This is a genomic window from Arthrobacter sp. SlRoot2-15 (assembly GCF_059739345.1).
Window position 1 is genome coordinate 1,192,726 of sequence record NZ_AP046058.1, and the last position, 226,277, is coordinate 1,419,002.

The following is a 226,277-nucleotide window of genomic DNA, read 5'->3' on the forward strand; positions in this document are numbered from 1 at the left end:
GCCGCCTTTGCTGGTGACGAAGAAGCCGTCGCCGGAGATCATCATGTCCGTGGCGCGGCCCGTGCTCTGCGAGGAGCCCTGGGCGAAGTTGGTGCTGACGCCGGCGACGCGGACGCCGAGGCCGATCTGCGCCGGGTTGCTGCCGCCGGACTCGCCCTGCGGCGCGGAGGCGCCCTGGGTCATCTGCGAGAGGGTGTCCTGGAACTGGGTGGAGGACGCCTTGAAGCCGGCCGTGTTGACGTTGGCGATGTTATTGCCGGTGACGTCCAGCATGGTCTGGTGGGCACGGAGGCCGGAGATTCCGGAGTACAGCGAGCGGAGCATGGGAACTGCCTTTCTTCGGGAGGAAACTGGTTAGGAAGCGGCCGGCGCGGTCAGGCCGGTGATGGAGTCGAGGGGGATGGAAAGGTCGCCGACCTTGACGGTCGGCACGGCGCCGGCGAAGGACACCGAGCTGGCGATGCCGGTGCCGCTGGTGCCGTCAGCCAGGGTGTAGCCCACGGAGTGGCCAATCAGCTGGGAGGCTGCGGAGCGCATCTGGAGGGAGAAACCTTCCTTGCTGTTGGTGGTCAGCTCGGTCATTTTTTCCATCATGGAGAGCTGGATGGTCTGCGCCATCATCTGGTTGGTGTCCATCGGGGCGCTCGGGTTCTGGTTCTTGAGCTGCGCCACGAGGAGCGACATGAACACATTGGCATCCATGGTCTGCACGGGGGCCCGGACGGCTGCAGCCTGCGGGGTCGTCCCCGTGGCCGTGACCGGCTGGGGGGCGATGGGCTGGATAGTCATAGCTGGGGTTCCTTCGTGTCAGACGAGAATGTCGAGGGTGGTTTGGGGACCGTTCTGGATCCGGGCGGTACGCAGCGAGGCTTCGTCCGCCAAGGCGTCCCAGCGGTGGCCGGGCCTCGGGCCGCCGGGACCGTTACGGCCGCCGGGACCGGCGCCGCTGCCGGCGCCGAAGCCGCCGCGGCCGGCGTCCTGACCCGCGTCCTGGCCCGCGTCCTGGCCACGGCCGGGCGGCGGCCCGCCGTGGTCGGAGACGTCGAGGCTGGCGCCGAAGCCGGCGTCGGCCAGTTCCTTGCGGAGTTCGGGCAGGATTCCCCGAAGCGCCTCCCTGCCGTTGTCCCCCGGGGCGAACAGTTCGATCCGTACGCCGGCGGCGTCGATGTGGGCGCGCACCGTCAGCGGTCCCAGATCCTCCGGCGTGACCTTCAGGGTCATGATGTGCTGGCCGTGCGGTGCCCCCGCGAGGGTGAAGAGTGGTTTGGCCAGCTGCGGCTGGAGGGCAGGTTGCGGGGCCGGCGCCGGGCCGGCGGCCTGGGGGGCTGCCGCCGCCGGTGCCGGAGCGGGCGCCGGTGGGGCGGAGCCCGCGACGCCGGCCGCGACCAGGCCGTCGACGGGCGCTGCCGGCGCCGCAGCGGGGAGGCTCTCCGCCGGAGCGGCCGATGCCCAGCCGGAAACCGGACCAGCGGCTGCGACGACGCCGGCCGCGCCGGGTGCCGTCGCGACGGCTGCCGCGGACGCCGTCGCCGATGCTGCCGGTAGTGCCGGTGCCCCGGCCCGGCCCTGGCCTGCTGCCGCGGCGGCAACCGGCTGTCCCGGGGCGGCGGCAAAGATGCCCGGGGCGGGCTGGTCGGATGCCCGGCCACCGGCCCCCTGGCCATTCCCGCTCTGGCCAGCTGCGGACGCAAGCCCGACGGCGCCCGGAAGCGGAGCGCCCGGCGGCGCCGCCGCGACGCCCGCGGCTGCGCCGGTTCCCGGTTCACGGGGGGCAGCCGCAGCGCCCGAAACGGACAGTGCGGCCGCAGCGGCGTTGCCGGCGGCCGGGGCGGCAACCGCTGCGGTGGTCGTGGGTGCCCCCGCCGGGAGCGCCAGGCTGGTCCCAGCGGCGCCCGGCTCAACCGGAGGCGGCACAGCCGTGCCCGGGCCGGCGGGCGCCGGGATGGAAGCGGCGATGGCCTGGCTGCCCGCGGGCAGGGCGGGCTGTTGCCCCGCGGCGACGGGCGCGCTGAGCGCCGCGGCTGCGGCAGGCTGAAGCTGTGCCGTGAACAACGCGGAGGCGGCCAGGATGCCGGCGTCGGCGGCCTGGGCAGTGCCGGCAGCGCCGGGACACCCGGCCGGAACGGCAGCAGCGGTGTCCGGAGCGGTGTCCGGAGCGGTGGCTTCGGCCCTCTCGCGGCGTGCCGGGGCGTCGGCGCCAACCGGGACGGCCGGGCCGGCAGAGGACTCCTGGGTCACGGCGTCCTCCAGCACGGTCCCGAAGCCGCCGGATGCTCCCGCGTCGGAGCGGGTGCGGTTCCCCGGCTGGGTGCCGCGTGCCTGCGCCGGGGCGAGCGCCGAGGCCAGGTCCGCCGAAGTCATGCCCTTCATGAGGTTCCTCCCGCGGGGACGATCCGGCGGATGGAGGTCAGGTTGGACTGCTGCTCCCAGGCGTCGCGGATCTGGATGGTCTTGCCCGGGACGGGCGCGTCGATGGCCTTGCCGTTGCCGAGGTAGATGGAGATGTGGTTCCCGCCGAAGCTGATCAGCAAGTCGCCGGGCTTGGCCTGCGCGAGCGAAGCCACCGGGGTTCCCTGCTTCATCTGGTCGCTGACCACGCGGGGAAGCTCGACGCCGAGGTCCTTGAAGACCCGCTGGGTGAACCCGGAGCAGTCCATCCCGGTGGCGGGGTTGGTGCCGCCCCACACGTAGGGCACCCCGATGTACTTCTTGGCCATGGCGACCACGTCCGTGCCGGTCGCGGCGCCGGCCGGCACGGAGACCGGCATGGAGACCGGGGTGGCGGTGCCCGGCGGGGTAAGCCCCTTCAGCGCCCCCAGCCCGGTGGTGCCGCCCAGGCCCAGCCCGTTGGCCAGCGAGGTCAGGTCCGTTCCCGATGCCAGGCCGGTCCCGCCGAGCGCCGCGGTCAGCGCGTCGGTGAATGAGGCGGCGTCGCCGGTTCCCGTGCCGGTGGCCAGCGAGGTCGCGGCGGCGGACTTCTGGGCCGTGGCGGTGCTTTCGGTCTGGGCGGGGCGGCTCAGTTCCGCGATCATCGACTGGATGCCCTGCATTCGGCCCAGCGCCTCGGTCATGCTCATGAGCGCACCTGCTGCTCGTCCCGATGCCAGATCGTGGAGGAGATCTCGTCCAGCACGGACTGTTCGGCCCGCAGCTCGGCGGTGTTGACCTCGGCGTGGTGCCGGTCCTGCAGCTTCTCCAAGCCCACGGAGCGGGTGCGGGCGGCGATGAATTCCTCGCGGGCCGCGGCCTCGTCGGTCTCGGCGATGCGGGCAAGGCTCTGCAGGTCCGCGAGCATACTGTGCGAGGCGGACCGGGCGGCGGCCACGGCGCGCAGCGACGCCGAGCTGCTGATCTCCTCGTCGGTGGCGGTCAGTTGCCGGCGTGCCGAGGCTTCCCGGGCGCGGACGGAGCTGGACCGGGACCGGGCGCGGGCCAGCCCGGTGGCAGCCTGGTCCTGCTGGATCTGGCGGAGGCGCAACAGCCCCGCCAGTGAAAATTGCCGGCTCATGCCGCGGCTCCCAGGATCGAAGTGAGGGTCTCCAGCTGTCGCCAGGACTCAGGGTGGGGGGTGGACTCGTCCATCGGCTGCTGCAGGAAACCGCTGACGGAGTCCTCGTGCGCCAGGGCGGCGTCCACCAGCGGGTTGGTTCCCGCCTGGTAGGCGCCGACGTCGATCAGGTCCTGCGCGGATTTACGGGCCGCGAGGACCCGGCGCAGGGTGGATGCCGCTTCCAGGTGGGGGCGGGCGTTGACCTTGGAGGCGACGCGGGAGACCGAGCCGAGCACGTCCACGGAGGGGAAATGCCCGGTCACGGCGAGTTTCCGGTCCAGCACCACGTGGCCGTCGAGGATCGAGCGGGCGGCGTCGGCGATCGGTTCGTTGTGGTCGTCGCCGTCCACCAGCACGGTGTAGATGCCGGTCACGGAGCCGGTCTCGGCGGTGCCGGCGCGCTCCAGCAGCCGGGCCAGGATGGAGAAGGTCGACGGCGGATAGCCGCGGGTGGCGGGCGGCTCCCCGGCCGAGAGGCCGATCTCGCGCTGGGCCATGGCCACGCGGGTGAGCGAGTCCATCATCAGGACAACGTCCTGGCCGTTGTCGCGGAAGGACTCGGCGATCCGGGTGGCCGTGAACGCGGCGCGCATGCGCATCAGCGCGGGTTCGTCGGAGGTGGCGACGACGACGACGGAGCGGGCCAGCCCGGCCGGGCCGAGGTCGTCCTCAAGGAACTCGCGGACTTCGCGTCCGCGCTCCCCCACCAAGGCAATCACGGATACTTCGGCGTCGGTGCCGCGGGCGATCATAGACAGCAGCGAAGACTTGCCGACGCCGGATCCGGCGAAGAGACCCATGCGCTGGCCCTTGCCCAGGGTCGTCATGGTGTCCAGCACGCGGACACCGGTCTGCAGGGCGGTGTCGATCCTCGCACGCTTCATGGCGTTCGGCGCCTCATTGTCGATCGGGACCCGGGGTCCGCTGAGCAGCGGACCCTTGCCGTCGATCGGACGGCCGAGGCCGTCGAGGACGCGGCCGAAGAGCCCCGCGCCGGTGGGGACCAGCACGGTGCCGCCCTTGGCGCGGACGGGGTCTCCGGCGGCGACCCCGGCGAGTCGTCCCAGCGGCATGCAGCGCACGGAGCCGTCGAGGGCCGCCACAACTTCGGCGTCGAGCCCGGGGTTCTCCCCCACGGTGAGCAGGTCGCCGAGCGCGCAGTCCAGGCCGGATACCTCCAGGCCCAGGCCCATCACGGAGGTGACGGTCCCGACCCGCTGCGGCGCGGCCGCGGCGAGGGCGGCGGCGAAGTCGTCGCCCTTGGGGCGCCACCGGGCGATCACGGCTGGCCGCCGGGCGAATCGTCGGAGGCGTTCGGGGACCACAGCTGGTCCCCCAGCAGTGCCGCCTTGGCGCGGGCGAGTGCGCTGCCGAGGCTGGCGTCGAGCCAGCCCTGCTGGTATTCCACCTTGGCGTCGCCGCGCTGCAGGGACGCGTCCGCGAGCAGCGGCAGGCCGGCCGGAAGGTCCTGGCCTTCCTTGGCGAGCACCGCGATGTCCGCCGGGTGCAGGCGGATGGCAAGCACGGTGGCGGCGTCGTTGCCGGAAAGGGCGCGGTCCAGGGCGGCGCGGGCGGTCCGGGTCCCCTCGGCCAGTTCGTAGCCCAGGATGGCCTCGGCGAGTTCCAGCGCGGTGCGGGCCAGGACCTCCTCGGCGTCGTGCAGCGCCTGGACGTTGCGGTGCGCGAAGTCGGTGCGGGCCACCGCGAGGGCGCGGACGGCACGGTCCAGGTCCTGCTGCCCGGCGGCCAGGGAGGCGGCCTGCTCGGCCGCCATCCGGTCGCGCCAACGGCGCTGTTCCTTCGCGGCGGCGCGCACGCCCGCGGCATAGCCGGCGGCGTGGCCCTCGGTGTAGCCGGCCTGCTCGCTGGCGGGGCCGGACGAACGCAGCGAGGGGAAGACGATGCGGGCCGGCGCGGCCCCCTCAGTAGACATAGTCTTCTTCGTCCCCGCGCTGGATCGTGATCTGGCCTTCGGCCTCGAGTTCGCGGATGGAGCGGACGACGGCGGCGCGCGCCTCCTCGATCTGCGAGGCGCGCAGCGGTCCCAGCGCGGCCATTTCGGATTCGAGGATTTCGAGGTTGCGCCCCGAAACGTTGGTGGTGATGGTCTCCAGCACCGGTTCCGTGGCGCCCTTCATGGCCACGGCGAGGACGGAGGCGTCCAGGCCGCGGAGCACCAGCTGCACGTCGCGGCGTTCCAGCTTCACGATGTCGTCGAAGGTCACCATCTGGGCGCGGATCTCCACGGCGAGGTCCGGATCGAGCAGGTCCAGGCCGTCCAGGACGGACCGTTCGGTGCCGGCGTCGGTGCGGTTGATGATTTCCAGCAGCGGCGCGATGCCGCCCACCACCTTGGAGGCCTGTTGCGACACGGCGGCGCCGCCGCGCAGCTTCAGCGTGTCCGCCACGATGCCGATGGCTTCTGGCGCGCCGGAGCCCATCGTGGCGATGCTCAGGGCGACGTCGGCCCGGAGCGAGCCGGGCAGCCCTGACATCACGGCCGAGGCCTTGCGCGGGCTCAGGTGGGCCAGGACCAACGCGATGGTCTGCGGCAGTTCGCCGTCGATCAGGGCCAGGATCTGCACCGGTTCGATGTCTTCGAGGAACTCAAAGGACTTGCCGGCCATGTTGACCGTCAGCCGGTTGATCAGGCCGGCGGCCTTCTCCGAGCCGAAAGAGGCCTCCAGCAGGCCCTCGGCGAGCTCCCGGCCGCCGCGGGCCTGCCGCGGGCTGCTCAGGGCGGCCTCGTGGAAGTCCTTCATGATCTGTTCGGCGACGTCGGGGTCCACCTTGCGGAGCCGGACAATCTCGGCCGCAATTTCCTCCGCCTCGGCGTCGGTGAACTGCGCCATCACCCGCGCCGCGTTGGCGGGGCTCATCTGCATCAGGACGACGGCGGCACGCTGGGTGCCGGTGAGGGTCGCGTCGGCGAGTTTCATGCGGGCTGCCTGTCATCCATCAGGCCGCGGAGGTAGTCGGCGGCCTTCTCCGGGTTGGCGGCGACCATGTTGTCGATTTCCTGCATCCGGCGTTCGGCTTCGAGCACTTCCATCGGCGGTGCCGGCAGCGGCTGCAGCGGCAGCGCGGTCAGCGGGATGGCCGACGTCGCGGGCTCCGGGTCGAAGGCCGTAACGGCGGGCATCGAGGGCAGCAGGTCCAGGCGTTCGCCGAGGTCCACGGGTTCGCGCTTCTGCCGGCGGCGCAGAATGATGGTGATGATCAGGGCCAGGATCAGCAGGCCGAGCAGGATGCTGCCGGCGGTGACGAGGGTCCCGAAGAACGCCGCCTGTTTCTGCGCCTCGATCTCGGCCTTGGCTGCGTCGAGGGACGCGTTGGCCTGGTCCGCGGCGGCCGTGCTGAACGGGATCACCTCGACGGTGACGACGTCGCCGCGGGCGCGGTCGACGCCGGCGGCGGAGGTGACCAGCGCGGTCAGCGAGCCGATGTTCAGCCCGCCTGCCGCGGACTGGCTGACGGCCACCGAGATGGTCTGGCGCTTGACGGCACCCGGCGGAATGGTCCGGTCCTCGGTCACCTTGTTGACCGCGTTGTTCTTGGTCGCCGTTGAGGAGTCGAAGTTGCCGTTGCCGCTGGTCCCGCCGGGCACGGCAATATTGTCCGGGCCGAGGACACCGGCGGCCCCTCCCCCGGTTCCGGTGTACTTCTCGGTCTTGGAGGACTCGCTCAGCGGCAGCGCACCGGGGGTGTTGGAGAACGTTTCACTCTTCTGCTGGGCGGATTCGCCGGTGACGTCCGCGGCGACCGCGACGGTGGAGTTACCGGGGCCCACTACACGGTCCAGGACGGCGCGGACGGCGTCGCCGGTGCGCTGCTGGTAGTCGGCGGCCTGCTTGGAGGAGGATCCGGCGGCCCCGCCCCCCACGGTGGAGAGGACGTTGCCGTGCGAGTCGACCACCGAGACGTTGGCGGGCTTGAGGTTCTCGATCGCGGCCGAGGTCAGGTGCACAATGGCCTGGACTTTGTCGCCGGAGAGCGTCACACCGGGGGCGGTCTCGACGAAGACCGAGGCCGTGGTGTCCGGGGTCTTGGAGACGAAAACGGTTTTCTCCGGGATCGCGAGCCGGACGGCGGCGGTCTTCACGCCTTCCATGGCGGAAATGGTGCTGGCCAGTTCGCCTTCGAGCGCGCGCTTGTAGGTGACGGACTGCTGGAATTCCGAGGACGTAACGCCCATCTTGTCCAGCAGCGAGTACCCGGTGGCGGCGGCGGTCGGGAGGCCGGCGGCCGCGGCCTTGAGGCGCTCGTCGTAGACCTTGTCCTGCGGGACGAGGATGGTGGCGCCGCCGTCGCTGAGTTCGTAGGGCACGTTGTCCTTGCGCAACTGCTCCACGATGCCGTTCGCGTCCGTGTTTTTGAGCCCGGAGAACAACGGCGTCATGGTGGGCTTGGACAGCCAGGCGGACAGCGCGATGATGCCCACCACGAGCAGCGCGGTGCCGATCACGGCGAGCGTGCGCTGTCCGGTGGTGAAGTTCTTGAGGCCCGCGCCGAAGCGCTGGAAGAAGACGGTAATCTGCGGAGGCATCAGGCCTGCATCCTCATGATCTCGTTGAACGCGTCAACGCCCTTGTTGCGGACGGTGGCCACGAGTTCGAGCGTGATCTGTGCCCGGCTGGCCGCGATCGTGGCGTTGTGGATGTCGTCCAGGTTGCCGGTCACGGCGGAGACCGCCAGCTGCTTCGACGTCGACTGCAACTGCTGGAGGTTGTCCACGGCCCCGGTGAGGGACGATGCAAAGCCGGAACCGTCGGTGCCGGGCACCGACGAGGCGCCGGAGAGGTAATCGGTGGGAACGACGCCCTGCACCGGTGCGATGGGGGAAACGGGCATCAGGATCTTCCAATCTCAAGGGCGGCGAGGTAGGTCTCGCGGGCGCGGTCCACAACCTGGGCGTTGGCCTGGTAGCCGCGCTGGGCAATGATCAGGGCACCCATCTGCTCCGCCATGTCGATGTCCGGGTACTTCACGTTGCCGTCGGCGTCGGCGAGGGGGTGGTCCGGCTGGTAGACGATGCGGCCCGCGCCGTCGCCCAGCTGCGTGCTCTTGACATAGACACCGGTCCCCTCGGCGCCTTCGGCGGCCTCCACGTACTTGGCCCGGAACGCGGGACCCGAGGTCGCCGAGGCGTTGTTCATGTTCGCCAAGTTGTCCGAGACGGCGTCGAGCCACTTGCGGTGCACGGTGAGGGCGGAGCCGGCGATGCCGATCGCGTCGAAAGTCATTAGTTGGTCCTCATCGCGGCGCGCACGGCGGTGAATTCCCCGCCGATGGCCCGGGCGGCGAACTGGAAGCGCAGCACAGTGTCGATGTTCGACAGCGTTTCCGTGTCCAGGTTGACGTTGTTGCCGTTGAGTTGGGTGGGCTCGAGCGACGTCCCGGTGGTGGCCTCGGCGTGGCCGTCGCCGGACTTCACCGACGCGGCGAGGGCAGCTTCAAAGCTGACGCGCTTGGCGTGGTAGTTCGGGGTGTTGACGTTCGCGATGTTGTTCGCGATGGCGCGTTGGCGCAGCGCCAGCCCGTCCATGGCGCTGGCCAGGGCTGCGGAAGTCACGGATTCGAGCACAGAGTCCTGCCTGGGAAATTGCGGGAGGCCGATCCGTGGCCAGTAAACGAGCGATCCGTGCTCTTACTGTGGTTATCGGCACTGTTCAGCGCCGCGTTAGCGAAAAGTGTGAAACGTTTATTCGGGTTCTTTTTAGGTCACCGGCCGGCGCCGGTTTTACCCGTTGACGTCGAGGTAGATCGCCCCGGACGGGTCGCCGACGCCGGGTACCGAGCTGACCGCCTGGAGTTGCCGGGCCACGTCATGCTTGGCCGCTTCCAAGCGCCGTGCCACGCGCTCCTGGGCCTCCGACAGCGCCACGGCCCGCCGCCGCGCCTCCGGGGGCAGGGGTCCGCTCAGCGACGGCGGGGACCAGCGCTGCATGGGAAGGGCGGCCACCGGCTGCTCCGGAGCGGACAACGGTCCCAGCGGGTCCTTAAGCGTTTTCTCTGCAGCCACGACTGCCATCTCCAGCACGTCCAGCACCAGCAGCCACGCGGCGAGGGCCGGGTCTGCCTCGGATGGCCCGGCCTTCTGGTCCCCCCAATGGGCCTGCTCAGCCAAAGCCAAGGCTCCCGCCGGAAGCGCCCGGCTGCGTAGCCCAGGCGCCGGCGCCCGCGAAAGTTGACGCCGCCGGCGTCGTCGCGGCCGTCGGGGCCGGCGTGCCTGTCGCCTGCCCGGGCTGGGTCACCGGGATGGATGCCGCGGCCTCGTGCCACGCCTGGCGCAGGGGTTCCAGGAGATCCATCGCCTCGCGGGTCAGGGCGGCGTCGCGCTGGATGTTGGCATTGACCAGTGCGGTGAAGGCGTAGTTGTAGAGGCCCAGCAGCCCGTCCGCGCCGTCCCAGGCGTCCGTCTTGAGCGATGAGATGAGCTCTGCGATGATCGCCTGGCCGTGCAGGAGGTTCTCCGAGGCGACCGGCCAGTTGGCGGCCTGCTGCGCTGTCTTAGCGCGGCCCAGGTCCAGCAGGAGCCGGTCGTAGAGCATGGTCAGCAGCCGTGCCGGCGGCGCCGAGAGCACGGAATCCGCCAGGTACTGGTTGCGCTGGGCGGCGCCGCTGTAACCGAAACTGTTGCCGAAGGGGGTGCCGGTCATTACTTGGCGCCCCCGCCGGAAAGGCCCGCCAGTTGCGCGGTGAGCCAGGACTGCTGTGCCTTCATGCCGCTGAGCGCTGTCTCCAGGCCGGAGTACGTGCGCTGGAGGGTGGCCTTGCGCGAGGCGAGCCGGAGGTCCCAGTCGCTGATCCGGTCAGCAAGGTCACGGACCTCGGACTGCTGCCCGGTGATCTTGGTGGTCAGCGTTCCGGTGTACCTGTCTGAGGCGCCAGTTGCCGCCGTGGCGATGCGTCCAGCGAGTTCCTGCACCTTGGCCGTTGTTCCGGCGGGATCGGCGGCAAGGGCGGCGGCAAACTTGGTGCCGTCGAACTCCATCGTGCCGGTCTTGGTGATGCTGATGCCGATCTCCGACGGCGATCGCGGCGGGGTGCCCACCGGCAGCGAGGCTGCGGAAAGGATGTTCTGGTTGACCGAGCGCACCGTGCTGTCTCCGGCAAAGATCCCGGCGGAGACTTTGGCACCGCTGGTGTTGGTGGTGGTGTTGACCGCGGTTTTGCTGGCGACCAGCGAGAAGATGCCGTTGACCCCGTCCACCAGGTCGGAGGCGACCTTCTTGATGCCTGCGTCGTCGCGGGAGACGGTGAGGGTGACGGGCGCGGCAGTTACGTCCTTGGCGGTAAGCGTCACGCCAGGCAGCACATCAGCAAAGGTGTTTGTGGAGGATTTGATGGTGGTCTGGGCGATGGGACTTGTCGGCCACAGGACGAGCTCAGCGTCCTGGGCGCTCTTGACGTCCGTGAAAGTGGTTCCGGGATCGCTGATGGTGAACGCGCCGGCGGCGCCGGACTTGGTGGCGGTGAACTGGATTCGGAAGTCGCCGCCGCCGACATCCACCTTGCTCGCGGTGACCCCGGCGCCCGCGGCGTTGACCGCAGTCACGACGTCGTCCAGGCTGTTCGAGGCCGGCGTGATCGTGTAGTTCTGTCCGCCGCTGTTGATGGTCATCGTGGTGTAGGGCCAGCCCGTCACGGCGTTGACCTTGGGGGTCACGGTGACCTGGGTCTGCGCCAGCTTGGTGACCTGGAAGTCGAGGGATCCGGCCTTGGCCGAAGCGGTGGAGGTGGCGACGACCTTGTCGCTGCTCGTGGTGGCCGTGTAGAGGTCCAAGGCGCCGGGCTTGGCGGCTGCCGTGGCCTGCGTTGCGAGCGCGGCTACCTTGCCGTTGAGGCCTTGGAGGGCGGAGACCATGGACTGTATGTCGTAGGACTTGTTCTTGAGCAGGGTTTGCGGGAGGGCTTCGGACTGCATGATCGAGCTGATGAGCGCGGTGGTGTCGAGCCCGCTGGCCAGTCCGTCGAGTGAGATTCCCATCGCTGCCTCTCCTTGGCAATAGCTTTCAAAATGTTCAGTGGTGATGCTGGTGCTGATGTATTGGTCTCGCACGTAAGGGCCGGACGATGGTTTTGCCATCGTCCGGCCCTTCCGCAGCTTGATGATCGGGGGTGTCTCTTCGTCCGATCGCCGGTGGCAGCCCTACTGCTAGACTGCCGGTTTTGCCTAGCGCAGGAGCGAAAGAACGCCCTGGCTGGACTGGTTTGCCTGGGCCAGCATTGCGGTGCCGGCCTGGGACAGGATGTTCGCCTTGGTGAACTTGACCATTTCCGAGGCCATGTCGACGTCGGCGATGCGGGACTGGGCGGCCTGCAGGTTCTCACCGGCAACGTTCAGCGACTTGATCGTGTGCTCGAGGCGGTTCTGGGCTGCACCCAGGTCTGCGCGCTGCGAGGACACGTTCTTGATTGCGGCGTCGATGTAACCGATCGAGAGCTGGGCGTTTGCTGCCGTATCCACCTTGAAGTCGGTCGCACCCGTGGAGGCGGAGAGAACCTTGCCAGCTGCATTGACGCCGGAGGCGCCTTCGACATCGCCGACCTTGACGGAGATGGTGTCGTTGGTGGTGCCTCCGGTGCCAACCTGAATCTTCAGGATGCCGTTGGCAGGCGTGCCGCCGTCAGAGGTTACCCCGGTACCCGTGGCGCCCTTGAGCAGGTCGATGCCGTTGAAGTTGGTGGCCGCGGTAAGGCGGTTCAACTCCTTGCCGAGTGCGTCGCCTTCAGCCTTGATGGCCAGACGGGCGTCGGCGTTGTTGGTATCGTTCGCGCCCTGGACGGCGAGGTCGCGCATACGCTGCAGGATGGAGTGAACCTCGGTCAGGGCGCCTTCAGTCGTCTGGATGACAGAGATGCCGTCCTGGGCGTTGCGGGCGGCCTGAGCCGAACCCGTGACCTGAGCCTTCAGGCCCTCGGAGATGGACAGGCCTGCTGCGTCATCGCCGGCGCGGTTGATGCGCAGGCCGGTGGACAGCTTCTCCAGGGACTTGGAGAGATCGGTCTGGGTGGAGTTGAGGTTGCGGTACGAGTTGTTCGCCGCGAGGTTGTTGTTGATAACGAAGCCCATGATTTTTCCTCCGTGAGTTGGGACTGTAAGCGATGGCCCATCCGTGGGCCTTCAGCAGTAGCTATCGCCATCCAGACTGCAGAGGTAAGGAGAATTCCAAAATTCTTTTCGGAATTTCCCTTCCGCCGAAATCCGCGTGTTATCAGCCTTATTCCTGCTAACGGGTGCGGCAATCCTGCCGATAGTTTGTACGAACCCTGCAGAAGGCCTCGTCGTCCGCACGACGATTTCCCGGCCTTCGCACCATTCGCACTCATGAGGGAGCCGTCCGGACCATGGCCATCCACGAACTTTCTGCCCTGCTGTGGCGGGAGCGTGAACTGCTGGACGTATTGACTTTCAAGCTGGAGGAAGAGCAGCTGCTGCTCACCGCCGGCAAGTCCCGCTGGCTGCCGCACGGGACCAAGGAAGTGGAGCAGGTGCTGGGGCACCTGTCCCAGGCAAGCCTGGCGCGCACCATCGAGGCCGCCGTCGTGGCTGAAATGTGGGGCCTGCCCACCGACGCCACCCTGGGCGAACTTGCCGAGGCCGCGCCGGAAGGCGCCTGGGCCGAAGTCCTGAGCGCGCACCTCGCCGCCCTCACCCGCCAGACCGCACTGATCAAGGAACTGCGCGACGCGAACGAACAGTATTTGCGCACCGCTGTCCGGTCCACCCAGGAGTCGCTCGCCGATCTGCGTCCGGCCACCACCGCCGGCACCTACGACGCGCATGGCAAGACCGGGGATTCCGCCGGCTCCCGCATCTTCGACCAGCAATTCTAAGGAAGCGACCATGAGCACCTTTGGCGCCCTGAACACCGCCTACCGCGGGCTGACTGCCGCCCAGCAGGGCATGAACGTGGCCGGGCAGAACATCGCCAACGCGGCCACCGAGGGCTACACCCGCCAGCGTGTCCAGCAGTCAGCCATCGCCGCGCCGGCCCAGGGCCTCAACGGCTCTGGCCGTCCCGAGGCGGGCCAGGGCGTCTCGGTAGATGCCATCACCCGGCTCGGCAGCAGTGTCCTCGACGCCAGCGTCCGCTCCGCGAGCGCGCAGGCAGGCTACGCCGGTGTCCGTTCCTCGGCCCTGCAGGGGATCGAAGGCATATTGCAGGAGCCCGGCGACAACGGCATCTCCGCCTCGCTCCAGGGATTCTGGTCCGCCTGGCAGGGTGCCGCGAGACAGCCGGCCGAGGACGGCCCCAAAGGGCTGCTGCTGAATGCGGCCAACTCCCTGACGGACAAGATCTCCTCCGCGTACCAGACCCTGCAGGGGCAGTGGAGCAGCGTCCGGGCCCAGGCCGCCGACGCCGTCACCGCCGTGAACGCGGCCGCCAGCCAGGTGGCCGCCTACAACGCCACCATCCGCTCCACCCTGGCCGCCGGCGGTTCAGCGAACGAGCTGATCGACGCACGCGCCAAACTCACCGACACCATCTCGCGCCTGGCCGGCGGCACGGTGCGCGAACAGGCAGACGGCACCGTGGACGTCCACATCGGCGGCAACGCCCTCGTGATGGGCACCTCGGTCCGGGGCCTTCAGCTCTCCGGCAGCCAGACCGCGGACACCCTCGGATCCGCCGTGCAGCTGCTCTGGACGGACCCGGCCGGAGTGGCGTCCTCCGACGGCGGCGAAATCGCCGGTGCCCTCTCCGTGCTGGCCCCTGCCGCCGGCGGCAACGGCGGCGCCATCGCCGAGGCAGCCGAGAAGTACAACGGCTTCGCGAGCAAACTCGCTGAAATCGTCAACACCGTCCACCGCTCCGGCGAAACAGGAGCAGGCGCCACCAACGTCGACTTCTTCACCATCGGCGCCGGACCTGCCGCGCTCGGCATCAAGGCTCCCGCTGGGACCGCCGGCATCGCCCTCAAGGCCCCGAGCCAGGGTGCCCTCGACACCAGCATCGCGGACAAGATTTCGCAGCTTGGCACGGGCGCGGATTCGCCGGACAAGCTCTGGTCCGGCATTGTCACCGGGATCGGGGTGGAGTCCCGCGGCGCCCAGCAGCGCGAGGCACTCACATCCGCGGCGCAGGCATCGGCGGTGACCGGCCGCGCGTCACAGGCTTCGGTGAGCCTGGATGAAGAGAACGTCAACCTGCTCGCCAACCAGCACGCGTACCAGGCCGCCGCCCGCGTCATGACCGCCGTCGACGAGGCCCTTGACGTCCTGATCAACCGCACCGGACTGGTAGGAAGGTAGCCATGCTGAACCGGGTAACGAACCTGACCATGAACGCGGCCGCGCAGCGGAGCCTGCAGACCCAGCAGGCCAAGCTGGCCGAGCTGCAGGACAAGGCCACCTCGCTCAACAAGATCTCCCGCCCCTCGGACGATCCCGCCGCCACGGCCCAGGCCCTGGCCACCCGGTCACTCCAGGCGGCCAACGCCCAGTACGGCCGGAACATCGACGACGGCAACACCTGGCTCACCGCCGCCGATTCCGCGCTGGAACAGGCCACCAACGTGATGCGCCGGGTCAAGGACCTGACAGTCATGGCGGGCAACGGCTCGCTGAACCAGTCCGGCAAGGACGCGATTGCCGCCGAGCTGGAGTCCCTGAACAAGGACCTGGTGTCCATCGCCAACACCCAGCACCTGGGCCGAAACGTCTTCGCTGGCAGCTCGGATGCAGCCGGTGCCTTCACCCGGGGCACGCCGCGCAACCCCAGTGTCCCCAGCGACACCGGCACCCCGCCCACCTTCAATGGCACCGGCATAAGCTCGGTGGAGCGGCGGATCAGCGCCACCCAAACCGTGCGCGTCGACGCCGACGGCGCCGAGATCTTCGGTAACGGCGCCGGCTCCGTTTTTGACACCGTGAGCAAACTGGCCGCGGACCTGCGGACCGGCACCGACGTCGCCCCGCGGGTGGCCGACGTCGACACCGCCTTTAAGAAGATCGTCAACGGCCGTGCTGAAATTGGAACACGGCAGGCACAGCTGGAACGTGCCGGCAACGTCAACACCGAATTGGAGGCTTCCTTGGACGCCCAGCGGACCGGCATTGAAAAAGCTGACCTTGGCAGCGTGATCATGGACCTGAAACTTCAGGAAACCAATTACCAGGTGGCCCTGGCCGCCACCGCGCGGGTCCTGCAGCCCACCCTGATGGACTTCCTGCGATGAACTCGGCCCTCAGCAGCACGCCGGTGACCTTCACTGCCCCGATGCCGGGGCTGGAGAATGTCCACGACTTCACCCTGCGGAACATCGACAGTGCCCCCGGCCTGTTCGCCCTCGAGTCCGGCTCCTCGCCGGTGCGGCTGTTCCTCGCGGACGCGGCCGTGTTCGTTCCGGGTTACACGCCGCCGCTTCCGGGCTCCGCGCTGGAAGCCCTGGAACTTGGCGACGGCGAGGCACCCCAGGTGCTGGTGGTGGTCAACCACTCCCCCGCTGCCACCACGGTCAACCTGATGGCGCCGATTGTGCTCAACCCGGCCACCCGGCGCTGCACCCAGCTTGTGCTGGACGGCAAGGAGTACCCGCTGCGGGCGGACCTCGGCTCGCTCTAGCGGGACCCGCCGTCGGGCGCCGCCGTCCCACCGGGGCCGGTCACCAGAAGTGCGCCACGTCAATCACCAGGCGTGAGCCCGTGCCGGGTCCCGGCAGCGTGAAGACCCGGAACGGCAGCCGCGCCCGGACGCCCAGCCCTAAGCTGGTGTAGCCCTCGAAGCTCCCGGCCCACGCCACCTGCCGGAACGTCTGGTACCCGCCCACGTTGCTCACTTCGTCCTTGGTACCCGGCGTGTAAGTGGGTTGGCCGGCGTCGTCGTAGGCGGGCGCGTTGACGGTGATCTGCAGGAAGGCCTGGCCCCGCAGCGAAATCGGCAACCCGGACCCGCCCTGGACGACCTGGGGCACGTACCGCACCGTGTAGCCGCCCACCGGGCCGTTGAGGTCCATGACGATCCGGTCGAAGCAGTAGTGCTGGCCGGTACGGACGTTGGTCACCTTCGCCTGGCTCATCGCGGCGTCGGCCTTGGCCAGCGACCCCCACACGAGTCCGCAGTAAGGATCAGCCGCGGCGGGCCCGGGGGCAAGCAGCCCCAGCCCTGCGGCCATCAGCACCGCCACCATCAAGACGGTAAGTTTCTTCCCCTGGAATCGCCTCACCCGGGCCGCCCCCTCAAGTCGTTTCGACACCTCAAGCGTAGGATCGGGCGCCCGCCTTGGCGAGGGCCTGTGCAGCATCGGCCCCCAACTGTTAGCCGCCAGCGGCTCCGGTCACGAATTCAGCAGTGATGCTGGTCCGGGCGCCGCCGGATACGGCAAAGCGCCGGGCCCTTGGGGGAGGCCGGCGCTTTGCACTGAGTTCGAAATTCTTGGCACGTCCCGCGGGCGGGCTCGCACTGGAGGGTTGTTAGCCTTCGCAGTCGCGGCAGTACTTCATACCGTTCTTTTCCTTGGCAACCTGGGACCGGTGGCGGACCAGGAAGCAGGAGGAACAGGTGAATTCATCGGACTGCTCGGGAACAACAATGACGGTCAGTTCTTCGCCGGAGAGGTCGGCGCCGGGAAGGTCGATGCCTTCGGCGGTGTCGTTCTCGTCGACGTCGATAACAGCAGTCTGGGCGCCGCCGCCACGGGACGCCTGGAGGGCCTCCAGCGATTCAGCGGGAGACTCTTCTTCTGTCTTGCGTGGGGCGTCGTAATCGGTAGCCATAGCGTGATTCACTTTCGTTGCTGCGCAGCGCCATTTCAGGCACCTCAGTGAAGCAGTTTAGGCCATCATGCCCGGAGTTGAAGAATACTGTGTTCAAAGCGACATTCCGCGTCGCCGGACCGGGTGCGCCGCACGTTCCGGGAAGGCGAATTCGACGCCGACACACGCCTCCGTTTTGCCTTTGCGAGCGCCTTAAGGACCGCCGGACTCAGAGTCGGGGGTATCAGCCCACCGGCCAGACGATGAGGGTCTTCCACACGGCCGGGTCCGGTTCGGTCCCCGGATCACTGAGGTAGTACTCCCACATCGTGTCCCCCGGCGTCAGGCCCTCCGCCTGCATCCGCGCCATCACCTTGCCGTAGGTCTCCGGCAGCGTCTCGTACGGACCCACATGCATCGCTTCGAGGGCACGCCCGGCCGGGAGCACGCCGGCCACCACACCGCCGTCGCCCCCGCCCGGAAAGGGAGCGGCGAGCGGGAACCCGGCTTCGACGTCGACGACGTCGGTTGGCATGCCCCGGTACAGCGCGAACGGCGGCCCGGCCAGTTGGACGTCCTGCTGCTGCACGGCTGCCGTCACCGAGGAGTAGGCGCGGCCGAAGAACTCCCGCAGGGCGCTCATCGGAACGGTTTCGCGCAGCACCGCGGTGGGCTGCTCCTGGCGGTCAGTCGACTTGATCTCGGGCGTGGATTCCGGATTCGTTTCGCTCATCTGCCCAGCCTCCGCCGCAGCCCCTGACGTGGTCAAGGGCCGAACGTCCCAGCAGTCTTTCCCACCAAGGAAGACGCCATATTCGGACTGCGCGGGCCCGCGACCGTCCCGGGCGCCACTGGACCCGGTTCCGTCCCCTTCACCGCGGCGACCCGGCGTGTCCGTGTCATAGTGCCCCCGCCCGGAAGGCGCCGGTCAGGCGACGGACCGGGAGATCCGGGGCGGAGGCACAAAAAACCCCTCCGTTCCGGGCAAAATCGCCGGAACGGAGGGGTTCGTGGAGCCCCCTGTCGGATTCGAACCGACGACCCCCGCTTTACAAGAGCGGTGCTCTGGCCAACTGAGCTAAGGAGGCAATTTCGCCGTCGTCGTCCAGCCGCGAAAGGGGCCGGACGCTAAGCGCTAGATAAGGGTAGCCCACGGACGCCTGCCGGTAAAAAATGCCGGCAAGCGGCCGGCAAGGAGGCAGCCCGGCGCCGGACGGATCCGGGGCCGGGCTGTGTCCGCGAGCGCGCGCTTACTTCTTGGCGTCGACCGCTGCCTGGAGGTACTGGTCGAACGGGGTCTGGGCGCTGTCGCCCTTGCCCCACTGCTTGCCCTCGACAAACACGGTGGGCGTACCCGTGACCCCGATGGCCGCAGCCTGCTGGGTCGTGTACTTCACGTACGGGCGGTAGGTCTTGTCATCTACGCACTTGTCGATGCTCTTGGCGCCGGTATCCGTGGCCAGCTTCTTCAGGTCCGCGTCGGAAAGGCCTGCGGTGCCCTCCTTCGGCTGCTTCGCGAACAGTGCGTCCACGAAGTCCGAGTACTTCTCCGGGGACTCGTTCACCACGCAGGCCGCGGCGTTGGCCGCCCGGGAGGAGTAGTTGGTGGTCGAGCGGCTATCCAGGAAGCCCAGCGGCCGGTACTCGACGGTGATCTTGCCGTCGTTGCGCAGCTTGGTGAGGGTTTCGTTGTAACGGGCTTCGAAGTCCTTGCAGACCGGGCAGATGAAGTCGATGTAGAGGACCACCTTGACCGGCTTGCCGGCCTCGGCGTCGGCGCCGGGCGCCTTGATCTCTGCGGGCGGGGTGGCGGCCGGGGACGGCAGGTCCGCGAGCTTGACGGTGGCTGCGTCCGATTTCGCCACCTCGGTGTTGGCCAGCAGGGTCACGCCGCCGTTGACGTTGCCGTTCGCCGGCGTCGGGCCGGAATCGGCGATCGGTGCGTTCTTCTGGATGTTCGAGGTGACCACCAGGGCGACAATCACAATGATGGCGACGACGGCGGCCACGATGCCCCAGCCGATCAGCAGCTTGTTGCGCTTTTCCTTCTTCAGCTGCGCCTCGCGGATCTCACGGGCTTTCTCGCGCGCCGCGGCGGTGCGCTCCGCTTTGGACTGACGGGGTTCGTTTGCGGGGCTCATTGGTTCCTCGTGTCGATCGGCCTGGGATGGTCCACTGGGTGGCAACTCCATCATTTTAGGGGAGAAACCTGAGGAGCTTGCGCTTTCAAGTTTCCCTCCGTGTGCCCAACGGGCGAATAGCACAGAAGATTCCGCCCGGCTAGGGTGGATCAGAGCCACAAGCGACCCCAGGGGGCACCAATGCAAGCAAGCCAGAGCGCCGAGCAGACCGCCGAGCAGAACACTGCACAAACAGCCGAAGCGGACCAGGAAGCCCCGTCGACTGCGGAACCCGCCCCCGGGGAGGCCGTCGACACCTTTGATTTTATGGTGGTGTCCAACCGGATGCCCGTGGACCGCTGCTCCCCGGACGAGCCCGGCTGCGAGGACGGCTGGCGCCGATCCCCCGGCGGCCTGGTGACGGCGCTGGCCCCCATGATGACCAAGACCGACGGCGCCTGGGTGGGCTGGCACGGCGCCCCGGACGAGCACCTCGAGCCCTTCAGCCACCGCGGCATCGACCTCATCCCCGTCCAGCTCAGCACCCGGGACATCGAGCTGTTTTACGAGGGCTTCTCCAACGCCACGCTCTGGCCGCTCTACCACGACGTGATCGCGCCGCCGGAGTTCCACCGTGCCTGGTGGGACTCCTACCGCAAGGTCAACAAGCGGTTCGCCGACGCCGTCATCCGCCACGCGGCGCGGGACGCCACGGTCTGGGTGCAGGACTACCAGCTCCAGCTGGTGCCCAAGATGCTCCGCGAGGCCCGCCCGGACCTCAAAATCGGCTTCTTCAACCACATCCCGTTCCCGCCGCCGGAGATCTTCGCGCAGCTGCCCTGGCGCCGCGCGATCATCGACGGCCTGCTGGGCGCGGACCTGGTGGGCTTCCAGCGCAGCAGCGACGCCGGGAACTTCATGCGCTCGGCCCGCCGCTTCCTCGGCGCCAGCGTCAAGCAGCAGCAGGTCCACGTCAAGGGCGCCGACGGCGAAACCACCCACATCGCCCGCGCCCAGGCCTTCCCGATCTCCATCGACGTTAAGCAGATCACCGAACTGGCGCAGAAGCCCGAGATCATCGAGCGGGCCAAGCAGATCCGCCGCGACCTCGGCAACCCCAAGACCATCCTGCTCGGCGTCGACCGGCTCGACTACACCAAGGGCATCCGGCACCGGCTCAAGGCCTACGAGGAACTACTCGAGGATGGCAAGGTCACGGTGGAGGACGCCTCCCTGATCCAGGTCGCCAGCCCCAGCCGCGAGCGCGTCGAACAGTACCGGCTGTTGCGCGAGGAAGTCGAGGGCACCGTTGGCCACATCAACGGCACCTTCGACACCATGCAGAACACCGCCGTCCGGTACCTGCACCACAGCTACCCGATCGAGGAAATGGTCGCGCTGTACCTCGCCGCCGACGTTATGCTCGTCACCGCCCTGCGCGACGGTATGAACCTGGTCGCCAAGGAGTACGTCACGGCCCGGACGAACAACGACGGCGCGCTGGTGCTCAGTGAGTTCGCCGGGGCAGCGGACCAGCTCAAGCAGGCCCTCCTGATGAACCCCCACGACATCGACGGGCTCAAGGACACGATCCTGCGGGCGGTCAACATGCAGCCCGCCGAAGCCGCCCGCCGGATGCGCGCCATGCGCAAGCAGATCTTGACCAACGACGTCGACCTCTGGTCCGCCGACTTCCTCCGCGCGCTGCAGGAGAAGGTGGTCCGCGATGACTCCTGACGCCAATCCAGCCAATACACGGCTCTCACTCTCGCCCGAGTTGCTGGAGGCCGTACGCCGGGTCGCGGGAACCGAGGAGCTGCTGGTCGCGATGGATTTCGACGGCACCATGGCCCCGCTGGTGGACCACGCCGAAGACTCCCGGGCCCTCCCCCGTTCCGCCGCCGCCTTCGCCGCCCTCGCCGAGCTTCCGCGGACGACGACGGCGCTCATCTCCGTCCGTGCCCTCGACAGCCTGCGTGCCGTCGCCTCGCCGCCGGAGCAGACCCTGCTGATCGGCAGCCACGGAGCGGAGGTCTGGATGGGCCCCGGCTCCAGCGAACTCGTGCTCGAAGACGCCCAGCGCGAGCTGCTCGCGGACGTGCGCCGGATCCTGGCGGAAATCGTGGAGCAGGCGCCCGGAACCCTGCTCGAGGACAAGCCGGCCGGCGTCGTGCTGCACACCCGGCTGGCCGCGAACGACGTCGCCGAGGACGCTGTGGCCGCAGCGAAGGCCGCCCTTCAGGACCGCCCCGGGGTTTTCCTCAAGACCGGAAACCGGGTGCTGGAGACCTCGGTTGTCCACGCCTCCAAGGGCGAGGGGATCTCCTTCCTCCGCCAGGCCACCGGGGCCACTGCCGTCGTGTTCGCCGGCGACGACACCACGGACGAGGACGCCCTGGGCAGCCTCATCCGCGGGGACCTGGGCGTCAAGGTGGGCCTGGATTTCACCCAGGCCGAGTTCCGGGTGGAGGCCCTGGTGCACGTGTCGGAGCTGCTGGAGGCACTGCTGCGCGAGCGCCGGAAGGCCGTCGGCGCCTAACCAGCCCCGGCACCCCCAACTGACTGGCAGATCAGGCCGTATTGAGGACTCAAAACGGCCCCAACTGCGGCCTAGTTCGGCTAAACGTCGGGTTCGTAGCCAATGAGCCAGTGAAGTCCGTGCCGGTCGACCACCTGGCCGTCCGATGCGCCCCAAGGCTTCGGGGCGAGGGGGTCGATCACCCGGCCGTCGACGGCGAGTTTGTCGAACCACTCGTGGAGGACGGCCGGTTCGGCAGTCCCCAGCAGCGAGAGCATCAGGCCTTCGAACCGGACACTTTTCTCGCCCGGCGCCGCGTCCGAGCCCGCCAGGGCGACGGCGCCGGTCAGCTGGCCGTGGGCAATGGCGTCCGGCGGGCCGTCGGTGCGGTTGAACTGCTCATACGTGAACATGGCCAGCTCTCCACCGAAAACGTCCGCATAGAAGCCAAGGGCTTCCCGCGCCGTGCCGGGGAAACTGACATAGATCTGGAGGGCCGTCATGCGCACAGCATACACAGGCGCTTCCGGCCCTACGTGAGGGAGCCCACTTGTGAGATCCGTAACCTTTTCACCCTAGAACCAAAAATCTGACATACTCTGTATGTGATGTGGCGCACAACTACCGTGCGGCGTCATTGGATGCTCCTCGGCTTCGGCCGAGGAGCATGCGCATCCTCCGGATGCCACAACTGAATAAAAAGACCATTCACTACGGATCGTCCGGCACGTACCTGCCGGTGAAGGGATTGATAACTGTGGCTACAGTTACTTTTGATCACGCTACGCGTCTGTACCCGGGCACAGAGAAGCCCGCTGTTGACAAGCTCAACATTGAAATCGCCGACGGCGAGTTCCTGGTCCTCGTTGGACCCTCCGGCTGCGGAAAGTCCACCTCCCTGCGTATGCTCGCAGGCCTTGAGGACGTCAACTCCGGCCGGATCCTGATCGGCGACCGCGATGTCACCGACGTCCCGCCGAAGGACCGCGACATCGCCATGGTCTTCCAGAACTACGCCCTGTACCCGCACATGACGGTCGCGGACAACATGGGCTTTGCGCTGAAGATCGCCGGCGTCAGCAAGGAAGAGCGCGCCGAGCGTGTCCGTGAAGCCGCCAAGCTCCTGGACCTCGAGCCGTACCTGGACCGCAAGCCGAAGGCCCTCTCCGGCGGCCAGCGCCAGCGCGTCGCCATGGGCCGCGCCATTGTGCGCAACCCGCAGGTGTTCCTGATGGACGAGCCGCTGTCCAACCTCGACGCCAAGCTCCGCGTCCAGACCCGCACGCAGATCGCGTCGCTGACCCGCCGCCTCGGCGTCACCACTGTCTACGTCACCCACGACCAGGTCGAGGCCATGACCATGGGTGACCGCGTCGCCGTGCTCAAGGACGGCCTGCTGATGCAGGTCGACACCCCGCGCAACCTGTACGACAAGCCGAAGAACGTCTTCGTCGCCGGCTTCATCGGCTCCCCCGCCATGAACCTGCTCGAGCTTCCCGTCGTCGACGGCGGCGTGCAGTTCGGCGGCACCGTCTACCCGGTACCGCGCGACGTCCTCGAAGAAGCCCACGGCCAGACCGTGACACTCGGTTCCCGCCCGGAAGACCTCGAGACCGCCCCTGAGGGCGAAGGCCTCCAGGTTGAGGTCGACGTCGTCGAGGAACTCGGCGCCGACGCCTATGTCTACGGGCACACCACGCTGGACGGCAAGAGCCACGACATCGTGGCCCGCGTCGACGGCCGCCGTCCCCCGATGAAGGGCGAGTCCATCTGGGTCCGCCCGCAGTCGGGCCACGTGCACCTGTTCGACACCAAGACCGGTCTGCGCCTGGGCGACTGACGTTCCGGCTTAGAGACCGACGGCGGTCCTCCCTCGGGAGGGCCGCCGTCGGCCGTTAACCGGCCGGCTTTAGGCGCCGCCCGCCCTGTGCGGGAGAATTGCCTCATGACCGAGGAGAACCGCATGAGCGAGGACAACGGTGCCCAGTGGCACGACGAACCCACTGACTACGGGCAGATCGGCAAACTGCCCCGGTACGAGGCCGCCAGCGCCAATGACGACAAGGCCGTCTCCAGCTCGCTGAGCATCACGGCCGCCGCCACGGAACCCGAACTGCTGGACCTGCCCTGGCACATCGCGCTGGAGGACTGGCCGGCGGAATACCTCGCCGCCCTGCCCCGCGGCATCTCCCGGCACATCGTGCGGTTCGCCCATCTGGGCGGCTCCGTGATCGCCATCAAGGAGACCTCGGAGCATATCGCCCGGCACGAATACCACATGCTCCGCAAGCTCGCCCGACTGGACGTCCCGTGCGTGGAGCCGGTGGCGGTCATCACCGGCCGGACCACGCCCGAGGGCCGGCCGCTGAACCCGGTGCTGGTCACCCGGCATCTGAAGTTCTCCATGCCGTACCGCGCGTTGTTCTCCCAGATGCTGCGCAAGGACACCCTCACGCGCCTGATCGACGCCCAGGCCCTGCTGCTGGTTAGGCTGCACCTGATCGGCTTCTACTGGGGCGATGTGTCCCTCTCCAACACCCTGTTCCGCCGCGACGCCGGCGCCTTCGCCGCCTACCTCGTGGACGCCGAGACGGGTGAGCTGTACCCGGACCTGTCCACGGGCCAGCGCGAGTACGACCTGGAAATTGCCCGGGTCAACATCGCCGGTGAACTGATGGACCTGCTCGACGGCGGCCTGATCGAGGAGAAGGTGGATCCCGTTGCCACCAGCGAGCTGATCATGGAGAGCTACCGTCGGCTCTGGACCGAGCTGACCGAGAAGGAGTCGTTCGAGATCGGCGAGCGCTGGCGCGTGGCCGCCCGTATCCGCCGGCTCAACGAACTCGGCTTCGACGTCGAGGAATACGCCATCAAGACCACGCAGAACGGCTCCACGATCCAGCTGCAGCCCAAGGTCGTGGACGCCGGGCACCACCAGCGCCGGCTGCTGCGCCTGACCGGCCTGGACGCCCAGGAAAACCAGGCCCGGCGGCTGCTGAACGACATGGACTCCTTCCGGGCGGACAACAACCCAGGCATGGACGAGGAATACAGCGCCCACCTCTGGGTAAGCCAGATCTTCGAGCCGATCGTCCGCTCGATCCCCCGGGACCTGTCCGGGAAGCTGGAACCTGCGGAAGCCGTGCACGAGATCCTGGAACACCGCTGGTACATGTCCGAGAAGGAGAACCGGCACATCCCGCTGGCCGAGGCCGTGCAGTCGTACATCGACTCCGAGCTGAGGCACCGCCGGGACGAGGCCGCGATCATGCTCAACCCGGACACCGAGCTGCTGAAGATCCTCGAAGTCGAGACCGAGGAATCCCGCTACGGCGACGACGAGACCGCCGATGAGTACCCGGACGCGGACGACTAGGGAAGAAGCACGGCCGGGCTAAATCGCCTTGCCGGGGTTGAGGATGCCGGCCGGGTCGAAGAGCTCCTTGACCCGGCGCTGCAGTTCGCGCACCGGTTCTTTCTGCTCCAGGCCCAGCCAGCGCAGCTTGTACTGGCCCACGCCGTGCTCCCCCGTGATGGTGCCGCCCATCGCGAGGGCCACCGTGACGGAATCGTCCAGGGCCGCGCCGAGCCGCTCCATGGCCCCCGCGTCCACCCCGCCCCCGGTCCGGTCCACCCAGAAGGTGGGGTGCAGGTTGCCGTCGCCGGCGTGCGCCACCACCTTGAGCTTGACCTCATGCCGCACGGCCATGGCCTCGAGCTCCTCGACGTAGTCCACCAGCCGGGAGCGCGGCACGGCGACGTCCTCGCCCACCCGGTATTCGTCGTCGACCTCCACGCCGCGGCTGTTGCGGCGCAGTTCCACCAGCTGTTCGGCTTCGGCGTTGGCCTCCATGGTCACCACGGCCCCGCCGGCGGCGAGCAGCGGCCGGATCGCTGCGGCCTCGGCGGCGGCGCCGAAGCCGTCGGTCTGGATCAGCAGCAGCGAGGTGCCGCGGGAGGCCAGGTCCGAGCCGTGGATCGCATCGAGCTGGGCCAGGGTGCCGCCGTCGAGCAGTTCCATGATGGCCGGCTGCACCCGTGCCCGGCCGACGGCGAGGACGCCCGCGGCGGCGCTGCGGAAGTCCGGGTAGAACGCGGCGATCGTGTGCACCTCCCGCGGCAGGTACTTCAGCCGTACCGTGACCCCGACGACGATCCCGAGGGTCCCCTCCGAGCCCACGAACAGCCCGGTGAGATCGTAGCCGGCCACGCCCTTGAAGGTCTGGTGCCCGGTGTGGATGAGCGAACCGTCCGCGAGCACGACGTCGAGCGCCAGGACCGAGTCCCGGGTCACCCCGTACTTCGCGCACCGGAGCCCGCCCGCGTTGGTGGCGACGTTGCCGCCGATGGTGGAGATCCTGTAGCTCGCGGGATCCGGGGCGTACATCAGCCCATGCACGGCGGCGGCAGCGTTGAGGTCCGCGTTGATGACCCCGGGTTCGACGACGGCGGTCTCGTCGTCCGCATTGAGGTTTAGGATGCGGTTCATCCGTTCCAGGCTGAGCACTACACACCCCTCGCTGGCGTGGGCGCCGCCGGACACACCGGTGCCGGCACCGCGGGCCACCAGCGGCACCCTGCTGGCGGCGCACACCCGGACGGCGGCCTGGACGTCTTCGATCGATTCGGCGAGGACCGCGGCCTGCGGGAGCTGGTAGTCCAGCACGGGGGCCTGGTCCACGGCGTAGCCGGCGAGGGAGGCCTCGTCCACCACGACCTTTTCCGCTCCGAGGGCGTTCATCAGCTCCTCAACAATGCTGCGCATGGCTCACCAGTTCTCCGTCGAATCCGGCCTTCAGTCCTGGCCTTCAGTCTAGGGTGCTGGCAGCGTTACCCCGGGGAGCACCCAGCCGGCGGCCGCCGGGCCGCCGGCCCGGAAGTGTGCCCCGGCCGCAGTGATGTCTCCGACAGCGAAGGCCGGCGGCAGGGCGAGGGCAGCGAGCTGTCGGTCGGAGAGCAGGCCCGCGGCGAGGTGCACGTCCGCGGCGGCCCGGGCCACCACCACCAGCACCGCGCTGTCCGCGGTATCCCGGACGAAGGCCAGCACATCCCCCTGCGCGTGCAGCCAGCGGATGCCGCCGCCCGTGAGCGCCGGCTGGTCCCGGCGCAGCGCGGTGAGTGCGGTGTAGGCGCCGCGCAGATCGGCCGGGACCCGGGCGGGGTCGTTCCAGGGCATGGGCGTCCGGGAGAACTCCCCGTTGTCGCCTTTGAGCCCGAACTCGTCGCCGGCGAACACCACCGGCACCCCGGGGAGGGTGAACATCAGCACCGCGCCGAGCTGCTGGCCACCGTCGATCATCACGGTGGCGGCCCGGGCCGTGTCGTGGCTGTTCAGGGCGTTCATGTTCTGCTGCCGGACGTTCCAGCTGAAGGCCGCGGCGAGGTCCTGGTGGGTGGCGAGGAAATCCTCCGCGTCGATCCGGTTCGGTCCGGCCAGGGGTGTGCCGAAGAAGTTGACATGCCCGGCGTCGCCGGCGAGCCAGGCCCACAGCGGGCGGGTGAAGTTGGAGTAGGTCATGGCGCCGTGCCAGTGCTCGCCGCTGAAGTCCGGCGCGGCGTCGTTGGTTGCCTCCGCCAGCAGCGCCGCGTCCGGGTTGATCGCCCGGACCCGCTCCGCGATCAGCCGGGCCACCTCCTGGTTGAGGTCGGTCACTCCCAGCCGCCCGGTCATATTGCCGACGTCGATCCGCCAGCCGTCCAGGTTGAACGGCGGACGGAGCCAGCGCGCCACCGGGGAATCGTCGTCGAGCACGAATTTCGCCCGCAGGCCGGCCGAGGCCCAGTTGAGCTTGGGCAGGGAGGGCACGCCGTACCAGGCCTCATAGCTGCTGTGGTCCGCGCTGAAGTAGTAGTAACCGGCTTCCTCGGAGCCGGGGTCGGCGAGGGCCCGCTGGAACCACTCATGGGCGTCGCCGGAGTGGTTGGCGGTCAAATCCCCCATCACCTTCAGGCCGCGGGCGTGGGCCGCTTCGACGAGTTCCACCAGGGCCTCATCGCCGCCGAGCAACGGGTCCACCGCGGTGAAGGTGGAGGCGTCGTAGCGGTGGTTGGAGCGCGCCGGGAAGAACGGCGTCAGGTAGATGATGTCCGCCCCGAGCTCCTGGATGTGGTCTAGGTGCTCGGTGATGCCGTGCAGGTCGCCGCCGTAGAACTGCAGGGGCGTCTGCGCGGAGGCGCCCTGCACCGCGGTGGTGTCCCAGTCGCAGGGGACGGCCCAGCCCGGGGCCGGGTGCGCCGAAGCTGGGTTTTGTCCGGCGGACGAGCGCGCGAAGCGGTCCGGGAAGACCTGGTACATCGTGCCCCGGCGCAGCCACTCTGGGCCGGCCGTGAAAGTTGTCAGCCGGAAGTCGGCGTAGTCGGAGACGTCGCGGCTGAAGAGGCCCTGGGCGTTGAGGCTCCAGTACTGCTGCCCGGCCTCGATCAGGAAGCGGTAGCGGGCCACCGGGTTGGTGACCGCCAGCTCGGCCTCCCACCAGGCCCAGCCGTCGGCCGTACCGAGGCCTGCGGCGGCGGTGTAGCGGGGTTCGCCGTCGTGCACGGACCGGAGCCAGACCCGGCTCGCGTGCCCCCACGCCTCGGGGACGCGGAGCCGGAGCCGGGCTGCTTCCCCGAGTTCCACGCGCTGCGGGGCGTGCAGCCCCGAGCCGTCGTGGTGCGGAAGCAGCCCCGCCGTGTGCGCCGCGGGCATGCCTAGCCCTTCACCGAGCCCGCCGTCAGGCCGCTGACGATATAGCGCTGCAGGAACAGGAACAGGGCCATCACCGGCAGGGCGGAGATCACCGCACCGGCCGCGAAGACGCCCCAGTTTTCGGAGCGCTGCTGCGCCACGAACGAGTAGAGCCCGACGGCCAGGGTCTGGCTGTCCGGGTCCGTGAGCACCACGGACGCGATGACGAATTCGCCGGAGATGGAGATGTAGGTCAGCAGCCCCACGACCGCCAGGATGGGGGTGACCAGGCGCATGATGATGCCGAAGAAGATCTGGGTGTGGCTGGCGCCGTCGATCTTGGCGGCCTCGTCCAGGGACTGCGGCACGGTGTTGAAGAAGCCGTACATCAGGTAGGTGTTCACGCCCAGTGCGCCGCCCAGGTAGACCATGATCAGGCCCAGCTGGCTGCCCAGGCCCAGCGCCGGGATGACCTCGGAGATGCCGCTGAGCAGCAGGAAGATGGCCACCACGGCCAGCAGCTGCGGGAACATCTGCAGCAGGAGCAGGCTCAGCAGGCCCACGCGGCGGCCGGTGAAGCGCATCCGGGAGAAGGCGTACGCCGCCATGGCGCCGAGGAACACCGTGGCCACGGAGGTCACGCCGCCCACCACCAGGGTGTTGAGGAACCAGCGGGCAAAGGGCCGGGACGGGATGTTGAAGAGCGCCGCGAAGTTGCCGAAGTCGATCTTGCTGAACAGGGCGTTGGAGCCCACCAGGGTGCCGGTGGAGTTCAGGGCCGCCGAGAGCACGTACAGCAGCGGGAAGATGGCGAAAATGGTGACGACGACGCCGACCACGTGGCGCCAGCCCTTGTCCTTGAACCAGGCCCCGAACGGGCGCCGGCGGTGCAGGGACTTGAGGTAGTCGACGTCGGTGGTGCCGCCGGCGGCGGTCGGGTGGTCCGTCGTGGGTGCCGCCGGAGCGGTGCGCGGTGCTGACCCGTTCATGAGTTCACGTCCTCGAGTGCCTTGGTCTGCTTGAAGCTGATGGCCGATACGGTGGCCACGATGATGAAGATGATGATCGCCAGGGCGCTGGCCAGGCCGTAGTCACGGCCGGTCCCCTGCCCGAACGCCACCTTGTACACCAGGGTGATCAGGATGTCGGTGGCTCCGATGTCCCGGTTGGTGTCCGCGAAGCGCGGACCGCCGCCGGTGAGCATAAAGATCACGTTGAAGTTGTTGAAGTTGAAGGCGAAGGACGAGATCAGCAGCGGCGCGATCGAGACCAGCAGCAGCGGCAGCTTGATGGAGCGGAACACCCGCCACGGGCCGGCGCCGTCCATCCGGGCGGCCTCGTCCAGCTCGCTCGGCAGGGACTGCAGGGCACCGGTGCAGACGAGGAACATGTAGGGGTAGCCCAGCCAGAGGTTGACCACCAGCACGCTGATCTTGGCCAGCACCGGGTTGGTCAGCCAGCCAATGGAGGCGCCGCCGAGCAGAGTCTGGTTGAGCCAGCCGAACTCCGGGTTCAGGATGCCGGACCAGACGAGCCCGGTGAGGAACGCGGGGAAGGCGTAGGGCAGGATCATCAGGATCCGGTAGACCTTCTTGCCCTTGAGGTCCTCGCGGTTGAACGTGATGGCCAGGAAGAGGCCCAGGGCGAAGGTCAGGGCAACCGAGGCGAGCGCGAAGGTGAAGGTCCAGAGGATCACGCCCAGCAGCGGCCCGCGCAGGCTTGGATCGGTGAACGCGCGGGCGAAGTTCTCCATCCCGACGTCGATCTTCCAGCCGGTGGACAGCGTCTCGCCGCTGTCGGCGGCGAAGGCGCCCTTGCCGTTGTCGCGGTAGACGGCGCCGGTGTCGGTGTCCGTGAAAGTGTCCGCGGCGGCGTCGTACTTCAGGGCCGGCTTGAACTGGTAGGCGTTGCTGCCGTCGGCGGTGCGCAGCGTGCCGTCGGCCGGGTCGGAGGAGACCGGGACGGTGATGCCCAGGATCTGTTGCTGGTTGGCCACGATTTCCTGGAAGTTCAGGGTCCGGTACCCGTCCAGGGCGTTGGCCTTGCCGGTGGAGTCCTTGCCGGCTGCGTCGACGCTTTTCAGCGGGGTGTCGGTGCTGCCGAGCGAGACTTTGCCGTCCGGGGCGGTGAAGAGCAGGTAGAACGAGTTGTCCTTGGCCAGCACGGCGGCCTTGTAGGCCGGCGAGTCAGGCACGCGCTTCTGGGCGGTGAGCTGGATGGCCGCAATGGCATCATCTTTGGTGCTGTTGTGGCCGTCGCCGTAGTTGGTGAAGGCGATGTAGCCGCTGAACATGACCACAAAGACCTGGAAGACCAGCAGGAACAGCACGCCGGGCGCGAGGTACTTCGCGGGCAGGCCCCCCTTGCGCAGGTAAATCCAGTTGATCGCCAGCACAACGACGGCGGAGACGGCCAGAGCCGCCCAGGAGTGGCTGAAGAACAGCATCATCAGGACGTAGACGGCCACGGCATCCACGAGGCCCAGCAGGACGATCTTGGCGATGGTCCCCTTGGTGCCGTCCGGACCGAAACGGCGGCGGGAGGTGCCGCGCTGCCTTCCGGGGGCGGAGGGGCCGGCGCCCTGGGTGGCCGGCACGACGTCGGGGCCTGAGCCCTCGCGGAGTTCAGTTTCTGGCATAGCTGTCTTCAGTCCTTGGGGGAAGCTGGGGTGATGCAGGAACGGGCCGGGCGGTTTGGTGCCGCCCGGCCCGGTGCTGGCCGGTTCCTGACGCTCCTCAATAGTGTTGAGGGGTCAGGAACCGGTTCGGGGGCTAGCCCCCGATTTTGGTCTTGATGCTTGCTGCCATCTTGGCCCAGTCAGCGGCGGGGTCGCCCTGGCCCTTGATGAGGGCGAGCTCGGTGGCTCCCCAGTCAGCCCAGACCGCGCTCATTTCCGGGATGGCCGGCATCGGGACGCCGGTGGCGCCGATCTTGCCGAAGGCTGACACAACCGGGTCGCTTGCAGCCTTCTCGAAGGAGGCCTTCAGCGCCGGCGGGCGGCCGCCGGCTTTGTACATGGAGTCCTGGGCTGCCTCGGACGTGAGGTAGTTGGTCACGAACTCGTTGGTGGCCAGGGCGTTGGCGCTCTTGGCGCTGATGAAGAAGCCGTTAACACCGATGAACGGCTGGGCCGGCTGGCCGCCCGTGGTCGGCAGTGCGTCCACGGCGAACTTGATGCCCTTCTTCTGCACGTCCGGGACATTCCACGGGCCGGTCAGGAAGTACGGGGATTCGCCGGCCAGGAACTTCTCCTTGGCGATGTCACCGGTGATGTTGGAGTTGATGATCTTCTCACCGGCGTCGCCCCAGGCGGCCAGCTTCTTGGCGAACTCGACGCCGGCGGCGTCGCCGATCAGAAGCTGCTTCGGGTCGTAGCCGCCGTCGGAGGCCTTGCCGAAGACCTGCGAGCCCATGGAGGACTGCAGCGGGTACAGGTGGTACGGGTCGCCCTGCTTCGGGTCCATTCCGACGAGGAACGGGAACTTGGCCTTGCCGTCGGCGACGGCCTTCTTGCCGTTGGCGATGACCTCATCCATGGTCTTGGCCGTGTCGGACACGATCGCGGTGTTGCGCAGCAGCGCGATGTTCTCGATCGCGTAGGGAACGCCGTAGACCGAGCCGTTGTAGGTCATGGCCTTGATGGAGGAATCCTGGAAGGCGGCCTTCTTGTCGCCGAGCTCGACGGGTGCGATCACGCCGTTCTGGACGAACTTGCCTACCCAGTCGTGCGGGCCGACGATCAGGTCCGGGCCCTTGCCGGTAGGAACCTGGGTGATGAAGTCGTCGCGGACTGCGGCGAAGTCCTTGACCACGAGCTTTACTTCGATTCCGGTGTCAGCCTGGAACTTCGCGGTGATGTCCTTCAGCGCGGGCGAGCGCTCGGCGTCGACCCACATGGTGATCGTGGCTGCGCCGGCGGACTTGAGGTCCGGCTTCGCGGTGGCCGTGGCCGGGGCGGTGGCTGCCGCTCCGCCGCAGGCGCTCAGTGCCAGCGCCGCGGCCACGGAGATCGCGCCTGCCGTGAAGACCCGGCGGCTGGTCCCGGTCGTGAGGGTGTTCTGCACCTTCATTGGTGTCCCTTTCATAAAATCCTGCATCCACGCGTTGGGCCCTGATCGGTAGGATCCGGGCCCGGTGGCATCGTCGGTGATGTGGCTCACAGCTGCAAGCGCTTCCAAGCTACACGGTGATGCACGCTTTGGAAAGTTATTCTAGCGGGGCGTGTCGCGGCCCGCCGACCATGCCCGCGTTCCTGCGGATTCCGAGAACCCGCGCAGTCAGGGGCCGGATGCCGTCTTTGCCCGGGGATTCGGCGGGGAGCGAGAATCCGACGCACCGGCGCCCTGCGACTGGAAGCGTTTTCAATTTTGGCCGGCGGGCCTTACGATTACCGGCATGTCCGTTGATTCAGTCCTCTCCGCCCTGGCCAGCCCCTTGACCCTGGTGCATGCCGCAGACCACACCCCCGGCTGGTGGCGCTCCGCCGTCATTTACCAGGTGTACCCGCGTTCCTTCCGGGACCTGAACGGCGACGGCGTCGGCGACCTGGCGGGCATTACGGCCGAACTGCACCAGCTCGCGGAGCTTGACATCGACGCCGTCTGGCTCTCGCCGTTCTACCGCTCCCCGCAGCGCGACGCCGGCTACGACGTCAGCGACTACTGCGACGTCGATCCCCTCTTCGGCACCCTGGCCGACTTCGACGCCATGATGGCCGAGGCCACCCGGCTCGGCCTGCGCCTGATCGTCGATTTGGTGCCGAACCACTGCTCGGACCAGCACTCCGCGTTCCAGGCCGCGTTGGCCACACCTGCGGACAGCCCGGAACGGGACATGTTCATCTTCCGCGACGGCCACGGCGACGCCGGCGAGCTGCCGCCCAACAACTGGCAGTCGCACTTCGGCGGCCCGGCCTGGACCCGGATCACCGAGCCGGACGGAACCCCCGGCCAGTGGTACCTGCACCTTTTTGACACCTCCCAGCCCGACTTCAACTGGGACAACGACGCCGTCCACGCCGAGTTTGAGCGCGTCCTGCGCTTCTGGCTGGACCGCGGGGTCTCCGGCTTCCGCGTCGACGTGGCGCACGCCCTCGTCAAGGCCCCGGGCCTGCCCGAGTGGGGCGGCCGCGCCGACGGCAACAGCTCGCACGGCTTCCCCGGGCACGAGGCCCCGATGTTCGGCCAGCCCGCACTGCACGACATCTACCGCACCTGGCGCCGGATCCTGGCCGAATACGGTCCCGACCGCATCCTCTGCGCCGAGGCCAACGTGGACCCGCTCCCCCGGCTGGCCGACTGGGTCCGCCCGGACGAAATGCACCAGGCCTTCAACTTCCCGTACCTGCACGCCGGCCTGGACGTGCACCGCATGCGCCGCGTCATCACGGACTCGCTGACCGCCCTGGACGCCGTCGGCGCCCCGAGCACCTGGGTGCTGTCCAACCACGACGTCGTCCGGCACGCCACCCGCTTCGGCTACAACGGTCCGGCTCCCCGCGACGGCGACGGCATCGGCCCGGCCGATGCGCAGCCGGACGAGGAGCTTGGTCGCTCCCGCGCGGCCGCAGCCTCGATGTTCATGCTGGGCCTGCCCGGCGGCGCCTACCTGTACCAGGGCGAAGAGCTCGGCCTGCCCGACGGCATCGACATCCCCGCCCACCAGCGCCAGGACCCCACCTTCGGGCGCACCGGCGGCGAACGGCTGGGCCGGGACGGCTGCCGGGTGCCGCTGCCGTGGCGCTCCGGCGACGCCCACGCGGGCTTCGGCGCCGGAGCCGACCCGTGGCTGCCGCAGCCGTCGAGCTTCGCCGGGCTGGCCCGCGACGCCCAGGCCGCGTCGCCGTCGTCGCACCTGAACCTGTACCGGCGGATGCTGGGGCTCCGGCGCGAGCTAGGCCTCGGCGAGGGCTCCCTCGCCTGGCTCGAGGACTGGTGCACAGACACGTCGCTGGCCTACTTGAACGGCACTACTGCGGTGCTGATGAACGTCGGGCCGGATTCCCTCGAACTGCCCGCCGGCGAGGTCCTGCTCCGCAGCTCCACGTCACCGGAACCGGACGGCGCCGCCCATCGGTTAAGCTCAGGTGAAACTGTTTGGCTGGAGATCTACATCGAGGACACGGAGAGCTGAAAATGCCCGGCATCAAGGACGTCGCGGAACGGGCCGGCCTCTCCATCGCCACCGTTTCGCGCGCCTTGAGCGGCAAGGGCAACGTCTCCACCCAAAGCCGTGAGCGAGCCCAGGCAGCCGCGGCCGAACTGGGGTTTGTGCTCTCCTACCACGCCTCCAGCCTCGCGTCCGGGCGGAACCACAACGTCGGCGTTGTGGTTCCCTCGGTGCACCGCTGGTTCTTCTCCTCGGTGGTGGAAGGCGTCTCCGCGACCCTGCTCGATGCCGGCTACGACCTCACGCTCTACAACGTCAGTGAGGGCGAGGAACGCCGGCACAGCGTCCTCAACGACTTCCTGCTGCGCAAGCGCGTGGACGCGGTCATCGCGGTGTCCCTGGAGCTCAGCGAGGCCGAGATCCAGCAGCTGCTCGCCATCCACCGGCCCATCGTCGGGATCGGCGGGCCCCTGCCGGGCGCCTCGACGATCCGGATCAACGATTCGGGCATCGCCGAAGCCGCCGCCCGGCACCTGATCCAGCTCGGCCACAGCAGGATCGCGCACATGACCGGCGACGCCGCGTACGAGAAGGACTTCCGGCTGCCGGGGACCCGCCAGGGCGGCTTCACCAAGGCCATGCGGGACGCGGGCCTGCCCATCCGGCCCGAGTGGCTGGTCTCAGCCGACTTCACCATCCAGGGCGCGTACGCCAGCGCACGTCAGCTGCTGGGCAGCTCGATTGAGCGTCCGACGGCGGTCTTCGCGGCCTCGGACGAGATGGCCATCGGCACCATCCTCGCCGCCCGCGACTTCGGGCTGAGGGTTCCGCAGGATCTGTCCGTGATCGGCATCGACGGCCACGAACTCGGCGAACTGTTCGGCCTGACCACCATCGACCAGGACCCCCGCGGCCAGGGCGCCTTGGCAGTCCGCCGGCTGCTGGCCGGCCTTGAAGGCGGCACGGACACGGCGGCGGCGGACACCGAGTATCCGACCAGCTTTGTGATCCGTTCCAGCACGGCGGTTCCACCGGTCGACGCCGCGCCTTTGCGCTAGCCGTCCCGTAATTCCGTCCGCGGGCGGACGGCCGCGCTCCAGCCCGGTTACCCCTCTGCTGGCTAGATCCAGCGGCGCGAAAACAGCGTAGGGCCAGCTAATCGCCTGAGCGCCGTGCGGTCTAGCTGCCAGGAACTGGGCTGGAGCGCCGCATTACGGGAGCTCTGGCTCCTGGCCGCCCATAAAGCGGACGAATTTTGCCAGAACACCGGGCCAGCCCGCCTGATACTCCGCACGCGTCGCAGCCGGGTCCTGGGCGCCCTCCCAGCCGCTCTGTACCAACCGCAGCTCCGTGCCGCCTTCCACCGCGCGGAAGGCGACGCGCAGCTCGGTGGACCACAGGGCCTGCGTGCCGGGGTGCCAGCTGGCGTGGAAGGACAGTGGGGGTTGCCACTCGTCGATGGTGCCCCAGATGGCGGTCCGGCCGTCGTCACCGGTTTCGAGGATCAGGTTCTCCTCGAACTCCACATAGGAGCCCGCACCGTACACACTGTGGTCCTCGAGCGGCCACCAGAGATGGGTGTGCTCGGTGAATCCGACAAAAGCCCTCGCGACCGCGCCGGGGACGACGACGGTAAACACCACCGGCTCGAGACCCCCTGCCGGCTCGGGTTCCGGAGAGGCCGCAGCGTGGCTGAAGAGGTTATCCATGGGCACCAACTCTACTGCGTGCCGCCGGCCGACCAGGCGCCCCCGCCCACTCCCGACGCTCCCGCACATCTGGCACGCTCCTACCCGACGCTCCCTCACCTGTGGCACACTCCTACCAGACGCTCCCTCACATCTGGCGCGCTCCTACCCGACGCCCCCTCACATCTAACAGGCCTCTCCGCGACGCCCCCTCACATCTGACAGGCCTCTCCCCGACGCGCCCGCTCTGACGGCAGGTCCTGTAGTTGTCACATGTCCGGAGTGCCTCGGCCAACGCCGGGGGGGCACACGCTGCTGCAGGAGGGTTCCCTCTTTCGGCCCCGGAAGTGCGGGAGGGTTGGGGTGATTGGGGCCGCCGCTGCGGGAGGGTTCTTGACGTGCCGGCAGGATCTGCGGGAGCGTCATTCGGATGAGTGTTAGTGCTGCGGGAGCGTCCGGGGTGGTTTGGGGGTTAAAGGGGGAGAGCCTCCAACGTGGTGGTTGGAGGCTCTCGACCTAATAGATGTCCGGCGGTGACCTACTCTCCCACACCCTCCCGGGTGCAGTACCATCGGCGCTGTGGGTCTTAGCTTCCGGGTTCGGAATGGGACCGGGCGTTTCCCCCACGCTATGACCGCCGTAACCCTGTGTCCGCGCCCCTGGTGGCCCTCTGTGGGGGTGTTCCCGGGGTGGGAAATCTGGTGGTTACAACTTGTGGTGTTGTATTCAGTTGTTTTGGTTCCGTTAGCAACGTGCCCGTGACGGGTTTGTTGTTTGGGAACCACATAGTGGACGCAAGCGTATCTTGTTTCTTTTTACCCTTCCCGTGGTGCGAACCCCTTTTGATGTTGGTTCGCGGGGAGGGTGTGTGGTGTAAGTTATCGGCCTATTAGTACCGGTCAGCTTCACGAGTCGTTAGTCCTCGCTTCCACATCCGGCCTATCAACCCAGTGGTCTGGCTGGGGGCCTCTCACACGCAAGGTGTATGGAAATCTCATCTCGAAGCGAGCTTCCCGCTTAGATGCTTTCAGCGGTTATCCCATCCGAACGTAGCTAATCAGCGGTGCACTTGGCAGTACAACTGACACACCAGAGGTTCGTCCGTCCCGGTCCTCTCGTACTAAGGACAGCCCTTCTCAAATTTCCTGCGCGCGCAGCGGATAGGGACCGAACTGTCTCACGACGTTCTAAACCCAGCTCGCGTACCGCTTTAATGGGCGAACAGCCCAACCCTTGGGACCTACTCCAGCCCCAGGATGCGACGAGCCGACATCGAGGTGCCAAACCATGCCGTCGATATGGACTCTTGGGCAAGATCAGCCTGTTATCCCCGAGGTACCTTTTATCCGTTGAGCGACGGCCATTCCACAATGTACCGCCGGATCACTAGTCCCGACTTTCGTCCCTGCTCGAGATGTCTCTCTCACAGTCAAGCTCCCTTGTGCACTTACACTCGACACCTGATTGCCAACCAGGCTGAGGGAACCTTTGGGCGCCTCCGTTACTTTTTAGGAGGCAACCGCCCCAGTTAAACTACCCATCAGGCACTGTCCCTGACCCGGATTACGGGCCGAAGTTAGATGTCCAAAGTGACCAGAGTGGTATTTCAACGATGACTCCACCCGAACTGGCGTCCGGGCTTCAACGTCTCCCACCTATCCTACACAAGCCACTCCGAACACCAATACCAAACTATAGTAAAGGTCTCGGGGTCTTTCCGTCCTGCTGCGCGTAACGAGCATCTTTACTCGTACTGCAATTTCGCCGAGTTTATGGTTGAGACAGCGGGGAAGTCGTTACTCCATTCGTGCAGGTCGGAACTTACCCGACAAGGAATTTCGCTACCTTAGGATGGTTATAGTTACCACCGCCGTTTACTGGGGCTTAAATTCTCAGCTTCGCCTTGCGGCTAACCGGTCCTCTTAACCTTCCAGCACCGGGCAGGAGTCAGTCCGTATACATCGTCTTGCGACTTCGCACGGACCTGTGTTTTTAGTAAACAGTCGCTTCCCCCTGGTCTCTGCGGCCCCTGCACGCTCCGGACAGCCAGTGTCCATCACGATAGGGGCCCCCCTTCTCCCGAAGTTACGGGGGCATTTTGCCGAGTTCCTTAACCATAATTCTCTCGATCGCCTTAGTATTCTCTACCTGATCACCTGTGTCGGTTTGGGGTACGGGCGGCTAAAACCTCGCGTCGATGCTTTTCTAGGCAGCATAGGATCACCGAATCCCCCCATACGGGGGTCCCGTCGGGTCTCAGGCATCATGAACGGCGGATTTGCCTACCGTTCGCCCTACATCCTTAGACCGGGACAACCATCGCCCGGCTCGGCTACCTTCCTGCGTCACACCTGTTAATACGCTTGCCTCCCAGGATCAGGTCCCGCGCTCCACCAAAACCCTTCCATCCAAAGGACGGTCGGGCAGGTCTCGGGCGGTTAGTATCCCCTGTTCAGCATGGGCGGTTTTTCGCCGGTACGGGAATATCAACCCGTTGTCCATCGACTACGCCTGTCGGCCTCGCCTTAGGTCCCGACTTACCCAGGGCAGATTAGCTTGACCCTGGAACCCTTGATCATTCGGCGGACGGGTTTCTCACCCGTCTTTCGCTACTCATGCCTGCATTCTCACTCGTGTAGGCTCCACCGCTGGTTTCCACCGCGACTTCACTGCCCACACGACGCTCCCCTACCCATCCAGACGCCTGAACCACAAGGGCTTAGCTAATATCTGAATGCCACAACTTCGGCGGTGTACTTGAGCCCCGCTACATTGTCGGCGCGGAATCACTTGACCAGTGAGCTATTACGCACTCTTTTAAGGATGGCTGCTTCTAAGCCAACCTCCTGGTTGTCTTCGCAACTCCACATCCTTTCCCACTTAGCACACGCTTAGGGGCCTTAGTTGGTGGTCTGGGCTGTTTCCCTCTCGACTATGAAGCTTATCCCCCACAGTCTCACTGCTGCGCTCTCACTTACCGGCATTCGGAGTTTGGCTGACGTCAGTAACCTTGTAGGGCCCATTAGCCATCCAGTAGCTCTACCTCCGGTAAGAAACACGCAACGCTGCACCTAAATGCATTTCGGGGAGAACCAGCTATCACGAAGTTTGATTGGCCTTTCACCCCTACCCACAGCTCATCCCCTCCATTTTCAACTGAAGTGGGTTCGGTCCTCCACGACGTCTTACCGTCGCTTCAACCTGGCCATGGGTAGATCACTTCGCTTCGGGTCTAGATCACGCCACTGCAACGCCCTGTTCAGACTCGCTTTCGCTACGGCTTCCCCACACGGGTTAACCTCGCGACGTAACACTAACTCGCAGGCTCATTCTTCAAAAGGCACGCCGTCACAACTACAAGGCTGCTCCGACGGATTGTAAGCACACGGTTTCAGGTACTGTTTCACTCCCCTCCCGGGGTACTTTTCACCTTTCCCTCACGGTACTGGTCCGCTATCGGTCATTAGGGAGTATTTAGGCTTATCAGGTGGTCCTGACAGATTCGCACGGGATTTCTCGGGCCCCGTGCTACTTGGGATACTTCCCAGGCGGCACACAACATTTCGGTTACGGGGCTCACACCCTCTCTGGCCGGCCTTTCAAGACCGTTCACCTATGCACATGCTCTCACCCCACTGTCCCGGCAGAGACAGAACGGAAAGTCCCACAACCCCGACCATGCAACGCCCGCCGGCTATCACACATGGAACGGTTTAGCCTGATCCGCGTTCGCTCGCCACTACTAACGGAATCACTATTGTTTTCTCTTCCTGCGGGTACTGAGATGTTTCACTTCCCCGCGTTCCCTCCACGCACCCTATGTGTTCAGATGCGGGTCACCAGATCACTCGCGCGTCTGGCGGGGTTTCCCCATTCGGACACCCTGGGATCACAGTCCGGTTATCGACTCCCCCAGGCTTATCGCAGATTCCTACGTCCTTCTTCGGCTCCTAATGCCAAGGCATCCACCGTGTGCTCTTAAAAACTTGACCACAAAAGATCAAGGAGTAATTTCGAGAGAACCACGAAACCAACCACACCCAACAACACCACCCCAAAAGAGGTGACACCATCACGCGCAGCCAGATCCAGGTTCATAATTCTTGGAAATTGCTTCTTATAAAAGATGCTCGCGTCCACTATGTAGTTCTCAAACAACAACCCCGTACCACACACCCCACACACTTAGGCCCCCAAAAGGACCCATACAGTGCGTGTTCGTCGCAGCCGGGAAACCAGAAACACAAGTCCCGGGGTCACCCCCGGTCCTGTTGTCTCAGGACCCAACAGTGTGCCAAACACTAAACCGCCCGTACCCTCAAACACCGTTCCAGGAACCACACAAGGGTGGTTCCGTACTGGGTGCCGGAGAAAACGCAGCGGCCGCTATTTGTTGATATTCCACCCGTGAGCACCCGCCGCAGAACAATCGTCTGCGCAACGGGCGTACTCCTGACAACACCACCACAGGACATGCGTCCGGTGATGAGCATTGTAGGTGCTCCTTAGAAAGGAGGTGATCCAGCCGCACCTTCCGGTACGGCTACCTTGTTACGACTTAGTCCCAATCGCCAGTCCCACCTTCGACAGCTCCCTCCCACAAGGGGTTAGGCCACCGGCTTCGGGTGTTACCAACTTTCGTGACTTGACGGGCGGTGTGTACAAGGCCCGGGAACGTATTCACCGCAGCGTTGCTGATCTGCGATTACTAGCGACTCCGACTTCATGGGGTCGAGTTGCAGACCCCAATCCGAACTGAGACCGGCTTTTTGGGATTAGCTCCACCTCACAGTATCGCAACCCTTTGTACCGGCCATTGTAGCATGCGTGAAGCCCAAGACATAAGGGGCATGATGATTTGACGTCGTCCCCACCTTCCTCCGAGTTGACCCCGGCAGTCTCCCATGAGTCCCCGCCATTACGCGCTGGCAACATGGAACGAGGGTTGCGCTCGTTGCGGGACTTAACCCAACATCTCACGACACGAGCTGACGACAACCATGCACCACCTGTGAACCGACCGCAAGCGGGGCACCTGTTTCCAGGTATTACCGGTTCATGTCAAGCCTTGGTAAGGTTCTTCGCGTTGCATCGAATTAATCCGCATGCTCCGCCGCTTGTGCGGGCCCCCGTCAATTCCTTTGAGTTTTAGCCTTGCGGCCGTACTCCCCAGGCGGGGCACTTAATGCGTTAGCTACGGCGCGGAAAACGTGGAATGTCCCCCACACCTAGTGCCCAACGTTTACGGCATGGACTACCAGGGTATCTAATCCTGTTCGCTCCCCATGCTTTCGCTCCTCAGCGTCAGTTAATGCCCAGAGACCTGCCTTCGCCATCGGTGTTCCTCCTGATATCTGCGCATTTCACCGCTACACCAGGAATTCCAGTCTCCCCTACATCACTCTAGTCTGCCCGTACCCACCGCAGATCCGGAGTTGAGCCCCGGACTTTCACGGCAGACGCGACAAACCGCCTACGAGCTCTTTACGCCCAATAATTCCGGATAACGCTTGCGCCCTACGTATTACCGCGGCTGCTGGCACGTAGTTAGCCGGCGCTTCTTCTGCAGGTACCGTCACTTTCGCTTCTTCCCTACTGAAAGAGGTTTACAACCCGAAGGCCGTCATCCCTCACGCGGCGTCGCTGCATCAGGCTTGCGCCCATTGTGCAATATTCCCCACTGCTGCCTCCCGTAGGAGTCTGGGCCGTGTCTCAGTCCCAGTGTGGCCGGTCACCCTCTCAGGCCGGCTACCCGTCGTCGCCTTGGTGAGCCATTACCTCACCAACAAGCTGATAGGCCGCGAGTCCATCCAAAACCACAAAAAGCTTTCCACCCCCCACCATGCGATGAGGAGTCATATCCGGTATTAGACCCAGTTTCCCAGGCTTATCCCAGAGTTAAGGGCAGGTTACTCACGTGTTACTCACCCGTTCGCCACTAATCCCCCCACAAGTGAGGTTCATCGTTCGACTTGCATGTGTTAAGCACGCCGCCAGCGTTCATCCTGAGCCAGGATCAAACTCTCCGTTGAAGAACAGACACAACCAGGAACCACGGGAAAACGCGGAAACCCGGCTGCGCAAAATTTGAAACCAGCTAAAAACACCAGACCACACCACGGGGTGGCGGGCCCGGCAAATTCAACCAATTCAATACAATAAATTGGTATCAACAAACTTGGCACACTATTGAGTTCTCAAACAACAGACACACCCGGCACCACCACAACCATCAATTCAGTCGAGGATCGCTCCGGAGCAACTTTTCAAACTTACCCGGCCGCTTCACCCTAGTCAAATCAGCGTTTCCGACTCAGTCTTGCCATAGGCTTCTTGGTCTTCTTAGCGGATCAACTCCGGGGAGCAGCGCGGAAATAAACTCTACCACCAGTTGGCCCGGGTGACAAAGCGACCCCGGTGAGCACCCCGGCAAGCCCCCGGGACGGGCCGCGGCGGGGACGGAAAAGCCCGGAATCCCAAGGATTCCGGGCTTTTCCGTGCCAGCGGAGTGCTTGTTAGTCGAGCGCCCTGAAGTACGCGGCGCCCAGCGGCGGCAGCGTCACGGTGAGGGTGGCCGGCTGACCGTCGATGCCGTCGGCGGATGCCGTCAGTGCGCCGTCGTTCAAAACGCCCGAACCGCCGTAGGCAGCGGCGTCGGTGTTCAAGACTTCCTGCCACTGCCCCGCAGCCGGGACGCCCAGGCTGAAGTCGTGGTGCGGGGCGCCGGAGAAGTTCAGGGCGCAGACCATCTCGTTGCCGGCGGCGTCCCGGCGGATGAAGGTCAGCACGTTCCGGTCGGCGTCGCCGCCGTTGATCCACTGGAAGCCGTCGGGATCGTTGTCCCGTTGGTAAAGGGCCGGCGTGGAGCTGTAGAGCTCGTTGAGGTCCTTGGTCAGGAGCTGCACGCCGCGGTGCGCGGGGATATCCGCCAGCCACCAGTCCAGGCCGTGCTGTTCGGACCATTCCGCTTCCTGGCCAAACTCGGTGCCCATAAAGATCAGCTGCTTGCCGGGGTGGGCCCACTGGTACGCCAGGAAGGCGCGCAGGTTGGCGAGCTGCTGCCAGCGGTCGCCGGGCATCTTGCGCAGCATCGAACCCTTGCCGTGCACCACTTCGTCATGGCTGATCGGGAGCAGGAAGTTCTCCGTGTAGGCGTAGACCATCGAGAAGGTGACGGTGCCGTGGTGCCACTTGCGGTTGAAGGGGTCCTCGGCCATGTACTTGAGCGAGTCGTGCATCCAGCCCATGTTCCATTTGATCCCGAAGCCCAGCCCGCCCTGGCTGGTGGGTGCGGTCACGCCGGGGAACGCGGTGGACTCCTCGGCGATCATCACGGCGCCGGGGTGCGTCTTGTAGACCGTGGCGTTGACTTCCTGCAGGAAGGAAATGGCTTCAAGGTTTTCGCGCCCGCCGAAGCGGTTGGGCTGCCACTGGCCTTCCTCGCGGGAGTAGTCCAGGTAGAGCATCGAGGCCACGGCGTCGACGCGGAGGCCGTCGATGTGGAATTCGTCCAGCCAGTAGAGGGCGTTGGCGACGAGGAAGTTGCGGACCTCGCTGCGGCCGAAGTCGAAGATCAGGGTGCCCCAGTCGGGGTGTTCGCCCAGGTTCGGGTCGGAGTGCTCGTACAGCGGCTCCCCGTCGAAGCGGGCAAGCGCCCACTCGTCCTTGGGGAAGTGTGCCGGCACCCAGTCCAGCAGCACGCCGATGCCCGCCTGGTGCAGTGCGTCCACGAGGTGCCGGAACTCGTCCGGATGCCCGAAGCGCGAGGTCGGCGCGAAGTAGGACGTGACCTGGTAGCCCCAGGACCCGCCGAAGGGGTGCTCGGCGACCGGCATGAATTCCACGTGGGTGAAGCCGAGCCACTGCACGTACTCCACGAGTTCCTTGGCCAGCTGGCGGTAATCCAGCCCCACCCGCCAGGAGCCCAGGTGGACTTCGTAGACGCTCATCGGCGCGTTGTGCGGATCCCGGGCCGCACGGGCCTTCATCCACTCGTCGTCCTTGAAGGCGTAGGACGGCTCCACCACGCGGGACGCCGTCAGCGGCGGAACCTCGGTGCCGAAGGCAAGCGGATCGGCCTTTTCCACCCAGTGGCCGTACTTTGTCTTGATCTCAAACTTGTAGCACGCCCCTGCCACAACGCCAGGAATAAACAGCTCCCAGACGCCGGAGGACCCGAGCGAGCGCATCGAGAATTCACGGCCGTCCCAGCCGTTGAAGTCGCCCTTCACCCGCACGGCCTGGGCGTTCGGGGCCCACACGGCAAAGGACACGCCGTCGACGTCGCCGAGTGCCGACTTGTAGTGCCGCACGTGGGCACCCAGCACATCCCAGAGGCGCTCGTGGCGTCCCTCGCCGATCAGGTGCAGGTCAATCTCCCCCACCGAGGGCAGGTAGCGGTAGGGCTCGTCGGCCGGCTGCGGCGCCTGGCCCTCGTAGCTGACCTCAAGGCGGTAGTCCGGCACGTGGCCCTCATCAACGGGCTCCAGCACAGCCACCCACACACCGCCGGATTCATGCGACATGGGGAAGCTGCCGGCCGAGGTGACCACGGAGACGGCCTCCGCGAGGTGCTTCACGGTGCGGATAGTGACATGGCCGTAGTCGTCGAGGTGCGCGCCGAGGACTGAGTGCGGGGCGTGGTGCTCGCCGGCCGCGACCCGGGCAAGGGTCTCCGCGTCCACGGGGAGCGGGACGCCGGGTCGATCGGTACGTGTTGGACCTGTCATTTTGATACCTTCCGCTGCGGCTTCGGCGGGAACGCCGGAGCCTGTACTGCCGAGGAGACGACGGGATGCATTCACCGGGATGGCGAGCCAGTCGGGCCTGTTCCGGAGTTCGTAAACAACTTCGTAGAGGGCTTTGTCGAGCCACAATGCCACGAAAAGGGGCGAGTCGCGGTCGATGGTGCCGGGGGTGACCTCAGCGTAGCCGGCCAGGAAGGCCTCGGCGCAGTCGTCCACCCAGTCCGAGGGCACCACGGCATCGTCGTACTCGCGGACGGCCGCCCCTGCGGCGTAGTCAAAGGAGCGCAGCATACCGACGACGTCGCGCAGCGGCACGTCCGGGAAGTTGCGTTCGGAGATCGGCCGCAGCGGCTCACCTTCGAAGTCCAGGATCGCCCAGCGCGCCGCCATCCCCGGGGCGCCGGGGACCTGGAGGATCTGGCCGAGGTGCAGGTCGCCGTGGATCCGCTGCAGGGGGCCTGCGCTGCTGCCTTCGAGGCGCGCCAGCAGGGCCTCCAGCTCATCGTCGAAGGGTCCGACGGCGGCTCCGGCTTCCGCCCAGGACTGCCGGACCCGCTGGGCCACGCCGGGCGCGATATCGCCGCCCGGCACGGTCTCGGCGGCAGTGCCCAGCGCCTCGGCCAGGCGGCGGTGCACGGTGGCCGTGGCGACGCCGAGGGCGCGGGCCTCGGCCGTGAAGCCGGTTCCGGTGCTGGCCGCATCGACGGCGAGACGCCAGGCGTCCAGGCCGCCGGCCAGGAATTCGTGCGCGACGGCGAGCTCGCCACGGGCCGGGAAGTCACCCCCGGGGCCGGTCCATTCGCCGGTGACCCAGCCGAGGGTGGCCGGGACCTCCCCGGTGCGGCCCGCAGTCAGGGCCGCGCCGATCTCGACCTCGGGGTTCTGGCCCTCGGACAGCACCCGGAAGAACTTGAGGATCGCCGCGGAGCCGCCGTCGTCGACGATCACCGAGCTGTTGGACTGCTCGCCGGAGAGCACCCGCACCTTGCCGGTGGCGAAGGGCAGCCGGTGGCCCGATTGCACCAGATGGCCGGCTGCGGTGCCGTCAGCCGTGGCACTGCCTGCCCGCATGAGTTCCAGCCAGGCCGCGACGAAAGCGGGGTCATGGACGCCGTCGTAGATCCAGCCGCGGGCCGGGTCCGCGCCGTCGGCGGGAATCTCCCCCAGCAGGGCGGCACCGGCGCCGGCCAGAGGCAGGGCACGGAAGCTGAGCGGCACCTGCACGACGTCGGTGCGGTTACCGTCCGCCGTCGGATACGTCACGGCGAGCAGCAGGACCTCCAGCCCGACGCCGGCCTCCGGCGCGAGGTTGAGGTGGATACGGCCAGCCGGTTCGAAGCTGAAGTGCGCGCTCTTGACGGGGAACCATCGCTGGCGCGGGAGCCAACTGCGCAGCAGGGCGTCAAGCGCGGGGGGCAGGGTGGGTGCGGTCATTTCAGCCTTCGATGGACAGGATAGGCATCGCCTGGGTGTGGGGAGAGGCCGGGTTGGATGCGGACGATCGGATCCGCAGCCAGAAGAAATCGTGGCTGCCCAGGGTGAGGGTCAGCGTTCCGTCGTCGGAGATCGCGGGGAACGCCTGGCCGCCGAAGACGTCGCGGAGGCCGCGGCCGGCGTACTGCGGCACCTTCAGGGTGGTCGCCACCGGATGCTGGGACAGGTTGAAGGCGCACAGGATCGTCTCGGGGTCCTCGCCGGCGGCGTTGCCCGCCGACAGCTCGCGCAGGTAAGACAGGACGACGTCGTGGTCCGCCTCGACGTGCCGGAAGGAGCCGAGCCCGAAGGCGGGGTGGTTCTTGCGGACACTCAGGATCTGCCGGGTCCAGCGCAGCAGCGAGCCGGAGTGGGCGGCCTCCGCTTCGACATTGGCCATGCTGTAGTTGTAGACCAGCGACTGGATCACCGGGAGGTAGAGCTTGCCCGGGTCGGCATGGGAGAATCCGGCGTTGCGGTCCGGGTTCCACTGCATCGGGGTGCGGACAGCATCGCGGTCCTCGAGCCAGATGTTGTCGCCCATGCCGATCTCGTCGCCGTAGTACAGGAACGGGCTTCCCGGCAGTGAGAGCAGCAGGGCGTTGATAAGTTCGATTTCGGAGCGGGAGTTGTCCAGCAGCGGGGCCAGCCGGCGGCGGATACCGATGTTGGCGCGCATGCGCGGATCCGGGGCGTACCAGCCGAGCATCGCGGCGCGCTCGTCGGCGGTGACCATTTCCAGGGTCAGCTCGTCGTGGTTGCGCAGGAACGTGCCCCACTGGGCGCCCTCGGGAATGTCCGGGGTGTCCTTCATGGTCTCGATGATGGGCGCGGCCTTCTGGTCGCGCAGCGCGTAGTACAGCCGCGGCATGATCGGGAAGTGGAAGGCCATGTGGCATTCGGGTTCCTCTTCGGTGCCGAAGTACTCCACCACTTCGGCCGGCGGCTGGTTGGCTTCGGCGATGATGACCCGGCCGGGGTAGCTCTCATCGACCATCCGGCGCAGCTGCCGCAGGAATTCATGGGTGGCCGGCAGATTCTCGCAGTTGGTGCCCTCCTCCTCGAAGAGGTAGGGGATGGCGTCGGCGCGGAAGCCGTCAATGCCCTGGTCCAGCCAGAACCGCACGACGTCGAAGAGGGCGTCGATCACCTTGGGATTTTCGAAGTTCAGGTCCGGCTGGTGGCTGAAGAACCGGTGCCAGAAGAACTGGCGTCGGATCGGATCAAAGGTCCAGTTGGATTCCTCGGTGTCCACGAAGATGATGCGGGCGTCCTGGTACTTCTCGTCCGTGTCGCTCCACACGTAGAAGTCGCCGAACGGGCCGTCCGGGTCCTTGCGGGACTCCTGGAACCAGGGGTGCTGGTCAGAGGTGTGGTTCAGCGGCAGGTCGATGATGACCCGGACGCCGCGGGCGTGGGCCTCGGCGACGAGCCGCTTGAAATCGCTGATGGTGCCGAATTCGTCCAGCACGGAGTTGTAGTCGGAGATGTCGTAGCCGCCGTCCCGCAGCGGGGACTGGAAGAACGGCGGGAGCCAGAGGCAGTCGACGCCGAGCCACTGCAGGTAGTCCAGCTTCTCGATCAGCCCGTGGAAGTCGCCCGAGCCGTCGCCGTTTCCGTCAGCGAAACCCCGGACCAGGACCTCGTAGAAGACCGCCTTCCGGTACCAGTGCGGATCGTGCTGGAGGCCGGGGGCGTTCAGTTCGAACGTCTGTTTCGGGGTGAAGTGCTGGTTGGGGTTGCTCGGGCTGAAACTCACTGGCGCTACCTCCGGATGCTCAGGATGTGGGCGGGTTCGACGTGTGCGTCCAGGCGTACGTAGTTGTACTCGCCCCATTCCCAGCTGTCGCCGGTCAGCAGGTCATCGACGGTGAAGCCGCCGTTGTGCGTCAGGTTCTCCGGGTCCAGCTCGAGGGCGGCCAGGTCCAGGGACACTGTGCTCTCCCGGGTGCTGTGCGGATCCACGTTGATCACGATGATCAGCGTGTCCTTGGTGCCGTCCGGGAGGGTCTTGTGTTTCGAGTACACAACCGTGGCGCCGTCGGTGCTGTTGTGCAGCGTCAGGTTCTGCAGGTCGCCGAGGGCCGGGTGGGAGTGCCGGATCTCGTTGAGCCGGGTCAGGTACGGGGCCAGAGTGCGGCCGGATTCCGTCGCCGCGTCCCAGTCGCGGGCCTTGTACTCGAACTTCTCGTTGTCGATGTACTCCTCCGCGCCGGGCCGGGCGACGTGCTCGTAAAGCTCGTAGCCGGCATAGACGCCCCAGATCGGGCTGGCCGTGGCGGCGAGCGCGGCGCGGATCTTGAACGCCGCCGGGCCGCCGAACTGTAGGTACTCGGTGAGGATGTCCGGGGTGTTGACGAAGAAGTTCGGCCGGAAGTATGCCGGGGATTCGTGGCTGACTTCCTGGAAGTACTCCTCCAGCTCCTCCTTCGTGTTCCGCCAGGTGAAGTAGGTGTAGGACTGCTGGAACCCGGCGCGGCCCAGCGCGTGCATCATCGCGGGGCGGGTAAAGGCCTCGGCGAGGAAGACGACGTCGGGGTGCTTCTTGTTGACCTTGGCGATCAGCCATTCCCAGAACCACACCGGTTTGGTGTGCGGGTTGTCCACGCGGAAGATCTTCACGCCGTGGCTGACCCAGAGCAGGACGATCCGCAGGATCTCGTTGGACAGGCCGGCTGGGTCGTTGTCGAAGTTGAGCGGGAAGATGTCCTGGTACTTCTTCGGCGGGTTCTCGGCGTAGGCGATGCTGCCGTCCACCCGGGTGGTGAACCACTCGGGGTTGCTCTGCACCCAGGGGTGGTCCGGGGCGGCCTGCAGCGCGAGGTCCAGGGCCACCTCCAGGCCAAGCTCGCCGGCGCGGGCCACAAAAGCGTCAAAGTCCTCGAAGCTGCCCAGGTCCGGGTGGATGGCGTCGTGGCCGCCCTCCTTCGCCCCGATCGCCCAGGGCGAGCCCGGGTCGTGCGGGCCGGCCAGCAGGGTGTTGTTCGGGCCCTTGCGGTGTGCGGTGCCGATCGGGTGGATCGGCGGCATGTAGATGATGTCGAAGCCCATGGCCGCGACGGCGTCGAGGCGCTGCGCGGCGGTGCGGAACGTCCCGGAGGTCCATTCACCGGTTTCGTGGTTGCGGACGGCGCCCTCGGAGCGGGGGAAGAACTCGTACCAGGCGCCGCGGCCGGCCAGTTCGCGCTCCACCAGCAGGGGGTAGGGCTCGGAAACGGTGACCAGTTCGCGGATCGGCTGGCGTGCGACGACGGCGGCCACGTCGGTGCTGAAGCCGGCGGCCAGGCGCTCCTCCGGGGTCTTGGAGCCATCGGAAAGGCCGACGACGGCGATCCGGAGCGTCCGCCGGTCGGCGGAGGGGCGGGTGGCATCCTCGGACGCCTCGGTCAGCAGGGCTGCGCCCTCGGCCAGCATCAGGTCGACGTCGATGCCCGCCTCGATCTTGACCTCGGCGTTGTGGTGCCAGGTGCCGTAGCGGTCGTGCCAGGCTTCGATGACGAACGACCACGGGCCGGTGGACGACGGGGTGAGCAGGCCTTCCCAGCGGTCGGTGCCCTTGCCCCGGTTGCCCCGCGGCGGGGCCAGCCGGACGCGCTGCCGCTCTTTCCCGCGCGGGTCAAGGAGCACGGCGCTGACGCCGAGCATGTCGTGGCCCTCCCGGAATGCGGTGGCTCCGACGACGATGCTCTCCCCTACGACGGCCTTGGCGGGGAACTTCCCGTCCTCGACCGCAGGCTGTACGGCGGTGATGGGAAACCTGCCGAATTTCAGGCCATCCGTGATCAGGGCCTTCGGCTTTTGCTTGGACACGGCACTGGTTCGCGAGTTAGTCGTCACAGCCTCGACGTTATCTACAAATCGCGCAGAATGCTAAGGCCGCTCAGTTTTTTCGGGCGAATCCTGAAGGCAATCCGACATTTACCGGAAAGAAACCCAAACCTGTTCCGGGGCCCTAAGTTGTCCGTTAGTGTTTCGCTGGTGAAGGCTATCCGCAGATTTACCGTCCGAACTGTTCTTCCCGAATCGATCCGTCCTTTGGCGCGGCTCGCCACCAACCTTCGCTGGTCGTGGCACCTGCCCACCCGGGAGCTTTTCGAGCAGCTAAACCCGGCGATCTGGGCCGAGAGCGCGCACGATCCGGTGACCTTCCTGGGCTTGGTCAGCCGGGAGGAGCTGCAGCGCCTCGCCGCGGACCAGGACGTGGTGGGCCGCGTCCACGCTGCCGCGAAGGACCTGGACCACTATCTGGAACAGCCGCGCTGGTACCAGAGCCTGGGCGATGACGCGCCGCGCTGCATAGCGTACTTCTCGCCCGAGTTCGGCATCACCGAGGTCCTGCCGCAGTACTCCGGCGGCCTCGGCATCCTGGCCGGCGACCACCTGAAAGCGGCCTCGGACCTCGGCGTCCCGCTGATCGGCGTCGGGCTGCTCTACCAGGCCGGCTACTTCAAGCAGTCGCTGTCCCGCGACGCCTGGCAGCAGGAGACCTACCCCGTCTTGGACCCCGACGGCCTGCCGCTGACGCTGCTCCGTGAGGCCTCCGCGGACGGCACCGGCCGGCCCATCCAGATTTCGCTCCCGCTCCCCCACGGCCGCCGGCTGCTGGCCCACGTGTGGCGGGCCGACGTCGGGCGCGTCCCGCTGCTGCTGCTCGATTCCAATGTGGCCGGCAACGACGACGCGGCGCGCGGCATCACGGACCGTCTCTACGGCGGCGGCGGCGACCACCGGCTGCAGCAGGAGCTCCTGCTGGGCATGGGCGGAGTCAAAGCGCTGCGCGCCTACCAGCGGTTGACGGGCGCCCCCGCGCCGGAGGTGTTCCACACCAACGAGGGCCATGCCGGCTTCCTCGGCGTCGAACGCATCCAGGAACTGATGTCCGGGGAGAACCCGCTGAGTTGGGACGAAGCCCTGACCGCGGGCCGCGCCTCCACCGTGTTCACCACCCACACCCCGGTCCCGGCCGGCATCGACCGCTTCGAGACCTCGCAGATCGAGCACTTCTTCACCGCCGGGCTGGCCCCGGATGTCCCGATCGGCAAGATCCTGGACCTGGGCCGGGAGGACTTCGCCGACGGCAACCCCTTTGTCTTCAACATGGCCGTGATGGGGCTGCGGCTGGCCCAGCGCGCCAACGGCGTCGCGAAACTGCACGGCGTCGTCTCCCGCGGCATGTTCTCCGCGCTCTGGCCGGGCTTCGACCATGCGGAGGTACCCATCACCTCGGTCACCAACGGCGTCCATGTGCCCACATGGGTTGATCCCCGGGTCTCGCAGCTGGCCCGCGAGCAGTTCGGCTCCGACGCCGAGACGGAGGGCCGCTGGGACCTGGCCTACAACGTCAGCGACGAGGCGCTGTGGGCGCTCCGCCGCGAAATGCGCGTGTCCTTGGTCGAGGACGTCCGCCGCCGGCTCCGGGCGGCCTGGAAAAAGCGCGGCGCGGCCGACGCCGAGCTGTCCTGGACCGATTCGGTGCTGGATCCGGACATCCTGACCATCGGCTTCGCCCGCCGGGTGCCCACCTACAAGCGCCTGACGCTGATGCTGCGCGACCCGGAGCGGCTCAAGGCCCTGCTGCTGCACAAGACCCACCCGATCCAGCTGGTGATCGCGGGCAAGTCGCACCCGGCGGACGACGCCGGCAAGAAGATGATCCAGGACCTGGTCCGCTTCACCGACGACCCCGAGGTCCGGCACCGGATTGCCTTCCTGCCGAACTACGACATCGCCATGGCCCGGACCCTGTTCCCGGGCTGCGACGTCTGGCTCAACAACCCGCTCCGCCCGCTCGAGGCGTGCGGCACCTCCGGCATGAAGGCCGCCATCAACGGCTCGCTGAACCTCTCCGTGATGGACGGCTGGTGGGACGAGATGTACGACGGCGAGAACGGCTGGGCGATCCCGACGGCGAACAACGACGCGTCCCCGGAGGAACGCGACGACATCGAGGCGGCGGCGCTGTACGAGCTGCTCGAAACGCAGGTGGCACCGAAGTTCTACGGCCTCACGGTCTCCGACGGCGCCGGTGCTGCCGGCCCCTCGCAGTCCGGGCCGCAGAAGGTCCCGACGCACTGGGTCTCTATGATCAAGCACACCATGGCGCACCTTGGACCGGCCGTGTCCGCGGACCGGATGCTGCAGGACTACGTCAACATCCTCTACCGGCCCGCCGCGATTGCCGGGCGGCACGCCTCGGCGGACAACTTTGCCGAGGCGAAGGCCCTGGCCGCCTGGTCCTCGCGGATCCGGGCCGCGTGGCCCCAGATCCAGGTGGAACACGTGGATTCGGTGGGCGTTTCCGAGGACCCGCAGATCGGCGATGACCTGCAAGTGAACGCCTACGTCGCGCTTCATGCCCTTGCGCCGCAGGACGTGTCGGTGGAGGTGGCCTACGGCCGTGCCGAAGACAGCGACGAACTCGCCGATGTCACCGTGGCCGAGCTGCAGTCCGTCGAAGACCTCGGCAAGGGCCGGTACCTGTTCAGCGGCAACCTCGTGATCGATCGGTCCGGTTCCTTCGGCTACACCGTCCGGGTGCTGCCGAAGCACGAGGGTTTGGCGTCGAAGGCCGAGCTGGGGCTGATCGTCAACGCCTGACCCGTTAGCTCCGCTAAACGGCCATGCTCCGCGTGCTCGCTCGTTCCTCGCTTAGACGCACGCTTCCGCATAACCGGTTAGCGGAGCTGGTCGGTTGTTCTCACGCATTCGGTTCAGCCCGCCTTCTAGGGCGCTGAAGGGGCTAGAGGCAAACGGCGATGACGGCTAGGTCGTTGCCGGCGTAGCTTTCGGCGTCTTGCAGGATTTCGCAGATGATGCCGAAGGACCGGTCGGCGCGGAAGGCGGCGGGGACCTGCCAGATGAGGGTGAGCGGGGGCTGGCCGTCCTCGTTGATGGCGTCGGCGAAGTCGTGGAGCGAATCGTTGAGGGCGTCGAGGTTCACGCCGTAGTGCTCGGGGAAGTCCAGGGCCTCGCCGAAGGTCTCAAGCACCGCCTTCTTGGAGTCCGCGGCGGGGACTACCAGGGCGCGGCGGCCGGCGTCGTGGATCTGCGCCCGCAATTCGTCGAGGGTCCAGGTGTCGGCGGAGAAAATCTTCATGGGCCCCTACTTGCCTTCGGCGATAAATTTGAATGATTCGTAATGATCGGCGGTGTAATACTTCTCGCCGGCGTTCCCGGCCACGATCCGGCGGGCGCCCCGGTCCGACTCCCCCGGGGTCACAACGGTGTATTCCCGGTAATACCCGGAGGCCTTTCGCGGGAGAATCCGTTCGAAATTCCCGAAACTGACATTGTCCCGGGAATACGGGTATGGGCCGCCCCTGGCGATCAGGTCCAGAGTCTGCCGCGCCTCGGGAGGGAGTTCCGAAGCCTTGATTTCCGGGAGCCCTGAGGGATTGGCGACGCCGGCCGCCGCGGTACGGGACGCGGAGGCACCCGGGTAGGGAGCGGCTGGAGACGCGGAGGCGCCCTGGGGAGGGGCGGTCCCGGTCTGCGGCAGGGCGCCCAGCACCACAGCCAGCACCACCAGTCCCAGCAGCACGGCGAGCACGGTGGCCAGCCGCCGGACGTTACTAGACACGGTAAATGCTGATGCTGTTGGCCTGGACAATGTCCCGTTCGCCGGAGGAGATGCGGACACCCTGGCGGCGGTCGTGCAGCTCGGAGGTGGTCAGGCGCAGCTCGTAGAGGCGGTTGCCGCCGCCGTCGTCGTTGGGGATGACCGGCAAGGTGACCTTGACGTCGTCGGCGCCGCCGTTGACCACCACCAGGCCGTCCACGCGGCCGTCGTCGGAGCCGAGCAGCAACTGGACCACCCGGTGTCCCGGGTCCTGCCAGCGGTCCCCGGACATCGGCTCGCCGTGGACGTCGAACCAGTGGAAGTAGGACTGCTGGTCCCGAGCCGGGTAGTCGTGCGGCTGGCCGGCCAGGAACTCCTTGCGCAGCCGGATCACCCGCTTGGTGCTGCGCAGCATGGAGTGCGATTCCGGGGTGCTGGTCCAGTCGATCCAGGTCATCGGATTGTCCTGGCAGTAAGCGTTGTTGTTCCCCTGCTGGCTGCGGCCGATTTCGTCGCCGGCGGTGATCATGGGCACGCCCTGGGAAATCATCAGCGAGGCCATCAGGTTCCGGCTGGTCTGCCCGCGCCGGGCGAGGATTTCCTCGTCTTCGGTGCGGCCCTCAAAACCGTGGTTGTAGCTGCGGTTGTCGCCGTGGCCGTCGCGGTTTTGCTCCCCGTTCGCCTCGTTGTGCTTGCGGTCGTAGGAGACCAGGTCGGCCAGGGTGAACCCGTCGTGCGCGGTGATGAGGTTGACCGACGCCAGCCGGGTCCGCCCGGAGGCAGCAAACAGGCCGGCGGACCCGGACAGGGCGTCCGCGAGCCGTGCCACCGAACCGCCTTGCCCGCCGGCGTCGATCGCGGCCCGGTCGGCGAGCCAGAACGTGCGGACGGCGTCGCGAAAATGGTCGTTCCAGTCCACCCAGCCCGCGGGGAACCGGCCCGTTTGCCAGCCGCCGTAGCCGACGTCCCAGGGTTCGGCGATGAGCTTGGTCTCGGAAAGCACCGGGTCCGCGGCGATGGCCACCAGGAAGGGGTGCCGCGGGTCGAACTCGTTGGCGGCATTGCGGCACAGGGTGACCGCGAGGTCGAAACGGAACCCGTCGATGTGGAACTCGTTCACCCAGTAGCGCAGTGAATCCAGCACCAGCTGCACCACCCTGGGCTCGCCGAAGTTCAGCGAGTTGCCGCAGCCGGTGGTGTCCACATAGTTTCCGTGGCCGTCGTGGCGGTAGTATTCCAGCTCGCCGAGGCCACGGAAGCTCAGGGTCGGCCCGTCCGCGCCGCCCTCCGCGGTGTGGTTGTAGACGACGTCGAGGATCACCTCGAGCCCGGCGGCGTGCAGGAGCTTGACCATGCCTTTGAACTCGTCCTGCACGGCCTGCGGCCCGGCGTCCTGGGCCGCCTGGGTGGCATAACCGGGGTGCGGGGCGAAGAACGCCGCCGTGTTGTAGCCCCAGTAGTTGGTCAGTCCCAGGTTCTGCAGGTGCAGCTCGTCCACGTGGAAGTGGACCGGCAGCAGTTGCACGGCCGTGACGCCGAGGGAGATGAGGTGCTCGACCGTGGCCGGGTGCGCCATCCCGGCGTAGGTGCCCTGCAGGTGTTCCGGGATGTCCGGATGCAGCATGGTCTGGCCGCGGACATGGGCCTCGTAGATGATGGTGTTGCGCCAGGGCGTCCGCGGCGCGGAGTCCACGCCCCAGTCGAAGTCGCCCGCCATCCGGACGTTGGTGATGAAGTTACCGTGCTCGTCCACGCCGCGGCCGTATGGGTCCAGCAGCAGCGGCTGCTCGCCGTCGTCGTCGTCGTCGAAGTCCATCGCCGGCACGGGGAGCGGCAGGGCATCCTCCGGCGAGACACGCAGGCCGTAGCGCGAGCCGGCGGGCAGCCCCTCGACGATGCCGTGGTGGACCCCGTCCGTGACGTTGGGCAGCGTTTTCAGCTGCCAGCTGCCGCCCGGCGCCTGGTAGGCGATGTCCAGGGTGGCAACGGCGGGGGCGTAGACGGCCACATTTGCGAAGGCACCCCGAGGGTCGTCCGTCGCCGGGGAACCCGTGCGCGGGACGCTGACGCCGAGCGGAAACGGCCGCGAGGCGTCTACGGTGGTAGCTGGCTCTACAAAGGACTTGACCATCGCTTAAAGCTTAGCGGGGGAAGACAAATGAGTCGGGTTTGGTCGAAGACTGCGTGCGCGGCGCCGGGAACGGCCGCGCATACTTGGACTAAGCGCTGAACTGGAGGTCACCGTGCGCATAGCACTTGCTCAAATCATCACCGGCCGCGAGCTCGACCGGAATCTGGACCTGGTGCGGGACTACGCGCGCCAGGCCAAGGAAGGCCGCGCCGAGGTAGTGGTCTTCCCCGAGGCGACCATGCGCGCGTTCGGGAACTCGCTGCTGGACATCGCCGAACCCCTGGACGGGCCGTGGGCCTCGCAGGTCCGGGCTCTGGCGGCCGAACTCGGCATCGTGATCGTGGCCGGCATGTTCACCCCGGCGTCGGCCGGGGCTGGCGTCCGTAAGGTCCGCAACACTCTGCTGGCCACCGGGCCCGGCGTGGACACCAGCTACAACAAGATCCACCTTTTCGACGCCTTCGGCTTTGCCGAGTCGGACACCGTGGAGGCGGGAACCCAGCCGGTGACGTTCGACGTCGGCGGCCTCACCTTCGGCCTGGCCACCTGCTACGACGTCCGGTTCCCGGATCTGTTCACCGAGAACGCGGACCGCGGCGCCCACGTCAACATTGTGTGCGCTTCCTGGGGTGCGGGGCCGGGCAAGGTGGAGCAGTGGAAGCTGCTGTCCCGAGCCCGGGCCGTGGACGCCACGGCGTTTGTGCTGGCCTGCGGCCAGGGCGATCCGTCCAGCGTTGGCCTTGAGACCAAGGGGTCCGCCCCCACTGGCGTCGGCCACTCCGCCGTCGTGTCCCCCTTCGGCGAGGTGCTTCAGGAGCTCGACGGCTCGCCCGGCCTGCTCTTCGCCGACCTGGACCCGGCCGTCGTAAACGACGCCCGCACGAAGCTCCCGGTCCTCGCCAACCGCCACAAGTTCTAACCGACGCTCCCGCACATCTGGCGGCACTAACGTGAAACGCTCCCGCACCAAAGGTGAGGGAGCGTTTCACGTCTACCCACCAAAGGTGAGGGGGCGTCGGTTACACGACCGCCAAAGGTGAGGGAGGGTCAGTTACTTGGCGGCGCGCTGGCGGGAGATCTCGTAGAGGGAGATGCCGACGGCCATCGAGGCGTTGAGGGATTCCATCGCGGAATCGATCGGGATGGAGACGATCTGGTCACAGTTTTCGCGGACCAGGCGGCTCAGGCCCTTGCCCTCGGACCCGACGACGATGCAGACCGGTTCCGTAGCCAGAGCGAGATCGGGCAGCGAGACGTCGCCGTCGCCGTCCAGGCCCAGTACGAAGATGCCCATGTTCTTGAAGGCCTTGAGCGTGCTGTTCAGGTTGGCGGCGCGGGCCACGGGGACGCGGACGGCGGCACCGGCGCTGGTCTTCCAGGCCGAGGCGGTGACGCCGACGGACCGGCGTTCGGGCACGATCACGCCGTGGCCGCTGAACGCGGAGACCGAGCGGATGATTGCGCCGAGGTTGCGCGGATCGGTGATGCCGTCGAGGGCGACGAAGAGCGGCGCGTTGGCGATGTGGCCCTTCTTCCAGCCCTCGATGGTCTCCTCGGCCAGTTCGAACGCGTCCTGGTACTCATACGGCGGGATCTGCAGCACAAGGCCCTGGTGGATGGCGTCGTCGGTCATCCGGTCCAGTTCAGGCTTGCCGGTTTCGAGCAGCGGGATGCCGCGTTCGGCCGCGAGCTTGAGGGACTCCTTGACGCGGTCGTCCATCTCGATGCGGATCGCGACGTGCAGGGCCTTAGCCGGGATGCCGGCGCGGAGGGCCTCCACCACTGAGTTGCGGCCGGTGACGACTTCCTCGGTGGCACGGCCCTTGGGGCCGGACCGGGCGCCGGCTCCGGCGCTGCGCGCACCCGTCCCCCGCTTCGCCGCGGAGCGTTCCGCGAGCTGCTTGCTCTTGTGGGCCTTATGGTAGGGACGGTCCTCCGCCTTGGGAGTGGGGCCCTTGCCCTCAAGGGCCTTACGGCCGTGGCCGCCGGTCCCGACGGTGGGACCCTTCTTCATTTTGACCGAGCGGCGACCGTTATTGGCCATGAGTTTCACCCTTTTAACTACGCGATTCGTTGATAAGTCTGAACTCCAGTCTACTGACTCGAGTTTAATCTTCGACCGCGGGGTCCGCCGCCGGCCCGCGTCAGGCAGGCGCAGCGCGGGGGTTCAGCCGCGCTTCAGGCTCCAGCTGGCGCCATCCGCGCCGTCCTCGACGACGACGCCGGCAGCCGCCAGCGTGTCCCGGATCGCGTCCGACGCGGCCCAGTCCTTGCCGGCGCGGGCCTGGGCTCGGGCGGCGAGCTGGGCCTCGACCAGGACTCCGAGGGCGGTGTTGGCCTGCTCGTCGACTGCTGCGGCCGCGGTGTCGTTGAGACCAAGGACACGCATCATGTCCGTGACGGACGCCAGTGCCCGCCGGGCGTCGTTGAGCTGGCCGGCGGTGAGCGCGGTGTTGCCGGCGCGGACCGTGTCGTGCAGGACGGCGAGGGCCTGGGGGACGTTGAGGTCGTCGTCCATGGCGGCGGCGAACGCGTCCGGGACGCTGCCGCGCCCGGCGGCGTCCCTGGCGGCGACACCGGCGTCGGCGGAAAGGGCGCGGCCGGCGCGGCTGATGAAGCCTTCGATCCGCTCCACCGCGGCGGTCGCCTCCTGCAGCGAGGTCGGCTGGTAGTCCAGGACCGAGCGGTAGTGGGCCTGGCCGAGGTAGTAGCGGACCACGCGCGGCGGAGCCAGCTCCAGCATCTCGGCCGGGCTGATGGTGTTGCCGATGGACTTGGACATCTTCTCGCCGGCATAGGTGACCATGCCGTTGTGCATCCAGAAGTTCGCGAAGCCGTGGCCGGCCGCCTGGGACTGGGCCATCTCGTTCTCGTGGTGTGGGAAGCGCAGGTCCAGGCCGCCGCCGTGGATGTCGAATTCGGTGCCGAGGTACTTGGTGACCATCGCGGAGCACTCCAGGTGCCAGCCCGGCCGGCCGGCGCCCCACGGCGAGGCCCAGCTCGCCGTCGTCGGCTCGCCGTCCTTGTGGCCCTTCCAGAGGGCGAAGTCGCGGGGGTCCTTTTTGCCCCGCGGGTCGGCGTCCGCCGCGCCCTGCATATCGTCGATGTTCTGGCGGGTGAGGGAACCGTATTTGGACCAGGAGCGCACGTCGAAGTAGACGTCGCCGGATCCGTCGAGGGCCGGGTAGGCGTGGCCGCGGTCGATCAGCTGCGCGATCAGGGCGTGCATTTCCGGGATGTGGCCGGTGGCGCGGGGCTCATAGGTGGGGCGGGAGACGCCGAGTGTGTCGTAGGCCTTGAGGAATTCCTGCTCGTAGCGGTAGGCAAGGGCCCACCATTCCTCGTTCCGGACCGTCCCGGGCTCGTCGGCGAAGTCCGCGGCGAACGACTCGGCGGACTTGGCGAGGATCTTGTCGTCGATGTCCGTGACGTTGCGGACCACGGTGACCCGGTAGTCCCGGTACTGCAGCCAGCGGGTGAGCTGGTCGAAGGCGATGGCGGAGCGGATGTGCCCGACGTGCGGCATGCCCTGCACCGTGGCGCCGCAGTAGTACAGGCTCACATTTCCTGGAACCAGGGGGACAAAGTCGCGGACTTCGGCGGAAGCGGTGTCGTAAAAGCGCAGGGTCACCGCTCCAGATTAGCCGATGCCCTTGAGGCACAGGCCCGGCCTGCTATTTGCAGTGCTGGCCGATCTTGTCCATCTGCTGCCTGAGCTGGGTCAGCTGCTCGGAGGTCTGGACCCCGGTCGGGCTGCCGGCAACCTGCTTCATGATGTCAGCCATCTTCTGGATCGGCTCTGAAACCTCCGGCGCCACCTTGTCCGCGACTTCCTGATAGTGCTGGCCGATCTGGCCGGCTTTGTCCTTGTCGCTCCCGGTAGGCACAAAGGTATCGGTGTTGAGGAACTTGCAGCTTTCCTCGACACTCATCCGGGGCGTGGCCGACGGCGCTGCCGAGCCGGCGCACCCGGACAGCAGCATTCCGGCAACAAGGACGACGGCGGGCAGCAGCTTTTTCACGGGAGGTTTCCTGACGTTTCCGGCGGGGGTGTCCCTTAAGCGTAGGCCAGTTCGCCCGGTTCGGCTCAGTCGGCCGGATACACCAGGGCGGTGGCCGTGGCCGCGATGCCTTCGCCGCGGCCGGTGAACCCGAGGCCGTCGCTGGTGGTGGCCGAGACACTCACGGGCGCGCCTGCGGCTGCGCTGAGGACCCGCTGGGATTCCTCCCGGCGCGGACCGAACTTCGGCCGGTTCGCCACGAACTGCACGGCAATGTTGCCGATCTCGAAACCGCCGGCGCGGACGATCCGGGCCGCTTCGGCCAGCAGTGTCACGCCCGAGGCGCCGGCGTATTCGGGGCGGTCGGTGCCGAAGTGTGTCCCCAGGTCCCCGAGCCCGCTGGCGGAGAAGAGCGCGTCGGCGGCGGCGTGGGCCACCGGGTCGCCGTCGGAGTGCCCGGCAAGGCCCCGCTCACCGTCCCAGTGCAGGCCGCCGAGCCACAGCGGCTGCGGTGCGTCCTCCGGGGCATAGGCGTGGACGTCGATGCCGATCCCGGTCCTTGGCACCGGCAGCCGGCGCTGGGCGTTCCCGTCCACCTAGCCCTCCACCCAGCGCGCGCCGAGCGGGCCCTCGAGAAGCCCCTCGGCGAGGATGAGGTCCAGCGGTGTGGTGATCTTCAGCGACTGGCTGGCACCGCGCACCGCGTACACCGGGACGCCGAGCTGTTCCACCAGCATGGCGTCGTCGGTGACGGCTGCCTCCCGGGCATTGTCGAACTCCGCCGTGGCCTCATGGGCCCGGCGCAGGGTGGCGAGGTCGAAGCCCTGCGGTGTCTGGACGGCGCGCAACATTTCCCGGGGCGCGGTGCCGGTGACGAGCTCGGGGGCGATGTCGGCGTCGACACCGAAGGTGGGGTCCACCGTCTTGATGGTGTCCACAACCGGCACCACGGGGATCACCGCCACCGCGCCGGCGGCAAGGGCCGCGGCCACCCGGTGGAAGACGGCTTCGGGGGTCAGCGCCCGGGCGGCGTCGTGGACGAGGACGGACTGCGTCCCCGGCACGAGGGCGGCCAGCGCGGACCGCACGGACTCGGCGCGGCTGGATCCGCCGTCGACGACGGTGACGGCCGGCAGCTGCACGCCCTCCCCGGAGACGGCAGTGCGGCGGTGCTCGGCGTGCAGTTCGGCCTCGAACGCCTCGCACTGGGCACGGAGTTCCGGGTCCCCCGGCGGGATGGCAACGCAGATCTGGCCGGCGATGCCCGCCGCGGCCACACCGCGCAGGGCGTGTGTGAGGATGCTGTCGCCGCCGAGGGGCACCTTGGCCTTGGGCATGCCGTAGCCCAGGCGCTGGCCGGATCCCGCGGCGACGACGATGACCGCGGTGACGTCGGCGCTCGATGCAGTGTTCATGCGGACAAGACTACGTCCCGGCGCCGCGGACCAGCCCAAGCAGCTGGCAGTTGGGCCGGATTTTGGGCAAAAAGAAGCCCCGGCGGCTGTGACGCCACCGGGGTTCGATTCTTAGTTAGGAAGCCAGGACTTCGTCGAGAACGCTTGCGGCCTTCTCTTCATCAGTCTTCTCAGCCAGTGCCAGTTCTGAGATCAGAATCTGGCGGGCCTTGGCCAGCATGCGCTTCTCCCCTGCGGAGAGACCCCGGTCGTGGTCCCGGCGCCACAGGTCGCGGACGACCTCTGCCACCTTGATGACGTCACCGGAAGCAAGCTTCTCCAGGTTTGCCTTGTAACGACGCGACCAGTTGGTGGGCTCTTCAGTGAACTCGGCCCGCAGCACGTCGAATACGTGCTCCAAGCCTTCCTTGCCCACTACGTCCCGGACCCCAACAAGGTCAACGTTCTCTGCTGGAACTTCAATGGTCAGATCACCCTGAGCCACCTTGAGCTTGAGATACATCTTCTCTTCGCCCTTGACAGTGCGCATCTTGATTTCTTCAATTTTGGCTGCACCGTGGTGAGGGTAAACTACTGTCTCGCCGACCTCAAAAACCATGTGGACATTCCCCTTTCCCGCAGACCAGTTTATCACGATTAAGGCATACAACTGCCATGGATCCGGCTCCGAAACCGCATGAATCCGCGGAAAACGGCCCGAATCGACCGCTAAAACCCCTTGACGAACGCGGATAATAGTGCATTGGCCACCCCCTGCCAAGGGCCTCCGGGTACGACGGCGGACGGTCACCGAATCCGCGTTTGAGCGTCATTGCGGATAGGCTATTCCTGAATAATGTTTCAAGACTCTCAAGGAGTACGTGACGTGCGTTTCACTGCGATGACCCGGTCCCGGCGCGGCAAGCTGGCGATGGCCACGGCTGCCTTTGGCATTGGCCTGCTGTCCCTGACCGGCTGCGGCTACATCAACGCCCAGCAGACCACGGCGCAGTATTCGGCGTCGGACGGCACCCGGACCGACCTCGGCCCGCTGCAGCTCCGCAACATGATGATCATCTCCGACGGCGAGTCCAAGCCCGGCCGCGTGATCGGCGCCGTGTACAACACCTCGTCCAACGACGTTTCGCTGACCATCAGCGGCGCCAGCGGCTCCCGGACCCAGGTGCCGGTCAAGAAGAACTCGTACGTCCTGCTCAACGACAGCACCGACGCGGCGATCCTCAGCACCTCCGGCGGCAAGCCCGGTTCGCTGGTTGAGGTGACCATCCGCGAGAACGGCACCAACTCGGACGCCAAGTTCAAGATGCCGGTCCTGGACGCCGCGATCTCCGACTACAAGAAGTACCTGCCGACCGCCGAGCCCACCATCACCGGCACGGCCTCCGGAACCGCCACGCCGACGCCGACTCCGACGCCGTCGCCGACCAGCAGCCACTAAGTTCCGGCGCCGCCCGCCGCGGCAGCACGCAAAAGGAGGGGCACCCGTTGGGTGCCCCTCCTTTGTGCGTTCCGCGGCTTAGGGTTCGAACTTGTAGCCGAGCCCGCGGACCGTGATCAGATACCGCGGCGCGGAGGGGTCCGGTTCGATCTTGCTGCGCAGCCGCTTGACGTGCACATCCAGGGTTTTGGTGTCGCCCACGTAGTCGGAGCCCCAGACCCGGTCGATCAGCTGCCCCCGGGTCAGCACCCGGCCGGAGTTGCGCAGCAGCATCTCGAGCAGCTCGAATTCCTTCAGCGGCAGCGACACCTGGTCGCCCTGGACGCTGACCACGTGCCGCTCGATGTCCATCCGGACCGGGCCGGCCTGGACGGTGCTGGAGACCAGCTCCTCGGGTTCGCCATGGCGGCGCAGCACGGCCCGGACCCTGGCCACCAACTCGCGCGAGGAATAGGGCTTGGTGACGTAGTCGTCGGCGCCGAGCTCCAGCCCCACGACCTTGTCGATTTCGGCGTCCTTGGCGGTCAGCATGATCACCGGGACGGAGGAGCGCTGGCGCAGCTGGCGGCACACTTCGGTCCCGGACTGCCCGGGCAGCTGCAGGTCCAGGAGGACCAGGTCGGCGCCGTTGCGGTCGAATTCGGTGATGGCATCCAGGCCGTTGTCCACGACCTCCACCTCGAATCCCTCCTTGCCCAGCAGGTAGGAGAGGGGGTCACTGAACGATTCCTCGTCCTCGACAATAAGAATCCGGCTCAAGCGCTAGCTCCTTTTTCATGGACGCCGGCGGCGTCGCGTCGTTCGGGTCGTACGGTCTGCGGGGCGCGCCGGGGATCCGCCGCGGGCTGGTCCTGCCCTTCCATTTCGGGAAGGCGGATGGTGAAGGTGGAGCCCTGGCCGGGCTGGGACCAGAGCGTCACCTCGCCGCCGTGGTTGGCCATTACGTGCTTGACGATGCTCAGGCCAAGCCCGGTGCCGCCGGTGTGGCGGGAGCGGGCGGAGTCCACGCGGTAGAAGCGTTCAAAGACGCGTTCCTGGTCCTCGGGGCTGAGCCCCTCGCCCTGGTCCGTCACGGAGACCGCGACCAGGCCGTCCCGGGCGCGGACGCCCACGCCCACCCGGGTGTTCTCCGGTGAGTACCGGATGGCGTTGTCGATCAGGTTCCGCAGCGCCGTCACGAGCAGGTCCTGGTCGCCGTAGACCATCGCGTTGGTCCGGCCGCCCACCACAATCTCGATGTTCTTGCTCTCGGCCGGGAGCTGGGACCGGTCCACGGCCTCGGCCACCACGGTGTTGATGTCCACCGGGTGCGCCTGCTGGGCCACGTTGGCGCCCTGCAGCCGGGACAGTTCGATGATGTCCTGCACGAGGGCGGCCAGCCGGGTGGATTCCTTGTGCATACGCTTCGCGAACCGGCGGACGGCTTCCTCGTCGTCGGGCGAGGCTTCCAGCGCCTCGGCCAGCAGCGAGATGGCGCCCACGGGGGTCTTGAGCTCGTGCGACACGTTCGCCACAAAGTCGTTGCGGATTTCCTCGGTGCGGGTGATCTCGGTGCGGTCGTCCGCGAGCAACAGGATATATTCCTCGCCGAGCATGGCAGCCCGGACCTGCACCACAATGGTTCCCTGGCCGAGCGGGCCGCGCGGCAGCTCGAGCTGCTTCTCGAGGATCACGCCGTCGCGCCGGACCTTCGCGGTCATCTCCAGCAGCTGCTGGTGCACCACGGTGTGCCCCCGCACCAGACCGTAGGCGTAGGCGGCGGGACTGGCGCGCACCACGCCGTCGATCGCGTCCACCACCACGAACGCCCGGCCGACGACGGCGAGCACCTCCGCGGCGCCGTCGGGCAGGGACGGGTCCCCAGTCTCCACGTCGCTGATTTTGCGCTGCTGCTCACTGACCCGGAAGGCGAGCACGCCGAAGATGCCGAGCGACAGGCCGATCAGACCTGCGATCACACCGATGAGCATTGGATCCACGGCTCCAGCTTATGCGCTGCGCCCCGCCGGAAATCGAAAACTTGTGCGATTGGGGGCCCGGTTCAGCTAACGTTCACCTATTGAGGCGTAACAGTTCACCGGAGAATGGAAGGGTGACAGGTTGAACGCCGCTACGGTGAAACGAAACGCGCCGGCCACAGCGTGCCCGGCACCGTTTCCGAGGAAAGGACGCACCCGTGCGTAAGGTTTTTCAGGAAGAGCTCGCCCAGGTGGGCGAGCAGCTCGTCGAAATTTCGAAGCTGGTCAGCGAAGCCTTCGAAAAGGCCACAACGGCCTTCGAGGGTGCCGACATCGACCTGGCCGAGGACGTCATCGCGGCGGACGCCCGGATCGATTTCCTGCAGAACAGCCTCGACGAGCGGGCCATCGACATCCTCGCCCTGCAGGGCCCGGTGGCCAGCGACCTGCGCATGATCGTGGGTTCGCTGCGGATGAGCGCCTCGCTGGAGCGGATGGGAGACCTTGCCCGGCACCTCGCCCAGCTCGCCCGGCTCCGCTACCCGGCAAACGTTATCCCGCAGCCGCTGCAGGAGACCTTCAAGAACTTCGCCAAGTACGACCTCGAGATCGCCGAGAAGCTCACCGTGCTGCTGGAGACCCGGGACCTCGAGGTTGCCCGCGACATCCTCAAGGCCAACACCGCCGTCAACGACCTGCACCTGAGCATCTTCAAGTCGATCGCGCGCAGCGACTGGACCGAGTCCGCGGCCACCACCGTCGACGTCGCCCTGGCCAGCCGCTACTTCGAGCGGTTCGCCGACCACGGCGTCTCCGTCGCGCAGAAGGTCACTTATCTGGTCACCGGCGCCTGGCACCCGACCAGCATCGAACACAGCTGACGCCTCGCTCTTCACGCGGCAGACAGTACGGCGGCGGCCGGTCACCTTGGGGGTGACCGGCCGCCGTCGTCGTATCCGGGGTGCGAAAGTGGCTACTTCTTACCCTGGTTCGCCACGGCCTTGATGGACTCGGCGGCGGCCTCGGGGTCGAGGTAGGTGCCGCCCGGGTTCAGCGGCTTGAAGTCCTCGTCCAGCTCGTAGACGAGCGGGATGCCGGTGGGAATGTTCAGGCCGGCGATGTCCTCGTCGCTGATGCCGTCAAGGTGCTTGACCAGCGCGCGCAGGGAGTTGCCGTGGGCCGTGACCAGCACGGTCTTGCCGGCCTTGAGGTCCGCCTTGATGTCCGATTCCCAGTAGGGCAGCAGCCGGACCAGGACGTCCTTGAGGCACTCGGTGCGCGGCATGGCGTCGCCGAGGTCCTTGTAGCGGGGATCCCCCACCTGGGAGAACTCGGAGTCGTCCGCCAGCGGCGGCGGCGGGGTGTCGTAGGAACGGCGCCAGGTCATGAACTGCTCCTCGCCGTATTCGGCCAGGGTCTGTGCCTTGTCCTTGCCCTGCAGCGCGCCGTAGTGGCGTTCGTTGAGGCGCCAGTCGCGCTTGACGTCGATCCAGCCGCGGTCCGCCTTCTCCAGCGCCAGGTTCGCGGTGTTGATGGCCCGCTTCAGGCGCGAGGTGTAGAGGATGTCCGGGAGGATGTTGTTCTCCACCAGCAGCTCGCCGCCGCGCACCGCCTCGGCCCGGCCCTGGTCGTTCAGGTCAACGTCCACCCAGCCGGTGAACAGGTTCTTGGCGTTCCATTCGCTGTGGCCGTGGCGCAGCAGAATCAGCTTGTAAGTCATGCTTTTCATCCTAACCGAGCACCCGCGCACCGTGCCGTGCGTTACAGACCACCCTCATCAGCCCAACGCGGGGTCAGCTACGGCCCATCCCAAGGCCCGGCATGGGCCGTAGCTGACCCCGCGTTGGAGGATAGGGTTGGCGTGTGGTGCAGAAGGCTGAGCGGGTGGCGTCCCCCCGGACCCCGGGCGGGCCTACGGGTGCATCCCGGGCCCGCCGGCCGGTGGGCAACGTGACCCGCGGGACCACCAACCCGAACCGCATGCGGCGAGTTGACCGCTGGCTGACCGGGCCGCAGGCGTGGCGGCTGCGGAACGCGGCGGATCCGCTGGTCGTCGACCTTGGCTACGGCGCGTCCCCGGCCACCGCCGTCGAACTCTACGAACGCCTCCGCGCCCTCCGCGCCGATGTGCGAGTGGTCGGGATCGAGATCGAGCCGGAGCGGGTCCGGCAGGCCAAGGAGCTGGAACGCCCCGGGCTGAGCTTCCAGCTCGGCGGCTTCGAACTCCCGGTGCCGGGCCGGCCGGTGCTGGTGCGGGCGTTTAATGTGCTGCGGCAATACGAGGAGGCGGACGTCCCGGCGATCTGGCGGCTGGTGCAGGACCGGCTGGCCCCCGGCGGCCTGTTCATTGACGGCACCTGCGACGAGATCGGACGGCGGGTGACGTGGGTGGCGCTCGACGCCGACCGCCCCCTCAGCCTGGGGCTGTCTATGCGCTTCGGCGCCTTCGATCTCCCCTCGGAGATCGCTGAACGGCTGCCCAAGGCGCTGATCCACCGGAACGTGCCGGGCGAAAAGATCCATTCCTACCTGCAGGCGCTGGACAAGGCCTGGCTGGAGGCCGCGCCGCTGGCCTCGTTCGGGAACCGGCAGCGCTGGACGGCAATGTGCCGTGCCCTGCGCGACGGCGGCTGGCCGGTGCAGGACGGCCCGGCGCGGTGGCGCCTGGGCGAGCTCACCGTGGGCTGGGAAGCCGTGGCGCCGGGGGTTTAGGCGGGTGGGCCCACGCCGGCAGGGTTCCCTGAGCGAGCTTGCGAGCTTAGGGAGCCGGGTGGACTACCAGGGGCCGTAGGGGCCCATATTCCGGCTGCCGCCCCGGCCAGCGTCTTTGACTGCGGGACGGACGTCGGCAAGATAGACGGCCGCGGCTGTCACGGCGGCTAGGCCAAAGAGCCCCAGTGCGTTGACAGGGCTGCCGCCACGGTAGGTGACAACGGCCAGCACCCCGATGAGCAGTGCGCCGCCGGTGAGGGCGAGCCAGAAGGTCTTGGTGCGCTTGGACACCGCTTCGAAAGCGTTGGCTTTGTGGCGCAGGCAGTCGAGGAACGCCCAAATCTCAAGGCTGAGCGAGACGAGCAAAAGAACCGCGCTCACTCCGAAGTCGGCAAAGTCAATGAGATTTCTTCCGTCCATGCCCCCAGCCTAGCCGTCCAGTGTGGCCAAAGCCTGCTGCAAATCGGCCCACAGGTCATCGACATTCTCAATTCCCACACTCAGGCGGACCAGGTTGTCCGGCACACTGGCCGGCTCCGCCGTGTGCCGGCGGCGGCGCTCGATCAGCGATTCCACCCCGCCCAGCGACGTGGCCGGCAGCCAGAGCTGCAGGGCCCGGATCATCCGGTCGGCGGCGTCCGCGCCGCTGAGGCCGGCGCCGTCCATCGGCGCCATTTCGATGCACAGCACGGAACCGAAACCCTTCATCTGCGCCTTCGCCCGTTCGTGGCCGGGGTCCGTGGGGAGCCCCGGGTAGCGGATGGCCCCGACCCGGGGGTGCCCGCTCAGCCGTTCGGCGAGCACGGCCGCCGAGGCCTGCGAGCGCTCGATCCGCAGGGCAAGGGTGCGCAGACCCCGCAGCGCCAGCCACGCCTCGAACGGCCCGGCGATCCCGCCGTGGATGGTGCGGTGGTGCAGCAGGCTCGCGTGCAGCCCGGCGTCGGAGGTCACCAGGGCGCCGAGGACGACGTCGGAATGCCCGGAGAGGTATTTGGTGACCGAGTGCAGCACGACGTCGGAGCCGAGGGACAGTGGCTGCTGCACCAGCGGGGTGGAGAAAGTGTTGTCGGTGACCACCAGCGCGCCGGCCGCGTGCGCCGCGGCGGTGAGTGCCCGGATGTCCGCGACGCCGAGCATCGGGTTGGTGGGGCTCTCCAGCCACAGCATGCTGGCGGGCTTGCCGCCGGCGGGGGCCAGTTGGGCCAACACCGCGTCGGTGTCCGCGATGTCCACGGTGCGCAACTCCAGCGCACCCTTTTGCGCCAGTTCGGTCGCCATCACCAGCGAGCCGGCGTAGCTGTGGGACGGCATCACGAGCACCCCCTGCGCCGGGACCAGGGACAGCGCCGAACTGACGGCGGCGAGGCCCGAGGCGTAGAGCAGGCCGGGCAGCTCCGCGCCCTCCAGCTGCGCCAGGGCCTGCTCGAACGGGTCCCAGGTGGGGTTGGAATAGCGTCCGTAGCCGCGGTCGCCCGGGCCCAGCGGGCCGGTGCCGAAATAGGTGGAGGAGAGCACGATCGGGGGGTTGACCGGGGCGTCGCGTTCGCGCGGCGGCCGGCCCGCAGCCACCACAAGCGTTTCGGCGGAGAGCGTGGCTGCGTGTTCTTCGGAGAGACTCATGGACACAGGGTACTTCGGGGCCGCGCCGGGCCTGTAAGGCGTTACGCGCAGGCCACCATAGTGTCGGTGATTGTCGGTAGGCTAGAGCAGTGACTACCCAGACTCCCGGCCCGTTCCCCGGACTGTTCATTGCCTTCGAAGGCGGCGACGGGGCCGGCAAGTCCACCCAGGCCGCAGAACTCGCCCGGGCCCTTGAGTCACTCGGGTTGACCGTGCTGCGGACCCGGGAACCGGGCGGCACCCCGATCGGCGAAAAACTCCGGTCCCTCGTGCTGGACCACGGCCACGGCCACATCGACGCACGCACCGAGGCCCTGATCTTCGCGGCCTCCCGGGCCGCCCACGCCGCCCAGGTGATCCGCCCCGCACTGGAACGCGGCGAGGTGGTCCTCACCGACCGCTACATCGACTCCTCGGTGGCCTACCAGGGTGCCGGCCGCGACCTCGGCACGGACGCGGTGCGCGAGGTCAACGACTGGGCCACCTCCGGTCTGCACCCGGACCTCACCGTGCTGCTCGACGTCGATCCTGCCGACGGCCGGCGGCGGCGGACCGCCGGGGATGCCCCGGAGGACCGGCTCGAATCCGAAGCCGACGAATTCCATGCCCGGATCCGTGCCGCGTTCCTGGCGCTGGCCGCGGACCGGCCGGAGCAGTATCTTGTCCTCGCGGCGCACCTGCCCGTGCCGGAGCTGGCCGCCCGGATCCTGGAGCGCGTGCAGGGCCTGCTCGCGCTCCGCCAGGGCAGCTCGGCATGAGTGTCTGGGACGACCTCCAGGGCCAGCCCGCCGTCGTCGCCCAGCTGCGCCAGGCCGCCGAGGGCGAGGGGCTGACGCACGCCTGGCTGTTCACGGGCCCGCCCGGCTCCGGCCGGTCCAACGCCGCGAAGGCCTTCGCCGCGGCGCTGAACTGCGACCAGGAGGACGTGGCCCGGCGCGGCTGCGGCGTGTGCCCGGCGTGCCAGACCATCGTGGGCGAGACGCACTCCGATGTGACATTCGTGCGGACCGAGAAGGTCACCATCACCATTGACGAGGCCCGCGAACTCGTCTCCAGCGCGGGCAACCGGCCCTCCTCCGCGCGCTGGCGCATCATCGTCGTCGAGGACGCGGACCGGATGGCGGAGCGCACCACCAACGTGCTGCTCAAGGCCATCGAGGAGCCCACCCCGCGCACCATCTGGATGCTCTGCGCCCCCTCTCCCGCGGACGTGCTCGTGACCATCCGCTCCCGCTGCCGCCCGGTGGCGCTGCGGCTCCCGCCGGCCGCCGACGTCGCGGCCCTGCTGGTCAAGCGCGACGGCGTCGACCAGGACGTCGCCGAACGTGCCGCCCGGGCCGCGCAAAGCCATGTGGGCATCGCCCGCCGGCTGGCCCGGGACCCCGAGGCCCGCGAACGCCGGCTCGAGACCGTGCGGTTCCCGCTGCAACTGCGGGGCATCACCGCGGCCGTGATGATGGCGGACAAACTGGTCAAGATCGCCACCGAAGAAGCCAACAGCTCCAATGACGAGCGCGACGCCGCCGAGAAGGCCGCACTGCTCGCCACGCTCGGCGCACCGGAAAGCGGTCCGCTGCCGCCGGCCATGCGCGGCCAGGTCAAACAGCTGGAGGATGACCAGAAGCGCCGTGCCAAGCGCTCCGTCACCGACTCGCTTGACCGCACCCTGACCGACCTGCTGTCCTTTTACCGGGATGTGCTGATCATCCAGATGGGGGACGCAGTTGAACTGGTCAATGTTGAGCTGAGGAACGAACTGCAGGACTTTGCCGGCCGTTCCACGGCCGAAGTGACCCTTGCCCGCATGGACGCTATCAACAAGGCCCGCAAACGGATCACCACCACCAACGTGGCCCCGCTGCTGGCGATTGAGTCCATGGCCGCCAGCCTGATTTGACCTGACAGTAACGCTCGACCCGCCACGCTTCGCACAGTTCCACGTCCCAAGGAGAAACCGCATGACGTCAGCACCACCACGGCCCGCAGGCCACCAACCCGTGGGGCGCGGGGTGCGGGCGGCCGGAGCCCTGACGCTCGGCCTGGTGCTGGCCCTGGTGCTGTCTTCCTGCACGCTCTTCGGCTCCGGCGACGGCGGCTCCAAGAGCGCCCCGGCCACGGCCGACCCCTCAATCGCCGCTGCCGCCCCCGCCGAGCTGCGGAACTTCTACTCCCAGCAGCTGAGCTGGACGCGATGCGAAGGCACGTTCCAGTGCGCCAAGGTCAAGGTGCCGCTGGACTACAGCAAGCCCGACGGCGACACGATCGAAATCGCCGCGCTCAAGCTGGCCTCGAAGGGCGGCAGCAAGAAGGGCAGCCTGCTGGTCAACCCGGGCGGCCCCGGCGGCTCCGGCTACGACTTCGTCAAAGACGCCGGCTCCACCAACATCTCCGAGAAGGTCCGTGCGAACTACGACGTCGTCGGCTTCGACCCGCGCGGCGTGAAGCGCTCCGCGCCCGTCACCTGCCTCACCGACCAGGAGCGCGACGCCTCCCGCGCCAAGGTCTACAAGCTGGACACCGACGCCGGGCTGGCCGAGACCCTCACGGACAACAAGGCCATCGCCGCCAAGTGCGCCGAGAAGACCGGGCCGGTGCTAGCCCACGTCGACACCGCCAGCGCCGCCAAGGACCTGGACATCCTCCGCGGTGTCCTCAACGACAAAAAGCTCAACTACCTCGGGTACTCCTACGGCACCTTCCTCGGCTCCACCTACGCCTCCCTGTTCCCGGACAACGTGGGCCGGATGGTCCTGGACGGCGCCATGGACCCCTCGCTCAGCTACGAAGAACTGACCGCCGGCCAGGCGAAGGCGTTTGAAAAGGCCATCCGCGCCTACGTCACCCACTGCCTCCAGGGCAGCGGCTGCCCGTTCAGCGGCACCCCGGACGACGCCGTCAAACAGATCCAGGACATCATCGCCGCCGTCGAAGCCAACCCGAAGTCGGCCAAGGACGGGCGGGTGGTCAACGCGTCCATGTTCGTCAGCGGCTTCATCCTGCCGTTCTACAACGACGACAACTGGCCCGTGCTGACCCAGGCCCTGGACAGCGCCATGAAGGGCGACCTGTCCCCGATGCTCCGGCTCTCCGACTTCGGCGCGGACCGGGAGCCCAACGGAAGCTACTCGGCGAACTCCACCTTCGCCTTCACCGCCATCAACTGCCTCGACTACCCGATGTCCTCCGACACGGCAGCGATGCGCGCCGAGGAGCAGCAGCTCCGCCAGCTCTCCCCCACCCTGGGCTACTACTTCGCCTACGGCGGCACAAGCTGCCAGGACTGGCCCTACAAGAACCTGCGCACCCCGGCGCCGGTTGAGTACAAGGGCTCGACCGAGATCGTCGTGATCGGCACCACCGGGGACCCGGCAACGCCGGTCGAGTGGGCCAGCGCCCTGCGCAAACAGCTGGGCACGGCCTCCCTGCTGACCTGGAAGGGCGAGGGCCACACGGCCTACGGACGGTCCAACAGCTGCATCGAGAACGCCGTGGACGGCTACCTCGTGGACGGCAAGACCCCGGCGGACAACACCGTCTGCTGACCCGTCCGCTCGCCCGTCTGCTCACCTCCAGGTGATGCCGCGGGGCCCATTTTGACCCGGGCGCGGGGACTCCATTACAGTTGTCTCTTGCATGATCCGCCCGGTTCGCCGAGGGTTTCACGCGGTTGCTTCCTTAGCTCAGTCGGTAGAGCGTTTCACTCGTAATGAAAAGGTCATCAGTTCGATTCTGATAGGAAGCTCTAGAAGAACGACGCAAAGAACCCCCGGAAATCATTGATTTCCGGGGGTTCTGTCGTTTGCGGATGCGAATCTTGCCGGGTGCACGGCCCCGCGGACCGGGTTTCCGGCCTGCGGCTTGCCGCTACCTGGTGGGGGCACTTCGACACGGACACGCCGTGGTCTGCCGGGCCGGAGAGCCGAACCTTGGTCCGAAGGCGCCCCGGGCGGACGCTAGGACCCGCGCTGGAGGTAGGACGGGGGCAGCGGCCGTGTGGGGGGCACTTCGACACGGACACGCCGTGGTCTGACGGGGCTACGGCCGGAACCCGACCCAATGACGCCCCGGACGGCGCGGGGTCCGACCGCTCTTGTCAATCGCCGCCTCGTCCGCGACCCTTGGGACATGGACCGGCCTGAGCGCGAGGTGCCCGCACCCTCCGGGCCGCGCACCTCCCCGGCCCAAACCACAACACCGCGGCGCGGCAGCCGCCCGTGGGGCACGGTGGTTGGGTTCGGGCTGGTCAGCCTCGCCACCGACATCGTCTCCGACGGCGCCCGCCCGCTCGCCGGGCCGCTGCTCGCCCAACTTGGCGCGTCCGCTCTGCTGGTGGGACTTGTCACCGGCGGGGCCGAGGCAGCGGCCCAGGGCCTCCGCGTGATTTTCGGGCCGTGGGCGGACCGGACGCGGAAGTACTGGACATTCACGCTGGCCGGATATGCCATGACCGCCGTCTGTGTGCCGCTGCTCGCCTTCGCCCCGGCGGCGGGCGCCGCCGGGCTGGGTGTGGCCTCGGTGCTGATTATCGGGGATCGGGTGGGCAAGGCCGTGCGGAGCCCGGCAAAGACGGTGCTGCTGGCCGCGGCGGCCAAGGACGTGGGACGCGGCCGGGGCTTCGCCGTGCACAAGTCCCTGGACCTCACCGGCGCGCTGCTCGGACCGGTGATCGTCGCGGCCGTGCTCGCCGCCACCGGGCTGATCTCGGCCGCGTTCGCGGCGCTGGCGGTTCCTGCGGCGGCAGCGCTGGCGCTGCTGCTCTGGCTGCGCCGCCGGCTCGCAGAGCCCGACGGCGGGAGCCCCGCCGCAGCGGAGGGCAGGCCGCCCGCCGTTCGGGTGGCGGCCGCCGGCGACGGCGATGCAAGCGCCGGGACCGGCGGCCGCCCGGCGTCGTTGTTTTCCGGCATTTTCCTGCCCTTTGCGGTGTGCGCCTTCTTCTGGAGCGCCGGGCTGGTGGCGTTCGGCGTCATCTCCTACCACCTGACCGCCGCGGCGGCAGTCGCGGCCCCGGTGGTGCCGTTGCTCTACGCCGCGGCCATGGGCGCGGCGGTGCTCGGTGCCCTCGGCAGCGGCTTCCTCTATGACCGGGTGGGCCCCGCCGTGCTGTTAGCGCTGCCCCTGCTGATCGCGGCCGTCCCGGTGCTGGCTTTCTCCACCGGCATCGGCCTGGTGCTGGCCGGCGTTGCCATCTGGGGAACCGCTACCGGGATCCAGGATTCCACCGTCAAGGCGCTGGTCGCCGACCTTGTTCCGGAGGCCCGGCAGGGATCGGCGTACGGGGTGTTCGCGGCCTTCGAGGGGGCCGGCGCACTGGCGGGCGGCGCCCTCTACGGCGCCCTGTACGACGCCCGCCCGGCGCTGATCGCCGTGGTCGCAGCGCTGCAGGCCGTGGCGCTGGTCCTGCTGTTTATTACGGTGCGGCGGGCGCGTCCGGCCCGGCAATGGCGGGCGCCGGACGGGTCAGGACAGCGCTAGCGGCCCCAGACGGAGGAAGCGCCGGAGTGACCGGTGATGATGCTCTGGTAAAGGAAGAAGGCCCCTGCCAGGGCGCCGGCAACCAGGAGCACTATCCGCAGGACGCGGTTTTCCCGCAGCGGACCGAGAAAGGCGAAGCGTCGGCCGATCGGCTCGAAACTCACGACGATCATCGCGGCGACGATCACGAAGAAGATGATCGAGACGATCTTCAGCACGTCGCCCTGCTGGGCGTGGGCCCGGATCATGGCCGTTGCCGGGCGGGACTTTTCGAGTTGCTCACCGGCCTGCGCGGTGACGAGCGCAACCGGGACCAGCCCGAGCGAGAGGACGCCCAGGGGCCAGGCCAGGTACCGGCGCGAGCGGGGCGCGGCCGCGTAGACGATGGCCGCGAGGCCGGCGATCGGGCCCAGCACCACAACGGCGTGGACCAGGAGGATGTGGGCCGGCAGTCCGGCGATTTCGATCACGTGGGCTTCTCCTACGGTATACGTGCGCTGGGCCCCCGGCGCTGGGTCCGGAGCTTCTATGATTCTTGCATGGCAGACCGGGAGCTGGCGGGCATCGCGGCACAGCTCTATGCGCAACCGTTCGACAATTTCGTCGCCGCCCGCACCGCGGCGGCCAAGGCGCTGCTCGCCGGGCAGACCCCGACGCCGGAACTGCGCGCCCGCGCCGCGAACGTGCGGGCCCTGCCCAAGCCCTCGGTGACCGCCTGGGCGGTGAACATGCTCGCCTGGCACCGGCCTGAGGCGCTCCGTGACCTGGCCCAGCTGGGGCTCGCCATGCGCGCGGCCCAGGCCGCCCTGGACGCTGCCACGCTCCGCAGCCTCGCGGGGGAACGGCGGAAGCTCCTGGCCGGCGCCGTCGGGGCGGCCCGCGCCGTGGCGGAGCAGCACGGCAGGAAGATCAGCGGCACCGTCGCGACGGAAGTGGAACAGACCCTGCGTGCCGCCACGGCCGACGAGGGCGCCGCCGCGGCCGTCCGGAGCGGGCGCCTGCTCCGGGCTCTCACCGCCGACGGCGTCGACGTCGTGGAGCTCAAAGGTGCCGTCGCGGTCCCGGACTCCCCCGGCCCCGCCACGCCTGCCGGGCCGCGGGTGCCGCCCGCTGCGTCGGAAGCGGCGGCGCCTCCGGGCCGTGTCCCTTCCCAGCCGGACCGGCCCCGGCTGCGGGCCGTCGGGCAGGAGCGCCCGGCGCCGAGCCCCTCCGCGCGCGAGCGTGCCCTTGCCGCCCTGGAGCAGGCATCCGAAGCTTCCCGGACCAGCGCGGCGGAAGCGGACCTCGCGGCCGCCGAGTTGGGCGAAGCGACGGCCGCCGCCGAGACCCTGGCGCAGGATTCGGCCGCGCTCAGGGAGCAGCTGGCCCACGCCGAGACCGGGCTTCGACAGGCCCGGAAACGCCTCGACCAGGCCACCGCCGCGGCCCAGCAGGCCGCCCGCGCCGCCGAGAAGGACCGCCGCCGGGAAGACCTGGCCCGGGAACGGCTGCTGCGGCTGGGCAACACGCCGGGCGGATGACCGCTGAGTGTCAGAGGCCGGTTGCAGACTGGATTCATGGAACAGCACCAGGATTTTGCAGCAGCCCAGCAGTCGGCCGGTCAGCAGTCCGCCGGTCAGCAGTCCGCCGGTCAGCCCGCGGGCGTCCAGCACTGGGAAGTCACGTACCTGGACACGGAGTGTGGCCGGGTGCGCACTGAATTGTTCGACGACGCCGCCGCGGCGGAACGTTTCGCCAGCCGCCGGGTCCGGGACGAGGACGGCTGGGCGATTGTCGACGCCGTGCGGCCTCGGGTGGGCAGGGCCGCCGCCTGAACAGAACAGCAGAGCCCCCACCCGGAGGTGGAGGCCCTGGGAGGCTGTTTTAGGCGAAGTCGGAGACCGCCGGGTCCGGCCCGATGCGGCCGGCGCCCTCTGCACTGCGGTCCAAGCCGTTGATGGCCTGCACGTCGGTCTCGTCCAGGGTGACGTCCAGGGCCGCGTAGTTCTCGCGGATCCGGGACTCGGTGACGGACTTGGGGATCACGACGTTGCCGATGGCGAGGTGCCAGGCGATGACGACCTGCGCCGGCGTGGCGTTGTGCTTGGCCGCGATCTGTTCGATGACCGGGCTTTCCAGCAGCTCGCCGCCCTGGCCCAGCGGCGACCAGGCCTGGGTGAGGATCCCCTTGGAGGCGTTGAATTCACGCAGTTCCGCCTGGTTGAAGAACGGGTGCAGCTCAATCTGGTTGATGGCCGGCACAACGCCGGTCTCGTCGATCAGGCGCTGCAGCCCTTCCTTGGTGAAGTTCGAGACGCCGATCGTCTTCACCCGGCCCTGCTTCTGGAGCTCGATGAGCGCCTTCCAGGTGTCCACATATTTTTCCTGCTTCGGCTGCATCCAGTGGATGAGGTACAGGTCAAGGGTCTCGAGGCCCAGGCGCTCCATGGAATCTTCAAACGCCTTGAGCGTGGACTCATAGCCCTGGTCGGCGTTCCACAGCTTGGTCGTGATGAAGATTTCCTCCGGCTTGAGGCCCGAGCGCTCGATCGCGCGGCCCACCCCGGCCTCGTTTCCGTAGATCTTGGCGGTATCGATGTGCCGGAACCCAGCCTCGAAGGCCTGGACAACCACCTTCTCGGCGACGTCGTCCTCGACCTGCCAGACGCCGTAACCGAGCTGCGGGATGCTGTTGCCGTCATTGAATGTCAGTTCAGGTGAAGAAGTCATCCGTCCATCCTGCCAACCGACGGCCAGCCAGGCCAGTGTTTTGGCGGGGCTAAGCTAGGCGCTTAACCCGGAATACGCCGGAATGCCCTGGAATACGCGGCCTCAGCCGCCGGATGCGCCCTCGGCAAGCCGCCGTTCGGCGTCGTCGACGTGCTCGGCCACGGATTCCGCACGGCGGCGGACGGAAGCCGCACCGACCGGGACCGGCCCGACGGCGAGGCGGAGCATGGCCGCGGCCTCCGCAGTCATCGCCAGCGAGTTGCCCGCCGTCGAGAGCGAGCGGTGCACGCCGGCCAGGGCGCCGGGGATGTCGAGGCCGTCGCTGGGCGAGCGGCGCTGGGCTTCCATACAAATCTGCCGGACCCGTCCGGCCAGGGCGGAGAGTTCGTTGGCGATCTCCACGAGTTCGGCGTACAGCGCCTCGTCCTCGACGCCTTCGAGCACCTGGTGGTAGCGGTCCAGTCCGCGGAGGAACCTGTCGTGGGCGCGGCGCCACAGCCCCTTGCCGAGTTCGGCGTCGTCCCTGCGTCCCTGCCGCGCGGCGCTGAAGAATCCCAACGGTGCCCTAGAGGTACTGGCCGGGACCGTGGTCCGGATCGACGGGGCTGGCGGGCTGCGAGGGGTCGGAACCGGGCTGCCGCTCGGCGGCGCGCTGGGGCTCGCCGTTTTCCCCGATGATGACCCCCGGCGCGATCATGGTGCCGGGAGGAAGCTGGCGGAGCTGCAGCTGGGCGGCCGCGTGCTCGCGGGCGGCGTGCTGGGCGGCAATGGCCGTCTGGATGCCGTGGAACAGCCCCTCGAGCCAGCCCACCAGCTGGGCCTGCGCAATGCGCAGCTCGGCGTCAGAGGGGGTGCCGTCCTCGGGAAACGGCAGATGGATCCGCTCCAGTTCCTGGACCAGCTCGGGCGCCAGCCCGTCCTCGAGTTCCTTGATCGAGCGTTCATGGATAGCCGCCAGCCGGACCCGGGCCGCGTCGTCCAGCGGCGCGGACTTCACTTCGTCCAACAGCTGCTTCATCATGGTGCCGATCCGCATGACCTTGGCCGGCTCGTCCACCAGGTCTTGGAGGTGGCTGGCACGGCTGCGCGGGGCCTGGTCGCGCGGCTCGAACGGGCGCGGACTTTGCCCGCCGGTGCCCGCAGCGTCCCCGTCCTGCGGAGCAGCGGGCGTCGTGACGCCCTCCAGCGGAGCGCCCTCCGGCGCCGTTTCCTGGCCGGGCTGAGTGTCGTTCGGATCGCTCATGGCTTCATACTCTCACGCGCGCAAGGCAGTGCCGGCGTGCGTGACGCCCGGGACGGTGACCGCCGTCGCGCACCTGGTGTCCGTCCGGAAAAACGGCAGGGGCGCCGTCGGGAACCGGTGTTCCCGACGGCGCCCCCTGCAGGGATTGCCCCTGCCCGTGCCGCAACCTAGCAGCAACGGCCTTGCGGATTGCTGTCCTGGCGGTCCGTGTGGTCCCGCCAGAAGTCCCGCTCACTCATCGGCGGGCCGTCATGGCCCGAGGCCCGGTGGTGCTCCAGGTACTTCTTGTAGGCATCGGCTCCGAGGACCCCGTTGAAGTACTCGGCGAAGCCCTTGAATCCCGCTACGAGCGCGTTCATGGCCGGACCGCTCAGTGCCGGGCGGAGTGTTCGAGCCGCTGGTCAGCAGGCAGGTTCTTCCACTCCGCTTCCAACTCCCGCTCCGCCGCGGTGGGGAACAGCCCGGCCGGCGCGAACACGCGGGACGGCTGGGCCGGATCCTCGAATTCCACGTTGGCAACTCCGGCGGAGGCGTTGCGGAAGGCCTTCACCGTGGCGATCAGCGCCGTGATGATGACGATGATGCTCAGCACCACGAAGATGACCGAGAGCCAGCCCTGGATCATCGTGTTGCGGACCACCGCCTCCATGGCGGCCTGCGTCTTGGCCGTGCCGAAGGAGGTCTTGCCGTCGGCCAGCGCCTTGGCGAAGGCCGCGTTGTTGGCGAAGTACCCGACGGCGGGGACCGGCGAGAAGATCTTGTAGAAGCTCGCGGTGATGGTGACGACGGCCGCGAAGGCCAGCGGCAGCGCCACAATCCAGAGGTACTTGAACGTGCCGCGCTTGGCCACGATCGCGAGCACCACGGACAGGGCGATGGCCGCGAGCAGCTGGTTGGCGATGCCGAACAGCGGGAACAGCGTGTTGATGCCGCCCAGCGGGTCGGTGACGCCCATCAGCAGCACGGCGCCCCACGCGGCCACCATCACTGCGGTGGCCATCCACGCTCCGGGACGCCACGAGTGGTCCTTGAACTTCGGCGCGAAGTTGCCGATCGAGTCCTGCAGCATAAAGCGTGCGACGCGGGTGCCGGCGTCGACCGCCGTCAGGATGAACAGGGCCTCGAACATGATGGCGAAGTGGTACCAGAACGCCATCATGGCGGTGCCGCCGATGAACTGCTGCATGATGTGGGCCAGGCCCACGGCGAGCGTGGGTGCGCCGCCGGAGCGGGAGATGATGCTTTGCTCGCCGACGTCCTTGGCGGTCTGGGCGAGTTCACCCGGGGTGATGTTGACCCCGGCGAGGCCCAGGCTGTTGACCCACTGCGCGGCCGATTCCACGGTGCCGCCGGTCAGCGCCACCGGGGCGTTCATGGCGAAGTAGATGCCGCGGTCGATGGAGATGGCAGCCACGAGCGCCATGATGGCGACGAAGGATTCCATCAGCATGCCGCCGTAGCCGATGAGGCGGGTCTGGCGTTCCTTTTCGATGAGCTTCGGCGTCGTGCCGGAGGAGATCAGGGCGTGGAAGCCTGAGAGGGCGCCGCAGGCGATGGTCACGAAGAGGAACGGGAACACGGCGCCGGAGAATACGGGGCCGTTGTCGCGGCTGGCGAACTCGCTGAAGGCCGGGACGTTGATTTCCGGCCGGACCACGATGATGGCGACGGCCAGCATCACGATCACGCCGATCTTCATAAAGGTGGAGAGGTAGTCACGCGGTGCGAGCAGCAGCCACACCGGCAGGATGGCAGCGATGAAGCCGTAGATGATCAGGCCCCAGGCGATGGTGACCTTGTCCAGGTGGAAGAACGCGGCGCCCCATTCGGTGCCTGCAACAGCGCCGCCGCCGATGATGGCGGCCATCAGCAGCACAAAGCCGATGATCGAGACTTCCATGACTTTGCCGGGGCGGAGGTAGCGGAGGTAGACACCCATAAAGAGGGCGATCGGGATGGTCATGCCGACGGAGAACACACCCCACGGGCTTTCGCCGAGGGCGTTGACGACGACGAGCGCCAGGATGGCGACAATGATCACCATGATGAGCAGGGTGGCGATGAGGGCAGCGGTGCCGCCGATCACGCCGAGTTCCTCACGGGCCATCTGGCCGAGGGACCGGCCGCCGCGGCGCATGGAGAAGAAGAGGACCAGGTAGTCCTGGACGGCACCGGCGAGGACAACGCCGATGATGATCCAGATCGTGCCGGGCAGGTAGCCCATCTGGGCGGCAATGACCGGGCCGACCAGCGGGCCGGCGCCGGCGATGGCGGCGAAGTGGTGGCCGAAGAGGACGTTGCGGTCGGTTCGGACGTAGTCCTTGCCGTCGGCCTTGTATTCGGCGGGGGTGGCGCGGCGGTCGTTCGGCTTGGTGATGTACCGCTCAATCACCTTGGAGTAGAAGCGGTAGCCGATCAGGTACGTGCAGACCGAGGCGAACACGAACCAGATCGCGTTGACCGTCTCGCCGCGGACGATCGCGAGCATAAACCAGGCGACGCCGCCCAGCAGCGCGATTCCCACCCAGAGGGCGATTTTCGCGGGTGTCCATTTGCGCTCGTCCGCCTCACGGACGGCATCGTCGACGGACGTGGCCGGAAGTCCCGGGACCGGTGTGATTCCGTCGTCGATTTTTGCGGTGTTTGGCCTGCCATCTGGCATTGTGCCCATGTCTCCTCCTTGAGAAACCCCATCCAGCAGATCAGCAGTCAGATCTGCCCCATGGCACCTTACCAATGGGGCGTTCGGATGGACATGGCCAAGCGGCCCGCCGCGCCGCTCCGCTCGCCGAGCGGTGCCCGGTGCGCGGTGGGCGGCGTCACAATGGGGCAGGCCTCAGCCGGGGCCGGCGAGTTGCATTAGGCGCGCTTCGCACAAGTCCAGCCAGCGGACCTCGGCCTCGGTCTGGAAAATGAGCGAATCCAGGACCAGGAGCCGCGCCGTGTCGGCCGGGCGCGGGTGCACGGCGGCCTCGCGCCGGGACTTGGTGTACTCCTGCAGGGCGCGGATGGAGACGGCCCGCTGCGCCTGGATCAGACCGCCGACGTCGACGGCGGGGAGCGTCAGGGCGAGCGCCAGCTTGATGGCGAGTTCGTTGCGGGGCGGGTTGGCGCGGCCCACGGGCGCGTGGAACCAGGCCTGGGCCTGGGCCCGGCCGGCGTCGGTGATGCTGTAGACAATGTGGCCGTCGCCGTCGCCGCCGTCTTTTTGCACGAGGCCGTCGCGTTCAAGCCGGTCGAGGGTGGTGTAGACCTGCCCGATGTTCAGCGGCCAGGACGATCCGGTGCGGTCCTCGAATTCGGTCCGGAGCTGGTAACCGTAACGGGGGCGGTCCTGCAGCAGAGCCAGGAGGCTGTGGCGGATAGACATGGTGCTCCCGAGGGTAGCAGGACGTCGGCATACACGCGCCCCAAGACGCGTGTATACCGCGTATGGAACTACATTATCGTCATTAGCCCCGGGCGGCCGCCGAACACATGCCCTGCGGGGCATGCAATGCGTCACATGGGCCGGGTAGGCGGCTCAGGTGACGAGCAGGACCTTGCCCACGTGGTCCCCCGAATCGAAGTAGCGGTGCGCGGCCTGGACCTGGCCGAGCGGGAACGTTTTGGCCACGAGCGGCCGGATCCGGCCATCGGCCAGCATCGGCCAGACGGCGTCGCGGACCGCGTTCATGATGACCGTCTTCTCTTCCACCGGGCGGGGACGGAGCGCGGTGGCGATGATGGCGGCGCGCTTGCGGAGCAGCACGCTCAGATCCAGTTCCGCGGTGGTGCCGCCCTGCAGCCCGATCACAACGAGCCGGCCGTAGTCGGCGAGCGCGTCCACGTTCTGCCGGAGGTACTTGGCCCCGACGACGTCGAGGATGACGTCCGCGCCCTTGCCGCCGTTCTGGGCACGCAGGCTGCCCGGGAAGTCCTCCGCCGCGTAGTTGATGGCGATGTCGGCCCCAAGGAAGGCTTTGGCGGTGCCTACCTTCTCCGCCGTGCCGGCCGTGGTGGCGACCCGCGCGCCGAGGGCCTTCGCGAGCTGGATGGCCATGGTGCCGATGCCGCCGGTGGCCCCGTGAATCAGGACGGTTTCGCCGGCCTGCAGCTGGGCCGTCATGACCAGGTTGGAGTAGACCGTGGCGGCCACCTCCGGCAGCGCCGCCGCGGTGACCAGGTCCACGCCGTCGGGAATCCGCAGCACCTGGCCGGCCGGGACCGCCACCTGCTCGGCGTAGCCGCCGCCGGAGAGCAGGGCAACCACCTTGTCGCCGACGGAGAAGGGCTTGGTGACGCCGGGCCCGAACCCCGCGATCCGGCCGGATACTTCGAGACCCGGAATCTCCGAGGCGCCCGGGGGCGGCGGATAGAACCCCCTGCGCTGCTGGACGTCGGCCCGGTTCAGGCCTGCCGCCACCACATCGATCAACACCTCGCCCTCGGCCGGAACGGGCGCCGGAACCTCGCGGAGCTCCAGTGCCTCGGGGCCGCCGGGCTCGGAGATGTAGACAGCCTTCATGGAGAACTCCCGATTCCTAGCTCATTTTCCTGCGGGCGGGGCACCGTACCGCGCACGGTGCCGATGCCGCCCGTTTCCAGAGTAGGTGCCCGAACCGGCGTCGTCTGCGAGCGCCGCCGCTTTTTGTGGCTCCTGACCGGCTATGAAAGACTACTCGTTAGGGAAGGTTGTCCGAGCGGCCGATGGAGCTGGTCTTGAAAACCAGTGTGCGGTAACCCCGTACCAAGAGTTCGAATCTCTTACCTTCCGCGGGAGCGCTGAATGTGCGCGGCTTTGAGGCCGGTTGGGTCGATCGAAAGATTGCCCCAACCGGCCTCACCTGTTTCCGCATCCATGCGCCGTCAGGAGTCCGGTTCCTGCGGCGCCGGCTCAATCGATTCCACCGCATACGGTTTGGTCGCCGAGCGCTGCAGCGGAGCTCGCAGCCGCGCCTGGTAGGGGACGTCCCGGAACGAGGCTCGGGGATCCATCTGGACCACCAGGAGCGGTTCGTCGCGCGAGACGTCCACCCGAACCACCATCCCGTCCCGTTTGCTTCCCACGAGCAGCGGGGTTGCGGGTTCCACCGCGGTCTCGCTCAGCAGCTCCCGAAATTCCGGACGCGCCGCAAGGTAGAGGATGCCGTGGGCTATCCCGACGACCCTGAGCGGGATCACCGAGGCAGCAGCCGCCGGCTCCGGAGAGTGGCGGCCGCGCGTCGGGCGTTCCCGCGCGGCCGGCGCCGCACGGCTGCATTGCTGGCAGCGGGCCCGTGTCCCGACGTCGGCCAACAGCGTCACGAGCAGGCCCCGGGGGGCGGACGCCCACTTGTCCGCCACTGCCTGGCACCACTGGGTATGGAATTCCCGCCCGTATTTCATCACGTAGACCTGGTCGCGGCCGAGGATCGGCCTTCCCTCCCGCCAGGCGGCCGGCTGGACCGGTTTGAGTTCGCCCACGCCTCTGGCGTCCGCCGGTGCGGGCCCGGCGGACTTGAGGTACCTGCGGATCAACGGATTGGGAGGCCGTTTTGGACCTGGAATGGCGCGGCCTTCCTCTACGGAGGGAGCGCGGCCCGCTCCCTGTGGTTGCCCCCTATATAGCTTGCGGCCTTTTCCCGCAGTATGCCAGTCCAAAACGGCACTTGTCCCACTGCCCGGAACGGCGCGGGCGGGGCTAGAATTTCCGCATGACACCGCAGGAGCTGGCCAACCTGGCCCACCTGCGCCGGGCGCGGGACCTGATCGACCGCCACTACGCGCGGCCGCTCGATGTGCCCACCATGGCCGCCGGCGCGTTGATGTCCCCGGCGCACTTTTCCCGCCAGTTCAAGGCCGCCTACGGCGAGACGCCGTACAACTACCTCATGACCCGGCGGATTGAACGCGCCATGGCGCTGTTGCGGGCCGGGGCGTCCGTGACCGACGCGTGCATGGACGTCGGCTGCACCTCGCTGGGCTCGTTTAGTTCCCGGTTCACCGAGATCGTCGGGATGACTCCCAGCGCTTACCGGGACCGGGAGCACCGGGCGGTGAAGGCCATGCCGGCCTGCGTCGCCCGGCAGCACACGCGCCCGCCGCGGAAACCGAGCAGGATTGAAGAAGCACCGGCGCTGCCGCTCCCCTAGCGTGGGATTCATGAACATTTCACTGCAATACGCGCAAATCACCGTCAACGACCTCGATGAGTCGCTCGCCTTCTACCGCGACGTACTCGGCCTGGAGGTGCGCAACGACGTCGGCTCCGACGGCCACCGCTGGGTCACCCTCGGCAGCGCCGCCCAGCCGGACCTGGAGATCGTGCTCTCTCCCCCGCACGCGGGCCGTTCCCAGAACGACGGCGACGCGCTCCAGCAGCTGCTCACCAAGGGCGTCCTGCCCGTAATCGTGTTCCGCACCGACGACCTGGACGCCACGTTTGAGGCCGTCCAGGCCGCGGGCGCCGAGGTCCTCCAGGAGCCGATCGTCCAGCCGTGGGGGCCGCGTGACTGCGCCTTCCGTGACCCGTCCGGCAACATGGTCCGCTTCAACCAGGCCTGAGAGGACCAGGCGGTTGGCCCCGGGACCGGCGGTCCCCCGCGGCCGGGCCATTGAAACCGTCCGCCCCCCGGCATAGGGTCTCCTTGTCTGACCACCCAACCAGGCGCCGGCTGCCCAGGAGGCACGCCGGAGCCGCCCAGAGCAGGAGACCACAATGCCCACGCCTGACATCACCCCCGGCGCACCGTGCTGGATCGACCTCATGACCTCGGACACGGAGAAGGCGCAGTCGTTCTACGGCGAACTGTTCGGCTGGACCTTTGAGGCCGGCGACGAAGAGAAGTACGGCGGCTACATCACCGCCTCGAAAAACGGGAAGTCCGTCGCCGGGATAATGCAGAAAATGGCCGAGCAGGCCGGATTCCCCGACGTGTGGAGCACCTACCTGCGCGCCGACGACGCCGCCGCGACCGCCGAGGCCGTCAAGGCACACGGCGGGCAGGTCTACATGGAACCGATGGACGTTCCCGAGCAGGGCAAAATGGCGATGTTTGCCGACGCGACCGGCGCCTCGATCGGAGTTTGGCAGCCGCGCGAAATGAAGGGCTTCGAGCTCGCCGCCGAACCCGGCGCCCCGGCCTGGCACGAACTCCACACCAAGGATTACCCCGCGGCCGTGAAGTTCTACCAGGACGTCTTCGGGTGGGACACGGACGTTATGAGCGACACCCCGGACTTCCGCTACACCACCCTCGGCGCCGGCGATGCGGCCAAGGCCGGGATCATGGACGCCTCCGGCTACCTGCCCGCCGGGGTGCCCTCCAACTGGCAGGTCTACTTCGCCGTCCAGGACGCCGATGCCACCGCGGCCAAGGCCCAGGAACTGGGCGCGACCGTCATCCAGGCGCCCGAGGACACCCCGTTCGGACGGCTCGCCACCCTCAGCGACCCCACCGGTGCCATGTTCAAGATCGTGGCAGAGACCCGACAGGAGGGCTCCGCCGCCGAACACGCCTAAGCCTGGGGGTTTCATAAATCCTTTGGAAAAATTGCTGTAAGAAATACCGGCCAGCCGCTTCCCACGCGGACACTGGCCGGTATTCTTTTGAGTGCCCGGGCCAGGGGGACGGCCTGGGCACTCAAAAATGCACTACCAACACCGTCGCTGGGGCACCTTGTTGGGCTTCCGTGCCGGCTGTGAGGCGTTCCGCTGGGGGCCGTCTCGCCGAATGCACATGCAATCCACCCTATGTTCATTCACCCCTGTTTTGCTGTGCCGGAAACTGCTTGACCAGGAGCAGACCGGCCGGTCCGCGGGCCATCAACCCGGACATCGCACCGCCCTTACCCGGGCACCCTAATGAGAGTTAGAGCGGATGAAAATCACATATTGGAAAACGGCGCTGGGCACAGCTCTGTCCGCGGGGCTCATCGCAGCGCCGCTGACCGCAATGCCCGCCATGGCGCTGGAGGTCTCGCCGGCAGCCGCCGGAACATCGCCGGTCGTCATCAACGAGGTCTATCTCAGCGGCGGCAGCGCCGGAGCGGCCTACAAGAACAAGTTCGTTGAGCTGTACAACACCTCGGACGCACCCGTCACCCTGGACGGCTGGTCCATCCAGTACCGCTCCGCCACAGGCACCACCGCCCCGTCCACCACGGCTCCCCTCACCGGCACCATCGCCGCCAAGGGCTATTACCTGCTCAAGGGCGGCAGCAACGGCACCGTCGGACTGGACCTGCCCGCCGCGGATGCCACCGCCACCGGGTTCAACCCGGCCGGCGCGGGCGGCACGATCGTCCTGGCCAAGCAGTCCACGGCCCTGAACCCGCTGGCCACCGGCTCCGTCGTCGAACCCGCCAACGTGGCCGACCTGCTCGGCTACGGGACCTCCAACACCTTCGAGACCCAGGCGGCAACGGCGCCGTCGGGCAACTCGGACGTCAAGAGCATGAACCGCAGCGGCGGCGCGGACAGCAACAACAACGCCGCCGACTTCGCCCTGAACGCCGCCATCACCCCCAAGGCGGCCAACGGCGAAACCACACCTGTTGATCCCGGCCCGGTCACGCCGCCGGCGCTGAAGACCATCGCCGAGATCCAGGGCACCGGCACGGCCAGCCCGCTCGCGGGCACGTCCGTCACCACCCGTGGCAAGGTCACCGCGGCCTTCCCCACCGGCGGCTTCGCCGGGTTCTACCTCCAGACCCCCGGAACCGGCGGTGACCTGACTCCTGCCAACCACACGGCGTCGGATGCCATCTTCGTCTACGCTCCGTCCGCCGTCGGCTCCGTGCAGATCGGCGACTACCTCGAGGTCACCGGCGGCGTCGCCGAGTACTACGGCATGACCCAGCTCAACGTCGCCGGCGCTGCCGGGGTCACCAAGCTGACCGAGGCGGCCCCCGAGGTCAAGGCCACCGGCTTCAGCCTCCCTGCCGAGGAAGCCTTCCGCGAATCCCTCGAAGGCATGCTGCTCACGCCGCAGGGACCCGTCACGGTCGCTGACAACTACTCCCTCAACCAGTACGGCGAGATCGGACTGGCCGGCGGCACCACCCCGCTGGAGCAGCCCACCGCCGTCGCCGCCTACGGCTCCCCGGAGTACACGGCCACCGTCGCGGCCAACGCCGCCCGCGGCATCAAGCTCGACGACGGCGCCAGCACCAACTTCCTCAAGGACGCCACCAACAAGGCCCTGACGCTTCCGTACCTGACCACGGCCGATCCCGTCCGGGTCGGCGCGCGGGTCACGTTCAAGACCAACGTGGTCCTCAGCTACGCCAACAACTCCTGGAAGTTCCAGCCGCTGACCCAGCTGACCACCGCCAACGCGGACACGGTCCAGCCGGCCGGCTTCGGCGCCACCCGCGCTGACGCCCCGGCGGCGGTGGGAGGCAACCTCAAGATCGCCTCCTTCAACGTGCTGAACTACTTCCCGACCACCGGGGACACGATCCCCGGGTGCACGTTCTACACCGACCGCGCCGGCAACCCGATCACGGTCAAGGGCGGCTGCAACGTCCGCGGCGCGGCCAACGCCGAGAACTTCAAGCGCCAGCAGGACAAAATCGTCGCCGCCATCGCCCAGTCCGGCGCCGACGTCGTCACCCTGATGGAGGTCGAAAACTCGGCCCAGTTCGGCAAGAACCGCGACGACGCCCTCGCCAAGCTGGTTGACGCCCTGAACATCGCCACTCCCGGCATCTGGGACTACGTCCGCACCCCCGCGAACGCACCGCCGCTGTCCGATGAGGACATGATCCGCACCGCGTTCATCTATAAAAAGGCCGCCGCCGAACCGGTGGGCGAATCCATCATCCACAACGACACGGTCGCCTTCGCCAGCGCCCGCAAGCCGCTGGCCCAGGTCTTCAAGCCCGTCGGCGCCGCCGATGACAAGAAGTTCATCGCGATCGCCAACCACTTCAAGTCCAAGGGCTCGGCCGCCACGCCGGACGACACCGACAAGGGCCAGGGCGCTTCGAACCTCGCCCGCACCGCCCAGGCGCAGTCCCTGCTGGCGTTCTCCGACGAGCTGCAGAAGTCCAAGGGCACCGACAAGGTGTTCCTGATCGGCGATTTCAACTCCTACGCCAAGGAGGACCCGATGAACGTCCTCACCGGCGCGGGCTACGTCAACCAGGACGAGAAGGCCAAAAACGCCGACGGCAGCGCGAAGCACTCCTACCTCTTCGGCGGCCTGGTGGGCTCGCTGGACCACATCCTCGCCTCGCCGGCGGCCAACGCCGTCGTCACCGGCGCGGACATCTGGAACATCAACTCGGTAGAGTCCGTGGCGCTGGAGTACAGCCGCTACAACAACAACATCACCGACTACTACGTGCCGAACCAGTTCCGCGCCAGCGACCACGATCCGGTGGTGGTGGGGCTGGACCTGCCGTCCATCCCGGCCAGCGTTGACCTGAACTTCCTGGGCATCAACGACTTCCACGGCCGCATCGATTCCAACACCGTGCTGTTCGCGGGAACCATCGAGAAGCTCCGGGCGGCCGCGGCCCCCGGCGCCACCGCGTTCCTCTCCGCCGGCGACAACATCGGCGCCTCGCTGTTCGCCTCCGCCGTCGCCAAGGACCAGCCGACCATTGACGTGCTGAACACCCTCGAGCTGCGCACCTCGGCCGTGGGCAACCACGAGTTCGACGGCGGCTGGGCCGACCTGCGCGACCGGGTCATCGCCGGCGGGGCCAACGCGAAGTTCCCGTACACGGGCGCCAACGTCTACAAAAAGGGCACCACCGAGCCGGCCTTGCCGGAGTACACCGTGCTGGACATGAACGGGATCAAGGTGGCCGTGATCGGCACCGTTACGCAGGAAGTGCCCTCCCTGGTCACGCCGGCGGGCATCGCCGATCTCGAGTTCGGCGATCCCGTCGACGCGATCAACCGTGTTGCCGCGAAGATCAAGACTGGCAAGCTCGCCGACGTCATCATTGTGGAGAACCACGACGGCGCCGGTTCCGGCGCCCCCGAAGGCGCCACCCTGGCGCAGGAAGTCGCCGCCGGCGGCCCCTTCGCCAAGATGGTCACCCAGGTCACCCCGGACGTTGCGGCCATCTTCAACGGCCACACCCACAAGCAGTACGCGTGGGATGCGCCGGTCCTGGATTCTGCCGGGCAGCCGACAGGCAAGACCCGTCCGATTGTGCAGACCGGCAACTACGGCGAGTTCATCGGCCAGATCCAGCTGACCATCGACACCAAAACCATGTCCGTCACCGGCTACAAGGCTGCCAACGTCAAGCGGACCACCGATCCGGCCGCCGGCCTGGTCACCGCCTACCCGCGGGTGGCTGCGGTGAAGGCCATCGTGGACAAGGCCGTCGCCGACGCTGCCGTGATCGGCAACCAGCCGGTCGGCTCGGTGACCAAGGACATCACGACGGCGTTCGCCGGCTCACCCGCCGTGCGTGACGACCGCACGAGTGAGTCCACTTTGGGCAACCTCGTGGCGGACTCGCTCGTGGACGCGCTCAAGGCACCGGAACTCGGCGCCGCCGAGATCGGCGTCGTCAACCCGGGCGGCCTGCGCAACGAGCTGTACTACGCGCCGGACGGCACCATCACGTACGCCGAGGCCAACGCGGTCCTGCCGTTCGTGAACAACCTCTGGACCACCACGCTCACCGGCGCGCAGTTCAAGACGCTGCTCGAACAGCAGTGGCAGACCAACCCGGACGGCACGGTTCCCAGCCGGGCCTACCAGCAGCTGGGCCTGTCCAAGAACGTCAACTACACCTACGACGCCGCCCGCGCCGCGGGTGATCGGATCACGGCGATCCGGGTCAACGGCACGCTGATCGATCCGGCGAAGTCCTACCGGATCGGGACGTTCAGCTTCCTGGCAACCGGTGGCGACAACTTCCGGATCTTCAAGGAGGGCGCCGGCACCAAGGACTCGGGCCTCGTGGACCGTGATGCTTGGATCAAGTACCTGCAGACCCACAACCCGGTTTCGCCGGACTTCGCCCGGCGTTCGGCGGCCGTGGTGAACACCACCGCGGCCGAGGTCAAGGGCGGGGACTCCGTCACCCTGGCGGTCTCCAAGCTGGACCTCACCTCGCTGGGCAGCCCGGTGAACACCGCGCTGCGGGCCGAGTTCACCGACGCCAAGGGCGCGGTGACCGCGCTCGGGACCGTCCCGGTCTCCGCCGGTGCGGCGTCCGTGAGTGTTGTGGTTCCCGCGGGCGCAGCCGCCGGAACGGGCACCCTGGTGCTCACCGCCGTCGAGTCCGGCACCGTGGTGAAGGCGGACGTGCTGGTCGCGGCCAGCGCACCGGTTCCGCCGACGTGCACCGCGCCGGTCAAGCCCAAGCGGCCGGCGGACCTCGTTGGCCAGGCCAACTACGGCCAGGCCATGGCCGCCTACCGGCACTGCCTCCAGGGCTAGCTCCGTAGCCCCGCAACAGTGAGCATGCCCGTTCCCCGGCCGGAACGGGCATGCCCATTTTTTATTGGCCCTGGGGTTCTCCCGCCGTAACAAATCCGGGAGGGGTTGCTGTGGCAGATGAGGCCTGTTGCACTGGTAGCATGTGCCGCATGCGCAAAGGGCGATTGAATCGGGCTGTCGGTATTTTCATCGCCCTCACGGCCGGCGGCGCGGCCGCCCTCCTCTGGTTCGCTGTCGCTGCCGGCGGTCCGGCGCTGAGCGAATCCCCGTCCCAGGGCTTGTTCTTCGGCTTCTGGAACATTCTCTACAACACGGACGCTCCGGCGCCCCGCGTCCTGCTGGCCGCCATCGCGCTGGCGCTCCTGCTCGCTGCCGGCGTCGCCGCGGTGGACCGGCGGATCGCGAACCGTTCGCGCCGCTCCGCGGATCCGCTGACGGGCCCGCTTGCGCCCCGCGTGGTGATGGCGGCGACGCGGGGCGAGTACGCCGGCCCGGTAGCGGTCACCGTCCTCATTCCGGCACACAACGAGGAAGCCTCGCTGCCGCTGACCATCGCCTCCCTGCTGGCCCAGTCCCGCCGTCCGGACCGGGTGATTGTTGTGGCCGACAACTGCAGCGACGCCACGGTGTCCCTCGCCCGGGAGGCCGGCGTCGAGGTGGTCGAATCGGTCAACAACACCCAGAAAAAGGCCGGCGCGCTGAACCAGGTGCTCAAGGAGCTGCTCCCTGAGCTGGGCGACAACGACGTCGTGATGGTTATGGACGCGGACACCCGGCTCGACGACGGTTTCCTCGCCGCCGCCGTGGACCGCTTCGCCAACGACCGCGCGCTGATGGCCGTCGGCGGCCTGTTCTACGGCGAGGAGGGTCATGGGCTGATCGGCCAGTTCCAGCGCAACGAGTACCTGCGCTACAGCCGGGAGATCGGCAGGCGCCGCGGCCGCGTTTTTGTGCTGACCGGCACCGCCTCGATGTTCCGGGCCCGGGCCCTGCGTACCGTGGCCGCCAGCCGCGGCTCCTCGATCCCGGGAACCCCCGGTTACGTCTACGACACCGCCGCCCTCACCGAGGACAACGAGCTCACGATCGCGCTGAAGTCCCTGGGCGGGCTGATGATCTCGCCGGACCAGTGCACGGTGGTGACCGAACTGATGCCCAGCTGGGGCACCCTCTGGGCGCAGCGGCTGCGCTGGCAGCGCGGGGCACTGGAGAACATCGGCGCCTACGGCATCACGCCGCCGACCCTGCGGTACTGGGCCCAGCAGCTGGGCATCGGTTACGGCGTGATCGCCCTGGGCTCCTACCTGCTGCTGATCTTCCTCATGGTGTTCTCGCTGGACACCTGGATCTGGTTCCCGTTCTGGCTGGGGCTGGGCGTGCTGTTTATGGTTGAACGCGTCGCCACGGTCTGGAAGGGCGGCTGGGGGGCCCGGCTCCTGGCCCTCACCCTGTTCCCGGAACTGTTCTTCGACATGTTCCTGAACGTGGTCTACCTCAAGGGCGTCGCGGACATCTCCCTGGGCCGGACCGCCAGCTGGAAGCACGTCGCGCCCGTCCGGATCCGCGAGAACACGGGAGCCGGACGCCCATGACCATCACCGCTGCCGTCCCAGCCGGCATCCTGTTCCCCGAATCCCTGCTGCACTCGCAGTGGTTCGCCGTCCTCGCCACGTTCGTGGCGATCAACACCGTGATGTACGCCGCCCTCGCACTGGCGAAGATCCTGCCGAAGCTGCACCCCGCGGACTGGATCCGGACCCGAAATGAGCGCTCCGAAACCCGCAGCATCCACCCGGACGCCAACAACTGAGGCGTTAGCGGCCGAGGATGTCCCGGGCGATCTCGTCGGCGTCGCGCAGGGTGCGCTGGCCGCTGCGGTAGACCGGGCCCTGCTGCTGCCGGGCTTCGGCCGCGATCGCGGTGCCCCATTGCGCGGCGGAGAGCTGCAGTCCCAGCACGTAGATCCCGTCCGTGACCGTCCCGTTCGCCGCTACGGGCCGGTAGGGATGCGGCACAACGTCCAGGCCGGAACCCTGCACGGGCGTCCCTTCCACGCTCATCGTCAGGCGCGGGCGCACCAGGCCGTCCGCGAGCAGCTGCTCCAGCAGCGGGGACGCGTTGACCGCCACCCGGTTGGCCGGAGCGAGGGCCTCGATCAACACGGGTGCCTCGACCCTGTCCCCGCCGTCGTGTCCGGGGCCAACCACCCACGGCGAGACGGCCGTGAACATCCGGGCCTTCCGGTCCACGCCGAACTTCGGGTCCGGGCCGACAAAGCTGACCACTCCGGCCCGGGCCAGGGCCGCGAGCTGCTCGGCGCGAAGGGCCGGCGGGCCGCTCGCGATGCCCTCCACAAACGCTTCGAACCAGCCGCGCAGCCCGGCCACCCACGATTCGTCGGTGATGCCGCCGTCGGCCACTGCCGTCTTCAGCACCGCGCGCCCGTGGTGCAGGGCGCCGATCGCCATCTTCACCGGATCGTCCTCACCGAGGGCGGAGCGCCGTGCGTCGTCGTTCAGGTAGTCGACGACGGCGGCGTCCAGCTCCGCGCGGGAGGCGAAGCTGCGGCCGGACAGCGGCGCGGCGAGGCCCAGCAGGTCCAGCCGGTGGTGCGGCCGGACGGACGCGTCGATCACCGACCGGGCGGCGTCTTCCCAGTTCGCGGTGGAGTGGGCGTGCGGGCGCAGGGACTCCTCCAGCGCTCCGAGGAAGCCGGCCGGATCCGCGCCGACAGCGTCGGGCTGCGAGCGCGCCAGGGTGGAGTAATAGGCCCACAAGGCATCCCGGTGCAGCAGCGGCCACAGGTCATGGTCGAACGCCGGCACAATGCCGGCGGCGGCGAACCTGGCGACCGCCTGCTCGGTGCAGTACCTGAGCTGGACCGCTGCCGGGTAGTAGCCGGCCAGGGTCGCCTTGGCCCGGTACGGGGTGCCGCGCCGGGAGGCGGCGATGAGGTGCGGTTCCCGGCCGGACGGCTGGTACGTCAGCCCGATCCCGTCCGGCGCGGGCTGGAAGGTGCCGCCGCGGCCCTCCGTCAGCTGGCCCATCACGTCGAAGAAGTTCAGGCCCATGCCGCGCACCAGCACCGGCTGGACCGCGGGGACGACGGACCAGTCCACGTCGGCGGGGACTGCCGGCGGCAGGTACTTCAGTCCGAGCTCCTCCGCCGCGCGCTGCAGTTCGCGCTGTTCGGGGTTGAGCCGGGACTCCAGGTGGCCGAGCGCCAGCACCACGGATCCGACGGCCAGCACGGTGCCGTCGGCGAGTTCGACGTCGAAGCCGTTGTTCCTGTTCCCGGGGACCGCCGTCGCGGCGGACGCTGGCGCGCCGGAGGGGCGGACCGCCGTCGCGGTGGTGTCGTGGAACTCCACCGTGACCCCGTCGGGCAGCCGGTCCAGGAGTTCCTCGAGCGTGCACCTCAGGTACCGGCCATAAAGCGCACGGCTGGGAAAGTCGGCGGACTCCAGGCCGGCCAGCTCGGCGCGCTCTTCGGCGGACAGTGCCGGGTGCGGATCCCGCCGCTGAGCCCGCCGCCATTGGTCGAAGGTGCACCCGGCCAGCGGCGGCGCCAGCTCCGGATCTTCCGGGATCACCGTGGGGTAGAAGGACTGTGTGTTCATCAGGTAGAGCCGCGACTGGCCGGGCTGCCAGACGTGGCCCGGGCCCGCGGGATAGGGATCGATTACGTGGATGTGCAGGGTGGGCCCTGGCGCGGACGGGGTCCAGTTGGCGAGCAGCCGCTCCAGCACACTGGTGCCCCGGGGCCCGGCGCCGACCAGGGCCGTCCGGATGCTCTGCGATATGGCCACGGCATCCAGCGTATCCGCTTCCGGGCCGGCGGCTTGACTTGCCTGCCCGCCCTGGCAGTTGCTTGGATGGGCCCATGACCACCACTGCAGCTGAGCACCCCACCGCGCCCGGCGGGCCCGCCGGAGCGATTTCCGGCACCGCCCCCGAGCCCGTCGACGAGAACATCTGGCTGGAGGACATCTACGGCGAGGCCCAGCTGGCCTGGGTCCGCGAACAGAACGCCCGCACCGAAGAACTGCTCCAGGACGCCGAATACGGCGAGCTCGAAGCCCGGATCCTGGAGGTCCTGGACTCCACCGACCGGATCGCCATGGTGGGCAAGCACGGCGGGTGGTACTACAACTTCTGGAAGGACCGCGACAACCCCAAGGGCCTGTGGCGGCGCACCGCCTGGGAGAGCTACCGGGCGGGCTCCCCGGAATGGGAAACCCTCCTCGACATTGACGCCCTCGCCGCGGCCGAAGGCGAGGAATGGGTCTTCCACGGCGCCAATTTCCTGCGCCCCGCACCCGGGCAGCCGCACCGGCTCGCCCTGCTGGCGCTCTCCCCCGACGGCGGCGACGCGAACCGCTACCGCGAGTTCGACGTCGAGACCCGCAGCTTTGTGGAGCCGGCCGAGGGCGGTTTTGACCTGCCGACGGCGAAAGGTCACGTGTCCTGGCTGGACGCCGACACGCTGCTGGTGGCGAGCACGGCCGCGGGTCTGCCGCGGACCAGTTCGTCCTACGCCCGGACGGGTGTGGTCCTGGGCCGCGGCGAATCCCTCGCCGCGGCCGAGCGCATCTTCGAGATCCCGGAAGACCACATGATGGCGCTGCTGGCGCACGACTCCACCCCCGGGTTCGAACGGACGTTCGCCGTGGACTGGATCAGCTTCTTCGAGACGCGCACCTCGGTGCTGCGGGACGGCGTGTGGGTCGAAATTGACGTGCCGGACGACGTGAACCTCAGCACCCACCGGGAGTGGCTGCTCTTCCGGCCGCAGGGCGATTGGACGGTCAACGGGGCGAGCTACCCGGCGGGGTCCCTGCTGGCGGCGGACTTCGAGGACTTCCTGGCCGGCGGCCGGGAGCTGTACGTGCTGTTCACCCCGGATGAGCACACCTCCCTGCAGTCGTGGAGCTGGACCCGGGACTTCCTGCTGCTGAACCTGCTCCGGGACGTGTCCTCCGAAATCCGGGTGCTGGACCCGTCCCGGCCAGGCACCGACGTCGCCTGGGCCGCCAGCGTGCTGGACGCCTGCCCGCCGCTGCACGACGTCAACGCCTACGCCGTGGATGATGAGGACGGTGCCGAAGCCGGAGGCGAAGGAGCGACGCAGGGCGACGGCGACAATGCTGCCGGGAACGACTTCTGGTTGGTCGCCACCGGGTTTGCGACCCCGAGCACCCTGACCCGCGGCACCCTGATGCGGGCCGGCGCCGACGGCGTCGTCAGCACGCACGAGGTGATCCGGACGGCGCCGTCGTTCTTCGATGAGGACGCGTACGAGGTCCAGCAGCATTTTGCGGTGTCGAAGGACGGCACCCGGGTGCCCTACTTCCAGGTCGCGGCGCGGGACCTGGTGCTTGACGGGCAGAATCCCACGCAGCTCTCCGGCTACGGTGGCTTCGAGATTTCCCGCACCCCGGCCTACAGCGGCGCCGTTGGGCGGGCCTGGCTGGACCGGCGCACGGAGGAATCCGCGGGCGCGGACGGTGAGCCGCCGCACAGCCGCGGCGGGGTCTACGTGGTGGCGAACATCCGCGGCGGCGGCGAGTACGGCCCGGCCTGGCACCGCGCCGCGTTGCAGGACAAGCGCCACCGCGCCTACGAGGACTTCGCCGCCGTCGCGCAGGATCTGATTTCGCGCGAGGTGACCTCCCCCCAGCGGCTGGGCTGTGTGGGCGGCTCGAACGGCGGACTGCTGGTGGGGAACATGCTCACGACGTATCCGGAGCTGTTCGGCGCCGTCTCCTGCGGGGTCCCGCTGCTGGACATGCGTCGGTACACCAAGCTCTCCGCCGGGTATTCCTGGATTGCCGAATACGGCGACCCGGACGTGCCGGAGCAGTGGGAGTTCATCCGGACCTTCTCGCCGTACCACCTGCTCCGCGACGGGGTGGAGTACCCGGAAACCTTCATCTGGACCGCGACCTCGGACGACCGGGTGGGCCCGGTGCAGGCCCGCAAGATGGCCGCCCGGATGCAGGCCATGGGCATCCCCAATGTCTGGTTCCACGAGGCGCTGGAGGGCGGCCACGCGGGTGCCTCGGACAACCGGCAGGCCGCGGCGCTGCAGAGCCGCAGCCAGCACTTCCTCTGGCGCGCGCTGGCGGGTCGGGCGGACTAAACCCGGCACCGCCGATGAGCGACGGCACCGCCAACGGCACGCGACCTCACCGCAACGCGGGGTCACTTTCGGCCCGTTCCGGGCACCCGGACCGGCGCTAAGTGACCCCGCGTTGACCGTTTTGCACTGCATGGCCCCTTCTGCGTATCCTTGGTTGGCTAGTAATAGCAATTGGAGACGTGCCAGAGCGGCCGAATGGGCTTCACTGCTAATGAAGTGTGGGGCACAACTCCACCGGGGGTTCAAATCCCCCCGTCTCCGCGTTTGGCCCCGGTCCTGGACCGGGGCCTTTTGCGTTCCCACCCCCCGACGCTCCCTCACCTCCGGCGGGAACTCGGCCGACGCTCCCTCAGTTCCCGCGCAAACTCCCCCGACGCTCCGTCACCTCCGGCGGGAACTCGCCCGACGCTCCCTCACTTCCGGCGGAAATTGGGAAACTGCTCGGGCATCCGGATGGCAGGATAGGCGCATGTCGACCAACCACGCGTATGACGCGATTATTGTAGGCGGCGGCCACAACGGCCTGGCCGCGGCAGCGTACCTGTCCCGGGCCGGCCGGAAGGTCCTGCTGTTGGAGAAGCTGGACCACGCCGGCGGCGCCGCGGTGTCAGCCCAGGCGTTCGACGGCGTCGGGGCCCGGCTCTCCCGCTATTCCTACCTTGTGAGCTTGTTGCCGCAGCAGATCATCGACGACCTGGGCCTGCGCATCACGCTGGCACGGCGGCGGTACTCCTCTTACACACCGGACCCCGCCGGCCCGGGCCGGGCCCTGCTGGTCGACAACGAGGACGCCTCCTCCACGGCCGCCTCCTTTGCCGCGGTCGGCGCATCCGAGGACGAATTCCGCGCCTTCAACGACTTCTACACCAGCTGCGGAAAGCTCACCCAGGCCCTCTGGCCCACGATGACCGCGCCGCTGCCCACCCGCTCAGCGGCTCGGCAGCTGGCCCTCGGGGCCGGCGCCGCCGACGCGTGGGAAGCCATGATCGAGCGGCCGATCGGGGACGCCATCAGCCGAGCGCTGCGGCACGACTTGGTCCGCGGCGTCGTGCTGACCGACGCGCTGATCGGCACCTTCGCCCGCGCCGACGACGCCGACCTCCAGCAGAACATCTGTTTCCTGTACCACCTGATCGGCGGCGGCACCGGCGACTGGGACGTGCCGGTAGGAGGCATGGGCGCGGTCTCCGGGGAGCTGGAACGGTCCGCCCGCGAAGCCGGGGCGACCATCCTGGTCTCGGCGGAGGTCACGTCGGTGCAGCCGGGCGGGGTCGTCGGCTACCGGCAGGACGGCGCGGACCACACCGCTTCCGCCCGATGGGTCCTGTCCAATGTGGCACCGGTTGTCCTGGACCGGCTGCGGGCCGCCGCGGCTCCTGCCGCTCCCCCGCACGCCACACGGAACCCGAACCATCTCCGCGAAGGCGCCCAGGTCAAGGTGAACCTGCTGCTCAAGCGGCTGCCCCGGCTGCTGGACGGCAGTGTCAGCCCGGAAGCGGCCTTCGGCGGCACCTTCCACATCAACGAGACATGGTCGCAGCTCGACGGCGCATACCTCAGCGCCGCGGCCGGGAACGTCCCGGAACCGCTGCCGTGCGAAATCTACTGCCACTCGTTGACCGACCCCAGCATCCTGGCCCCGGAACTGCAGGCAGCCGGCGCGCAGACGCTCACGGTCTTTGGCCTGCACGTCCCGGACCGGCTGATCAGCGCGGAGAACAACGAAGCCCGGCGCGCCGAGCTGCAGGGCGCCGTGCTGCGGTCCCTGAACAGTGTGCTCGCCGAGCCGGTCGAGGAACTGCTGCTGACGGACCGGGACGGCCGGCCGTGCATCGAAACCAAGACCACACTGGACATCGAACGCGCCGTCGGAATGCCGCGGGGAAACATCTTCCACGGTGGCCTCGACTGGCCCTTCGTCGACGACGACGCGCCCCTGGACACCCCGGCGCAGCGCTGGGGCGTGGCCACGGACGATCCGCAGCTCCTGCTCTGCGGCTCCGGCGCTCGCCGCGGCGGCGCGGTCAGCGCGATCGGCGGGCACAACGCGGCCATGGCCGTGCTGGAATCGGACCAGCTGCCCGCTTAGCCGGCCTGGCCGAGCACGAGCGGCAGCACTGCGCCGGCGCCGGCGAGCCGGAGGGCCCGGCCGGCCACGGTCACGGTCCAGCGGCTGTCCACGAGGTCGTCCACCAGCATGACGCTCTGGCCCTGGATACCCTCCAGCGCGGCAGCGAGTTCTGGTCCCACGACCAGCCGGTCCCAGACCCCGGCGAGCCGGTAGGCGCTGTTGCCGCCGCGGCCGCCCGTGGGGCCGCCGTGGGCCAGGTGCAGCTGCCCCAGGTACGGGATGCGGCCGATCTCGGAGATGCCGCGGGCCAGGGAGTCCACCAGTTCGGGCTTGCCGCGGGAGGGAACGCTGACGATCGCCGCCGGGCGCCCCGCGCCGCTCCAGCCGGGGGTCCGCGCGTCGCCGCTGCCCCATTCGCGCAGGACCTGCACACAGGCGCGCAGCATGCCCGGGTCCACGGGCCGGTCGGGGGCGCCGGCGGCGAAGGTCTCGCGCAGCGCGCCGCCCCAGCCCAGGTCGGTCAGCCGGGCCAGCACCCGGCCGTTGGCCAGGGCCTCCTCCGGCTTGATCTTGCCCTTGACGTTCACGCCCAGGCGGTCCATGCCGCTGGGCCACTGCAGCCGCGGCTCAAGCACCATGCCGGCCCGGCTCAGGGTCGCGCCCGCCACTTCCGTGGCGTCCGCGGCGACGTCGGCCGGGAACCACCGGCCCGCGCAGTTGTCACAGCGGCCGCAGGCCCGTGCCGTTTCGTCGTCGAGGACCGAGGTGATGTACTCCATCCGGCAGCCGGCGGTGTCCTGGTAGATCACCATGGAATCCTGCTCGTCCACCCGGGCCTCCGCGATCCGGCCGTACCGCTCGGCGTCGTACGTCCACGGCTGGCCGGTGGAGCGCCACCCGCCGCCCACACGTTCGACGGCGCCGTCGACGGCCAGCACCTTGAGCAGCAGTTCCAGCGGGGTCCGGCGCAGGTCAACCCTGGCCTCGAGCGCCACGGTGGACACGGCGGTCCCCGCTTCGGCGAGGGCCGTGAGCACGGCGGCTGCCTTTTCTTCCGAGGGCATGGAGGCGGTGGCGAAGTACTGCCAGATCTCCCGGTCCTCGGAACCGGGCAAAAGCAGCACGTCGGCATTAGCGGCGCCGCGGCCGGCGCGGCCGACCTGCTGGTAGTAGGCCACCGGTGACGACGGCGCGCCGAGGTGGACCACAAAGCCGAGGTCCGGCTTGTCGAAGCCCATGCCGAGCGCGGAGGTGGCCACGAGGGCCTTGACCTGGTTGTCTTTGAGCAGCTGCTCTGCACGTTCGCGGTCCGCGGGGTCGGTGCGGCCGGTGTAGGCGAGCACCTCGTGGCCGGCTTCGGCCAGCAGGCGTGCGGTGTCCTCGGCGGCGGAGACGGTGAGTGTGTAGATGATGCCGCTGCCGGGCAGGTCGGACAGGTGGGTGAGCAGCCAGCCCAGCCGTTCCCGCGAGTCCGGCAACCGCAGCACACCGAGGCGCAGGGACTCCCGGCCCAGGGCGCCGCGGATGGTCAGCACTCCCTCGCCGAGCTGTTCCTCGATGTCGTGGACCACGCGGGAGTTGGCGGTGGCGGTGGTGGCCAGGACCGGAACGCTGTCCGGCAACTGGGTGATCAGGTCCGCGATCCGCCGGTAGTCGGGACGGAAGTCGTGGCCCCAGTCGGAGATGCAGTGCGCCTCGTCGATCACCAGCAACCCGGTCCGGCGGACCAGCTCGGGCAGCTGGTTTTCGCGGAACGAGGGGTTGGTGAGCCGCTCCGGGGAGACCAGGAGTACGTCCACTTCGTCGGCCGCCAGTTGTTCGCGGACCGTGTCCCAGTCGAGCTGGTTGGCAGAGTTGATGGCCACCGCCCGGACACCGGCCCGCGCCGCGGCCGCGACCTGGTCGCGCATCAGCGCCAGCAGCGGGGACACGATCAGCGTGGGGCCGGCGCCGCGGCGGCGCAGCAGCAGGGACGCGACAAAGTACACGGCCGACTTTCCCCAGCCGGTGCGCTGCACAACAAGTGCGCGCCGTCCGCCGTCGACGAGTGCCTCGATCGCTTCGAACTGGCCGTCGTGGAACTCCGCGCCGGGGTGCCCCACCAGCTCGCGCAGCACCGCCTGGGCCTGTTCCCTCATCGCGGTACCCCCGGAGGAACCTGCGGAGTAGGCGGCGGCGGATTCGGCGGCGGTGAGGAGGGCAGCGTTCTGGTTATTGGCCATTGCCTCAGTATCCCAGTCCCCTCCGACAGCCGCGAAGCCGGCGTCCGCCTATGTGGACAGGTGTTGTCGACATAGGCCGCACGCCCCCGGCGGCCCGCCGCCGCTTCCACGTAAGATGGAGCCGTGACTAGCGACCAGACGAAGACTTTTGACCTCTCGGCTTCCTTCAAGGCCTACGACGTGCGCGGAATCGTGGGCGACTCCATCACCGCCGAAATCGTCGAGGCCGTGGGGGCTGCCTTCGTGGACGTCCTGGGCCTGGCCGGACAGACCGTACTTGTCGGCGGCGACATGCGCCCCTCCTCGCCCGAGTTCAGCCGCGCCTTTGCCAACGGCGCAGCCACCCGCGGGGCCAACGTGCAGTTGCTGGACCTGATTTCAACCGATGAGCTGTACTACGCCTGCGGGGCCCTGAACGCCGCCGGCGCCACCTTCACCGCCAGCCACAACCCGGCCGAATACAACGGCATCAAGATGGCCAAGGCCGGCGCCGTGCCGATCTCCTCGGAAACCGGCCTGAAGGAGATCCAGGCCCTGGCCGAGGAGTATCTCAACGCCGGCAAGATCCCCGCGAACGCCACCCGCGGCCTGATCAGCGTCCGCGACGTGCTCAAGGACTACTCCGAATACCTGCGCAGCCTCGTTAACCTCGGCGGATCCCGGCCGCTGAAGGTCGTGGTGGACGCCGGCAACGGCATGGCGGGCATGACCACCCCGGCGGTGCTGGGCGACACCCTGCTGCCGAAGCTGCCGCTTGAGATCATTCCGCTCTACTTCGAGCTCGACGGGTCCTTCCCGAACCACCCGGCCAACCCGCTGGAGCCGGCAAACCTCCGCGACCTGCAGGCCGCCGTCGTCGAGCACGGCGCGGACATCGGGCTGGCGTTCGACGGCGACGCCGACCGCTGCTTCGTGATCGACGAAAAGGGCGAGCCGGTCTCGCCGTCGGCCGTGACCGGCATGGTGGCGCGCCGCGAGATTGCCCGCGCCAAGTCCAACGGCGAGGACCACCCGACGATCATCCACAACCTGCTGACCTCGCGGGCCGTGCCCGAACTGGTGACCCACGACGGTGGCCGCGCGGTCCGGACCCGGGTGGGGCACTCCTTCATCAAGGCCGTGATGGCAGCCGAAGGCGCCATCTTCGGCGGCGAGCACTCCGCGCACTTCTACTTCCGCGACTTCTGGAACGCGGACACCGGCATGCTGGCCGCCATGCACGTCCTTGCCGCCCTCGGCGAGCAGGACGGCCCGCTCTCCGAGCTCGGCCGCGAATACGAGCCGTACCGGTCCTCCGGCGAGATCAACTCGGAAATCGAGGACAAGGCCGGCGCCGTGGAGCGCGTGCGCCAGGACTTCCACAACGAGGACGTCGAGGTGGACTACCTCGACGGCAGCACCTTCATCGCGGCGGACGGCAGCTACTGGTTCAACCTGCGCCCGTCCAACACCGAGCCCTTCCTGCGCCTGAACGTCGAGGCCACGGACCAGCAGACGATGGAACGCGTCCGCGACCGGGTCCTGGCCGTGGTGCGGGGCTGACCACGGTGACCGATCCATCCGAGGCCCAGGGCGCCCTCCTGCAGCCGGCCGACCCGGCCGCGGACTCCTGGCGCGGCTCGGTGCCGGACGCCAGCGCCACCGACCTGGAGAACCTGCTCGGCACCGGTGTCGGCGCGGCCCAGGAACAGCTGGAGCGCAACGGCGGCTTCCTGCCCTTTGCCCTTGTGGTGGAGAACGACGGCGAGGTCCGCCTCGTCGCGGTCACGCCGGCGGACGCGGCCGGGGACAGCGACGCCGATTTCGATGCCGACGGCATGATCAGCGACCTCACCGAACTGCTCCGGCAGCACCGGGACGAGTTCCGTGCTGCCGCCATTGTCTGCGACATCACCCTGCTGGAAGAGGACTCGGACGCGATCCACGTGGCCGCCGAGCACCAGGACGGTTCCGTGTTCGCGGCCGTGCTGCCCTACGGCGCCAACCCGGAGACGAACGAGCTGGAGTTTGGCGAGCTTTCCGCCGACTTCAACGAACCCGCCGTTTGGGTGGACTAGACCAGCTCGGTGCCATGAAGATCAATGCCTTCGCGGACGTAAGCCTGCGCGCGATGATGGTGCTTGCGGCCGCTGCCGACGGCGAACTGCTCACCACCCAGAGCATCGCGGACGCCGTCGGCACGCCCTACAACCACGTCAGCAAGGCGATGGCGAGGCTGCGCGTCCTGGGCCTGATCGACGTCGAACGCGGCCGCAACGGCGGGTCCAGGCTCAGCAATGCCGGCCGCGCCGCCACCGTCGGCCAGGTGCTGCGCGCCCTGGATACCCGGACCGACCCGGCCGACTGCGCGGGCGCCGGCGGCACCTGCCCCCTGATTACCGAGTGCCGGCTCCGCGGGGCGCTCGGCCGGGCCAGGGAGGCCTTCTACCGTGAGCTTGACGACATCGTGGTCGCCTCGCTGCCCACCGCGCGGCAGATAAATCCCGTCTTTCAGGCGATCGGCCTGCGCCCCGGCCTCTAACCGGGCAGGGCCTCCCCCGGCCACCCTTCGCTTCGATTTGCAACCCTTTTCTACGGCGTGTAGAACTGAGGCATAAATACTTGTATTTCAAATGCTGGTATTTCGGATCGGCCCGGTTGAAGACCCCGGGCCACTACCTCAGGAGTCAGCAATGCTCTCGGACAAGTCCTTCCCCGTCATCGAGGCCACCCTGCCGCTGGTCGGTTCCCGGATCGGCGAGATCACCCCCAAGTTTTACGCCCGGCTTTTCGGCGCGCACCCTGAGCTGCTCGACGGGCTGTTCAGCCGCTCCAACCAGCGCTCCGGCGACCAGCAGCAGGCCCTGGCCGGGAGCATCGCCGCTTTCGCCAGCCACCTGGTGAGCCACCCGGGCACCCTGCCGGAGACCGTCCTGGCCCGCATCGCGCACCGGCACGCCTCGCTCGGCATCACGGAGCCGCAGTACCAGGTGGTCTACGAGCACCTCTTCGCCGCCATCGCCGAAGACCTGGCCGAGGTCATCACCCCGGAAATCGCCGAAGCCTGGACCGAGGTGTACTGGCTGATGGCCGATGCGCTGATCAAGCTCGAAAAGGGTCTCTACGCTGCCCAGGCCAACGGCAAGATGTGGACCCAGTGGCGGGTCGCGGCCAAGACCCCCGCCGGCACCGGCTCCATGACGTTTGTGCTGGAGCCTGCCGACGACACCCCCATCACCCCGGCCCTGCCCGGCCAGTACGTCAGCGTCAAGGTCACCCTCCCGGAGGGCCTGCGGCAGGTCCGCCAGTACTCGCTCTCCGGCGACGCCGGCACCAGCCGCAGCTTCACCACCAAGCTCGACGACGGCGGCGAGGTCTCCCCCGTGCTGCACAACAACGTTGAAGTCGGCGACGTCCTGGAAATCTCCAACCCCTACGGCGAAATCACGCTCAAGGAGGGCGAGGGCCCGGTGGTGCTGGCCTCCGCCGGCATCGGCTGCACACCCTCGGCCTCGATCCTGCGCTCCCTCGCGGCGGCCGGCTCGGACCGCCAAGTGCTCGTCCTGCACGCCGAAAGCACCCTGGACTCCTGGGCGCTGCGCTCCCAGATGACCGACGACGTCGAGCGCCTCGAGGGCGCGGAACTGCAGCTCTGGCTGGAACGGCCCGAGGCCGGAGCCCGGGAAGGCCTTATGTCGCTGCGCGACGTGGACCTGCCGGCCAACGCCTCGCTGTACCTCTGCGGGCCGCTGCCGTTCATGAAGAACATCCGGAACGAGGCCATCAACTCCGGCATCCCGGCCACCAAGATCCACTACGAGGTCTTCGGCCCGGACATCTGGCTCGCCAACTGAACTGAGCCTCGAGAGAACGACGGCGGCCCCGCACCGTGGGAAAGGTGCGGGGCCGCCGTCGTTCGTTCAACTGTCGGCTAGTGCGCTGACATGCGTTCCTTCAGCGAGTCGAGCTCGGAGCGCAGCGCCTCCGGCAGGGAGTCGCCGAACTTCGCGTACCACTCCTCGATCGAGGCCAGCTCGGTGTCCCACTCGGCGCGGTCGACGCGGACGGCGTCCTCCACGTGGGCGTGGGTCAGGTCCAGGCCGGTGAGGTCCAGCGCGTGGCCGGTCGGGACGTAGCCGATCGGCGTCTCGACGGCGTCGGCCTTGCCCTCGATGCGCTCGATGGCCCACTTGAGCACTCGGGCGTTGTCGCCGAAACCGGGCCAGGCGAAGCCGCCGTCGGCCGTGCGGCGGAACCAGTTCACCAGGAAGATGTGCGGCAGCCGCTCCGGGTTGGCCTTGCCGGAGACGCTGATCCAGTGCTTCAGGTAGTCGCCGGCGTCGTAACCAATGAACGGCAGCATGGCCATCGGGTCGCGGCGGAGCACGCCCACCTGTCCCGCGGCGGCGGCCGTGGTCTCCGAGGAGAGGGTCGAGCCCATAAAGATCCCGTTGGTCCAGCTGCGGGCCTGGGTCACCAGGGGGACGGTGGTCTTGCGCCGGCCGCCGAAGAGGATCGCGGAGACCTCCACGCCCTCCGGGCTGTAGTACTCCTCGGCGAGCATGTCGACCTGCGAGATCGGGGTGCAGAAGCGGGAGTTCGGGTGCGCGGCGGGCTTGTCCGAGGCCGGGGTCCAGTCGTTGCCCTGCCAGTCGATCAGGTGCGCCGGGACCTCGTCGGTCATGCCTTCCCACCACACGCCGCCGTCATCCGTGAGGGCGACGTTGGTGAAGATGCTGTGGCCCTTGGCGATGGCGCGCATGGCGTTGGGGTTGGTGCCCCAGCCGGTGCCGGGGGCGACGCCGAACAGGCCGGCTTCCGGGTTGGTGGCGCGCAGTTCGCCTTCCTTGCCGATCCGCATCCAGGTGATGTCGTCGCCGAGGGTTTCGACTTCCCAGCCTTCGATGGTCGGGTCGAGCAGGGCGAGGTTGGTCTTGCCGCAGGCGGAAGGGAACGCGGCGGAGACGTAGTAGTTCTTCTTCTCCGGGGAGGTGAGCTTGAGGATGAGCATGTGCTCCGCGAGCCAGCCCTCGTCCCGGGCCATCACCGAGGCGATGCGCAGCGCGTAGCACTTCTTGCCCAGCAGGGCGTTGCCGCCGTAGCCGGAGCCGAACGACCAGATGGAGCGCTCTTCGGGGAAGTGCACAATCCACTTGTCCGGGTTGCAGGGCCATGCGACGTCGGCCTGGCCGGGGGCCAGCGGGGCTCCCAGGGAGTGCAGGGCGGGAACAAAGAAGGCGTTCGTGGCGGTGATCTTGTCCAGGACCTCGGTGCCGATCGTGGCCATAATGCGCATGGAGGCAACAACGTAGGCGCTGTCCGTGATTTCGACGCCGAACTTGGGGTCCTCGGCGTCGAGGTGGCCCATCACGAAGGGGATGACGTACATGGTGCGGCCGCGCATGGAGCCGCTGAACAGGCCGCGCAGCTTCTCCTTCATCTCCGCCGGGGCCATCCAGTTGTTGGTGAAGCCCGCGTCGCGTTCGTTTTCGGAGCAGATGAAGGTCTGCTCCTCCACCCGGGCGACGTCGGCGGGATCCGAGAATGCGGCAAAGGACTTCGGGAACAGCTTCTCGTTCAGCCGGGTCAGGGTGCCGGCGGCAACGAGCTCGTCCGTGAGCCGGGTGTTCTCCTCTTCCGAACCATCAACCCAGTGGATCCGGTCCGGCTGGGTCAGTTCAGCAACCTCTTCAACCCATGCCAGCAGTCCAGCATGAGTGGTGGGTGCTTTCTCAAGCAGCGGCAGTCGCGCCAGATCGCCCATTACGGTTCCCTTCCTCGGGTTCAGTGGTGTGTCCTAAATGCTAGGTGTCGCGGAGGGTCCACCTTCAGGCCCAATTACGGGTTGACTGCGGGCACGCAAACCAAAAACCGCGGAAATTCAAGGTTTAATAACTCCACACGGCGGATTTTTTGTGACTAAGGTCACATAGACCGGTCTAGTCAGCCAGATTACAGGGTTTCCGATTTGGAAGTCTGGGCCCATCTCGCGTAAAGTAATTCGAGGTTCGGGGGAGCGAGAAACTCCCGAAGAGCCGAGAATGCGCCCATAGCTCAGCTGGATAGAGCGTCTGTCTACGGAACAGAAGGTCAGGGGTTCGAATCCCTTTGGGCGCACAGAGATAAAGATCCGCACCGGTCCGCCGGTGCGGATCTTTTGTTTTCCCGGGTCTCGGCACACCCGGGAACGCGGCGCCTCCGGAAAAACGCTGCGGTTTCGGACGGGCGCGGCCCGGGCCCGTTGGGCGCCGGTCCGAAACCGTAGCGAAAACCCGGAAGCGCGGCCCGAAACTACTCCGCCGGTCCGCCCACTGCCGCCTCGATTCGGCGGCGCATCCCGTCAAAATGGCCGCCCAGCCGCTCGGCAGCCAGCGCCGCGTCGCCCGCCGCCACAGCCTCGTAGATGCCCCGGTGCAGCGCGGCCGCCCCCGGGGATACGACGCCGGGGCCGAGTTCCCGCTCGATCCCCCGGTAGACCTCCTGGAACGCATCGAGCAGGCCGCGCAGCAGCCCGTTGTCCAGCGGTTCGAACAGCCGGCGGTGGAAGTCAGCGTCGGCTTCGACAAAGTGCTCGCCGGATCCGGCCAGGGTTTCCATCCGGCGCACGGCCGCCTCGAGTCCCGCGAGCTGCTCCGGAGTCATGAGCGCCATGGACCCGCCGATCAGCGCGGATTCCAGCACCCGGCGCACCTCCACCAGTTCCAGCGCCTCCCGCCCGCGGTGGCGCAGGGACAACCGAGCCCTAAAGGCCAGACCGTCCACCAGGGCGCCGAAGCCGCTCGCGGCGACGAACATGCCGAAGCCGTGGCGGATCTCGATCACGCCCAGGGCCTGGAGCACCTTGAGCGCCTCGCGCAGCGTGTTCCGGCCGGTTCCCAGCAGGGCAGCCAGTTCGGTTTCGGTGGGCAGCGCTTCCCCCGGCTCCAGCTCCCGTTCGAGGATCAGTTCGATGATCCCTTCCTGCAGGGCGCGCAGCCTTGCCTGCGCGCCGGGCCGGTTCGGCGGCACCCCCGGGCCGGCGGTCAAAGCTGCTGCGTTCACTGGTGGCCTCCTGCCCCGAAGTGGTCCTCAGCGTAGCGGAGGTCCCATGTCCTGCAAAGGGTCCGGGAACGGCCCCTCCCGGCAGGGTTAGGCTGTTGCCATGACGGCACATATTGAGCGTGAATTCGATGTCATTGTGATCGGGGCCGGCGCGGTGGGCGAGAACGTGGCCGAGCGCGTGGTGAAGGGCGGCCTGACCGCCGTCATGGTTGAGGCGGAGCTGGTGGGCGGCGAGTGCTCCTACTGGGCCTGCATGCCGTCGAAGGCCTTGCTGCGCCCAGGCACCGCGCTCCACGGCGCCCAGACCGTCCCCGGCGCCGAGGAGGCCGTCACCCGGGTGCTCGACGCCGCCGCCGTGCTGAAGCGGCGGGACTATTTCACGTCCAACTGGCAGGACGACAGCCAGGTCAAGTGGGCCGAGGACACGGGCATCGAGCTGATCCGCGGCCACGGCTGGATCACCGGCCCCCGCCGGGCGGAGGTGGCCGGGCTGGACGGCAACAATTACGCACTGACGGCACGCCATGCCGTCGTGGTGGCCACGGGGTCGCGTCCAAGCATCCCGCCGGTGGAAGGGCTCGCCGACATCGATTTCTGGACCACCCGGGAGGCCACGTCTGCGCAGAACATCCCGGCGCGGCTCGGCGTGCTCGGCGGCGGCGTGGCCGGCACCGAACTCGCCCAGGCCTTCGCGCGGCTCGGGGCGTCCGTAACGCTGGTTGCCCGGGGCGGGCTGCTGGGGGCGTTCCCGGCACCGGCGGCGGAGCTGGTCGAGGCCGGGCTGCGCGCGGACGGCGTCGAACTGCACCTCCACACCGGCACGCAAAGCGTCCACGAGAACGACGACGGCTCCCATACCCTGGAGCTCGAGCGCGGCAGCCGAGTCACGGTCGACAAGCTCCTGGTCGCCACCGGAAGGCACCCCGCAGTCGAAGGAATCGGGCTGGAGAGCGTGGGCCTCGCCGGCGACGACGACGGCGCGCCGCCGCGGCTGCGGACCGACGCGAGCGGGCTCGTCGCAGGAGCCGAGGGCCAGGACGGCGCCCCGTGGCTGTACGCCGTCGGCGATGCCGCGGGCAAGGTCCTGCTGACCCACCAGGGCAAATACGAGGCGCGGGCCACCGGCGACGCGATTGCCGCCCGCGCCGCCGGCACGCTCTCCGGCGAACCCGCGCCCTGGAGCCGCTACGCCCACACGGCCGACGAGCACGCCGTCCCCAACGTCGTCTTCACCGATCCCGAGCTGGCAAATGTGGGCCGCAGCCTGGAACAGGCAAACAAGGACGGCTACCGGGCCACGTCCGTGGAGCTCCCCATCCAGGTGGCAGGCTCCTCGCTGCATTCCGAGCATTACAAGGGCTGGGCCCAGCTCGTGGTCGACGAGGACCGCAGAGTGCTGCTGGGCGCAACGTTCGCCGGCCCCGACGTCGCCGAACTGCTGCATGCGGCAACGATCGCCGTCGTCGGCGAGGTCCCGCTGGACCGGCTCTGGCATGCGGTCCCGTCCTACCCGACCATCAGCGAGGTATGGCTGCGGCTGCTCGAGGAGTACGGCCTCTAAGCCAGAAGTGTCCGTTCGCTCACATCTATTTGAACTGACCGGTCAGTTTAGTTAGCCTTGAAGCAGATCATTTCTGCGAAAGGCTTTCCTTGCTCAGCGTTCAACAGCTCCACGTGAAGGGCCGGCGCGATTACCTGCTCCCGCCGACCTCGCTGCAGGCCGCCCGGGGTGAACTGCTCCTCGTCAGCGGCAAGCGCCAGGACCAGCGGACCGCCCTGGCCCTGACGCTCAGCGGCCGAATGAAGCCCACGGCCGGCGCCATCGACTGGGACGGCGCAACGCGGATCAAGCAGCTGCGGCAGGCCAGCGCCGTCGTCGACGCCCCCGACGTGAACGAACCGGAGCCGCACCTGAGCGTCCGCGACCTCGTCACCGAGGACCTCGCCCTGATCCCCCGCCGCTACCGGGGCGCGCTGCTGAGCACGCCCTGGCTCAAGGTCAACCGCTTCGAGGACATTGCCGGGCGCTGGGCCGAGGAACTTCCCGCGGACCGGCGCCTCGAGCTGCTCACGGCCCTGGCCCTGGCCAACCCGCACACCGACCTGTTGGTGGTCGACTCCCCCGACCGGCACAGCGGCGACCCCGCCGACTGGCTGCCGCGGCTGGCGGAACTGGCGTACGACGCCGGCCGTCCGCTCGCCGTCGTCGCCGTCGTCGGCAGTGTCCCGGCGGACTGGACCGGTCCGGTCGCGGAGATCGGCAACGCCGCCCCGGCGCCCGAACCGGCCGAAGCCCCCCTTATCTCCGAAACCGAGGATGCCCGATGACCGTGCTGCGGCTGGCCCGTTCCGAACTCAAGCGCATGACCGGCGGCCTGCTGCCGAAGCTGACCATCCTGGCGCTGACCCTGGTGCCGCTGCTTTACGGCGCGGTGTACCTGTATGCGAACTGGGATCCCTACGGCAAGCTGAACCAGATCGACGCGGCCCTCGTGGTTGAAGACACCGGTGCCGGCACGGCCGACGGCTCCCGGCTGGAGGCCGGCCGAAAGGTCGCCGACAGCCTGGTGGAGGGCCATGTGTTCAACTGGCAAGCCGTCTCCAGCGCGGAGGCGGCAGATGAGGGCGTGAGCAACGGCAAGTATGCGTTCGCGCTGAAGATCCCCCGCGATTTCTCCGCCAACCTGGTCTCGCCGGGGAGTTTCGACGCCGCCAACCAGGCCATGCTGAACGTCACCACCAACGACGCCAACAACTACCTGCTGAGCACCATCGTGGACAAGCTCACCACCGCTGTCCACGCAAGCGTCGCGAAAGAGGTGGGCGAAGGCACCGCCAACCAGCTCCTCACCGGTTTCGGCACCATCCACACGCAGATGCTCAAGGCCTCCGATGGCGCCCGCGAGCTCGCCGGCGGGGTGTCCTCGCTTCACGACGGCACGGTAACCCTTCACCAGGGCACGGGCTCGCTCCGGAGCGGCGCCGCCGAGTTGGCTGCCGGGCAGCACAAACTACTCGACGGCGCCAACGCCCTCAACAGCGGCGCCGGCCAGCTCGCCGCCGGCCTCGGCCAGCTCACGGACAAGACCGCCACCCTGCCTGCGGACTCGCAGCGGCTGGCCGACGGCGCCGCCCAGGTGGCGGCCGGAAACGCCGCGCTGAACACCAAGTTCCAGGGCATCGCCGGGCAAATGGCCGCGGCGGATCAGGCCGCCGCACAGGCCCAGCGCGCCAAGGTGGCGGAGTCGACCGCTCGCATGGTGGCCTCCGGGCTGATGCTCCAGCCCCAGGCCGACGCCCTGATGGCCGACTACGACGCCCATAACACCCCGGCCCCCTCCGGCGCGGCCGCTGCGCTGAAGGGCGCCGCCGGGCAGATCCAGCAGCTCGCGGACGGCTCGGCAGCCGTCAGCGCGGGCGCCTCACGGCTGGCCGGGGCGACGCCGACCCTCACCGACGCCGTCGGCAAGGCTTCCGCCGGCGCCGACCAGCTCTCCAGCGGCTCCGCGGCCCTGGCCAGCGGGGAGCAGAACGCGGCCGCCGGGGCAGACAAGCTCTCCGACGGCGCGGCTCAGCTCGACGACGGCGCCGCACGGCTTGAGGACGGCTCGGCCACCGCCTCCAACGGCGCCGGCACCCTCGCCGGCGAGCTCGCCAAGGGCGCCGGCAAGGTCCCCAACCCCGGCGACGCGCAAAAGGACAGCCTCGCCAAGGTCATGGCGGACCCGGTGGCCGTCAGCAACGTTTCCCAGGCCAAGGCCGGATCCTACGGTGCCGGGCTGGCGCCGTTCTTCCTCACCCTCGCCCTGTGGATCGGCGTGTTTATGCTGATCCAGGCGATGCGCCCGGTCACCCAGCGCGCGCTGGCGTCCAACGCGCCGGCATGGAAGATCGCCGTCGGGGGCTGGCTGCCGTTCCTGGCCGTCGCCGCCGCACAGGCCAGCCTGCTGACCCTGGTGGTGGATGTGGGGCTGGGCCTTGATCCCGCCCACCCTGTGCTGATGTGGGTCCTGATGCTTGCCGCCGCCATGGCGTTCAGCGCAATCATCCAGGGTGTGGTGGCGCTGCTCGGCTCCCCCGGCAAACTCGTGGTGCTGATCCTGCTGGTGCTGCAGCTGGTCTCCTCCGGGGGCACCTTCCCCTGGCAGACCACGCCGGAACCACTGCACGTGGTCCACCAGCTCCTGCCGATGGGTTACGTGGTCAGCGGCATGCGGCACCTGATCTACGGGGCCGATCTGGCCAGCATCCTGCCCACCATGCTGGGCCTGGTTGGCTACACTTTGCTGGGACTGGCGATGTCCGCCGTCGCCGTCCGGAAGCACAAGTTCTGGACCCTCAAGACCCTGAAGCCGGAGATCGCCCTATGAGCCCCATCAGCGCGGCAACCCCCACCAGCGCGACCGGGGAGTCCGACGCCGACGGCGGCAAGAAGCTCCGGCCCGGACGCACCAACGCCACCAAACAGAAATTGTTCGAGGCGTCGATGGAGCTGATCGGGGAGCGAGGGGCCGCGGGCGTGACGGTGGACGAGATCGCGGCGGCGGCCGGGGTCTCCAAAGGCACGGTGTATTACAACTTCGGCAGCAAATCGGATCTGATCGCGCAACTGTTGCGGCACGGGGTGGACATCCTGATGGCCCGGCTGCTGAGCGTCAGAGACGAATCGGCGGACCCGCTGGTCGCAATGGACGAGATGATCGGCCAGGCCATGGATTTTATGGCCGAATACCCCTCGTTCGCCAGGCTGTGGGTGAGCGAGAACTGGCGGACGCCCAGCGAGTGGCAGGACACCTTCGCGGAGCTCCGCGGCCGGCTCCTCGGCGTGATCGGCGCCGCGATCGAAGCCGTGGCCGCCAAGTACCCCGTGGATCCCGGGGTCTCGCGCGGGAGCCTTGAGACCGCGATTTTCGGGGCGTGCTTTGTGGTGGGGCTGGACCGCCAGACCTACAACCCGGAGCGCACCCGGGCGCAAAGTGTCGCGGCAATCATGGCGACTATGCGTGGCTACGTCGTGAAATAGTCCCGTTCAGGGATGATTGGTCACATGCGCCACATGGGTAAAAGCGGCAAAACTGCTATCGGAGCCTCGTTGGCGGCGCTGGCCCTGCTGGTACTCGCCGGCGCCACCCTGAACGAAACCGTGGGATTGTGGTTCCTGGCCGCCTGCGCCGTGGCCTACGTGGCGTGTGTCGCCGAGGTCGTCATCCGCCGGCGGCACAGGACGCTGCTGGCAAGCGGGGTGGGCAGCATCCTCTTCATCGCCTTCGGCATTGCATTCCTGCGCCAATGGGGCCTGGCGTTCAACCCCGACCCGGAGGCGCTGTCCACCCGCGTGGATGCCGAACATCCGGATCTGTACTTCTACCTCTCGGCGTGCGCCGGCGCGGCGACGCTGCTTTTGCTGCTCGCCGGCACGGTCCTGCCCGGCCGGGGCCCGGCACGGCGCTCCGGCTACCCGTCGCGTCGACCGGCTGCGGCGTCCCGGCGCCCGGCGCCGCGCAGGCCAGCAGCCCGGCCGTCCACCCCGCGTGCCTCGGCGCCCCGCGCTTCCGCACCGAGGGCGGCACCCAGGTCAGCGGCGTCCCGCCCGGCAGCACCTCGTCCTGCCGCGCCCCGGTCCTCAGCCGCACCTCGTTCCGCGGCGCCAAAGCCGGCCGCACCCCGCGCTTCAGCGCCCCGCGCTGCTTCACCCCGGACCTCGGCCGCCCGAACCCCCGCGCCGGCAGCCAAGCGTCCGTCGTCGTCCAAACCGGCGGCAAAGCTGCCGCCGAAGCCCCCGGCCAAGCCCTCCACCCGGCGCTGACGGGCCGTCCGAGGCCCGGGCGCCCGGAGCACCGCGATTGCCACCCCGGCGAGGAGCAACAGCCCGCCCGCCACTTCCGCCGGCGAAGGCACCTCGGACAGCACCAGCCACGCGGTGGTCATCCCCACCACCGGGACCAGCAGCGTGAACGGCACCACGGCGGAGGACGGGTACAGCCCCAGCAGCCGGTTCCAGATGCCGTAGCCCACGAGGGAGCCGAAAGCTGCGGTGTAGACGGCACTGAGGATCGACGCCGGCTGCAGGTCCAGCAGCGCCCCCGACACCGCGCCGGGCCCGTCTACCAGCAGCGAGAGTCCGGCCAGCGGCAGGGGCACCACGGCCCCGGACCACACCACGAGCCCCAGCCCAGAGGCGGCCTTCGCCTTGCGCGCCACAACGTTGCCCGCGGCCCAGGACAGTGCCGCGGCGAGCACAATCAGCAGGGGCAGTAACGGGGCCACCAGGCTCCGGCCCACCGCCACCACGGACAGACCTGCGATCCCCAGCACGACGCCGGCCAACTGCCGGCGGGTGGGCCGCTCGCCAAGGATCCCGGCCGCCAGCAGCACCGTCAGCAGCACCTGCGCCTGCAGCACGAGCGAGGCCAGCCCGGCGGGCATGCCAAGCGCCATCGCCAGGTAGAGCAGCCCGAACTGGCCCGCGCTCATCAGCAGGCCGACACCGATGATGGCCTTCCAGCTCACGTCAGGCTTGCGGATGAAGAAGATGCAGGGAACCACCACCAGGGTGAAGCGCATGGCGACGAACAGGAGCGGCGGCATCTGCGCGCCGCCCCCGGGGTTCAGGCCAAGGTCGATGGCGACGAAGTTGATGCCCCACAGGACCGCAACCAGCAGGGCAAGCGCGGAGTGGCGGGGGGTCATCGCGCGAGCGGCCCCCGCCATTCCGGCGCGTCAGAGATTGCGCGGCCGTTCGCCGTGTGGGCCCTCGGTGTCATGCCGCTCCGCAGCCGTGTCCTCGCGGATCCCGGCGGCACCGCCCGCCTCGGCCGGCCGCTCGCGGCCGGCCCGGTCCCGGCGCAGCTCCTCCTGGGGCGCGGCGTCCGGGTGGCGGGCGTCCAGGTGCTCGGTGTCGTGGTGGCCGGCGTCGCCGCGCTCGGTGACGACGACGTCAGGATCGACTTCGTCGGCCCGGCGAAGCTGGTCCTCGGCGCCGGCGCGGACGGTTTGGGCTTCCTGCTGCGTCCCGCGCGCCTGCATGCGGAGGCGTTCGGCTTCGACTTCGGCTGCCTTCGCGTCGGCTTCCGCCCGGGCCGCCTTCGCCTCGTGCTCCCGCGCGGCAAGCTGGTCGGCTTCCGCTTTTTCGCGCATTTCGGCGGCCCGGTTCCTGTCCGCTTCAGTCTTGCGCTTGCGGCTGAAGTAAATTGCTCCTGCGACGATCGCGAGTACCACCACGACGCCGACGATGATCCCTACGAGCTGTCCTGAATCCACGCTGATCCACCTTTTCCCTCGGTCACTAAGACAACACCGGCAGTAAAAGCAATAACAGCATCAGTAAACAACACAATCAGCACGCAGGCCATCAATCCGGAAGCCCGCTGGCCTGCTATTTTGCCCGCGGCACCTTGAAGTGCGTAAGCCGGGCGTCCTGACCGTCGAGCTCGGCCCACGGCTTCTCCGTCTCGAAGACCGTCAGGCCACTGGTGGGATAGCGGGTGGCCGCATCCATGTAGGCGTCATGGTTGGAGTCCCGGGACGCGAGATGCATGGCCAAGTCCTGCACGCCGGGCATGTGGGAGATCACCATAAGCGTCGTGACCGTGTCCGGAACGTGGTTGATGACCGCCAGCATGCGCAGGGCCGAAGCGCCGTACAGTCCGTCCTCGAGTTTCGGCGTCGGGGCCTTGTCCCCCAGTTCACTGCACACCCAGGTGCAGGTCTGCCTGGTCCGCAGGGCGCTGGAGCACAGGATGAAATCCGGCACCACCCCGTGCTTGAGGAGCCATTTGCCCGCCAGCGGCGCCTCGCGGTGTCCGCGCTCATCCAGCGGCCGCTCATGATCGGCGACGCCGCCGGGCCAGTCGGCCTTGGCGTGCCGCATGAGCACCAGACGTTTGATGTGATGCGCGCTCATGGCTCAATCCTAGTGCGGCCCGGATCCGCCACGGGCGCGCATCACCTCAGTCCCTTCAGTCGTCCAGAACGAAGGTCACCTCGAGCACCACGTGCCAGGCCACGACGGCGCCGTCGCTGATTTCGACCTTCTGCTCCTTCACCCACGCCCCCGTAACATTGCGCAGGGTCTTGTTGGCCCGGTCGACGCCCTCCTTAATGGCGGCATCAAACGAGGTCTTCGAATTGGAGCTCAGGGTAGTAATACGTGCAACAGACATGTTTCCTCCCAATAGTCGGCTCGACGGGACCGAGACTACGCCCGAAGGAAGGAATCACAACAGGGCCAACAGCCGCGGAGGCACGTACTCCGTCGCCCGGACCATCCGAGGCGGCCAAAGCGTGGTGCGAGGGCGCTGTAGCGCAGCGGCACATCCCGAAAGCGCGGCTGGCGGCGTTTTGCGTAGTGCCGCATCGCCGACCGAGGAACGAGGGAGGTGTCTAAGGCACGGCAAAATGCCGCCGGGCGCGCGCGACCACCGTGCCGCGAAAGCGAAAGCGCCCGCCCCCACCAGGGACAGGCGCTTCGCAAATAGGCTAAGGCTAGATGGAGTACTCCGGAGCGGCCCAGACTACGACTTCGGGGTGCTCGTAGAACCGGTACCCCTGGCCGCGCACGGTCCGCACGGTGTTGGCCAGGCGTCCGAGCTTGGAGCGCAGGCGGCGGATGTGCACGTCGATGGTGCGCTCGTTGGGGACCTCTTCGGCATTGCGCCACAGGCCCTCGAGCAGCTCATCGCGGCCCACGGTGCGGGTCCCGTTCTCCACGAGGTAGTTGAGGAGCTCGAATTCCTTGAACGTCAGGTTCAGCGATTCGCCGTCGAGCGCCACTTCACGGCGGGCGAGGTCGATCAGCACACCGGACGGGCGCGGATCCTGCGGCTGCTGGAGCCGGGCGTTCTCGGCGCGCTGGCGGGCGCCGGCGGTCGGATCGCCGAAGGTGGAGCGGACGACGTCGAGCGCGGACCCCGGGGCGGATGCCGGGGCGACGGCGACGGCGGCGTAGCTTTCGGCGCCGGCGACCAGCGACTGGGCGTAGGCGCGGATTTCCTGCGCCAGCTTGGCAATGGAGGTCCCGGCAGCCGCGGCGGTTTCCTCATCGATGCCCATGTAAAGCACAAAGCCGCGGGCCACATTGTCGTTGGGCACGGGGCGGACCGGGCTGCCGGTGCCGGGGGCGATCACCGGAGTCGGCGCGGTGGCCGGGGCCGGCTCGGCGGCGGGGACGGCGCGCAGCTGGCCGTAAGAGTTGGGATTGTAGCCCTGGGCGGCGTAACCGGGGGCGGGGAAGCTGTTGCCTGCTCCCGCGGGGCCGTAGCTCGGGCGGCCGCCAAAGCCCTGGCGAAGGCCGGATGCCTGGCCGGCCTTGTTGGCGTTACGGACGGAGATGTGGACGTATCCGGATGCAACTGACATGGAATGCTTACCTCAATGTGAATGGCCGTCATCGCGGCTCGAATGCTTAAGTTCCCCGCAATGAGAACTGGGGAGGGGCGCCCGACGCTGGGCTGGGAGCGAATGCCTAGAAACGTTCTGGGGTGGAGAAGTTAGGCGTGCATTCGACAACAGCGCATCTCGGTACCAGCTGGTGCGCTGATCCAGGAAGCTGCGGCTGCAGGTGCTGTTGAGTTCTTGTTCACATTTGAAGTGTGCAACGTAACAATAAGAACTAGCAAGTAACAATGGACCCCAAAGTCCGCATTGTGAGACAAAACGGGAGTTTGTAGCGCAAGTCACAATTCTGGCGAGTCAAGGAAGTGTGCTTTGTTATTGCCGAACGAACGGTCGGTTCCCGGGTTCTGTCGAAGATTATTCGCCACGTCACCTCGTCGGCCGGAAATCGTTCACGGTAAGGCGCGGCAGCAAAATCAGGGGCCCTGGACGCCCACGCCTTTCCCGTCCGCGGGCCGGACAAGGGCCAAATCCGGCGGACCGACTGGTCCAGCTCGCTAAGCTGTGATTCACAGCTGGCGCACAGGATCCCCAAAGCCATCCCCTACTGCCGGATTGGAGAGTTGTCGCATGGCCACCTCGCACTCCATGACCAACAACTTGCCCCACCTCACGCACCCGGACGGCTCCCCCATCCGCGCCCTGGTGGTGGATGACGAACCCAGCCTCTCGGAGCTCATGAGCATGGGGCTGAGGATGGCCGGCTGGTCCGTGGCCGTGGCGGCGGACGGTCCGACGGCGGTGAAACTCGCCAAAGAGTTCCGGCCGGACGTGCTTGTCCTGGACGTTATGCTCCCCGGCTTCGACGGCGTCGAACTGCTGGGCCGGATCCGGGCCTTCGCGCCGGAGGTCCCCGCGTTGTTCCTGACCGCCAAGGACGCCGTCCAGGACCGGATCACCGGCCTGGCAGCGGGCGGCGACGACTACGTGACCAAGCCGTTCAGCATGGAAGAGGTCCTGCTGCGGCTGCACCGGCTGGTCCAGCGCTCCGGCGTCGCGGCCATGGACACCGCCGAGCTCGTTGTCGGGGACCTCGTCTTGAACGTGGACACCCGGGAAGTGACCCGCGCCGGGGAGGAACTTCATCTGACCGCCACCCAGTTCGAACTGCTGCGCTACCTAATGGAAAACCCCAAACGCGTGGTCAGCAAGGCGCAGATCCTGGACCGCGTTTGGGACTACGATTTCGGCGGCCAGGCCAACATCGTGGAGCTCTACATCTCCTACCTCCGCAAAAAGGTCGACGCGGTCCACCCGCCGATGATCCACACCGTGCGCGGCGCCGGGTATGTCCTGAAACCGGCGGACTAGTCCGTGGCAACTCCCGCCCGAGACTCCGGCACCGGCCGGGACTGGCGCAGCCCGTCCACTTGGCACCTGCGCACACGACTGGTCCTGCTCGCCATGGCCCTGCTCGTTGCGATCTGCGGCGCCGTCGGGCTGGTCAGCTACGCCTCGATGGATCTGTTCCTGACGAAACAGCTGGACTCCCAGCTGGACCAGGCCTCCGAACGGGCGCGGGAGTTCGGCCGTCCCGGCCCCGGCAACGGCGAGGGGCGCCGGGATCCGCTGGAAGCACGCGGCCAGGCGGTGGGCACCCTCAACGCCCGGATCCTCGGAGACGCCGTCACCAGCGCCGGCTTCCTCGCCGACGACGCCACCCGGAAGGCGCTCTCCGCCGACGACGCCGGCGTCCTGCTGGCGCTCACCCCCGGCGCACTCCCCGTTGACCGGACCCTGTCCAGCGGCGCCTACCGGCTGGTCGCGGCGCAGACACCGTACGGCGATGTGATCGTTACCGGCCTGCCCCTGAAGGACAAACAGAACACGCTGGCTTCACTGGTCTGGACGATGGTCCTGGTCTCCGCCGGCGGGCTGGTGGTGATCGGGCTGGCCGGAACGGCGCTGATCCGGCGGACCATGAAACCGCTGGAGCACCTGTCCGAGGTGGCCACCAAGGTCTCCCGCCTCCCGCTCGACGCCGGCGAGGTTGCCCTGGCGGTGCGGGTGCCGGAGGCGGCCGCCAATCCCGGCACGGAGGTGGGCAGCGTGGGCTATGCCCTGAACCAGATGCTGGACAACGTTTCCAGCGCGCTGGAGGCGCGGCAGCAGAGCGAGATGAAGGTGCGGCAGTTCGTTGCCGACGCGTCCCACGAGCTGCGGACCCCGCTGACGGCCATCCGCGGCTACACGGAGCTGATGCGTATGACCGAGCACTTCACCCCGGACGGCCAGAAATCCCTCGCCCGCGTGCAGAGCCAGTCGGAACGGATGACCACCCTTGTGGAAGACCTGCTCCTGCTTGCCCGCCTCGACGAGGGCCAGCCGCTGAAGTTCAGCGACGTGGACCTCTCGCAGCTCGCGATCGAGACGGTCAGCGACGAGAAGGTCATGGCCCCGGACCGCCTCTGGCAGCTGGAGCTCGCCGAGGAGCCCGTAGTGGTGCGGGGTGACGCCGCCCAGCTGCACCAGGTGCTGGCGAACCTGCTCTCCAACGCGCGCAAGCACACCGAACCCGGCACCACCGTGACCACGGGGGTGAAGTGCGCCGACGACGGCAGCGCGATCGTCACGGTGACGGACAACGGCACCGGAATTGCCCCCGAATTCGTGGACCGGGTGTTCCGCCGCTTTGCCCGGGCCGACGCGTCCCGCCGGAACCCTGTCACGGCCGCGGCACCCGTCGTCGCAGTTCCGGCGCCGGAACCGGCCCCGGCGAGGGTGCGCGGCGGAGCCGCCGCCCCCTTGACCTCCCCTGTTCCGGCCGCGACGGCGGAGGGCACCAGCGGCCTGGGGCTGTCCATTGTGCAGGCCATTGTCGAAGCCCACGGCGGCACCGTCGCTGTCACGTCCCGGCCCGGCCGCACGCAGTTCACCGTCCGCCTCCCCGCGCCATCTGCGGCGGGATAGTAGGAGCGAGCAACCACGCCGCCAGCCGTGGCCGCCGTTACCTAAATGTGACTTTCGCGGGAAAGTCCGGTACCGTTCTAGAGTGCGGCCATCGACCTGGCCGCATATCCGGTTTGACGCCAAACTCTGCCGCTTCCCGGATTCCGATGGATTAGGCAGAGGCGGGGGACCCAGAGTTCCCGGGCATTCTCCATCCATGCACCCTTGGGGTTAAGCCGCCACGTTGAGATTCCGTGCGGCCGGATTTTTGCATCCGAACCCGACAGCTAACTCCGTAGGCGTTGAGAGGCAAACATGACTGAATTCAAGGTACCCATGCGCCCAGAAGGCGCTAAACAGACAGCTGAAGCCGACGTCGCGCGCCACCGCGCCGAGCCGGCCAAGCGCACGGCCCTGTCCCGGATTGGCTTCGGCCCCGGCACCAAGGGCAAGCGCGCCGCCGTGGTAGCCACCGCCCTCGCGGTCCTGCTGGGCGCAGGCGCCGCGGGCCAGGCTTCCAACACCTCGGCCCACACGGAGGCCGCGTCCAAGGACGCGTCGTTGCAGAAGCTGGAGTTCGAACAGGTCGGCAGCAACTCCCCGGCCTCCCCCTCCACCGGCACCGTGGACGCCAAGGCCTCCGAGGTCAAGCCGGCCGAGGCCCCGGCGCCCCCGGCCCCGCCCGCGCCGGCCGCGCCGGCCGCTCCCGCTCCCGCCGCGGCCCCGGTGCAGCCGGTCGCCATCGACGATCCCGCCGGCGCGCAGGCCTATGCCGCCGCGCAGCTGCCCGCCCACGGCTGGGCCGCCAGCGAAATGCAGTGCCTGCAGAAGCTGTGGACCAAGGAGTCCGACTGGAAGACCACCGCCACGAACCCCAGCAGCGGCGCCTACGGCGTGGTCCAGTCCCTGCCTGCCGAGAAGATGGCAAGCGCCGGCGCGGACTACCGCACCAACTACCGGACCCAGATCAACTGGGGCCTGAAGTACGTGCAGGACCGCTACGGCTCGCCGTGCGGCGCCCTGAACTTCCACTACGCGAACAACTGGTACTAAGAAGCCGCCACCCGGGCCCCGGCGGAAAGCGATGCCCCGGATTCAATGAATCCGGGGCCTCGCGTGCGCCTGCCCCCGCGGCGGCCGGGCCGCCTGGCAGCGGCCGCCCTGGCGGGTTACGCGTTCGGCCGGTCGGGGAGGTACTGCACCCCCCATTTGTTGCCGTCGGGATCCGCGAAGTAGACAAAGTGCCCCCAGTCCTGGACATCGATGTCGCTGACGTCCACACCGTTGTCCTTAAGCTGCTTATGGGCGGCCTCGATGTCGTTGACCACCAGCTGGAGGCCCGGGGCGGTGCCGGGCGGGGCATCGTTGAGACCCTCGCCGATCGCAATCGAGCAGCCGGAGCCCGGCGGGGTCAGCTGGACGAAGCGGATGCCTTCTGAGGGGCGCTCGTCGTAGTCTGCGTTGAAGCCCACCTGATTGACGTAGAAATCCTTGGCCCGGTCCACGTCGGATACCGGGACAAACACGAGTTCAAGTTTCCAGTCCATGGGCACAGGCTAGTCCCGGGCGCTGTCCGCCGGAACCCCTGACCGGCCGCGGAGCTAGCCTGCGATGCCGTAGAGGCGGTCGCCGGCGTCGCCCAGGCCGGGGACAATGTAGGACTTCTCGTTGAGCTTCTCGTCGATCGAGGCCAGCACAATCGTCACGTTGGCCTCCGAGAGTTCCTCTTCCAGCTTGGCCAGGCCCTCCGGGGCGGCCAGCAGGCAGATGCACGTGACGTCCGAGGCGCCGCGTTTGAACAGGAACTTGATGGCTTCACGCAAGGTGCCGCCGGTGGCCAGCATGGGGTCCAGGACGAAGATCTGGCGGTCCGTCAGGTCCTCGGGGAGGCGCTCGGCGTAGGTGATGATGTCCAGGGTCTCTTCGTCCCGGGCCATGCCCAGGAAGCCGACCTCGGCCGTGGGGACCAGTTTGGTCATGCCCTCGAGCATGCCGAGACCGGCGCGCAGGATCGGGACCACCAGCGGGGTGGGCTTGGTGAACGCCGTGCCGATCGTGGTGCTGACCGGCGTCTCGATGGTCACGGGTTCGGTGCGGACGTCGCGGGTTGCCTCGTAGGCAAGGAGCGTGACGAGCTCCTCAGTGAGCTGGCGGAAGACCGGGGACGGGGTGTTCTTGTCCCGCAGAACGGTGAGCTTATGGGCGACCAGCGGGTGGTCCACAACGAGAGTGCGCATGGGTCAAAACTATCACCCGGACGTGGAGGACCGTCCCGCCGGACCGGGGGTATCGGCGTCGCCCGTTCCGCCGCGAAGGCTGCTCTCTGGGGCGGGGTCGCGCAGGTGGGCCTCGTTGTCGAATGTCGGTGCGGGGCCGGTGTGTTCCCGGTGCCTCAGCACATGGAAGAGCCGGTGGGCCAGGATCACGATCCCCACCCAGCCCAGCCCGATCACCCAGCCGATGATCACGTCGGTCATCCAGTGGTGGCCCAGGTAGACCCGGCTCATGCCCATGGCGAAGATGAAGATCGCACCGGCTGTGATGAAGCCGACCCGGGCGAGCGTGCGTCTCACCTGCAGGCAGGCGAGGTAGACCACCAGCCCGATCACCACGGTGGTGTTCAGGGTGTGGCCGCTGGGGAACGACGGCGAGGTCTCGTAGGGCGGCACCGCGTCGACGTGGTCGGGACGCGTCCGGCCGATCAGTTTCTTGCCGAGGGACGTGGCGGTGACCGACACGGCGGCGGCGCCTCCGATCAGGATCAGCGGCCGCCAGGTCCGGGAGACCCAGATCAGCCACGCCGTCAGGATGCTGGCCAGGATCGGCATGCCGATGCCGCCGCCGATGTTGGTGAAGCCGGTGACGAAGGAGTCCAGGCCCGGACTGCGCAGCTGCTCCATGTAGGAGAGCATCGGCTTGTCCAGGTTGGCCAGGCCCGCGTCGTCCACGACGTTGTCATAGACCTCCGCGCTGGTGAGCGCCAGGGCGACAATGACGATGCCGCCGATCAGCATCGTGATCCACAGCGCGGCGTACGGCACCACCCACTTGCCCCAGCGCCGCATCAGCCAGCTTTCAGTCCTGGTGCTCACTGCTGTCTCCCGACTTCCCGGTGCACTTTGATGGTGCACAGCCTGCTTAGGATCGAAACTACCATTGACCCATGACTACTCCCGAGCCCCGGCATGCGGAATGGATGGGCCTGGCCCTCGCCGAGGCGCGCCGGGCGCTGGCCACCGCGGACGTGCCGATCGGCGCCGTCGTGATCGGCCCGGACGGGTCGGTGCTCGGCACTGGACGCAACGAGCGGGAAGCGCTCGGGGATCCGACGGCGCACGCCGAAATGGTGGCCATCCGCGAGGCAGCGGCCCGGCTGCGCGCCCGCCGCGCCCTTGAAGGCCTGGGCGACGACGGCTGGCGGCTGGAGGACTGCACCCTGGTGGTGACGCTGGAGCCGTGCGCCATGTGCGCCGGCGCCGTGGTGCTGGCCCGGATTCCGCGGGTGGTTTTCGGTGCCTGGGATGAGAAGGCCGGGGCCGCCGGCTCCGTATTCGACATCCTGCGCGAACGCCGGCTCAACCACTGGGTGGAGGTGTACGGCGGCGTCCGTGAGCAGGAGTGCGGTGCGCTGCTGCGGGACTTCTTCGCCGGCCACCGTGGCGCCTGAGGCTACCGCTCCGCGGTAGCCGTGGTGGAGGCCCGCAGCGCGTCGATCCGTTTCTGCCGGGACGACGGCGAATCCAGGCTGAAGGCCCGGAAGTCGCCCAGGTCCTCCTTGATCCAGGCCTCCACCTCGGCGATCCGCCGGGCCACAGCCGGTGTGGTCGCACCGAACACCCAGGCGGCGATCCGTTCCTGACCGGGGTCGTACTGCCACAGCCCGATGATCCGGCCGCGGTCAAGGATGGGATGGTCCGGCAGGTCTGCCTGCAGCGCGAGCCGGCCCAGCGCTTGTTTGTCCCGGTCCTGGTCCGCCAGCAACTCCGCCGCGTTCCGGCGCAGCAGCACCAGTGAATCGGTCCCGGCGAGCAGCTGGATTTGTTCTTCGGCAGGTTCCTCGAAGGCGGCGAGGCGTTCGACGTCGTCGGGCAGCATCCAGAGCGGGTCCCCGCCGACGGCGGTGGCGACCTCGACGGCGCCGAGGGCGGCGAGCGCGGCTTTGCTCTGCGCGACGGTGAAGCCGGTGAACCACTGCGACTGCTTGAACGTGGCCCCTCCCGTCCAGCCGAGGTAGCGCCGGATCAGTTCGGCACGGATCTCCTCGTCGCTGAGATCGCTGGGTGCCAAGTTCCAGGGTTCATAGGCGTAGCGCTGCTGGTCGAGCCGGCCGGTGGCGGGGACACGGCGGATCCGCCCCTCCGCCTGCAGGATGCCGAGCGCGGTGGGCAGCGTGGTGGCAGCGCCCTTCTTTTTGCCCTCCTCGCCGAGGCTGCGCACCGAATCGCCGAGTTCGTCCTTAAGCTGCCGCGGGTCCAGCGGGACGCCCGCTTCTGCCAGGACGTGCAGCACCTGCTCCTCGAGCAGCGCGATCTCGCCGCGGTCCACCCCGAGCCGGCCCACCACCTTGAAGGTTGCCTCGGCCGGATCCCGTCCCAGCCGCAGTGCCCAGGCGAAGTCGTCCCGGCCGAGCACGTAGGTGCAGCCGCGCGCCGTCGGGAGTTCCAGGATCCGGTGGGCCTGGACGTCGGCGTCCACCTGCGCGCGCCGGATGCCGGCCCGGGCGAAGAGAGTGAGGTACGGGTTGGCGCCGCCCACGGACCGTGCCCAGCCGGCCCGGGCGAGGACCTGTTCGGCCGTGCACCCGGCCAGCGAGCCGTCCAGGCCTTGCCGGTGCCACGACCAGGCGCGGAGCCGCCCGGGGGTGAGGCTCGCGGCGGGTGGCAGCTGCACGGTCATCGGCTCGGTGGTCATGGGGTCATTCTCCACCAGGAGTTGCCGTTTTGGGCCGTGGCATCGACAACGACTGCGGGCCGGCGGGGTGGGGCTGGGGCTCAATTCCGAGGATCGCCAGGACGGCCCGCGCCGTGGCGTCCCAGCCGGGGAGGTGCTTCCGCGCGGCGATTGCGGCGTCCCGCCACTGCGCGCGGAGGGCAGGTTCGGTGAGCCAGCGGCGGAGCACGGCGGCCAGCGGGGCCGGGTCTTCGGCGAGTGCGACGGCGGTGCCTGGCAGTGCGGTGGTGCCGGCGGCGCTTTCGGCGACGGCGCTGCCCGCGGCCGCCGCAGGGGTTCCTGCGGCGAGCGCCTCGACGGCGCCGGTGCCCTGCCGCACGATCACGGGAATGCCCCGGGCCAGGGATTCGGTGACCACCAGCCCGTAGGTTTCGGCCCGCGAGATCAGCAGGCTGAGGTTGGCGGCGGCCCATTCGGCGTCCAGTGCGGCGCCGCGCAGCTCCCCCGGAAAGCGGACGCGCTCAGCCAGGGCCAGCCGCTCCATTTCCCGCCGGAGCAGGGCGGCGTAGGCCGGGTCCGCCGTGTCCGAGCCGGCGAAGGACGCCGTCCAGGGCAGGTCCGTGAGTCCGGCCAGGGCTCGCAGCAAGAAAAGCTGGTCCTTGTTGGGCAGCAGCGCCGCCACCACGAGGAGGTGCGGCGGCTGGGAGCCTGCGGCGGGCGGGGCGGGCGCGGTGCCCGGCAACGCAACGGTGATCCCGTCGATTCCGCCAATCCCGTGCCGCCGGCGCAGGTCCGCCGCGGCCGAGCCGCTGGTGCAGATCACCCCGGCGGCGGCCTGCAGGGCGCGGCGCTCCAGCTCCGGGTGCGTGCCGAGCGGCATGTGCAGCAGGATCCAGGCCGGCATCCCCGCCGAGGCCGCCGCTTCCAGCTCATCCGGCGCCCCGGACGCCACCATGCCGTCCACAAGGGTGACCCTGCCGCCGTCGGCGTCGGTCAGCAACCGGCCGAACCGCCGCCGTTCATTCGGGCCGCCGACCGGCCAGTCGCCGTCAACCTCGCAGGCCTCCGCCGCCACGCCGAGGGCCGCGACGGTGCGCAGCAGTGCGGAGTTGTAGGCGTTGCCGCCCGAGTTGTGGCGCACGTTGCCTGGCAGCACCAGGCGGAGGGCGGCCGGTTCCACGGGCTGCTAGCCGGCGTCGAATTCGAGGGAGTAGCTGGCCCAGGCGTCCGGGGTTTCGCGCAGCGTGACGTCGAGGCCGGCGAGCGCCTGCCCGTCGGTACCGACGCGGATCTTGGCGGCGACGGCATCGGCGATGTACTCGGCCAGAGCCTCGGTGGTGCTGAGCTTGCCGGCGAAGTCCGGGTGCTCGTCCAGGTTCTTGTAGTTCAGGTCCGAGAGGACGGCATCCAGCACCTCGCCGGCCTCGCCGATGTCCAGCACGATCGAATCCCCGTTCAGCGTCCGACGCCGGAAGGTCACCTCCGTGACGAAGGTGGCTCCGTGCAGTCCCTGGGCCGGGCCGAAGGCCGGGCGCGGCAGGCTGTGGGCGATCATAAAATTGCGGCGGACGGTCAGGCTGAACACGGTTTACCTCGTGGTTTCTGTTGCTGGGGCATCGGCGGCGGGGTATTCGATGACGTGGCAGAGCGCGTCGAGACTGCCGTCGGCGAGGCGCTGGACGACGTCGGGCAGATCGCTGAAGGCGGACGTGCCGGTGAGGAAGGTGTCGAAGACCGGGTCGGCCAGCAGCGAGACGGCCAGCTCGAGCCGGTCCGCGGTGGTGCGGCGGTGCCGGCGGGCGCGGGCCACGACGCCCACCTGGCTGGCGCGGATGGAGAGCCTCCGGGCGTGGAAGTCCTCCCCCAGCGGCAGGGTGATCCGGCGGTCCGCGTACCAGGACATCTCGATGATCTCGCCCTCGTCGCCCACCAGTTGCAGGGCGCGTTCGAGACCGGCCTGCGAGGCGGAGCAGTGGATCACGATGTCGCAGTCTGCCAGTGCGTCGTCGGGGTGGCAGAAGTCGACGCCGAGGGTATCGGCGAAGGCGCGCTTGGCGGGGTCGACGTCGATCAGCTGGAACCTGCCGAGCGGGAAGGACCCGAGGAACTTGGCCACCATGCCGCCGACGAGCCCCGCGCCGATGACGGCAACCCGGTCGCCGAGCCGCGGCCCGGCTTCCCAGAGGGCGTTGACCGCGGTTTCCACGGTGCCGGTGAGCACCGCGCGGCGGGCCGGGACGTTCGCCGGGACAATCGTGAGCGACTCGACCGGGACGACGTAGCGGTCCTGGTGCGGGTGGAGGCAGAAGACGGTCTTGCCCACCCAGTCCGCGGGGCCGTCCTCGACGACGCCGACGGAGAGGTAGCCGAACTTCACCGGCGACGGGAAGTGGCCTTCCTGGTGGGGGGCGGCCATTTCCTCGGCGATGCATTCGGGCACGCGGGCGTGGTGCACCACCATCTCGGTGCCCTTGCTGATGCCGGAGTAGAGCGCGCGCACGAGGGCATCGCCGGGACCGGGCGCCGGCAGTTCCTCGCGCCGGAGTTCGCCCTGCTCCGGGCCGACGGTCCAGTAGGCGGTTGCGGTTGCCTGGTTGGGGCTGGTCGAGGTGCTCATCTTGCTTCCGAATCTAGTGCCGCTGGCGGGCCTGGGGAAGCTTCGGCCCTGCGGGGCGGGGCGGGGCTGGCGCCGTCGAGGCGCCGTTTTGGGGTTGGGCGCCTTGCTCCGGTACCCTAGTCAGGTTGGTGACGTGTCCGAGCGGCCGAAGGTGCAACACTCGAAATGTTGTTTGGTGTAAAAGCCAACGTGGGTTCAAATCCCACCGTCACCGCCAATGAAAACCCCCGGGAAACCGGGGGTTTTCTGCATTCTGCCGAGCTTTCGCTCATCGCCGGTGGTTGCAAGTGGTGGCAGCCGGAGCCGTCATCCTGATGGCTGGCGGGGAAAGCTGAGCTCCACGGGAGCCGCCATGAGAATATCGTCCCGGGCGATGCCTAGAACCGTGGGCTGGATCCCTGCTGCCGGCCAAGCAACAGCCAAAGCAACCTCTGCAGGTACCGGATCGGGCACTCTGAACCAGTAGGAGATGTCCCATCGGCCCATGCCACCGCCGCCGGATTCGACTTCGACCGGAACCCGCACAGCTTCATCACCCGGGCTTTCCGCGCCTTTAAGGAGGACTTCAACGACGAAACCTCCGGGAACAGGCTCCGGACGCGGAACTTTTTGTGCGCCTGGACCATTCAACGGCAGATCACGAGCGCTGAAGATCTGAAGCGTGAAGTAGAGCGCCCCGGGAAGGGCCTGCATGGCCCTGAGAGCTATCACCGCGTTTTCCCCCTCGGCGAGGGTGACGTCATAACCCGCTAAGGGTGCCGAGAGCACCATGCGCGGGAAGGCTGCGGACGAGCCGCCAGGATCCTCTGTTTGGGCATTCATGGAAAGCTCCGAACCTGGTTAGTAGAAACTTTTCGTGTCATGCAGCGGCATGCGCCGCGACTTCGCCCGGCAGGCTTCGCTGTGTCCACTAGGCGTACACAGAGCTGCAACCAGACTCTGGCAAAGAGTAACTGAAGGGGATCCTGCCGGGGCGCCGGATGGACGCAGCCCGAGTCGCGATTATGACGACGGCTTCGCGAGGTTGGTTGACGCCGGTTCAGCCCCCGGGCCAAACTGGCGTCGTGAGCGAAGCGGAAAAAGAAGTCATTATCCGTGCAGTCATCGATCGCCTGTCGGCCCGTTTTCCGGAGGCGCCCCGGCCGCACATCGCCGGCATCGTCGGCGAGGAGTACGAATCTTTGGCGGACGGCCGAATCAGGAGCTACATCCCCACCCTTATTGAGAATGGCGCCAGAAATCGGCTCCATCGGGAATTCACCGCAGAGCCCTCCGGTCACCTCTTCTAATACCCTCAGCGGCTCCCTTGTGCGCTAGCGGGGATAGTGGTCCCAGGCCCGGAGGCGGCGGAGAAGGCTGCGTTTCTTCTGTGTGTGGTCTTTCATGCGGCCCAGGATGCCAGCGAGCATGGTGATGGCCTCGTTGATATACGGGCCCTTGTTGAGCATCACGCATTCGGCGCGCTGGGCCATCGCGGCGTCGGTCACTTCGGCCCGGGACGGCTGACCGGTGCGGGCCAGGGTGTCCAGCACCTGGGTCGCCCAGATCACCGGTATGTGGGCGGCCTCGCAGAGCCAGAGAATTTCCTCCTGGACCTCTGCGAGCCGTTCGAATCCTGCCTCCACGGCGAGGTCGCCGCGGGCGATCATGACGCCGACGTCGGCCCACTTCATCAATTCCAGGAGGATTTCCGGCAGCGCTTCAAACGCGGCCACCGTCTCGATCTTGAGCATGATGTCCAGGTTCCGGTCCGCTTCCGAGTCCAGGTGTCTCAGCAGGTCCCGGACGTCGGCGTCGCTGCGAACAAAGGACATGCTGACGATGTCGGCCAGTTCTTTGACGTGTTCGAGATCGACTAGGTCCTGCTCCGTCAGTGCCGGGACTGTGAGGCGCGTGTCGGGAAGATTGATTCCCTTTTCAGCCCGGAGCCGGGAGCCCCGTGGAGCCGCGGAGACAATCTTCGCTGTCAGCTCGCCGTCCCTGACGTCGGTGATCACCCCGCCAATTTTTCCGTCGTCAAACCAGATCCTTTCCCCGGGATTCGCGTTCACGAAGACGCCCGGGAGGGTACAGCCTATTTGGTGAAGGCCTTCGGTGTGGCTGTCGGCGGGAGTCAGGTCACTGCTGAGGATGACCGTGTCACCCCGGTGGATCATGAGGCTCTGCTCAAGTGCGGGCAGATCGCCGACAACTGTGGACGGCCACTCTTCGCGGCGGGTCTTCCTTTCGGCCGAAGGCTCAGGAACTGCGTGGAGCCTGGTTCCGGGGATGAAGTAGCTGGTGTCGTGGAGGGCTGCCAGGCACCCGTCCGGCCCGCCCTGTTTCTCCACGACGAGCGTGCGGCCTGCTCCTCTGGCATCGTCGAAGACTATCTTTTGGCCTTCGCGCAGGGCCGCCGCCCAGTTCTCGTCCAGCACGGGAATCCCCGGAACCGCCGGACTCGCCCCCGTCTGCTTTCCAAGCCATACGTGGGCTGGCGCCGTCACCGCGCCGGTATCGTTCCGGACCGGCTTGACGCGCAAGACACAGGGGCCCGGGCGGACCGGTCCGGTCCGAAGCTTAGGCCCGGCTAGATCCATCGAGACCAGGCATCGCCCGCCCGTGGATTCTTCCGCGGCATGGATGTTAGCGACCATTTTCCGCCATCGCTCCGGGGTGTCGTGGGCGCAGTTGATGCGGGCCAGGTCCATACCCCGTTCCATCATGCCCAGGACGATGTTCGGGTCCGTGGCGGCTTCGCTGGGCAGCGTGACCATAATCCTCGTGCCTCGGTCCTCCGGTTCCGGCCCCAGGAGGTTTACGGCGTTTCGGGCAAGCAGCCCTTCACCGTCGAGGGGATCCGTCGCTGCGTGAGGCAGGTCAGTCGGGGCCACCAGCCGCGCCAAAGTCCTCGCCAGCGTGCCGACACCATTCAGGACAGCCGATTCGGTGCGCCCCAATGAGGAGAGTCCGTGCTTCGCCAGCGCTGATTGGAGGTCCCGAATGTCATGCCTGCGCAGCTCCGCGTAGTGAACGAGGTTCCTCGCGCTGTCGCGGTGGCGGGGAAGTACCGCCGCAATCCTTTCACTCTGCCGTCTTTCGGCGTGCCTGAGGTTTCGTTGCAGCCGGGATACATCCTCCAGCAATGCGCGGAGTTCCTGGATCTCAGAGTCCATCACGATGATCCTTTCCGGCCACGGCGGCGGCATGGCCAGTGGGGTAAGACACAAGTCTCGGACTGTTCTTCCGGGTGGGATTAGCTATTCGGTATGTCCGGCTTGTGAATCCGAAACGAGGAGCCGGGGACTATGTCCAGCGGAGCCGCCCGGGCGGGGATGTGCGCCACACTTGGTGGAACCGGGAACGGGCTTCGGCGCCGCGCTGTTGTTCCAGGGCATGGAGTCGGCCAAAGGTGAAACCGTCTCCTCCGCTGGCCTCCGCTGGGGGCGTTGCGGCAAGGGACCGGAGCTTCTCCCGGACGATGACGCTGTCCTGGTGTTCGCCCAGAATGGTCTGGATTCTTTCGGCGGCGCGGGCCATCTTGGCGGCCTGCTTCCCAAAGGTCGGGACGGCAGCTTCTGCCGCGTAACGGAGGCGTTTCGCGCTCTTGCGGACTTCATGGAGCGCTGCGTCGGCGGTCTCGGCGTCGGACACACTTCGGAGGTTCTTCACCGCCCCTTTGAGACGCCGTCGTTCTGCGTTGACGAGCCGGCCGATCCTCGCCTGGGCCTTCTTGTGCGCCGCTCCGGCCAGCGGAGGGGACGTGAGGAAGCCGTCGAGCGCATCGAGGAGCCGGAAGTATCGGTCGCTGTCCAGAGCAGCCTGGCCCTCGGCTAAAGCAGCCTCGTAGGCGCCGCCGAGCGTGTCCTCCAGATGTTGTTTCGCGTGGTCCGTGACGAGATCCGAAGGTTCGGCGTCGAGCTCCTCATTGAGGTGAGCGCGCATGACTTCCAGATCCCGGGCCTCCCCCACCGTGCCGGCGAGCCATTGAAGTTCTTCCCGCAGAAGCTGTGCAGTTCCCGTGTTTGTCAGCTTGCGGAAACTCGCCAGCACCGATCGCATCCGGCGGGCGGCCACGCGGAGCTGGTGCACGGCGTCGGGGGCCGCTCGCCGGACTCCGAGGTCGTGCTTCTTGAGCGCCTCGACCTGCTCGCGCAGGTAGGCGAGCAGCACCGCCGAGGCCGGACCCTTGCGAGCCGGTCTAGGTACTGGCGGACCGTCCGCCGGGTAGCGGCTGCCCAGGGCGCGGGCCAGTTTTGAGGGCAGTTGTGCGGGCCGATGGCCCAGCACGGCCAACACCGTCTCCGTGGTGTCCAACAGCTTCCGCCGCCCATCGACCAGCTCGATCTCCCATTCCCGCCATGCCGCAACTTCGACCGGCTCCAGGAGGATCGTCGATTCCACCCGGTCATCGCTGAATTCAGCCAGAACCGTGCCGTCAGCGGAGAGCAGGGACATCGGCGTGCGGCGGGTCTTCACGTGGGCGATGGGAGCCAGTTCCAGGTTTCGGGTGTGGACCAGCACCAGAGACCTCAATCGCCGGGGCACCGTGTCCGGATCCTCGTTCAGGGGTTCCGTGATCTCAAGCCGCTCGTCTCCGGCCACCGGCAGTTTCAGATGCCAGCCGGCGTCCTTGCCCCCGGTGCGGCGGCGCAGGGTGATGCGCCGTGCCGCGAGGGCCAGGGTTGCCGTGTCGAAATAGACCGCGTCGAGTTTCTGATCCCCGGTGCTTTGAACGCTGTCCACCCCTGGAATCGACGTAAAAACCGGCAGCTCATCTGATTCGCCGACATCGAATTTTCGTTCAACTTCGGCTTTTTCGGTCCCGGCCATGTCTCATGGTAGGCCCGCAAGGAATTCCAAGGGCCGTGTCCAAAGGCCCTTGAAACATGAGCCGATTCGGCGCGCATTCTCCAGCTTTAGGGGGCGGCCATCAGCGATCCACACGCCAGGACACGCATCGAATCGACCCTCTGCAGGGCGGCGGCCATGCCGGAGGAATTAGTGCTTGCCTGAGGCAATAATTCACGCCAGACTGACTAGCACGCAGTAGGACCACGCGGGCGCCACTTTGGGGGCTGCACAGCACGGAATCCGATGGCCGGTGCTGTGCGGCTGGCGTGCCCCTACCTGGGCCACGACAGCGTCCACGACTTCGAGCCGGATAACGTTCGGTCAGTGCGGCGGGCCCGGACAACTGCGCGCGGCCCAAACGAGATATGACTCTCGATCTTTGTCTTGTGTTCAGGTGGTGTTCGCCTGACTCCTGTATGAATGGCCGGTGAGCACTGATCCCGGTAGTCCCGGCCGGGCGCCGCGCCCGTCATTTCGGATCTTGACCGACCTCGGATCCCCCGCATTGGTCGTGCCCGGGGATAAGCCCTCAACTGAGATCGAGGCGTTATTCCGTGCCGACCGCGGGCTGCGGGCCGTCGTGGTCGATGTGAACGGCACGCTCTCGTTGCTCACCCGCGGTCAGGTCGATGACCGCATGACGGGGCGGCTGGGTTACGGCAGGGCACTGAACGCCCGGGTCAAGGCCGCCGAGCTGCTGCCACCGAACCGCTTCGCGTTCGAGCCTCTCTTGGATCTTCGGGCCGCCGCGGCCGCGCTTCTGGGCCGGCCCGAGGAGGCCCAGTATGAGGACCTGCTGGTCCTGTCAGCAGCCGGTCCTCGGATTGTGCCGGTGTCGGAGGTTTTCGAGGGCCTGTCAGAGCTCTTCCAGCAGGACGCCCATCATGATCCTCTGACCGGACTCCCGAACCGTAGGCTTCTGGACGAACACGGGCCAACCCTGATCGACACCCCGGGGTCGTCGTCGACAGCCGTCCTCTACGTGGATCTCGATGACTTCAAGATCATTAACGACACATTCGGGCACCGCACCGGCGATGCGGCACTGGCCTCCTTTGCGGCCAGGCTCCAGGCGTGCACCCGCCCGGGAGACCTGAGCGTCCGGCTGGGCGGCGACGAATTCGCCGTTCTACTGGTCGACGTCGACGAGGCCGCCGCTCGTTCGATCGCGGCCAGGTTCCTGGAAGCACTCAAAGAGCCCTTTGAGCACGATGGACACGAACTCCACCTTTCGGCGACCCTGGGCCTGGCCATGGCCGGGGACATCGAGGGCGGCAGCCCGGCGGCGCGGCTGGAGTACCTGCTCCGTCACGCCGACACGGCCATGCTGCAGGCCAAGCATGAGGGCAAGCGGCGGGTTGGCAGGATCGATCCCTGCCGTCCCCCCACCCGGTTCGCTCGCCAGGCGTTGATCCGCAGACGCCTCCCGCATGCCCTCGCCGCGTCGGGGTTCACGCTTCATTACCAGCCGCTGATGGACATCGGCCACGGGACCTGCGGAGCCGTCGAGGCGCTACTGCGTTGGGAAGACGCCGAACTCGGCCCCGTTTCCCCCGACGAGTTCATCCATGTGGCAGAACACACCGGCGAGATCCATGCCATTGGCCGTTGGGTCATTGATCAGGCTTGCGCCCAGGCCCGTCGATGGGCCGACGCCGGTACGCCCAGGGCGATCTCCGTGAACATTTCTCCGGTCCAATTGGGGACCCGCACACTCGTCCCGGACGTCCTCTCGGCGCTGCAACGGCACGGCCTGCCGGCATCACTGCTGAATATCGAGATCACCGAAACCGCCGCCGTCGCCGACTTCCGGTCCGCCGCCAAACAGCTGCAGGAGCTGATCGACGCCGGCATCGGCGTCGCCCTCGATGACTACGGGACAGCGTATTCATCCCTGGCCATGCTGCGCGACCTTCCCCTGACCGGGCTCAAACTCGACAAATCCTTCATCGACACCATTGACTCCGACCCCACCTCAGCCATCCTCGTCTCCGGCGTCATCGCCCCGGCCAGAGCATTGGGACTGACGACCACGGCCGAAGGCGTCGAACGACAAACCCAACTCGAAGTCCTGAAAGAGCTGGGCTGCGACACCGCCCAGGGGTACCTCATTTCACGCCCCCTCCCCGCGGACCAGCTCGACACCGTGCTGCGGGCACGGCAACCAGACGCGGCGCCCCGGCCCACCCCGCTGCCGAGCGTTCCAGGCTAGCCACCCCGCCGCCGCGAACGACGTTGATGCCAAAACACCCCGCGGGCGCGCCCAAGGCAGATGAACGGCTGGTGAATTAGCTCATCGATCCGTGACATGAGAAGGTCAGCATGCTTATGGTTGGCGTGTGCCAACGGGTGGAGCGAACGCCGCTCCGCGTGCAGGAGGGTCCTTGGGGGACCCTCTTCGCGCATCTGGCCCCTTCTCGATCGGGCCGAGTCAGCGCGGACCCGACAGCCGCTCCCTCGCTTGATGGCTTCCGGGGCCGACGGGTACCAACTCGGTTGCCTGCGCCAGCCCCAGGGTCGGCATGGATACGTACATGCTCTCGGCGCGACTGACCTGGAAAGTTTCATGCCAGATGCCGACAGCCTTAGGGGCCTTTCGCGCGCGGCGGTTAAAGGCGGTCCAGGCGGGCCGGTGTTCCGAACCGGACGCGCTGGCGTAGGCATACAGCTTGTCCACCGAGTCCCAGTACTGCACAATGGCCGGCCCGCCCGGACCGGCGGCAAACCTGAAGCCTAAAAGCCCGGAACCCGGCTCGCGCGAGAGCTCGGCCAGCATCCGGGGCATCGCAAGGAAGACCGGGAGCCAGAGATCCGGGCGCCAAGGCTTATTGATGCGCATACCGATGAGGAAGACCACCAATTCACCGTGGTAGCGGTGCGTGAAACGTCCTGCGTTGATGCGTGCCATACTCGTCTCCTAACTGGATACCATCACTCCCCAATATTGGTGAGTAGCACTATCTAAGTCAAGGAGAATCTTTGCGCATCTCACAGCTGGCCGCCGCCACAGACATTCCCGTAGCCACCATCAAGTACTACCTTCGCGAGAACCTGCTGCACGAGGGCGTGCTTACGTCCGCGACGCAGGCGCGCTACGACGACTCGCATGTCCGCCGGTTAAAGCTCATCCGCGCACTGATTGGGACCGCCGGCCTCAGCGTCAGCGCCGCCCGAGCGGTGCTGCACGGGATTGAGAACCCCCCGGATTCCCGCCACGAGCTGCTCGGAATCGCCCACCAGGCGGCCACCCGGCCCGCAGCGGACGACGTCGAGATCGCGGGTGCGCAGAGTCTCCTGGCGCGTTGGGGATGGGGCGCTGAGGCATGCGCCCGCAGCACCCAGGCTGCACTAGTGCAGGCCCTGCAGGGGCTCTCCGACGCGGGCTTCAACCCGCCGGAAGCACTCCTGGACCGTTACGCCGCCGCAATGCGGGACATCGCGGAAGCCGACGTTGAGGGTGTTCCGACAGATTCGCCCGAGGCCACGATGCAATACGTAGTCCTCGGGACACTGCTGATGGAACCAGTCCTCCTGGCCATGCGCCGGCTTGCACAGCAATCCGCGTCTTTCCGGCGCTTTGGTGGTTCCGGGACCCCCTGATCACCCTCATTCCGGGTTCCAGCCAGCGGAGAGTGACGGCGCATGCCGCCGGAGTGTAGTCGGTGTTCTCCAAGAAGGGGCGACCGAATCGGAAACCGAGACCGGCAGCCCACGACGACCCCGTCAGAGCGCGTAGCGCCGGGACCGTCCGGGGATCATGTCCTTGACCAGGGCGATCCTGCCGGTGACCGTCACCGCGAACCATTGGCCGGAGGAATGGTCATGGCCAGCGAACCGGTCGGGTTCGGTCTGGATCAGTTCGATCGTGGCGTTGTCCCCGGCATGGAACAGGTTCCACCGGCCCGCTGTCCGGCTGCCCGCAAGATAGCCGCGGGTCTGGAAGTCGTAGATGTGGACGCGGTCCGCGGACACTTCGCCGCTCATCAGGACTAATCGCCCGGTCTCTGCGTCGCGGATCAGCCGGGCGCTGGAGAAGGTGCAGAGACGTCCGGCAACGTATGCTACCGCCCGCTCACGGTCTTCTATCATCAGAGCCCCCAATCTGCTCAGCAGGGCCGCCAAGGCGTGGCCGCCGCCCGCCAGGTTTCCCGGCCCCCGCTGCCGTCATTCTTACCGGTTTTTGCAGTCTCCGGCCCATCCCTGTGAAGTGCGCCAACGCCGCCCGAACACCGCACAACAACTCGGTGAAACTTCGGCACTCTTCCCTGAGAGGACCCGCTCAGGCCGATGCAACAAGACGAACCCGGCCCGGCACCACAAGAGATCGAACGCCGGCAACTCGCACCTCAGCAGAAGTGGGCGAGGTTTCGTTGCGCGAGTCCGAACGACAGCGTCATTCCCACTCCCGAGGTCACCGATACAACTGTGACACCCGGAAGGACGTCACGAACGAGGATCGGCGCTACATCGGAGGAGGCGTAAACACCCTGCCATCGCTCGACGATGTCCAGCGGCTGGCCAATGACGGCCTCAATTTCCGCGTTGATCGTTTCGGTCACGGACTCAGACAAGAACGGCCCCGGAGCGGAGCCGTAGTGGTGGGAGTCCCCGAGAATCAAGCCTCCGTCGGGACGCTGGGTGAACATCACGTTGGCGCCGATCTCCAGCAGCTCGGGACGGGTCCGTTCCACTTCAGCGCGAAGCGCGGCGGCGGCGGGCAGCTCCGTGAATGCGGGGTAGCGAAGCATGGATGTGGCCGTGAGCACTGCCGGGGCGATCTGAACGCCGGCCGGCCCGGCCGCGAGTGACATCTGCAGGCTGCAGCGCCGGATCTGGTGGTCGGCGGCTACGTCCGGGAAGAGATAGTCGACATCGTGGCCCACGCAGACAAAGACCTGCCGGGCACTGAATTCACCACGCGATGTGCTGACGGTTGCTGCGCCGGCTGCGTCTTGACCAAAGCCCAGCGCCGCCGTGTTCCAGAAGAGTTGGACGCCAGGCTGCGCACCGAGCCAGGCAGCCAGCCGGTCCACCGTGGTGCGGGGGTCGACGCGCAAGTCATCACGCAGGAAGGCACCGCCTAGCAAACCCGGCCACGTGCCGTCGCCGTACCTGCCCCCGGCGGAGGCCGCTGAAGATGCGGAACCCAAACGTGCGCGAGTCTCGGCGGCCGTTAGCAAGTCCACCTGGCCCGGGCCGCGTAACGCGGAGAGTTCCCGCAGGACCGCCAGTTCAGATTCGGTGCGGGCCAGCACAACAGCCCCGGATTCGATGGCCGTGAATCCGGCTCGAGCGGCGTATTCAAGCCAGTGCAGTCGAGAGACCTGGGCAAGGTCGTAGAGTTCGCCGGATTGCGCAGTGATGCAGCAGTGGCCGAAGTTGCGGACTGAGGCACCGACAGCCCGGTGGTCGCGGTCAAGTAGGACCACTGTGAGCCCATTGGCCAGCGCGAGGGCGGCGTGGGCAAGCCCAATGATGCCTGCTCCTACGATCACGACATCGACGACACGTGAAGGTCCAGCGGAACTCGATGCAGGGACAGGGCGAGGGCGGGAGACGTTCACCACTCGACAATCGTCCCTGGAGGCATTGGTATCAAGTCAGCCTGGCAGAGAAACGAGGAAATTCACGCGAACGCAACCCGGCGTTTGAAGTGTCTGGTGGTTGCCCGGTGCAAAGTCATTTAGCAGTCCCAAACGAGTTGCTGAAATTTGTTTGGTTCGGTTTTGAATTTGAGCAATCTACGCCAGGTCCAATCAGTGTCTAAATACGGAGGAAACGTGATCAAGCTAGTAGCCCTGGACATGGCGGGAACCACCGTGGACGAGCATGGGGATGTATATGTTGCACTGGCACGCTGCGTCGAGGAAACCGGTGCGGTGACCACACCGGAGGATATCCAGGAATGGATGGGTGCGGATAAGGCAGAGGCCATCTCCGCACTGATCCTCCGAGGCGGTGGCCGCCCCAGCCCTGAGATCGTGGCAGCGGCATTCGCCCGCTTCAAAATACTTCTGGGGAGTGCCTATGACTCTCGTCCACCAGCGCCGCTGGAGGGTGTCGAAGAAGCGTTTGGGGAACTGCGCAGCATGGGTGTCAAGGTGGCCCTGACCACCGGTTTTTCCGGCGACGTTGCGTGGCCGCTCTTGGCCAGGCTCGGTTGGCGCCTGGCGTCCCACGGCGGGATGCTGGACGCCGTCGTCTGCTCGGATCAGGTGGGAGCCGGACGCCCGGCCCCGTACATGATCCACCGGGCCATGGAACTGACGGAAACCCGCGACGTCCGATCGGTCTTGGCCGCCGGGGACACCTTTGCGGACCTTGCAGCGGCCCTCAATGCCGGTGTCACCGCCGTCGGTGTGCTCACGGGCAAACTGGGCCGCCAGGCCCTGGAACAACGGCCGCACCACTACATTCTGGATGGCGTGAAGGATCTTCCCGCCCTGCTGGCCCGAATGGATTTCGGCACATAGTCCCAAGGTTCACGTGCCGTTCACCGCAACGCCGCCGTTCCGCGGGAGTTCTTAACCACTGCTTCGTATGCTCAGCCGGTCAATCGAGGGTATCGAGTGCTCCGCAGCCCTCCCAGACAAATCCGCATCCGAATTGAAAGGCACCCTGTGAATTTCCTGCGTTCCTCCGGCCGCGCCATCCAGGCCGCGGCACTGATCACGGCAGCGACCCTCGCTTTGACCGCATGCGGCGCAGCTGGCGCCTCGGGCCCCTCCCCCGAAACTGGCACATTTGCCAAGGATTCCAACACTCTTGTCATCGGCCTGGTCCCGGACGAAAGTTCCGCGACGTCAAGCCAGCAGCCTATCGCGGACTACGTCGGTAAGGTTTCGGGCAAGAAAGTCGAAGTCAAGCAGTCATCGAATTATGCTGCGCTCATCGAGGCCGCAATTGCCGGCCAGGTTGATGTCGTGTCATTTTCCGGCTTCACGTATCTCCAGGCAAAGGCCAAGGGCGCAAAATTCACCCCGGTAGGTGCCAGCGTTGACGCAAGCACCCATGAGCCTGGCTATTACTCTGACGCCATCGTCCCCGCAGGATCCGCCGTTACCGATCTGGCAGGATTCAAGGGAAAGAAGGTTTGCTTCGTCAATGAAAACTCGACCTCGGGCTACCTCTTCCCGCAGTACATGCTGAACAAGGCCGGCGTCACCGGCGGCGCCTACACTCCGGTGATGGCCGGCAAGCACGACGTCTCGGCCCAGAAGGTCGCCATGGGCACGGAGTGCGAAGTGGGCTTCGCCCAGGACATCACGGTCACTACCTCCGGCCCCGCCGCCGGGCTGTTCAAGGCTTCCGACCTGAAAGTCGTGCACCGTGAGTTCGTCCCGGGGCCGCCTTTCGCCGTCGCGGACGGACTGCCCGCAGACCTCAAGAAGGTCCTGACCGACAAGATGTCGACGGTCACCACCGCTGACATCAAGGCTGCCGGGATCACCACTACGGAGGCTTTTGAAAAGTTCTTCGGCGAGGGCAACAAGCCGGTCGACGACAAGTACTACGACAACCTACGGGACCTGTGCAAGAAACTCCCGGACGTCAAGACCTGTGCCGGCATCTAGCACATGAACACCCATCACGCCGTCATCGAGATCAATGGACTGGTCAAGGACTTTGGCGTCACGAGAGCCCTGGACGGTGTGAACCTGACGGTCGAGGAGGGCGAAATTCTCGTCCTCCTCGGCCTGTCCGGATCGGGCAAGTCGACCCTGCTGCGGCACATTGACCAACTGGAGCGGCCAACGGCCGGCCGTGTCCGTGTCCTTGGCCAGGACGTCCCGGCACTGCGCGGTCGCGATCTCCGGGCGCTCCGCTCACAGGTGGCAGTAGTGTTCCAACAGTTCGAATTGGTGGGCTCACTCTCCGTTCTGGAGAATGTCCTCACCGGCGGACTCGCCAGGGTCACCGGTCCGCGGCTCGGCATTTGGTCCTACTCCCGGGCGATGCGTACGACGGCGGCCGGTCACCTCGAGCGCGTCGGTCTTGCAGGCCTTGAACACCAGCGGACGGACACCCTTTCAGGCGGCCAGCAGCAGCGAGTGGCGGTTGCCCGGGCACTGATGCAGGACCCGAAAATCCTACTTGCCGACGAACCGGTCGCCTCTCTGGACCCCGACTCATCGCAACAGGTCATGGACCTTATCCGCGAAATCGGCCGAGAGAACGGGCTAACAGTGGTGTGCAGCCTGCATCAGGTGGACCTTGCCCTTTCTTGGGGCGACAGGGTTGTCGGGTTGCGTCGAGGTGCTGTCGTGCTTGACACGCCAACCACCGGTTTAAGCCGGGAGGAGGCAATGCGCATCTACGCGAAAGTTGCGCCCGCCGATGCCGGGGCGGTTGCCGGATGACCGGAATCTTGACCCGGCGGCCCGAGGCCCAGGATCAGGCACCCGACGGAACGGCGCCGCACCGGGCCCCGTGGACGCGCCGCTCCTGGGCCAGATTGTCCGTGACCATCATTCTCGTCGCGCTGGTGCTCGCTGCGATCGGTTCGTTCCAACTGCTGGACTTCAGCGCCACCCGGCTCACTCGGGCGGCCCCCGCCGCTGAGCGCTTCTTCGCCCGGATGCTACCGCTCGACTTCTCCCATCCTGAAGAGCTCCTCCGTCTGACCTTCCTGACCTTGGCGATAGTAGTCTGCGGGACGGCTTTGTCTGCCGTGCTGTCTGTGCCCATAGCGTACTGGGCGGCGCGCAACACCAGCCCGCACCCCGCGCTGCGCTGGTTCGCGCGGAGCGTCACAGTGCTTGCCCGCGCCTTCCCCGAACTCATTCTCATCATTGTGCTTGCCACCATGTTCAGTCTCGGCTCACTCCCGGGCATCCTGGCTCTTGGCCTGCACTCCGTGGGCATGGTGGGTAAACTCTTCGCCGACGCGATCGAACAAATCGACAACGGTCCGCGCATAGCTATCCGGGCCGCGGGCGGCACGAAAACCCAAGAGTTCGTTTCCGGCGTACTCCCCCAGGTGGCCCCGTCATGGGTGGCCACGATACTCCACCGCCAGGACATCAATCTGCGCGCCTCGGCCATCCTTGGATACGTGGGGATGCCCGGCCTCGGCTACGAACTCTCGGCAAGCATTCAGCGGCTCGACTACCAACGGGCCATGGCTGTAGCCGTCGTTATTTTTGCGCTGTGCATGGCGATGGAGGTGCTTTCCTCATCCATTCGGCGCATGATCCTTCACGGCGATCGATCAAGGATGCGCCGGCGTTGGTCCGGTCCAGCGCTCGGATGGACGGCAGCTGCTGCCGTCGTCGGCGCGGTCGTAATTGCTGCCCCCGCGTGGGGCGATCTCCTGACCGTCTGGACCGTCCTTCCGCAGCGGCTGGCCTCTTTTTTCTCGCTCTCGACCGGCGACTACACGTGGCCACAGATCCTGGCCATGCTGGGTCAGACGATCGCGATCGCTCTTGCCGGGACCTCGATCGGCGTCTTCCTCTCGATCGTGATTGGATCCTACGCCGCAAGCAACGTTGCCCCGGGCGAAGGCGTCCGGCGCGGCGCACGACTCCTATTGCTCGTGGTCCGCGGGATCCCGGAACTCATTTTGGCAATCGTCCTGATCCTCATGACTGGCCTCGGTGGGGCTGCCGCCGCACTGGCACTGGGAATTGGGACGGTGGGCCTGCTCGGCAAACTCCTCGCGGACTCGATAGAGGAGGTTGACCCTGGCCCCGAACGCGCCATCCGGGCAACTGGCGCTTCCCGGATGCAGACCTACGTCTCAGCCACGTTCACGCAGGCCGCTCCCGCCGTCGTGGGGCACGTTTTCTACGCCATGGACGGGAATATCCGTGCAGCAACCGTGCTGGCCGTAGTCGGGGCAGGCGGGGTTGGCCAGGTTATGTTCGAGGCCGCGCAGTTGAGCCGGTATAACGTTGTCTTCACCATGGCGCTGTTGGTGATCGGGCTGGTGCTGTTTATCGAGGCCCTCGCCATCTGGATCCGGAAGGTCCTTACCTCCTGAAGTTCGGAATCCGGATTGGGTCGGATCCGTCTTTACGTGCGGGTCCTGCCGCGGAGGAAGTGGAAAATCAGGACAACCACGGCGATGACCAGAAGCAGGTGAATGAACCCGCCGCCGATGTTGCCGAGCAAGCCGAGAAGCCAGAGGACGGCGATGATGATGGCTATCCAAAGCAACATGTGAATCTCCCTATAGTTTGTTTGCGGATGGAAAAGCTGGTTCTGCGCCCATCTTCGTACCTCCAGGGGCCGGAGGCAAGGAAACAGTCGTCTCCCGACCGGTTCAGCAGCCTTCCACACCTCCCTAAACAGCCGTAAAGTTCGCCGTAGGGCCGCCCCGGGCCACACGGAAACGATCATTTGGAGGTGTTGCCCATGGCACGCATCATGCGGTTCGACCACGTCGGCGTCACCGTCCAGGACCTCGACCGGGTGACGGCGTTCTTCGTCGGACTCGGGCTCGAGGTGGAGGGCCGGACCTTCGTCGAGGGTGATTTCATCGACACTGTCATCGCCATTCCGAATTCCCGCACTGAGATCGTTATGCTGCGAACCCCCGACGGCGGCACCGGCGTGGAGCTTTCCAGCTTCGTCCGGCCGAATGCCGTCCCTGGATCGCCCGCCGCCATGGCCAACGAACTCGGGCTGCGCAGCCTGGCCTTCGAGGTCGACGATCTTGAGGCCCACATCGACCGGCTGGCCGCGAAGGGGTACGGGCTGGTCGGCGGCATTGGCCGGTATGAGCATGCCTGGCGGATGGCCTACGTGCGCGGCCCGGAGGGAATTATCGTGGCGCTGGCCGAGCGGATTGACTGAGCCGTGCCGGCCCCCGGGTCGGCAGATCCGGCACACCGCGGGGCCGATGATTTCCGCAGCTGGCTCCATCGTTTTGAGACCATGGAGCCAGCCTTTTGCGGAATCCGGCTCGCTCGGAACACCGAAATGGTCTCTCCCCAGAAAGATGCCCGGACCAGATCCCATGCTCAGGCTAATCAGCGTAGCTTTGACAGGCAATGGGTAGTCATGTTGATCTGAATTTCCCGCAACCTGTGAAGCTCTGTGATGAGTCACTTCACGCTAGAAAGGCCTAGCCGGCCGCGCTCACAACGCATGCCAGCACTGGGCGGTCAAACACTCGGATCTCGCCGGTGTCCTGAGGCGTCCGGCCGTCACCCGGCGCCCGCCGGCGGCGTCACGGAAAGACCGCGCTGCCCCCGTTGGTGCACAATGCGTTCATGACCAATGACGCTCCCCGCCCGGTCTACTTCCTTTCGGACAGCACGGGCATCACCGCGGAAACGCTCGGCAACACCCTGCTCACGCAGTTCCCGGAGAACGATTTTGACCGCATCACGGTCCCCTTCATCACCACCGTCGACCAGGCACGCGCCGTCGTCCGGGTGATCGACAACCTGGCCGCCACCGGCCTGCAGCCCATCGTCTTCTCCACCGCCGTCGGCAGCGACATCCGCCAGACCCTGGGCACCTGCAAGGGGATCATCGTGGATCTGATCGGCACCCACGTCGGCCAACTCGAGCAGGCACTGGGGTCCGAAGCCAGCGGGGAACCCGGCCGCGCCCACGGGCTGGGCAACGCCGCCCGCTACCAGTCCCGGATGGCCGCCGTCGAATACGCCATGGAGCACGACGACGGCCAAAGCCTGCGGGCGCTCGAAAAGGCGCAGGTCATCCTGGTAGCCCCGTCCCGCTGCGGCAAGACGCCCACCACCATGTACCTGGCCCTGCAGCACGGCATCTTCGCCGCCAATTTTCCGCTGGTGGATGAGGACTTTGAACGCGAAGGACTCCCCAAGCCGCTGCGGCCCTTTGTTTCCAAGTGTTTCGGCCTCACCACCAACCCCCTGCGCCTGAGCCAGGTCCGCACCGAACGCCGCCGTGGATCGCCCTACGCGTCCCTGCGGCAGTGCGGCTTCGAGTTGCGCAGTGCCGAGCGGCTCTACGTCTCGCACGGGATCCCCTACCTCAATTCGGCCAGCGTCTCCGTCGAGGAAATGGCGGCCACCATCCTCCAGAAGATGAACCTCAAGCACTGAGGCCACACTTCACAAGTGTTGCGTGGGCCACATCGTGTGGAAACCCCCGCGCCGACCTGTCACTGTGGACAGGACTTGCGCCCATAAACCGGCGGCCGCCCGCGAGGGGCGGCGTTAGCGTATGCCACCATCTGCAAAGGAGCAGCAACCATGACGACGGACATCCTGTGGTTCTCAGAACTCGGCCTCAAGGACCTGGACCGGGTGGGCGGCAAGAACGCCTCCCTCGGCGAGATGGTGCAGAACCTGACGTCTGCCGGCGTCCAGGTTCCCGACGGCTTCGCCACGACCGCGGACGCCTACCGCAGCTTCCTAGCCGACTCCGGCCTCGACCAGAAGATTGCCGACCGGCTGGTGGGCCTGGACACCGACGACGTCACCGCCCTGGCCGCCGCGGGCCAGGAAATCCGCACCCTGATGCGCGAGACCCCTTTCCTGCCGGACTTCGAGGCGCAGCTCCGCGACTCCTACCAGAAGCTGGTGGACAAGCACGGCGGCTCCGATGACCTCTCCTGGGCCGTCCGCTCCAGCGCGACGGCCGAAGACCTCCCCGACGCCTCCTTCGCCGGCCAGCAGGAAACCTTCCTGAACGTCCGCGGCATCGAGAACATCCTCATTGCCATCAAGGACGTCTTCGCGTCCCTCTACAACGACCGGGCCATCGCCTACCGCGTGCACCACAAGTTCGAGCACGCCGAGGTGGCACTCTCGGCCGGCGTGCAGCGTATGGTGCGTTCCGACGTCGGCGCCTCCGGCGTGATGTTCACCATGGATACCGAATCCGGGTTCAAGGACGCCGTCTTCGTGACCTCCTCCTACGGCCTGGGCGAGGCTGTGGTCCAGGGCGCCGTCAACCCGGACGAGTTCTACGTCTACAAGCCGGCCCTCGAGGCAGGCCGCCCGGCGATCCTCAAGCGCGGGCTGGGCGAGAAGGCCCTCCAGATGACGTACACCAGCAACCGCGAAATCGGCCACACCATCGACTTCGTCCCGGTGGAGGCCTCGCTGCGGAACCGCTTCAGCCTCACCGACGACGACGTCGAGCAGCTCGCCCGGCACGCCGTCGCCATCGAAAAGCACTACGGCCGCCCGATGGACATCGAATGGGGCAAGGACGGGATCGACGGCGGCCTGTACATCCTGCAGGCACGCCCGGAGACCGTGCAGTCCCGCCGGGCCTCCGGCAGCCTGAGCCGCTTCCGCCTGAACGGGTCCGGCAAGGTCCTGGTGGAGGGCCGCGCCATCGGCCAGCGCATCGGCGCCGGCAGCGTCCGCATCCTGACCGCGATCGACCAGATGGCCGCCTTCAAGACCGGCGACGTCCTGGTCGCGGACATGACCGACCCGGACTGGGAACCGATCATGAAGCGCGCCTCCGCGATCGTGACCAACCGCGGGGGACGCACCTGCCACGCGGCCATTATCGCCCGCGAACTGGGGATTCCCGCCGTCGTCGGCACCGGCGACGCAACGGAGGCCCTCACCGACGGACTCGACGTGACGGTCTCCTGCGCCGACGGCGAGACCGGCGTCATCTACGAGGGGCTCCTGGACTTTAGCGTTGAGGAAACCGAGATCACCCAGCTGCCCGAGGCCCCGGTCAAGGTCATGATGAACGTCGGCACCCCGGAGCAGGCCTTCACCTTCGCGCAGCTGCCCAACCACGGTGTGGGCCTGGCGCGGCTGGAATTCATCATCAACCGGCAGATCGGCATCCACCCCAAGGCGCTGCTGAACCTGGACGAGCAGCCCGCGGACATCCTGGCCGAAATCCGGGAGCGGATCGCCGCCTACGACAGCCCGCGCGACTTCTACATCAAGCGCCTGGCCGAAGGTGTGGCCACCCTCGCCGCGGCGTTCGCGCCGGAGCCGGTGATTGTGCGGATGTCCGACTTCAAGTCCAACGAGTACGCCAACCTGCTCGGCGGTCCGGCCTACGAGCCGCACGAAGAGAACCCGATGATCGGCTTCCGCGGCGCCTCGCGGTACCTCGAGCCGTCCTTCCGGGACTGCTTCGACCTGGAGTGCGAAGCCCTGTCCTTCGTCCGCAACGAGATGGGCCTGACCAACGTCAAGCTGATGATCCCGTTCGTGCGCACCCTGGACGAAGCCAGCGGCGTCATCGACCTGCTCGCGGAGAACGGGCTGCGTCGCGGCGAGAACGGCCTCGAGGTGATCATGATGTGTGAGATCCCGTCCAACGCGCTGCTGGCGGACGAGTTCCTGGACTACTTCGACGGCTTCTCCATCGGCTCCAACGACATGACCCAGCTGACCCTGGGCCTGGACCGGGACTCCGCGATCGTCGCCGGCAGCTTCGACGAGCGCAACCTTGCCGTCAAGAAGCTCCTGAGCATGGCCATCACGGCCTGCAAGGCGCGCGGCAAGTACGTGGGTATCTGCGGCCAGGGCCCGAGCGACCACCCGGACTTCGCCGAGTGGCTGGTCGGGGAAGGCATCGACTCCGTCTCGCTGAACCCCGACACCGTGGTGGACACCTGGATCCGGCTCGCCGGGGCAGGCAACGATGCGAGCGACGATGTCAACGACGCCGCAACCGCCGGGGCCGCAGTCAACTGATCCCGGCCGGACGGCATTTGTAGGAACGGGCGGCACCCCGGTCTTCGGACCGGGGTGCCGCCTTTCTGGCAGGCCGCTTGAGCTGCTCGATGCTGCGCCGGGCGCGGGCTCGTTTTCGCTACGCTTCCGGACGGACGCTGCGCGAAACGACAGGCGCGACGCGGATCCCCGCAGCGCCGGACCCTTCCCGCAGCCCACAGCCGTTTCCGTAGCGCGAATCCATTTGCGTAGCGCAGGACCGATTCCGTACCGCAACCCGCCCTAGCCCGCCGGGCATCCTTCGACAGCCGGTAGAATTGGGGCATACCGCTGCCAGCGTCGAGCCGTGAAGGAGGACTCCGTGCGCACGTCACACGCCCGGACGCCTTTCCATTCGCTCCGTGCAGCCATGGTCTCCACGATGATTGTGGTCCTCGCCGCGGCTGCGCACGTCGTCGGCGGCGGCCAGCTTCCCGCCCCCGCCATCCTGGCCGCGTTCCTTGCCCTCACCGGGCTGGTATCGACCGCGGCCACCCGGCTGAAACTGAACGTTCCCGCCATGACGGGCCTGCTGGGCGCCGGGCAGGTGGTGCTGCACGAAGCCTTCGCGGCGTTCAGCACACCGATAGCCGGCGCCGCGACCGGCGCCGGCCCCATCGGGGCCCCCGGGCACCACGACGGCGGGGTACCGCTTTTAGTCCCTTTGGCCGGGCATCTTCAGTCCCACGCCCTGGACTCGGCCCTCGCACTAACCATGTTCGCCGGCCACGCGCTCGCGACGCTCGTCTGTGCCCTGCTCCTGGCCCGCGGCGAGGACGCGTTGTGGCAGCTCGCGGCGTGGCTCCGGCCGCTCGTCCAGCTCCCGTCCCCGGTAACACCGCGTCCCGTCGCCCTGCGCGCCCTGCCCCTGTGCCCCGCGGAGTCCCTGCCGCTTCCCTGGCGCAACGTCCGGCGCGAGTGCCGCCGCGGGCCGCCCGCCGTCGTCGTCCTCACCTAACCTTTTTCCGGCTGCGGCCGGTCGTGCCCAAGAACCTGGGCCCCGCCGCGCCTCCCCCATTTCCGCGCGCCGCCCGAGTGCCGCGCGCACGCCTGAAAGGCACCCGTTTTGACGACTGCAATGCCCAAATCCACCCAGCCCAAATCCACCACGCACACCTCCACCCTCCGCCGCGCCCTGTCCGTTACCGCCGTCGCCGGTGGCACCGCGGCCCTGATGCTCGCCGGCGTCGGCGGCGCCTCAGCGCACGTCGGGGTCTCCCCGGACCAGACCACCTCAGGCTCCCCCGCCCTGCTGACCTTCGCCATCCCGCATGGCTGCGAGACCTCCGGCACCACCAAGGTGACCATCACGCTGCCGCCCGAACTCAACGATGCGCAGCCCAACGTGAACCCCAACTGGACCGCCGCCAAGGTCACGGAGCAGCTGGCCGAGCCCAAGAAGCTGGCCGACGGCACGGCCATCACCAAGCGGACCAGCCAGATCGTCTACACCGCCAAGGCGCCCTTGAGCCCGGAGCTCCGCGACTCGTTGGTGCTCTCGGTCAAGCTCCCGGAGGCTGCCGGAAAGACGCTGTACTTCCCGACCCTCCAGACCTGCGAAACGGGCCAGGTCGACTGGTCGCAGGTTCCGGTCGAGGGCCAGGACGCCCACGCCTTGAAGTCCCCGGCGCCGTCACTGACCGTGACGGCCGGCGCCCCGGCAGCCGACGGGCACGGTGCCGCAACGGACGGCCACGGTGCCGGGCACGCGGACTCCGCCGCCGGAGCGGCCCAGGCCACCACGGTAACCGACGACGGCGGCCAGCTGCGCAGCTGGGCGGGACTGGTCGCCGGCGTCGGCGGCCTCGGCTTGGGCGGGCTCGCGCTGGCCCGGAGCCGCAGGCCCGCCCCCGCGCGGGTCCCTGCCGCCCCGGCCCGCCCCGAGTAGCCCGGCACCAAAGTAACCTGCACCGACACGGGGCCCGGGTTGGCGCCCGGAAATCACAATCCGGGCGTCAATCCGCGCCCTCTGTCGTGGCGTCGTTGACTCTGCCGTCCGCGCACCATAAAAGTTGAGCCATGAGGCCTCAGCAGATGAAACACAAACTGGTAATTACTTCGGTGACGGCGGCGGCCGCCGCGGCGATGCTGCTCAGCGGCTGTGGCCAGAGCCAGTCCCAGGGCGCCGCGACGCCTGCACCGGCGTCGCCATCCCCGTCCAGCCAGACCCCTACCGCCAGCCCGGCCCCGAAGGCGTCCGGCGGGGCTGCCGCTTCCCCCTCGGCCGCCGCAACGGCCGGTCCTGCCCTTTGCAAGGCCGCCAACCTCACGGCCAGCCTCGATGACAAGGGCGGCGGCGCTGCCGGAAGCGTCTACATGCAGCTGGTCCTGACCAACTCCGGTACGGAACCGTGCCTGCTGAAAGGCTTCGCCGGGGTCTCCCTCACCGCGAACGCCGAGGGCGGTCCGATCGGTGCCGCTGCCACACGCGACGACTCCACCCCCGTAGCCGACGTGCTGCTCGCCCCGGGGAAGGCCGGCAGCGCCACCCTGCGCTACACCCAGGCCGGCAACTACCAGGACTGCACCCGCACGCCGGCCGCAGGATTCCGCGTCTACCCGCCGGAGGACACCGCGTCGCTGTTCCTCACCGCGCCCAAGGACGCGTGCAGCGAAGCGGGCATCAACCTGCTGGCCATCGGGGCCTTCACCGCGAAGTAGCGTCCGCCTGATCGCGCATCATGCCTTAAGGCACCGCCAAATGCTGTCGGTGCCTTAAGGCATGATGGAGGAATGAAGGGGCAGGGACTCGCCGGCGGCACACTCGCAGCCGTTGCCATGGACCGGTTCAGCCGGCCGACCCGGGAGTGGTTCCTGGGCGCCTTTTCCGCGCCCACCCCGGCTCAGAACGGCGCCTGGAACGCCATTTCATCCGGTGCACATGCCCTCGTGGTGGCCCCGACCGGTTCCGGCAAGACCCTCGCCGCCTTCCTCTGGGCTCTTGACCGGCTCCTGGTCTCCGCACCCGGGGAACCGCCGGAGCTGCCCGGCCTGGACCCCGCTGCCGGGAAGGCCGTCCGGCGGAAGGCACCGAAGCGGAAAACCCGGGTACTGTACATCTCCCCGCTCAAGGCCCTCGGCGTCGACGTCGAACGCAACCTCCGCGCCCCGCTGATCGGCATCACCCAGACCGCCAAGCGCCTCGACCTGCCCGCGCCGCTGATCACCGTGGGCGTCCGTTCCGGGGACACGACGGCCGCGGACCGCCGCTCGCTGCTGAGCCACCCGCCGGACATCCTCATCACCACGCCCGAATCCCTCTTCCTGATGCTCACCTCGAAGGCGCGGGAGACCCTGGACGAGGTGGACACCATCATCGTGGACGAGGTCCACGCCGTCGCCGGCACCAAGCGCGGCGCGCACCTGGCCGTCTCGCTGGAACGCCTCGATGCCCTGCTTCCAAAGCCTGCCCAGCGGATCGGCCTCTCCGCGACGGTCGAGCCCAAGGAACTCGTGGCGCAGTTCCTCGCGGGCTCCGCCCCGGTGGAAATCGTGGCACCGCCGTCGAAGAAGACCTGGGACCTGACAGTTTCCGTGCCGGTCGAGGACATGTCCGACCTCCAGGGCGCCGCGGGGGCTTTCGACTCCGGGCCGGCCTCCGGTCTTCAGCCGCACGCCTCGATCTGGCCGCACGTCGAGGAAAAGATCGTGGACCTGGTGCTGGCCAACCAGTCCACGATCGTGTTCGCGAATTCCCGCCGGCTGGCCGAACGGCTCACCGCCCGGCTCAACGAAATTTACGCCGAGCGCCAGCTGCTGGCCGCCGGCGGCGGCTGGGACGAGGTCGGAGGCGCGGCTCCCGACTTCATCGATGTCACGCCCACGTCGACCGCGACGCCGGCACACATGATGGCCCAGGCCGGCAGCACCGCGGGCGCGGACCCGGTCTTGGCCCGGGCCCACCATGGATCCGTGTCCAAGGACCAGCGGGCCATGATCGAGGATGACCTGAAATCCGGCCGGCTGCGCTGCGTCGTGGCCACCTCCTCGCTGGAACTCGGCATCGACATGGGCGCCGTGGACCTCGTGGTGCAGGTCGAGTCCCCGCCCTCGGTGGCCAGCGGGCTGCAGCGGGTGGGCCGCGCCGGCCACCAGGTCGGCGAAGTCTCCCAGGGCGTACTCTTCCCCAAGCACCGGGCGGACCTGGTCCACACGGCCATCACCGTGGAGCGCATGCTGGACGGCAAGATCGAGCGGCTCTACGTCCCGGCCAACCCGCTGGACATCCTCGCGCAGCAGACCGTCGCCGCGACCGCCCTCGGCTCGATCGACGTCGAGGAATGGTTCGCGACTGTCCGCCGCTCTGCCCCTTTCGCCGCGCTCCCGCGCTCCGCCTTTGAGGCGACCCTGGACTTGCTCGCCGGGCGCTACCCCTCGGACGAATTCGCCGAACTGCGGCCCAGGATCGTTTGGGACCGCAATGCCGGAACCATCGAGGGCCGCCCGGGCTCGCAGCGGCTGGCCGTGACGTCCGGCGGCACCATCCCGGACCGCGGCATGTTCGGGGTGTACATCATCGGCACCGAGGTGGAGGGCACCGGTTCCGCCGGCGGCTCCGCGGACGGGAAGCCCGCCAGCCAGGCGTCCACGGCCAAGGGCGGCCGCCGGGTGGGCGAGCTCGACGAGGAGATGGTCTACGAATCCCGGGTCGGGGACATCTTCGCCCTCGGCGCGACCAGCTGGAAAATCGAGGACATCACGCACGACCGCGTCCTCGTCTCCCCCGCCTTCGGCCAGCCCGGCAAGTTGCCGTTCTGGCGGGGTGACTCGCTCGGCCGGCCGGTGGACCTGGGCCGGGCCCTTGGCGCGTTCATGCGCGAACTCTCGGCGTCCGACGCCGGCCCGGCCACCGAGCGCTGCAAGGCCACCGGCCTGGACGACTTCGCCGCCAACAACCTGATCCAGTACCTCGCCGAGCAGAAGCTCGCCACCGAGGTGGTCCCGAGCGACACGACCCTGGTGGTGGAGCGGTTCCACGACGAGCTCGGCGACTGGCGGGTGGTGCTGCACAGCCCCTTCGGCATGCCGGTGCACGCGCCGTGGGCCCTCGCCGTCGGCCAGCGGCTGCAGCAGCGCTACGGCATGGACGGCTCCGCGATGGCCGCCGACGACGGGATCGTGCTGCGCGTGCCGATGATGGAGGACGAACCGCCCGGCGCCGAACTGTTCCTGTTCGAGCCCGAGGAGCTTGAACAGATTGTCACCGCGGAGGTCGGCGGCAGCGCACTGTTTGCCTCCCGTTTCCGGGAGTGCGCGGCCCGGGCCCTGCTGCTGCCCCGGCAGACCCCCGGAAAGCGCCAGCCGCTGTGGCAGCAGCGCCAGCGCTCGGCCCAGCTGCTGGACGTCGCCCGGAAGTACCCGACCTTTCCGATTGTGCTCGAGACCGTGCGCGAGTGCCTGCAGGACGTCTACGACCTTCCGGCCCTGAAGGACATCGCGGCCTCGATCGAGCGGCGCGAACTGCGGATCCTGCAGACCACCACACAACAGCCCTCGCCGTTCGCCAAGTCCCTGCTCTTTGGCTACGTGGCGCAGTTCCTGTACGAGGGCGATTCACCGCTGGCCGAGCGCCGTGCCGCCGCACTCGCCCTGGATTCGACACTGCTCAATGAACTGCTGGGCCGGGTGGAGCTGCGCGAACTGCTCGACGCGAAGATCATCGAGGCCACCGAACTGGAACTGCAGCGCCTTGCCCCGGACCGGAGGATGCGCGGGCTGGAGGGCGTGGCCGACCTGCTCCGGCTGCTGGGCCCGCTCACCCCCGAGGAAGTCGCCGCCCGGCTGCAGGCGGAAGGGGACGCGGAGGGTGAGGCAGCGGCGGCCGGAGCGCCCGACGCCGGGCCCGAACCGGAGGTGCCCGCATGGCCTGAGGTACCCGGTGCCGAAGCCGCCGACGCCGCAGCCCATCTGGCCGCGCTGCTGCGGGCCAACCGAGCGATCAAGGTCAACATCGGCGGCGTGGAACGCTTCGCCGCGGTGGAGGACGCCGCGAGGCTGCGCGACGCCCTGGGTGTCCCGCTGCCGATGGGTGTGCCGCTCGCATTCATCGAACCCGTCGCGGACCCGCTGGGTGACCTGGTCTCACGCTACGCCCGCACGCACGGGCCCTTCACCGCCGCTGAGGCGGCCGTCCGGCTGGGACTCGGCGTCGCCGTCGTCGGCACGGCACTGAAACGGCTGGCCGCGGACGGGCGCGTAGTCGAAGGTGAGTTCCGGCCGCATGCCGCGCCGCCGGAAACGGCGGAGGCCGCGGAACGTGTGGACCCGGCAGCCGCCCCGGCGGCCGCTGCGTCTGTTCTGCCCGCCGCGGGTGCCAGCGAATGGTGCGACGCCGAGGTCCTCCGCAAGCTCCGGCGTCGTTCACTCGCCGCCCTGCGGGCCGAGGTCGAACCCGTAGACAACGCCGCGTACGGGCGGTTCCTGCCCGCCTGGCAGCACGTGCGGACGCCGGGCGGCCGGGGCCAGTCGGCGCTGCGAGGGCTGGACGGCATCATCACCGCCGTCGATCAGCTTTCCGGTGTGCCGATTCCGGCGTCCGCCTGGGAACCGCTGGTCCTGGCCAGCCGCGTCTCCAACTACCAGCCAGCCATGCTGGACGAGCTTATGGCCGCCGGCGAGGTCCTCTGGTCCGGGGCGGGCTCGCTGCCCGGCAATGACGGCTGGGTGAGCCTGCACTTGGCCGATTCCGCCGAACTGACGCTGAACCCCGCACCGGACTTCGTGCCCGGCGACGCGCAGCAGCGGCTGCTGGCCCATCTGCGGGACAACGGCGGCGGCTACTTCTTCCGGCAGCTGACCGACATCGCCGGCGGGATGGACACGGTGCTCAGCGACCAGGACGTCGTGTCCGCGCTCTGGGACCTGGCTTGGGCCGGTCGGATCACCGGCGACACCTTCGCCCCGGTCCGCGCCCTGATCGCCGGCGGCCACACCGCGCACCGGCAGGTCGGCCGGGCCCCGCGTGCCCGGGCGCCCAGGCTCAGCCGGCTGGGCCGTGCCCACGGGACCGGACTGCTCGGCTCGCCCGGGCTCACCGGCGGCCGCTACGGCTCCGCCGCCGGCGCGGCCGCCACGCCCCCACTGGCCGCCGGACGCTGGTCCGCGCTGCCCGCCCCCGAGCTCGACGCCACCATCCATGCGCGGGCCACCGCGGAACTCCTGCTGGACCGGTACGGCGTGGTCACCCGGGGTTCGGTGATGGCGGAGAACATCCTGGGCGGCTTCGGCCTGATGTACAAGGTGCTGGCCCGGCTCGAGGAGGCCGGACGCTGCCGCCGCGGCTACTTCATCGAACACCTCGGCGCGGCCCAGTTCGCGGTGCCGGCCACGGTGGACCGGCTGCGCTCTTACGTCGAGGACGCCCAAGTGCACAAGGCCGAGCCGGTCGCCCTGGCCCTCGCCGCCACCGACCCGGCGAACCCCTACGGCGCGGCGCTGCCCTGGCCGGCCCTCGACGTGGAAGCGGGCACCGGCCACCGCCCCGGCCGGAAGGCCGGCGCCCTCGTGGTGCTGGTCGACGGCGCGCTGGTCCTGTATGTGGAACGCGGCGGCAAGACCCTGCTGGCGTTCAGCGCCGACGCCGACACCCTGGCCGCCGCCGGGGCCGCCCTCGTCGGCGTGGTGACGCGCGGCGCCATCGACAAGCTGATCATGGAAAAGGTCAACGGCCACGGCATCCTGGACACGCCCGTCGCCGCCGCCCTGGCCCAGGCCGGCGCCTACTCCACCCCGAAGGGACTGAGGATCCGTGCCTGAGGGCGACTCCGTCTTCCGTGCCGCCGCGCAGCTGCACGCCGCGCTGGCGGGCAAGGAGCTGCTCGGCTCCGACTTCCGGGTGCCCCGTTTCGCCACCCTCAAGCTGGGCGGCTGGACCGTGGAGGAGGTGGTCCCGCGCGGCAAGCACCTGCTGATGCGCGTGGCCGGCCCGGCGCCCAAGGACCGGCTCACCATCCACTCGCACCTGAAGATGGAGGGAACCTGGCAGATTTATCCCTCCGGCGGGCGCTGGCGCAAGCCGGGCTTCACCGCCCGCTGCGTGCTGCGGACGGCGTCGGCGGACGCCGTCGGGTTCTCGCTCGGGCTGCTGGAGGTCATTCCGACCGCCGAAGAGGCCGCCGTCGTGGGCCATCTCGGGCCGGATCTGCTGGGCCCGGACTGGGACATGGCCGAAGCCGAGCGTCGCCTGCTCGCGGCGCCCGAGGTGCCGATCGGCGTGGCCCTCCTGGACCAGCGCAACCTGGCCGGCATCGGCAACATCTACCGCTGCGAGGCGTGCTTCCTCTCCGGGGTGCACCCTGCGACGCCGGTCTCCGCGGTGCCGGACCTGGCGGCGATGATCACCGACGCGAAGGTCCTGCTCACGGCGAACCTGGGCCAGGGCCGCCGTGTCACGGTGCTGAACGCGCGCGGCGTGCCGGTGGGCCGGACGGCCGGACGGCCCGGGTACTGGGTGTACCGGCGCGAGCACCAGCCCTGCCTTAAGTGCCGCACCCCCATCCGCCGCGGGGTCCTCGCCAAGGACACCGGGGCAGAGGAGCGCGACATCTACTACTGCCCGACCTGCCAGCCGCTGCCGGGCGTCTCGCCGGATTGACGCCGGGCGGTGTGATTTCGTGGCGGTGTAATTCCGGGGCTGACCCTACGACGCCGGTGTCGATGCCCCGGCCGCGGCGGCCTCCGCTTCGGCCCGGGCTTCACCGGCTGACTTGACTTCCGGCACGGTGAACCGCGGCAGCAGCAGCTGCACCAGGGGGCCGATCGCCAAGGCGTAGAGCACGGTGCCCACGCCCACGGAGCCGCCCAGCAGCCAGCCCGCTCCCAGCACCACCACCTCGATGCCGGTCCGCGCGCCGCGCACCGGCCACCCTGTGCGGCGGGCGAGGCCGGTCATCAGACCGTCCCGCGCCCCCGGCCCGAGGCGCGCACCGATGTACATGGCCGAGGCCACGCCGTTGAGCAGCACGGCCCCGACCAGGAGCCCGGCCTGGCCGCCCAGGTGCTCAAACCTCGGGATCAGCGCCAGTCCGACGTCGGCGAAGACGCCCACCAGCACGGCGTTGCAGACGGTCCCGACCCCGGGCCACTGCCGAAGCGGAATCCAGAGCAGCAGCACCAGGAAGCTGACAATGATCACCACCGTGCCCAGGCTCAGCCCGGTCCGTCCCGCCAGTCCCTGATGGAAGACGTCCCACGGCGCCGTCCCCAGGCTTGCCCTGATGACCATGGCCAGTGATACGCCGTACAAGGCAAGGCCGATCAGGAGCTGGAGGAGTCTGCGCGTCATCATGACCACCATCCTCCCGGACAACTGGCCTTGCAATCCATAGCCAGTTTGAAATACTGGCCCTATGTCCGGTTCCCTGAATCCGAGTTCGCTGATCCGTCTGCTGGGCGGATGGAACGTCGGCGCCTCCCCCGCGTACCGCGAGCTGGCCGACGTCGTGCGCCTGCTCATCCTGGACGGCCGCGTCGCGCTCGACGTCGCCCTGCCCAGCGAGCGGGCGCTGGCCGCGGCCCTGGGCATCAGCCGCACCACGGTGACCGCCGCCTATGCCCTGTTGCGCGAGCAGGGCTTCCTCAGCACCGGCCAGGGCAGCCGGAGCCGCAGCTGCATCCCCCGCAACAGTCCGGTCCACGCCGGAGTGAACGACGGCGGCCTGCGGCTCAGCGGCGCCCCTGGCCTGGCGGTTCCCGACGGGATCGTGGACCTGGCCTACGCTTCGCTGCCCGCGAGCGGCGAGGTGGTACACCGCGCCTTTGACGCCGCACTGACGGAACTGCCCGCCCTGCTGCCGGGTTTCGGCTACGACGCGCTCGGCGTGGGGCCGCTTCGGGAGGCAATCGCGGCCCACTACACGGCGGCCGGGGTACCCACCACGGCCGGGCAGATCCTGGTCACGTCCGGGGCGCAGCACGCCCTGAACATCGTGCTCCGGACCCTCGCCGGCCGGTCCGAAAAGGTGCTCGTGGAAAATCCGAGCTACCCGAACGCCCTCGACGCAATCCGGGCGGCGGGCTGCCGCACGGTGACGGTGGCCATGCCTGCGGCGGCCCGGGCCGGCGCCCCCGCAGGTTCCGCCGTGCCCGCTGGCCCGGCGCCCGGGGACGCCGGCTGGGATCTGGAGGCGATGGAGTCGGCCCTGCTGCAGCAGCGGCCGGCAGTGGCCTATGTGGTGCCGGACTTCCACAACCCCACCGGCCGGCTAATGCCCGATGCCCAGCGGCGTCGCCTCGTGGCGGCGGCCGCGGCGTCGGGCACCGTGCTGGTGGCCGACGAGACGCTCCGCGAGCTGAACCTGGACGGCCTTCGCTCCACCCCCATGGCCGCGTTCAGCCCGGCGGTGGTGTCCCTCGGGTCCCTCAGCAAATCCCACTGGGCGGGGCTGCGGACCGGTTGGATCCGGGCAAGCGAGCCCCTGATCCGGCGCTTCGCCGCCGCCCGCACCACCCTTGACCTCGGCGGCCCGGTGGTGGAACAGCTCGCCGCCGCGCACTTGGTCAGCGACCTCGCCGAACCGCTGCCCGCCCGGCTCGCGGCGCTGCGCGGGAACCGGGAGGTCCTGCTGGACCTGGTCCGCGGGCACCTTCCGGATTGGGAGCCGGAACGGCCCGACGGCGGCCTGTCCGTCTGGTGCCGGCTGCCGGCGCCGGTCAGCACCGCACTCGCGGTGCTCGCCCCGGACTTCGGGATCCGGCTCGCCGCGGGACCCAGGTTCGGCGTCGGGGGCGCCTTCGAGCACTATCTGCGCCTGCCGTTCACCCTGCCCCCGGAGAAGCTGGAGTCCGCGGTGCTGGCTCTGCGCGCGGCCCAGGGCCGGCTGGAGCGCTCCCCCCAGCTGCGCCGGAACCTCCCCGCGCCGCCTGCCGCGGCCATCGCCTGAGGCCCGCGCGGCCTCCCCGGGCCCGTTTCGACGGTTCCGTGCCCATTCGACGCGCGGACACATCGAACGGGCACGGAACCGTCGAAACGGCGCAGCGGGGCAACGGCGCAGCGGGGCAACGGCGCAGCGGGGCAGCGCGGGCCTACGCGTAGACCCGCGCCAGGAACCCGGCCCAGGCGTCCGACGTCGCGCCGGCGTCCTCGCGGCCGCTGAAGTCGTGCACGGTCATGCCCACCGGCGCCGCGAAGGCGTTGCGCCCGAAGAAGCGGTACATCGTGTCCGCCGTCCGCAGCCCGAGGAAGTTCTCGTTGGCGAAATCCACTTCGGCGGACAGATGCCCGACGCCGTCGACGTCCAGTTCCACTTCGTCCCCCTGCGCCGAGCCGGCCACGCCGAGGGCCTGCTTGAGCCGGTCGAAGCCGTCGGGGGCCTGCGAGGCGGCCGGTGCCTGGACATCGGTGAAGACCACGGGCCGGCCGTTGAAGTGCGCCAGGTACTGGCCCAGGGTGTGGAGGTAGAAGGCGGTGTGCTTTCTGGCGCCGTCGTATTGCCCGCCCCAGTCGTCCGTGAAAATGCCGCTGTGGACATAGTGCAGCCGCGCCCGGCCGCCGTCGAGCGGTTCGAGGACATGCTCGAGCTGGTTGAACCAGCCGTCCGGGCCCTCCAACCGGGAGACCAGGTGCGAGGGGCGCTCCTCCACGGTCTTCACGGCCGGCCACTGGTCCGTCGGGAACATCCAGGCCGGGGTGTCCTTGGTGACCGCCTCCCACACCTGTTCGGGGGTGCCGGGCAGTTCGGTGTCGTAGACGATCTCGAATTCGCGCTTGTCAGTCATGGTCCTGCTCCTTGGATTGGGGGGATTGCGATGGGGTCTTCAGGGCCGGGTGAAGGGCGACAACGAGCCGGTGCCGGCGCCCCGCCGCCCGGGCCTGCGGTGCAGCCGGGCTGCCGGACGGGACTGCGCCGCCGCCGTCGTGGTACTTGTCCACCAGACGGGTCACGGCGACGCCGAGTTCCTCGGCGAAGGCTGCCCTGTCGGCCGCGGACCGGAACGTGACCTCGCCGTCGATCGCGAAGGTGGCGAGTTTTTGTTTCGCCGCGGCCGCGCCGGCGATCAGCTGGCCCAGCTCCTGGACCATGCGGGCCGCGAGCGCCAGCATCCAGAACGCGGAGAAACGGTCCGAAAACCGGTGCGGGTCCGGGGCTACGGACGCCAGCGCCGCCGGCGAAATCAGGTACGACGCCGCCGTCGCGCGCAGGATACGCTCGGTAACGTTGCCGCGCCGCCGCTCCTCGACGAGCTCGACCAGTCCGTGCCGCTCGAGGGCCTTCAGGTGGTAGTTCACCTTCTGCCGCGGCAGGCCAACCTTCGCGGCGAGCTGGGTGGCGGAACCGGGCTCGGCCAGTTCCCGCAGGATCCGCGTCCGGATCGGGTCCAGGGATGCCTCCGCGGCGGCCGGGTCCTCAATCACTTCGATGTCCAACATGCTCCCAGTGTGCCCACCGACAGTTTTTATTGTCAAGAACTTTTTTCTCGTCGGAACCGGTTCGATGGCTGCCTGCAGGTTCGACGCTTCGAAGCGTCGAGCGGGCACGGAACCGTGGAAACGGTGGGGGGCGGGCAAAGTAGAATGGACCGGTGATGCAATCCCCCCTGCCCGTGCGCGACGGCGTGAACGCGACCCGCCTGCGTCTGCCGGACGAGGGGCCGTGGGAGACCGCGATGGACTACATGATGCACCGCTGGGGCCACATCGACCCGCAGGGCATTGAGGACCGGTTCGACGCCGGCGAGATTGTGGGCGAGGCCGGCATCCCGCTGGACCGGACCACTCCGCTGCAGCGCCACACTTTCATCTGGTACTACCGCTCGCTGCCGCCGGAGACCCGGATCCCGGTGGAGCTGACCATCCTGCACCAGGACGAGCACCTGCTGGTGGTGGACAAGCCGCACTTCCTGCCCACCACTCCGGGCGGCACGTACATCCAGGAATCGGCCTTGGTGCGCCTGCGGAACCAGCTGGGGCTGCCGGACCTGATCCCGATGCACCGCCTGGACCGCATGACGGCCGGCATTCTGCTGCTCTCCACGAACCCCGACACCCGCGGGAAGTACCAGGTCCTCTTCGAGAAGCGCCAGGTCCAGAAGGAATACGAGTGCGTGTCCGCCGCGGTGCCCGCGCCGGGGCATCCCGCCGTCGACTTCCCCGTGGTGGTGCGGAACCGCATGACGAAGTCCCGCAGCTACCTGCTCGCCGAAGTCATTGACGGCGAACCGAACGCCGAAACCCGGATCGAGCGGCTCCGGACCTTCGCCGCGCCGGCCCCCGGCACCCCCGATACCCCCGACGCCGGCACCCCGCGCCGGGCGCTGTACCGACTGGAGCCGCACTCGGGGAAGACCCACCAGCTCCGGGTGCACATGGCCTCGCTGGGACTCCGGATTTTGAACGATGCGTTTTACCCCGAACTGCTGGACAAGGCACCGGACGACTACGCGAAACCCCTCCAACTCCTGGCGCGCGGCATCCGCTTTATTGACCCCATCACCGGCAGCCCGGTGGAGTACCGCAGCCGGCTCGAGCTCTCCGAGGCCCGCTAAGCCGCACGGCACCGGCCGGAACCCACCCCGGGCGCCGCGGGCACCCCGCCGGACGGCCTCATATGGGGTACCTTGTGCCCATGGACCTGGCCAATGCGGACACCTGGGGATCCGCGATCTATTTCTGGATCATCCCCGTTGTCCTCGGCGACGCCATCTTCCCGCCGGTACCCTCCGAAATGGTGGTGATCACCGCCGGAGCACTGTCGGCTGACGGCCGCGCGAACGTGTTCCTCGTGGCCACCCTCGCCGCGCTGGCCTCCTGGCTCGGCGACCTGATGGTCTTCCAGCTGTTCAAGCGCCGCCTCAGCCATGTGCTGGACCGGTGGAGCTGGGGCCGCAAGTTCCACAGCGCGGTGCACCTGGCCATCGCCAAAGCAGGCCGCTCGTCCACTTACGGGGCCATCATCGGGATCCGCTTCATCCCCGGCGGCCGGCTGGCCACCACTGCCGCGGCGGGCATCGCCAACGTGTCCACCCGCGGCTTCAGCTTCTGCGCAGCCTTGGGCGGCATTCTCTGGGCAGTCTGGTCCGTGGGGCTGGGCTACGTCACGGGTTCCGCCACCCGCCTGCCGTTCTGGGCGAGCTCGCTGATCGGGGTGGGCGTCGGCCTGGCGATCGGCGCCGCCGTCGGACTCGTGGTCACGCGCCGCCGGGGCAGCCGCTCCCCCGTCGTCGAGCCCGGCTCCGCAGCGTCGGACCCGGACGAGGAGCTGGACTTCTAGACCGGCGCTTCTACACCGGTGCCCAGCGGCCCCGGTTGCGCCGCAGCACGGTCAGGTTCCCCGTCACCGCCACGCGTTCGACGGCGTCGCGCATCATGGCGGCCGACTCCAGCGCCTGGCTGTTCTCGGTGGCGTAGGCGGTGGCATCGACCAGGAAGCGCAGGTTCAGCTGCGGGACCCCGCCGGCGAGCTCGAGCTGGTTGGCCTCCACGTGGTGCCGCGTCCCGAGCGCCTCGACGGCCGCCGCCATCACGGCCTCCGGCGGGTTGCCCGGCTTGAGCCCGGTGATTTTGAGTCTGGTCTGGAACGACGGCATGGAACAACCCTAGCCGCCAGCTCCGGCAACATTCCCACCCAACCCTCCCGCAGCTCCGGCAGCTTTCCTACCAACCCTCCCGCAGCTTCGGCAGCATTCCCACCGACCCTCCCGCCACACCTGCGGGAGCATCCTAGAAAACCCAGCCACACGTGCGGGAGCATCCTGAAAAACCCAGCCACACCTGCGGGAGCATCCGGAAAACACCCGCCACACCTGCGGGAGCATCCGGAAAACACGCGCCACACCTGAGGGAGGATCGCCGGGGAGGATTATCCGGTGTTGCGCAGGCCGGCCGCGACGCCGTTGACGGTGATCAGCATGGCGCGCTGCAGCCGCTCGTCGATTTCGGCGTTGGGCATGCCCTCCCCGGCCGCGGCCTCGGCACGGACCCGGCGGAGCAGTTCCACCTGGAGGTAGCTGATCGGGTCGAGGTACTGGTCCCGGATTTCCAGCGAGCGCTTGAGCGTCGGCTGCGCGTCGAGCAGCAGGTCCTCGCCCGTGAGGTTCTGGATCTCGGCGACGGTCAGCTCGTACTCGGCGCGGATGGCCCGGAACAGGTGGTGCAGTTCCTCCGGGACCAGGGTGGAGACGTAGTAGCCGGCAATGTCCATGTCCGTCTTGGCCAGCGTCATTTCCACGTTGGAAAGCACCGAGCGGAAGAAGTGCCAGCCGTCCATCATCTCCACCAGCTGGGCCGAGTGGCCGGCCTCCCGCGCCGCCTTCAGCCCGGAACCGACGCCGAACCAGCCCGGCACGATCTGCCGCGACTGGGTCCAGCCGAACACCCACGGGATGGCGCGCAGGCCCTCGAGTCCTGCCCCGGAGTCGGGGCGCTTGGACGGCCGGGAGCCGATGTTCAGCGAACCCAGCTGCTCCACCGGGGTCGAGGCCATAAAGTAGGCCGGCAGGTCCGGGTCGTCGATCAGGGTCCGGTAGCGGGCGAACGCGGCGTCGGAGATGGTCTCCATGACGTGGCCGTAGCGCTCGCGCTGGTCCTCTGAGGTGCGCGGGGCGCGGTGCAGCGCCGAGCCCTGCAGCACCGCCGCGAGGGACAGCTCCAGGTTCTCGCGGGCAAGCTCGGGCAGCGAATACTTATCCGAGATGACCTCGCCCTGTTCGGTGAACTTGATTTCACCTTCGAGCACACCGTTGGGCTGGGCCATGATCGCGTCGTAGGTCGGACCGCCGCCGCGGCCCACAGAACCGCCACGGCCGTGGAAAAGCCGCACCCGCACACCGTGCTTGGCCGCGACGTCGCGCAGCTTCCGCTGCGTCTTGTGGATCTCCCACTGGCTCGTCATCACGCCGGATTCCTTGTTGGAGTCCGAGTAACCGAGCATGATCTCCTGCACGTCCCCGCGCAGCCGGACCAGCTCGCGGTAGGAGGAGTCGGAGAGCAGCGCGTCCACGATCTCGGCCGAGGCGCGGAGCTCCTCGACGGTCTCCAGCAGCGGGGCGAACCCGATTTTCGCGTACGGCGCCTCGCCGAAGAGGCTCACCAGCCCGGCCTCGCGGGCCAGCACGGCCGCGGCCAGGACGTCGTCCGCGCCGCGGGTCATGGAGATGATGTAGGTCTCGATCACGTCCGGGCCGTAGGCGCGCAGGGCGCGGCGGATCTCGCGGAACACGTCGTAGGTGCCGTCGGCGACGCCGTCGAGCTTGATCGGGTGGCCGGAGAGCGGCCGGCGGGAGGCCAGCTCGGAGCCCAGCACCTCGAGCCGCTCGGCGCGGCTGAGCTCGGCGTACCGGACTCCGGGTCCGCCGAGCCGGTCCATCAGTTGCCCGACGGCGTCGTGGTGGTGGTCGGCATGTTCGCGGATGTCCAGGGTGGCCAGGTGCAGGCCAAAGGAGGCGAGGGCGCGGCGGACCCGGGCCAGGGCGCCGTCGGCGGCGAGACCGGCGTGGTGGTTCCGCAGCGAAACTTCCAACAGGCCGAGTTCGGCGAGCAGCTCCGCGGTGGCGGCATAGTCACGGCCCGGCTCGTGGGCCGCGCCGGCGGCGACCCGGCGGCCGGTGTTGAGCAGCTTGGCCTTGATGCAGGTGAGTTTGAGCCGGTAGGGCTCTTGCGCGTTGAGCTCCAGGACGCGGCGGTCCAGGCCGGGCAGGTTCCGCAGGTCGACGTCGATCGAGTCCAGCAGCGCCTGGTCCGCCCCGGCCAGCGCGGTCGAGTTGGACAGGATGGAGATCAGCCCGTCGATCAGGCCGATGCTGATCCGGATCGCGTGCTGGTTCTGGATCTGCAGGATTTCGCGCGTGACGGAGGCCGTGACGTTGGGGTTGCCGTCCCGGTCGCCGCCGATCCAGGAGCCGAAACGGATCGGCGCCTTGGTGACCGGCAGGGTGACGCCGTGCTCGCCGAGTAGCTCGGAGAGGTCCGAGAGCATCTCCGGCATGGCGTCGCCGAGGATTCCGGTGAGGTAGTAGATGGCGTTGCGGGCCTCATCCACCGGGGTGGGCCGGACCTGGCGGAGTTCATCCGTCTGCCACATCTGGTCGATCACCTCGGCCAGCTGGCGGTCCTGGCGGCGGCGGGCCGAGGTGCCCTCAAGGGTGGGTTCGGCCAGCACGTCGGAGAGCCGGCGGACCTTGTCCAGCACCGAACGGCGGGAGGCCTCGGTGGGGTGGGCCGTGAAGATGGGCCGGACGTCGAGTTCGTTGACGACGTCCTGCAGCACGGCGGATCCGGCCTGTGCCGCGATCTCCTCGACGGCCTTGGCGAGCCAGCCGTCCTTCTCCTGCCGGGTGCGCAGCCCGCGGACCCGGTGGACCTGCTCGGCGGCGTTGGCCAGGTGGAAGTAGAAGGCGAACGCGCGGACCAGGTCGGTCGCCTGCTCCAGCGGCAGGGAGCCGAGCAGCTCGCGGACCTGGGCGACGACGTCGTACGAGCTCCACGGCCCGGTGGCGTCGGCGCCGCCGCGGGCGGCTTCCTTGGACTCCTTGGTCAGCAGGCGCACCTGCTCCACGAGGTCCAGGAGCTCGGGCCCGTGCTGGCGGACCAGGGATTCGCCGAGGAGGGTGGACACCCGGCGGACGTCGGCGCGCAGTTCGGAGGCCAGATCCGTGCCGGAAGTGAATGCAGTGTCAGCCATGGAAACTATCTTTCGAGGGTTCGACGTGGCTCGTACACTGCGCTGGATACTGTGAGCCGGGTTACTTGTACCCATGGGATGTTACCCGGCTCACGGCCCGCCCGGGAATCCGTCTCAGATAGTGTCCGGACCCTGCGGGGCCTAGCGGGCAATCTTGAAGTTGAAGTCCGCGTTCCCGAAGGCGCCCCACAGCCGCAGCCAGATCGGCAGGAGCATTTCCGTGCCGCGGGCCGTGGTGATGTCGCCCAGGTCGATGATGTCGCGGTGGCCGAGGTCCGCCAGCAGGCCGGCAACCACCGATTTGGCGTCCGCGTCGTTGCCGGAGACAAACACCGAGTGGTCCCCGGCGGCCACGCTGGACGGGTCCACCATGACGGTGGCGTTCATGGTGTTGAGGGTCTTGACCACGCGCGCGTCCGGGAAGGCCCGCTGGAGCTGCTCGGCCAGGCTGTCCGTGTTGACCGGGTTCAGCGACGGCGGGAAGCCCTGGGAGAAGTCGAGCGGGTTCGCGATGTCCATGATGACCTTGCCGGCCAGGTTGGCGGCGCCGGCGGCGGTAAGCGCGTCCAGCGAACCGGTGCCGTTGGTGGCGTTGACCACGAGCTCGCTGCCGGCTGCGGCGTCGGCGAAGGTGGCCACGGGGATGTCGCCGTGCTCCGCGTGCCACTGGGCGAACGGCACGCCCGTCGGCCCGGCCTCGGTGCGGGCCAGCGTGGCCTGCGGATCGCGGGTTCCGACGACGACGTCGTGGCCGAGTGCGGCCAGGGCGCCTGCGACGGTGGGGCCGACCATGCCGGTGCCAAAGACTGCAATTTTCATGGGGACCTCATTCAGGAAGGGTTCTCGAGTTTTCGCAGAGTAGACAAGTCCGTCTACTGCTGCACGAGACGCTATCAGACAGAACTGTCTACGGCAACCGAGGGCCATACCGGCGACGTCCGCGACATCCACGAGACTGGACAGACTGGTCTGTGTACCATGAAGTTATGACGCCGACTGCAGCAACCGCCACAGCCGCCGGGCCGCGGGCGGCCCGGACTCCGGCCGGCCAGGCCAAGGACAAGATCCTGGCGACGGCGTTCCGGCTCTTCTACGCCCACGGCCTCCGGGCCGCCGGCATCGACACGATCATCGCCGAATCCGGGGTCGCCAAGGCCACGTTTTACAAGTACTTCCCGGCCAAGGATGACCTGATCCTGGCCTATCTGGAGCAGGTGGACGGCGTCTGGACCGGGCAGCTGCACGCCGCCGCCGAGGCCGCCGGGCCGGACCCCGCGGCCCAGCTGGCGGGCCTCTTCGACGCGCTGTCAACGGCCTGCCGCCGCGACGGCTACCGCGGCTGCGCGTTCATCAACGCGGCCGCCGAATCAGCCACCGGCACCCGCGTGCATGAACGGACGGTCGCGCACAAGCAGCACATCCTGGCCTGGATCCGGGACCTGGCGGACCGGGCCGGCGCGCCCGATCCGGACGGCCTGGCCCGCAGCCTGACCCTGCTCCTGGACGGCGGCCTGGCCAGCGGGGTGCTCGACGCCGACCCCGCCGCGGCCGCCGCCGCCCGCACCACCGCAGGCCAGCTGGTCGCCGCCGCCCTGTCACCTTCGTCCGCCCCCAACTGACAGGCAGTTGGGCTGATCCCCTGGAGGGTTCCTTGACCACCGACGTGTCCCCTGCCGACCCGCAGCTTGCCCGCTGGCAGCGCTTCCGGAACAGCCGCAACGAAGCCCTGGCCAGCGACTACGGCTGGCTCACCCTGACGTCCTTCCAGTGGCTGGCGGATTCGCCGGCCGCCGTCGAACTCGTCCCCGGGCTGTGGTCCACGGACGGCACGACGGCGTTCCTCACCGCCACGGCAGCCGACGGGCTGACGCTCGTGGGGACCGGTGAGCCCGTAGAGGGGACCATCAGCGCGGAGCTGGCCGATGAGCAGTCCCTGATGTGGGTCCGGTTCGGCGGTGCCGACGGCCGCCAGGTGGTGGTGGAACTGGCGATGCGGGCCAACAAGTACGCCATCCGCACCCGGGATTCGGCCTCCCCGGTGTTCACCGGGTTCGACGGCGTGCCCACCTTCGACTATCGGCCGGACCTGGTCATCGAGGCGCGCTTTATCCCTTATCCCGCACCGGTGGAGGTCCCCATCGGCACCGCCAACCCGCTGGTGGACGGCGTGCACCGCTCCGTGGGCGAGCTCGTGTTCCGGCTGCCGGGCCAGGAGCATGAGTGCCGCCTGCAGGCCGAGGAGGAGAAGCTCGGCGCCCTCACGGTGACGTTCCACGACGAGACCAACGGGCTGACGACCGACGAGTGGCGCAAGGTCTCCACGGCCAGGCCCAGGCCGGATGGCACCGTGGTCCTGGACTTCAACCGGGCGATCAATTACCCCAGCGCGTTCACCCCGTATGGCACCTGCCCCATGCCGGTGAAGAACAACAGCCTGGACTACCGGATCGAAGCAGGCGAAAAGCAGCCCTTCGCCTAGGCCCACGGCTCGGCACACAGCCCGCCTAGACGATCGCGGACACCCCGGTCACGGCGCGGCCCACGATGAGGGTGTTGATCTCGTACGAGCCCTCGTAGGTGTAGATGGCCTCGGCGTCCGCGAAGATCTTGGCCATCCGGTAATCGGTGACAATCCCGTTGCCGCCCAGCAGGGACCGGCCCATCGCCACGGTTTCGCGCATCCGGGCGCTGACATAGGACTTCGCGAGCGCCACCTGGGGCATGTCCGCGGCGCCGGCATCCTGCAGCTGGGCAACCCGGACCATCATGCCCATGCTGGCCACCGCGTTGCCGAGCATCGTCACCAGCTGCTGCTGGACCAGCTGGAACTTCGCCAGCGGCCGGCCGAATTGCCGGCGTTCGACGGCGTACTGCCGGGCGACGTCGAACGCCGCCAGCTGCTGGCCCACGCCCTGCCAGGCGACCATGATCCGGGAACCGCGCAGCAGCTCGTTGGTGTCCTCGAAGCTGTTGATCCCGGCGAAGCGGTCCGACTCGGCCACGCGCACGTCGGTGAACACGATGTCGGCGTTTTGCACGGTCCGCAGCGCGATCTTGTTCTCAATCCGGCTCCGGCTCACGCCGGGAAGCGTGGCGTCGACGATGAAGCCGCGGATGCCGCCGTCGGCCTCGTCCCGGGCCCAGACCAGCATGTAGTCGCAGAACGTCCCGTTGCCGATCCAGCGCTTGGCGCCGTTGAGCACCCAATGGTCGCCGCCCGCCCCGCCGGAGACACGCCGGGCGGTGGTTTCCATGCCGCCGGCGACGTCGGAGCCGTGGTCCGGCTCGGTCAGCGCAAAGGCCCCGGTGGTCCGCAGGTTCGCCGCGTCCTCCAGCAGACGGGCCTTCTGTTCCTCCGAGCCGAAGCCGTAGAGCGATTCCACGAACAGGTCGTGGTGGACCAGGAAAAACGTCGCGAGCGAGGTGTCCACCCGGGTCATTTCGGCGATAACCAGGCCGGCGAACAGGTTGCTGTAGCCGCGCTGGGCCGGGGCGCTGAGTTCCAGCGCGGCCAGCTTGGGCAGGATGTGCGCGGGGAACTCGGCGTCGTTCCACCACCGGGTGGCGAACGGCGCCACCTCGCGGGCCAGGAACTCCCGGAGTTCGGCCAGCTTCGCCTGCTCGGCGGCGCTGAGCAGCGACTCGAAGTCAAAGAAATCGGCCGTTGGCAGCCCGGCGAGCGCCGGGTCAGCCGGGCCTACCGGTGCACCGGGGTCAACCGGGGCAGTGGTGTCCACGCTGTGCGTCACTTCGGTCCCATCCGGATGGCGCCGTCGAGCCGGATGGTCTCGCCGTTGAGCATGGCATTGTCCACGATGTGCGCGGCAAGGTTCGCGTACTCGGCCGGGCGGCCCAGCCGGGACGGGTGCGGCACCTGCGCACCGAGGGAGTCCTGGGCTTCCTGCGGGAGCCCGGCCATCATGGGGGTCTCGAAGATGCCGGGGGCGATCGTGACCACGCGGATCAGCGAGCGCGCCAGTTCCCGGGCGATCGGCAGCGTCATGGCGGCGACGGCGCCCTTGGAGGCGGCGTAGGCGGGCTGGCCGATCTGGCCGTCGAAGGCCGCGACGGAGGCGGTGTTGATGATGACGCCGCGTTCCGGGCCGCCCAGGTCCGTGGCAACCGGCTCGCTGGCGGCCATCGCTGCGGCGGCCAGGCGGATCACATTGAACGTCCCCACGAGGTTGATCTGGATGACCCGGCTGAACGTCTCCAGCGGGAGTACGCCGTCGCGGCCCAGCACCTTCCCCGGGGTGGCGATGCCAGCGCAGTTCACCACGATCCGCAGCGGGCCGAGGGCGACGGCGGCGTCGACGGCTGCCAGCACCTGCTCTTCGCTGGTGACGTCCGCGGCGACAAAGACCGCGCGGTTTCCGCTGCCACCGGCAGACGCGTTCAGCTCTGCGGCGAAGGCTTCCCCGGCCGAGCCCGGCAGATCCACCAGCACCACGGAGGCGCCCCCAGCGAACAGCCGGCGCGCCGTCGCGGCCCCCAGCCCGGACGCGCCGCCCGTAATCAGCGCGACAGTACCCAAGACGTCCATGCATCCTCCTTGATGTGGAACCGCGGCCCCGGCCGTGACGCTGTGCGCAGCCCACCGGCACCAGGGAACATTAGTTAGTTCAGGTTAACTGGAATGCAAACATTGCGCACCTCGGCCCCGCCGTTCCGCGCCGGAGCCGCCCTCGCCACTAGGCTTGGTCCATGACCGCAGCAGCTGCCCACTCCCCCGCCCCGAACTGGTCTTTCCGCGCCGACGAGGCCGCACGTTCGGTGACCCGGCTGTTCGGGCAGCGCCTCTTTTTCCTGCCCGGCACCCACATCGCCGCAATCACCCGTCCTTCCGGCCGGCTGAAGAACCTGGCCCGGCCGTGGCACTACTGGTGGCAGGCGCACTACGTGGACTGCCTTGTGGACACCGGCCGCCGGGAACTCGGCGGCGAGGGCCACACCCCGGCCAAGTTCGACGGCGACAACCTGCCCAGCGCCGGCAAGCTGGCCTCCCGGCTGGTCACCGGCATCCGGCTGCGGAACTTCCTGACCGTCGTCAACAGCTATTACGACGACATGGCCTGGCTGGCCCTGGCGACCCTGCGGCTGGAGAAGCTCGCCGAGGACACGCGCAAGACCTCCGGCCGCCGCCGCAACGCCAAGGTCCTCAAGAGCCTCACCCTGCAGTTCGACTCGGCCTCGACCGACGACCTGGGCGGCGGGACGTTCTGGAGCAAAAAGCGGGACTTCAAGAACACCCCGGCCACGGCCCCGGTGGCCCTGTACTACGCCCGGACCGGTCAGGCGGCCAAGGCCCAGGCCCTACTGGACTGGCTGGACGCCAAGCTCTACGACCCGGAACAGGGCATGTACCGGGACGGGCTGCGGATCGCCCCCGGCGGCGAGCTGGTGCTCGAGAGCGCCATCTACACCTACAACCAGGGCCCGGTCCTGGGCGCCCTGCTGGAACTGGGCGGTACGGCCAACCTGGAGCGGGCGGCGGCGCTCGTGGCGGCAGTGCACCGCAACCTGACGGTGCAGGCCCCGCTGATGGGGCGCAAGGCCACGGTGCTCCGCTCCGAGGGAACGGGCGACGGCGGCCTCTTCACCGGGGTCCTCGTCCGCTACCTGGCCCTCGCCGCCGTCGACGAACGGCTCTCCGCCGAGACCCGGGCCACCGCCGCGCTGCTGGTGACCGACACGGCGGAGGCCTTCTGGGAGGGCCGCCGCCTGGTGGGGGCGCAGGAGCCGCTGGCGCGGCGGGGTGCCCGGCTGGTCTTCTCGGCCCGCCCGGAGCTGCCGGCACGCCGGACCTACCCGGCGGGTTCCGCCGTCGAACTGTCCACCCAGCTGCAGGCCTGGATGGTGATGGAGGCCGCGGCCTCGATCGCCGGGAAGCTGCCCGCCGTCGGCAAGCCCGCCGGCGAATCCGCCGGGACCGCGGAACCGTCAGCGGAAATGGCCCAGGGAACCGCCCCGGAACCGGCCCCGGAGAATTAAGTCACGCAATAGTTTCGTAATTCGTGTGATCCTACTCACTTAAGGCGCTCTCGGCTTGGTTGCTTAGGTTTGGCTAACCTACAGTTTTTCGTAGTGAGCATGCCCTAACCTCCCGCTCACGGAGATTAGGCACCTACGACCTTTTCCTTGCAGAAAGTAGCCTCATGAAGATCCGCAAAAATGCGCTGGCGGGCATTGCCCTCGCCGCCACCGCCGCGCTCAGCCTCGCCGCCTGCGGCTCCGGCGCCTCGACCTCCGGCAGCACCGGGGCCGACGGCAAGCCCGCCGGCGAGATTACGGTCTACAACGCCCAGCACGAATCCCTGACCAAGGAATGGGTGGACGCCTTCACCGCGGAGACAGGCATCAAGGTCACGCTGCGCCAGGGCGACGACACCGAAATGTCCAACCAGATCGTCCAGGAGGGGGCCGCCTCCCGCGCCGATGTGTTCCTCACCGAAAACTCCCCTGCCATGGCCCAGGTGGAAAACGCCGGGCTGTTCGCGGACGTGGACAAGGCCACCGTCGACCAGGTTCCGGCCGAATTCCGGCCCTCCACGAACAAGTGGACCGGCATCGCCGCCCGCTCCACCGTGCTGGTCTACGACAAGGCCAAGCTGAGCGCTGACAAGCTGCCCAAATCCATGCTCGACCTGGCCAAGCCGGAGTGGAAGGGCAAATGGGCGGCATCGCCGTCGGGCGCCGACTTCCAGGCAATCGTCTCCGCCCTGCTGGAACTCAAGGGCGAGGCCGCCACCGAGGAATGGCTCAAGGGCATGAAGGAAAACTTCAAGGCGTACAAGGGCAACAGCACGGCCATGAAGGCCGTCAACGCCGGCGAGGTGGACGCCGCCCTGATCTACCACTACTACTACTACGGCGACCAGTCCAAGACCGGCGAGAACTCCAAGAACGTCACGCCGTACTACTTCAAGAACCAGGACCCCGGCGCGTTCGTGTCCGTCTCCGGCGGCGGCGTGCTCAAGTCCTCAAAGAATGCGGCCGCCGCCCAGGCCTTCCTGAAGTACATCACCGGCAAGAAGGGCCAGGAAGTGCTGCAGAAGGGCACCTCCTTCGAGTACGCGGTCGGCTCCGGCGTTCCGGCCAATGAAAAGCTCGTCCCGCTCCCGGAACTGCAGGCCCCCAAGGTCGATCCGGCCAAGCTGAACTCCGCCAAGGTCACCGACCTGATGACCAAGTCGGGACTGCTCTGACCATTGACTAAAACTCTGGCGGCTCCCGGATCCACCGGAAGCACGACGACGGCGGGCAGGGGCACGCGCCCCCGCCCGCCTTTCGGCGTCTCCGTGGTGTCGATCCTGGCTGTCCTGATCGCCCTGATTTCCCTGATCCCCCTCGGCTATGTGGCGTTCATGACGGTGGCCACAGGCTGGGACACGGCCGTCGGCCTGATCTTCCGGGCCCGGGTGGGCGAGCTCCTGCTCAACACGGTGCTGCTGATGGTGATCACCGTGCCGCTCTGCGTGGTCCTCGGCGTGGGCGGCGCCTGGCTCGTGGAACGCACCAACCTCAAGGGCCACAAGGGGTGGGCCGTCCTGCTCGCCGCTCCGCTCGCGGTTCCGGCGTTCGTCAACAGCTACGCCTGGGTCTCCGCCGTGCCGTCGATGGGCGGCCTTTGGTCCGGTGTGCTGATCGCCACGCTCTCCTACTTCCCGCTGGTCTACATCCCGGCGGCCGCGACGCTCAGCCGGCTTGACCCGGCGATCGAACAGTCCGCCGCCTCCCTGGGCCTCGGGGCCTGGCGTGCCTTCTTCCGTGTGGTGCTGCCCCAACTCCGGATCGCGATGACCGGCGGCGCGCTGCTGGTCTCGCTGCACCTGCTGGCCGAGTACGGCGCCTTCGCGATGATCCGCTTCGACACCTTCACCACCGCGATCATGGTCCAGTACCAGTCCACCTTCAACGGGACGGCCGGGAACATGCTGGCCAGCGTGCTCGTCTTCTTCTGCCTGATCCTGCTCCTGGTCGAGGTCCGGGGCCGCGGAACCGCCCGCTACGCCAGGGTCGGTTCCGGCGCCCAGGCCCGTGCCCTGCGGCTGCCGCTGCACGCCTACCAGCTGCCCGCGCAGCTGTCCCTGCTGGCCCTGACCGCGCTGGCGTTCGGGCTTCCGCTGACGTTTGTGCTGCGCTGGATCTACGCCGGCGGGCCGGACATCTGGGCGGCCGAGGCCTTCCTGCCGGCGCTGCTGCAGACCCTCGGCTACGGCCTGGCCGGGGCCGCGGCCACCACGGTGGTCGCTTTCCCGATGGCGTACCTGGCCGTGCGGCACCCGGGCTGGTTCAGCAAGGCCCTGGAGCTCTCCAACTATGTCACCAGCTCGATGCCCGGGATCGTCGTCGGCCTGGCCTTCGTGACCGTCAGCATCCGGATGGTTCCGGACCTCTACCAGACCACCTGGGTGCTGGTGGCCGCCTACGTCCTGCTGTTCCTGCCGCGAGCGCTGGTGAACCTCCGCTCCGGGCTCTCCCAGGCGCCCAAGGAACTCGACGAGGCCGCACAGGCCCTCGGCAAGCCGCCGCTGCTGGCGTTCCTCCGCGTCACCCTGCGCCTCACCGCCCCGGCCGCGGCCGGCGGCGCCGCCCTGGTATTCCTCGGGATCGTCAACGAGCTGACGGCCACGCTGCTGCTCTCGCCAAACGGCACCCGGACCCTCGCCACCGAATTCTGGAGCAAAAGCAGCGAGATCGACTACGCCGGCGCCGCACCGTACGCCCTGCTGATGATCCTGATCTCGGCGCCGATGACCTACCTCCTCTTCCAGCAGTCCAAGAAAGCAGCGGGACAGTGACCGAACAGAACCCCTCCCGGCTTCCGGAACCCCGGATCGCTCCCTCCGTGGCGCCCAGCACCAACAGCCATCTGGAGGTCGACGCCGTCACCAAGAACTTCGGATCCCAGGCCGTCCTGAAGGGTGTCAACCTCTCCGTCGCCAAGGGCGGGACGACGGCGATCGTAGGCCCATCGGGCTCGGGCAAGACCACGCTGCTGCGGCTCATCGCCGGCTTCGAACACCCGGACACAGGCAGCATTTCCCTGAACGGCAGCAAGGTGGCCGGCGACGGCGCCTGGGTTCCCGCACACAAGCGGCATGTCGGCTACGTGGCCCAGGACGGCGCCCTCTTCCCGCACTTGACCGTGGGCCAGAACATTTCCTTTGGCCTTGACGCCGGCAAGCTCCCCGGCGGCCACCGCGGCATCAAGGCCCGGGTCTCGGAGCTGCTGGAGATGGTCGCGCTGGACCCGGCCATGGCCAAACGCAGGCCCCACCAGCTCTCCGGCGGCCAGCAGCAACGGATCGCGCTGGCCCGCGCCCTGGCCCGTGAACCCGAGCTCATGCTGTTGGACGAACCATTCTCCGCGCTCGACGCCGGGCTGCGCGTTGCCACCCGCCGCGCCGTCGGCAAGGTGCTCCACGACGCCGGGGTGACCACCATCCTGGTCACCCACGACCAGGCCGAGGCGCTCTCCTTCGCGGACCAGGTGGCGGTGATGCGCGGCGGCAAGCTCGCCCAGATCGGCAACCCCTTTGTGGTCTACACCCGCCCGGCGGACCGGGCCACCGCCGAGTTCCTGGGCGACGCCGTCATCCTGGACGCCTGGATGGAGGGCTCGCTCGCCACCTGCTCGCTGGGCGGCATCCCGGTCCGACGTCCGCCGGCACAGGGCCGCGTGCAGCTGATGCTCCGTCCCGAGCAGATCCGGATCGCCGAGGACGGCCCCATCCGCGGCACCGTGGTGGACACCGACTACTTCGGCCCGGAGACCACGGTCCGGCTCAAGCTCGCCGTCCCGCCGGTCCTGGCCGAGGGCGCCGTCGCGGACCACCGCTACCCCGGCGGCGGGGAGATCATCACCATCCGGCACTGGAACGCCTCCATCGCCCGGCCCGGCACCGAGCTGTGCCTGCGGGTGGTGGGCGAGGCCGTGGCCTTCCCGATGGACGACGACGCGCAGGACTGACGCCGGCGCGGGCGCGGACCGGGCCGGGTCAAGGTCCGGGTCCCGGACACGGCCCGCCCCTAGGGCAGGCCTAGTTCGGGCCCCTGCCCTCGGCATAGGCTGGGGCCCATGACTGTTCAGCCAGCCCTGCACCGCCAGCTCTGTTCCGTGGCCGCCCCCACCCAGGTGTGGCTCGACGCCGACGGTCGGCTGGGCGGCGGCGCGCCCGCCGCACCCGGCACGGGCGCCACTACCGGCGCCGGCGAGTGGTTCACCGGGCTGCTGCACGGGGACACCCGGATGCTGTGCCGGGCCGAGGTGACGGTCAACGGCTTCGCGCCTGAACCGGCCACGGTGGAGGCCTGCCCCGGCGGTGTGCTGAAGGTCCGCGGGCTGGTGCGCGGGATCGAGGGCCCCACCGAGGATCCCGCCGTCGAACTCCTGCAGACCTGGACCGTCACACCCGGCGCCGTCCGCGTCGCGCTGCGCCTGAGCACCTCGCTGGAGGCGGTGGACGCCGAGATCGAGGTGCGGCTGGCCGCGGACTTTACCGACATGGCCGCCATCCGGCTCGGCCGCTACCGCGAACCGCTGCAGCCCACCGCGGCGGACGCGTCCACCCTGCGCTGGAGCGAGGACGGCAGGACCCTGACCGTGGCCGCGCCGGGACGGGTCGGTCCCGGCGAACGGCTCAGCTGGCTCGGCACCGCGGGCCGCGGCAGGCCGCTGGAAGCGGAATGGCAGGCCGTGCTGACCGACAGCGGGGACGCCGTGGTGGCCGCGCCGCTGCCGGCCGCCCGGCGTCTCCGGGCCGCGCCGGAGGGGCCGCTGGGCCTGCTCCTGGACAACTCACTCGACGAACTCGACGGGCTCCGGCTCGCCACCCGGCAGGCCCCGGACGCTCCGTTCCTGGCCGCCGGGGCACCCTGGTACTTCACGCTGTTCGGCCGGGATTCGCTCTGGGCGGCCCGGATGCTGCTGCCGCTCGACGCAAGCTTGGCCGCCGGGACCCTGCGAGCCCTCGCAGCACACCAGGGCACCAAACCCGACCCCGCCGCGGCCGAGGGGCCGGGCAAGATCCTGCACGAACTGCGGGCCAAGGAACTCGTGCTCGAAAGCCAGGCGCTGCGGCTTCCGCCGGTGTACTTCGGCGCCGTGGACTCCACCCCACTCTGGCTTTGCCTGCTCGGCGAGCTGGGCCTCGCCGGTACGGACGACGGCGCGGTCCGCTCCCTGCTGCCCAGCGCCGCCCGTGCCGCAGAGTGGCTGCTGGCGGCCGGCGCAGCTGCGGGAAATACGGCCAACGGCGGATTCCTCAGCTACCAGGACACGTCCGGGCACGGCCTGAGCAACCAGGGCTGGAAAGACTCCCGGGACGCCATGCAGTTCAGCGACGGCCGGCAGGCGGACGGCCCGATCGCCCTCTCCGAGGTGCAGGGCTACGCCTACCAGGCAGCCGTGCAGACGGCGGACCTGTTCGACTCCTATGGCGAACCGGGAGCTAAGGAGCTGCGCGACTTCGCGGCGGCGCTAAAGCAGAACTTCCGCGAGCGCTTCTGGGTGCAGGACGACGCCGGCAGCTTCCCGGCCATGGCACTCGACGGCCACGGCGAGCCGCTGGACATCCCGGGGTCCAACATGGGGCACCTGCTGGGCACCGGAATCCTCGACGCCGCGGAGGCGCGGCTTGTGGCGGACCGGCTGCTGGGCCCGGAGCTGTTTTCCGGCTACGGCCTGCACACCCTGTCCCGGCAGGCGGCGGGGTTCTGGCCCTTCAGCTACCACTGCGGCTCGGTCTGGAGCCACGACACCGCCGTCGCGGTCCGCGGCCTGCTCGGCGAGGGATTCACCGCCGAGGCGCGGGTCCTCGCCGAGGGCCTGCTGGCGGCTTCCGGCGCGTTCGGCCACCGGCTCCCGGAACTCTTTGCCGGGGTCACCGCGGCGGAGTCCGGGCGCGCGGTGCCGTATCCGGCGTCGTGCCACCCGCAGGCCTGGTCCTCGGCCTCGGCCGTGGTCATCGCCCAGGCATTCGGCGTCGAGTTCTAGGCCGCCGGGACTGCCTTCCGCGCGTCCCGCAGGCCGTCCACCAGGACCACAAGGCCCGTCACGGCGACGGCCAGCCCCAGCGAGGCCACCACGTCCGTCAGCCAGTGGTAGCCGAGGTAGAGCCGGCTGAACGCGACCAGCAGCGTTCCAATGGCCGCCCCGGAGAACGCCAGCACCGCCGTCGAACGGCGCACCGTCCGCACCCCGCCGCGCCCCATCAGCAGGTACACCAGCACCAGCAGGAACACGCCGGTCCCGAACGTGTGGCCGGACGGGAAGGACAGGGCATCGTCCGGGCCCATGAGGAAGTCGGCGGCCGAGGGCCGGGCGCGTGCGATCTGGTGCTTGATCAGGGTGGACGCGCCAAAAGTGGCCGCCATGGCTCCGAGGAGCAGCGCCGGCCGCCAGATTTCGCGTTTCCGGACGGCCCAGCCGAAAGCCAGCAGTCCCCCGATGACCGCCATCCAGGTCGGCGAGGTGACCGTGCTGACCGCCGCCAGGATCGCCGTGGCGACGGGCGCCCGACCCGCGACGAAGGCGTCGTGGACCCCGCCGTCGACAAGCGCGAGCCCGGAGTTCGTCTGCACCGCGGCCAGCATCAGCCAGAAGACCGCCTCGCCGGCGACCAGCAGTCCGGCGGCGGCAAAGAACGCCGTGCGCTGGGAGCGCACGGCGGGCAGGGAGCCCAGTGGCTGCCCAGGATGGGTGGTAGGCATCGGCCTACTATGCCAGTCCAGCCTGTCGGTAGCCCGGACGGTTACTGGGAAGTCGCTGAAGGCCCCGGGTCGGGCCGCCGTTTCTGCGGGTACGGCGTTTCAAAGCGGGCCAGCATCTCCACAAAGCCCGCGATCTTGCGCTCCCGCGTGGCCGGCTGCTTGACCGCGTTGGTCCGGTAGATCAGCGCGAACCGGTTCACCGAGGTCAGGACGTCGAACATGGCCTGCGCCCGCGGTTCCGCCGCGATGGCCGCGGCGAGATCCTCCGGCACCTCCGCGGTGGCCTGTCCCGAATAGGCCGCCTCCCAGCGACCGTCCGCCTTCGCGCTCTCGACGGCGGCCCGCCCGGCCGGGGCCATCCGCCCCTCCGCCTCCAGGCGGCCGATGCGCTCCACGTTCCGGGCCGACCAGACGCTTTTCGGGCCGCGGCGGGTCATCCGCTGGTAGGAAGTCTCGGCGTCGCGGCGCCGGCCCTGGCCGTCGATCCAGCCGAAGCAAAGGGCCTCCTGCAGGGCGGCCTCGTAGTCCAGCTCCGTCACCGAACCGCCCTTCTTGTGCAGCACCAGCCACACCCCCGGGCTGTCCGCGTGGTGCGCTTCCAGCCAGGCGCGCCATTCTGCGGCGTCGTTCACCAGCAGTTCCCTTAGCTCAGCAGCCATGGCACCATTGTGCTCCCGGCCCCGAACCATCAGGGAGATCCCCATGCTGCGTGTCCGCCCCATCCACTTCACCTCCCGGCCCGACCAGTGGGAGCGCCTGCTGGAGGATCTGGGCATGGTCAAGACCGTCGACGAGCCCGCCTGGCGGGAGTTCGACGCCGGCGCCGGACGCCTCGCGCTGCACGTCGTCGAGGCCGGCTCGGCGGAGGACGGCACCACGGCGTTCGGCGTCGAAGTCGGCGACCTCGCGGAGTTTGCCCGCCGGACCAACGAGGCCGGCGGGGGCACCGCGCCCGGCACCACCGCCGAGGTCATCGAGGCGGACCACGGCCCCTCGTGCCGGATCACCGCCGCTGACGGGTTCAGTTTCCTCGCCGACCCCGCCACCCGCGCGCCGGACGGCACCTGGGCCGGCTCCGCGGAGGCGGACCCGGATCTCGCCGTCGTGGGCGTCTGGTTCGCCGCGGATCCGACGGCGGCGGCCCGGACACTGCGGGACATCGGCGCCCGCCCGCGCCCGGTACCCGGCGCGGCCGGGAGCGGCAGCGCCTACGCGGACGCCGTGGAAACGGAGGCCTTCACGGCGAAGAACGGCGGGGTGCTGATGGTCGGCACCGCCGGGGCTGACGCGCGAACCGGAAGCGCCGCGCTGGGCTTCGAATACGGCGGCGACCTTGAGCTGCTGCGGGAACGGCTCGCCGGGGCGGGGCACGAGGTGGCGGTGGTGGAGGAGGCGCCCGTGGCGCTCCTGCACGTCGGCAACCCCGACGCCGGCGGTGCGGCCGCCCACGCCCTCTGGATCTCCGCAGCCGCCGCCGGTGGCCGACCCGTGTGACCACGCCCGGCGCCCGGGGATGCGGTAGAACTTAACCATGAACGTTCGCACTCCCGACCCCAATCCCGGCTGGCTCTCCGACGACGATCTTTTCGAGGCCCGCGGCCGGCTGCCCATGGTCTACGTCGAGGCCGTCCCGGTCCGACTGGACCCGCTCGGGTTTGTGAACGAGGTCGGCACCCTGCTGCAGGCCGACGAGGACGGAACCATGGTCCGCTCCCTGGTCTCCGGCCGGGTGCTGTACCGCGAGACCATCCGGGCCGCCCTGCTGCGCCACATGGAAAAGGACCTCGGCCCGCTCGCATTCCCGCAGCTCCCGATCAGCCCGGTCCCCTTCACGGTGGCTGAATACTTCCCGTCCCCCTCGCACACCGGCTTCACGGACGACCGGCAGCACGCCGTCGCGCTGGCCTACATCATCCCCGTGACCGGCGAATGCTCGCCTCGGCAGGACGCCCTCGAGCTGACCTGGATGACGCCGGAGGAAGTCATGAGTTCGGACGTTCAGCTGGAATTCAGCGGCGGCCGTGGCGCGCTGATCCGCCAGGCGCTGGCGTTCGCGGGTGTGGGCCACTAGGGGCCTCCGCCCCGGGCCGCCGGAACCGCTGGGACGCCCGGAGCACCCCGGCGTCCCCGACTTCGCGCGTCGGCCTTTGTAGACTGGTGAGCGGACCGAAAGAGAATTTAAGGATTCCAGATGACCCACCCCACAGCCTCCCTGAACTACAGCGAACGGCAGGCGGGATCTCTGCGGACCGGGGATCTCCTGCTCCTGCCCGACGCCGAACGCACCGCCGAGATCGTGCGCGTGGACGTCGACACCGACGATTTCGGTTCCCCCGCCATCGTCCGCGCCACCCTCACCGGGGGCGGCGTGCTGCGGATCGCCGCCGGCTCCGTGGTCCTGGTCCTGGACCCCGTGCCGGACTCACCGGAAGCTTCCCCCGCCGACACAATCCCCGCGGACAGCGCGGATGCCCCGGCTGACTCCCCGGCCGATTCATCGGACGACGGCGGCCCCGGACTGCAGCTGGTTGAGCACCTTCCCGCCGGCGACGGCGGCCCGGAGGCGGCTCCCGCCGTCGTTATCCCTCCCCCGCCGGTGGCCCCGCCGGTGGCCAGCGGCCCCAGCGAAGCGGACCTGGCCCTGATCCCGGCCGCGGAGGGAACCCCCGAGTCGGTCGTGGAGGCCGCGGCCGAAGCGCATCCCGATGCGCTGGGGGTGTTGCTGCTCAGCGACCGGCTCACCAAGGGCATCAACACCAAGTCCGGCAGTTGCCTCAAGGACCTCAGCGACCTGGCCCATGAACTCTTTGTGGTGCTCAAGGACGCCGAGAACGCCCTCGCCGTCGCGGACCTGCTCAACGTGCTCCCCTTCGACGGCAACCCGGGCCGCTGGGCCTCGGTGGAGGCATCCCTGGCACTGGCCAGCTACATTTGCCGCCAGCGCGGGGAAGAAGAACGCGCCGAAGTCTACGAGAAGTTCCTCCGGGCGCCGGACGAGATGGAGACGGACCCGTTCAAGGCCCGGATCAACGCCAAGGTGCGCCAGCGTTCCCTCAACGAGCCGAACCTGTACGACAAGGAAATCTTCCGGGCGATCGACAACTCCAACCCGGACGCCGAACGCGAGTGGCGGCTGCTCCGGCTTGAGGCGCTGCTCTTCCTGCGCGCGCACGGCGGCTCCCAGACCATCGGCGGCCCCGAACTGGAGCGGCGGATCGGCAACGAGCTCGAGTCGGTCCGCGCCTGACCGTTTGGCCCTACCCCGCCGCCGTCGCGCGTTGTAGATTCACCCCATGACGAACAATCTCAGCGTGGTGATCAACTCCGACGCGCCGCAGGTCTGGACGATGTTGCGCGAACCCGCGAAGGTGGCCCAGTGGCACGGCTGGGAGGCCGAGGACCAGGCCGCCGAGATCAACGCGATCTACTTCGGCCCCAACGTGGTCGAGAGTGCGGACCATACCTCCCTCGTCGTCGACGGCGGCGACATCTTTACCCTGAAACCGGTCCCTACCGGCACGGAAGTCAGCGTGACGCGCGCGGCCATCGACCATGACTCGGAGTGGGCGGCCTGGGACGAGGACATCACCCAGGGCTGGCTGACGTTCCTGCACCAGCTGCGGTTCGCCCTGGAGCACCACCCGCACGGCAAACGGCGGACGTTCTTCTTCTCGGTCCCCGGCACCGGGGGCTCCGCGATCGACAAGCTGGGCCTGTCCGACGTCCCCAAACCCGGCGAGCCGTATGCGCTCACCCTGGCGACGGGCGAGGAAATTTCGGGCAAGGTCTGGTTCCGCAGCAACCACCAGGTGGGCCTGACGGTGCACAGCTACGCCGAGCACGGCGACGGACTGGTGATTGTGGCGGACCAGCCGGTCATCCCCGACGTCCGGCCCGACGGCGGCTCGCTGGCCATCGTCTCGACCTACGATCTGGGCGCGCACAAGCTCGAGACCATCCGCGGCCGCTGGGATGACTGGCGGGCTGAGAACTACCCCACATCGGACCCGCTGCACTAAGGCTTCCGCGGTGTTAGCTGGCACACTTGAACGGTGCCAGCGAATCCTGACTTTGCGTCCGTACCCCCTGCCCCTGCCCTGCAGGCCGAGTTCTCCTTCCGGGTGGGCAAGCGCCTGAGCGAAACGTGCGCGCCGTCGGGCTCCCATGTTGCCGAAAACGGCGGGGAATTCTTGGGCCGCACCGGCACCATCACCACCCCGCACGGCGAGATCCAGACCCCGGCGTTCATCGCCGTCGGCACCAAGGCCACCGTCAAGTCCGTGCTGCCGGAGTCCGTCGCCGAGCTCGGCGCGCAGGCCGTGCTGGCCAATGCGTACCACCTGTACCTGCAGCCCGGCGCCGACGTCCTGGACGAGGCCGGCGGGCTGGGCGCCTTCATGAACTGGCGCGGCCCGACGTTCACGGACTCCGGCGGGTTCCAGGTGATGAGCCTGGGCTCCGGGTTCAAGAAGGTCATCGACATGAAATCGGTGGACACTTCGGGGCCGGACGACGCCGTCGCCCCCGGCAAGGAACGCCTGGCCCACGTGGACGAGGGAGGCGTGTGGTTCAAGAGCCACCTCAACGGCGACCGGCACCGGTTCAGCCCCGAAATCTCGATGGACGTCCAGCACCAGATCGGCGCGGACATCATGTTCGCGTTCGACGAGCTGACCACGCTGCAGAACTCCCGCGGCTACCAGGAGGAGTCCCTGGAACGCACCCGCCGCTGGGCCGAGCGTTGCATCACCGAGCACTTCCGGCTCACGGAGGAGCGCGTGGGGAAGCCATACCAGGCCCTGTTCGGCGTCATCCAGGGCGCCCAGTACGAGGACCTGCGCCGCAAGGCCTGCCGGGATCTTGGCGCCATGAACTTCGACGGCTTCGGCATCGGCGGGGCGCTGGAGAAGGAGAACCTGGGCACGATCGTGCGCTGGTGCAACGAGGAATTGCCGGAGAACAAACCGCGGCACCTGCTGGGCATCTCCGAGCCGGACGACATCTTCACCGCGATCGAGAACGGCGCGGACACCTTCGACTGCGTCTCCCCCACCCGGGTGGCCCGCAACTCGGCGTTTTACCACCCGACCGGCCGGTACAACCTCTCCGGGGCCGTGTACAAGCGCGACTTCGGCCCACTGCAGGAGGGCTGCGACTGCTACGCCTGCCTGAACTACTCCCGGGCCTACATCCACCACCTGTTTAAGGCCAAGGAAATGGTCTCGGCCACCCTGATCTCGATCCACAACGAGCGCTTTGTGGTGAAAATGGTCGACGACGCGCGCCGCGCCATCGAGGACGGCACCTTCTTCGAGTTCAAGGCCGAGACCCTGGGCCGGTACTACTCCTAGGCTTCTGTCGGGGCTCAACCGGGCGCGAACCCTGGGAGGGGCTCCTAGCTGCGTCGGCTATCCTGACCGGATGTTTATCGAGATTCCTGCTGCTGACGGCCCAGCCGAGGCCCTCGTGGCCCGTCCTTCGACCGGCGAGGGCCCCTTCCCGGGCGTCATCCTCTACATGGATGCCTTCGGCCTGCGCCCGCGTATCCAGGAGATGGCCCAGCGCATCGCGGACTGGGGCTACGTCGTCCTGGCCCCCAACGTCTTCTACCGCGAGGGGACGGCAACGGAACTGGCCCCGGCCGGGGACATGACTACCCCGGAGGACCGCGAGGCCGCCGGCGCCGCGGCGTTCCCCCGGGTCGGGCGACTCACGAGCGACAAGGCCGTCCCGGACATCGACGCCTGGCTGCGTGATCTCCGCGAGCTCGACGGCGTCGCGGACGGCCCCATCGGCGTCACCGGTTACTGCATGGGTGCACGCCTCGCCGTCCGCACCGCCAACGCCCACCCGGATCAGGTGGCGGCGTGTGGCGGCTTCCACGGCGGCGGCCTGGCTACCGACGAGCCGGACAGCCCGCACCTGGGGCTCGGAAACGCGCGTGCCACCTTCGTCTTCGGCCATGCGGACCAGGACCGGAGCATGGACGCCGACGCCGTCGCGCGGCTCGGCACGGCGCTCGACGCTGCCGGGCTGACCGCCAGCAACACGATTTACGACGGCGCCCCGCACGGCTACTCGATGGCGGATACTTCGGCGTTCCACCCGGAAGCCACCGAACGGCACTTCCGCGAGCTCCGCAACCTCCTCGACGGGACACTCAAGGCCTGACGAGGCGCCGCATCCGCGCGCGGCGCGATGCCTCGGGGGCGCCGCTCCATCCCCCCGTTTCGACGGGAGGGTGCGGGCTCGACGTAGGGCAACGTCGACCGGGCACGGAACCGTCGAATCGGCGTTGTCCACATACCGGAAGGGTGGCCGTGGCGGCAGGGCTGGGCGGTTGACACTGGTCCCATGCTCCCTGAACTCCCCGCAGCTCCGAATCTCTGGCGCACGGACCAGCTCCTGGCGGCCGGGCTCAATACCCGGGCCATCGCACGGCTGGTCCACGGCGGCGCGCTCGTCCGGCTGCGCCGGGGCTGCTACGCCCGCGGGGACTGGTGGCAGGGCCTGAACGGCGCCGCCCGACGTCGGCAGCTGATTTCCGCGCACGCGCTGGGGACGCTGACGACGTCGCCGGGAGGGTTCGTCTACAGCCACGTCTCAGGTGCCAGCCTCCACAGACTGCAGCTCTGGAAGGTCGATGACCGTGTGCACCTCACCCAGAAAGGCAGCCCGTCGGGGATTTCGCACGGGCGTGACGTCGTGGCCCACACCCGCCGCTTGGACGCCCGCGAGATCTGCTTGGTCGACGGGCTCCCCTGCACATCCCTAGAGCGCACGGTGGTGGATTGCTGCCTGATGTTCACCGTGCCGCAGGCGGTGATCCTGATCGATCACGCGGCCCGGCTGGGAGCGGATCTTGGCCTGCTCCGCGCCCGGTGTGATGCCCTTGCCGGCCGCAACGGGGTGGTGGCGTTGCGCCGGGCACTCGAACTGGCTGATCCCCGCTCCGAATCGGCCGGCGAAAGCCTGACGCGGGAACTGCTGCACAGGGTCGGGATTAGGCCACCGGACTTGCAGTACCCCGTCTGGACTCCCCACGGGGAATACCGGCTGGATTTTGCCTGGCCCGAGTGCAGGGTTGCCCTCGAGTTCGACGGCAGGAGCAAGTACTTCGACTACCGGCCCACCGCAGAGGTCCTCTTCGCGGAGCGGCAACGCGAGAAGGCGTTGACCGAGCAGGGCTGGTCGTTCCTCCGCATCGAGTGGAAGCACTTGTTCAACGAAGTGGAGTTCAAGTACCGGGTCCTGCGGGCGTTGAACCGCGGCGCAGGGGCTGATTCGTCGCCGTTTCGACGGCCCGCTACCGGTTAGACGCTTCGCAGCGTCGAGTGGGCACGGGGCCGTCGAAACGGCGGCGCGGGGATCCGGGGCGTCCGAGCCCTACCGGCGCGAGGCGTCCACGAGGTCCTTGTCGTCGTCCCGGCGGCCGTCGCCCGTCGCAGTCGCGGCGGCGGCTGGCTCCCAGGCGTGGCCCTGTTCGTGGTCCAGGTGCGTGGACTTCTTGTTCTTCAGCGCGAAGATGTAGACCAGCAGCGAGATGGCGATGGCCACGGTGACGTAGGTGAAGAACAGCTCCTCCTGGCCGGACTTCTGCAGCGCCGCGCCGATCAGCGGGACGGTGCCGCCGAAGAGCGAGTTGGCGATCGCGTAGCCCAGGCCGACGCCGAGCGCGCGGATGGAGGCCGGGAACAGTTCGGCCTTCACGAGGGCGTTGATCGAGGTGTAGCCGCCGACGATCAGCAGGCCGCCCATCATCAGCAGGAAGGCCGTGAGCGGGTCCTTCGTGCCGGCCAGGGTGGAGAGCAGCGGCCAGGTGAACAGCACACCGGTGATACCGAACCAGAGCAGCAGCGGCTTGCGGCCCACCTTGTCCGAGATGATGCCGTAGACCGGCTGGAGCAGCATAAAGATGAACAGTGCCCAGAAGTTGATCACCGATGTGTCGGTCTTGGCGATGCCGGAGGTGTCATTCATGAACTTCAGGATGAAGTTGGTGTACGTGTAGAACGCCACGGTGCCGCCGAGGGTGATGCCGATGCAGATCAGCAGGGGCTTCCAGTAGCCGGTGAACAGGAGCTTCATGGTGCCCGGCTGCGCTTCGCCGGCCTGTGAGGGGGCCTTGGCGGCCTCGAGCTGTTCGGCCGAGACGGTCTCTTCCATGGAGCGGCGCAGCCATAGGACCACGAGGGCCGCGACGCCGCCGATCGCGAACGGGATCCGCCAGCCCCACTCGCCGAGGTCTGCCTTCGGCATCACGTTCTGCAGGATCACCAGGACCAGCAGGGCCAGCATCTGGCCGCCGATGAGCGTGACGTACTGGAAGCTGGAGAAGAATCCGCGGCGCTTGGAGGTGGCGGCCTCGGACATGTAGGTGGCGCTGGTGCCGTACTCGCCGCCCACGGAGAAGCCCTGGATCACGCGGATAAGGACCAGGAGGATCATGGCCCAGAGGCCGATCACGTCCTGGGTGGGGAGCACCGCGATGGCGAAGGAGCCGGCGGACATCATTGTCACGCTCAGCGTCAGCGCCGCCTTGCGGCCGCGACGGTCGGCGTAGCGGCCGAAGAACCAGGCGCCGATCGGGCGCATCAGGAACGACGTCGAGAAGACCGCCATCGCCTCGAGGCCGGCCTGCAGCTCGTCCTTGGAGTTGAAGAAGTGCGCCTGGAAGTAGGCCGCGAAGACTGTGTAGACGTACAGGTCATACCACTCGACGAGGTTGCCTGCCGAGCCTTTGAGGATGTTGCCGACGGCTTTTCGGGTCTGGGCCGCTTCGGACAGTTGGGTGCTCATCAATGAACCTTCCTGGATCCGGCGTCGCAAGGGAGCAACACCGTCCGCCACCGTAGTCCCCGTGATCCAGAACACCCGGGTTTTGGTCATATTGGTCATAAGCACAATGCGGGCGGGTTTCGGCGGCTGGCAGGATGGGTTCATGACTTCTTACGCCGTGGACAACGTGACCTCCGACGCCAGCGCCCACCCCGCCGTCGCCCTGACCATCGCCGGCTCCGAGGCCACCGGCGGCGCCGGCGCGCAGGCGGACCTGAAGACCTTCCAGGAGCTCGGCGTGTTCGGCATCGCCAACCTGACCTGCATCGTGTCCTTCGACCCGAAAGACAACTGGAACCACCGCTTCGTCGCTGTGGACGCCCAGGTCATCGCCGACCAGCTGGAGGCGACGACGGCGGCGTACGGCGCCGCGTCCGGCGCGCCGTCCGTGCTGGACACCGTGAAGATCGGCATGCTGGGCAGCCCGGCGACGATCTCCACGGTGGCGTCCGCGCTTACCGGCGGTCAGTTCGCCCACGTGGTGCTGGACCCGGTGCTGATCTGTAAGGGCCAGGAGCCGGGCCACGCCCTGGACACCGACCAGGCACTCAAGGCGCAGATCCTGCCGCTGGCCACCTTCGTCACGCCCAACCACTTCGAGGCAGAGTCGCTTTCCGGCCTGGAGATCACCGACGTCGAATCCCTCAAGGCCGCGGCCGTCCGCATCCATGAGCTCAGCGGCGCCGCCGTGCTCGCCAAGGGGGGCGTGCGGCTGGAAGGACCCGACGCCGTCGACGTTTACTACGACGGCGAGACGCTGGAAGTTCTCTCCGCACCCAAGGTGGGCGAGGTAGCCGTGTCCGGCGCAGGCTGCTCGCTGGCCGCCGCGGTAACCGCCGAGCTGGCCAAGGGCGCCACCCCGCTGGAGGCCGCCCGCACGGCGAAGGACTTCGTCACCGCGGGGATCCGGAACCGGGTGGCCTCGGGCGCACCGTTCGACGCACTCTGGCAGGGCGGCCCGCGCTAGCCCTTCCTTCCTTCCCCGACGCTCCCTCACCTCCGGCAGCTCCCGCCCGCACGCTCCCTCATGCGCTGAGGGAGCGTCCGGTTTTTGCCTGCAGAACGTGAGGGAGCGTCTCATGATGGGCTCGGGTCTGACACCCTGCCCGTAAAGAGCGGCAGCCCGGTCTCCACGTGGACTATCTCGTACTGGAAGGGCCGGTCGAACCGGATCACCTGCGTGAAGGCCGCGCCGCTGACGGCGCGGGCGTTGACCTGGGTCACGGCGGCGGCAACCGTACCCTTTTCCGCCACCGTGATGTTGGCGGACTGGCCCGCCTGCGTGATTTCGAGTCCGGGCTGGATCGCGTTGAAGTCCGTCACGGTCTGGAGCATTTCGCGCAGGCCCAGGGCTGCGAAGACCTTGCGCAGCTCGAAGCTGCTCTTGTGGTCCCAGCGTGGCAGGAAGATCTGGGTCGGGGCGCGCGCCGCCGTCGCGAGGGCCGCGGCGGCGTCGGCGAGGGCCTGCGGGCCGGGCATGGCGGCGCCGGCATCGGGCAGCACCAGCCGCATCACAAAACCCTCGGCATAGGGCAGGTCCACGGCCTGCCATCCCGCGCCCCGGGCGGACGCGAGCTCCTGAACCGCGGACATGGTGGGGACGGTGACCGGCCCCCCGGCCGCCGTCGTGAAGGGCAGGTCTGAGGTATCGGCCGGGTCGAAGGGGACGTTCCAGGCCGAGGCGAAGTACACCGTATTGAGCAGGCTGAGCGTGTTGTCCTTGCTGTACTCCGCGGGCGCCTTTTTGATCCGGCCGCCGGTGTTCTTGTTCACCCAGGCGTCGATTGCCGGTTTGGTGGTGTTCTCGTCCTGAAAGTCCACCGGGTACACGCCCGTCCCGTAGTAACGGGCCAGGGAACGCAGGTAGCCCTCCCCGGTGGGCACGCCCCGGTCCACGAACAGGCCGTTTGCGCTGTGCAGGAGCGGCTTGCGCGGCGGGTTCTTTTCGTCCACGGAGCCGGGGTCGCCGTCGAAGGCTTCCAGCGATCCGAGCAGCGCATTCAGGGCCTCGTCACGGTGTTGTGCGGGCAGGCCCAGGGCGCTGTCCATCTCGGCGGCCGTCGTCCCCGACGCTCCCGCCCGCAGCATGGCCAGGGCAATCAGCAAGCTGCCCGGCGACGCGACCACGTTGCCGTTGCCGGCGTCCCCGCCGTCCGCGAGGAGCGCGGCACCCAGTTTCCGCGCCGATGCCCGGAGCTGGTCCAGCTCGGCCGGGTAGGCGGACCGGTCCACCGAAGCGCGTTCGACGCCGTCGGCCTTCAGCAGCGCCGGCGGCGGGGCGGCACAGGCCGACAGGACCAGCGCCACGCCAGCCGCGGCCGCCATAATCCGCGCCGGAATCTTCTGTTTCATCGCGCCCCCAAGGCCCGCAACCGCGTGGAAAGGCGGGGATCCCGCCTACGGCCAGTCAAGCACCGGCACCGCGGAAGTGCGACAACACCCGGGTCACGATTTGGCGCCGAATCATTCGGACACGAAGCCCGCCCTGGGTCGGGTCAGCGCCGCGGGATGTTCCGCAGGTTGCTGCGGGCCATGCTCACGGCTTCGCCGGCGCCCCGGTTCAGCACCACCTTGGACATGGCCGTGGCGAAGCCCAGGATCTGCGCGCCCTTGATCTTCGGCGGGATCGAGAGGGCCTTGGGGTCCGTGATGAGCTCCACGAGGGACGGCCCCGGGTGTGCGAACGCCTCATGGTACGCGGCCTCGATCCGGGCCGGGTCGGTCACGCGGACGGCATGGAACCCCAGGGCCCGGGCAACCTCGGCGTAGTTGGCGTCAGGCACGTCGACCCCGAAATCCGGCAGTCCGTCCACCAGCATTTCCAGCTTGACCATCCCGAGGGTGGAGTTGTTGAAGACCACCACGTTGACCGGGAGCCGGTGCGCCGCGACGGTGATCAGCTCTCCCAGCAGCATTGAGAGGCCGCCGTCGCCGGAGACCGAGACCACCTGGCGTCCCGGGTACGCGAGCTGGGCGCCGATGGCCTGGGGCAGCGCGTTGGCCATGGAGCCGTGCAGGTATGAGCCGATCAGCCGCCGGGTGCCCAGCGGGTTGATGTACCGCGCGGTCCAGACGTTGCACATGCCGGTGTCCGCGGTGAAGACCGCATCCTCCGCCGCCACCTGGTCCAGCAGCGAGGCCGCGTACTCGGGGTGGATCGGCTGGGTTTTTTCGACCTTGCGGGTGTACGCCCCGACGGCCTTGTTCATCAGCCGGTCGTGCTTTTTGAGCATCGCGTCCAGGAAACGGCGGCTCTTCTTCGGCTTCAGCAGCGGCATCAGCGCGGCGAGCGTGGGCAGCACGTCACCGTGCACGGCGACGTCTACGTCGGTCCGCCGGCCCAGGTGCTGCGCGGCCCGGTCGACCTGCGCGGTCCGGGTTCCGGGCAGGAACTGGTCGTAGGGGAAGTCCGTGCCGAGCAGGATCAGCAGGTCCGCATCCTCGATCCCCTCGGCCGCGGCGCCGTAGCCGAGCAGCCCGGTCATGCCGATGTCGTAGGGGTTGTTGTACTGCATGAAATCCTTGCCGCGCAGCGAGTGCCCGATCGGCGCGGCGAGGAGTTCGGCGAGCGCAATCACCTCATCGTGGGCGCCTTCGACGCCGGCGCCGGCGAAGATGGCGACCTTCCCGGCGTCGTTGATGGCGTCCGCCAGTTCGCGCACACTGGCCGGGTCCGGCACCAGCGCAGCCGGCCGGAAGGCTGCCGGCGCCGGCGTTTCGGCGGTCGCCTCCAGCCCGGCGATATCGCCGGGCAGGGTCACAACGGCGACGCCGCGAAGCGCGACGGCGTGCTGGATGGCGCTATGCATGACCCGCGGCGCCTGCTCGGCCGTGCTGATCAGTTCGGAGTAGACCGAACATTCGTTGAACAGCCGGTCCGGGTGGGTCTCCTGGAAGAAGCTGCTGCCGATCTGCTTGCTCGGGATGTGCGAGGCGATGGCCAGGACCGGGGCGCCAGAGCGGTTCGCGTCGTACAGGCCGTTGATCAGGTGCAGGTTGCCAGGCCCGCACGAGCCGGCACAGACCGCGAGTTTGCCGGTCAACTGAGCCTCGGCCGCGGCGGCGAACGCGGCTGCCTCCTCGTGCCGGACGTGGATCCAGTCGATCCCGCCCTTCGCGGCGCCGCCGGTCTTCCGGACGGCGTCGACGATCGGGTTCAGGCTGTCGCCGACGATCCCGTAGATCCGCTGCACGCCGGCAGCCTGGAGTTGTTCGACAAGCTGGGTGGCAAGTTCCTTGGCCATGGGTGCACGCTCCCGCGAGATGGATCGATGAGCTGACACTGGCCAATATAGTCCGCTCCGAATGCCTAAGAGGTCGGTAAACGCTCACGTATCCATTCAGCTAACCTCTGACGGCGAGCTCGCTTGCGCGGGTCTCGGCAGCCAAGAAAAGCCTGGCACGCTCGAGTTCCAAGAAGGATTCACTCTCCCCGCCCAGCCTCTCGATGGCTTGCACGAGGGCTTCTTTCAAGTAGTAGGACTTGCGAGAGTCCAGTGCTCGGCCCCACTTAAGGACACCCGTCGAGATACGACCGAATAGACTGACGTCGCCTGGTGAGGGCTTGCGGTCACATTTCCTCCACGCTCTCAAAGCCGCAATGCTGCATTCGGAGAGAACACCCAAAAGTCTGGCATCACCCTGATTATCTGCATACAGCAGGCCCGCAGTGTGGAAGCCAGCCGCGGCGTACTGAACGGCCTCGTCAAATCGGTGATCCCCGGCTTCGGCTTCCGCCCGCCTTCGCCAACTGTCAGCGAGCGTGGTGGCTGCCATTAGGCGGCGTCGCCCCCGCAGGGAACTCTGAGCCTCTTCCAGGCAGACTTGTCCCTCCTCATATTCACCGACCCAAACTAAGACTTTTCCTAGCAGGAAAGCCGTGTCGCCACACGGCTTTAACTGATGGGCTCGCTTCGCATGCGGCAACGCAATCTGAGCCGTGTGGAGTTTGGTCGAAAGGAGATCTGCCACCGCATAACTTGTCGTAGCCACAGCATTGTCTCCCGTGGCGTAAGTTAGCGCGGCTTGGTAATCACTTACCGCCGCCTCATAGTGTCCCTCAAGCTCCTGGATGTAGCCCGAAACTCTGTGGACCTCCGAGAACTCTGGATTGAAGCTTCGGGCGCGTTCAACCTTCTCGTAGGCTTTCAAGAACTGTCTTGTGGCTGCAAGCTTGACTGCACTCCGCAGCAGGAACATGGCAGGGTGATCAGACTCGTCCCTAGGAATAACCTCTCGTTGATCGATCCACTTGAGCTTGCGGATACCGCTCTCAACGGACGCCTTGAAGTCACGTTCACGTTTGAGAACCTCCGCGATGAATGATCCGTTGTGGTCGGGACGTGGAAGGAATGCACGCGCCGTAGGCGTCAGAGCGAGGCGGCCAGCGAGGCCGCCCGTCGATTCGGCTTCAACGACGACCAACGCACCCCGCGTAAGTTCTTGGGTACTTGCCCTTAGATCATCAGTCTTGAAGTCTGTCAATATAGCGAACTCGTCGAAGCCTATTCCGCGATCAAGCGCGCGAAGTACTGTCAAGATTGCTCGGGATTTTTCTCCCAGGCCGGCGTAAACGTTCTGAACGCAAAACGACAGGAGTTCGTCTTGGTTCCGCAAGACATCTAGGGGGACCCGCCCAGCCTCGCTCGAGAGTACATACCAACGAATCGCTAGCGGACTCCACCGCAATTGACTCACCACATTCGTAAGGGCGACCTCCGAAAGCCCACTGAGGTTTCGCTGACGGCGCGAATGAGAAAATTTTCGGAAAAGTAGTTTCGCTTCCGCGTCGCTCAAAGGCGGAAGCGGAATGCGCCGCTCCAACTGTCCCAAACCAACCCGACTCGTAAAGAGGTAGTTGACTGTCGGCGGAAGGATATCCACCATTTGAACGACCTCATCGCCCTTGGCGGACTCAAGGTTGTCGATGATTATCAGGCATTCAACGCCTTCAAGAGCCTCAGACAGCTCAGCCAGGCTGCCAGTAAAATCTTGCGAGATTCCCCGCCCCAAAGCGGCGACTGTTCCGTCAAGTCCCCTAACGGCGTCTTGAAGGTCTTCCACACCGTACGCTGTGAGCATCTCGGTCTTCAGCGAAACCCACAAAACGAGCTCGTAAGGGTTCTCCTCGCCGTCCACCAAGCGGTAGGCGACGTCCAAAGCAAGGGCTGTCTTACCGATCCCGCCTTCTCCGGTCAAAGTCAGTACAGGATAGCGTCGGCTGCGTAAATCACTCAGGAGTCGCTTCGCTTCGTCTTTCCGACCGATAAAGGTCGTCTCATCGTAGTCAACTTCGGGCAGATTATGCAGGGTTCGTTCGAACGGGACAGGTCGTTTCTCAAAGAACGGTTCCCAGGTCGCGTCTCGGTTCAGCCGCTCAAGAACCGCGCAGGACTGTGGCCAGTACTTTCGAGGGAACCCTCCCAGTAGAGTCGTGGCCGACTGCGGATCATCCATGCTGAGCGGCCGACCGTGCATAACGCGGTTGCGTATTGGGACTAGCGCAGCCACCGTGGCGGAACTACTTCCGATGATTTCTCGCAAGTCTTCGGGGAGATCAGATTTTCCCCGGGCCAGCGCATCAAAGGTTGGTTTTAGGTCCAGATAATGCACTATGGATGTGTCTTCAGTATCATCCTGTTTCCGTCGCCACTGCGCTCCGGCGAGCTCCAACTCGGAGAAGACATCGCTTTCTTCTCGGTGATCAAGCAGAGACGTTTCTACCAAGCGGCGTAGATCCTGCTCAAATGCGTCAATCAATGAAAAGAGACGCCCTCGGCTCATTCTAATTTCGTGACCAGAATCCACAGCGTATTCTCCCCCAAGGTCCAGACCAGCATTTCGTGCTTGAGGTAAATATACGCGTCATGCTGCCCCCAGCGACGCCGCCGCGGCGTCAGTTCCCGGAGTGCGCCTGCAGGAAGGAATAGACCTCGGTCTCGTCCACACCGGGGAAGGCGCCCGGCGGCATCGCGGCCAGCAGGTGCGAATGCGCCCGCGCCGAGGGCCACGCGTTGCCCGCCCACTCGGAGGCGAGGGCAGCCGGCGGGCGCTTGCAGCAGCTCTCATCCGGGCAGGTGGACTTGGAGCGCTCCGTGGTGTCGCGTCCGCGGAACCACTTCACCTGGGCGTAGGGCACACCCACGGAGAGCGAGAACTCCCCGTTGGCGGAGCGTTCGGTCCGGGCCGTGCACCAGTAGGTCCCGGCCGGCGTGTCCGTGTACTGGTTGTAGGCGCTGAACTTGTCCGGCACGTCGAACACCACGCGGGAGGTCCAGTTCTTGCAGGACGGCTGGCCCTCGATGGCGCCGGTGTGGTCCTGAGGGAACGTCACGCCGTCGTTCTCGTAGGCCTTGTAGATGATGCCGCTCTTGTGTGTCTTCTGGAAGTGGGTGCGCAGGTCCAGGTGCTGCGTGGCGAGGTTGGTGAAGCGGTGCGCGGCGGTCTCGTAGGACACGGCGAACGCGTCGCGGATGTCCTCCACGGCGATTTCCTTGGCGGCCTTGGCCTTTTGCAGGAAGTCGACGGTGGCCTGCTCGGGCAGCAGCAGCGCGGCGGCGAAGTAGTTCGTGGCGACGCGCTGCATCAGGAAGTCGCCGTAGTTGGTGGGTGTCTGGTGGCCCAGGACGTAGTGGCCCAGGGCCTGCAGCAGCACCGACCGGGGGTCGTGGTCGCTGCGGGCGTTCTGCGTGAGGTAAATTCGGCGGTTCTTCAGGTCCGTCACGGAGCGCGTGGAATGCGGCAGATCGCCCACGTGGTGCAGGCTGAAGCCGAGGTGCCCGGCGATGTCCGCAATCACGTGGTGGGACAGCGGGCCGGACGTATGGCCCACCGACGCCAGGACCTTCTGCGCCTCCGCCTCATACTCCGGGAAGTAGTTGTTGCGCTCGCGCATCATGGCCCGCAGTTCACCGTTGGCGCGGCGTGCCTCCTCCGGGGTGGCCACCTGCTCATTGAGTCGGCGTTCGAGCTCATGCTGCAGCCCCACCATGGACTCCAGCACGTCCATCGGCAGCCGCGAACTGATGCGGATCCGGGGCAGGTTCAGAGACTCGTAGAGGGGGCTGCGCTGGTACCGCTCCAGCTCGATCTCCAGGGCCGCGCGGCGGTTCGGCGGTTCCGCGCCGAGCAGTTCGTCGATGCTGACGCCCAGCGCAGCGGCCAGTTGCTGGAGCAGGCCGAGCTTGGGTTCGCGTTTGCCGTTCTCGATCAGGCTCAGCTGGCTGGGGGCTGTTCCGACGGCGGCGCTCAGGTCATCGAGCGTCAGCCCCGCAGCCTTGCGCAGGTGCCGGACCCTCCGGCCCATGCTGATGACGTCCACCTCGGGTTCGGCGGGGACGGAAGGGGATACGGCCTGGCGGTTCCAGCTGCTCGGATGCATTTCTTGAGAATACGGGAAGAAGTGCAATTCTTTCCAGACATTCCCCCTAGAAAGCCCCTTGGAAGTGAAGAAAAGTAGATCTCACAGAAAGATTCACCACCCCGGAACAACCGGCGGAACCCGCAGAGAAGCGGTCCCCGCCGGCCCGGACCACCAAGGAGACAAAGATGACTGCAGCATTTGAGCCCACCCAGCAGACGCCCGAAGCCCAGGCTTCCGCCCTGGAGCTCGAGTGGGCCGCCAACCCGCGCTGGGAAGGTGTCACCCGGGACTACTCAGCCTCCGACGTCGTCCGCCTCCGCGGCCGGGTCTCCGAGGAGCACACCCTGGCCCGCCGCGGCTCGGAGAAGCTGTGGAAGCAGCTCACCGAGGAGCACAAGGAGGGCCAGTACACCAACGCCCTGGGCGCCCTGACCGGCAACCAGGCCGTGCAGCAGGTCAAGGCCGGCCTCCGCGCCATCTACCTCTCCGGCTGGCAGGTCGCCGCGGACGCCAACAACTCCGGCCACACCTACCCGGACCAGTCGCTGTACCCCGCGAACTCGGTCCCCACCGTGGTCCGCCGCATCAACAACGCGCTGCTCCGCGCAGACCAGATCGAGTTCTCCGAGGGCATCCAGACGGTCGAGGACTGGATGGTGCCGATCGTCGCCGATGCCGAGGCCGGCTTCGGCGGCCCGCTGAACGCCTACGAGCTGATGAAGTCCATGATCCAGGCCGGCGCCTCGGGCGTGCACTGGGAAGACCAGCTCGCCTCGGAGAAGAAGTGCGGCCACCTCGGCGGTAAGGTCCTGATCCCCACCCAGCAGCACGTCCGCACGCTGAACGCGGCCCGCCTGGCCGCCGACGTCGCCGGCACCCCGTCGGTCATCATCGCCCGCACCGACGCCGAGGCGGCCACCCTGATCACCTCCGACGTCGACGAGCGCGACCAGGAATTCATCACCGGCGAGCGCACCGCCGAGGGCTTCTACAAGGTCCGCAACGGGATCGAACCCTGCATCGCCCGTGCCAAGGCCTACGCCCCGTACTCCGACCTCATCTGGATGGAGACCGGCACTCCGGACCTGGAGCTGGCCCGCAAGTTCGCCGAATCGGTCAAGGCCGAGTTCCCGGACCAGATGCTCTCCTACAACTGCTCGCCGTCGTTCAACTGGCGCAAGCACCTCGACGACGCCACGATCGCGAAGTTCCAGCGCGAACTCGGCGCCATGGGCTTCACCTTCCAGTTCATCACCCTGGCCGGATTCCACGCCCTGAACTACTCGATGTTCGACCTCGCCCATGGCTACGCCCGGGAAGGCATGAGCGCCTACGTCGAACTGCAGGAGAAGGAATTCGCCTCCGAGTCCCGCGGCTACACCGCCACCAAGCACCAGCGCGAAGTCGGCACCGGCTACTTCGACGACATCGCCACCGCGCTCAACCCGAACGCATCCACCCTCGCCCTGGTCGGATCGACCGAAGAGGGACAGTTCCACTAATCCCCGCCCCAAGTGAGCTGTTCATTCCGCTCACATGTGGGCACGACGGCGGCAGGCACCCAAGGTGCCGGCGACATCGGGGGCCGGGAAAGGTGATCCGGAAGCGTGCGTAAAAGGGGCCCTGTCCCCGCCTGACCGAGCTCTGCGAGGTCCAAGGCGGGGATGGGGAATAGCACTCGGAGGATTGCCTTTTTCGGCCCCAAACTGCACCCGCCGTCGAACTTGCTTCTTCGCTAAGGAGATTTGAAATGAACAGCTTCACTGACAACTTCACGATCAACGGGGTTACGTTGACGGCCCAGCCGATTTGCCGGCAGAGCGAGATCCTGACGCCGGACGCGCTGGCGTTTGTGGCCAAGCTGCACAAGGCGACGGCGGGACGGCGGCAGGAGCTGCTGCAGGCACGGCGGGAACGCCGCCAGCAGATCACCCGGGGCCAGGACCCGCGTTTCCTACCCGAGACGGCCGCCATCCGGAACGACCCCGAGTGGCGCGTCGCTCCCCCGGCGCCGGGCCTGACCGACCGCCGCGTCGAGATCACCGGCCCGGTGGACAAGAAGATGGCCATCAACGCGCTGAACTCCGGCGCCAAGGTCTGGCTGGCGGATATGGAGGACGCCTCCACGCCGTCGTGGCGCAACGTCATCCAAGGCCAGCTGAACCTCACCGACGTACTGGAACGCCGGATCGACTTCACCACCCCGGAAGGCAAGGAATACAAGCTCCGCGCCGCCGAGGAGCTGCCCACCATCGTGGTCCGGCCCCGCGGCTGGCACCTGCCGGAGAAGCACATGCTCATCGACGGCACCCCGGTGGCCGGCGGCATCGTGGACTTCGGGTTGTACTTCTACCACAACGCCCGCCGCCTGATCGCGCAGGGCAAGGGGCCTTACTTCTACCTGCCGAAGATCGAGAACCACCTCGAGGCAAGGCTGTGGAACGACATCTTCATCCTGGCCCAGGACCTGCTCGGCATCCCGCAGGGCACCATCCGCGCAACAGTGCTGATCGAAACCATCACGGCAGCGTTCGAGATGGAGGAGATCCTCTTCGAACTGCGCGAGCATGCCGCGGGTCTGAACGCCGGCCGCTGGGACTACATCTTCTCGCTGATCAAGAACTTCCGCACCCGAGGCCCGCGCTTTGTCCTGCCGGACCGCGACCAGGTCACCATGACCCAGCCGTTCATGCGGGCCTACACCGAACAGCTGGTGCGCGCCTGCCACAAGCGCGGCGCCATGGCGATCGGCGGGATGGCCGCGGCCGTTCCCAACCGCAAGGACGAGGCGGCCAACGCCATCGCCCTGGAGAAGGTCCGTGCCGACAAGACCCGCGACGCCGCCGACGGCTTCGACGGCTCCTGGGTGGCGCACCCGGACTTGGTGCCGGTCTGCCGCGAGGTGTTCGACGGCGTCCTGGGCGACCGCACGGACCAGCTGGACCGCCTCCGCGAGGACGTCACCCCCGATGACCGCGCCCTGATCGACATCGCCTCCACCACCGGCACGATTACCGAACGCGGTGTGCGGATCAACATCGAGGTCGGCATCCGCTACATCGAATCCTGGCTACGCGGCAACGGTGCGGTGGCCATCCACAACCTGATGGAGGACGCCGCCACCGCGGAGATCTCCCGCTCGCAGCTGTGGCAGTGGATCTTCGCCCGGGCCATCACGGACGCTGGCGATGTGATCACGCACGAATGGGTCGAGGACATGCTGGACGAGGAGTTCGCCAAGCTGGAACGCTTCGAGGGCGACCGTTTCTCCGACGCCAGGGACATCTTCGAGGAGGTCACGCTCAGCAACGAGTTCCCCGCCTTCCTGACGCTCCCGGCATACGACCGTTACCTGCACGAGGCCCGCGACGGCGCCGACACCGCGATCGACGCCGCTGACCTCGTAGCGGCCTAAGCCCGCGGACTGAACCGCGGCCTAACCCCCGCAGCCCGGGACCGGGTGCCCCTGACGGCACCCGGTCCCGGCCCCCAGATTTCCGTCCGCCGGGCTGCCACGCCCTTCGCAACAGGCTCCCCGAGATCCGGGGCGGCAGCCCGGCAACGGAACACCCTCCCCCGTCACCCATCACCCGACACCGATGCGCGAACGGACACTTGAGGCCCATGTTTTCTCGGAAAATATGGGCCTCAAGTGTCCGTTCGCGCTTTCGGGGTCTAGGAGGCCAACCGCTGCCGTCCGGCGTCGGGGCCGGGCAGTTCAACGTCAGGATCGGGCCGGCTGATCTCGCCCCACACATCGTCGAGGGACAGACCCAGGACGTCGGCGATGGCCGCAATGGTGGGAAATGCCGGCGTCGCCACCCGGCCCGTCTCGATTTTCCGAAGAGTCTCGGGTGAAACGCGCGCCGCCAGAGCGGTCTCGAGCATGGGGCGCTCCCCCCTCGCGCGGCGCAACAGGGCGCCGAGGCGCTGTCCGCGCTCGACCTCTTCGGATGTAAGGGGCAACCTGACCATGGTTCCGATTATAGTACCGGGATAATATGGCCGGTATAGTTATTGGAAACCAGTGAAAGGCTCCGCATGATTGAGATCCTGAACCCAGCCGAATTGGCCCGGGCAAGAGAAACCGGCGCCCTCGTCGCCGACATCCTGCAGTCCCTCAAGGCACGGAGCACTGTCGGCACGAATCTCTTGGACATCGACCGGTGGGCCGCGACCATGACTGCCGAGGCCGGCGCGCAGTCCTGCTATGTCGATTACGCGCCGTCGTTCGGGCGCGGGCCGTTCGGCCACTACATCTGCACGGGCGTCAACGACGCCGTGCTCCATGGTCGCCCCCACGACTACACCCTGGCCGACGGCGACCTGTTGACCCTCGACCTCGCCGTCGCCAGGCAGGGCGTCGCGGCAGACTCTGCCATCAGCTTCATCGTGGGCGCATCAAAACCGGCCGGAAGTGTCGCCATGATCGAGGCGACCGAGCGCGCCTTGAGCGCAGGGATCGCGGCCGCCGTGCCCGGGGCCCGGATCGGCGATATCTCCCATGCGATCGGGGCGGTCCTCGGCGCGGCGGGATATCCGATCAACACCGAGTTCGGGGGACATGGCATCGGGTCGACGATGCACCAGGACCCGCACGTTCCGAACACCGGACGGCCCGGCCGCGGCTACACCGTTCGCCCCGGACTATTGCTCGCCCTGGAACCATGGGTCATGGCCAACACCGCAGAACTCATCACGGACGACGACGGGTGGACACTCCGCAGTGCCACCGGCTGCCGGACCGCTCACAGCGAGCACACAATCGCCATCACCGACGATGGAGCCGAAATCCTCACCCTGCCTACGCGGCCGCACCCGTGACACCGGAAACGCGGACCGGCGAGCACGGGTTCTGTGGACCGGCTAGTGCGCCTTGGGGATGTGGCGCAGGGACAGCGCACAGCCGAGGATGAACAGGGCCACGGACCCCAGGATCATCAGCAGCGGCCCGGTCCACGAGTCCGAGACGCCGTGCACGTAGCCCAGCAGCGTGGGGGCCACGGCGCCGAAACTGTAGCCGGCGCCCTGGACGACGGCGGACATCCGGCCCGCCGATGCCTGGTCGCGGGCCAGCCGGATGATCGCAATAAAGATCAGGGTGATGCCGCCGCCCTGCGCCACCCCGCCGAATGATGACCAGAGCCACCACAGCTCGGGGGCCAGCAGCAGTCCCACGGGCACCGTCAGCCACAGCGCCCCCAGGGCGAGGCCCACCGCCGTCGTGCTGGCGAAGCGCGCCGCGAGCGGTACGCCCAGGCCGCCGGCGATCGCCAGGATCTGGAACAGTGAGGAGCCGGCCCCGGCCGCCGACGGCGCCAGGCCCAGCTCGTCGGCGAGCAGGCTGGGCAGCCATGCGGTCACGCCGTAGTAGGAGAACGCCTGGCCGGCGAAGCCCGCGGTCAGCGCCACGGTGATCCAGCGCGAGGCCGGCCGACCCGCTGCCCGGGTGGGATCCGTCCCCGGGATCGCCTCGGGCCGGAAGGAACGGGCCCCGACGGCCAGCACCCACACGGCGCCCGCCGCGAGCGCGAAGAGCGCGCACGCCGCGATCGCCGGACGCCAGCCCAGCAGTTCCGCCAGCGGAGCCGTGATCATGGACGTGGCAAAGGACCCGATGTTCAGCGCGGCAGTGTAGGTGCCCATGGCTGCGCCCTGTTGCGACGGGCTGAAGTCGCGCCGGATGATCAGCGGGACCACGATATTGCCGATCGTAATGGCGACGCCCAGGATCACGGTGCCCAGCATCACCAGCGCGCCGCCGTCCGCGGAACGGACCACGACGCCGAGGAGCACGCCCAGCAGGGTGAGCGTGATGGCGAACTCCGGGCCCAGTTTCCGGCCGGTGAGCGAGGCCAGCGGCGCGGCGAGCGCGAAGCAGAGCACCGGGATGCCGGTCAGGAAGCCGATTTCGACCGGCGAGAAGCCCAAGTCGCGCCGCATGTCGCCGACTACGGGAGCCACCGCGACGAACGGGCCGCGCATGTTGAGGGCGATCAGTCCGATCGCGATCATCAACAGCCAGCCACGCGGGCTCTTCACCGCCGCGTTCATCCGGCGATCCGCGGCCCAGCGGCGGAGCAGAAATATGTTTTCATTAGTCCCATTGCTATCACGGGCCGCCGCGGCCCGCGCGACGCCTCCGGAACATGACGGCCTGGGCTTCACGAACTGCGGGCCCCCGGCCAGCGGACTAGGGTTCTTGGCATGACGCACCTGATCCGGCCGGCCACCGCCGACGACGCCGCCGCGCTGGCCGAACTCGCCGCCGTCACCTTCCCGCTCGCCTGCCCGCCGGAATCCCGGCCCGAGGACATCGCCGCGCACCTGGCCAACACGCTCAGCGAAGCCAACTTCCGCGGCTACCTCGCCGATCCGGATGTCACGGTCCTTGTCATCGACGCCGGCGGGGAGCTTCGCGGCTACAGCCTGCTCGTGGACAGGCGCACGCAGGATGCCGAGGTGGCCGCGGCCCTGGGCGGTGGGCGGAGTGTGGAGCTGAGCAAGTGCTACGTCCACCCCGACCATCACGGGATCGGCGCAGCGGCCGAACTCATGCACGCCAGCGTGGCCGCGGCAGAGGGCATGGGCGCCGCCGGCCTCTGGCTCGGCGTCAACAGCCAGAATGCCCGGGCCATCAGGTTCTATGAGAAGTCGGGCTTCCGGAAAGTCGGCACGAAGTCATTCACGCTGGGGGCCACCGTGGAACACGACTTCGTGATGGAACGCCCGATCGCCCCCTGACGCGGTCCCCCACGCGCGAACGCGCGAACGGGGTGCGGGAATGGTCCGGGCGCGTGCGCGGTTGTCGCCAGCATGAAGATTGAGATCTGGTCCGACGTGGCCTGCCCCTGGTGCTACATCGGCAAGCGCCGCTTTGAAACCGCCCTCGCGGCGTTCCCGCACCGCGACGAGGTCGAGGTGCAGTGGCGCAGCTTCCAGCTGGATCCCTCCCTGCCGGAGCACTACGACGGCACCGAACTGGACTACCTGAGCACCCGCAAGGGCATGGCCCCTGATCAGGTCGCCGGCATGTTCGAGCACGTGGCCTCCCTGGCAGGCGCCGAGGGCCTCACCTACCGTTTCGACGCCGTCGTGGTGGCCAACAGCTTCACCGCGCACCGCCTGATCCACCTCGCCGCGGCCCACGGGAAGCAGGACGCGGCGAAGGAACGGCTGCTCAGCGACCACTTCGAGCACGGCAAGGACATCGGCAGCCGCGATTACCTCACCTCGCTCGGCCTCGACCTCGGGATTGGCGCCGGCGAACTGGACGAGCTGTTCGGCTCGGACAAGTACGCCGACGACGTCCGGCACGACTTCGCGGAGGCCCGCGCCCTCGGCATCAGCGGAGTGCCGTTCTTCGTGATCGACCGCAAATACGGGCTCTCGGGCGCCCAGCCCGCGGAAACCTTCAGCGCGGCCCTCGACCAGGCCTGGCAGGAAAGCCACCCGCTCGTGATGGCCGACGCCGGAGCCGACGCCGGAGCGGACGCCGGCGCGGACGCCGGTGCGTGTGGCCCGGACGGCTGCGCCGTCTGAAGCCCCGGGCTGAGGCCCGGGCCGCCGCCAGCCAGCCCGTAACCTAGGCGGGCTGCGCCAGGCCGGCCGGGGCGTCCGCCCCGAGGCCCGGCGTCGCGGCGCACCGGACAATGTCCAGCGCCTCGACATCGAGCAGCTTCCGGGCACCGGTCCGGGCGTCCAGGATCCAGAACAGTTCCATCAGCGGGATGGTCTGCATGACCCGTCCGCGGTGGAACAGCTTGCCGTTGTGCCACGCCTCGATCTGGTCCCCCGCGGCCAGTTCCTCGCACGTCCGGATCGTCGTGCCATTCGCATCCATTGCCAGTTCCTCCCCCTCGGCGCCCCGCCGTCGGGGAGCCGTTGCCACCAGCATGCCCGGGCGATGTTTCGCCCGGGTTTCCGGGGTGTGAGGTTCTCGCGTCGGGAAGATCGAGGCGCGGGAGGGCTACCGCGGGACTGCCCCGCCACCCGGGCCGGAACCTGGCCGCTTTTACTGACAGATGGGACTAAAGTGTCCGTATGCCCAGGATTTCGGCCGCGAGCAACGCCGCCCAACGTGCCGAGACGCAGCGCCGCATCCTGACCGCCTTCGGCGAACTGCTCTTCACGCACGGGCTGCCGGGCCTGACCATGACCGACGTCGCCCGGCACGCCCGGATCGGCCGCACGGCCGTCTACAACTACTACGCGGACATTGAAGAACTGCTCATCGCCTACGCCCTGGATGAGACCGAGCGCTTCCTGGTCGAGCTGCGTGATTCGCTCGCGTCGCTGGAGAACCCGGTGGAGCGCCTGGCCCTTTATGTGCGCGCGCAGGTGGCCGACCTGAGCCGGCGGCACCTGCCGCCGGGCCCGGCCATGGGCGCCGTCCTGTCCCCGGCGTCCTTCGCCAAACTGGCGGACCATGTGGGCGAACTCAGCCTCCTGCTCCAGGGCATCCTGCGCGACGGCATGGCACAGGGGTTCCTTCCCGAGGCGGACATCACCCAGCTCGCCCAGCTCATCCACGGCACTCTCTCCTCAAGCGCCGCCCGGGGCGACGGGGCCGGCGCGGAGCCGGAGGCGGAAGCACGGATCGCCCGGACGGTGCGGTTCATCCAGCTGGGCGCCGGTGCCAGGTTCGACGACGCCGGCCACCCCCTCCGCAGCGCCGCGTAGCCGCGTTCGGCGTCGGACCGTTCAGCCGGAAACGCGGCGGCGGCTCAGGGTTTCGGGCTGGGCGGCACGAGGGTCGGCACGACTGGCCACTTGGGGTCGTCCACGACGCGGCGCGTTTCCCGCGGGCAGCTGAGCTTGCCGGGCGTCTGGTCCACGAGTTCCGGTTTGGCCAGGTCCTTGAAGTCGCCGGTGATGATGACGTCCACGCTCGGGTCGCTGCGGCCGTCCTGGACGTAGTCCGAGCCAGGTAGGTTGCGCTGGACGCTGAACGCCGCGGACTGGCCGGCGGCACCGGATACTACGAGCGCCACCCCGCGGTAACCGGACTGGGTGTTGCCCACCGCACCCACCACGAACTTGCGGGCCACAAACTCATCGGCCACCGTCCGGGCCAGCCCCGGGCGGCTTGTCGAGTTGTAGACGTTGAGGTTGATCTTGTCGTGCGGTGTGTAGTCGAACGACGCATCCGGGCACTGCGACGCGGCCGCCTGGCTTCGTTCCGCCGTCGGGATCTTGATTTGGCCGTTCATGATGGCGAGGGCCACCACAATGGCGGCGGTGACCAGGCCAACCAGGAGCACCAGGACCACCCCGTGCAGGATCCGCCGTCGCATCCGCACCGGGTTTTCCAGCTCGTCCTGCTCCACGAACGTGGCCCGCAGCTCGGGGCCGGTGATGACGTGGTGCCCGTGCAGGACAGTCGGGTCCTTTGGCGTCCTAGCCATTTATCACCAGGACGCGGGCGTGGATCGCGGTGCGCTGGTGCAGTGCGGTGCGGACTGCACGGTGCAGCCCGTCCTCGAGATAGAGCACGCCGCGGAACTCCACCACGTGCGGGAACAGGTCCCCGAAGAAGGTCGAGTCCTCGGCCAGCAGGGCCTCGAGGTCGAGGGTGCGCTTGGTGGTCACGAGTTCGTCGAGCCGGACCGGGCGCGGCGGCAGTGCCGCCCAGTCCTTGGGCGTGTTGAAACCATGGTCGGGGTACGGGCGTCCCTCGCCCACAGCTTTAAAGATCACCATGCAAGCCTATGGAAGATCCCTGGCCAGGGGAATCACAGAGGCCACGGCGCCGGAGGTTGTGGCCAAACAGTGACCATTTGTCACTCCGTTGCCGTAACGGCCGGGGCGAACCGGCGTCCCGGCTGAGAGAATGGGGGCATGACTGCACCCGAGACCTCTGCCCTGCCGCCCTCGGCCCCGCCGCTGGCGCTGCTGCTCGACGTCGACGGTCCGGTGGCGAGCCCGCAGACCCGCACCGTCCAGCCCGGCATCATCGCGGACCTCCTTGCCCTGGCGTCCGCCGGGATTCCGGTCATCTTCAACACCGGCCGTTCGGACGCCTTCATCCGCGAGCAGGTGATGGAGCCGATGATCGCCGCCGGAATGCCGGCGGGGCTCCTCATCCACGCCATCTGCGAGAAGGGCGCGGTGTGGTTCAGCTACACCGCCGCCGGGCCCGGCCCTGTCCATGTGGACCGGGCCCTCGCCATCCCCACCGCGTTCGGCGACGACGTGCGCCGGCTCGTGGCGGAGGACTACGCCAGCCACATGTTCTACGACGAGACCAAGCTGGCCATGGTCTCCGTGGAGCAGCACGTCGCCGTCGCCAACTCCGACTACCGCGAGGAACAGGCACTGTTCGATGCCGACGCCATGGACCTGATGCGCCGCCACGGCCTGGGGGTGGTGCGGCTGGACCACCACGCCCCGGACAGCGACGACCAGGTCGACTATCGTGTGGACCCCACCATCATCTCCACCGACATCGAATCCGTCCGGCTGGGCAAGGACCTGGGCGCCAGCCGCGCCGTCGAGCTGCTGGCGGCCCAGGGCATCACCCCGCAGGCCTGGCGGACCGTCGGCGACTCGCGCACGGACTACGCCATGGCCGACTGGCTGCACCACAACGACCACCCGGTGAAGCACGTGGACGTCCGTCCCGCCGACGGCATTCCGGTCAAGCCCTACGCGGTCCTGACCGCCGCCGACCTGGGCCTGGGCGCCGAGGTCATCCACGACGACGCCGGCGCGGCGTTCCTAAGCCACTGGCGCGCCGCCCTGGCCGGCTGATTTTCCGGCTGGTTTTCTCGGCCGGGACGCCGGTTTAGCGGGCGTTTTTGTGCCCCGCGATATCATGCAGTTAAAGATCCACGCACCTTCCACAGCTCGGAGAAACGACATTTCAGACGCATTGATCCAGGACGAGATTTACTACGGCAGCCAGGCCGGCGACGAGGACCACGCCCACGCGGAGGTAACTTCGGCGGCCGCCGTCGCCAGGTTCCGCACCCGCCCCGACGTGGTGCGCCGGCACGGCCGGTATGCGCTGATCAATGACAACCGCACGCCGTACCAGGCCATGGTTGAGGACCTGTTGTTCCTGCGCTCGGTGCTGGCCGGGGCCAACTTGGACTACCTGCTAGTCCGCGGCAACAACGACCGTCCGGTCATTGCGGTGGACTGGAAGAACCGCCGGGAGCTGCGCGCCGCCCTGGTCGAGGCCTGCCGGGACGAGCCGTTCTACTCAATGACCGTGGACGCCAAGAAGAAGTCCTCGGTGCTCGTGGCCGACGGAGAGCTGTCGCCGAACCGCCAGGGCCGCATCTTCCGGCTGTACCGGCCCCGGGTGGAACTGGAGGGCGGCCTCGAGTTCGGCGCCTCGGCCGGGGTCCAGCTGGAGCTCTGGAGCTTCGAGGGCGACCAGCTGATCCTGCCGATCGAAAACTCGCTGACCCGGCGGACCCTGCTGGCGCAGGACGCGGTCCGCGGCACCGTGGAACGCTACGGCCACACCTGGCCCACCATCGAGAACATGTTCGCCGACCATGCCAGCGACATCAACTTCGATATCGATCTGGTGTTCTCCTGGGTCGACGGCAGCTCCCCCGAGTACATCGCCGCCCGCCGGGCCCGGATGGCGGGCGTCACCGTGGGCGAGGGCGATGACCACGAGGCCCGCTTCCGCCAGATCAACGAACTGAAGTACGCGCTGCGCTCGGTCTACATGTTCGCGCCGTGGATTCGGCGGATCTTCATCGCCACGGACTCCCCCGCCCCGTCCTGGCTCGCGGACCACCCGAGCGTCACGATCGTGCGCAGCGAGGAGTTCTTCGCCGATCCTTCGGTGCTGCCGACGCACAATTCCCAGGCGGTTGAGTCCCAGCTCCACCACATCGAGGGCCTGTCCGAACATTTCCTGTATTCCAATGACGACATGTTCTTTGGCCGTGCCGTGCGGCCGGACATGTTCTTCACCCCGGGCGGGATCACCAAGTTCATCGAGGCGGAAACGCGCATCGGCCTCGGCGACAACGCCGCGGAGCGCAGCGGCTTCGAAAACGCGGCGCGGGTGAACCGGAAGCTGCTCTGGGACCGTTTCGGCCGGATCACCACCCGCCATCTCGAACACACCGCCGCGCCGCTCCGGCGCAGCGTGGTGGCCCGGATGGAGCAGGAGTTCCCGGACGAGTTCGCGAAGACGGCGGCCAGCAGGTTCCGCGGCGCGGACAACATCTCGGTGACGAATTCGTTCTACCACTACTACGCGCTGCTGACCGGCCGGGCCGTGACCCAGACGGCGGCGAAGGTGAGGTACGTGGACACCACGGCGCGGGCCGGCCTGAACTACCTGCCCAAGCTGCTCTCGAAGCGGAACATGGACTTCTTCTGCCTCAACGACGGAAGTTTCCCGGAGGTACCGGCCGAGGAGCGCGCCGAACTCGTGACGGAGTTCCTGGAGAAGTACTTCCCGATCAAGGCGCCCTGGGAAAAGTAGCGGCGCGGCCTGTCACGGCGCTGCCCCTCACAGCGGGAACCGTTGCGGCGGGAACCGCGGGCGGCTAGTTGAGCGTCGTCATCCGGCGGTCCCGGGATGCCTTCGCCGGGTCCTCCGGCCGCGCCTGGGCCGGGATCCGGATGCCTGCGGCGGCAATCCGCCGCTGGGTTTCCTCCGCGGTGACGAACTCGCCCACCGCCGGCAGGGTGTCCCCCACTTGCACCACGGAGTGCACGATCGTGTGCTCGTAGACGTGGACCAGGTTGAAGGACTGCCCGCTGTCCCGGCCCCGGCTTCCGCCCACGGGCACATTCAGGTCCTGCGTGTAGCAGGTGGCCGACGCAACCGAGACGGGGATGCCGGCGAAGGTGGCCGACGTCGAATAGTGCAGGTGGCCGCCCAGGATGGTGCGCACGTCGGAGTTGCGCAGCACGCCGGCGAGAGCCGATTGGCCGCGGAGTTCAACCAGCACGGCCAGGTCCAGCACGGAGGGCACCGGCGGGTGGTGCAGGGCCAGGATGGTTCCGTCGGGCGCCGGGGTGGCGAGTTCAGCGGCGAGCCATTCCAGCTGCGCCGGGCTGAGTTCACCGTGGTGGAAGCCCGGCACCGAGGTGTCCAGGGTGATGATCCGCAGGCCGTCGATGAAGTAGCTGTGGTCCACGGGGGCGTCGTCGGCCGGCTGGTCCAGGAGCCCGGTGCGGAAGTTGGCCCGGTCGTCGTGGTTGCCCATCGCCCAGATGACCTTGGCGCCCATCGCCTTGCAGGCCGGGTCGACGATGGTGCGGAGCTTCGCATACGCCTCCGCTTCGCCGCGGTCGGCCAGATCGCCGGTGAACACGACGGCTTCAGGGCGCGCGCCGGAGGCGCGGACCTGCTCGAAAAGTTGTCTGAGCCGGGAGTCGCTGTCCACCACACCGTGCAGAGGATCCGGGCCTCCCAGCAAATGCGGATCGCTCAAGTGGAGTAGAAAATGCCGTGGCCGGGGGTGCTCGGCCTCGATGAGCTCCATTGCAACCTTCCTGGTTGGGTGGAGGCAGATGTCTCCAGCGTCCCTCTCAGTAATATCTATCCAACCAGACATTCGGACAGCAATGTGCAAACTCAAGTAGGCATGTTTGGAAAAAGGCAATAATCGGGTGTTCCGGCGGACACATACCTACTCTGGCATATGTAGGTTGGTGTCCGCCGGAAAGTGGATTACTCGGTCGGTTGGCGGCTAGCTCAGGTAGCCGTTCGGATTGAGCACATACTTCGTTGCGGCGCCGGCGTCGAACTCGGCGTAGCCCTTCGGTGCGTCCTCCAGGGTGATCGACTTGGCGTTGACGTTTTTGGCGATGTGGACCCGGTCGTGCAGGATCGCCATCATCAACCCGCGGTTGTACTTCATCACCGGGCACTGCCCCGTGGTGAAGCTCAGCGATTTCGCCCAGCCGGTGCCCAGGCTGAGGGAGAGGGCACCCTTCTTGGCTGCCTCGTCCACCCCGCCCGGGTCGCCGGTGACGTAGAGCCCGGGAATGCCGAGCGCGCCGCCCGCCGCGGTGAGTTCCATCAGGGAGTTCAGCACGGTCGCCGGCGCTTCCTTTGCGTCGTGGCCGTGGCCCTTGGCCTCGAAGCCGACGGCGTCCACGCCGCAGTCGACCTCGGGCACGCCGAGGATTTGCTCGATCTGGTCCGCCGGGCCGCCCTTGGACAAGTCGACCGTCTCGCACCCGAAGCTGCGTGCCTGCTTCAGCCGGTCCTCGTTCATGTCACCGACAATGACGACGGCAGCGCCCAGCAGCTGCGCGCTTGTTGCGGCCGCCAGCCCAACCGGGCCGGCCCCGGCAACATAAACAGTGGAACCGACGCCGACGCCGGCAGTGACGGCGCCGTGGAAGCCGGTGGGGAAGATATCCGAGAGCATGGTCAGGTCCATGATCTTCTCGAGGGCCTGGTCCCGGTCCGGGAACTTCAGCAGGTTCCAATCCGCATATGGGACCAGCACGTAGTTGGCCTGGCCGCCGACCCAGCCGCCCATGTCCACGTACCCGTAGGCGCTTCCCGGGCGGTCGGGGTTGACGTTCAGGCAGATGCCGGTCTTGCGCTCCTTGCAGTTCCGGCAGCGTCCGCAGGCGATGTTGAAGGGGACGGAACAGATGTCCCCCACCTTGATGAATTCGACGTCCGGGCCCACTTCCACGACCTCGCCGGTGATTTCGTGGCCGAGCACCAGGTCGGTAGGGGCGGTGGTACGGCCGCGGACCATGTGCTGGTCTGAGCCGCAGATGTTCGTGGCAACGGTTTTGAGGATTACGCCATGGCGCACCGAACGGCCCACGTTGGCGGGGTTGACCCCCGGGCCGTCTTTGAGCTCGAAGGTGGGGTAGTCGATGTCGATCAGTTCGACTTTTCCTGGCCCCTTGTAGGCAACGGCTTTGTTTCCTGTCATCACTTTCCTCCTGGTTTCACGGACCCCAATGCTGAGTGCCCAGTTGTGATTCACGAAGCTTGCTGATGCGCCCTCCACTGGCCTGCGTCGGCTGCGCTGCCAACGGGCGGACGCGTTCGCGCCGCGGGTGAGGCCGGAATGTTGGAGGGTTTCGTCAGTCTAGGCCGGAAGCATGCTTACAAATAGGGTCCGTTGTCCCCTTGCGCTTCCGGCGGTCTTACCGGAAGCGCCGCCAGGCGGGGCAGGGGGATGCCCAGGCGGGGCTCAGGCGAGGGCCTGCCGGACCGCCTCGATGACCTCCGGCGAGTCGGGCTCGACGGTGGGGGCGAAGCGGGCGACGATCTCGCCGTCGCGGTTGACCAGGAACTTTTCGAAGTTCCACTTCACCAGCCCCGGCAGCAGGCCGTTCTTGAACTTGGTCAGCCGGGCGTAGAGCGGGTGCTGGCGCCGGCCCCGGACGTCCGCCTTGGTGGTAAGCGGGAACGTCACCCCGAAGTTGCGCTGGCAGAACTCCGCGATCTCGTCGTCCGCGCCCGGCTCCTGCCCGGCGAACTGGTTGCAGGGGACGCCGAGAACCGTGAAACCTTCCTCGCGGAACTTGTTGTGGAGGGCCTCCAGGCCGGCGTACTGCGGCGTGAAGCCGCACTGGGAGGCCACGTTAACCACCAGCACCACTTGGCCCCGGAAACGGCCAAAGTCCGTTTCGGTGCCGTCGTTGAGGGTCAGCGGGATGGAGTGCAGGGCTGTCATGGGGAGTTTCCTCGCGGGTTCGGGTGCAGGGGGCAGTTCACCCTGTGATTCGACGCCGGGGCGCCCCCGTATGGGTGCGGGCGCTGCCGCGGATTTCGGCCTGGTTACGGCGTCGGCGAGGCGGTGGGCGCCAGGGATGCTGTCGGCTCCGTCGCGGCCGTCTCCTGCGGGGTCGCCGTCACGGTCGGCGCCGGCGCGGTCGCGGGCGCTGTGGAGGGCGCGGTGGCCGGCGCGGTGGCCGGCGCGGTGGCCGGCTGCGTCACCGCGGCGGCGGGGGCCGACGACGGTTCGGTCACCGTCGGCGTCGGCACCGGCACCGGCGTGACGGTGGCGGCGGGCGCCGCAGCCGTCGTGGTGGGCGTTGTCGTCGGCGTGACGGTGGGCGTCGCGGTCTCGGTCGGCGTCGGCGTCACGGTGGGCGTCGCGGTCTCGGTCGGCGTCGGCGTCGGCGTCCGCGTCCCGGATGGCGTCGCGGTCTCGGATGGCGTCGCGGTCTCGGTCGGCGTCGGCGTCGGCGTCCCGGATGGCGTCGCGGTCTCGGACGGCGTCGGCGTGGTTCCCGCCAGCGGGGCCGTCGTCGTCGCCGATCCCTTGACCGCGGAAACAGGTGACTCCTGCACCCCGCCGGTCACTGCCCGGGGACGGTTTTCGGTGACGGGGACCGCCCAGTCCGTACCGGTGCTGTCCGTGGTGCCGGCGTCCGGGCTGTAGCTGACCATCTGGATGTCATCGAGCCGGTCCACTTGGCGGGTGGGCAGGAACTGCCAGTCCAGCGGGTTGGTGTGCGAGCCGTTCACGATCGTTTCGAAGTGGAGGTGGCAGCCGGTTGAGGAGCCTGTTGTGCCGACCTTGGCAATGACCTCGTCCACGCCCACCGATTCGCCCTTCTTCACGGCGATGCCTTCCAGATGGTTGTACGTGGTGATCAGGCCGTTGCCGTGGTCGATTTCCACCCGGTTTCCGCCACCCCAGGGATGCCATCCGACCGCCCGGACCACCCCGGCGTCGGCCGAATACACCAGGGTTCCGCATGGGGCGGCAAAGTCCTGGCCCCAGTGGAATTCCCCGGCGGTTCCGGTCAGCGGACTGGTGCGCAGGCCGAACGGGGACGATTCCACGAGCACTTCGAGCGGAGCCATCAGGAAGCCTTTGGGCGGACGCGACAGCCCAGCCGAGGCCACACGGAGCTCGACCTTGCCTTCCTTGGACGCAGTCTGCACCGTGGTCCGGGCGAAGGAAACGAGGGCGCGGGCGTCCGCGGTCAACGCATCGGGAGCAGCCGGGGCAGGCGCCCCGACATCCGACGCGGTACTCCCGGGCTCCAGGAGTCCCGGTCCCACCGACCCCGTGGCCAGCGTCGGCTGCGGCGCTTCCCGCGCGGAGGTTCCAGCTGGCGCGGGGGAACCAAAGACAAGCACGGCCAGGCTAAGGCCTGTTGTCGCCGCGAGGGCGCGGCGGACTACCCTTGCAGTTTTGGACAGCTCACTCGTTGAGTTTCCCCAGTGTTTTCCCACGACGTGACTCCTGCATTCTGTCCGCCAGACCCCAATCTCGACGGACTCACCCTCCTATGGGAACACAATCGACCGGGTCTGTGAACCTCCGAAATCCTCGGTTTCCGGTGACTCCGCGGCATCTTCCGGTCACCGTTCGGCGACTTGGGTGTCGTCCCAGTAGCGCCCCGCAGGCAAGCGCGTAGGACCCGGCCCGGGCCGGGTAAGAATAGGAGTATGCGCAATGTCCTCAGGCAGTGGCAGGCCGAGCTCAAGCAGACGTTCACCGGGACCAGGGATGCAGTGCCGGAATGGGTGCCCCGGCTGGCCGACGGCGACGACGCCGGCTATCACCTTCCCGGGTCCGCCGTCTGGGCCGTGCACGGGGACATGCCAACGATTGTCGCCGGCATCCGTGCACTGCTGATGCAGGCGCTGCACCCCGGCGCGCTGGCCGGTGTGCACGACCATTCCCGCTTCCGCGAAGACCCGTTGGGCCGGCTCGCCGGGACCATCCGGTGGATCTTCACCGTCACCTACGGGTCCACCGATGCGGCCCGTGCCGCCTCCGGCTGGGTGTTGCGTGTGCACGAGTCGGTGCGCGGGGACTACCTCGACGGCCACGGGGTGCGCCGGCCCTACGCGGCGAACGACCCGGAACTGCTCCGCTGGGTGCACATCGCCTTTACCGATGCCTTCCTGTCCGCGCACAAGCTCTGGGGCAGGCCGATCCCGGGCGGCCCGGACGCCTATGTGCGCGAATGGGCGCAGGCGGGAAGACTGATGGGGGTCGAGACGCCGCCGCTGAGCGAAGCGGAGATGCGCCGGCAGCTCGAACGCTGGTACGACGACGGCGAACTGAGTTCCGGGGACAAGGTCGCTGAAACCGTGGCCTTCATCCGCGATCCCCCGCTTCACCCGGTCCTCAGGCCCGGATATCGGGTGCTGTTCGCTGCGGCGGTGGCCAGCCTCGAGCCCAAATACCGGGACATGCTGGGGCTGCGGCCCGCACGGCTGGGGCCATTCCCGCTGCCGGTAAAGCTGGCGACGAAGGCCACGCTCGGCGTCGTCCATCTTGCCCTGGGCAGGGTTGGCCCCAGCGAACAGGCCGCCCGCCAACGGCTTCGCCGCCTGGGGTACCGGGGTTAGCTAGGCAGGTTAGCAGGGTCTGGCCGGGCCAACCGGGGCCAGGCTAACCGGGGCCAGGCCGGAGCAGGCCTGGCCCGGCCTGCTCCGGTGGCGGCGGCGGGGTTCCGCTGCGGTTTCAGACGGGCGCTCCCCGGATCCGGGCCGCGCGGGTCCGAATCCGTAGCGCATTCTGGGTTAAGCAAAAAGGCCCCGGTCCAAGGGACCGGGGCCAAGCGCGGAGAATGGGGGATTTGAACCCCCGAGGGCGTTAACCCAACACGCGTTCCAGGCGTGCGCCATAGGCCGCTAGGCGAATTCTCCAGTAGCTTCTGAATCAAAAGCAGATACTAGACTACCTGACATTCCCGGCTTCGCCCAATTCAGCCCGCCGGCTGCCGCCACCGGACATGTCCAGCGCTCACGGCGGGCATTGGACATAATCGGCATATGCCCACTCCACGGCTCGAAGAATAGGCATGCCCAACCCTTCGCCGTCCGGCCAGCCTCCGACGCGGGATGGACATGTCCGGCGCTCACGGCACAGGTTGGACATAGCCCCAATATGCCCACTCCATGGCTCGAAAGACGGGCATGTCCAACCCTTCGCCCTCCGGCCAACCTCCCCCGAAGGATGGGCATGTCCGTCGGGCCACCCAAGCCCAATGAGCCGGATTCGGGGCACACCCGATCGTCGGGTAAAGTAGTCGTCGGCCCCTCATGTGGCGTCATCCTGTTGAACTCCCCCAGGACCGGAAGGTAGCAAGGGTAAATGGGCTCTGGCGGGTGCATGGGGGGTCTTTTATGTCTGAGCCGATTGGTAGGGTTTAGCTGTGACTGTTACTACCGCTCTTTACCGCAGATACCGCCCCGATTCGTTCGCGGACGTTATCGGGCAGGAACACGTCACCGACCCGCTGATGACGGCCCTGCGGAAGAACCGCGTCAACCACGCCTACCTCTTCTCCGGCCCCCGCGGCTGCGGCAAAACCACCTCCGCCCGCATCCTGGCGCGTTGCCTGAACTGCGCCGAGGGCCCCACGGACACCCCCTGCGGCGTGTGCCCCAGCTGCGTTGAACTCGCCCGCGGCGGTGCGGGCTCGCTCGACGTGATCGAGATCGACGCCGCCAGCCACGGCGGTGTGGACGACGCCCGCGACCTGCGCGAACGCGCCACCTACGCCCCGGTCCGCGACCGCTACAAGATCTTCATCATTGACGAAGCCCACATGGTCACTTCGGCTGGCTTCAACGCGCTGCTCAAAATCGTCGAAGAGCCGCCGGAACACATCAAGTTCATCTTCGCCACCACGGAGCCGGACAAGGTGATCGGCACCATCCGGTCGCGCACCCACCACTACCCGTTCCGGCTGGTCCCGCCGGAACCCCTCATGGCGTACCTTGAACTGCTCTGCAAGCAGGAGAACGTCCCCGTGGCTCCCGGCGTGCTCTCGCTCGTCATCCGCGCCGGCGGCGGCTCTGTGCGCGACTCGCTCTCCGTGCTGGACCAACTCATGGCCGGCGCGGGCGCGAACGGACTGGACTACGAACTGGCCGTGGCCCTGCTGGGTTACACCCACGCCTCCCTGCTCGACGACGTCGTCGAGGCCGTGGCCGCCTCCGACGCCGCCACGGTGTTCCGCGCCGTGGACCGCGTCATCCAGACCGGCCACGATCCCCGCCGCTTCGTCGAGGACCTGCTGGAGCGCTTCCGGGACCTGATCATCGTGCAGGCCATGCCGGAGAGCGCCCAGTCGATCCTCCGCGGCATGCCCGCGGACCAGATCGCGCGGATGCAGAACCAGGCCCACAACCTCGGCGCGTCCGAACTCTCCCGCGCGGCCGACGTAACCAACACCGCCCTGACCGAGATGACCGGTGCGACGTCCCCGCGCCTGCACCTTGAGCTGCTCTGCGCCCGCATCCTGCTGCCCAGCTCGGAGCAGACCGAACGCGGCATCGCCGCCCGCATCGACCGGGTGGAGCGGCGCCTGAACTACGCCGGGAACGACGTCGGCGCACCCGCCGCGGGACCAGCCCCTTCCGCGCCGGCCGCGGCTCCCGCCCCGGTTTCGGCACCCGCGGCCCCACCCGGCGAGGTAAGCCGCCCCGAGCAGGCGCCGCGCGCTTCCGCGCCGGCGGACGCGGCCACGACCACCCCGCCACCCTCGGTGCAGACCGCGCGTCCGGCGGCCGACGGCCGAGCAGACGCCCCCGCCGCCGCGCCCGCAACGGCACCCGCCCCGGCAGCCGCCGCACCTGCCGGCTCCGGCCCCGACGTCGAGGTCCTCCGCCGCGCCTGGCCCGAGATCCTGCAGACCCTGACAAAGATCAAGCGCAGCACGTGGGCACTCGTCGAACCCAACGCGCAGGTCGGACACTTCGAGGGCCAGGAACTGACACTGTCCTTCACCACTTCCGGGCTCGCGGGCGCCTTTGGCCGCGCGGACCACGCCGAGAACCTGCGCCAGGCGATCCACAAAACGATCGGCATCGACTGCCAGATCACGGCCGTGGCCGGCGGAGCCAACAGCGCAGCGAGCTCTGAGCCAAACCCAAAAGCGCCCACTAGCCGGGAGGACGCCCCGGCCACGGAGGCGGATGTTGCATGGGGCCTGGCCCCGGCCATGCCCGGCGCGCCGGCGGCCCCACTGGCGGCCGGAAGAGACGCGAGCCCTACGCCCGCTTCGGCCGCGACGACGGCCGCCCCGGTACCGGAGCCGGCCCTGCAGCCCGCACCCCAGCCCGGCGCGGTGGCAGCCCCGCCGTCGGCCGTAAAAGACGCGAGTCCTGCGCCCGCCGCGGCGTCCGGAGGCGCGGATCCCGATGCAGGCGGTTCGTACTCCTACCCTGATGACGACTGGGGGTCGCCGCGGGACGAAGACGCGCCTCCCCTGGACGAGGAGCCGCCGATGGACTGGGACCCCCAGTCCGCGGCGTCAGTCCGGCCTTCGTCCACTGTCCGCCCCGCGGCGTCCGCACCTTCCGCGCCCGGGCGTACCGCGCCACGTGCCCGCTCCGGCGGCAGCGCGGCAGGCACAGCGCCCGCACCGGCCGACATCGCGCCCGCCCCGGATACCTCCGCTGACCCGTGGGCACGCGCCGTCGAGCAGTCCCCCGGGGTCTGGAGCGTCGGCACAGAACTGAACGTGGGGCGGCACTCCGTCCCGGAGGCCACACAGGAGGCCACCCAGCAGGCCGCTCCGCAGCCCGCGCAGCGCAGTGCGGAGCCGGAGTCGCCGCATTACGAACCTGCGGCTGCGCAGATTCCGGAGCCTGTCGGCGCCGTCCCGGGCGGATCAGGTCATGCCGGTGCCGCGCAGCGTACGCCCGCGCCGCAGCCCGTCCCGGCTGCCGCCGTGTCCGCCGTCATCACGGCGGCAGCCTCCCCGGTGGTGGCCACGGCTCCGGTCGGCGCGCCGGCTGCGTCCGCGCGGCAGAGTCTCTACCAGCGACTGTCCAACAGCCCCGAGGCGGAGGCCGGGCGGGCCAAGGCACCCGCCCGCGCCGCCGTCGCGGCCACGAGCTACGAACAGGACGTGCCCAGCGCTGACGACGAGACGATCGAGGAATCGGGCGTCTTCGGCCGCGCCGCCGTCGAGCGTATTCTGGGCGGGAAGCTGCTTGAGGAACGTTCGCTGGACGGAAGCCCGCTGGCGCCGCGCTTCTAGCCTTTTGGCGGCCTCCACGGCCCGCTACTCCCCCAAACGAACGAGGACATTGTGTACGAAGGTGCAGTTCAGGAGCTGATCGATGAGCTCGGCCGCCTCCCCGGCGTCGGGCCCAAGTCGGCCCAGCGGCTGGCCTTCCACATCCTCGAAGCCGACCCGCAGGATATGAAGCGCTTGGTTGAGGCCATCACCACGGTCAAGGAGCGGGTGAAGTTCTGCACCGTCTGCGGCAACGTCACCGAGCAGGAACTGTGCAACATCTGCCGGGACCCGCGCCGCGACCCCTCGGTGATCTGCGTTGTGGAGGAGTCCAAGGACGTCCTGGCGGTGGAGCGCACGCGGTCGTTCCGCGGCCGGTACCACGTGCTCGGCGGCGCCATTAATCCGATTGCCGGGATCGGCCCGGAACAGCTGCGGATCCGGGAGCTGCTCACGCGGCTTAACGACGGCGCCATCCAGGAAATCATCATCGCCACCGACCCCAACCTTGAGGGCGAGGCGACCGCCACCTACCTCGCTCGGATGCTCAAGTCCATTGGCATCGCCGTCACCCGGCTCGCATCCGGGCTTCCCGTCGGCGGAGACCTCGAGTACGCCGACGAAGTGACCCTGGGCCGCGCCTTCGAGGGTCGCCGCAACGCCCTGAGCTGACGCTTAGTGACGGTACTCCGCGGCGTCCCCGCGCCCCTGCGCACCGAACGCCTGATCGTGCGGCCGTTGACCGCCGACGACGATGCAGCCGTCCTGCCGTTCCGCGGCGACCCGGAAGCCGTGCGGTACCTCTCCCACACGGCACTCAGCGCGGAGGAGAACACGGCCCGGGTGCGGAAGGTGCTGGCGGCATCGGCCGCGTCCACCCCGGAGTGGTTCAACTTCGGCTGGGTCATCCAGCTCCAGTCCACCGGCGAGGTGATCGGCGACGCCCGGACGTGGAACTCCGACGCACCCCCTGCGCCCGGCCGGGTCCCGGCGCACGCGGCGAGCCTCGGCTACATCCTGCACCCGGACCACCACGGCCGGGGCCTCGGCCGGGAAGCCGCCGCGGCCCTGGTGGAGTGGTTGTTCAGCGCCCGCGGAAGCCGGACCGTCTTCGCGGGCGTTTACGAACCGAACCTGCCCTCGCGCAGGCTGCTCGAAAGCCTGGGGTTCCGGCAGGACCACTACTTCACCGCGGCCGAGGACAGGGCCGGAAAGAGCCTCCCGTCCTGGCGCTACCGGCTCGACCGGCCCGAATAACCGGGCTGGCACGTCCGGCCCGCGACCCGAATGGCGCCTGCGCCGCATGCCCGCCGGTCATGCCCGTCCGGTCCGCCCAGGATTGGACATGTGCAACGTCCCCGCAGGGCATGCCCAACCGGTCCGCCCAAGAATGGACATATTGGCACTATGTCCATTCCCCGTTGCGAGGACTGGGCATGTCCGTACGTAGTCCGTCTGCCCAAGCCCGCACACTCAGCCAGCCCCGCCCCGGAGCCCGGAGTCCGGAGCAAGCCAGCCAGCCAGCCCACCCCGCCGCCCCCAGCCAGCACCACCGTCCGGTCACAATTCAACGCCGGGCCACTACCGGCGATAAACTTGGCTAAGAAGCCGCCGTCGTGCCGTTTGGCCGCGCCGAGTAGTAGCTTCGCCCAGAACCCCGATGATCCAGTGAGGGTGCGCGCATGAGTTTGCCCACGACCGAAGTCCACCCCGGACCGCAGCCTCAGGTGCTGCCCGCGGTTCCCGCTGTCACCAAGCACCTCGTTGTGAAGAAGTTCGGCGGTTCCTCCGTGGCCGACGCCGAGGGCATCAAGCGGGTCGCCCGGCGCGTTGTGGACGCCCACAACGCCGGCGACGAAGTCGTCGTCGTGGTCTCGGCCATGGGCGACACCACCGACGAACTCCTTGACCTGGCCGGCCAGGTGACCGACTCGGCCCCGGCCCGGGAAATGGACATGCTCCTCTCCGCCGGTGAGCGTATCTCCATGGCCCTGCTGGCAATGGCGATCAACAAGTACGGCGCCTCCGCCCAGTCGTTCACCGGTTCCCAGGCCGGCATGATCACCGACGGCATCCATGGCAAGGCGCGGATCATCGACGTCGACCCGCACCGGATCCGCACGGCCCTGGACAAGGGACACATCGCGATTGTGGCCGGCTTCCAGGGCATGAGCCGGACCACTAACGAGATCACCACCCTGGGCCGGGGCGGTTCGGACACGACGGCGGTGGCCCTGGCCGCTGCCCTCAGCGCCGATGTCTGCGAGATCTTCACCGATGTCGACGGGATCTACACCGCCGACCCCCGCGTTGTCCCTTCCGCCCGGAAGATCGACCGTATCTCCAGCGAGGAAATGCTCGAGCTCGCGGCCTCCGGCGCCAAGATCCTGCACCTGCGTTGCGTGGAATACGCGCGCCGCTTCGGGGTGCCGCTGCACGTCCGGTCCTCTTTCAGCCAGAACGAAGGCACCTGGGTCCTGCCCAGCGCCGATGACAAGATCACGATTCAAGAGGGAGTTGCCTTGGAGCAGCCAATCATCTCCGGCGTTGCACATGACCGTTCCGAAGCCAAGGTCACGGTGGTGGGCGTCCCGGACATCCCCGGCAAAGCCGCGGCGATCTTCCAGGTCATCGCCGATGCGCACTCCAACATCGACATGATCGTCCAGAACGTCTCCACCCACGGCACCGGTCGGACGGACATCTCCTTCACCCTGCCCATCGTCGAAGGCGCCGACGCCCTCGCAGCCCTCCGCGCCGCCCAGGACGAGATCGGCTTCGAGAACATCGAATACAACGAGAAGATCGGCAAGCTCTCCCTGATCGGCGCCGGCATGCGCTCCCACCCGGGCGTCTCGGCACGGTTTTTCGCCGCGCTTTCCGAGGCCGGCATCAACATCAACATGATCTCCACCTCGGAAATCCGCATCTCGGTGGTGACCCACGCCGACCTGCTCGACGACGCCGTCCGCGCCATCCACAGGGCGTTCGACCTGGACAGCGACGACGAGGCAACGGTGTACGGCGGCACCGGCCGCTAGGACAGCTCCGGGGCCCGCAACCGGGTGCCAGCGCGCACAAGGGCGCGGCAACCGTGCCGCGCCCTCTGCCTGCCCCTCGAAGCCCGGTCAGACCTGCTCCCTAGGCAAATCCTCCCGGCGGACCGCGTAGTGGTGTCCCTGCGAATCGGTCTCGACTTCGAAGCCGGCGAGATCACTCTCCGAGGCGTGCTCGAAGTCATCGTGCCGGTGCACGACCGGCGCGGAATAATCCCCGCGCGAAGCAGGGCCAAAAAGGAACCGCGCCCAGTTCGACGGGTGCAGGTGCCGGCGCAACGCAGCCGCTCTCAATGCACGTGCCATGTTTCCCACCCCCTTTCCTGCTGACAGGCCTAGCGAAGGGTGGCGCGGGCGGCGCCAGTGACCCCATTTTACGCCCGACGGCGGTCAAAAGGGCAGGGCGGGGCAGCCTAGCGCAGCGACTTGTCTCCGGGGTGGCGGGGCACCACGTAGGTGCTGCCGTCCGGCCGGTGCAGGGTTTCCCACTGCTGGGTCTCGGCCTGCCGCTGGGCCAGCAGCAGGCGGTTTTGCTCGGTCATCTCATGGCCGATCGAGGTCCGGCTGGCGGGGCCGAAGACCGCCCTGAGCTTTCCGGTTGCTCGCATAAACCGCTGGGCGGTGCTTTCCTTGGCCATGACCCACTCCTTCGAAACGGATGTAGTACCAGTGTACGCTAATCATTAGCGCACTAACTATTTGAAGAAGGCCAGATGACTGTCGCCGATCCCACCGCGGCCGCACCGCCGGAGGCCGGAGCCCCCTCGGACGAGGACCTCCTGCTGGAACACCAACTCTGCTTCGCCCTGACCGTCGCGTCCCGCAGCGTCGTGGGCGCCTACAAGCCGGTGCTGGACAAGCTGGGCCTCACCCACCCGCAGTATCTGGTCATGCTCTGCCTGTGGGAATCGAGCCCCCGCACGGTCCGGGAGATCAGCGATGCCCTCGCCCAGGAGCCCGCCACGATCTCGCCGCTACTGCGGCGGCTGGAAGCGGCGGGCTACATCACGCGGCAACGGGCCGAAGGCAACGAACGCAGTCTCGCCGTGCGGCTGACCGCCCGCGGGGCGGCGCTGCGGGAACAGGCGACGGCGGTCCCCGGCACCATGATGGCGCGGCTTGGCCTGGACCGCGAACAGGTCGGCGAACTGCATGCCGCCATGATGCGGCTCATCGCAGCCACCCGGACCGCGGACCCCGGCGACGGCGGCTAGGTCCGCCCTTTGCCCGGTCCACGCTCCCGCCCTGAGGCGCCCGTCCCGCCTGCAGCGCACGGTTGGCCCGGCGCTAGAATGAGTGAAAGCGAGGAGAGCCGACCATGCGCAAAACCCTGATTCCCACCCTGCTCGCCCTGCTCTCGATTGCCGGGCTGGCAGCTTGCTCGCCGGGTGCCGGACCCACACCGAGCGCGTCGCCCACGGGCACCGCCTCCGCCTCCGCCAGCAGCCCGGGCACCCCGTCCGCCGACACCGATACCACCGCACCGGCGCCGTCGCCGTCGGCCGCGGCCCCCAGCGCCGGGCCGGGGCAGGGCAACGCCGAACTGGCCATTATGGTCACGTCCGCCGAAGGCGGGAAGGCCACTAATTACACCCTGGTCTGTCAGAACGGGGTTCCCGCAACGGAAAGCCAGCACCCCACCGCCGCCGCCGGCTGCGCCGCCCTGAAGGCGAATGCGGCCCTCCTCAGCCCCGCTCCGCGTCCAACGGACCAGGCCTGCACCCAGCAGTATGGCGGCCCGGAGGAAGCGACGGTCACGGGCGCGGTGGACGGCAAGGCTGTCGAAGCCAAGTTCAGCCTGCGCGACGGCTGTGAGATCGCCCGGTGGAAGGCCGCAAAGGACATTCTGGGATCCACCGGCGGGGCTGTCTAAGCCGGTGGAACTGCAAAACCTCCCGCAGGACGAGTGGCTCCGGCGTGAAGCCGCACATGCCCGGCGCGTCCGCGCCTACGCCGACCCGTACCTGGCCCGGAGATCGGCCGGGCAGAAGCACCCGGTGGAGGACTTCCTCTTCACCTACTACACCCAGAAGCCCGGCCAGTTGCTGCGCTGGCATCCCGGCGCCGGCGTTGTGCTCTCCGGCGCCGCGGCAGCGGCGCGCGCCGGCTGGAAGTACTACCGCACGCCCGACGACGGCGAACTCGCCGCCGCCGGCCTGCCGCCGGGCACGGACGCGGCGACGGTCGACGTCGAACGGTTCCTCAGCGAACGCCGCGACGCCGTCCAGTTTGCCGGCATTATCCTGGCGGGAACGGCTGCCCGGCCGGCGCAGTTCGGCTGCTTCGGCCTGCACGAGTGGGCCATGGTCTACCGGCAGGACAAGTTCGAGCTGCGGCACGAGTACCTGAAGCTGCGGCTCGGTTCCGAGGGGACGGACAAGGTGGTGGAGGACAACCGGATCCGGTGCTCGCATTTCGACGCCTACCGGTTCTACACTCCGGACGCGGTGCCGCTCAACACGCTTGAGCCGAGCCGCGAGAACCAGCGGAGCATGGAACAGCCCGGCTGCCTGCACGCGAACATGGACCTCTACAAGTGGGCCTACAAGCTGGCGCCCGCGCTGCCCAGCGAACTGGTTATGGACTGCTTCGAACTGTCCTGGCGGATCCGCGCCATGGACATGCGCGCCTCCCCCTACGAGCTGAGCGAGTGGGGCTATCCGCCGATCCGGATCGAGACGCCGGACGGGAAAGCCGAATACGTGGACCAGCAGCGGGAGTTCGCCGCAGCCTCGCAGGAGCTGCGCCGACGGCTGCTGGTCGAACTCACGCCGCTGCTGCAGACCGCCGCGGCGCGCCCGCTCCCCGCGGCCCAGGAAGGACACCCATGACCGCCCCCGGCGAAGAAAACGCACCGCACGAAGTGGACCTCACCGTCCGGCTGACGGAGGCGCCGGGCGCCCCCGAGTACAGCTTCCGGCTGGTCGCCGACGGCGGGATCCCCGGCCCCGGGTGCACCCTGCCGGACCCCGCTGCCGCGCTCGAGGCCCTGCGCCTGCACGGCGAGGGCATCTTTTTCCCGGTGCCCGGACCGCCGAAGCTGTGCACCCAGCAGTATGGCGGCCCGCAGGTGGCTGTGGTCACCGGGAACTACCGGGGCCGGGACGTCCACTGCGAATTCAGCCGCACGGACGGCTGCGAAATCGCCCGCTGGCGCGCCCTGGCGCCCCTGCTGGGCGGCACCTCGGGATCCACCGGCGCCGTCTGAGGCCCTGGGCTTAAACGGCAATGGCCGGCGGTACCGACCGCCGGCCATTGCTGTTTTCAGATGTTGCTAGACCGCGTTGTTCCAGGCCTGTCCCAGCTCCTGGTTCGCCACGGTAGCCGGGGCCCCCGCTGCGGGAGCCACCACGGCGGCGCCTGCTGCGTTCACGACGAGGCTGACGAACGTCGGCTCGCTGGCACCGGCGAACGTGATCCGGCCGATGTAGGAGCCGGGCTGAAGTCCGGTCCAGTTCAGCGTGATCTTGCCCGTCTCCCCGTTCGGCAGCACCAGCGGGTTCGGCGTGATCGTCGCATTGCCCACGTTGGCGCCAAGGATCGCGGCGTCGACGGATGCCTTGCGGGCCTTGCCGTCCGGGCTGGAGTACAGGTTGGCGTAGATCGTGTACTTGCCAGCGGCCGGGTTAGCGATCGAGAGGGACTCGCTGGAGGAGGAGGTCGCAACCTGCTCCACACCCCTGGGCGTCACGACCCACATGTCGAAGTCGGAGTTCGGGTCCGAGGAGAGGACCGAGAACTTCGCCAGCGGCACGCCGGCCGGAACCTGGACGGTCTTGACGTAGGTCGAGGCATCGGAAACGCCAGTGAATCCCCTGAACGCACCCGGGACGAGTTCCACCGCGGAGGAATCAGCCTTGGACAGGCCGTCCAGGGTCATGTTGGTGGGGCCGTCGGTTCCGGAGACGACGCTGATGTCAGCGGAGCCGGTGCCGGCGTCGGTGCTCAGGAAAACATCCTTGGCGGCGACAACGGACTGCGGGCGGACTGAGATCGGCGAGCTAACGGTCTTGCCTGCACCCTCCCAGCGCAGGGTGCCCATGGCGAACTTGCCCAGGGCCGCGCTCTTGTTTTCAAACGTGACCTTGAACGTCTTCGTTTCGCCGGCCGCCTTGAAGTTCAGGGCCGCCGGAGCAACGTTGACCTGGATCCCGGGTACATCGGCCTTGACCTTGTACACACCCGGAGTCAGGGCGGTCACCGTGCGGGTGACCTCGATCTTGCCGGTGAGGTTACCCAGCGCGAAGGACGGTACGTTCATGTCCCGCGGCTTGGTGCTGGACGCCAGGCCCAGGTTGACGCCGGTGCCCTGGATGAACTTCAGGTAGTCCTCGAAGTCGGCGTCGTAGACCAGGCCCGGATCAACCATGCGGGCCGGATCGACCTGGCCCGCGCCGGTGGCGTGGACGTCGGTGTTCTTGGACCCGTCGGCGAGCTTGACCTCTGACGCGGACGTCATCATGGCGGACTTCACCATGGCGGGCGACCAGGTCGGGTTCTTGCCCAGCAGCAGCGCGCCGAAGCCGGCTACGTGCGGGGCGGCCATCGAGGTGCCGGACATAAAGCCGAACTTGGCCCCGTCAGCACCGATCGGCGAGACGCCGGCCAGGACGGCAACACCGGGAGCAGCAACGTCCGGCTTCAGCAGATCCGACTGGGTGGCCAACAGCGGGCCACGGGAAGAGAAACCGGCAATCTGCGGCTGGGCTTCGAGCGGGAGACCGGTGGTGTCCTTGTTGACCAGGGAAACCTTGATGCCCGGGGTGGCGGTGACCTTGTCCTTGATGGCCTGGGTGGCCGGCGGGTTCACGTGCACGGTCGGGACCGCGTGCTGGTCCGTGTCCAGCGAGGAGTTGCTGAGGTTCACCAGGATCATGCCGACGCCGCCGCCGCGGGCAACCTCGGCGCTCTTGTCGACGCGGGCAACGACGCCGCGGTCGCAGACGACAACCTTGCCGGCAACCTTGGCCGGGTCGAGCGTGCCGGGGCCGCACAGGGCCGGGGACGACGGCGGGTTCGCGGCGGCCGCGCTGGCAGCCAGCACAACGCCGGCGTCCTTGACTTCCTTGTTCATAATGCTGGCGCCGCGGAACTTGGTGCCGTCGGCGAATTCCACGGTCCCCTGGAGCTCCTGGGAGAAGCTGCTGGCGGCGACGGTGGTGACCCAGGGTGCGCCGTGGTTCACGGTGCTGGCCGTGGGGCCGGAGTTGCCGGCGGAGGCGGCAACGAAGATGCCGGTGGAAGCGGCGTTCAGGAACGCCACCGAGACCGGGTCGATAACCGAGGTCGCGGAGCCGGAGATCGAGTAGTTCAGGACGTCAACGCCGTCCTCGATGGCCTGCTCTACAGCGGCGACCGAGGAGGAGCTGTAGCAGCCGCCGGTGTTGGGATCGGTGTCTTCCCAGCACACTTTGTAGACGGAGAGCTTGGCAGCGGGTGCGATGCCGCTGGTCAGGCCGAAGCTGCGGCCGTCAACGAACGTCTCGACGCCCTTGTTGCCGGCGGCGGTGCTGGCGGTGTGCGTGCCGTGGCTGGCGACGTCGACCGGGGAAAGCTGCTCTTCGGGGGCGCGGTTGCCGGCCGGAACGTAGCGCAGGAAGTCCTCGGCGAAGTAGTGCGCGCTCAGAACCTTGGAGTTGCAGGCGGAGCCGTCGAAGGAGGCGCCGGTTCCGGTGCCCTTCTGGCACTCGCCGACGAAGGTCTCGCCGTCGGCCTTGAGCATGGCGATCTTGCCGTCCGCCGTGCGGTAGGGAACGCCGACGACGGGCTGGCCGACCAGCGGCTTGACCTCTTCGCCGGCGAAGAACGCGCTGTCCGGGGTGTAACCGGTGTCAATGACGCCGACGACGACGCCCTTGCCCGCTGCGTC

General features: G+C 68.2%; 194 protein-coding genes, 7 tRNA genes, 3 rRNA genes, 1 other RNA gene, 1 pseudogene and 1 riboswitch (2 of these 207 only partly in view). Of the genes and pseudogenes, 97 read left to right on the plus strand and 109 right to left on the minus strand.

The features are described from left to right. From AC6I9V_RS05365 to AC6I9V_RS05440, 16 genes are all read right to left on the minus strand, one after another. A protein-coding gene (locus AC6I9V_RS05365; protein WP_497898606.1) for a flagellar hook protein FlgE crosses the window boundary here: on the minus strand, positions 1 to 324 show its start. 843 nt of this gene lie to the left of the window's left edge; 324 of the gene's 1,167 nt are visible here — the first part of the coding sequence; its start codon is at positions 322 to 324; its stop codon lies beyond the left edge, outside the window. 30 nt (positions 325 to 354) lie between these two features. Continuing rightward, positions 355 to 789, minus strand: coding sequence for a flagellar hook assembly protein FlgD (locus AC6I9V_RS05370; protein ID WP_497898607.1), 435 nt, complete (start codon positions 787 to 789; stop codon positions 355 to 357). A gap of 18 nt (positions 790 to 807) precedes the next feature. Further along, positions 808 to 2,370 carry a flagellar hook-length control protein FliK gene (locus AC6I9V_RS05375; protein WP_497898608.1) on the minus strand — a complete coding sequence of 521 codons (1,563 nt, stop codon included), beginning with the start codon at positions 2,368 to 2,370 and terminating at the stop codon, positions 808 to 810. Next, the gene (locus AC6I9V_RS05380) at positions 2,367 to 3,077 is read right to left on the minus strand and encodes a C40 family peptidase (RefSeq protein WP_497898609.1); all 711 of its coding nucleotides are present in this window, start codon (positions 3,075 to 3,077) and stop codon (positions 2,367 to 2,369) included. Before AC6I9V_RS05380 ends, AC6I9V_RS05375 begins: the two co-directional genes overlap by 4 nt. Next, positions 3,074 to 3,508, minus strand: coding sequence for a flagellar FliJ family protein (locus tag AC6I9V_RS05385; RefSeq protein WP_349414480.1), 435 nt, complete (start codon positions 3,506 to 3,508; stop codon positions 3,074 to 3,076). Before AC6I9V_RS05385 ends, AC6I9V_RS05380 begins: the two co-directional genes overlap by 4 nt. Beyond that, on the minus strand, positions 3,505 to 4,833 hold the full coding sequence (locus AC6I9V_RS05390; protein WP_497898610.1) for a FliI/YscN family ATPase: 1,329 nt from the start codon (positions 4,831 to 4,833) through the stop codon (positions 3,505 to 3,507). Before AC6I9V_RS05390 ends, AC6I9V_RS05385 begins: the two co-directional genes overlap by 4 nt. Further along, positions 4,830 to 5,483: a FliH/SctL family protein gene (locus tag AC6I9V_RS05395; protein WP_497898611.1), complete on the minus strand. Its 654-nt coding sequence runs from the start codon at positions 5,481 to 5,483 to the stop codon at positions 4,830 to 4,832. The genes AC6I9V_RS05390 and AC6I9V_RS05395 overlap by 4 nt, the downstream gene beginning before the upstream one ends. Next, positions 5,473 to 6,489, minus strand: a complete 1,017-nt coding sequence (gene fliG / locus AC6I9V_RS05400; protein ID WP_349414485.1) for a flagellar motor switch protein FliG — start codon at positions 6,487 to 6,489, stop codon at positions 5,473 to 5,475. The genes AC6I9V_RS05395 and fliG overlap by 11 nt, the downstream gene beginning before the upstream one ends. Continuing rightward, complete coding sequence (gene fliF, locus AC6I9V_RS05405; RefSeq protein ID WP_497898612.1) at positions 6,486 to 8,096, minus strand: flagellar basal-body MS-ring/collar protein FliF; 1,611 nt, start codon at positions 8,094 to 8,096, stop codon at positions 6,486 to 6,488. Before fliF ends, fliG begins: the two co-directional genes overlap by 4 nt. After that, on the minus strand, positions 8,096 to 8,401 hold the full coding sequence (gene fliE / locus AC6I9V_RS05410; RefSeq protein WP_146335739.1) for a flagellar hook-basal body complex protein FliE: 306 nt from the start codon (positions 8,399 to 8,401) through the stop codon (positions 8,096 to 8,098). The genes fliF and fliE overlap by 1 nt, the downstream gene beginning before the upstream one ends. Continuing rightward, on the minus strand, positions 8,401 to 8,793 hold the full coding sequence (locus tag AC6I9V_RS05415) for a flagellar basal body rod protein FlgC (RefSeq protein ID WP_146335740.1): 393 nt from the start codon (positions 8,791 to 8,793) through the stop codon (positions 8,401 to 8,403). Before AC6I9V_RS05415 ends, fliE begins: the two co-directional genes overlap by 1 nt. Further along, positions 8,793 to 9,134, minus strand: coding sequence for a flagellar basal body rod protein FlgB (locus AC6I9V_RS05420; RefSeq protein ID WP_146335741.1), 342 nt, complete (start codon positions 9,132 to 9,134; stop codon positions 8,793 to 8,795). Before AC6I9V_RS05420 ends, AC6I9V_RS05415 begins: the two co-directional genes overlap by 1 nt. Before the next feature lie 156 nt (positions 9,135 to 9,290). Beyond that, positions 9,291 to 9,677, minus strand: a complete 387-nt coding sequence (locus AC6I9V_RS05425) for a hypothetical protein (RefSeq protein ID WP_497898613.1) — start codon at positions 9,675 to 9,677, stop codon at positions 9,291 to 9,293. Beyond that, a complete protein-coding gene (fliS, locus tag AC6I9V_RS05430) occupies positions 9,670 to 10,209 on the minus strand; it encodes a flagellar export chaperone FliS (protein WP_497898614.1) in 540 nt (179 codons plus the stop codon). The genes AC6I9V_RS05425 and fliS overlap by 8 nt, the downstream gene beginning before the upstream one ends. Beyond that, the gene (fliD, locus tag AC6I9V_RS05435) at positions 10,209 to 11,540 is read right to left on the minus strand and encodes a flagellar filament capping protein FliD (protein WP_497898615.1); all 1,332 of its coding nucleotides are present in this window, start codon (positions 11,538 to 11,540) and stop codon (positions 10,209 to 10,211) included. Before fliD ends, fliS begins: the two co-directional genes overlap by 1 nt. Positions 11,541 to 11,726: 186 nt before the next feature. Then, on the minus strand, positions 11,727 to 12,626 hold the full coding sequence (locus tag AC6I9V_RS05440; RefSeq protein WP_349414497.1) for a flagellin N-terminal helical domain-containing protein: 900 nt from the start codon (positions 12,624 to 12,626) through the stop codon (positions 11,727 to 11,729). Positions 12,627 to 12,901: 275 nt separating this feature from the next. On the opposite strand from AC6I9V_RS05440, the gene AC6I9V_RS05445 reads away from it, so the two are divergent. The 4 genes from AC6I9V_RS05445 to AC6I9V_RS05460 are packed head-to-tail and all read left to right on the plus strand — an operon-like array spanning position 12,902 to position 16,122. Beyond that, the gene (locus AC6I9V_RS05445) at positions 12,902 to 13,390 is read left to right on the plus strand and encodes a flagellar protein FlgN (protein WP_497898616.1); all 489 of its coding nucleotides are present in this window, start codon (positions 12,902 to 12,904) and stop codon (positions 13,388 to 13,390) included. 10 nt (positions 13,391 to 13,400) lie between these two features. Further along, entirely contained in the window at positions 13,401 to 14,810 is a 1,410-nt protein-coding gene (gene flgK / locus AC6I9V_RS05450; protein ID WP_497898617.1) for a flagellar hook-associated protein FlgK, read from the plus strand. A 2-nt stretch (positions 14,811 to 14,812) separates the two neighbouring features. Continuing rightward, a complete protein-coding gene (gene flgL / locus AC6I9V_RS05455; protein WP_497898618.1) occupies positions 14,813 to 15,736 on the plus strand; it encodes a flagellar hook-associated protein FlgL in 924 nt (307 codons plus the stop codon). Next, entirely contained in the window at positions 15,733 to 16,122 is a 390-nt protein-coding gene (locus AC6I9V_RS05460; RefSeq protein WP_497898619.1) for a flagellar assembly protein FliW, read from the plus strand. Before flgL ends, AC6I9V_RS05460 begins: the two co-directional genes overlap by 4 nt. Positions 16,123 to 16,162: 40 nt before the next feature. Here the strand turns inward: AC6I9V_RS05460 and AC6I9V_RS05465 are convergent, their stop codons facing one another. The 5 genes from AC6I9V_RS05465 to AC6I9V_RS05485 form a co-directional block, all read right to left on the minus strand. Further along, positions 16,163 to 16,687, minus strand: coding sequence for an AMIN-like domain-containing (lipo)protein (locus tag AC6I9V_RS05465; RefSeq protein WP_497900261.1), 525 nt, complete (start codon positions 16,685 to 16,687; stop codon positions 16,163 to 16,165). A 283-nt stretch (positions 16,688 to 16,970) separates the two neighbouring features. Beyond that, on the minus strand, positions 16,971 to 17,273 hold the full coding sequence (locus tag AC6I9V_RS05470) for a DUF4193 domain-containing protein (protein WP_056424304.1): 303 nt from the start codon (positions 17,271 to 17,273) through the stop codon (positions 16,971 to 16,973). 223 nt (positions 17,274 to 17,496) lie between these two features. Then, entirely contained in the window at positions 17,497 to 17,985 is a 489-nt protein-coding gene (locus AC6I9V_RS05475) for a GyrI-like domain-containing protein (RefSeq protein ID WP_497898620.1), read from the minus strand. Between the two features lie 278 nt (positions 17,986 to 18,263). Continuing rightward, a tRNA-Thr gene (locus tag AC6I9V_RS05480) sits at positions 18,264 to 18,340 on the minus strand. Positions 18,341 to 18,502: 162 nt separating this feature from the next. Next, positions 18,503 to 19,393 carry a DsbA family protein gene (locus AC6I9V_RS05485; RefSeq protein WP_349414510.1) on the minus strand — a complete coding sequence of 297 codons (891 nt, stop codon included), beginning with the start codon at positions 19,391 to 19,393 and terminating at the stop codon, positions 18,503 to 18,505. Positions 19,394 to 19,699: 306 nt separating this feature from the next. Here AC6I9V_RS05485 and AC6I9V_RS05490 point away from each other — a divergent pair, with 306 nt between their 5' ends. Further along, positions 19,700 to 21,109, plus strand: coding sequence for an alpha,alpha-trehalose-phosphate synthase (UDP-forming) (locus AC6I9V_RS05490; RefSeq protein WP_497900262.1), 1,410 nt, complete (start codon positions 19,700 to 19,702; stop codon positions 21,107 to 21,109). After that, positions 21,099 to 21,911, plus strand: coding sequence for a trehalose-phosphatase (otsB, locus tag AC6I9V_RS05495; RefSeq protein WP_497898621.1), 813 nt, complete (start codon positions 21,099 to 21,101; stop codon positions 21,909 to 21,911). Before AC6I9V_RS05490 ends, otsB begins: the two co-directional genes overlap by 11 nt. An 80-nt stretch (positions 21,912 to 21,991) precedes the next feature. Here otsB and AC6I9V_RS05500 read toward each other — a convergent pair whose 3' ends face one another. Further along, positions 21,992 to 22,393, minus strand: coding sequence for a VOC family protein (locus AC6I9V_RS05500; RefSeq protein ID WP_497898622.1), 402 nt, complete (start codon positions 22,391 to 22,393; stop codon positions 21,992 to 21,994). 254 nt (positions 22,394 to 22,647) lie between these two features. Here AC6I9V_RS05500 and AC6I9V_RS05505 point away from each other — a divergent pair, with 254 nt between their 5' ends. Beyond that, positions 22,648 to 23,730 (plus strand): ABC transporter ATP-binding protein, encoded by a 1,083-nt coding sequence (locus AC6I9V_RS05505; protein ID WP_497898623.1) that lies wholly within the window; start codon positions 22,648 to 22,650, stop codon positions 23,728 to 23,730. 123 nt (positions 23,731 to 23,853) lie between these two features. Continuing rightward, positions 23,854 to 25,266, plus strand: coding sequence for a DUF4032 domain-containing protein (locus AC6I9V_RS05510; RefSeq protein WP_497900263.1), 1,413 nt, complete (start codon positions 23,854 to 23,856; stop codon positions 25,264 to 25,266). Positions 25,267 to 25,284: 18 nt separating this feature from the next. On the opposite strand, the gene AC6I9V_RS05515 is transcribed toward AC6I9V_RS05510, so the two are convergent. From AC6I9V_RS05515 to AC6I9V_RS05535, 5 genes are all read right to left on the minus strand, one after another. After that, positions 25,285 to 26,655 (minus strand): FAD-binding oxidoreductase, encoded by a 1,371-nt coding sequence (locus tag AC6I9V_RS05515; RefSeq protein ID WP_497898624.1) that lies wholly within the window; start codon positions 26,653 to 26,655, stop codon positions 25,285 to 25,287. 48 nt (positions 26,656 to 26,703) lie between these two features. Beyond that, on the minus strand, positions 26,704 to 28,578 hold the full coding sequence (locus tag AC6I9V_RS05520) for a glycoside hydrolase family 13 protein (RefSeq protein WP_497898625.1): 1,875 nt from the start codon (positions 28,576 to 28,578) through the stop codon (positions 26,704 to 26,706). 2 nt (positions 28,579 to 28,580) lie between these two features. Beyond that, entirely contained in the window at positions 28,581 to 29,546 is a 966-nt protein-coding gene (locus tag AC6I9V_RS05525; protein ID WP_497898626.1) for a sugar ABC transporter permease, read from the minus strand. Then, positions 29,543 to 31,195 carry an ABC transporter permease subunit gene (locus AC6I9V_RS05530; protein ID WP_497898627.1) on the minus strand — a complete coding sequence of 551 codons (1,653 nt, stop codon included), beginning with the start codon at positions 31,193 to 31,195 and terminating at the stop codon, positions 29,543 to 29,545. The genes AC6I9V_RS05525 and AC6I9V_RS05530 overlap by 4 nt, the downstream gene beginning before the upstream one ends. A 133-nt stretch (positions 31,196 to 31,328) precedes the next feature. After that, positions 31,329 to 32,627, minus strand: a complete 1,299-nt coding sequence (locus tag AC6I9V_RS05535; RefSeq protein WP_497898628.1) for a sugar ABC transporter substrate-binding protein — start codon at positions 32,625 to 32,627, stop codon at positions 31,329 to 31,331. 325 nt (positions 32,628 to 32,952) lie between these two features. Between AC6I9V_RS05535 and AC6I9V_RS05540 the strand changes: the two genes are divergently transcribed. Next, a complete protein-coding gene (locus tag AC6I9V_RS05540) occupies positions 32,953 to 34,689 on the plus strand; it encodes a glycoside hydrolase family 13 protein (RefSeq protein ID WP_497898629.1) in 1,737 nt (578 codons plus the stop codon). Between the two features lie 2 nt (positions 34,690 to 34,691). Then, a complete protein-coding gene (locus tag AC6I9V_RS05545; RefSeq protein ID WP_497898630.1) occupies positions 34,692 to 35,723 on the plus strand; it encodes a LacI family DNA-binding transcriptional regulator in 1,032 nt (343 codons plus the stop codon). A gap of 153 nt (positions 35,724 to 35,876) precedes the next feature. Here AC6I9V_RS05545 and AC6I9V_RS05550 read toward each other — a convergent pair whose 3' ends face one another. From AC6I9V_RS05550 to AC6I9V_RS05580, 7 genes are all read right to left on the minus strand, one after another. Further along, the gene (locus AC6I9V_RS05550; RefSeq protein WP_497898631.1) at positions 35,877 to 36,374 is read right to left on the minus strand and encodes an SRPBCC domain-containing protein; all 498 of its coding nucleotides are present in this window, start codon (positions 36,372 to 36,374) and stop codon (positions 35,877 to 35,879) included. Positions 36,375 to 36,878: 504 nt separating this feature from the next. Beyond that, positions 36,879 to 36,995, minus strand: a 5S ribosomal RNA gene (gene rrf / locus AC6I9V_RS05555). A 226-nt stretch (positions 36,996 to 37,221) separates the two neighbouring features. Next, positions 37,222 to 40,345 (minus strand): 23S ribosomal RNA (locus AC6I9V_RS05560). Positions 40,346 to 40,862: 517 nt separating this feature from the next. Next, a 16S ribosomal RNA gene (locus AC6I9V_RS05565) occupies positions 40,863 to 42,385 on the minus strand. Together the 16S, 23S and 5S rRNA genes form the textbook arrangement of a ribosomal RNA operon. A 483-nt stretch (positions 42,386 to 42,868) precedes the next feature. Then, positions 42,869 to 46,534 carry a 1,4-alpha-glucan branching enzyme gene (locus tag AC6I9V_RS05570; protein WP_497898632.1) on the minus strand — a complete coding sequence of 1,222 codons (3,666 nt, stop codon included), beginning with the start codon at positions 46,532 to 46,534 and terminating at the stop codon, positions 42,869 to 42,871. 1 nt (position 46,535) lies between these two features. Further along, the gene (gene treS / locus AC6I9V_RS05575) at positions 46,536 to 48,332 is read right to left on the minus strand and encodes a maltose alpha-D-glucosyltransferase (protein ID WP_497898633.1); all 1,797 of its coding nucleotides are present in this window, start codon (positions 48,330 to 48,332) and stop codon (positions 46,536 to 46,538) included. 5 nt (positions 48,333 to 48,337) lie between these two features. Next, positions 48,338 to 50,410 carry an alpha-1,4-glucan--maltose-1-phosphate maltosyltransferase gene (locus AC6I9V_RS05580; RefSeq protein WP_497898634.1) on the minus strand — a complete coding sequence of 691 codons (2,073 nt, stop codon included), beginning with the start codon at positions 50,408 to 50,410 and terminating at the stop codon, positions 48,338 to 48,340. Between the two features lie 141 nt (positions 50,411 to 50,551). Between AC6I9V_RS05580 and glgP the strand changes: the two genes are divergently transcribed. After that, on the plus strand, positions 50,552 to 53,170 hold the full coding sequence (gene glgP / locus AC6I9V_RS05585) for an alpha-glucan family phosphorylase (protein ID WP_497898635.1): 2,619 nt from the start codon (positions 50,552 to 50,554) through the stop codon (positions 53,168 to 53,170). 142 nt (positions 53,171 to 53,312) lie between these two features. Here the strand turns inward: glgP and AC6I9V_RS05590 are convergent, their stop codons facing one another. Genes AC6I9V_RS05590 through glgX form a run of 3 tightly spaced genes read right to left on the minus strand, consistent with a single transcriptional unit; the run spans position 53,313 to position 56,262 of the window. Continuing rightward, positions 53,313 to 53,669: a barstar family protein gene (locus AC6I9V_RS05590; RefSeq protein WP_497898636.1), complete on the minus strand. Its 357-nt coding sequence runs from the start codon at positions 53,667 to 53,669 to the stop codon at positions 53,313 to 53,315. Positions 53,670 to 53,675: 6 nt separating this feature from the next. Continuing rightward, positions 53,676 to 54,152, minus strand: coding sequence for a guanyl-specific ribonuclease (locus AC6I9V_RS05595; protein WP_497898637.1), 477 nt, complete (start codon positions 54,150 to 54,152; stop codon positions 53,676 to 53,678). Next, positions 54,145 to 56,262, minus strand: a complete 2,118-nt coding sequence (gene glgX / locus AC6I9V_RS05600; protein WP_497898638.1) for a glycogen debranching protein GlgX — start codon at positions 56,260 to 56,262, stop codon at positions 54,145 to 54,147. Before glgX ends, AC6I9V_RS05595 begins: the two co-directional genes overlap by 8 nt. A gap of 112 nt (positions 56,263 to 56,374) precedes the next feature. Here glgX and AC6I9V_RS05605 point away from each other — a divergent pair, with 112 nt between their 5' ends. Further along, entirely contained in the window at positions 56,375 to 57,181 is an 807-nt protein-coding gene (locus AC6I9V_RS05605) for a carbon-nitrogen hydrolase family protein (RefSeq protein ID WP_497898639.1), read from the plus strand. 132 nt (positions 57,182 to 57,313) lie between these two features. Here the strand turns inward: AC6I9V_RS05605 and rlmB are convergent, their stop codons facing one another. The 6 genes from rlmB to AC6I9V_RS05635 all read right to left on the minus strand — a co-directional run bounded on the left by rlmB (position 57,314) and on the right by AC6I9V_RS05635 (position 62,276). After that, positions 57,314 to 58,306, minus strand: coding sequence for a 23S rRNA (guanosine(2251)-2'-O)-methyltransferase RlmB (rlmB, locus tag AC6I9V_RS05610; RefSeq protein WP_497898640.1), 993 nt, complete (start codon positions 58,304 to 58,306; stop codon positions 57,314 to 57,316). 123 nt (positions 58,307 to 58,429) lie between these two features. Further along, entirely contained in the window at positions 58,430 to 59,893 is a 1,464-nt protein-coding gene (gene cysS, locus AC6I9V_RS05615; RefSeq protein ID WP_497898641.1) for a cysteine--tRNA ligase, read from the minus strand. A gap of 43 nt (positions 59,894 to 59,936) precedes the next feature. Beyond that, positions 59,937 to 60,284, minus strand: a complete 348-nt coding sequence (locus tag AC6I9V_RS05620) for a hypothetical protein (RefSeq protein ID WP_349413752.1) — start codon at positions 60,282 to 60,284, stop codon at positions 59,937 to 59,939. Between the two features lie 65 nt (positions 60,285 to 60,349). Next, positions 60,350 to 60,835, minus strand: coding sequence for a 2-C-methyl-D-erythritol 2,4-cyclodiphosphate synthase (gene ispF / locus AC6I9V_RS05625; protein WP_497900264.1), 486 nt, complete (start codon positions 60,833 to 60,835; stop codon positions 60,350 to 60,352). A gap of 24 nt (positions 60,836 to 60,859) precedes the next feature. Further along, positions 60,860 to 61,678 carry a 2-C-methyl-D-erythritol 4-phosphate cytidylyltransferase gene (gene ispD / locus AC6I9V_RS05630; protein ID WP_497898642.1) on the minus strand — a complete coding sequence of 273 codons (819 nt, stop codon included), beginning with the start codon at positions 61,676 to 61,678 and terminating at the stop codon, positions 60,860 to 60,862. A 115-nt stretch (positions 61,679 to 61,793) separates the two neighbouring features. Further along, complete coding sequence (locus AC6I9V_RS05635) at positions 61,794 to 62,276, minus strand: CarD family transcriptional regulator (RefSeq protein WP_026266570.1); 483 nt, start codon at positions 62,274 to 62,276, stop codon at positions 61,794 to 61,796. 282 nt (positions 62,277 to 62,558) lie between these two features. Here AC6I9V_RS05635 and AC6I9V_RS05640 point away from each other — a divergent pair, with 282 nt between their 5' ends. Next, positions 62,559 to 63,116, plus strand: a complete 558-nt coding sequence (locus tag AC6I9V_RS05640) for a hypothetical protein (protein WP_497900265.1) — start codon at positions 62,559 to 62,561, stop codon at positions 63,114 to 63,116. A gap of 78 nt (positions 63,117 to 63,194) precedes the next feature. Here AC6I9V_RS05640 and AC6I9V_RS05645 read toward each other — a convergent pair whose 3' ends face one another. Further along, positions 63,195 to 63,875: a response regulator gene (locus AC6I9V_RS05645; RefSeq protein ID WP_138767418.1), complete on the minus strand. Its 681-nt coding sequence runs from the start codon at positions 63,873 to 63,875 to the stop codon at positions 63,195 to 63,197. Then, on the minus strand, positions 63,872 to 65,086 hold the full coding sequence (locus tag AC6I9V_RS05650; RefSeq protein WP_497900266.1) for a sensor histidine kinase: 1,215 nt from the start codon (positions 65,084 to 65,086) through the stop codon (positions 63,872 to 63,874). The genes AC6I9V_RS05645 and AC6I9V_RS05650 overlap by 4 nt, the downstream gene beginning before the upstream one ends. Positions 65,087 to 65,292: 206 nt before the next feature. Here AC6I9V_RS05650 and phoU point away from each other — a divergent pair, with 206 nt between their 5' ends. After that, complete coding sequence (gene phoU, locus AC6I9V_RS05655) at positions 65,293 to 65,955, plus strand: phosphate signaling complex protein PhoU (RefSeq protein WP_349413754.1); 663 nt, start codon at positions 65,293 to 65,295, stop codon at positions 65,953 to 65,955. 92 nt (positions 65,956 to 66,047) lie between these two features. Here the strand turns inward: phoU and AC6I9V_RS05660 are convergent, their stop codons facing one another. Beyond that, on the minus strand, positions 66,048 to 66,794 hold the full coding sequence (locus AC6I9V_RS05660; protein ID WP_349413755.1) for a phosphoglyceromutase: 747 nt from the start codon (positions 66,792 to 66,794) through the stop codon (positions 66,048 to 66,050). A gap of 143 nt (positions 66,795 to 66,937) precedes the next feature. Between AC6I9V_RS05660 and AC6I9V_RS05665 the strand changes: the two genes are divergently transcribed. Continuing rightward, the gene (locus AC6I9V_RS05665) at positions 66,938 to 67,786 is read left to right on the plus strand and encodes a class I SAM-dependent methyltransferase (RefSeq protein WP_497898643.1); all 849 of its coding nucleotides are present in this window, start codon (positions 66,938 to 66,940) and stop codon (positions 67,784 to 67,786) included. A gap of 63 nt (positions 67,787 to 67,849) precedes the next feature. Here AC6I9V_RS05665 and AC6I9V_RS05670 read toward each other — a convergent pair whose 3' ends face one another. Next, on the minus strand, positions 67,850 to 68,206 hold the full coding sequence (locus AC6I9V_RS05670; RefSeq protein WP_146335778.1) for a DUF2516 family protein: 357 nt from the start codon (positions 68,204 to 68,206) through the stop codon (positions 67,850 to 67,852). A 9-nt stretch (positions 68,207 to 68,215) separates the two neighbouring features. Further along, complete coding sequence (locus AC6I9V_RS05675) at positions 68,216 to 69,406, minus strand: trans-sulfuration enzyme family protein (protein WP_497898644.1); 1,191 nt, start codon at positions 69,404 to 69,406, stop codon at positions 68,216 to 68,218. An 89-nt stretch (positions 69,407 to 69,495) separates the two neighbouring features. On the opposite strand from AC6I9V_RS05675, the gene tmk reads away from it, so the two are divergent. The 5 genes from tmk to AC6I9V_RS05700 all read left to right on the plus strand — a co-directional run bounded on the left by tmk (position 69,496) and on the right by AC6I9V_RS05700 (position 74,878). After that, positions 69,496 to 70,164: a dTMP kinase gene (gene tmk / locus AC6I9V_RS05680; protein WP_497898645.1), complete on the plus strand. Its 669-nt coding sequence runs from the start codon at positions 69,496 to 69,498 to the stop codon at positions 70,162 to 70,164. Next, entirely contained in the window at positions 70,161 to 71,303 is a 1,143-nt protein-coding gene (locus AC6I9V_RS05685; RefSeq protein WP_497898646.1) for a DNA polymerase III subunit delta', read from the plus strand. Before tmk ends, AC6I9V_RS05685 begins: the two co-directional genes overlap by 4 nt. 61 nt (positions 71,304 to 71,364) lie before the next feature. Continuing rightward, complete coding sequence (locus tag AC6I9V_RS05690; RefSeq protein ID WP_497898647.1) at positions 71,365 to 72,948, plus strand: alpha/beta hydrolase; 1,584 nt, start codon at positions 71,365 to 71,367, stop codon at positions 72,946 to 72,948. Between the two features lie 127 nt (positions 72,949 to 73,075). After that, positions 73,076 to 73,148 (plus strand) — tRNA-Thr (locus tag AC6I9V_RS05695). Positions 73,149 to 73,531: 383 nt separating this feature from the next. Further along, on the plus strand, positions 73,532 to 74,878 hold the full coding sequence (locus tag AC6I9V_RS05700; RefSeq protein ID WP_497898648.1) for an MFS transporter: 1,347 nt from the start codon (positions 73,532 to 73,534) through the stop codon (positions 74,876 to 74,878). Here AC6I9V_RS05700 and AC6I9V_RS05705 read toward each other — a convergent pair. After that, positions 74,875 to 75,348 (minus strand): hypothetical protein, encoded by a 474-nt coding sequence (locus tag AC6I9V_RS05705; RefSeq protein ID WP_497898649.1) that lies wholly within the window; start codon positions 75,346 to 75,348, stop codon positions 74,875 to 74,877. The two genes, AC6I9V_RS05700 and AC6I9V_RS05705, sit on opposite strands and share 4 nt — an antisense overlap. Positions 75,349 to 75,417: 69 nt before the next feature. Between AC6I9V_RS05705 and AC6I9V_RS05710 the strand changes: the two genes are divergently transcribed. After that, complete coding sequence (locus AC6I9V_RS05710; RefSeq protein ID WP_497898650.1) at positions 75,418 to 76,398, plus strand: hypothetical protein; 981 nt, start codon at positions 75,418 to 75,420, stop codon at positions 76,396 to 76,398. Positions 76,399 to 76,434: 36 nt separating this feature from the next. After that, on the plus strand, positions 76,435 to 76,692 hold the full coding sequence (locus tag AC6I9V_RS05715; protein ID WP_497898651.1) for a hypothetical protein: 258 nt from the start codon (positions 76,435 to 76,437) through the stop codon (positions 76,690 to 76,692). Positions 76,693 to 76,741: 49 nt separating this feature from the next. Here AC6I9V_RS05715 and AC6I9V_RS05720 read toward each other — a convergent pair whose 3' ends face one another. The 7 genes from AC6I9V_RS05720 to AC6I9V_RS05750 form a co-directional block, all read right to left on the minus strand. Continuing rightward, complete coding sequence (locus AC6I9V_RS05720; RefSeq protein WP_497898652.1) at positions 76,742 to 77,587, minus strand: aldo/keto reductase; 846 nt, start codon at positions 77,585 to 77,587, stop codon at positions 76,742 to 76,744. Between the two features lie 102 nt (positions 77,588 to 77,689). Continuing rightward, a complete protein-coding gene (locus tag AC6I9V_RS05725; protein ID WP_497898653.1) occupies positions 77,690 to 78,145 on the minus strand; it encodes a hypothetical protein in 456 nt (151 codons plus the stop codon). Positions 78,146 to 78,152: 7 nt separating this feature from the next. Continuing rightward, positions 78,153 to 78,830 carry a bacterial proteasome activator family protein gene (locus AC6I9V_RS05730; RefSeq protein WP_349413767.1) on the minus strand — a complete coding sequence of 226 codons (678 nt, stop codon included), beginning with the start codon at positions 78,828 to 78,830 and terminating at the stop codon, positions 78,153 to 78,155. A gap of 167 nt (positions 78,831 to 78,997) precedes the next feature. Then, on the minus strand, positions 78,998 to 79,189 hold the full coding sequence (locus tag AC6I9V_RS05735; RefSeq protein ID WP_349413768.1) for a YbdD/YjiX family protein: 192 nt from the start codon (positions 79,187 to 79,189) through the stop codon (positions 78,998 to 79,000). An 11-nt stretch (positions 79,190 to 79,200) separates the two neighbouring features. Next, positions 79,201 to 81,501, minus strand: a complete 2,301-nt coding sequence (locus AC6I9V_RS05740) for a carbon starvation CstA family protein (RefSeq protein ID WP_497898654.1) — start codon at positions 81,499 to 81,501, stop codon at positions 79,201 to 79,203. Between the two features lie 165 nt (positions 81,502 to 81,666). After that, positions 81,667 to 82,200, minus strand: coding sequence for a PadR family transcriptional regulator (locus AC6I9V_RS05745; RefSeq protein ID WP_497898655.1), 534 nt, complete (start codon positions 82,198 to 82,200; stop codon positions 81,667 to 81,669). 153 nt (positions 82,201 to 82,353) lie between these two features. Next, entirely contained in the window at positions 82,354 to 83,337 is a 984-nt protein-coding gene (locus tag AC6I9V_RS05750; RefSeq protein ID WP_497898656.1) for an NAD(P)H-quinone oxidoreductase, read from the minus strand. A gap of 161 nt (positions 83,338 to 83,498) precedes the next feature. Between AC6I9V_RS05750 and AC6I9V_RS05755 the strand changes: the two genes are divergently transcribed. Then, positions 83,499 to 83,586 (plus strand) — tRNA-Ser (locus AC6I9V_RS05755). Between the two features lie 92 nt (positions 83,587 to 83,678). Here AC6I9V_RS05755 and AC6I9V_RS05760 read toward each other — a convergent pair. After that, complete coding sequence (locus AC6I9V_RS05760) at positions 83,679 to 84,275, minus strand: hypothetical protein (protein ID WP_497898657.1); 597 nt, start codon at positions 84,273 to 84,275, stop codon at positions 83,679 to 83,681. A 230-nt stretch (positions 84,276 to 84,505) separates the two neighbouring features. Between AC6I9V_RS05760 and AC6I9V_RS05765 the strand changes: the two genes are divergently transcribed. The 6 genes from AC6I9V_RS05765 to AC6I9V_RS05790 all read left to right on the plus strand — a co-directional run bounded on the left by AC6I9V_RS05765 (position 84,506) and on the right by AC6I9V_RS05790 (position 93,017). After that, complete coding sequence (locus AC6I9V_RS05765; protein ID WP_146335795.1) at positions 84,506 to 84,943, plus strand: helix-turn-helix transcriptional regulator; 438 nt, start codon at positions 84,506 to 84,508, stop codon at positions 84,941 to 84,943. A 10-nt stretch (positions 84,944 to 84,953) separates the two neighbouring features. Beyond that, on the plus strand, positions 84,954 to 85,355 hold the full coding sequence (locus AC6I9V_RS05770; protein ID WP_497898658.1) for a VOC family protein: 402 nt from the start codon (positions 84,954 to 84,956) through the stop codon (positions 85,353 to 85,355). A gap of 154 nt (positions 85,356 to 85,509) precedes the next feature. After that, the gene (locus AC6I9V_RS05775) at positions 85,510 to 86,313 is read left to right on the plus strand and encodes a VOC family protein (RefSeq protein ID WP_497898659.1); all 804 of its coding nucleotides are present in this window, start codon (positions 85,510 to 85,512) and stop codon (positions 86,311 to 86,313) included. 358 nt (positions 86,314 to 86,671) lie between these two features. Continuing rightward, positions 86,672 to 91,207, plus strand: coding sequence for an ExeM/NucH family extracellular endonuclease (locus tag AC6I9V_RS05780; RefSeq protein WP_497898660.1), 4,536 nt, complete (start codon positions 86,672 to 86,674; stop codon positions 91,205 to 91,207). Between the two features lie 149 nt (positions 91,208 to 91,356). Beyond that, on the plus strand, positions 91,357 to 92,799 hold the full coding sequence (locus AC6I9V_RS05785) for a glycosyltransferase family 2 protein (protein ID WP_497898661.1): 1,443 nt from the start codon (positions 91,357 to 91,359) through the stop codon (positions 92,797 to 92,799). Continuing rightward, positions 92,796 to 93,017, plus strand: a complete 222-nt coding sequence (locus AC6I9V_RS05790) for a hypothetical protein (protein WP_497898662.1) — start codon at positions 92,796 to 92,798, stop codon at positions 93,015 to 93,017. The genes AC6I9V_RS05785 and AC6I9V_RS05790 overlap by 4 nt, the downstream gene beginning before the upstream one ends. A gap of 4 nt (positions 93,018 to 93,021) precedes the next feature. Here AC6I9V_RS05790 and AC6I9V_RS05795 read toward each other — a convergent pair whose 3' ends face one another. After that, positions 93,022 to 95,016 carry an FAD/NAD(P)-binding protein gene (locus AC6I9V_RS05795; protein WP_497898663.1) on the minus strand — a complete coding sequence of 665 codons (1,995 nt, stop codon included), beginning with the start codon at positions 95,014 to 95,016 and terminating at the stop codon, positions 93,022 to 93,024. A gap of 74 nt (positions 95,017 to 95,090) precedes the next feature. Here AC6I9V_RS05795 and AC6I9V_RS05800 point away from each other — a divergent pair, with 74 nt between their 5' ends. The 3 genes from AC6I9V_RS05800 (at position 95,091) to AC6I9V_RS05810 (ending at position 99,438) form a co-directional block, all read left to right on the plus strand. Then, positions 95,091 to 97,349 carry a prolyl oligopeptidase family serine peptidase gene (locus AC6I9V_RS05800; RefSeq protein WP_497898664.1) on the plus strand — a complete coding sequence of 753 codons (2,259 nt, stop codon included), beginning with the start codon at positions 95,091 to 95,093 and terminating at the stop codon, positions 97,347 to 97,349. A 173-nt stretch (positions 97,350 to 97,522) separates the two neighbouring features. Continuing rightward, a tRNA-Ser gene (locus tag AC6I9V_RS05805) sits at positions 97,523 to 97,610 on the plus strand. A gap of 208 nt (positions 97,611 to 97,818) precedes the next feature. Beyond that, on the plus strand, positions 97,819 to 99,438 hold the full coding sequence (locus tag AC6I9V_RS05810; protein WP_497898665.1) for a phytoene desaturase family protein: 1,620 nt from the start codon (positions 97,819 to 97,821) through the stop codon (positions 99,436 to 99,438). Here AC6I9V_RS05810 and AC6I9V_RS05815 read toward each other — a convergent pair. Then, positions 99,435 to 101,642, minus strand: coding sequence for a RecQ family ATP-dependent DNA helicase (locus AC6I9V_RS05815; RefSeq protein WP_497898666.1), 2,208 nt, complete (start codon positions 101,640 to 101,642; stop codon positions 99,435 to 99,437). The genes AC6I9V_RS05810 and AC6I9V_RS05815 overlap by 4 nt on opposite strands. 123 nt (positions 101,643 to 101,765) lie before the next feature. Between AC6I9V_RS05815 and AC6I9V_RS05820 the strand changes: the two genes are divergently transcribed. The 4 genes from AC6I9V_RS05820 (at position 101,766) to AC6I9V_RS05835 (ending at position 105,475) form a co-directional block, all read left to right on the plus strand. Next, positions 101,766 to 103,184, plus strand: a complete 1,419-nt coding sequence (locus AC6I9V_RS05820; RefSeq protein ID WP_497898667.1) for a phosphomannomutase/phosphoglucomutase — start codon at positions 101,766 to 101,768, stop codon at positions 103,182 to 103,184. A gap of 5 nt (positions 103,185 to 103,189) precedes the next feature. After that, a complete protein-coding gene (locus AC6I9V_RS05825) occupies positions 103,190 to 103,699 on the plus strand; it encodes a hypothetical protein (protein ID WP_497898668.1) in 510 nt (169 codons plus the stop codon). A gap of 14 nt (positions 103,700 to 103,713) precedes the next feature. After that, positions 103,714 to 104,163 carry an RrF2 family transcriptional regulator gene (locus AC6I9V_RS05830; RefSeq protein WP_497898669.1) on the plus strand — a complete coding sequence of 150 codons (450 nt, stop codon included), beginning with the start codon at positions 103,714 to 103,716 and terminating at the stop codon, positions 104,161 to 104,163. Between the two features lie 151 nt (positions 104,164 to 104,314). Next, positions 104,315 to 105,475, plus strand: coding sequence for a globin domain-containing protein (locus AC6I9V_RS05835; protein WP_497898670.1), 1,161 nt, complete (start codon positions 104,315 to 104,317; stop codon positions 105,473 to 105,475). A gap of 77 nt (positions 105,476 to 105,552) precedes the next feature. On the opposite strand, the gene AC6I9V_RS05840 is transcribed toward AC6I9V_RS05835, so the two are convergent. Further along, the gene (locus AC6I9V_RS05840; RefSeq protein WP_497898671.1) at positions 105,553 to 107,385 is read right to left on the minus strand and encodes a phosphoenolpyruvate carboxykinase (GTP); all 1,833 of its coding nucleotides are present in this window, start codon (positions 107,383 to 107,385) and stop codon (positions 105,553 to 105,555) included. 279 nt (positions 107,386 to 107,664) lie between these two features. On the opposite strand from AC6I9V_RS05840, the gene AC6I9V_RS05845 reads away from it, so the two are divergent. After that, a tRNA-Arg gene (locus AC6I9V_RS05845) sits at positions 107,665 to 107,738 on the plus strand. A gap of 174 nt (positions 107,739 to 107,912) precedes the next feature. On the opposite strand, the gene AC6I9V_RS05850 is transcribed toward AC6I9V_RS05845, so the two are convergent. After that, positions 107,913 to 108,662 (minus strand): FadR/GntR family transcriptional regulator, encoded by a 750-nt coding sequence (locus AC6I9V_RS05850; protein WP_497898672.1) that lies wholly within the window; start codon positions 108,660 to 108,662, stop codon positions 107,913 to 107,915. 100 nt (positions 108,663 to 108,762) lie between these two features. Between AC6I9V_RS05850 and AC6I9V_RS05855 the strand changes: the two genes are divergently transcribed. The 4 genes from AC6I9V_RS05855 to AC6I9V_RS05870 all read left to right on the plus strand — a co-directional run bounded on the left by AC6I9V_RS05855 (position 108,763) and on the right by AC6I9V_RS05870 (position 113,685). Next, positions 108,763 to 110,223: a dihydrolipoyl dehydrogenase family protein gene (locus tag AC6I9V_RS05855; protein WP_497898673.1), complete on the plus strand. Its 1,461-nt coding sequence runs from the start codon at positions 108,763 to 108,765 to the stop codon at positions 110,221 to 110,223. 89 nt (positions 110,224 to 110,312) lie between these two features. After that, on the plus strand, positions 110,313 to 110,990 hold the full coding sequence (locus AC6I9V_RS05860) for an ABC transporter ATP-binding protein (protein ID WP_497898674.1): 678 nt from the start codon (positions 110,313 to 110,315) through the stop codon (positions 110,988 to 110,990). Continuing rightward, positions 110,987 to 113,032 carry a YhgE/Pip family protein gene (locus tag AC6I9V_RS05865; RefSeq protein WP_497898675.1) on the plus strand — a complete coding sequence of 682 codons (2,046 nt, stop codon included), beginning with the start codon at positions 110,987 to 110,989 and terminating at the stop codon, positions 113,030 to 113,032. Before AC6I9V_RS05860 ends, AC6I9V_RS05865 begins: the two co-directional genes overlap by 4 nt. Further along, positions 113,029 to 113,685 carry a TetR/AcrR family transcriptional regulator gene (locus AC6I9V_RS05870; protein WP_497898676.1) on the plus strand — a complete coding sequence of 219 codons (657 nt, stop codon included), beginning with the start codon at positions 113,029 to 113,031 and terminating at the stop codon, positions 113,683 to 113,685. The genes AC6I9V_RS05865 and AC6I9V_RS05870 overlap by 4 nt, the downstream gene beginning before the upstream one ends. Before the next feature lie 6 nt (positions 113,686 to 113,691). Here the strand turns inward: AC6I9V_RS05870 and AC6I9V_RS05875 are convergent, their stop codons facing one another. The 6 genes and pseudogenes from AC6I9V_RS05875 to AC6I9V_RS05900 form a co-directional block, all read right to left on the minus strand. Next, a complete protein-coding gene (locus tag AC6I9V_RS05875) occupies positions 113,692 to 114,012 on the minus strand; it encodes a hypothetical protein (RefSeq protein WP_497898677.1) in 321 nt (106 codons plus the stop codon). Positions 114,013 to 114,356: 344 nt separating this feature from the next. Then, a pseudogene (locus AC6I9V_RS05880) lies at positions 114,357 to 115,352 on the minus strand (EamA family transporter); the annotation flags it as partial. A 30-nt stretch (positions 115,353 to 115,382) separates the two neighbouring features. Then, positions 115,383 to 115,922 carry a hypothetical protein gene (locus tag AC6I9V_RS05885; protein WP_497898678.1) on the minus strand — a complete coding sequence of 180 codons (540 nt, stop codon included), beginning with the start codon at positions 115,920 to 115,922 and terminating at the stop codon, positions 115,383 to 115,385. A gap of 115 nt (positions 115,923 to 116,037) precedes the next feature. Next, positions 116,038 to 116,565: a SixA phosphatase family protein gene (locus AC6I9V_RS05890; protein WP_497898679.1), complete on the minus strand. Its 528-nt coding sequence runs from the start codon at positions 116,563 to 116,565 to the stop codon at positions 116,038 to 116,040. Positions 116,566 to 116,620: 55 nt separating this feature from the next. Further along, complete coding sequence (locus AC6I9V_RS05895) at positions 116,621 to 116,824, minus strand: dodecin family protein (protein WP_146335814.1); 204 nt, start codon at positions 116,822 to 116,824, stop codon at positions 116,621 to 116,623. A gap of 322 nt (positions 116,825 to 117,146) precedes the next feature. Continuing rightward, a complete protein-coding gene (locus tag AC6I9V_RS05900; RefSeq protein ID WP_497898680.1) occupies positions 117,147 to 118,019 on the minus strand; it encodes a winged helix-turn-helix domain-containing protein in 873 nt (290 codons plus the stop codon). 606 nt (positions 118,020 to 118,625) lie between these two features. On the opposite strand from AC6I9V_RS05900, the gene AC6I9V_RS05905 reads away from it, so the two are divergent. The 3 genes from AC6I9V_RS05905 (at position 118,626) to AC6I9V_RS05915 (ending at position 121,997) form a co-directional block, all read left to right on the plus strand. Continuing rightward, the gene (locus AC6I9V_RS05905; protein WP_349413797.1) at positions 118,626 to 119,366 is read left to right on the plus strand and encodes a response regulator transcription factor; all 741 of its coding nucleotides are present in this window, start codon (positions 118,626 to 118,628) and stop codon (positions 119,364 to 119,366) included. 3 nt (positions 119,367 to 119,369) lie between these two features. Continuing rightward, the gene (locus AC6I9V_RS05910; RefSeq protein ID WP_497898681.1) at positions 119,370 to 120,965 is read left to right on the plus strand and encodes a sensor histidine kinase; all 1,596 of its coding nucleotides are present in this window, start codon (positions 119,370 to 119,372) and stop codon (positions 120,963 to 120,965) included. A 107-nt stretch (positions 120,966 to 121,072) separates the two neighbouring features. After that, a riboswitch (cyclic di-AMP (ydaO/yuaA leader) is annotated at positions 121,073 to 121,261 on the plus strand. Next, entirely contained in the window at positions 121,260 to 121,997 is a 738-nt protein-coding gene (locus AC6I9V_RS05915; protein ID WP_497898682.1) for an aggregation-promoting factor C-terminal-like domain-containing protein, read from the plus strand. Its footprint overlaps the riboswitch before it by 2 nt. 116 nt (positions 121,998 to 122,113) lie before the next feature. Here AC6I9V_RS05915 and AC6I9V_RS05920 read toward each other — a convergent pair whose 3' ends face one another. Genes AC6I9V_RS05920 through AC6I9V_RS05930 form a run of 3 tightly spaced genes read right to left on the minus strand, consistent with a single transcriptional unit; the run spans position 122,114 to position 124,009 of the window. Further along, positions 122,114 to 122,491, minus strand: a complete 378-nt coding sequence (locus tag AC6I9V_RS05920) for a glyoxalase superfamily protein (RefSeq protein ID WP_349413800.1) — start codon at positions 122,489 to 122,491, stop codon at positions 122,114 to 122,116. Positions 122,492 to 122,545: 54 nt separating this feature from the next. Then, positions 122,546 to 123,181, minus strand: a complete 636-nt coding sequence (gene upp / locus AC6I9V_RS05925; protein ID WP_091255877.1) for a uracil phosphoribosyltransferase — start codon at positions 123,179 to 123,181, stop codon at positions 122,546 to 122,548. A 12-nt stretch (positions 123,182 to 123,193) separates the two neighbouring features. Then, on the minus strand, positions 123,194 to 124,009 hold the full coding sequence (locus tag AC6I9V_RS05930) for a phosphatase PAP2 family protein (RefSeq protein ID WP_349413827.1): 816 nt from the start codon (positions 124,007 to 124,009) through the stop codon (positions 123,194 to 123,196). A 98-nt stretch (positions 124,010 to 124,107) separates the two neighbouring features. Between AC6I9V_RS05930 and AC6I9V_RS05935 the strand changes: the two genes are divergently transcribed. Continuing rightward, positions 124,108 to 124,611 carry a nucleoside deaminase gene (locus AC6I9V_RS05935; protein ID WP_497898683.1) on the plus strand — a complete coding sequence of 168 codons (504 nt, stop codon included), beginning with the start codon at positions 124,108 to 124,110 and terminating at the stop codon, positions 124,609 to 124,611. 2 nt (positions 124,612 to 124,613) lie between these two features. Here the strand turns inward: AC6I9V_RS05935 and AC6I9V_RS05940 are convergent, their stop codons facing one another. From AC6I9V_RS05940 to AC6I9V_RS05955, 4 genes are read right to left on the minus strand one after another with little or no spacing between them, the layout of a single operon-like run. Next, positions 124,614 to 125,855 carry a DNA glycosylase AlkZ-like family protein gene (locus AC6I9V_RS05940; protein ID WP_497898684.1) on the minus strand — a complete coding sequence of 414 codons (1,242 nt, stop codon included), beginning with the start codon at positions 125,853 to 125,855 and terminating at the stop codon, positions 124,614 to 124,616. A 4-nt stretch (positions 125,856 to 125,859) separates the two neighbouring features. Then, positions 125,860 to 127,014, minus strand: a complete 1,155-nt coding sequence (locus AC6I9V_RS05945) for a glycosyltransferase (protein ID WP_497898685.1) — start codon at positions 127,012 to 127,014, stop codon at positions 125,860 to 125,862. 6 nt (positions 127,015 to 127,020) lie between these two features. After that, a complete protein-coding gene (locus AC6I9V_RS05950) occupies positions 127,021 to 127,419 on the minus strand; it encodes a 6-pyruvoyl trahydropterin synthase family protein (RefSeq protein ID WP_497898686.1) in 399 nt (132 codons plus the stop codon). A gap of 3 nt (positions 127,420 to 127,422) precedes the next feature. After that, the gene (locus AC6I9V_RS05955) at positions 127,423 to 128,451 is read right to left on the minus strand and encodes a zinc-dependent alcohol dehydrogenase (protein ID WP_497898687.1); all 1,029 of its coding nucleotides are present in this window, start codon (positions 128,449 to 128,451) and stop codon (positions 127,423 to 127,425) included. A 127-nt stretch (positions 128,452 to 128,578) separates the two neighbouring features. Here AC6I9V_RS05955 and AC6I9V_RS05960 point away from each other — a divergent pair. Beyond that, positions 128,579 to 128,668 (plus strand) — tRNA-Ser (locus tag AC6I9V_RS05960). Positions 128,669 to 128,757: 89 nt separating this feature from the next. Here AC6I9V_RS05960 and AC6I9V_RS05965 read toward each other — a convergent pair. Next, positions 128,758 to 129,273, minus strand: a complete 516-nt coding sequence (locus tag AC6I9V_RS05965; RefSeq protein ID WP_497898688.1) for a hypothetical protein — start codon at positions 129,271 to 129,273, stop codon at positions 128,758 to 128,760. A 242-nt stretch (positions 129,274 to 129,515) separates the two neighbouring features. Here AC6I9V_RS05965 and AC6I9V_RS05970 point away from each other — a divergent pair, with 242 nt between their 5' ends. After that, positions 129,516 to 129,740: a three-helix bundle dimerization domain-containing protein gene (locus AC6I9V_RS05970; protein ID WP_497898689.1), complete on the plus strand. Its 225-nt coding sequence runs from the start codon at positions 129,516 to 129,518 to the stop codon at positions 129,738 to 129,740. A gap of 24 nt (positions 129,741 to 129,764) precedes the next feature. On the opposite strand, the gene AC6I9V_RS05975 is transcribed toward AC6I9V_RS05970, so the two are convergent. Then, complete coding sequence (locus tag AC6I9V_RS05975) at positions 129,765 to 131,639, minus strand: pyruvate kinase (RefSeq protein WP_497900267.1); 1,875 nt, start codon at positions 131,637 to 131,639, stop codon at positions 129,765 to 129,767. A gap of 97 nt (positions 131,640 to 131,736) precedes the next feature. Continuing rightward, entirely contained in the window at positions 131,737 to 133,263 is a 1,527-nt protein-coding gene (locus AC6I9V_RS05980; protein ID WP_497898690.1) for a CYTH and CHAD domain-containing protein, read from the minus strand. 502 nt (positions 133,264 to 133,765) lie between these two features. Here AC6I9V_RS05980 and AC6I9V_RS05985 point away from each other — a divergent pair. Beyond that, complete coding sequence (locus AC6I9V_RS05985) at positions 133,766 to 135,496, plus strand: putative bifunctional diguanylate cyclase/phosphodiesterase (RefSeq protein WP_497898691.1); 1,731 nt, start codon at positions 133,766 to 133,768, stop codon at positions 135,494 to 135,496. Positions 135,497 to 135,715: 219 nt separating this feature from the next. Here AC6I9V_RS05985 and AC6I9V_RS05990 read toward each other — a convergent pair whose 3' ends face one another. Beyond that, entirely contained in the window at positions 135,716 to 136,192 is a 477-nt protein-coding gene (locus tag AC6I9V_RS05990; RefSeq protein ID WP_497898692.1) for a DUF4188 domain-containing protein, read from the minus strand. Positions 136,193 to 136,263: 71 nt separating this feature from the next. Here AC6I9V_RS05990 and AC6I9V_RS05995 point away from each other — a divergent pair, with 71 nt between their 5' ends. Next, a complete protein-coding gene (locus AC6I9V_RS05995; RefSeq protein WP_497898693.1) occupies positions 136,264 to 136,884 on the plus strand; it encodes a MerR family transcriptional regulator in 621 nt (206 codons plus the stop codon). 123 nt (positions 136,885 to 137,007) lie between these two features. Here AC6I9V_RS05995 and AC6I9V_RS06000 read toward each other — a convergent pair whose 3' ends face one another. Together AC6I9V_RS06000 and AC6I9V_RS06005 are read right to left on the minus strand one after the other, a co-directional pair. Next, on the minus strand, positions 137,008 to 137,373 hold the full coding sequence (locus AC6I9V_RS06000) for a hypothetical protein (RefSeq protein ID WP_497898694.1): 366 nt from the start codon (positions 137,371 to 137,373) through the stop codon (positions 137,008 to 137,010). Positions 137,374 to 137,630: 257 nt separating this feature from the next. Further along, complete coding sequence (locus AC6I9V_RS06005) at positions 137,631 to 138,851, minus strand: TIGR03364 family FAD-dependent oxidoreductase (RefSeq protein WP_497898695.1); 1,221 nt, start codon at positions 138,849 to 138,851, stop codon at positions 137,631 to 137,633. A gap of 213 nt (positions 138,852 to 139,064) precedes the next feature. On the opposite strand from AC6I9V_RS06005, the gene AC6I9V_RS06010 reads away from it, so the two are divergent. The 4 genes from AC6I9V_RS06010 to phnE all read left to right on the plus strand — a co-directional run bounded on the left by AC6I9V_RS06010 (position 139,065) and on the right by phnE (position 143,269). Beyond that, on the plus strand, positions 139,065 to 139,757 hold the full coding sequence (locus AC6I9V_RS06010; protein WP_497898696.1) for a phosphonatase-like hydrolase: 693 nt from the start codon (positions 139,065 to 139,067) through the stop codon (positions 139,755 to 139,757). A 147-nt stretch (positions 139,758 to 139,904) separates the two neighbouring features. After that, positions 139,905 to 140,858 carry a phosphate/phosphite/phosphonate ABC transporter substrate-binding protein gene (locus tag AC6I9V_RS06015; RefSeq protein ID WP_497898697.1) on the plus strand — a complete coding sequence of 318 codons (954 nt, stop codon included), beginning with the start codon at positions 139,905 to 139,907 and terminating at the stop codon, positions 140,856 to 140,858. Between the two features lie 3 nt (positions 140,859 to 140,861). Continuing rightward, complete coding sequence (gene phnC / locus AC6I9V_RS06020; protein WP_497898698.1) at positions 140,862 to 141,644, plus strand: phosphonate ABC transporter ATP-binding protein; 783 nt, start codon at positions 140,862 to 140,864, stop codon at positions 141,642 to 141,644. Positions 141,645 to 141,745: 101 nt separating this feature from the next. Further along, positions 141,746 to 143,269, plus strand: coding sequence for a phosphonate ABC transporter, permease protein PhnE (gene phnE, locus AC6I9V_RS06025; protein ID WP_497898699.1), 1,524 nt, complete (start codon positions 141,746 to 141,748; stop codon positions 143,267 to 143,269). A 32-nt stretch (positions 143,270 to 143,301) separates the two neighbouring features. Here phnE and AC6I9V_RS06030 read toward each other — a convergent pair whose 3' ends face one another. Next, positions 143,302 to 143,448 carry a lmo0937 family membrane protein gene (locus AC6I9V_RS06030; protein WP_146335827.1) on the minus strand — a complete coding sequence of 49 codons (147 nt, stop codon included), beginning with the start codon at positions 143,446 to 143,448 and terminating at the stop codon, positions 143,302 to 143,304. 195 nt (positions 143,449 to 143,643) lie between these two features. On the opposite strand from AC6I9V_RS06030, the gene AC6I9V_RS06035 reads away from it, so the two are divergent. The 8 genes from AC6I9V_RS06035 (at position 143,644) to AC6I9V_RS06070 (ending at position 156,513) form a co-directional block, all read left to right on the plus strand. After that, positions 143,644 to 144,084, plus strand: coding sequence for a VOC family protein (locus tag AC6I9V_RS06035; RefSeq protein ID WP_497898700.1), 441 nt, complete (start codon positions 143,644 to 143,646; stop codon positions 144,082 to 144,084). 419 nt (positions 144,085 to 144,503) lie between these two features. Continuing rightward, positions 144,504 to 145,322 carry a pyruvate, water dikinase regulatory protein gene (locus tag AC6I9V_RS06040; RefSeq protein WP_497898701.1) on the plus strand — a complete coding sequence of 273 codons (819 nt, stop codon included), beginning with the start codon at positions 144,504 to 144,506 and terminating at the stop codon, positions 145,320 to 145,322. A gap of 150 nt (positions 145,323 to 145,472) precedes the next feature. Next, positions 145,473 to 147,902 carry a phosphoenolpyruvate synthase gene (gene ppsA, locus AC6I9V_RS06045; RefSeq protein WP_497898702.1) on the plus strand — a complete coding sequence of 810 codons (2,430 nt, stop codon included), beginning with the start codon at positions 145,473 to 145,475 and terminating at the stop codon, positions 147,900 to 147,902. 340 nt (positions 147,903 to 148,242) lie between these two features. Beyond that, positions 148,243 to 148,878 carry a hypothetical protein gene (locus AC6I9V_RS06050; RefSeq protein ID WP_497898703.1) on the plus strand — a complete coding sequence of 212 codons (636 nt, stop codon included), beginning with the start codon at positions 148,243 to 148,245 and terminating at the stop codon, positions 148,876 to 148,878. 120 nt (positions 148,879 to 148,998) lie between these two features. Beyond that, positions 148,999 to 149,808 carry a YcnI family copper-binding membrane protein gene (locus AC6I9V_RS06055; protein WP_497900268.1) on the plus strand — a complete coding sequence of 270 codons (810 nt, stop codon included), beginning with the start codon at positions 148,999 to 149,001 and terminating at the stop codon, positions 149,806 to 149,808. Positions 149,809 to 149,939: 131 nt separating this feature from the next. Then, positions 149,940 to 150,581 (plus strand): DUF4232 domain-containing protein, encoded by a 642-nt coding sequence (locus tag AC6I9V_RS06060; RefSeq protein ID WP_497898704.1) that lies wholly within the window; start codon positions 149,940 to 149,942, stop codon positions 150,579 to 150,581. A gap of 72 nt (positions 150,582 to 150,653) precedes the next feature. Next, the gene (locus AC6I9V_RS06065; RefSeq protein ID WP_497898705.1) at positions 150,654 to 155,675 is read left to right on the plus strand and encodes a DNA glycosylase AlkZ-like family protein; all 5,022 of its coding nucleotides are present in this window, start codon (positions 150,654 to 150,656) and stop codon (positions 155,673 to 155,675) included. After that, entirely contained in the window at positions 155,668 to 156,513 is an 846-nt protein-coding gene (locus AC6I9V_RS06070; RefSeq protein WP_497898706.1) for a DNA-formamidopyrimidine glycosylase family protein, read from the plus strand. Before AC6I9V_RS06065 ends, AC6I9V_RS06070 begins: the two co-directional genes overlap by 8 nt. Positions 156,514 to 156,558: 45 nt before the next feature. Here AC6I9V_RS06070 and yczE read toward each other — a convergent pair whose 3' ends face one another. Further along, positions 156,559 to 157,206 carry a membrane protein YczE gene (gene yczE / locus AC6I9V_RS06075; RefSeq protein ID WP_497898707.1) on the minus strand — a complete coding sequence of 216 codons (648 nt, stop codon included), beginning with the start codon at positions 157,204 to 157,206 and terminating at the stop codon, positions 156,559 to 156,561. A 61-nt stretch (positions 157,207 to 157,267) separates the two neighbouring features. On the opposite strand from yczE, the gene yczR reads away from it, so the two are divergent. Beyond that, positions 157,268 to 158,800: a MocR-like transcription factor YczR gene (gene yczR / locus AC6I9V_RS06080; protein WP_497898708.1), complete on the plus strand. Its 1,533-nt coding sequence runs from the start codon at positions 157,268 to 157,270 to the stop codon at positions 158,798 to 158,800. A gap of 142 nt (positions 158,801 to 158,942) precedes the next feature. Here yczR and AC6I9V_RS06085 read toward each other — a convergent pair whose 3' ends face one another. Next, complete coding sequence (locus AC6I9V_RS06085) at positions 158,943 to 159,635, minus strand: SRPBCC family protein (RefSeq protein ID WP_497898709.1); 693 nt, start codon at positions 159,633 to 159,635, stop codon at positions 158,943 to 158,945. Beyond that, entirely contained in the window at positions 159,628 to 160,287 is a 660-nt protein-coding gene (locus tag AC6I9V_RS06090) for a helix-turn-helix domain-containing protein (RefSeq protein ID WP_497898710.1), read from the minus strand. The genes AC6I9V_RS06085 and AC6I9V_RS06090 overlap by 8 nt, the downstream gene beginning before the upstream one ends. Positions 160,288 to 160,442: 155 nt before the next feature. On the opposite strand from AC6I9V_RS06090, the gene AC6I9V_RS06095 reads away from it, so the two are divergent. Together AC6I9V_RS06095 and AC6I9V_RS06100 are read left to right on the plus strand one after the other, a co-directional pair. Continuing rightward, on the plus strand, positions 160,443 to 161,402 hold the full coding sequence (locus AC6I9V_RS06095) for an RluA family pseudouridine synthase (protein WP_497900269.1): 960 nt from the start codon (positions 160,443 to 160,445) through the stop codon (positions 161,400 to 161,402). Positions 161,403 to 161,482: 80 nt separating this feature from the next. Continuing rightward, positions 161,483 to 162,127, plus strand: coding sequence for a DedA family protein (locus AC6I9V_RS06100; RefSeq protein ID WP_349413644.1), 645 nt, complete (start codon positions 161,483 to 161,485; stop codon positions 162,125 to 162,127). 10 nt (positions 162,128 to 162,137) lie between these two features. Here the strand turns inward: AC6I9V_RS06100 and AC6I9V_RS06105 are convergent, their stop codons facing one another. The 3 genes from AC6I9V_RS06105 to AC6I9V_RS06115 all read right to left on the minus strand — a co-directional run bounded on the left by AC6I9V_RS06105 (position 162,138) and on the right by AC6I9V_RS06115 (position 166,354). Continuing rightward, the gene (locus AC6I9V_RS06105; RefSeq protein ID WP_349413643.1) at positions 162,138 to 162,443 is read right to left on the minus strand and encodes a hypothetical protein; all 306 of its coding nucleotides are present in this window, start codon (positions 162,441 to 162,443) and stop codon (positions 162,138 to 162,140) included. 272 nt (positions 162,444 to 162,715) lie between these two features. Beyond that, positions 162,716 to 165,535 carry a phosphoenolpyruvate carboxylase gene (gene ppc / locus AC6I9V_RS06110; protein ID WP_497898711.1) on the minus strand — a complete coding sequence of 940 codons (2,820 nt, stop codon included), beginning with the start codon at positions 165,533 to 165,535 and terminating at the stop codon, positions 162,716 to 162,718. Positions 165,536 to 165,676: 141 nt separating this feature from the next. After that, positions 165,677 to 166,354, minus strand: coding sequence for an NADPH-dependent F420 reductase (locus AC6I9V_RS06115; protein ID WP_497898712.1), 678 nt, complete (start codon positions 166,352 to 166,354; stop codon positions 165,677 to 165,679). A 167-nt stretch (positions 166,355 to 166,521) separates the two neighbouring features. Here AC6I9V_RS06115 and AC6I9V_RS06120 point away from each other — a divergent pair, with 167 nt between their 5' ends. Then, the gene (locus tag AC6I9V_RS06120) at positions 166,522 to 167,154 is read left to right on the plus strand and encodes a TetR/AcrR family transcriptional regulator (RefSeq protein ID WP_497898713.1); all 633 of its coding nucleotides are present in this window, start codon (positions 166,522 to 166,524) and stop codon (positions 167,152 to 167,154) included. 32 nt (positions 167,155 to 167,186) lie between these two features. Beyond that, positions 167,187 to 168,014: a DUF1684 domain-containing protein gene (locus AC6I9V_RS06125; protein ID WP_497898714.1), complete on the plus strand. Its 828-nt coding sequence runs from the start codon at positions 167,187 to 167,189 to the stop codon at positions 168,012 to 168,014. Between the two features lie 25 nt (positions 168,015 to 168,039). Here the strand turns inward: AC6I9V_RS06125 and AC6I9V_RS06130 are convergent, their stop codons facing one another. Together AC6I9V_RS06130 and AC6I9V_RS06135 are read right to left on the minus strand one after the other, a co-directional pair. Next, positions 168,040 to 169,206, minus strand: a complete 1,167-nt coding sequence (locus tag AC6I9V_RS06130; RefSeq protein ID WP_497900270.1) for an acyl-CoA dehydrogenase family protein — start codon at positions 169,204 to 169,206, stop codon at positions 168,040 to 168,042. A gap of 74 nt (positions 169,207 to 169,280) precedes the next feature. Then, a complete protein-coding gene (locus AC6I9V_RS06135) occupies positions 169,281 to 170,078 on the minus strand; it encodes an SDR family NAD(P)-dependent oxidoreductase (RefSeq protein WP_497898715.1) in 798 nt (265 codons plus the stop codon). 161 nt (positions 170,079 to 170,239) lie between these two features. On the opposite strand from AC6I9V_RS06135, the gene AC6I9V_RS06140 reads away from it, so the two are divergent. The 5 genes from AC6I9V_RS06140 (at position 170,240) to AC6I9V_RS06160 (ending at position 177,533) form a co-directional block, all read left to right on the plus strand. Beyond that, positions 170,240 to 171,526 carry a glycoside hydrolase family 76 protein gene (locus tag AC6I9V_RS06140; RefSeq protein WP_497898716.1) on the plus strand — a complete coding sequence of 429 codons (1,287 nt, stop codon included), beginning with the start codon at positions 170,240 to 170,242 and terminating at the stop codon, positions 171,524 to 171,526. A gap of 164 nt (positions 171,527 to 171,690) precedes the next feature. Next, complete coding sequence (locus AC6I9V_RS06145; protein WP_497898717.1) at positions 171,691 to 172,740, plus strand: iron ABC transporter substrate-binding protein; 1,050 nt, start codon at positions 171,691 to 171,693, stop codon at positions 172,738 to 172,740. Between the two features lie 3 nt (positions 172,741 to 172,743). Continuing rightward, positions 172,744 to 174,336, plus strand: coding sequence for an ABC transporter permease (locus AC6I9V_RS06150; RefSeq protein WP_497898718.1), 1,593 nt, complete (start codon positions 172,744 to 172,746; stop codon positions 174,334 to 174,336). Continuing rightward, a complete protein-coding gene (locus AC6I9V_RS06155; RefSeq protein ID WP_497898719.1) occupies positions 174,333 to 175,508 on the plus strand; it encodes an ABC transporter ATP-binding protein in 1,176 nt (391 codons plus the stop codon). The genes AC6I9V_RS06150 and AC6I9V_RS06155 overlap by 4 nt, the downstream gene beginning before the upstream one ends. A gap of 108 nt (positions 175,509 to 175,616) precedes the next feature. Beyond that, positions 175,617 to 177,533 carry a glycogen debranching N-terminal domain-containing protein gene (locus AC6I9V_RS06160; RefSeq protein ID WP_497898720.1) on the plus strand — a complete coding sequence of 639 codons (1,917 nt, stop codon included), beginning with the start codon at positions 175,617 to 175,619 and terminating at the stop codon, positions 177,531 to 177,533. Here AC6I9V_RS06160 and AC6I9V_RS06165 read toward each other — a convergent pair. Next, positions 177,530 to 178,249 (minus strand): phosphatase PAP2 family protein, encoded by a 720-nt coding sequence (locus AC6I9V_RS06165; protein ID WP_497898721.1) that lies wholly within the window; start codon positions 178,247 to 178,249, stop codon positions 177,530 to 177,532. The genes AC6I9V_RS06160 and AC6I9V_RS06165 overlap by 4 nt on opposite strands. A gap of 41 nt (positions 178,250 to 178,290) precedes the next feature. Further along, a complete protein-coding gene (locus tag AC6I9V_RS06170; protein ID WP_497898722.1) occupies positions 178,291 to 178,908 on the minus strand; it encodes a YdeI/OmpD-associated family protein in 618 nt (205 codons plus the stop codon). Between the two features lie 43 nt (positions 178,909 to 178,951). Between AC6I9V_RS06170 and AC6I9V_RS06175 the strand changes: the two genes are divergently transcribed. From AC6I9V_RS06175 to AC6I9V_RS06205, 7 genes are all read left to right on the plus strand, one after another. Next, complete coding sequence (locus AC6I9V_RS06175; protein WP_497898723.1) at positions 178,952 to 179,743, plus strand: VOC family protein; 792 nt, start codon at positions 178,952 to 178,954, stop codon at positions 179,741 to 179,743. A gap of 37 nt (positions 179,744 to 179,780) precedes the next feature. Beyond that, a complete protein-coding gene (locus AC6I9V_RS06180) occupies positions 179,781 to 180,320 on the plus strand; it encodes an NUDIX hydrolase family protein (RefSeq protein ID WP_146335855.1) in 540 nt (179 codons plus the stop codon). 120 nt (positions 180,321 to 180,440) lie between these two features. Continuing rightward, the gene (locus tag AC6I9V_RS06185) at positions 180,441 to 181,496 is read left to right on the plus strand and encodes a DUF6707 family protein (protein WP_497898724.1); all 1,056 of its coding nucleotides are present in this window, start codon (positions 180,441 to 180,443) and stop codon (positions 181,494 to 181,496) included. Positions 181,497 to 181,542: 46 nt separating this feature from the next. Beyond that, on the plus strand, positions 181,543 to 182,268 hold the full coding sequence (locus tag AC6I9V_RS06190) for an SRPBCC family protein (RefSeq protein WP_497898725.1): 726 nt from the start codon (positions 181,543 to 181,545) through the stop codon (positions 182,266 to 182,268). Between the two features lie 33 nt (positions 182,269 to 182,301). After that, complete coding sequence (tgt, locus tag AC6I9V_RS06195; RefSeq protein WP_497898726.1) at positions 182,302 to 183,600, plus strand: tRNA guanosine(34) transglycosylase Tgt; 1,299 nt, start codon at positions 182,302 to 182,304, stop codon at positions 183,598 to 183,600. Between the two features lie 70 nt (positions 183,601 to 183,670). Next, positions 183,671 to 184,420, plus strand: coding sequence for a dienelactone hydrolase family protein (locus AC6I9V_RS06200; protein WP_497898727.1), 750 nt, complete (start codon positions 183,671 to 183,673; stop codon positions 184,418 to 184,420). A 183-nt stretch (positions 184,421 to 184,603) separates the two neighbouring features. Further along, entirely contained in the window at positions 184,604 to 185,566 is a 963-nt protein-coding gene (locus tag AC6I9V_RS06205) for a type IV toxin-antitoxin system AbiEi family antitoxin domain-containing protein (RefSeq protein ID WP_497898728.1), read from the plus strand. Between the two features lie 69 nt (positions 185,567 to 185,635). Here the strand turns inward: AC6I9V_RS06205 and AC6I9V_RS06210 are convergent, their stop codons facing one another. Continuing rightward, complete coding sequence (locus tag AC6I9V_RS06210; RefSeq protein ID WP_497898729.1) at positions 185,636 to 187,048, minus strand: MFS transporter; 1,413 nt, start codon at positions 187,046 to 187,048, stop codon at positions 185,636 to 185,638. Between the two features lie 142 nt (positions 187,049 to 187,190). On the opposite strand from AC6I9V_RS06210, the gene AC6I9V_RS06215 reads away from it, so the two are divergent. Next, positions 187,191 to 188,054, plus strand: coding sequence for a hydroxymethylpyrimidine/phosphomethylpyrimidine kinase (locus AC6I9V_RS06215; protein ID WP_497898730.1), 864 nt, complete (start codon positions 187,191 to 187,193; stop codon positions 188,052 to 188,054). A 110-nt stretch (positions 188,055 to 188,164) separates the two neighbouring features. On the opposite strand, the gene AC6I9V_RS06220 is transcribed toward AC6I9V_RS06215, so the two are convergent. From AC6I9V_RS06220 to AC6I9V_RS06235, 4 genes are all read right to left on the minus strand, one after another. Further along, complete coding sequence (locus tag AC6I9V_RS06220) at positions 188,165 to 189,439, minus strand: serpin family protein (protein WP_497898731.1); 1,275 nt, start codon at positions 189,437 to 189,439, stop codon at positions 188,165 to 188,167. A 143-nt stretch (positions 189,440 to 189,582) separates the two neighbouring features. After that, positions 189,583 to 191,331 carry a pyruvate dehydrogenase gene (locus AC6I9V_RS06225; RefSeq protein WP_497898732.1) on the minus strand — a complete coding sequence of 583 codons (1,749 nt, stop codon included), beginning with the start codon at positions 191,329 to 191,331 and terminating at the stop codon, positions 189,583 to 189,585. A gap of 100 nt (positions 191,332 to 191,431) precedes the next feature. Continuing rightward, positions 191,432 to 193,846 carry a tetratricopeptide repeat protein gene (locus tag AC6I9V_RS06230; RefSeq protein ID WP_497898733.1) on the minus strand — a complete coding sequence of 805 codons (2,415 nt, stop codon included), beginning with the start codon at positions 193,844 to 193,846 and terminating at the stop codon, positions 191,432 to 191,434. Positions 193,847 to 193,982: 136 nt separating this feature from the next. After that, the gene (locus AC6I9V_RS06235) at positions 193,983 to 195,494 is read right to left on the minus strand and encodes a helix-turn-helix domain-containing protein (RefSeq protein ID WP_497898734.1); all 1,512 of its coding nucleotides are present in this window, start codon (positions 195,492 to 195,494) and stop codon (positions 193,983 to 193,985) included. 140 nt (positions 195,495 to 195,634) lie between these two features. Between AC6I9V_RS06235 and aceA the strand changes: the two genes are divergently transcribed. Together aceA and aceB are read left to right on the plus strand one after the other, a co-directional pair. Continuing rightward, positions 195,635 to 196,951 carry an isocitrate lyase gene (gene aceA / locus AC6I9V_RS06240; protein ID WP_497898735.1) on the plus strand — a complete coding sequence of 439 codons (1,317 nt, stop codon included), beginning with the start codon at positions 195,635 to 195,637 and terminating at the stop codon, positions 196,949 to 196,951. 248 nt (positions 196,952 to 197,199) lie between these two features. After that, a complete protein-coding gene (gene aceB / locus AC6I9V_RS06245) occupies positions 197,200 to 198,864 on the plus strand; it encodes a malate synthase A (protein WP_497898736.1) in 1,665 nt (554 codons plus the stop codon). Between the two features lie 260 nt (positions 198,865 to 199,124). On the opposite strand, the gene AC6I9V_RS06250 is transcribed toward aceB, so the two are convergent. Beyond that, positions 199,125 to 199,424, minus strand: a complete 300-nt coding sequence (locus tag AC6I9V_RS06250) for a helix-turn-helix domain-containing protein (protein WP_497898737.1) — start codon at positions 199,422 to 199,424, stop codon at positions 199,125 to 199,127. A gap of 66 nt (positions 199,425 to 199,490) precedes the next feature. Between AC6I9V_RS06250 and map the strand changes: the two genes are divergently transcribed. Then, on the plus strand, positions 199,491 to 200,273 hold the full coding sequence (gene map / locus AC6I9V_RS06255) for a type I methionyl aminopeptidase (RefSeq protein WP_497898738.1): 783 nt from the start codon (positions 199,491 to 199,493) through the stop codon (positions 200,271 to 200,273). 42 nt (positions 200,274 to 200,315) lie between these two features. Here map and AC6I9V_RS06260 read toward each other — a convergent pair whose 3' ends face one another. After that, positions 200,316 to 201,503, minus strand: a complete 1,188-nt coding sequence (locus tag AC6I9V_RS06260) for an MFS transporter (protein ID WP_497898739.1) — start codon at positions 201,501 to 201,503, stop codon at positions 200,316 to 200,318. Positions 201,504 to 201,656: 153 nt separating this feature from the next. On the opposite strand from AC6I9V_RS06260, the gene AC6I9V_RS06265 reads away from it, so the two are divergent. Beyond that, positions 201,657 to 202,193 carry a GNAT family N-acetyltransferase gene (locus tag AC6I9V_RS06265; RefSeq protein WP_497898740.1) on the plus strand — a complete coding sequence of 179 codons (537 nt, stop codon included), beginning with the start codon at positions 201,657 to 201,659 and terminating at the stop codon, positions 202,191 to 202,193. Positions 202,194 to 202,265: 72 nt separating this feature from the next. Continuing rightward, entirely contained in the window at positions 202,266 to 202,991 is a 726-nt protein-coding gene (locus tag AC6I9V_RS06270) for a DsbA family oxidoreductase (protein ID WP_497898741.1), read from the plus strand. Between the two features lie 43 nt (positions 202,992 to 203,034). Here AC6I9V_RS06270 and AC6I9V_RS06275 read toward each other — a convergent pair whose 3' ends face one another. After that, positions 203,035 to 203,292, minus strand: a complete 258-nt coding sequence (locus AC6I9V_RS06275) for a hypothetical protein (protein WP_497898742.1) — start codon at positions 203,290 to 203,292, stop codon at positions 203,035 to 203,037. Positions 203,293 to 203,492: 200 nt separating this feature from the next. Here AC6I9V_RS06275 and AC6I9V_RS06280 point away from each other — a divergent pair, with 200 nt between their 5' ends. Next, the gene (locus AC6I9V_RS06280; RefSeq protein WP_497898743.1) at positions 203,493 to 204,131 is read left to right on the plus strand and encodes a TetR/AcrR family transcriptional regulator; all 639 of its coding nucleotides are present in this window, start codon (positions 203,493 to 203,495) and stop codon (positions 204,129 to 204,131) included. A gap of 44 nt (positions 204,132 to 204,175) precedes the next feature. Here the strand turns inward: AC6I9V_RS06280 and AC6I9V_RS06285 are convergent, their stop codons facing one another. After that, positions 204,176 to 204,856 (minus strand): LytR C-terminal domain-containing protein, encoded by a 681-nt coding sequence (locus AC6I9V_RS06285; protein WP_497898744.1) that lies wholly within the window; start codon positions 204,854 to 204,856, stop codon positions 204,176 to 204,178. After that, a complete protein-coding gene (locus tag AC6I9V_RS06290) occupies positions 204,849 to 205,148 on the minus strand; it encodes a type II toxin-antitoxin system VapB family antitoxin (protein WP_175322235.1) in 300 nt (99 codons plus the stop codon). Before AC6I9V_RS06290 ends, AC6I9V_RS06285 begins: the two co-directional genes overlap by 8 nt. A 141-nt stretch (positions 205,149 to 205,289) precedes the next feature. On the opposite strand from AC6I9V_RS06290, the gene AC6I9V_RS06295 reads away from it, so the two are divergent. Together AC6I9V_RS06295 and AC6I9V_RS06300 are read left to right on the plus strand one after the other, a co-directional pair. Beyond that, positions 205,290 to 206,201, plus strand: a complete 912-nt coding sequence (locus tag AC6I9V_RS06295; protein WP_497898745.1) for a hypothetical protein — start codon at positions 205,290 to 205,292, stop codon at positions 206,199 to 206,201. Between the two features lie 64 nt (positions 206,202 to 206,265). Continuing rightward, complete coding sequence (locus AC6I9V_RS06300) at positions 206,266 to 207,906, plus strand: stealth family protein (protein ID WP_497898746.1); 1,641 nt, start codon at positions 206,266 to 206,268, stop codon at positions 207,904 to 207,906. A 64-nt stretch (positions 207,907 to 207,970) separates the two neighbouring features. Here the strand turns inward: AC6I9V_RS06300 and AC6I9V_RS06305 are convergent, their stop codons facing one another. The 4 genes from AC6I9V_RS06305 to AC6I9V_RS06320 form a co-directional block, all read right to left on the minus strand. Then, positions 207,971 to 208,915, minus strand: coding sequence for a phosphodiesterase (locus AC6I9V_RS06305; RefSeq protein WP_497898747.1), 945 nt, complete (start codon positions 208,913 to 208,915; stop codon positions 207,971 to 207,973). Between the two features lie 207 nt (positions 208,916 to 209,122). Beyond that, positions 209,123 to 210,334, minus strand: a complete 1,212-nt coding sequence (gene fdhA, locus AC6I9V_RS06310; protein ID WP_349413605.1) for a formaldehyde dehydrogenase, glutathione-independent — start codon at positions 210,332 to 210,334, stop codon at positions 209,123 to 209,125. A 264-nt stretch (positions 210,335 to 210,598) separates the two neighbouring features. Beyond that, positions 210,599 to 211,084 carry a glutathione peroxidase gene (locus tag AC6I9V_RS06315; RefSeq protein WP_349413604.1) on the minus strand — a complete coding sequence of 162 codons (486 nt, stop codon included), beginning with the start codon at positions 211,082 to 211,084 and terminating at the stop codon, positions 210,599 to 210,601. 104 nt (positions 211,085 to 211,188) lie between these two features. Further along, positions 211,189 to 212,502: a M23 family metallopeptidase gene (locus tag AC6I9V_RS06320; protein WP_497898748.1), complete on the minus strand. Its 1,314-nt coding sequence runs from the start codon at positions 212,500 to 212,502 to the stop codon at positions 211,189 to 211,191. Between the two features lie 312 nt (positions 212,503 to 212,814). Here AC6I9V_RS06320 and AC6I9V_RS06325 point away from each other — a divergent pair, with 312 nt between their 5' ends. Then, positions 212,815 to 213,726, plus strand: a complete 912-nt coding sequence (locus tag AC6I9V_RS06325) for an oxygenase MpaB family protein (RefSeq protein WP_497898749.1) — start codon at positions 212,815 to 212,817, stop codon at positions 213,724 to 213,726. A gap of 215 nt (positions 213,727 to 213,941) precedes the next feature. Here the strand turns inward: AC6I9V_RS06325 and AC6I9V_RS06330 are convergent. After that, positions 213,942 to 214,026 (minus strand) — tRNA-Ser (locus AC6I9V_RS06330). 385 nt (positions 214,027 to 214,411) lie between these two features. Here AC6I9V_RS06330 and ffs point away from each other — a divergent pair. The 5 genes from ffs (at position 214,412) to AC6I9V_RS06355 (ending at position 220,393) form a co-directional block, all read left to right on the plus strand. Continuing rightward, an RNA gene (gene ffs, locus AC6I9V_RS06335) (signal recognition particle sRNA small type) lies at positions 214,412 to 214,508 on the plus strand. A gap of 27 nt (positions 214,509 to 214,535) precedes the next feature. Next, a complete protein-coding gene (locus AC6I9V_RS06340) occupies positions 214,536 to 217,373 on the plus strand; it encodes a DNA polymerase III subunit gamma and tau (RefSeq protein WP_497898750.1) in 2,838 nt (945 codons plus the stop codon). A gap of 51 nt (positions 217,374 to 217,424) precedes the next feature. Then, positions 217,425 to 218,024, plus strand: a complete 600-nt coding sequence (gene recR / locus AC6I9V_RS06345; protein ID WP_146335883.1) for a recombination mediator RecR — start codon at positions 217,425 to 217,427, stop codon at positions 218,022 to 218,024. A 6-nt stretch (positions 218,025 to 218,030) separates the two neighbouring features. After that, positions 218,031 to 218,609, plus strand: a complete 579-nt coding sequence (locus AC6I9V_RS06350; protein ID WP_349413598.1) for a GNAT family N-acetyltransferase — start codon at positions 218,031 to 218,033, stop codon at positions 218,607 to 218,609. 425 nt (positions 218,610 to 219,034) lie between these two features. Then, positions 219,035 to 220,393 carry an aspartate kinase gene (locus tag AC6I9V_RS06355; protein WP_349413596.1) on the plus strand — a complete coding sequence of 453 codons (1,359 nt, stop codon included), beginning with the start codon at positions 219,035 to 219,037 and terminating at the stop codon, positions 220,391 to 220,393. Positions 220,394 to 220,480: 87 nt separating this feature from the next. Here AC6I9V_RS06355 and AC6I9V_RS06360 read toward each other — a convergent pair whose 3' ends face one another. Beyond that, the gene (locus AC6I9V_RS06360) at positions 220,481 to 220,714 is read right to left on the minus strand and encodes a hypothetical protein (RefSeq protein ID WP_497898751.1); all 234 of its coding nucleotides are present in this window, start codon (positions 220,712 to 220,714) and stop codon (positions 220,481 to 220,483) included. A gap of 107 nt (positions 220,715 to 220,821) precedes the next feature. Further along, complete coding sequence (locus AC6I9V_RS06365) at positions 220,822 to 221,046, minus strand: hypothetical protein (RefSeq protein WP_349413594.1); 225 nt, start codon at positions 221,044 to 221,046, stop codon at positions 220,822 to 220,824. A 75-nt stretch (positions 221,047 to 221,121) separates the two neighbouring features. Between AC6I9V_RS06365 and AC6I9V_RS06370 the strand changes: the two genes are divergently transcribed. From AC6I9V_RS06370 to AC6I9V_RS06385, 4 genes are all read left to right on the plus strand, one after another. Next, positions 221,122 to 221,622, plus strand: coding sequence for a MarR family winged helix-turn-helix transcriptional regulator (locus AC6I9V_RS06370; RefSeq protein WP_349413592.1), 501 nt, complete (start codon positions 221,122 to 221,124; stop codon positions 221,620 to 221,622). Positions 221,623 to 221,726: 104 nt separating this feature from the next. After that, positions 221,727 to 222,281, plus strand: coding sequence for an SSI family serine proteinase inhibitor (locus tag AC6I9V_RS06375; RefSeq protein ID WP_349413590.1), 555 nt, complete (start codon positions 221,727 to 221,729; stop codon positions 222,279 to 222,281). Beyond that, a complete protein-coding gene (locus AC6I9V_RS06380; protein ID WP_497900271.1) occupies positions 222,274 to 223,239 on the plus strand; it encodes a 3-methyladenine DNA glycosylase in 966 nt (321 codons plus the stop codon). The genes AC6I9V_RS06375 and AC6I9V_RS06380 overlap by 8 nt, the downstream gene beginning before the upstream one ends. Beyond that, the gene (locus AC6I9V_RS06385; RefSeq protein ID WP_349413586.1) at positions 223,236 to 223,616 is read left to right on the plus strand and encodes a serine protease inhibitor; all 381 of its coding nucleotides are present in this window, start codon (positions 223,236 to 223,238) and stop codon (positions 223,614 to 223,616) included. Before AC6I9V_RS06380 ends, AC6I9V_RS06385 begins: the two co-directional genes overlap by 4 nt. A 66-nt stretch (positions 223,617 to 223,682) precedes the next feature. On the opposite strand, the gene AC6I9V_RS06390 is transcribed toward AC6I9V_RS06385, so the two are convergent. Beyond that, a protein-coding gene (locus tag AC6I9V_RS06390; protein ID WP_497898752.1) for a S8 family peptidase crosses the window boundary here: on the minus strand, positions 223,683 to 226,277 show its 3' portion. The gene runs 510 nt beyond the window's last position; 2,595 of the gene's 3,105 nt are visible here — the last part of the coding sequence; the start codon falls outside the window, past its right edge; the stop codon is at positions 223,683 to 223,685.

What these genes read in the sequence shown, in the direction of transcription:
- AC6I9V_RS05370 (WP_497898607.1), bottom strand. Translation starts at nt 789, where the DNA reads ATGACTATCCAGCCCATCGCCCCCCAGCCGGTCACGGCCACGGGGACG.
- AC6I9V_RS05375 (WP_497898608.1), bottom strand. Translation starts at nt 2,370, where the DNA reads ATGAAGGGCATGACTTCGGCGGACCTGGCCTCGGCGCTCGCCCCGGCG.
- AC6I9V_RS05380 (WP_497898609.1), bottom strand. Translation starts at nt 3,077, where the DNA reads ATGAGCATGACCGAGGCGCTGGGCCGAATGCAGGGCATCCAGTCGATG.
- AC6I9V_RS05385 (WP_349414480.1), bottom strand. Translation starts at nt 3,508, where the DNA reads ATGAGCCGGCAATTTTCACTGGCGGGGCTGTTGCGCCTCCGCCAGATC.
- AC6I9V_RS05395 (WP_497898611.1), bottom strand. Translation starts at nt 5,483, where the DNA reads ATGTCTACTGAGGGGGCCGCGCCGGCCCGCATCGTCTTCCCCTCGCTG.
- fliG (WP_349414485.1), bottom strand. Translation starts at nt 6,489, where the DNA reads ATGAAACTCGCCGACGCGACCCTCACCGGCACCCAGCGTGCCGCCGTC.
- fliF (WP_497898612.1), bottom strand. Translation starts at nt 8,096, where the DNA reads ATGCCTCCGCAGATTACCGTCTTCTTCCAGCGCTTCGGCGCGGGCCTC.
- fliE (WP_146335739.1), bottom strand. Translation starts at nt 8,401, where the DNA reads ATGCCCGTTTCCCCCATCGCACCGGTGCAGGGCGTCGTTCCCACCGAT.
- AC6I9V_RS05415 (WP_146335740.1), bottom strand. Translation starts at nt 8,793, where the DNA reads ATGACTTTCGACGCGATCGGCATCGCCGGCTCCGCCCTCACCGTGCAC.
- fliS (WP_497898614.1), bottom strand. Translation starts at nt 10,209, where the DNA reads ATGACCGGCACCCCCTTCGGCAACAGTTTCGGTTACAGCGGCGCCGCC.
- fliD (WP_497898615.1), bottom strand. Translation starts at nt 11,540, where the DNA reads ATGGGAATCTCACTCGACGGACTGGCCAGCGGGCTCGACACCACCGCG.
- AC6I9V_RS05440 (WP_349414497.1), bottom strand. Translation starts at nt 12,626, where the DNA reads ATGGGCTTCGTTATCAACAACAACCTCGCGGCGAACAACTCGTACCGC.
- AC6I9V_RS05445 (WP_497898616.1), top strand. Translation starts at nt 12,902, where the DNA reads ATGGCCATCCACGAACTTTCTGCCCTGCTGTGGCGGGAGCGTGAACTG.
- flgK (WP_497898617.1), top strand. Translation starts at nt 13,401, where the DNA reads ATGAGCACCTTTGGCGCCCTGAACACCGCCTACCGCGGGCTGACTGCC.
- flgL (WP_497898618.1), top strand. Translation starts at nt 14,813, where the DNA reads ATGCTGAACCGGGTAACGAACCTGACCATGAACGCGGCCGCGCAGCGG.
- AC6I9V_RS05460 (WP_497898619.1), top strand. Translation starts at nt 15,733, where the DNA reads ATGAACTCGGCCCTCAGCAGCACGCCGGTGACCTTCACTGCCCCGATG.
- AC6I9V_RS05465 (WP_497900261.1), bottom strand. Translation starts at nt 16,687, where the DNA reads ATGGTGGCGGTGCTGATGGCCGCAGGGCTGGGGCTGCTTGCCCCCGGG.
- AC6I9V_RS05470 (WP_056424304.1), bottom strand. Translation starts at nt 17,273, where the DNA reads ATGGCTACCGATTACGACGCCCCACGCAAGACAGAAGAAGAGTCTCCC.
- AC6I9V_RS05475 (WP_497898620.1), bottom strand. Translation starts at nt 17,985, where the DNA reads ATGAGCGAAACGAATCCGGAATCCACGCCCGAGATCAAGTCGACTGAC.
- AC6I9V_RS05485 (WP_349414510.1), bottom strand. Translation starts at nt 19,393, where the DNA reads ATGAGCCCCGCAAACGAACCCCGTCAGTCCAAAGCGGAGCGCACCGCC.
- AC6I9V_RS05490 (WP_497900262.1), top strand. Translation starts at nt 19,700, where the DNA reads ATGGTGGTGTCCAACCGGATGCCCGTGGACCGCTGCTCCCCGGACGAG.
- otsB (WP_497898621.1), top strand. Translation starts at nt 21,099, where the DNA reads ATGACTCCTGACGCCAATCCAGCCAATACACGGCTCTCACTCTCGCCC.
- AC6I9V_RS05500 (WP_497898622.1), bottom strand. Translation starts at nt 22,393, where the DNA reads ATGACGGCCCTCCAGATCTATGTCAGTTTCCCCGGCACGGCGCGGGAA.
- AC6I9V_RS05510 (WP_497900263.1), top strand. Translation starts at nt 23,854, where the DNA reads ATGAGCGAGGACAACGGTGCCCAGTGGCACGACGAACCCACTGACTAC.
- AC6I9V_RS05515 (WP_497898624.1), bottom strand. Translation starts at nt 26,655, where the DNA reads ATGCGCAGCATTGTTGAGGAGCTGATGAACGCCCTCGGAGCGGAAAAG.
- AC6I9V_RS05520 (WP_497898625.1), bottom strand. Translation starts at nt 28,578, where the DNA reads ATGCCCGCGGCGCACACGGCGGGGCTGCTTCCGCACCACGACGGCTCG.
- AC6I9V_RS05525 (WP_497898626.1), bottom strand. Translation starts at nt 29,546, where the DNA reads ATGAACGGGTCAGCACCGCGCACCGCTCCGGCGGCACCCACGACGGAC.
- AC6I9V_RS05530 (WP_497898627.1), bottom strand. Translation starts at nt 31,195, where the DNA reads ATGCCAGAAACTGAACTCCGCGAGGGCTCAGGCCCCGACGTCGTGCCG.
- AC6I9V_RS05535 (WP_497898628.1), bottom strand. Translation starts at nt 32,627, where the DNA reads ATGAAGGTGCAGAACACCCTCACGACCGGGACCAGCCGCCGGGTCTTC.
- AC6I9V_RS05540 (WP_497898629.1), top strand. Translation starts at nt 32,953, where the DNA reads ATGTCCGTTGATTCAGTCCTCTCCGCCCTGGCCAGCCCCTTGACCCTG.
- AC6I9V_RS05545 (WP_497898630.1), top strand. Translation starts at nt 34,692, where the DNA reads ATGCCCGGCATCAAGGACGTCGCGGAACGGGCCGGCCTCTCCATCGCC.
- AC6I9V_RS05550 (WP_497898631.1), bottom strand. Translation starts at nt 36,374, where the DNA reads ATGGATAACCTCTTCAGCCACGCTGCGGCCTCTCCGGAACCCGAGCCG.
- AC6I9V_RS05570 (WP_497898632.1), bottom strand. Translation starts at nt 46,534, where the DNA reads ATGACCGCACCCACCCTGCCCCCCGCGCTTGACGCCCTGCTGCGCAGT.
- AC6I9V_RS05590 (WP_497898636.1), bottom strand. Translation starts at nt 53,669, where the DNA reads ATGAAGATTTTCTCCGCCGACACCTGGACCCTCGACGAATTGCGGGCG.
- glgX (WP_497898638.1), bottom strand. Translation starts at nt 56,262, where the DNA reads ATGGTCAAGTCCTTTGTAGAGCCAGCTACCACCGTAGACGCCTCGCGG.
- rlmB (WP_497898640.1), bottom strand. Translation starts at nt 58,306, where the DNA reads ATGGCCAATAACGGTCGCCGCTCGGTCAAAATGAAGAAGGGTCCCACC.
- ispD (WP_497898642.1), bottom strand. Translation starts at nt 61,678, where the DNA reads ATGAACACTGCATCGAGCGCCGACGTCACCGCGGTCATCGTCGTCGCC.
- AC6I9V_RS05635 (WP_026266570.1), bottom strand. Translation starts at nt 62,276, where the DNA reads ATGGTTTTTGAGGTCGGCGAGACAGTAGTTTACCCTCACCACGGTGCA.
- AC6I9V_RS05640 (WP_497900265.1), top strand. Translation starts at nt 62,559, where the DNA reads ATGACCCGGTCCCGGCGCGGCAAGCTGGCGATGGCCACGGCTGCCTTT.
- AC6I9V_RS05650 (WP_497900266.1), bottom strand. Translation starts at nt 65,086, where the DNA reads ATGCTCATCGGTGTGATCGCAGGTCTGATCGGCCTGTCGCTCGGCATC.
- AC6I9V_RS05660 (WP_349413755.1), bottom strand. Translation starts at nt 66,794, where the DNA reads ATGACTTACAAGCTGATTCTGCTGCGCCACGGCCACAGCGAATGGAAC.
- AC6I9V_RS05670 (WP_146335778.1), bottom strand. Translation starts at nt 68,206, where the DNA reads ATGGACGGAAGAAATCTCATTGACTTTGCCGACTTCGGAGTGAGCGCG.
- AC6I9V_RS05675 (WP_497898644.1), bottom strand. Translation starts at nt 69,406, where the DNA reads ATGAGTCTCTCCGAAGAACACGCAGCCACGCTCTCCGCCGAAACGCTT.
- AC6I9V_RS05685 (WP_497898646.1), top strand. Translation starts at nt 70,161, where the DNA reads ATGAGTGTCTGGGACGACCTCCAGGGCCAGCCCGCCGTCGTCGCCCAG.
- AC6I9V_RS05690 (WP_497898647.1), top strand. Translation starts at nt 71,365, where the DNA reads ATGACGTCAGCACCACCACGGCCCGCAGGCCACCAACCCGTGGGGCGC.
- AC6I9V_RS05700 (WP_497898648.1), top strand. Translation starts at nt 73,532, where the DNA reads ATGGACCGGCCTGAGCGCGAGGTGCCCGCACCCTCCGGGCCGCGCACC.
- AC6I9V_RS05710 (WP_497898650.1), top strand. Translation starts at nt 75,418, where the DNA reads ATGGCAGACCGGGAGCTGGCGGGCATCGCGGCACAGCTCTATGCGCAA.
- AC6I9V_RS05715 (WP_497898651.1), top strand. Translation starts at nt 76,435, where the DNA reads ATGGAACAGCACCAGGATTTTGCAGCAGCCCAGCAGTCGGCCGGTCAG.
- AC6I9V_RS05720 (WP_497898652.1), bottom strand. Translation starts at nt 77,587, where the DNA reads ATGACTTCTTCACCTGAACTGACATTCAATGACGGCAACAGCATCCCG.
- AC6I9V_RS05730 (WP_349413767.1), bottom strand. Translation starts at nt 78,830, where the DNA reads ATGAGCGATCCGAACGACACTCAGCCCGGCCAGGAAACGGCGCCGGAG.
- AC6I9V_RS05735 (WP_349413768.1), bottom strand. Translation starts at nt 79,189, where the DNA reads ATGAACGCGCTCGTAGCGGGATTCAAGGGCTTCGCCGAGTACTTCAAC.
- AC6I9V_RS05740 (WP_497898654.1), bottom strand. Translation starts at nt 81,501, where the DNA reads ATGGGCACAATGCCAGATGGCAGGCCAAACACCGCAAAAATCGACGAC.
- AC6I9V_RS05745 (WP_497898655.1), bottom strand. Translation starts at nt 82,200, where the DNA reads ATGTCTATCCGCCACAGCCTCCTGGCTCTGCTGCAGGACCGCCCCCGT.
- AC6I9V_RS05750 (WP_497898656.1), bottom strand. Translation starts at nt 83,337, where the DNA reads ATGAAGGCTGTCTACATCTCCGAGCCCGGCGGCCCCGAGGCACTGGAG.
- AC6I9V_RS05765 (WP_146335795.1), top strand. Translation starts at nt 84,506, where the DNA reads ATGACACCGCAGGAGCTGGCCAACCTGGCCCACCTGCGCCGGGCGCGG.
- AC6I9V_RS05770 (WP_497898658.1), top strand. Translation starts at nt 84,954, where the DNA reads ATGAACATTTCACTGCAATACGCGCAAATCACCGTCAACGACCTCGAT.
- AC6I9V_RS05775 (WP_497898659.1), top strand. Translation starts at nt 85,510, where the DNA reads ATGCCCACGCCTGACATCACCCCCGGCGCACCGTGCTGGATCGACCTC.
- AC6I9V_RS05780 (WP_497898660.1), top strand. Translation starts at nt 86,672, where the DNA reads ATGAAAATCACATATTGGAAAACGGCGCTGGGCACAGCTCTGTCCGCG.
- AC6I9V_RS05785 (WP_497898661.1), top strand. Translation starts at nt 91,357, where the DNA reads ATGCGCAAAGGGCGATTGAATCGGGCTGTCGGTATTTTCATCGCCCTC.
- AC6I9V_RS05790 (WP_497898662.1), top strand. Translation starts at nt 92,796, where the DNA reads ATGACCATCACCGCTGCCGTCCCAGCCGGCATCCTGTTCCCCGAATCC.
- AC6I9V_RS05800 (WP_497898664.1), top strand. Translation starts at nt 95,091, where the DNA reads ATGACCACCACTGCAGCTGAGCACCCCACCGCGCCCGGCGGGCCCGCC.
- AC6I9V_RS05810 (WP_497898665.1), top strand. Translation starts at nt 97,819, where the DNA reads ATGTCGACCAACCACGCGTATGACGCGATTATTGTAGGCGGCGGCCAC.
- AC6I9V_RS05815 (WP_497898666.1), bottom strand. Translation starts at nt 101,642, where the DNA reads ATGGCCAATAACCAGAACGCTGCCCTCCTCACCGCCGCCGAATCCGCC.
- AC6I9V_RS05830 (WP_497898669.1), top strand. Translation starts at nt 103,714, where the DNA reads ATGAAGATCAATGCCTTCGCGGACGTAAGCCTGCGCGCGATGATGGTG.
- AC6I9V_RS05835 (WP_497898670.1), top strand. Translation starts at nt 104,315, where the DNA reads ATGCTCTCGGACAAGTCCTTCCCCGTCATCGAGGCCACCCTGCCGCTG.
- AC6I9V_RS05840 (WP_497898671.1), bottom strand. Translation starts at nt 107,385, where the DNA reads ATGGGCGATCTGGCGCGACTGCCGCTGCTTGAGAAAGCACCCACCACT.
- AC6I9V_RS05855 (WP_497898673.1), top strand. Translation starts at nt 108,763, where the DNA reads ATGACGGCACATATTGAGCGTGAATTCGATGTCATTGTGATCGGGGCC.
- AC6I9V_RS05865 (WP_497898675.1), top strand. Translation starts at nt 110,987, where the DNA reads ATGACCGTGCTGCGGCTGGCCCGTTCCGAACTCAAGCGCATGACCGGC.
- AC6I9V_RS05870 (WP_497898676.1), top strand. Translation starts at nt 113,029, where the DNA reads ATGAGCCCCATCAGCGCGGCAACCCCCACCAGCGCGACCGGGGAGTCC.
- AC6I9V_RS05875 (WP_497898677.1), bottom strand. Translation starts at nt 114,012, where the DNA reads ATGTTCGGCATCCACGCGGGTGGACAGCGCCTCCGGGTCGGGGTTGAA.
- AC6I9V_RS05890 (WP_497898679.1), bottom strand. Translation starts at nt 116,565, where the DNA reads ATGAGCGCGCATCACATCAAACGTCTGGTGCTCATGCGGCACGCCAAG.
- AC6I9V_RS05895 (WP_146335814.1), bottom strand. Translation starts at nt 116,824, where the DNA reads ATGTCTGTTGCACGTATTACTACCCTGAGCTCCAATTCGAAGACCTCG.
- AC6I9V_RS05900 (WP_497898680.1), bottom strand. Translation starts at nt 118,019, where the DNA reads ATGTCAGTTGCATCCGGATACGTCCACATCTCCGTCCGTAACGCCAAC.
- AC6I9V_RS05905 (WP_349413797.1), top strand. Translation starts at nt 118,626, where the DNA reads ATGGCCACCTCGCACTCCATGACCAACAACTTGCCCCACCTCACGCAC.
- AC6I9V_RS05915 (WP_497898682.1), top strand. Translation starts at nt 121,260, where the DNA reads ATGACTGAATTCAAGGTACCCATGCGCCCAGAAGGCGCTAAACAGACA.
- AC6I9V_RS05920 (WP_349413800.1), bottom strand. Translation starts at nt 122,491, where the DNA reads ATGGACTGGAAACTTGAACTCGTGTTTGTCCCGGTATCCGACGTGGAC.
- upp (WP_091255877.1), bottom strand. Translation starts at nt 123,181, where the DNA reads ATGCGCACTCTCGTTGTGGACCACCCGCTGGTCGCCCATAAGCTCACC.
- AC6I9V_RS05930 (WP_349413827.1), bottom strand. Translation starts at nt 124,009, where the DNA reads ATGCGGCGCTGGGGCAAGTGGGTGGTGCCGTACGCCGCGCTGTGGATC.
- AC6I9V_RS05935 (WP_497898683.1), top strand. Translation starts at nt 124,108, where the DNA reads ATGACTACTCCCGAGCCCCGGCATGCGGAATGGATGGGCCTGGCCCTC.
- AC6I9V_RS05940 (WP_497898684.1), bottom strand. Translation starts at nt 125,855, where the DNA reads ATGACCACCGAGCCGATGACCGTGCAGCTGCCACCCGCCGCGAGCCTC.
- AC6I9V_RS05955 (WP_497898687.1), bottom strand. Translation starts at nt 128,451, where the DNA reads ATGAGCACCTCGACCAGCCCCAACCAGGCAACCGCAACCGCCTACTGG.
- AC6I9V_RS05965 (WP_497898688.1), bottom strand. Translation starts at nt 129,273, where the DNA reads ATGAATGCCCAAACAGAGGATCCTGGCGGCTCGTCCGCAGCCTTCCCG.
- AC6I9V_RS05975 (WP_497900267.1), bottom strand. Translation starts at nt 131,639, where the DNA reads ATGCCGCCGCCGTGGCCGGAAAGGATCATCGTGATGGACTCTGAGATC.
- AC6I9V_RS05980 (WP_497898690.1), bottom strand. Translation starts at nt 133,263, where the DNA reads ATGGCCGGGACCGAAAAAGCCGAAGTTGAACGAAAATTCGATGTCGGC.
- AC6I9V_RS05990 (WP_497898692.1), bottom strand. Translation starts at nt 136,192, where the DNA reads ATGGCACGCATCAACGCAGGACGTTTCACGCACCGCTACCACGGTGAA.
- AC6I9V_RS06000 (WP_497898694.1), bottom strand. Translation starts at nt 137,373, where the DNA reads ATGATAGAAGACCGTGAGCGGGCGGTAGCATACGTTGCCGGACGTCTC.
- phnC (WP_497898698.1), top strand. Translation starts at nt 140,862, where the DNA reads ATGAACACCCATCACGCCGTCATCGAGATCAATGGACTGGTCAAGGAC.
- AC6I9V_RS06030 (WP_146335827.1), bottom strand. Translation starts at nt 143,448, where the DNA reads ATGTTGCTTTGGATAGCCATCATCATCGCCGTCCTCTGGCTTCTCGGC.
- AC6I9V_RS06035 (WP_497898700.1), top strand. Translation starts at nt 143,644, where the DNA reads ATGGCACGCATCATGCGGTTCGACCACGTCGGCGTCACCGTCCAGGAC.
- AC6I9V_RS06040 (WP_497898701.1), top strand. Translation starts at nt 144,504, where the DNA reads ATGACCAATGACGCTCCCCGCCCGGTCTACTTCCTTTCGGACAGCACG.
- ppsA (WP_497898702.1), top strand. Translation starts at nt 145,473, where the DNA reads ATGACGACGGACATCCTGTGGTTCTCAGAACTCGGCCTCAAGGACCTG.
- AC6I9V_RS06055 (WP_497900268.1), top strand. Translation starts at nt 148,999, where the DNA reads ATGCCCAAATCCACCCAGCCCAAATCCACCACGCACACCTCCACCCTC.
- AC6I9V_RS06060 (WP_497898704.1), top strand. Translation starts at nt 149,940, where the DNA reads ATGAGGCCTCAGCAGATGAAACACAAACTGGTAATTACTTCGGTGACG.
- AC6I9V_RS06065 (WP_497898705.1), top strand. Translation starts at nt 150,654, where the DNA reads ATGAAGGGGCAGGGACTCGCCGGCGGCACACTCGCAGCCGTTGCCATG.
- yczE (WP_497898707.1), bottom strand. Translation starts at nt 157,206, where the DNA reads ATGATGACGCGCAGACTCCTCCAGCTCCTGATCGGCCTTGCCTTGTAC.
- yczR (WP_497898708.1), top strand. Translation starts at nt 157,268, where the DNA reads ATGTCCGGTTCCCTGAATCCGAGTTCGCTGATCCGTCTGCTGGGCGGA.
- AC6I9V_RS06085 (WP_497898709.1), bottom strand. Translation starts at nt 159,635, where the DNA reads ATGACTGACAAGCGCGAATTCGAGATCGTCTACGACACCGAACTGCCC.
- AC6I9V_RS06090 (WP_497898710.1), bottom strand. Translation starts at nt 160,287, where the DNA reads ATGTTGGACATCGAAGTGATTGAGGACCCGGCCGCCGCGGAGGCATCC.
- AC6I9V_RS06095 (WP_497900269.1), top strand. Translation starts at nt 160,443, where the DNA reads ATGCAATCCCCCCTGCCCGTGCGCGACGGCGTGAACGCGACCCGCCTG.
- AC6I9V_RS06100 (WP_349413644.1), top strand. Translation starts at nt 161,483, where the DNA reads ATGGACCTGGCCAATGCGGACACCTGGGGATCCGCGATCTATTTCTGG.
- AC6I9V_RS06105 (WP_349413643.1), bottom strand. Translation starts at nt 162,443, where the DNA reads ATGCCGTCGTTCCAGACCAGACTCAAAATCACCGGGCTCAAGCCGGGC.
- ppc (WP_497898711.1), bottom strand. Translation starts at nt 165,535, where the DNA reads ATGGCTGACACTGCATTCACTTCCGGCACGGATCTGGCCTCCGAACTG.
- AC6I9V_RS06115 (WP_497898712.1), bottom strand. Translation starts at nt 166,354, where the DNA reads ATGAAAATTGCAGTCTTTGGCACCGGCATGGTCGGCCCCACCGTCGCA.
- AC6I9V_RS06120 (WP_497898713.1), top strand. Translation starts at nt 166,522, where the DNA reads ATGACGCCGACTGCAGCAACCGCCACAGCCGCCGGGCCGCGGGCGGCC.
- AC6I9V_RS06135 (WP_497898715.1), bottom strand. Translation starts at nt 170,078, where the DNA reads ATGGACGTCTTGGGTACTGTCGCGCTGATTACGGGCGGCGCGTCCGGG.
- AC6I9V_RS06140 (WP_497898716.1), top strand. Translation starts at nt 170,240, where the DNA reads ATGACCGCAGCAGCTGCCCACTCCCCCGCCCCGAACTGGTCTTTCCGC.
- AC6I9V_RS06145 (WP_497898717.1), top strand. Translation starts at nt 171,691, where the DNA reads ATGAAGATCCGCAAAAATGCGCTGGCGGGCATTGCCCTCGCCGCCACC.
- AC6I9V_RS06160 (WP_497898720.1), top strand. Translation starts at nt 175,617, where the DNA reads ATGACTGTTCAGCCAGCCCTGCACCGCCAGCTCTGTTCCGTGGCCGCC.
- AC6I9V_RS06165 (WP_497898721.1), bottom strand. Translation starts at nt 178,249, where the DNA reads ATGCCTACCACCCATCCTGGGCAGCCACTGGGCTCCCTGCCCGCCGTG.
- AC6I9V_RS06170 (WP_497898722.1), bottom strand. Translation starts at nt 178,908, where the DNA reads ATGGCTGCTGAGCTAAGGGAACTGCTGGTGAACGACGCCGCAGAATGG.
- AC6I9V_RS06175 (WP_497898723.1), top strand. Translation starts at nt 178,952, where the DNA reads ATGCTGCGTGTCCGCCCCATCCACTTCACCTCCCGGCCCGACCAGTGG.
- AC6I9V_RS06180 (WP_146335855.1), top strand. Translation starts at nt 179,781, where the DNA reads ATGAACGTTCGCACTCCCGACCCCAATCCCGGCTGGCTCTCCGACGAC.
- AC6I9V_RS06185 (WP_497898724.1), top strand. Translation starts at nt 180,441, where the DNA reads ATGACCCACCCCACAGCCTCCCTGAACTACAGCGAACGGCAGGCGGGA.
- AC6I9V_RS06190 (WP_497898725.1), top strand. Translation starts at nt 181,543, where the DNA reads ATGACGAACAATCTCAGCGTGGTGATCAACTCCGACGCGCCGCAGGTC.
- AC6I9V_RS06200 (WP_497898727.1), top strand. Translation starts at nt 183,671, where the DNA reads ATGTTTATCGAGATTCCTGCTGCTGACGGCCCAGCCGAGGCCCTCGTG.
- AC6I9V_RS06205 (WP_497898728.1), top strand. Translation starts at nt 184,604, where the DNA reads ATGCTCCCTGAACTCCCCGCAGCTCCGAATCTCTGGCGCACGGACCAG.
- AC6I9V_RS06210 (WP_497898729.1), bottom strand. Translation starts at nt 187,048, where the DNA reads ATGAGCACCCAACTGTCCGAAGCGGCCCAGACCCGAAAAGCCGTCGGC.
- AC6I9V_RS06215 (WP_497898730.1), top strand. Translation starts at nt 187,191, where the DNA reads ATGACTTCTTACGCCGTGGACAACGTGACCTCCGACGCCAGCGCCCAC.
- AC6I9V_RS06220 (WP_497898731.1), bottom strand. Translation starts at nt 189,439, where the DNA reads ATGAAACAGAAGATTCCGGCGCGGATTATGGCGGCCGCGGCTGGCGTG.
- AC6I9V_RS06225 (WP_497898732.1), bottom strand. Translation starts at nt 191,331, where the DNA reads ATGGCCAAGGAACTTGCCACCCAGCTTGTCGAACAACTCCAGGCTGCC.
- aceA (WP_497898735.1), top strand. Translation starts at nt 195,635, where the DNA reads ATGACTGCAGCATTTGAGCCCACCCAGCAGACGCCCGAAGCCCAGGCT.
- aceB (WP_497898736.1), top strand. Translation starts at nt 197,200, where the DNA reads ATGAACAGCTTCACTGACAACTTCACGATCAACGGGGTTACGTTGACG.
- AC6I9V_RS06250 (WP_497898737.1), bottom strand. Translation starts at nt 199,424, where the DNA reads ATGGTCAGGTTGCCCCTTACATCCGAAGAGGTCGAGCGCGGACAGCGC.
- map (WP_497898738.1), top strand. Translation starts at nt 199,491, where the DNA reads ATGATTGAGATCCTGAACCCAGCCGAATTGGCCCGGGCAAGAGAAACC.
- AC6I9V_RS06260 (WP_497898739.1), bottom strand. Translation starts at nt 201,503, where the DNA reads ATGAACGCGGCGGTGAAGAGCCCGCGTGGCTGGCTGTTGATGATCGCG.
- AC6I9V_RS06265 (WP_497898740.1), top strand. Translation starts at nt 201,657, where the DNA reads ATGACGCACCTGATCCGGCCGGCCACCGCCGACGACGCCGCCGCGCTG.
- AC6I9V_RS06270 (WP_497898741.1), top strand. Translation starts at nt 202,266, where the DNA reads ATGAAGATTGAGATCTGGTCCGACGTGGCCTGCCCCTGGTGCTACATC.
- AC6I9V_RS06275 (WP_497898742.1), bottom strand. Translation starts at nt 203,292, where the DNA reads ATGGATGCGAATGGCACGACGATCCGGACGTGCGAGGAACTGGCCGCG.
- AC6I9V_RS06280 (WP_497898743.1), top strand. Translation starts at nt 203,493, where the DNA reads ATGCCCAGGATTTCGGCCGCGAGCAACGCCGCCCAACGTGCCGAGACG.
- AC6I9V_RS06285 (WP_497898744.1), bottom strand. Translation starts at nt 204,856, where the DNA reads ATGGCTAGGACGCCAAAGGACCCGACTGTCCTGCACGGGCACCACGTC.
- AC6I9V_RS06295 (WP_497898745.1), top strand. Translation starts at nt 205,290, where the DNA reads ATGACTGCACCCGAGACCTCTGCCCTGCCGCCCTCGGCCCCGCCGCTG.
- AC6I9V_RS06300 (WP_497898746.1), top strand. Translation starts at nt 206,266, where the DNA reads ATGCAGTTAAAGATCCACGCACCTTCCACAGCTCGGAGAAACGACATT.
- AC6I9V_RS06305 (WP_497898747.1), bottom strand. Translation starts at nt 208,915, where the DNA reads ATGGAGCTCATCGAGGCCGAGCACCCCCGGCCACGGCATTTTCTACTC.
- fdhA (WP_349413605.1), bottom strand. Translation starts at nt 210,334, where the DNA reads ATGACAGGAAACAAAGCCGTTGCCTACAAGGGGCCAGGAAAAGTCGAA.
- AC6I9V_RS06315 (WP_349413604.1), bottom strand. Translation starts at nt 211,084, where the DNA reads ATGACAGCCCTGCACTCCATCCCGCTGACCCTCAACGACGGCACCGAA.
- AC6I9V_RS06325 (WP_497898749.1), top strand. Translation starts at nt 212,815, where the DNA reads ATGCGCAATGTCCTCAGGCAGTGGCAGGCCGAGCTCAAGCAGACGTTC.
- AC6I9V_RS06355 (WP_349413596.1), top strand. Translation starts at nt 219,035, where the DNA reads ATGAGTTTGCCCACGACCGAAGTCCACCCCGGACCGCAGCCTCAGGTG.
- AC6I9V_RS06360 (WP_497898751.1), bottom strand. Translation starts at nt 220,714, where the DNA reads ATGGCACGTGCATTGAGAGCGGCTGCGTTGCGCCGGCACCTGCACCCG.
- AC6I9V_RS06365 (WP_349413594.1), bottom strand. Translation starts at nt 221,046, where the DNA reads ATGGCCAAGGAAAGCACCGCCCAGCGGTTTATGCGAGCAACCGGAAAG.
- AC6I9V_RS06370 (WP_349413592.1), top strand. Translation starts at nt 221,122, where the DNA reads ATGACTGTCGCCGATCCCACCGCGGCCGCACCGCCGGAGGCCGGAGCC.
- AC6I9V_RS06375 (WP_349413590.1), top strand. Translation starts at nt 221,727, where the DNA reads ATGCGCAAAACCCTGATTCCCACCCTGCTCGCCCTGCTCTCGATTGCC.
- AC6I9V_RS06385 (WP_349413586.1), top strand. Translation starts at nt 223,236, where the DNA reads ATGACCGCCCCCGGCGAAGAAAACGCACCGCACGAAGTGGACCTCACC.